Annotated in this window: 170 protein-coding genes and 1 riboswitch (1 of these 171 only partly in view); of the genes, 85 read left to right on the forward strand and 85 right to left on the reverse strand. The window is 70.9% G+C overall.

Going from position 1 to position 200,905, the window contains the following annotated elements; all coding sequences use genetic code 11:
* Window positions 1–2,288, forward strand: the 3' portion of a protein-coding gene (gene pcrA / locus FCH28_RS17590; RefSeq protein ID WP_136740987.1) for a DNA helicase PcrA. 220 nt of this gene lie to the left of the window's left edge; the window shows 2,288 of its 2,508 coding nt (coding positions 221–2,508); the start codon falls outside the window, past its left edge; the stop codon is at window positions 2,286–2,288.
* 246 nt (window positions 2,289–2,534) lie between these two features.
* On the opposite strand, the gene FCH28_RS17595 is transcribed toward pcrA, so the two are convergent.
* Both FCH28_RS17595 and FCH28_RS17600 read right to left on the reverse strand, forming a co-directional pair.
* Window positions 2,535–4,388: a M23 family metallopeptidase gene (locus FCH28_RS17595; protein WP_136740988.1), complete on the reverse strand. Its 1,854-nt coding sequence runs from the start codon at window positions 4,386–4,388 to the stop codon at window positions 2,535–2,537.
* Window positions 4,389–4,612: 224 nt separating this feature from the next.
* Entirely contained in the window at window positions 4,613–5,503 is an 891-nt protein-coding gene (locus FCH28_RS17600; protein WP_136740989.1) for an esterase/lipase family protein, read from the reverse strand.
* A 392-nt stretch (window positions 5,504–5,895) separates the two neighbouring features.
* Here FCH28_RS17600 and FCH28_RS17605 point away from each other — a divergent pair, with 392 nt between their 5' ends.
* Window positions 5,896–6,354, forward strand: a complete 459-nt coding sequence (locus FCH28_RS17605) for a cobalamin B12-binding domain-containing protein (protein WP_136740990.1) — start codon at window positions 5,896–5,898, stop codon at window positions 6,352–6,354.
* Between the two features lie 71 nt (window positions 6,355–6,425).
* Here FCH28_RS17605 and FCH28_RS17610 read toward each other — a convergent pair whose 3' ends face one another.
* A complete protein-coding gene (locus tag FCH28_RS17610; protein ID WP_222852438.1) occupies window positions 6,426–8,282 on the reverse strand; it encodes a DUF5691 domain-containing protein in 1,857 nt (618 codons plus the stop codon).
* Between the two features lie 20 nt (window positions 8,283–8,302).
* Window positions 8,303–9,667: an SWIM zinc finger family protein gene (locus FCH28_RS17615; protein ID WP_136740991.1), complete on the reverse strand. Its 1,365-nt coding sequence runs from the start codon at window positions 9,665–9,667 to the stop codon at window positions 8,303–8,305.
* Between the two features lie 166 nt (window positions 9,668–9,833).
* Between FCH28_RS17615 and FCH28_RS17620 the strand changes: the two genes are divergently transcribed.
* The 5 genes from FCH28_RS17620 (at window position 9,834) to FCH28_RS17640 (ending at window position 17,182) form a co-directional block, all read left to right on the forward strand.
* Complete coding sequence (locus tag FCH28_RS17620; protein WP_187363856.1) at window positions 9,834–10,982, forward strand: ATP-binding protein; 1,149 nt, start codon at window positions 9,834–9,836, stop codon at window positions 10,980–10,982.
* A complete protein-coding gene (locus FCH28_RS17625; RefSeq protein WP_246102941.1) occupies window positions 10,979–13,522 on the forward strand; it encodes a DUF5682 family protein in 2,544 nt (847 codons plus the stop codon). The genes FCH28_RS17620 and FCH28_RS17625 overlap by 4 nt, the downstream gene beginning before the upstream one ends.
* Complete coding sequence (locus FCH28_RS17630; protein WP_136740992.1) at window positions 13,519–14,709, forward strand: VWA domain-containing protein; 1,191 nt, start codon at window positions 13,519–13,521, stop codon at window positions 14,707–14,709. Before FCH28_RS17625 ends, FCH28_RS17630 begins: the two co-directional genes overlap by 4 nt.
* A 152-nt stretch (window positions 14,710–14,861) precedes the next feature.
* A complete protein-coding gene (locus FCH28_RS17635; RefSeq protein ID WP_136740993.1) occupies window positions 14,862–15,713 on the forward strand; it encodes a hypothetical protein in 852 nt (283 codons plus the stop codon).
* A 92-nt stretch (window positions 15,714–15,805) separates the two neighbouring features.
* Complete coding sequence (locus FCH28_RS17640; protein WP_136740994.1) at window positions 15,806–17,182, forward strand: hypothetical protein; 1,377 nt, start codon at window positions 15,806–15,808, stop codon at window positions 17,180–17,182.
* 224 nt (window positions 17,183–17,406) lie between these two features.
* Here FCH28_RS17640 and FCH28_RS17645 read toward each other — a convergent pair whose 3' ends face one another.
* The 20 genes from FCH28_RS17645 to FCH28_RS17740 form a co-directional block, all read right to left on the reverse strand.
* Complete coding sequence (locus FCH28_RS17645; protein ID WP_136740995.1) at window positions 17,407–18,402, reverse strand: peptidoglycan-binding protein; 996 nt, start codon at window positions 18,400–18,402, stop codon at window positions 17,407–17,409.
* On the reverse strand, window positions 18,402–20,093 hold the full coding sequence (locus FCH28_RS17650) for a DUF6519 domain-containing protein (protein ID WP_136740996.1): 1,692 nt from the start codon (window positions 20,091–20,093) through the stop codon (window positions 18,402–18,404). Before FCH28_RS17650 ends, FCH28_RS17645 begins: the two co-directional genes overlap by 1 nt.
* Before the next feature lie 114 nt (window positions 20,094–20,207).
* On the reverse strand, window positions 20,208–22,427 hold the full coding sequence (locus tag FCH28_RS17655) for a hypothetical protein (RefSeq protein ID WP_136740997.1): 2,220 nt from the start codon (window positions 22,425–22,427) through the stop codon (window positions 20,208–20,210).
* Window positions 22,424–26,218 (reverse strand): putative baseplate assembly protein, encoded by a 3,795-nt coding sequence (locus FCH28_RS17660; RefSeq protein WP_136740998.1) that lies wholly within the window; start codon window positions 26,216–26,218, stop codon window positions 22,424–22,426. The genes FCH28_RS17655 and FCH28_RS17660 overlap by 4 nt, the downstream gene beginning before the upstream one ends.
* Window positions 26,215–29,499 (reverse strand): putative baseplate assembly protein, encoded by a 3,285-nt coding sequence (locus FCH28_RS17665; RefSeq protein WP_136740999.1) that lies wholly within the window; start codon window positions 29,497–29,499, stop codon window positions 26,215–26,217. The genes FCH28_RS17660 and FCH28_RS17665 overlap by 4 nt, the downstream gene beginning before the upstream one ends.
* Window positions 29,496–29,882 carry a GPW/gp25 family protein gene (locus FCH28_RS17670; RefSeq protein ID WP_136741000.1) on the reverse strand — a complete coding sequence of 129 codons (387 nt, stop codon included), beginning with the start codon at window positions 29,880–29,882 and terminating at the stop codon, window positions 29,496–29,498. The genes FCH28_RS17665 and FCH28_RS17670 overlap by 4 nt, the downstream gene beginning before the upstream one ends.
* Window positions 29,879–30,169 carry a hypothetical protein gene (locus tag FCH28_RS17675; RefSeq protein ID WP_342781637.1) on the reverse strand — a complete coding sequence of 97 codons (291 nt, stop codon included), beginning with the start codon at window positions 30,167–30,169 and terminating at the stop codon, window positions 29,879–29,881. The genes FCH28_RS17670 and FCH28_RS17675 overlap by 4 nt, the downstream gene beginning before the upstream one ends.
* 122 nt (window positions 30,170–30,291) lie before the next feature.
* Window positions 30,292–30,816 carry a phage baseplate assembly protein V gene (locus FCH28_RS17680; RefSeq protein WP_136741001.1) on the reverse strand — a complete coding sequence of 175 codons (525 nt, stop codon included), beginning with the start codon at window positions 30,814–30,816 and terminating at the stop codon, window positions 30,292–30,294.
* A 68-nt stretch (window positions 30,817–30,884) separates the two neighbouring features.
* On the reverse strand, window positions 30,885–32,027 hold the full coding sequence (locus tag FCH28_RS17685; RefSeq protein ID WP_136741002.1) for a hypothetical protein: 1,143 nt from the start codon (window positions 32,025–32,027) through the stop codon (window positions 30,885–30,887).
* On the reverse strand, window positions 32,020–32,403 hold the full coding sequence (locus FCH28_RS40110; RefSeq protein ID WP_136741003.1) for a LysM peptidoglycan-binding domain-containing protein: 384 nt from the start codon (window positions 32,401–32,403) through the stop codon (window positions 32,020–32,022). The genes FCH28_RS17685 and FCH28_RS40110 overlap by 8 nt, the downstream gene beginning before the upstream one ends.
* Before the next feature lie 3 nt (window positions 32,404–32,406).
* Window positions 32,407–33,075 carry a hypothetical protein gene (locus FCH28_RS17695; protein WP_136741004.1) on the reverse strand — a complete coding sequence of 223 codons (669 nt, stop codon included), beginning with the start codon at window positions 33,073–33,075 and terminating at the stop codon, window positions 32,407–32,409.
* Window positions 33,076–33,164: 89 nt separating this feature from the next.
* Complete coding sequence (locus FCH28_RS17700) at window positions 33,165–33,824, reverse strand: hypothetical protein (RefSeq protein WP_136741005.1); 660 nt, start codon at window positions 33,822–33,824, stop codon at window positions 33,165–33,167.
* A 431-nt stretch (window positions 33,825–34,255) separates the two neighbouring features.
* Window positions 34,256–40,969 carry an eCIS core domain-containing protein gene (locus tag FCH28_RS17705; RefSeq protein ID WP_136741006.1) on the reverse strand — a complete coding sequence of 2,238 codons (6,714 nt, stop codon included), beginning with the start codon at window positions 40,967–40,969 and terminating at the stop codon, window positions 34,256–34,258.
* Complete coding sequence (locus FCH28_RS17710; RefSeq protein WP_136741007.1) at window positions 40,966–41,289, reverse strand: hypothetical protein; 324 nt, start codon at window positions 41,287–41,289, stop codon at window positions 40,966–40,968. Before FCH28_RS17710 ends, FCH28_RS17705 begins: the two co-directional genes overlap by 4 nt.
* The gene (locus FCH28_RS17715) at window positions 41,280–43,268 is read right to left on the reverse strand and encodes an ATP-binding protein (protein ID WP_246102942.1); all 1,989 of its coding nucleotides are present in this window, start codon (window positions 43,266–43,268) and stop codon (window positions 41,280–41,282) included. The genes FCH28_RS17710 and FCH28_RS17715 overlap by 10 nt, the downstream gene beginning before the upstream one ends.
* A 5-nt stretch (window positions 43,269–43,273) precedes the next feature.
* Window positions 43,274–44,389 carry a Pvc16 family protein gene (locus FCH28_RS17720; RefSeq protein ID WP_136741009.1) on the reverse strand — a complete coding sequence of 372 codons (1,116 nt, stop codon included), beginning with the start codon at window positions 44,387–44,389 and terminating at the stop codon, window positions 43,274–43,276.
* Between the two features lie 4 nt (window positions 44,390–44,393).
* Entirely contained in the window at window positions 44,394–45,191 is a 798-nt protein-coding gene (locus tag FCH28_RS17725) for a hypothetical protein (RefSeq protein ID WP_136741010.1), read from the reverse strand.
* Complete coding sequence (locus tag FCH28_RS17730; RefSeq protein ID WP_136741011.1) at window positions 45,184–46,011, reverse strand: T4 family baseplate hub assembly chaperone; 828 nt, start codon at window positions 46,009–46,011, stop codon at window positions 45,184–45,186. The genes FCH28_RS17725 and FCH28_RS17730 overlap by 8 nt, the downstream gene beginning before the upstream one ends.
* 35 nt (window positions 46,012–46,046) lie before the next feature.
* Entirely contained in the window at window positions 46,047–46,571 is a 525-nt protein-coding gene (locus FCH28_RS17735; protein WP_136741012.1) for a phage tail protein, read from the reverse strand.
* 30 nt (window positions 46,572–46,601) lie between these two features.
* Window positions 46,602–48,461, reverse strand: a complete 1,860-nt coding sequence (locus tag FCH28_RS17740) for a phage tail sheath family protein (protein ID WP_136741013.1) — start codon at window positions 48,459–48,461, stop codon at window positions 46,602–46,604.
* Between the two features lie 638 nt (window positions 48,462–49,099).
* Here FCH28_RS17740 and sucC point away from each other — a divergent pair.
* Window positions 49,100–50,278 carry an ADP-forming succinate--CoA ligase subunit beta gene (sucC, locus tag FCH28_RS17745; RefSeq protein ID WP_136741014.1) on the forward strand — a complete coding sequence of 393 codons (1,179 nt, stop codon included), beginning with the start codon at window positions 49,100–49,102 and terminating at the stop codon, window positions 50,276–50,278.
* A gap of 21 nt (window positions 50,279–50,299) precedes the next feature.
* Window positions 50,300–51,184 (forward strand): succinate--CoA ligase subunit alpha, encoded by an 885-nt coding sequence (gene sucD / locus FCH28_RS17750; protein WP_136741015.1) that lies wholly within the window; start codon window positions 50,300–50,302, stop codon window positions 51,182–51,184.
* Window positions 51,185–51,305: 121 nt separating this feature from the next.
* Here the strand turns inward: sucD and FCH28_RS17755 are convergent, their stop codons facing one another.
* Window positions 51,306–52,280, reverse strand: a complete 975-nt coding sequence (locus FCH28_RS17755; protein ID WP_136741016.1) for a sigma factor-like helix-turn-helix DNA-binding protein — start codon at window positions 52,278–52,280, stop codon at window positions 51,306–51,308.
* A 167-nt stretch (window positions 52,281–52,447) separates the two neighbouring features.
* Here FCH28_RS17755 and FCH28_RS17760 point away from each other — a divergent pair, with 167 nt between their 5' ends.
* The gene (locus tag FCH28_RS17760; protein WP_136741017.1) at window positions 52,448–54,088 is read left to right on the forward strand and encodes a cell division protein PerM; all 1,641 of its coding nucleotides are present in this window, start codon (window positions 52,448–52,450) and stop codon (window positions 54,086–54,088) included.
* Between the two features lie 36 nt (window positions 54,089–54,124).
* Here the strand turns inward: FCH28_RS17760 and FCH28_RS17765 are convergent, their stop codons facing one another.
* Window positions 54,125–55,042 carry a hypothetical protein gene (locus FCH28_RS17765; protein WP_425471948.1) on the reverse strand — a complete coding sequence of 306 codons (918 nt, stop codon included), beginning with the start codon at window positions 55,040–55,042 and terminating at the stop codon, window positions 54,125–54,127.
* 313 nt (window positions 55,043–55,355) lie between these two features.
* On the opposite strand from FCH28_RS17765, the gene purN reads away from it, so the two are divergent.
* Together purN and purH are read left to right on the forward strand one after the other, a co-directional pair.
* Complete coding sequence (gene purN, locus FCH28_RS17775; protein ID WP_136741019.1) at window positions 55,356–56,027, forward strand: phosphoribosylglycinamide formyltransferase; 672 nt, start codon at window positions 55,356–55,358, stop codon at window positions 56,025–56,027.
* Window positions 56,024–57,589: a bifunctional phosphoribosylaminoimidazolecarboxamide formyltransferase/IMP cyclohydrolase gene (gene purH, locus FCH28_RS17780; protein ID WP_136741020.1), complete on the forward strand. Its 1,566-nt coding sequence runs from the start codon at window positions 56,024–56,026 to the stop codon at window positions 57,587–57,589. Before purN ends, purH begins: the two co-directional genes overlap by 4 nt.
* A 94-nt stretch (window positions 57,590–57,683) precedes the next feature.
* Here the strand turns inward: purH and FCH28_RS17785 are convergent, their stop codons facing one another.
* Both FCH28_RS17785 and FCH28_RS17790 read right to left on the reverse strand, forming a co-directional pair.
* Complete coding sequence (locus FCH28_RS17785) at window positions 57,684–58,244, reverse strand: hypothetical protein (RefSeq protein WP_136741021.1); 561 nt, start codon at window positions 58,242–58,244, stop codon at window positions 57,684–57,686.
* A 184-nt stretch (window positions 58,245–58,428) separates the two neighbouring features.
* Entirely contained in the window at window positions 58,429–59,154 is a 726-nt protein-coding gene (locus FCH28_RS17790) for an RDD family protein (protein ID WP_136741022.1), read from the reverse strand.
* A gap of 245 nt (window positions 59,155–59,399) precedes the next feature.
* On the opposite strand from FCH28_RS17790, the gene FCH28_RS17795 reads away from it, so the two are divergent.
* The 3 genes from FCH28_RS17795 to FCH28_RS17805 all read left to right on the forward strand — a co-directional run bounded on the left by FCH28_RS17795 (window position 59,400) and on the right by FCH28_RS17805 (window position 62,163).
* Entirely contained in the window at window positions 59,400–60,263 is an 864-nt protein-coding gene (locus FCH28_RS17795) for a bifunctional methylenetetrahydrofolate dehydrogenase/methenyltetrahydrofolate cyclohydrolase (RefSeq protein WP_136741023.1), read from the forward strand.
* A 19-nt stretch (window positions 60,264–60,282) separates the two neighbouring features.
* A complete protein-coding gene (locus FCH28_RS17800) occupies window positions 60,283–60,720 on the forward strand; it encodes a DUF3017 domain-containing protein (protein ID WP_136741024.1) in 438 nt (145 codons plus the stop codon).
* Window positions 60,721–60,945: 225 nt separating this feature from the next.
* A complete protein-coding gene (locus FCH28_RS17805; RefSeq protein WP_136741025.1) occupies window positions 60,946–62,163 on the forward strand; it encodes an NADP-dependent isocitrate dehydrogenase in 1,218 nt (405 codons plus the stop codon).
* Window positions 62,164–62,269: 106 nt separating this feature from the next.
* On the opposite strand, the gene FCH28_RS17810 is transcribed toward FCH28_RS17805, so the two are convergent.
* Window positions 62,270–62,647, reverse strand: a complete 378-nt coding sequence (locus FCH28_RS17810; protein ID WP_136741026.1) for a hypothetical protein — start codon at window positions 62,645–62,647, stop codon at window positions 62,270–62,272.
* 330 nt (window positions 62,648–62,977) lie between these two features.
* Here FCH28_RS17810 and FCH28_RS17815 point away from each other — a divergent pair, with 330 nt between their 5' ends.
* The 3 genes from FCH28_RS17815 (at window position 62,978) to FCH28_RS17825 (ending at window position 65,900) form a co-directional block, all read left to right on the forward strand.
* Window positions 62,978–63,757: a peptidoglycan-binding protein gene (locus FCH28_RS17815; RefSeq protein WP_136741027.1), complete on the forward strand. Its 780-nt coding sequence runs from the start codon at window positions 62,978–62,980 to the stop codon at window positions 63,755–63,757.
* Window positions 63,754–64,611: a helix-turn-helix domain-containing protein gene (locus tag FCH28_RS17820; protein ID WP_246102943.1), complete on the forward strand. Its 858-nt coding sequence runs from the start codon at window positions 63,754–63,756 to the stop codon at window positions 64,609–64,611. Before FCH28_RS17815 ends, FCH28_RS17820 begins: the two co-directional genes overlap by 4 nt.
* Window positions 64,612–64,844: 233 nt before the next feature.
* Entirely contained in the window at window positions 64,845–65,900 is a 1,056-nt protein-coding gene (locus tag FCH28_RS17825) for a helix-turn-helix domain-containing protein (protein WP_136741028.1), read from the forward strand.
* 32 nt (window positions 65,901–65,932) lie between these two features.
* On the opposite strand, the gene FCH28_RS17830 is transcribed toward FCH28_RS17825, so the two are convergent.
* Window positions 65,933–66,205 (reverse strand): DUF1876 domain-containing protein, encoded by a 273-nt coding sequence (locus tag FCH28_RS17830; protein ID WP_136741029.1) that lies wholly within the window; start codon window positions 66,203–66,205, stop codon window positions 65,933–65,935.
* A 465-nt stretch (window positions 66,206–66,670) separates the two neighbouring features.
* Here FCH28_RS17830 and FCH28_RS17835 point away from each other — a divergent pair, with 465 nt between their 5' ends.
* The 4 genes from FCH28_RS17835 (at window position 66,671) to FCH28_RS17850 (ending at window position 71,205) form a co-directional block, all read left to right on the forward strand.
* Window positions 66,671–67,660, forward strand: a complete 990-nt coding sequence (locus tag FCH28_RS17835) for a malate dehydrogenase (RefSeq protein WP_136741030.1) — start codon at window positions 66,671–66,673, stop codon at window positions 67,658–67,660.
* A 290-nt stretch (window positions 67,661–67,950) separates the two neighbouring features.
* The gene (locus FCH28_RS17840; protein ID WP_246102945.1) at window positions 67,951–69,903 is read left to right on the forward strand and encodes a hypothetical protein; all 1,953 of its coding nucleotides are present in this window, start codon (window positions 67,951–67,953) and stop codon (window positions 69,901–69,903) included.
* On the forward strand, window positions 69,890–70,264 hold the full coding sequence (locus tag FCH28_RS17845) for a hypothetical protein (RefSeq protein ID WP_136741031.1): 375 nt from the start codon (window positions 69,890–69,892) through the stop codon (window positions 70,262–70,264). Before FCH28_RS17840 ends, FCH28_RS17845 begins: the two co-directional genes overlap by 14 nt.
* 2 nt (window positions 70,265–70,266) lie before the next feature.
* Complete coding sequence (locus FCH28_RS17850) at window positions 70,267–71,205, forward strand: hypothetical protein (protein WP_136741032.1); 939 nt, start codon at window positions 70,267–70,269, stop codon at window positions 71,203–71,205.
* A 62-nt stretch (window positions 71,206–71,267) separates the two neighbouring features.
* Here the strand turns inward: FCH28_RS17850 and FCH28_RS17855 are convergent, their stop codons facing one another.
* The 6 genes from FCH28_RS17855 to FCH28_RS17880 all read right to left on the reverse strand — a co-directional run bounded on the left by FCH28_RS17855 (window position 71,268) and on the right by FCH28_RS17880 (window position 76,064).
* Window positions 71,268–71,477: a DUF5988 family protein gene (locus tag FCH28_RS17855; RefSeq protein WP_169314188.1), complete on the reverse strand. Its 210-nt coding sequence runs from the start codon at window positions 71,475–71,477 to the stop codon at window positions 71,268–71,270.
* A 128-nt stretch (window positions 71,478–71,605) separates the two neighbouring features.
* On the reverse strand, window positions 71,606–74,008 hold the full coding sequence (locus FCH28_RS17860) for an ATP-binding protein (protein WP_136741033.1): 2,403 nt from the start codon (window positions 74,006–74,008) through the stop codon (window positions 71,606–71,608).
* Window positions 74,009–74,024: 16 nt separating this feature from the next.
* Window positions 74,025–74,648: a DUF6879 family protein gene (locus tag FCH28_RS17865; protein ID WP_136741034.1), complete on the reverse strand. Its 624-nt coding sequence runs from the start codon at window positions 74,646–74,648 to the stop codon at window positions 74,025–74,027.
* Window positions 74,635–74,910 carry a hypothetical protein gene (locus FCH28_RS17870; RefSeq protein ID WP_136741035.1) on the reverse strand — a complete coding sequence of 92 codons (276 nt, stop codon included), beginning with the start codon at window positions 74,908–74,910 and terminating at the stop codon, window positions 74,635–74,637. The genes FCH28_RS17865 and FCH28_RS17870 overlap by 14 nt, the downstream gene beginning before the upstream one ends.
* A gap of 81 nt (window positions 74,911–74,991) precedes the next feature.
* Entirely contained in the window at window positions 74,992–75,243 is a 252-nt protein-coding gene (locus FCH28_RS17875) for a DUF397 domain-containing protein (RefSeq protein ID WP_136741036.1), read from the reverse strand.
* Window positions 75,240–76,064, reverse strand: coding sequence for a helix-turn-helix domain-containing protein (locus tag FCH28_RS17880; RefSeq protein ID WP_136741037.1), 825 nt, complete (start codon window positions 76,062–76,064; stop codon window positions 75,240–75,242). Before FCH28_RS17880 ends, FCH28_RS17875 begins: the two co-directional genes overlap by 4 nt.
* Before the next feature lie 102 nt (window positions 76,065–76,166).
* On the opposite strand from FCH28_RS17880, the gene FCH28_RS17885 reads away from it, so the two are divergent.
* A complete protein-coding gene (locus FCH28_RS17885) occupies window positions 76,167–76,595 on the forward strand; it encodes a DUF6415 family natural product biosynthesis protein (protein WP_136741038.1) in 429 nt (142 codons plus the stop codon).
* A 4-nt stretch (window positions 76,596–76,599) separates the two neighbouring features.
* Window positions 76,600–77,733 carry a DUF5954 family protein gene (locus tag FCH28_RS17890; protein WP_246102947.1) on the forward strand — a complete coding sequence of 378 codons (1,134 nt, stop codon included), beginning with the start codon at window positions 76,600–76,602 and terminating at the stop codon, window positions 77,731–77,733.
* 15 nt (window positions 77,734–77,748) lie between these two features.
* Here the strand turns inward: FCH28_RS17890 and FCH28_RS17895 are convergent, their stop codons facing one another.
* Both FCH28_RS17895 and FCH28_RS17900 read right to left on the reverse strand, forming a co-directional pair.
* Window positions 77,749–78,366 (reverse strand): dihydrofolate reductase family protein, encoded by a 618-nt coding sequence (locus FCH28_RS17895; RefSeq protein WP_136741039.1) that lies wholly within the window; start codon window positions 78,364–78,366, stop codon window positions 77,749–77,751.
* 45 nt (window positions 78,367–78,411) lie between these two features.
* Window positions 78,412–79,269: a hypothetical protein gene (locus FCH28_RS17900; RefSeq protein ID WP_246102949.1), complete on the reverse strand. Its 858-nt coding sequence runs from the start codon at window positions 79,267–79,269 to the stop codon at window positions 78,412–78,414.
* A gap of 198 nt (window positions 79,270–79,467) precedes the next feature.
* Here FCH28_RS17900 and FCH28_RS17905 point away from each other — a divergent pair, with 198 nt between their 5' ends.
* From FCH28_RS17905 to FCH28_RS17930, 6 genes are all read left to right on the forward strand, one after another.
* Entirely contained in the window at window positions 79,468–80,976 is a 1,509-nt protein-coding gene (locus FCH28_RS17905; protein WP_136741040.1) for an aldehyde dehydrogenase family protein, read from the forward strand.
* 53 nt (window positions 80,977–81,029) lie between these two features.
* Entirely contained in the window at window positions 81,030–82,571 is a 1,542-nt protein-coding gene (locus tag FCH28_RS17910; protein WP_136741041.1) for a GMC family oxidoreductase, read from the forward strand.
* Window positions 82,571–83,818 (forward strand): quaternary amine ABC transporter ATP-binding protein, encoded by a 1,248-nt coding sequence (locus tag FCH28_RS17915; RefSeq protein ID WP_246102950.1) that lies wholly within the window; start codon window positions 82,571–82,573, stop codon window positions 83,816–83,818. Before FCH28_RS17910 ends, FCH28_RS17915 begins: the two co-directional genes overlap by 1 nt.
* Window positions 83,815–85,842, forward strand: a complete 2,028-nt coding sequence (locus FCH28_RS17920; protein WP_136741042.1) for an ABC transporter permease — start codon at window positions 83,815–83,817, stop codon at window positions 85,840–85,842. The genes FCH28_RS17915 and FCH28_RS17920 overlap by 4 nt, the downstream gene beginning before the upstream one ends.
* Window positions 85,843–85,900: 58 nt before the next feature.
* Complete coding sequence (locus FCH28_RS17925; RefSeq protein WP_136741043.1) at window positions 85,901–86,878, forward strand: ABC transporter substrate-binding protein; 978 nt, start codon at window positions 85,901–85,903, stop codon at window positions 86,876–86,878.
* 320 nt (window positions 86,879–87,198) lie between these two features.
* The gene (locus FCH28_RS17930) at window positions 87,199–88,359 is read left to right on the forward strand and encodes a trypsin-like serine peptidase (RefSeq protein WP_136741044.1); all 1,161 of its coding nucleotides are present in this window, start codon (window positions 87,199–87,201) and stop codon (window positions 88,357–88,359) included.
* A 73-nt stretch (window positions 88,360–88,432) separates the two neighbouring features.
* Here the strand turns inward: FCH28_RS17930 and pdxR are convergent, their stop codons facing one another.
* Window positions 88,433–89,887: a MocR-like pyridoxine biosynthesis transcription factor PdxR gene (gene pdxR, locus FCH28_RS17935; protein ID WP_136741045.1), complete on the reverse strand. Its 1,455-nt coding sequence runs from the start codon at window positions 89,885–89,887 to the stop codon at window positions 88,433–88,435.
* Window positions 89,888–89,946: 59 nt separating this feature from the next.
* Here pdxR and FCH28_RS17940 point away from each other — a divergent pair, with 59 nt between their 5' ends.
* Complete coding sequence (locus FCH28_RS17940) at window positions 89,947–90,441, forward strand: carboxymuconolactone decarboxylase family protein (protein WP_425471959.1); 495 nt, start codon at window positions 89,947–89,949, stop codon at window positions 90,439–90,441.
* A gap of 131 nt (window positions 90,442–90,572) precedes the next feature.
* On the opposite strand, the gene FCH28_RS17945 is transcribed toward FCH28_RS17940, so the two are convergent.
* Genes FCH28_RS17945 through FCH28_RS17955 form a run of 3 tightly spaced genes read right to left on the reverse strand, consistent with a single transcriptional unit; the run spans window position 90,573 to window position 92,230 of the window.
* A complete protein-coding gene (locus tag FCH28_RS17945) occupies window positions 90,573–91,307 on the reverse strand; it encodes an isocitrate lyase/PEP mutase family protein (protein WP_136741046.1) in 735 nt (244 codons plus the stop codon).
* Window positions 91,304–91,753, reverse strand: a complete 450-nt coding sequence (locus tag FCH28_RS17950) for a carboxymuconolactone decarboxylase family protein (RefSeq protein ID WP_136741047.1) — start codon at window positions 91,751–91,753, stop codon at window positions 91,304–91,306. Before FCH28_RS17950 ends, FCH28_RS17945 begins: the two co-directional genes overlap by 4 nt.
* Before the next feature lie 3 nt (window positions 91,754–91,756).
* Window positions 91,757–92,230 (reverse strand): carboxymuconolactone decarboxylase family protein, encoded by a 474-nt coding sequence (locus tag FCH28_RS17955; protein ID WP_136741048.1) that lies wholly within the window; start codon window positions 92,228–92,230, stop codon window positions 91,757–91,759.
* Window positions 92,231–92,277: 47 nt separating this feature from the next.
* On the opposite strand from FCH28_RS17955, the gene FCH28_RS17960 reads away from it, so the two are divergent.
* On the forward strand, window positions 92,278–93,792 hold the full coding sequence (locus FCH28_RS17960; protein ID WP_136741049.1) for an aminotransferase-like domain-containing protein: 1,515 nt from the start codon (window positions 92,278–92,280) through the stop codon (window positions 93,790–93,792).
* 13 nt (window positions 93,793–93,805) lie between these two features.
* Here FCH28_RS17960 and FCH28_RS17965 read toward each other — a convergent pair whose 3' ends face one another.
* Both FCH28_RS17965 and FCH28_RS17970 read right to left on the reverse strand, forming a co-directional pair.
* The gene (locus FCH28_RS17965; RefSeq protein WP_136741050.1) at window positions 93,806–94,087 is read right to left on the reverse strand and encodes a GntR family transcriptional regulator; all 282 of its coding nucleotides are present in this window, start codon (window positions 94,085–94,087) and stop codon (window positions 93,806–93,808) included.
* Window positions 94,088–94,149: 62 nt separating this feature from the next.
* Window positions 94,150–94,368, reverse strand: coding sequence for a winged helix-turn-helix domain-containing protein (locus FCH28_RS17970; protein ID WP_136741051.1), 219 nt, complete (start codon window positions 94,366–94,368; stop codon window positions 94,150–94,152).
* Window positions 94,369–94,767: 399 nt separating this feature from the next.
* On the opposite strand from FCH28_RS17970, the gene FCH28_RS17975 reads away from it, so the two are divergent.
* Window positions 94,768–95,064, forward strand: a complete 297-nt coding sequence (locus FCH28_RS17975) for a hypothetical protein (protein ID WP_246102952.1) — start codon at window positions 94,768–94,770, stop codon at window positions 95,062–95,064.
* Window positions 95,065–95,249: 185 nt separating this feature from the next.
* Window positions 95,250–96,107, forward strand: coding sequence for a GNAT family N-acetyltransferase (locus FCH28_RS17980; protein WP_136741052.1), 858 nt, complete (start codon window positions 95,250–95,252; stop codon window positions 96,105–96,107).
* Between the two features lie 30 nt (window positions 96,108–96,137).
* Here the strand turns inward: FCH28_RS17980 and FCH28_RS17985 are convergent, their stop codons facing one another.
* From FCH28_RS17985 to FCH28_RS18000, 4 genes are all read right to left on the reverse strand, one after another.
* A complete protein-coding gene (locus FCH28_RS17985; protein ID WP_222852439.1) occupies window positions 96,138–96,692 on the reverse strand; it encodes a GNAT family N-acetyltransferase in 555 nt (184 codons plus the stop codon).
* Window positions 96,693–96,832: 140 nt separating this feature from the next.
* On the reverse strand, window positions 96,833–97,264 hold the full coding sequence (locus FCH28_RS17990; RefSeq protein WP_136741053.1) for a hypothetical protein: 432 nt from the start codon (window positions 97,262–97,264) through the stop codon (window positions 96,833–96,835).
* On the reverse strand, window positions 97,261–102,033 hold the full coding sequence (locus FCH28_RS17995; RefSeq protein ID WP_169314189.1) for a DUF6531 domain-containing protein: 4,773 nt from the start codon (window positions 102,031–102,033) through the stop codon (window positions 97,261–97,263). The genes FCH28_RS17990 and FCH28_RS17995 overlap by 4 nt, the downstream gene beginning before the upstream one ends.
* Window positions 102,034–102,206: 173 nt before the next feature.
* Window positions 102,207–103,097 (reverse strand): DMT family transporter, encoded by an 891-nt coding sequence (locus tag FCH28_RS18000; protein ID WP_136741159.1) that lies wholly within the window; start codon window positions 103,095–103,097, stop codon window positions 102,207–102,209.
* Between the two features lie 212 nt (window positions 103,098–103,309).
* On the opposite strand from FCH28_RS18000, the gene FCH28_RS18005 reads away from it, so the two are divergent.
* Window positions 103,310–103,705, forward strand: a complete 396-nt coding sequence (locus FCH28_RS18005; RefSeq protein ID WP_136741054.1) for a hypothetical protein — start codon at window positions 103,310–103,312, stop codon at window positions 103,703–103,705.
* Window positions 103,706–103,722: 17 nt separating this feature from the next.
* Window positions 103,723–104,913, forward strand: coding sequence for a glutathionylspermidine synthase family protein (locus FCH28_RS18010; protein WP_136741055.1), 1,191 nt, complete (start codon window positions 103,723–103,725; stop codon window positions 104,911–104,913).
* Window positions 104,914–104,964: 51 nt separating this feature from the next.
* Here FCH28_RS18010 and rocD read toward each other — a convergent pair whose 3' ends face one another.
* On the reverse strand, window positions 104,965–106,170 hold the full coding sequence (rocD, locus tag FCH28_RS18015; protein WP_136741056.1) for an ornithine--oxo-acid transaminase: 1,206 nt from the start codon (window positions 106,168–106,170) through the stop codon (window positions 104,965–104,967).
* A 152-nt stretch (window positions 106,171–106,322) separates the two neighbouring features.
* Window positions 106,323–106,413, forward strand: a riboswitch (ZMP/ZTP riboswitch).
* A 57-nt stretch (window positions 106,414–106,470) separates the two neighbouring features.
* Here rocD and FCH28_RS18020 point away from each other — a divergent pair.
* The 4 genes from FCH28_RS18020 (at window position 106,471) to FCH28_RS18035 (ending at window position 110,895) form a co-directional block, all read left to right on the forward strand.
* Window positions 106,471–107,745, forward strand: coding sequence for a serine hydroxymethyltransferase (locus FCH28_RS18020; protein WP_136741057.1), 1,275 nt, complete (start codon window positions 106,471–106,473; stop codon window positions 107,743–107,745).
* Window positions 107,746–107,923: 178 nt separating this feature from the next.
* Window positions 107,924–108,934: a tryptophan--tRNA ligase gene (gene trpS, locus FCH28_RS18025; protein ID WP_136741160.1), complete on the forward strand. Its 1,011-nt coding sequence runs from the start codon at window positions 107,924–107,926 to the stop codon at window positions 108,932–108,934.
* Between the two features lie 185 nt (window positions 108,935–109,119).
* Complete coding sequence (locus FCH28_RS18030) at window positions 109,120–109,701, forward strand: 2'-5' RNA ligase family protein (protein ID WP_136741058.1); 582 nt, start codon at window positions 109,120–109,122, stop codon at window positions 109,699–109,701.
* 177 nt (window positions 109,702–109,878) lie between these two features.
* A complete protein-coding gene (locus FCH28_RS18035) occupies window positions 109,879–110,895 on the forward strand; it encodes a YihY/virulence factor BrkB family protein (RefSeq protein ID WP_136741059.1) in 1,017 nt (338 codons plus the stop codon).
* 26 nt (window positions 110,896–110,921) lie between these two features.
* On the opposite strand, the gene FCH28_RS18040 is transcribed toward FCH28_RS18035, so the two are convergent.
* The gene (locus tag FCH28_RS18040; protein ID WP_136741161.1) at window positions 110,922–112,187 is read right to left on the reverse strand and encodes a D-alanyl-D-alanine carboxypeptidase family protein; all 1,266 of its coding nucleotides are present in this window, start codon (window positions 112,185–112,187) and stop codon (window positions 110,922–110,924) included.
* Between the two features lie 355 nt (window positions 112,188–112,542).
* Here FCH28_RS18040 and FCH28_RS38150 point away from each other — a divergent pair, with 355 nt between their 5' ends.
* The 7 genes from FCH28_RS38150 (at window position 112,543) to FCH28_RS18075 (ending at window position 119,333) form a co-directional block, all read left to right on the forward strand.
* The gene (locus tag FCH28_RS38150; RefSeq protein WP_169314191.1) at window positions 112,543–112,833 is read left to right on the forward strand and encodes an SCO4848 family membrane protein; all 291 of its coding nucleotides are present in this window, start codon (window positions 112,543–112,545) and stop codon (window positions 112,831–112,833) included.
* A 33-nt stretch (window positions 112,834–112,866) separates the two neighbouring features.
* Window positions 112,867–114,189: a metallophosphoesterase gene (locus FCH28_RS18050; RefSeq protein ID WP_136741060.1), complete on the forward strand. Its 1,323-nt coding sequence runs from the start codon at window positions 112,867–112,869 to the stop codon at window positions 114,187–114,189.
* Window positions 114,190–114,448: 259 nt separating this feature from the next.
* Window positions 114,449–114,760 (forward strand): hypothetical protein, encoded by a 312-nt coding sequence (locus tag FCH28_RS18055; protein ID WP_136741061.1) that lies wholly within the window; start codon window positions 114,449–114,451, stop codon window positions 114,758–114,760.
* Window positions 114,761–114,811: 51 nt separating this feature from the next.
* Window positions 114,812–116,248 (forward strand): hypothetical protein, encoded by a 1,437-nt coding sequence (locus FCH28_RS18060; protein WP_136741062.1) that lies wholly within the window; start codon window positions 114,812–114,814, stop codon window positions 116,246–116,248.
* 112 nt (window positions 116,249–116,360) lie between these two features.
* Window positions 116,361–117,554, forward strand: a complete 1,194-nt coding sequence (locus tag FCH28_RS18065; protein ID WP_136741063.1) for a S8 family peptidase — start codon at window positions 116,361–116,363, stop codon at window positions 117,552–117,554.
* Window positions 117,555–117,904: 350 nt separating this feature from the next.
* Window positions 117,905–118,318 (forward strand): hypothetical protein, encoded by a 414-nt coding sequence (locus FCH28_RS18070; RefSeq protein ID WP_136741064.1) that lies wholly within the window; start codon window positions 117,905–117,907, stop codon window positions 118,316–118,318.
* Between the two features lie 169 nt (window positions 118,319–118,487).
* Window positions 118,488–119,333 (forward strand): hypothetical protein, encoded by an 846-nt coding sequence (locus FCH28_RS18075; protein WP_246102954.1) that lies wholly within the window; start codon window positions 118,488–118,490, stop codon window positions 119,331–119,333.
* Window positions 119,334–119,341: 8 nt separating this feature from the next.
* Here the strand turns inward: FCH28_RS18075 and FCH28_RS18080 are convergent, their stop codons facing one another.
* The 5 genes from FCH28_RS18080 to FCH28_RS18100 form a co-directional block, all read right to left on the reverse strand.
* Window positions 119,342–120,118 (reverse strand): succinate dehydrogenase iron-sulfur subunit, encoded by a 777-nt coding sequence (locus FCH28_RS18080; RefSeq protein WP_136741065.1) that lies wholly within the window; start codon window positions 120,116–120,118, stop codon window positions 119,342–119,344.
* Window positions 120,118–121,872 (reverse strand): succinate dehydrogenase flavoprotein subunit, encoded by a 1,755-nt coding sequence (gene sdhA, locus FCH28_RS18085; protein WP_136741066.1) that lies wholly within the window; start codon window positions 121,870–121,872, stop codon window positions 120,118–120,120. Before sdhA ends, FCH28_RS18080 begins: the two co-directional genes overlap by 1 nt.
* 24 nt (window positions 121,873–121,896) lie before the next feature.
* A complete protein-coding gene (locus FCH28_RS18090) occupies window positions 121,897–122,364 on the reverse strand; it encodes a succinate dehydrogenase hydrophobic membrane anchor subunit (RefSeq protein WP_136741067.1) in 468 nt (155 codons plus the stop codon).
* Window positions 122,365–122,370: 6 nt separating this feature from the next.
* Complete coding sequence (gene sdhC, locus FCH28_RS18095) at window positions 122,371–122,751, reverse strand: succinate dehydrogenase, cytochrome b556 subunit (RefSeq protein WP_136741068.1); 381 nt, start codon at window positions 122,749–122,751, stop codon at window positions 122,371–122,373.
* A 241-nt stretch (window positions 122,752–122,992) separates the two neighbouring features.
* Window positions 122,993–123,436 carry a 2-oxo-4-hydroxy-4-carboxy-5-ureidoimidazoline decarboxylase gene (locus FCH28_RS18100; RefSeq protein ID WP_246102956.1) on the reverse strand — a complete coding sequence of 148 codons (444 nt, stop codon included), beginning with the start codon at window positions 123,434–123,436 and terminating at the stop codon, window positions 122,993–122,995.
* Between the two features lie 599 nt (window positions 123,437–124,035).
* On the opposite strand from FCH28_RS18100, the gene FCH28_RS18105 reads away from it, so the two are divergent.
* The 3 genes from FCH28_RS18105 to FCH28_RS38155 all read left to right on the forward strand — a co-directional run bounded on the left by FCH28_RS18105 (window position 124,036) and on the right by FCH28_RS38155 (window position 128,256).
* Window positions 124,036–125,712 (forward strand): beta-N-acetylhexosaminidase, encoded by a 1,677-nt coding sequence (locus tag FCH28_RS18105; RefSeq protein ID WP_169314192.1) that lies wholly within the window; start codon window positions 124,036–124,038, stop codon window positions 125,710–125,712.
* Window positions 125,713–126,355: 643 nt separating this feature from the next.
* Complete coding sequence (locus FCH28_RS18110; protein ID WP_425471961.1) at window positions 126,356–127,159, forward strand: RNA polymerase sigma factor; 804 nt, start codon at window positions 126,356–126,358, stop codon at window positions 127,157–127,159.
* Entirely contained in the window at window positions 127,159–128,256 is a 1,098-nt protein-coding gene (locus tag FCH28_RS38155; protein WP_169314193.1) for a hypothetical protein, read from the forward strand. Before FCH28_RS18110 ends, FCH28_RS38155 begins: the two co-directional genes overlap by 1 nt.
* A gap of 258 nt (window positions 128,257–128,514) precedes the next feature.
* On the opposite strand, the gene FCH28_RS18120 is transcribed toward FCH28_RS38155, so the two are convergent.
* A complete protein-coding gene (locus FCH28_RS18120; RefSeq protein WP_136741162.1) occupies window positions 128,515–129,321 on the reverse strand; it encodes a L,D-transpeptidase family protein in 807 nt (268 codons plus the stop codon).
* A gap of 161 nt (window positions 129,322–129,482) precedes the next feature.
* Between FCH28_RS18120 and FCH28_RS18125 the strand changes: the two genes are divergently transcribed.
* From FCH28_RS18125 to FCH28_RS18140, 4 genes are all read left to right on the forward strand, one after another.
* Window positions 129,483–131,081, forward strand: a complete 1,599-nt coding sequence (locus FCH28_RS18125; protein WP_136741072.1) for an acyl-CoA mutase large subunit family protein — start codon at window positions 129,483–129,485, stop codon at window positions 131,079–131,081.
* Between the two features lie 86 nt (window positions 131,082–131,167).
* On the forward strand, window positions 131,168–131,986 hold the full coding sequence (locus FCH28_RS18130) for a hypothetical protein (protein ID WP_136741073.1): 819 nt from the start codon (window positions 131,168–131,170) through the stop codon (window positions 131,984–131,986).
* 198 nt (window positions 131,987–132,184) lie between these two features.
* Entirely contained in the window at window positions 132,185–133,411 is a 1,227-nt protein-coding gene (locus tag FCH28_RS18135) for an RNA-guided endonuclease InsQ/TnpB family protein (protein ID WP_136741074.1), read from the forward strand.
* Between the two features lie 77 nt (window positions 133,412–133,488).
* Complete coding sequence (locus tag FCH28_RS18140) at window positions 133,489–133,701, forward strand: hypothetical protein (protein WP_136741075.1); 213 nt, start codon at window positions 133,489–133,491, stop codon at window positions 133,699–133,701.
* 55 nt (window positions 133,702–133,756) lie between these two features.
* Here FCH28_RS18140 and FCH28_RS18145 read toward each other — a convergent pair whose 3' ends face one another.
* Complete coding sequence (locus tag FCH28_RS18145) at window positions 133,757–134,458, reverse strand: FadR/GntR family transcriptional regulator (RefSeq protein ID WP_136741076.1); 702 nt, start codon at window positions 134,456–134,458, stop codon at window positions 133,757–133,759.
* Window positions 134,459–134,757: 299 nt separating this feature from the next.
* On the opposite strand from FCH28_RS18145, the gene FCH28_RS18150 reads away from it, so the two are divergent.
* Entirely contained in the window at window positions 134,758–135,321 is a 564-nt protein-coding gene (locus FCH28_RS18150) for a gluconokinase (protein ID WP_169314194.1), read from the forward strand.
* 216 nt (window positions 135,322–135,537) lie between these two features.
* Entirely contained in the window at window positions 135,538–136,935 is a 1,398-nt protein-coding gene (locus tag FCH28_RS18155) for a GntT/GntP/DsdX family permease (RefSeq protein WP_136741077.1), read from the forward strand.
* Window positions 136,936–137,048: 113 nt separating this feature from the next.
* Here FCH28_RS18155 and FCH28_RS18160 read toward each other — a convergent pair whose 3' ends face one another.
* Window positions 137,049–138,623, reverse strand: coding sequence for an FAD-dependent monooxygenase (locus tag FCH28_RS18160; protein ID WP_136741078.1), 1,575 nt, complete (start codon window positions 138,621–138,623; stop codon window positions 137,049–137,051).
* 38 nt (window positions 138,624–138,661) lie between these two features.
* Between FCH28_RS18160 and FCH28_RS18165 the strand changes: the two genes are divergently transcribed.
* Window positions 138,662–139,339 (forward strand): TetR/AcrR family transcriptional regulator C-terminal domain-containing protein, encoded by a 678-nt coding sequence (locus FCH28_RS18165; RefSeq protein WP_136741079.1) that lies wholly within the window; start codon window positions 138,662–138,664, stop codon window positions 139,337–139,339.
* A 62-nt stretch (window positions 139,340–139,401) separates the two neighbouring features.
* On the opposite strand, the gene FCH28_RS18170 is transcribed toward FCH28_RS18165, so the two are convergent.
* From FCH28_RS18170 to FCH28_RS18180, 3 genes are read right to left on the reverse strand one after another with little or no spacing between them, the layout of a single operon-like run.
* Window positions 139,402–140,571 (reverse strand): acyltransferase family protein, encoded by a 1,170-nt coding sequence (locus FCH28_RS18170; protein WP_136741080.1) that lies wholly within the window; start codon window positions 140,569–140,571, stop codon window positions 139,402–139,404.
* Window positions 140,568–141,941: a polysialyltransferase family glycosyltransferase gene (locus FCH28_RS18175; protein ID WP_136741081.1), complete on the reverse strand. Its 1,374-nt coding sequence runs from the start codon at window positions 141,939–141,941 to the stop codon at window positions 140,568–140,570. The genes FCH28_RS18170 and FCH28_RS18175 overlap by 4 nt, the downstream gene beginning before the upstream one ends.
* A complete protein-coding gene (locus tag FCH28_RS18180; protein ID WP_136741082.1) occupies window positions 141,941–142,918 on the reverse strand; it encodes a glycosyltransferase family 2 protein in 978 nt (325 codons plus the stop codon). Before FCH28_RS18180 ends, FCH28_RS18175 begins: the two co-directional genes overlap by 1 nt.
* 187 nt (window positions 142,919–143,105) lie before the next feature.
* Here FCH28_RS18180 and FCH28_RS18185 point away from each other — a divergent pair, with 187 nt between their 5' ends.
* The 12 genes from FCH28_RS18185 (at window position 143,106) to FCH28_RS18240 (ending at window position 157,343) form a co-directional block, all read left to right on the forward strand.
* Window positions 143,106–144,446, forward strand: a complete 1,341-nt coding sequence (locus FCH28_RS18185; RefSeq protein WP_136741083.1) for a DUF6716 putative glycosyltransferase — start codon at window positions 143,106–143,108, stop codon at window positions 144,444–144,446.
* 35 nt (window positions 144,447–144,481) lie between these two features.
* The gene (locus FCH28_RS18190) at window positions 144,482–145,699 is read left to right on the forward strand and encodes an acylneuraminate cytidylyltransferase (RefSeq protein ID WP_136741084.1); all 1,218 of its coding nucleotides are present in this window, start codon (window positions 144,482–144,484) and stop codon (window positions 145,697–145,699) included.
* A gap of 79 nt (window positions 145,700–145,778) precedes the next feature.
* A complete protein-coding gene (locus FCH28_RS18195; protein WP_136741085.1) occupies window positions 145,779–146,711 on the forward strand; it encodes an N-acetylneuraminate synthase family protein in 933 nt (310 codons plus the stop codon).
* A gap of 22 nt (window positions 146,712–146,733) precedes the next feature.
* Window positions 146,734–147,942: a hypothetical protein gene (locus tag FCH28_RS18200; protein ID WP_425471949.1), complete on the forward strand. Its 1,209-nt coding sequence runs from the start codon at window positions 146,734–146,736 to the stop codon at window positions 147,940–147,942.
* A gap of 161 nt (window positions 147,943–148,103) precedes the next feature.
* Window positions 148,104–149,321: an amidohydrolase gene (locus tag FCH28_RS18205; protein WP_136741164.1), complete on the forward strand. Its 1,218-nt coding sequence runs from the start codon at window positions 148,104–148,106 to the stop codon at window positions 149,319–149,321.
* Window positions 149,322–149,508: 187 nt separating this feature from the next.
* Entirely contained in the window at window positions 149,509–150,546 is a 1,038-nt protein-coding gene (locus FCH28_RS18210) for a BMP family lipoprotein (protein ID WP_136741086.1), read from the forward strand.
* Between the two features lie 177 nt (window positions 150,547–150,723).
* Window positions 150,724–152,340, forward strand: coding sequence for an ABC transporter ATP-binding protein (locus tag FCH28_RS18215; protein WP_136741087.1), 1,617 nt, complete (start codon window positions 150,724–150,726; stop codon window positions 152,338–152,340).
* Complete coding sequence (locus tag FCH28_RS18220) at window positions 152,337–153,452, forward strand: ABC transporter permease (RefSeq protein WP_136741088.1); 1,116 nt, start codon at window positions 152,337–152,339, stop codon at window positions 153,450–153,452. Before FCH28_RS18215 ends, FCH28_RS18220 begins: the two co-directional genes overlap by 4 nt.
* A complete protein-coding gene (locus FCH28_RS18225) occupies window positions 153,449–154,744 on the forward strand; it encodes an ABC transporter permease (RefSeq protein WP_136741089.1) in 1,296 nt (431 codons plus the stop codon). Before FCH28_RS18220 ends, FCH28_RS18225 begins: the two co-directional genes overlap by 4 nt.
* A complete protein-coding gene (locus FCH28_RS18230) occupies window positions 154,741–155,136 on the forward strand; it encodes a cytidine deaminase (protein WP_136741090.1) in 396 nt (131 codons plus the stop codon). The genes FCH28_RS18225 and FCH28_RS18230 overlap by 4 nt, the downstream gene beginning before the upstream one ends.
* Before the next feature lie 86 nt (window positions 155,137–155,222).
* Entirely contained in the window at window positions 155,223–156,500 is a 1,278-nt protein-coding gene (locus FCH28_RS18235) for a thymidine phosphorylase (RefSeq protein ID WP_136741091.1), read from the forward strand.
* Between the two features lie 249 nt (window positions 156,501–156,749).
* Complete coding sequence (locus tag FCH28_RS18240; protein WP_136741092.1) at window positions 156,750–157,343, forward strand: Uma2 family endonuclease; 594 nt, start codon at window positions 156,750–156,752, stop codon at window positions 157,341–157,343.
* Window positions 157,344–157,427: 84 nt separating this feature from the next.
* On the opposite strand, the gene FCH28_RS18245 is transcribed toward FCH28_RS18240, so the two are convergent.
* A complete protein-coding gene (locus FCH28_RS18245) occupies window positions 157,428–158,747 on the reverse strand; it encodes an MFS transporter (RefSeq protein WP_136741093.1) in 1,320 nt (439 codons plus the stop codon).
* A 152-nt stretch (window positions 158,748–158,899) separates the two neighbouring features.
* On the opposite strand from FCH28_RS18245, the gene FCH28_RS18250 reads away from it, so the two are divergent.
* Complete coding sequence (locus tag FCH28_RS18250; protein ID WP_187363858.1) at window positions 158,900–159,838, forward strand: LysR family transcriptional regulator; 939 nt, start codon at window positions 158,900–158,902, stop codon at window positions 159,836–159,838.
* Window positions 159,839–160,088: 250 nt separating this feature from the next.
* Here FCH28_RS18250 and FCH28_RS18255 read toward each other — a convergent pair whose 3' ends face one another.
* Window positions 160,089–160,862 (reverse strand): alpha/beta fold hydrolase, encoded by a 774-nt coding sequence (locus tag FCH28_RS18255; RefSeq protein ID WP_136741095.1) that lies wholly within the window; start codon window positions 160,860–160,862, stop codon window positions 160,089–160,091.
* A gap of 103 nt (window positions 160,863–160,965) precedes the next feature.
* On the opposite strand from FCH28_RS18255, the gene FCH28_RS18260 reads away from it, so the two are divergent.
* The gene (locus FCH28_RS18260; RefSeq protein WP_136741096.1) at window positions 160,966–162,126 is read left to right on the forward strand and encodes an adenosine deaminase; all 1,161 of its coding nucleotides are present in this window, start codon (window positions 160,966–160,968) and stop codon (window positions 162,124–162,126) included.
* A gap of 140 nt (window positions 162,127–162,266) precedes the next feature.
* Window positions 162,267–162,569, forward strand: coding sequence for a hypothetical protein (locus FCH28_RS18265; protein ID WP_136741097.1), 303 nt, complete (start codon window positions 162,267–162,269; stop codon window positions 162,567–162,569).
* A gap of 122 nt (window positions 162,570–162,691) precedes the next feature.
* Here the strand turns inward: FCH28_RS18265 and FCH28_RS18270 are convergent, their stop codons facing one another.
* The 5 genes from FCH28_RS18270 to afsQ1 form a co-directional block, all read right to left on the reverse strand.
* Window positions 162,692–162,898: a PspC domain-containing protein gene (locus FCH28_RS18270; protein WP_136741098.1), complete on the reverse strand. Its 207-nt coding sequence runs from the start codon at window positions 162,896–162,898 to the stop codon at window positions 162,692–162,694.
* Window positions 162,899–162,943: 45 nt separating this feature from the next.
* Window positions 162,944–163,456, reverse strand: coding sequence for a VanZ family protein (locus FCH28_RS18275; protein WP_187363867.1), 513 nt, complete (start codon window positions 163,454–163,456; stop codon window positions 162,944–162,946).
* Between the two features lie 127 nt (window positions 163,457–163,583).
* The gene (locus FCH28_RS18280) at window positions 163,584–164,228 is read right to left on the reverse strand and encodes a hypothetical protein (RefSeq protein WP_246102958.1); all 645 of its coding nucleotides are present in this window, start codon (window positions 164,226–164,228) and stop codon (window positions 163,584–163,586) included.
* Entirely contained in the window at window positions 164,225–165,988 is a 1,764-nt protein-coding gene (locus tag FCH28_RS18285; RefSeq protein WP_425471950.1) for an ATP-binding protein, read from the reverse strand. The genes FCH28_RS18280 and FCH28_RS18285 overlap by 4 nt, the downstream gene beginning before the upstream one ends.
* Window positions 165,985–166,662, reverse strand: a complete 678-nt coding sequence (gene afsQ1, locus FCH28_RS18290) for a two-component system response regulator AfsQ1 (protein WP_026169550.1) — start codon at window positions 166,660–166,662, stop codon at window positions 165,985–165,987. The genes FCH28_RS18285 and afsQ1 overlap by 4 nt, the downstream gene beginning before the upstream one ends.
* A gap of 228 nt (window positions 166,663–166,890) precedes the next feature.
* On the opposite strand from afsQ1, the gene FCH28_RS18295 reads away from it, so the two are divergent.
* Window positions 166,891–167,679, forward strand: coding sequence for a SigE family RNA polymerase sigma factor (locus FCH28_RS18295; protein ID WP_136741099.1), 789 nt, complete (start codon window positions 166,891–166,893; stop codon window positions 167,677–167,679).
* A gap of 230 nt (window positions 167,680–167,909) precedes the next feature.
* Here the strand turns inward: FCH28_RS18295 and FCH28_RS18300 are convergent, their stop codons facing one another.
* Window positions 167,910–168,599 carry a uridine kinase family protein gene (locus FCH28_RS18300; RefSeq protein WP_246102960.1) on the reverse strand — a complete coding sequence of 230 codons (690 nt, stop codon included), beginning with the start codon at window positions 168,597–168,599 and terminating at the stop codon, window positions 167,910–167,912.
* Window positions 168,600–168,739: 140 nt separating this feature from the next.
* Here FCH28_RS18300 and FCH28_RS18305 point away from each other — a divergent pair, with 140 nt between their 5' ends.
* Complete coding sequence (locus FCH28_RS18305) at window positions 168,740–169,138, forward strand: hypothetical protein (protein WP_136741100.1); 399 nt, start codon at window positions 168,740–168,742, stop codon at window positions 169,136–169,138.
* 140 nt (window positions 169,139–169,278) lie between these two features.
* Here FCH28_RS18305 and FCH28_RS18310 read toward each other — a convergent pair whose 3' ends face one another.
* The 3 genes from FCH28_RS18310 to deoC are packed head-to-tail and all read right to left on the reverse strand — an operon-like array spanning window position 169,279 to window position 172,565.
* Complete coding sequence (locus FCH28_RS18310; protein ID WP_136741101.1) at window positions 169,279–170,139, reverse strand: aldehyde dehydrogenase family protein; 861 nt, start codon at window positions 170,137–170,139, stop codon at window positions 169,279–169,281.
* Entirely contained in the window at window positions 170,132–171,562 is a 1,431-nt protein-coding gene (locus FCH28_RS18315; RefSeq protein ID WP_136741102.1) for an aldehyde dehydrogenase family protein, read from the reverse strand. Before FCH28_RS18315 ends, FCH28_RS18310 begins: the two co-directional genes overlap by 8 nt.
* Window positions 171,563–171,569: 7 nt before the next feature.
* Complete coding sequence (gene deoC / locus FCH28_RS18320; protein ID WP_187363868.1) at window positions 171,570–172,565, reverse strand: deoxyribose-phosphate aldolase; 996 nt, start codon at window positions 172,563–172,565, stop codon at window positions 171,570–171,572.
* Between the two features lie 227 nt (window positions 172,566–172,792).
* Here deoC and FCH28_RS18325 point away from each other — a divergent pair, with 227 nt between their 5' ends.
* Entirely contained in the window at window positions 172,793–173,425 is a 633-nt protein-coding gene (locus tag FCH28_RS18325) for a PH domain-containing protein (protein ID WP_136741103.1), read from the forward strand.
* Window positions 173,426–173,552: 127 nt separating this feature from the next.
* Here FCH28_RS18325 and FCH28_RS18330 read toward each other — a convergent pair whose 3' ends face one another.
* The 3 genes from FCH28_RS18330 to FCH28_RS18340 all read right to left on the reverse strand — a co-directional run bounded on the left by FCH28_RS18330 (window position 173,553) and on the right by FCH28_RS18340 (window position 176,966).
* Window positions 173,553–175,235, reverse strand: coding sequence for a phospho-sugar mutase (locus FCH28_RS18330; protein WP_136741104.1), 1,683 nt, complete (start codon window positions 175,233–175,235; stop codon window positions 173,553–173,555).
* A 303-nt stretch (window positions 175,236–175,538) separates the two neighbouring features.
* Window positions 175,539–176,360 (reverse strand): purine-nucleoside phosphorylase, encoded by an 822-nt coding sequence (locus FCH28_RS18335; RefSeq protein ID WP_136741105.1) that lies wholly within the window; start codon window positions 176,358–176,360, stop codon window positions 175,539–175,541.
* A 168-nt stretch (window positions 176,361–176,528) separates the two neighbouring features.
* Window positions 176,529–176,966, reverse strand: coding sequence for a gamma-glutamylcyclotransferase family protein (locus tag FCH28_RS18340; RefSeq protein ID WP_136741106.1), 438 nt, complete (start codon window positions 176,964–176,966; stop codon window positions 176,529–176,531).
* A gap of 139 nt (window positions 176,967–177,105) precedes the next feature.
* Between FCH28_RS18340 and FCH28_RS18345 the strand changes: the two genes are divergently transcribed.
* On the forward strand, window positions 177,106–178,551 hold the full coding sequence (locus tag FCH28_RS18345; RefSeq protein WP_136741107.1) for an NAD(P)H-quinone dehydrogenase: 1,446 nt from the start codon (window positions 177,106–177,108) through the stop codon (window positions 178,549–178,551).
* 294 nt (window positions 178,552–178,845) lie between these two features.
* Window positions 178,846–179,829, forward strand: coding sequence for a DeoR/GlpR family DNA-binding transcription regulator (locus FCH28_RS18350; protein ID WP_136741108.1), 984 nt, complete (start codon window positions 178,846–178,848; stop codon window positions 179,827–179,829).
* A 312-nt stretch (window positions 179,830–180,141) separates the two neighbouring features.
* On the opposite strand, the gene FCH28_RS18355 is transcribed toward FCH28_RS18350, so the two are convergent.
* Window positions 180,142–180,786, reverse strand: coding sequence for a TetR/AcrR family transcriptional regulator (locus tag FCH28_RS18355; RefSeq protein ID WP_425471951.1), 645 nt, complete (start codon window positions 180,784–180,786; stop codon window positions 180,142–180,144).
* A 391-nt stretch (window positions 180,787–181,177) separates the two neighbouring features.
* Here FCH28_RS18355 and FCH28_RS18360 point away from each other — a divergent pair, with 391 nt between their 5' ends.
* Window positions 181,178–182,362, forward strand: coding sequence for an alpha/beta hydrolase (locus FCH28_RS18360; RefSeq protein ID WP_136741109.1), 1,185 nt, complete (start codon window positions 181,178–181,180; stop codon window positions 182,360–182,362).
* Here the strand turns inward: FCH28_RS18360 and FCH28_RS18365 are convergent.
* Both FCH28_RS18365 and FCH28_RS18370 read right to left on the reverse strand, forming a co-directional pair.
* The gene (locus FCH28_RS18365) at window positions 182,359–182,868 is read right to left on the reverse strand and encodes a hypothetical protein (protein ID WP_136741110.1); all 510 of its coding nucleotides are present in this window, start codon (window positions 182,866–182,868) and stop codon (window positions 182,359–182,361) included. The genes FCH28_RS18360 and FCH28_RS18365 overlap by 4 nt on opposite strands.
* 132 nt (window positions 182,869–183,000) lie before the next feature.
* Window positions 183,001–184,770, reverse strand: a complete 1,770-nt coding sequence (locus FCH28_RS18370; RefSeq protein ID WP_136741111.1) for an acetyl/propionyl/methylcrotonyl-CoA carboxylase subunit alpha — start codon at window positions 184,768–184,770, stop codon at window positions 183,001–183,003.
* A gap of 453 nt (window positions 184,771–185,223) precedes the next feature.
* On the opposite strand from FCH28_RS18370, the gene FCH28_RS18375 reads away from it, so the two are divergent.
* From FCH28_RS18375 to FCH28_RS18390, 4 genes are all read left to right on the forward strand, one after another.
* The gene (locus tag FCH28_RS18375) at window positions 185,224–185,691 is read left to right on the forward strand and encodes a hypothetical protein (RefSeq protein WP_246102962.1); all 468 of its coding nucleotides are present in this window, start codon (window positions 185,224–185,226) and stop codon (window positions 185,689–185,691) included.
* A gap of 164 nt (window positions 185,692–185,855) precedes the next feature.
* Window positions 185,856–186,788, forward strand: a complete 933-nt coding sequence (locus tag FCH28_RS18380; protein WP_246102964.1) for a protein kinase family protein — start codon at window positions 185,856–185,858, stop codon at window positions 186,786–186,788.
* Window positions 186,789–186,795: 7 nt separating this feature from the next.
* Window positions 186,796–189,021: a protein kinase domain-containing protein gene (locus tag FCH28_RS39720; protein WP_136741112.1), complete on the forward strand. Its 2,226-nt coding sequence runs from the start codon at window positions 186,796–186,798 to the stop codon at window positions 189,019–189,021.
* Between the two features lie 31 nt (window positions 189,022–189,052).
* Window positions 189,053–191,158 (forward strand): protein kinase domain-containing protein, encoded by a 2,106-nt coding sequence (locus tag FCH28_RS18390; RefSeq protein ID WP_136741113.1) that lies wholly within the window; start codon window positions 189,053–189,055, stop codon window positions 191,156–191,158.
* An 82-nt stretch (window positions 191,159–191,240) separates the two neighbouring features.
* Here FCH28_RS18390 and FCH28_RS18395 read toward each other — a convergent pair whose 3' ends face one another.
* The 7 genes from FCH28_RS18395 to FCH28_RS18420 all read right to left on the reverse strand — a co-directional run bounded on the left by FCH28_RS18395 (window position 191,241) and on the right by FCH28_RS18420 (window position 197,312).
* A complete protein-coding gene (locus tag FCH28_RS18395) occupies window positions 191,241–191,819 on the reverse strand; it encodes a DJ-1/PfpI family protein (protein ID WP_136741114.1) in 579 nt (192 codons plus the stop codon).
* A gap of 206 nt (window positions 191,820–192,025) precedes the next feature.
* Window positions 192,026–192,841 (reverse strand): MOSC domain-containing protein, encoded by an 816-nt coding sequence (locus FCH28_RS18400; protein ID WP_136741115.1) that lies wholly within the window; start codon window positions 192,839–192,841, stop codon window positions 192,026–192,028.
* A gap of 108 nt (window positions 192,842–192,949) precedes the next feature.
* Complete coding sequence (locus FCH28_RS18405) at window positions 192,950–193,582, reverse strand: nucleoside triphosphate pyrophosphatase (RefSeq protein ID WP_425471952.1); 633 nt, start codon at window positions 193,580–193,582, stop codon at window positions 192,950–192,952.
* A gap of 38 nt (window positions 193,583–193,620) precedes the next feature.
* A complete protein-coding gene (locus tag FCH28_RS18410; RefSeq protein WP_136741117.1) occupies window positions 193,621–195,105 on the reverse strand; it encodes a peptidoglycan D,D-transpeptidase FtsI family protein in 1,485 nt (494 codons plus the stop codon).
* Between the two features lie 97 nt (window positions 195,106–195,202).
* Window positions 195,203–195,331, reverse strand: a complete 129-nt coding sequence (gene mmpB / locus FCH28_RS39725) for a morphogenic membrane protein MmpB (protein WP_281289727.1) — start codon at window positions 195,329–195,331, stop codon at window positions 195,203–195,205.
* 132 nt (window positions 195,332–195,463) lie between these two features.
* Entirely contained in the window at window positions 195,464–195,673 is a 210-nt protein-coding gene (locus FCH28_RS18415; RefSeq protein ID WP_136741118.1) for an acyl-CoA carboxylase epsilon subunit, read from the reverse strand.
* Between the two features lie 55 nt (window positions 195,674–195,728).
* The gene (locus FCH28_RS18420; RefSeq protein WP_136741119.1) at window positions 195,729–197,312 is read right to left on the reverse strand and encodes an acyl-CoA carboxylase subunit beta; all 1,584 of its coding nucleotides are present in this window, start codon (window positions 197,310–197,312) and stop codon (window positions 195,729–195,731) included.
* Between the two features lie 130 nt (window positions 197,313–197,442).
* Between FCH28_RS18420 and FCH28_RS18425 the strand changes: the two genes are divergently transcribed.
* The 3 genes from FCH28_RS18425 to FCH28_RS18435 all read left to right on the forward strand — a co-directional run bounded on the left by FCH28_RS18425 (window position 197,443) and on the right by FCH28_RS18435 (window position 200,694).
* A complete protein-coding gene (locus FCH28_RS18425) occupies window positions 197,443–198,390 on the forward strand; it encodes a biotin--[acetyl-CoA-carboxylase] ligase (protein WP_136741120.1) in 948 nt (315 codons plus the stop codon).
* Between the two features lie 277 nt (window positions 198,391–198,667).
* The gene (locus FCH28_RS18430) at window positions 198,668–199,792 is read left to right on the forward strand and encodes an adenylate/guanylate cyclase domain-containing protein (protein WP_136741172.1); all 1,125 of its coding nucleotides are present in this window, start codon (window positions 198,668–198,670) and stop codon (window positions 199,790–199,792) included.
* Between the two features lie 113 nt (window positions 199,793–199,905).
* The gene (locus FCH28_RS18435) at window positions 199,906–200,694 is read left to right on the forward strand and encodes an enoyl-CoA hydratase/isomerase family protein (RefSeq protein ID WP_136741121.1); all 789 of its coding nucleotides are present in this window, start codon (window positions 199,906–199,908) and stop codon (window positions 200,692–200,694) included.
* Window positions 200,695–200,905 lie beyond the last annotated feature (211 nt).

Below are 200,905 nucleotides of genomic sequence, written 5' to 3' on the forward strand. Positions count from 1 at the left end.
ACGAGCAGAAAGCCGCCGTGGTGCACACCGGCGGCCCGCTGCTGATCGTCGCCGGCGCCGGCTCCGGCAAGACCCGGGTGCTCACCCACCGCATCGCGCATCTGCTCGCCGAGCGGCATGTCCACCCCGGCCAGATCCTCGCGATCACGTTCACCAACAAGGCCGCGGGCGAGATGAAGGAACGCGTCGAGGAGCTCGTCGGCCCGCGCGCCAACGCCATGTGGGTCTCCACCTTCCACAGCGCCTGCGTCCGCATCCTGCGCCGCGAAAGCAAGAAGCTCGGCTTCACCTCGTCCTTCTCGATCTACGACGCCGCGGACTCCAAACGCCTGATGGCCCTGGTCTGCCGCGACCTGGATCTCGACCCCAAGCGCTTCCCGCCCAAGTCCTTCAGCGCGAAGATCTCCAACCTCAAGAACGAGCTCATCGACGAGGAGACCTTCGCCGACCAGGCCGCCGACGGGTTCGAGAAGTCCCTGGCCGAGGCCTACGCGATGTACCAGGCGCGGCTGCGCGAGGCCAACGCCCTGGACTTCGACGACATCATCATGACGACCGTCAACCTGCTCCAGGCGTTCCCCGATGTCGCCGACCACTACCGCCGCCGCTTCCGGCACGTCCTCGTCGACGAGTACCAGGACACCAACCACGCGCAGTACACCCTCGTACGCGAACTCGTCGGCCCGCCCGAGACCGCCGCCGAGCTCTGCGTCGTCGGCGACGCCGACCAGTCGATCTACGCCTTCCGCGGCGCCACGATCCGCAACATCCTCCAGTTCGAGGAGGACTACCCGGACGCCACCACCATCCTGCTGGAGCAGAACTACCGCTCCTCGCAGACGATCCTCTCCGCCGCCAATGCCGTCATCGAACGCAACGAGAACCGCCGCCCCAAGAACCTCTGGACGGACGCCGGCGCCGGCCCCAAGATCACCGGCTATGTCGCCGACACCGAACACGACGAGGCCCAGTTCGTCGCCGACGAGATCGACCGGCTGACGGACGCCGACGATGCCAAGGCCGGTGACGTCGCCATCTTCTACCGCACCAACGCCCAGTCCCGTGTCTTCGAAGAGATCTTCATCCGGGTCGGACTGCCCTACAAGGTCGTCGGCGGCGTCCGCTTCTACGAGCGCAAAGAGGTCCGCGACGTCCTCGCGTACCTGCGGGTCCTCGCCAACCCCGAGGACACCGTCCCGCTGCGCCGGATCCTCAACGTCCCCAAGCGCGGCATCGGCGACCGCGCCGAGGCGATGATCGATGCCCTGTCGGCACGCGAGAAGATCACCTTCCCGCAGGCGCTGCGCCGCGTCGACGAGGCGTACGGCATGGCGGCGCGCTCCGCCAACGCCGTCAAGCGGTTCAACGTCCTGATGGAGGAGCTGCGGACGATCGTGGAGTCGGGCGCAGGCCCGGCGACGGTCCTGGAGGCGGTGCTGGAACGCACCGGCTACCTCGCCGAGCTGCAGGCCTCCACCGACCCGCAGGACGAGACCCGGATCGAGAACCTCCAGGAACTCGCCGCGGTGGCCCTGGAGTTCGAGCAGGAGCGCGGCGTGGACGCCGCGGCACCGGGCACCGCCGTCCCGGGCGGCACGCTCGCCGACTTCCTGGAGCAGGTCGCGCTGGTCGCCGACTCCGACCAGATCCCGGACGAGGACGAGGAGGGCGCCGGCGTCATCACCCTGATGACCCTGCACACCGCCAAGGGCCTGGAATTCCCGGTCGTCTTCCTCACGGGCATGGAGGACGGCGTCTTCCCGCATATGCGCGCGCTCGGCCAGACCAAGGAGCTGGAGGAGGAGCGCCGGCTGGCATACGTCGGCATCACGCGCGCCCGTGAACGGCTCTACCTCACCCGCTCCACGATGCGCAGCGCCTGGGGCCAGCCGTCGTACAACCCGCCCTCCCGGTTCCTGGAGGAGATCCCGGACAACTACGTCGACTGGCGGCGTACGGGTCCCGCGACGCCCTCCGCCTCCATGGGCGGGCTGTCCTCGGGCGGCCGAGGCGGTGGCGGCGGCTTCGGCGGAGGCGTCGGTGGCGGCATCGGCTCCACGCTGTCGTCGGCCCGCTCAAAGGGCCCCAGCGGCTTCGCCACCCGCCGCGCCGGCGACCGCCAGGTGGTCTCGCTGGCCGTCGGCGACCGCGTCACCCACGACAGCTTCGGGCTCGGCACGGTCGTGGGCGTCAAGGGCACCGGCGACAACGCCGAGGCCACGATCGACTTCGGCGGCGAGAAGCCGAAGCGACTGCTCCTGCGATACGCCCCGGTGGAGAAGCTGTAGGCGCCCTCCCCTGGCCCGCTAGCCGCAGCCCCGTAACCCGGCCGTCTCTCCAGCCCCCGTAGCCCCCATCCGTCACAGATTGTAGTATCAACGCCACAGAGGGGAATTATTCACGCTCCGTGAGCGTTGCCGGAGTAAGAGGAGGCGGCGGCGCGGTGGCCCCCCACCCGCGGCCCCCATCACCCGCGGACAGGTCCCCACCACCCGCAGACGCGGGCCCAGTTCAGGTTCAGGTGGGGGCCGGGCTCAGTTCGGGTCGAGGCCGTGGCTGCGCAGCCACGGCAGCGGGTCTATGGCCGAGTCGCCGCCGGGGCGGACCTCGAAGTGCAGATGCGGCCCGGTGGAGTTACCCGAGTTGCCGGAGTAGGCAATCGTGTCACCGGCCTTGACCGACCCGGAGCGGATCTTGGTGCTGCTGAGGTGGCAGTACCACGTCTCGGTGCCGTCGGAGGCCGTCACGATCGCCATGTTGCCGTAGGCGGAGTTCCACTGGGTGCGTACGGTGCCGTCGGTGGCGGCCATGACGGGTGTGCCGTAGCTGACCGGGAAGTCGATTCCGGTGTGCACGGACATCCAGTTGACGCCGGCCTGGCCGTAGAGCGCGCTCAGGCCGTGGTCCGTGACCGGCAGGGCGAACTTGGGGCGCAGGGCTTCCTTGCGGGCGGCTTCCTCCGCCTTGCGCTTCCGCTCGAGCGCCTGCCGTTCCTTGAGGTCGATCCGCTCCTGGGTGCGGCTGGCGCGGTCGCGGAAGTCGTCGGCGCCGCGGCTGAGGCCGACGAGTTGGGTGTCGAGCTTGCTGTTGGCGACCGCCGGTTTGACGGCCGTGCCGTCCGAGGCGGCCTGGGCGGGCCGGTCGTCCTTGTCGTCGCCGGTGAACCCGGAGACGGAGGCGGCGGCCGCCGCGCAGACGCCCATGGCGGCGACGGAGGGGACGGCGACGGTCAGTAGCGCCGACCGTTTGGCCGGGCGGCGGCGGCCGCGGCCGCGGACGGCCTTTCCGGCGGCGGGGCCAGCGACCCGCCGGCCTGCCGTGGCGGCCGGGGGAGTGATCGGCATGGCCTGGGTCATGGCGTCGGCGACCGAGGCGGCGTCGTCGGAGGGCGCGTGCTCGTCGGGCGGTGAGTCGGGCGAGTCGGCGGACGACGCGGGAGGGGAGGCCGGTTCGTTGTCGATCGACGGCGGGCCGGCCTGCGCCGGGATGTTGGCCATCAGCCCCTGGTCGGTGGTGGACCAGACGGCGGTGGCTTCGAAGCTGCTGGTCTCCTCGACCGCGGTGGCCTGATAGCCGGTGGTGGTCGCGTAGGTGCCGGTCGACTCGTATGCGCCGGTCGACTCGTACGTGCCGGTGGCGTCGTGTGCGCCGGCGGTTTCGTACGGGTGGGCGGTTTCGTACGAGCCGAGGGTTTCGTGGCTGCCCGTGCTCGTGGCTTCGTAGGTGCCGGCGGCCTGGTAGGTGCCGGTGGTTTCCTGCGTGCTGGTGGGGTAACTGCCGGTGTCGTACGTGCCGGTGGCGTAGGTCCCGGTGTCGTATGCGCCGGTGGCATACGTGCCGGTGTCGTGGGTCAGGAGCCCGAGGGCGTCGTAGCTGCCGGTTTCGTACGAGGTTGCCTGGTATGCGGGGTTTTCGTACGCGGTGTGGGCGTAGGGGTCGTAGCCCGCGTCGGTGTGCTGTGCGCCGGTGGTGTCGTATGCGCCGGTGGCATACGTGCCGGTGTCGTAGCCGTTCGCGTCGTACTGGCCGGTGGCATAACCGCCGGTGTCGTAGGCGCCGGTGGCATAGCCGCCCGTCGCGTAGCCGGTCGCGTCCGCGGTGTAGGACCCGGTGCCGTAAGCACCCGTGTCGTAGGCGCCGGTCTCATAGGTGCCGGTGTCGTACGTGCCCGCGCTGTATACGCCGGTGCCATAGGTGCTGGTGTCGTACTGGCCCGTCTCGTACGAGCCGGGGAGCGAGCCGAAGAGGGGGTCGCTGTTGCCGTATTCCGCGTAGCCGGAGGGGGTCTGCTGCTGCCCGTAGGAGTCGTAGGGCGGATAGTGCGCATACGAGGCGTCGGAAGCGGGGTCGGTCGGAGGCTGGGCCCCCGATGGGTGACGGTCGTTCACCAACTTCTCTTTCGCCTCGGCAGCAGGAGAATTAGCGGCGACTGTACCCGGCGGTACGCGACGTCGACAATCTTCAACGGGTTTCCTGCTAGGTGAGAACGGGCATTTGGCCGCCTTTCGGCAGCATGCATGCGAGTTCTTGGCGCCTCGTTCGAAGTTTGTTCGACTGGATGTAGGGATCGGGCCGAGGGCGGAGGTTCGTTTCGGCGTTGTGTCCGGTCCGTTCACGCCACCGAAATGACGCTCTCGGCTCCTCCCGCCGCGTCCGCCGAGGCGAGGGCCTCGCGTATGCCGGCCGCCACGGTGCCGTTGACCGGCAGCGCGAGATGCCCGACCCCGGAGACATGCACGTTGTGTGCGGTGAGGTCCGGGTGATCGATACGGGCCGTTTCGGCGGGGACCATGACCTGGTCCTCGTCGCTCCAGAACGCGACGAAACGCGTCCGGCAGCGCGGTGCCGGGAGCGCCAGTTCCGCGATCACATCGGAATCGGGGCGCATCTGCCGGACGATGGGGTGCGCCGACATCAGGGGGACGGCGCGGGTGCCGGAGTGCGGCGTGCCGAGGGTGATCAGGGTGCGGACGCGGGCGTCGCCGCCGAGCCGCTGTACGTAGTAGCGGGCGATGAGCCCGCCGAGGCTGTGGCCGACGATGTCCACGCGGCGGTGGCCGGTGCGGGTGCACACCTCTTCCACGTGGCGGCTCAGCAGCTCGGCGGCTTTGCGGAGATCGCAGGTCAGCGGGGAGTAGTTGAGCGCTTCGACGTGGGGCCAGCCGTAGCGGACCAGGGTGCGGCGGAGCAGGACGAAGACGGAGCGGTTGTCGATGAAGCCGTGCAGGAGGAGGACGGGCGGGTGTGCGCGGCCCTCTGTGGGGAGGAGCGGAGGGGGGTCGGGGGCGGCGTCCCGTGTCGTGTCGGGGGCGGCTTCGTCCGGGGTGGGCTGTGGCGCGGGGTGTCGTACGGGGTGGCTGGGTTGTTCCTGGGGGATGCCGGTCGGGTAGAGGAGCAGATGTCCGACGAGGATCGCGAGATCCACGAGGGTGCTGCGGAGGAAGAGGGCGGAGAACAGCCGGGTGGGGATGAAGGGCGTGGCGAGATAGGGCATGGCCTGCATGGCCGACCTCCCGAACGGCACGCGGGAGGCGGCTCCGACCCCCGTATGCCCTCATGGGAAGCCGTTGAGCGGTGACGGCGAGCGTGCGGCGTGCTCGCCCTGGTGCGCGCCGGTGTGGCGCGCGGTGGTTCGGCTGCGGCTTCCCGTGCGCCTGGTCCGTGAGCACCCGGCCGGCCGTCCGTGGCGGCGTGGTGCGCGGAACGCGGCGCGTGGCGAACGTGTCCCATGTGTGATTTCCCCCTCCCTGCATGTCACGAAACGGCGGGGTACGGGATGCTGGGGGGAGGAGATAACGTTCGTTCACGCTCGTGGCCGCCGGGGTGTGGTCGCGCGATCGATTGTCGGCTCGGCGGCATCGCCCTGCGGGTGCCGTGCATGGCTTGGAGGCAGTGATGGGTGTGGCTCAGCACGACGGAGCGCAAGCGGAGAGCCAGGGCGCGGCGGACAGGTCGGGGCCGATCCGTGTCGTGGTGGCCAAGCCGGGGCTGGACGGTCATGACCGGGGCGCCAAGGTCATCGCGCGGGCGCTGCGCGACGCCGGTATGGAGGTGATCTACACCGGGCTGCACCAGACGCCCGAGCAGATCGTCGACACCGCCATCCAGGAGGACGCGGACGCCATCGGGCTGTCGATTCTCTCCGGCGCCCACAACACCCTCTTCGCGAAGGTGATCGCTCTGCTGGAGGAGCGCGACGCGGCGGACATCAAGGTCTTCGGCGGCGGCATCATCCCGGAGGCGGATATCGCTCCGCTGAAGGCGCAGGGCGTCGCGGAGATCTTCACGCCGGGTGCGACGACCGCCTCGATCGTGGAGTGGGTCAGGGCGAACGTACGGCAGTCGGCGGTCTGAGGCGGCGGAGAGCGGGAGCGGCCGGGGCCGGGGGTCCGCACAGGGGTGTGGGCTCCGTCGGATGGGCCTGGTCATCGGTCGGGCTCGGTGTCGGTCGCTGTCGTGGTCGTGGGGCCGTGCGGCGGGGTGAGTTCCGCGTGCATGGTGGCGCGTAGGCGCAGGGTGCCGACCAGGCGTTGGAATGCTTCGGCCCAGTAGCCGCCGGAGCCCGGTGAGGCGCCCTCCGGCTCGTCGGTGATCGCGGTGAGCATGTCGAGGCGGTTCGCCGCGGCGGGGTCCAGGCAGCGTTCGGCCAGGCCCATCACTCCGCTGAAGCTCCAGGGGTAGCTGCCGGCGTCGCGTGCGATGTCCAGTGCGTCGACGACGGACCGGCCGAGTGGTTCGGCCCAGGGGACGGCGCAGACGCCGAGCATCCGGAAGGCGTCCGAGAGGCCGTGTGCGGCGATGAACTCGGCGACCCACTGGGCTCGTTCGTCGTGGGGGAGGACGGTCAGTAGTTTCGCCAGGTCCCGTGACGAGCCGGCCGGTGTGACCTCGGCGGACTGTGAGGGGGTGGCGGGGGCGCCCAGTAGTGCCCGGGCCCAGTCGGCGTCCCGTTGGCGGACGGCGGCGCGGGACCAGGCGTCGTGCAGCTCTGTACGCCAGTCGTCGGACACCGGCAGGGCGATGATGGCCGCCGGGTCGCGGCCGCCGAGTTTTTCGCTCCATCCGGCCAGCGGTGTCGCCTCCACCAACTGGCCGAGCCACCAGGATCGTTCGCCCCGGCCGGAGGGTGGTTTGGGTGTGACACCGTCGCGCTGCATGCCCGCGTCGCATTCGTGGGGTGCTTCGACGGTGATCGCCGGGCCGTCGTGTCCGGCGGTGCGGTCGAGGCCGACGCAGCTGTGGGCGCGCTCGGCCATCCGGCCCGCGAGCGCGGAGCCGGGGAGTGCGGAGAGCAGCTCTGCGGCCGTGGCGCGGACATTGCGGCTGCGGTCGGACAGCGACTGCTCCAGGAAGGGTTCGTCGGCCGGGGAGAGGCCGTCGCGCAGCGAGTCGAGGAACATCAGCCGGTCCTCGGCCCGCTCGGTGGCCCAGGTGGTGCGGAGCAGGTCGAGGGCGGTGTGCGGGGCGCGGCGGCGGAGTGTGGTCAGCAGGTGGACCCGCTCCGCGAACAGGCCTTCCTCCCAGAGGCGCCGGACGTACTCGGGGTCGTCGGTATCGGGTGTGGGCGTCGGGGTTTCCCCGTTCTCGGGTCCGGTGGAGCGGGTGGACGCCCCTGCGCGGGAGGTGGCCCCGCTGCCGCGGAGGGCGAACTTCCAGTCGTTGTTGAGCTGGGCCAGCCACAGGGCGCGGGGCCCGGCCAGGGCGAGTGCGGCGGGCCGTAGGTCCGTACGGGCGCGGGCGGCGTCGAGCAGTGCGGGCAGCAGTGCTTCGGGCGCGCGGTAGCCGCGTTCGCCGGCCGTGGCGAGCCATTGGGGCAGCAGTTCGGTGAGGTCGGGGGCTGTGCCGCGGCGGCTGCCGGCGCCGGTGCCGCCGCGGTCGGCGAGCAGCAGTGCGAGGCGGCGTCGTGCGGCTGGTGGCAGCGGGGGGCGCGGGTCGGCCGGGGCCGGGGTCGGGCGTTCGCCGGCCAGTGCGGGGCGCAGCGCGGCGCGGCGGCGGACGGTGCTCACCGCGGCCGCGTCCAGCAGGGCGGCCGCACCGTCCTGTCCGGCCCGTACGGCCACCGGCGGGGTGCGCCGGTCGGTCCCCAGTAGTGCGGCGGTCACCAGCTCGGCCCAGGGGGCGGGGGTGGTGGCCGGGGTCGCGGGGGGCGTGGTGGCGGTCGGGCTCGGGTGCGCGCTTGCGCCCGCCCCTGTGGTCGTGTCCGCGCTGGTTGCTGTGGTTGCTGTGGTTGCTGTGGTTGCTGTGGTTGCTGTGGTTGCTGTGGTTGTTGTGGGGCTGGTCATGTTGTTTCTCCTGGGTGGGGTCACAGGGAGACCGGGGTGGGGTCCCAGGCGGTCAGGGGGAGGAAGCCGCGGTGGCCGCATTCGCCGAAGACCGTGAGGGGGGCGCCGCCCGATATGGCGGCCAGATGCCACAGGCCCGTACGGCCGAGGACGCGTGGGTCGAGGGGGAGTGCCGATTCCCCGTCGGCGTCGGCGAGTTGCCAGTTCTCGCCGTCGCGGCCCCGTATCGGTGTGACGTCGGTGAGCACCACGGGCCAGGAGTCCAGCCAGGGGTCGTCGCGCAGCGCGTCGCCGTAGGCGGCCAGGGCGGCGTCGATGCCGACGCCGGGTGGGACCGGGCCGGGGGCCGCGGGGGCGTGCCGCTCGCCGAGGGTCGCGCGCAGCGGGCGGGCGCCCGGGTAGTAGGCCAGGTCGGCGTCGAGGAGCAGGCCGGGTGGCAGGGCCAGGTCCAGGGGGCGGTTGGGGCCGCCGAAGGAGAGGTGCAGTGCCATCCGGCCGGTTCGCTCGCCGCGCAGGAAGATCCTCCGGGTGATCAACTTGCCGTCGTCGCTGTCGTGTTGGGCGAGTATCAGCCAGCGGTCCCGGACCGGTGCGGCATCGGGGCCGGTCAGCAGGTCCGCGGCTTCCGTGGTCAGGCCGACGCGGGAGCGGACCGTCGCCGCGAGCGGGGCCGGAAGCCACTCGATCCCGAGGAAGCCCTGATCGAGGAGATGGAGCAGGGCGCATTCCTCCAGCAGCCGGGCGGGCCAGTCCGGTCCGGAGGCGACGGCCGAGCCCAACTCCCGTACGCGCGAGGCGAGTCCGGGTGCCTGGGCGTCGATCATGCGCGCGGCGGTTTCGTCCCAGGAGGTGCCTCCCTGCGCTCCGTCGGCCGAGGCGAGGCCCGAGTGCAGCAGGTCCGTGAGGCGTTGCTCCAACTCCGTGGCGCCGGCGGCGATTCGCTGCAGTCGGCGCTCGGAGCGGCGCTTGGCGGCCTCCGGGTCGGCGGGCGTGCGCGACGGGGCACCGCCTCCCGAAGTCGTGCGCGCGGAACGCTCCGCGCGTACGCGGCGGCCGGCCAGCCACTCGTCGGCCCACTGTGGCGGTTCCCCGGCCGTCACCACCCCGCCGTCACCGGCCCAGAGCAGCAGCAGTCCCAGCGTGTGCTTGCACGGGAACTTGCGGCTCGGGCAGGTGCACTTGAAGGCGGGCCCTGTGATGTCGACGATCGCTTGGTAGGGCTTCTTGCCGCTGCCCTTGCACTGCCCCCACACCGCGCTGTCGTCCGCGCCCGTTTCGGACCATGGTCCGGGTGCCGCGAGCTTGCCGCCCGCTCTGCGTGATGCCTCGTCAGGTGCCAGTGCGAGCACCTGATCCGTCGTCCAGCGTTCCCCCTGCGGATTCATGTCAACGACGCTACGACCTGCCACTGACAACGGCCCGAGATCGCGGTGAAGCCGCAGGTCAGAGGTGCTTTTCCGGTGATTGTCAGTGGTGTGGTGCAGGCTTGGTTCTGCAAGCGGCCGGCGGGTTCGCGAGTGCCGGCCGCACACCTTGCGACGAGGGGGAGCCATGTCGGAGAACAGCATCGGGACGACGCATCACGAGACGACGCAGTACGAGGCGCGGGAGGGCGGCGCGGGGGAGGCGCTGCGGCCGCATGCGGAGGAGACCTTCGCGGACGAACTGAAGGCCCTCGCCGCCGCGGACGACCGGCCGCGGCCGGAGCGCTGGCGCCTGTCGCCGTGGGCGGTGGCGACGTATCTGCTCGGCGGCACGCTCGCGGACGGCACCGTCATCACACCCAAGTACGTCGGCCCGCGGCGGATCGTCGAGGTCGCCGTGACGACACTCGCGACGGACCGTGCGCTGCTGCTGCTCGGGGTGCCCGGCACCGCGAAGACTTGGGTGTCCGAGCATCTCGCGGCGGCGGTCAGCGGTGACTCCACACTCCTCGTGCAGGGCACGGCCGGTACGCCGGAGGAAGCCATCCGCTACGGCTGGAACTACGCCCAGCTGCTCGCGAACGGCCCCAGCCGGGACGCGCTGGTGCCCAGCCCGGTGATGCGCGCGATGGCGCATGGCATGACCGCTCGGGTCGAGGAGCTGACCCGGATCCCGGCCGACGTCCAGGACACCCTCATCACGGTCCTGTCGGAGAAGACCCTGCCGATCCCGGAGTTGGGGCAGGAGGTGCAGGCCGTCCGCGGTTTCAACCTGATCGCCACGGCCAACGACCGTGACCGCGGCGTCAACGAACTCTCCAGTGCGCTGCGCCGCCGCTTCAACACTGTTGTGCTGCCGCTGCCGGCGACGCCGGACGAGGAGGTCGACATCGTCTCGCGGCGGGTCGAGCAGATCGGCCGCTCGCTGGATCTGCCGGCGGCGCCCGAGGGGATGGACGAGATCCGCCGGGTGGTCACGGTCTTCCGCGAGCTGCGGGACGGTCTGACGGCCGACGGCCGGACCAAGCTCAAGTCGCCGTCCGGCACGCTGTCCACGGCCGAGGCCATCTCGGTGGTGACGAACGGTCTGGCGCTGGCCAGCCACTTCGGGGACGGTGTGCTGCGCTCCGGGGACGTGGCGGCGGGCATCCTGGGTGCGGTCGTCCGGGACCCGGCGGCGGACCGTGTCGTATGGCAGGAGTACCTGGAGACGGTCGTGCGTGAGCGCGACGGCTGGAAGGACTTCTACCGGGCGTGCCGCGAGGTGAGCGCATGACGGGCATGGCGGGCACCGGTGAGCCGGTGCTGTTGGGGGTGCGGCATCACGGTCCCGGTTCCGCGCGGGCGGTGCGGGCGGCCCTGGAGCAGTGCGAGCCCGGTGCGGTGCTGATCGAGGGGCCGCCGGAGGCCGACGAACTGGTGCCGCTGGCCGGGCAGCAGAGCATGCGGCCGCCGGTCGCGCTGCTCGCCCATGTGCTGGACGATCCGGGGCGTGCGGCGTTCTGGCCGTTGGCCGAGTTCTCCCCGGAGTGGGTGGCGCTCCGCTGGGCTCTGGAGCGCGGTGTCCCGGTCCGTTTCATCGATCTGCCCGCGGCGCATTCTCTGGCGATGGCGGCGGAGGACGAGGCCGCGAAGGAGGCCGAGAAGGAAGCGGCGGAGAAAGCGGCGGAGAAAGCGGGGGACGCGGAGGAGGAAGCCGGGACGGCCGGGCCGGGCGGTGCGCTCGGCGACGTGCCGGCCGACGTGCCGGCCGATGTGCGGGTCGATCCGATCGGGGTGCTGGCCGAGACCGCCGGTTACGACGACGCCGAGCGCTGGTGGGAGGACGTGGTCGAGCACCGTGGGGCGGCGGGCGGCGCCGGGAGCGGGGGAGGGCCCGGGGCGGACGCGCTGGCGCCGTTCGCCGCGCTGGCCGAGGCGATGGGCGCGCTGCGCGAGGTCTACGGGGACGGCGGCCATGATCGTGACCTGCTGCGCGAGGCCCATATGCGGCTCCGGATCCGGGCCGCGCGGCGGGAGTTCGGGGACGATGTCGCCGTGGTGTGCGGGGCCTGGCATGTGCCCGCGCTGGCCCAACGCAGCACCGTGACCGCCGACCGTCAGCTGCTCAAGGGCCTGCCGAAGGTGAAGGCGGCGGTGACCTGGGTGCCGTGGACGCACCGGCGGCTCGCCCGCCGCAGCGGTTACGGCGCGGGGATCTCCTCGCCCGGCTGGTACGGCCATCTCTTCAGCGCCCCCGACCGGCCCATCGAGCGCTGGATGACCAAGGTCGCCGGACTGCTCAGGGAGGAGGACTACGCCGTCTCGTCGGCGCATGTCATCGAAGCGGTGCGGCTCGCCGAGGGACTGGCCGCGGTGCGCGGCCGCCCGCTGGCCGGGCTTGCGGAGACCGACGACGCGATCCGGGCCGTCATGGGGGACGGCTCCGAGGCGCCGTCCGCGCTGATCCGCGACCGGCTGGTGATCGGGGAGGCGCTGGGCGAGGTGCCGGAGGACGCTCCCGCGGTACCGCTGCAGCGCGACATCGCCCGCGGCCAGCGGGCGCTACGGCTCAAGCCCGAAGCGCTGGAGCGGGAGTTGGAGCTGGATCTCCGCAAGGAGACGGACGCCGGACGCAGCCGGCTGCTCCACCGGCTGAGGCTGCTCGGCATCCCCTGGGGCGAGCCGACCGACTCCCGTGCCGGCACCGGCACCTTCCGGGAGACCTGGCGGCTGCGCTGGGAGCCCGAACTGTCGGTGCGGGTGGCCGAGGCCGGTATCTGGGGCACGACCGTGCTCTCCGCCGCCACCGCCAAGGCCGCGTCCGATGCCGCCGGCGCGGCGTCGCTCGCCGAGGTGACGGCGCTGGCCGAGCGCTGTCTGCTCGCCGAACTGCCCGATGCGCTGCCGGTGGTGATGCGTGTGCTGTCCGACCGCGCGGCGCTGGACGCGGACGTGGGGCATCTCGCCCAGGCGCTGCCCGCCCTGGTGCGGTCCGTGCGGTACGGCGATGTGCGGGGCACGGATGGCGCGGCGCTCCGCGAGGTGGCGACGGGCCTGGCCGAGCGGGTCTTCGTCGGACTGCCGCCGGCCTGCGCCGGCCTGGACGACGACGGCGCCGCGGAGATGCGCGGCCATCTCGACGCCACCCACCAGGCCGTAGGCCTCCTGGGCCAGCTCGCGACCGGGGCCGTGACCGCCCCCGCACCGCCGGCGGCGGATCTGCGGGCGCGTTGGGCCGGTGTGCTGCGGTCGGTGACCGGGCGGGACACCGTGCCGGGGCTGATCCGGGGGCGGGCGGCGCGACTGCTGCTGGACGACGGCCAGTTGGGCGACGGGGGAGCGGAGCGGCTGATGGGGCTCGCCCTCTCGCCGGGCACTGCGCCCTCGGATGCCGCCGGCTGGATCGAGGGCTTCGTCGGCGGCGGGGACGGCGGCATGCTGCTGGTCCACGACGAACGGCTGCTGGCGCTGGTGGACGACTGGCTGACGACCGTGCCGGGCAGCGCGTTCACGGACGTACTGCCGCTGCTGCGCCGGGCCTTCTCGGAGTACGAAGCGGGGGTGCGGCGCACGCTCGGCGAGCTGATCCGGCGCGGGCCCGCGGCGACCGCCCGCCGTCCGGGCGGCGACGGCGAGGACGCGGCGGCGCCCGGCTTCGGCCCCGGCCTGGACCGCGACCGCGCCGCGGCCGTACTCCCCACCCTGCGCCTGCTGTTGAGCACGGGACCGGATCCCTTCGGTAATCCCTTCGGTGGTGAGGGCTTCCGCAGGGAGAGCGACAGCGGAGGCGGGCGCACCACCCGCCACGACAACCTCACGGGGGCAGTGACATGAGCAACTGGATGGCCGAGGCCGTCGACCCCGACCAGGCCGAGCGGCTGCGCCGCTGGCGGCTGGTGCTCGGTGGCGGCGGGGCGGACGGCACGGGGCATCAGCTGCGGGGGCGCGATGCCGCGATGGACGGGACACTCACCTCGCTCTACGGGCAGGGCCAGGGCGGCAAGGGGGCCGACGGCGGGAAGCGGACGGCGGGGCTGGGGGCGTCGGCGCCCGCGGTGGCGCGCTGGCTCGGCGACATCCGTACGTACTTCCCGTCGTCCGTGGTGCAGGTGATGCAGCGGGACGCCATCGACCGGCTCGGGCTGTCCTCGCTGCTCCTGGAACCGGAGATGCTGGAGGCCGTCGAGGCGGATGTGCATCTGGTGGGCACCCTGCTCTCGCTCAACAAGGTCATGCCGGAGACGACCAAGGAGACCGCGCGGGCCGTCGTCCGCAAGGTCGTCGAGCAGCTGGAGAAGAGGCTGGCGACCCGCACCCGTGCCACCCTCACCGGCGCGCTGGACCGCTCCGCGCGGATCAGCCGGCCGCGCCACCGCGACATCGACTGGGACCGCACGATCCGCGCGAACCTCAAGAACTACCTCCCGGAGTACCGCACGGTCGTCCCCGAGCGGCTGATCGGCTACGGCCGGGCCGCGCAGTCGGTGAAGAAGGAGGTGGTGCTCTGCATCGACCAGTCCGGTTCGATGGCCGCCTCGGTCGTCTACGCCTCGGTGTTCGGCGCGGTGCTGGCGTCGATGCGGGCCATCGACACCCGGCTGGTCGTCTTCGACACCTCGGTGGTCGATCTGACGGACCAGATCGACGACCCGGTCGATGTCCTCTTCGGCACCCAGCTCGGCGGCGGCACGGACATCAACCGCGCCCTCGCCTACTGCCAGTCCAAGATCACCCGCCCCGCGGAGACCGTCGTCGTCCTCATCAGCGATCTGTACGAGGGCGGCATCCGGGACGAGATGCTCAAGCGGGTCGCCGCGATGAAGGCGTCCGGGGTGCAGTTCGTGACGTTGCTCGCACTGTCCGACGAGGGGGCGCCGGCCTACGACCGGGACCACGCCGCGGCGCTCGCGGCCCTGGGCGCACCGGCGTTCGCCTGCACCCCGGATCTCTTTCCGGACATCATGGCCGCCGCGATCGAGAAACGGCCGTTGCCCATACCGGACATGGCGGAGCAACAGTGACAGGAGTGCCGGAGGGACTTGCGCGGCACCTGGCGTGTCATGCAAGGATCAGCGCATCGCTCGATCGCCCGCGACGCGTGTGACACCGAGGCCCTGTGCCGGTGTGTCCCCGTCCGTATGGGAAGGTCCCCTCCTTGTCTGCTGTGTTCGCCATGCCTGCCACCGTGCGCCTGCCGCGCACGGTGGCCGCGCGGCGTGTGCTGCTGGCGGGGCTCTTCCTGGTGGGCTTCGTCGCCCTCGGCTTCGCCTTCGGCCCCGGCGCCCACGCCGAGGACCGCACGGGCGCGGCGGCACTGACCGGGGCGACGTCCCCGGACACGGCCCCCGCCGAGGCGTCCACCCCGGACCGGGCCGCCACCCGGGACGGGGCGGCGGACCGGCTCTCCGACTCCGGCACCGAGTTCGCGCAGCAGCGCGAGGAGGCCCGTACGGAGTTCGCCGAGCGCGAGAAGGCCGCGTCCACCGCGGTCAACGACGCACTGCGGCCCGCCGCACAGCACCTCCAGCCGGTCACCGACCCCCTCACCGAGCCGGTGAACGGGGTCGTACAGGACGTCCGGGACGTGGCCGGTGCCACGCTGCCCGCGATCCTCCCGTCCGGTGAGCAGGCGGGACCCGGCAACGGCGCTGGGCCCGGTGACGGCGACGCGTCGGACGCTGCGCAGCAGCCCGGTTCGCGGGCCACCGCGCCGGCCGACTGCGCCGTGGCCTCGTCGTCCGCTCTCGCCGACGACCTGGGCAAGCCGGCCGACCGGCAGCTGCGTCCCGTCGCGCACGAGCAGCGCGACCAGGGGCACGACGGCCTTCCCGGCCAGTTCCCGCAGGGCCCCGTGGCGCCCTCCTCGCACTCCGCGGGTGACGGCCACGGCCCCCGTGGCGGGGACCAGTTCGCCGCTTCCCCGGCGGACCCGACGCGCTTCCGGCTGCTGCCGGGTGGCGTCCGCACGGCCGATGGCGCTCCGACGCGTCGGCGTGCCGAAGAAATCCTCGAATTCCCCGGCTAGGGCAGACCGCTCCGCGTCTGTAACTGACCTGCCGCGCGGGGGTGGACAGGTCTGCCCGTCAAAGCCCACCGAATTCGAAGGACATCGCCATCATGCGCTCGAACATCCGCCGTTCCATCGTTGTTGCCGCCGCCGCCACCGGCCTGTGGGCCCTGGGCTCCGTCGCCGCGAACGCCGCAGAGCTGCCCGTCACCCCGGAGCTGCCGGCCACCGGCTCGGTGACCGACGCCGCCAAGCTGCCCACCGGTGACGCGGCCGGCACCGTCGAGTCGACCGTGAGCGAGACCGCCGACAAGGCGACCGGCGCCCTCGGTGGCGTATCGGCCCCCGAGCTGCCCGCCGCGCCGTCGGCGCCCGCGCTCGGCGATGTGACCGGCGCCCTCGACGGTGTGCAGAAGCCGGGCGTGCCGTCCGCCGACCTGAAGAAGGTCCAGAAGACCGCCGACGCGAAGAAGGCCGAGAAGGCCGCCAAGAAGGCCGCGAAGAAGGCCGGCAAGCTGGCCCAGGGCAAGCTGCCCGCCGCGCCGTCGCTGCCCGCCACCCCGGGTGTTCCGTCGGCCGAGCTGCCCAACGTGCCGAGCCTGCCCGGCACCCCGGAGCTGCCGAAGGCCCCCGCGCTGCCGAAGGCCCCCGGCTCGGCCGACAACCTGCTCGCCGCGCTCGCCGGTGCCGCTATCCGTCCCGAGCAGCTGACCAACACCGCCCAGGGCGGCCTGGCCACCGTCCGCCCGACCGTCGAGCAGACCGCCGAGGACGTGCTGCCGCCCGTCGCCCGCCGTATCGTCATCAAGGTCGTGCCGGTCGCGCAGACCGCCGTCGGTGGTGCCGGCCAGCTCGCCGGTGACGCCAAGGGCCAGGCGACCCCGTTCGTGACCGCGGTCGGTGGCCACGCGCAGGTGTTCGTGACCGGTGTGACCGCCAAGGCCACCCCCTTCGTGCAGGGTGTCGCCGGTGACGGCCAGGTGCTCGCGCAGGGTGTGTCCACCGACGCCACCCCGTTCGCGCAGGGCCTGGTGACCGTCGTCGCGGCCGACGCGCAGTCCATCGCCACCACTGCCGCCGCCGGTGCGCAGGGCCTGGCGCCGGCTCAGGTGCCGACCGACCTGACCGACGCGGTCGCCGTCCCGGCCGTGCCCGCCACCCCGGCCGTCCCGGCTGCGCCCTCCGTCCCGGCCGTGCCCGCCGCGCCGTCCGTCCCCGCCGTGCCGGCCGACCTGACCGACGCCGTTGAGGTCCCGGCCGCCCCGGCCGTGCCCGCGGTCCCGGCCGACCTGCCCGACGCCGCCACCCTCCCGGCCGTCCCGGCTGCCCCGGCCGTCCCCGCCGTCCCGGCGAACCCGACCGACGCCGTCGCCGTCCCGGCCGTGCCCGCCGCCCCGTCCGTCCCGGCCGTGCCCGCCGACCTGGCCGACCTGACCAACGCCGCCAACATCCCGGCGCTGCCGGCCCTCCCGGTCCAGGCCGTCTGAGGCCCTCGGGCCCACACCACCGGCTCGTCGTCTGCGGCGGCAGACTGCATCGGGTAACGCCGGAGCCGGAAACCCCATGAACAGCCGGGTGGTCCTCTGTGGGGGAGGGCCACCCGGCTCCCTTTTGCGCCTAAGCCGGCGCCGCTCTCGCGGAGGTGGTGACTCACGGTGGGGGTTGCTCAATTGATGGTTGCCGCCACCTAGCAGTCATTCCAACTGCCGAGTCAGCTCTGCGAGTTGGGCACCCGCAAGCGGTCCCAGCTCACCTTCCCCGGCACCCCGTCCGCGTCCTTGCCCTTGAATCCGAGCTTGTGCTGCCAGGCCGCGTACGACTTGCGGTCGGCCTCGGTCCACTCCGGACCGGGGCCTTCTTTGTAGCGGCCGCAGCCCTCGGCGATCAGCCGCTCGCCCATCGCCTCGATCAGCGCACTGCGCGCCCCCGGGTGGAAGAACCCGCCGCCGGGGAACGGCTCGTACGGCGGATGCCGCGGCTTCGGCGGCGGTGCCGGCGCCCGGCCACCGGCGTCCGAACCGGAGTCCGTACCCGTACCGGAACCCGACTCCGAACCCGATCCCGACCCCGGCTCAGAACCGGCCTCCGGCTCCGAACCCTCGCCGCCCGCCGCCGGCGTCGCCAGCCGCCGCTTGATCCGGTCTCGCAGGGAGCCCATCGTGAAGCCCCGCGGATCGACCTTTCCCGGCTGCCACTCCTTGTGGCCGATCACCGAGCGTTCGCTCCAGCCGTGCGCCCGGCAGATCGCCGCCGCGACCTTCTCGATCGCCAGCCGCTGCTCCTCCGGCCAGGGATCCCCGCCGTTGCCGAGGTTGATGCACTCGAAGCCGTAGAAGTGCCGGTTGCCGTCGGTGTCGGCGGCGTTGTCGGGCGGCAGCTCGGACTCGTCGATCACCGCCCGCAGGACGTCCCGGTCGCCGAGCCCGGCGTGGTTGGCGCGGCCGTTGCCGACGAGATGGATCTCGCCCTGCTTGTCGATCACACCGTGACACAGCGGGCCCGGCAGATCGGGGTGCCCGTCGTAGCACAGGTCCACGGAGTGGGCGGTGCCCTGGGTGACGGTGTGATGGATCATCACCCCGTGCACCGGCCCCCACGGCCCCTTGGAATTGCGGTGGTGCGTGCGCCAGTCGCGGACCTCGTGGACGACCAGGCCCTCGTCGTGTAACGCTTTCAGCAGCTTCGAGGCGGTCAGCGGAGTGGCCATCAGCCCGCACCTCCTTCGTCGACCGCCGCCTCGGCCGCCGCGCTCGTCTGCGACCTGCTCGGCGGAGCGGACGGTGCGGACGAGGACGCGGCGGTCGAAGACTCACCGGAACCGCCGGAACCGCCGAAACTTCCCGGCCCCTCGCCCGCCTCCTCCGCCCGCGCCTGCGCCTCGGCGGCCAGCGCCGCGTCGTCCGCCGCGGGGATGCCCGCCGCCAGGGGCCGGAACGCCAGCCGCAGATCCGGTACGGCCTGCTCGCCGTGCACCCACGCCAGCGGCGCGTAGTGCACCTCGATCCCGGCCGGGGACTGCAGCAGCGGACGCCGCGCCGTATCCGTCGGCCACTCCACGGCACCGGTCGCGGTACGGGCCGGGATCAGCCAGAAGTCCCCGGTGCGGTAGGTGCCGCCGGCCTCGAAGTACACCTCGACGCCGTCCTCCAGCGGCAGCCAGCCGCCCTCCTCGACCCGCACCGCACCGTGGTGCAGCCGGCCCGCCTTCGCTCCTCGCATGGGGGCACCTCCCTGCTCGAGCGGAGCCGAGAGCTTGGGGGAAGGCCGGGCGCTGTTCTCGTGGTGGTCCCAGCGGCGCAGGAACGGATGCAGCTCGGGCCGCCGTCCGACGCCCGGCGCCGGCTCGTCCGAGAGCCGTACGCGCCGTCCCGGCAGGTCGAGCTCCTCCACCCGCAGCAGCGGCGCGGCCTCACCCCGGCTCGAAGTGGCGGTGTCCACGAACTCGACCCGGTCGCCGACGTTCAGATCGAGCTTGTCGTCGTTGCCGAGGGACGCCAACTCGACCCAGGTGCCGTCGAGTTCGTCGACCGGGAAGGTGACCGAACCGTTTTCCCTGGACCATTTGAAGGTGGCGTCCCGCGCGGTGCCGGAGTCGTGCACCTCGACCCGGTAGAGCTGGTTCTCCGGCCCCCGGTAGCGGGCGTCCGGGGCGACCAGGCACGGGTCGTCGTCCGCGTGGTCCGGGCGCTCGCTGCGCGCGGCGAGACGGGAGGTGGCGCGCTGCTTGTCGGCCCACTCCGCGAACGCCTTGCGGAGGGTGTCGACCGGCGGGTTGTCGCCGTCCAGGCCGAGCGCGGTGCCGGGCAGCGGCAGCACCTGCCACACCACCTTGGTGCGCGCCGCGGTGTCCGGCAGCGCCGAGCCCAGCGCGACCTCGCGCAGCGCCGGGTCCTCGGCCGCGGTGACGCTCCGCTCCCACACCTTCAGATACGCCAGATACGGGAACTGGCTGGGCAGCCGGTCGCCGGGCCGCTCCGGGTCCCGGAAGCCGTCGGGCTGGTCCCAGTACGTCCAGGTGGTGGGCGCGTTCGCCGACTCGCCGGTGTCGCCCGGCTCGCTCGCGTCCTCGCCGCCGTCGTGCCCGGCCGCGGGGACCGGTACGCCCGGCTGGGGGCGGGTGGCGTCGCACAGGATGCCGTCGACGTAGTAGCGGCCGCCGCCGATGACGAGGTCGTCCAGTTCGTGGGGCCCGCCCCGCAGGTCGATCTTGAAGCCGGTGGCGCCGCTCGGGCCGCCGTGCCGGCCGATGAGGTCGGCGGCGAGGGTACGGGCCTGGAACAGCTGGATCGCGGTCTGCTCGTTGGCGTCGGCGTCCAGTTGGACGCGGCCCTGCTGGGCGACCACCGCGGAGTAGTGACGGTCCGGGCGGAAGGTGAGGCGCGAGAGATCAGCGTGCATGGAAGGGGTCCCCCTCGTACGGGTTGCTTCAGAAGGTCAGGAGGTCGGAAGGCCGAACGGCGTGGGCGGTCGGCGGATCGGGCAGGTGGTTCACGTCGCGAACGGGCAGGTGGTTCACGTCACGAACACGATTCCGGCATCGGTCCCCGCCGGGGTGTACTCGGCGAGCCGGGCCCGCAGGCTGTCCTCGCGCTGCGGCTGGTAGAGATCGTGGTACGCGCCCATCTCGGCGCCGTCCTCCGCGCCGCGCCTGATCTCCTCGGCACAGCTTGCCGCCAACTGCCCGTACCACGGCGACCCGTAGCGCTCGCCGCGCAGCAGGGGCCGCACCCGGGAGGGGTTCTCCGGGCCCGCCAGGTCCGGCTGGCAGCGGTAGCGGCGCGGGGTGCGCGACCCCGGCGGGACGTAGCTGAACCGCAGGCAGCCGATGCCGCGGCGGGCGACGTGCAGCCGCCCGGTGAAGATGCTGTTCTCGGCGATCCGCACGGCGTGGGTGTGCACCTCGCCGATGACGGTGGTGCGGTGGGCGTGCAGCACCGCGTGCGCATGGCGGCAGTCCGGTGCGGACAGGGCCGCCCGGTCGTGCCCGGTGGCGTCCAGGATGCTGTCCCGGAGGTGGATGGGCAGCGGATCGGTGCCCACCTCGTCGCCGATGACCTCGATGGTGCCGAGGATGCAGCGGTCGATCTCGACGCAGGCGGTGGTCCGGTCCAGGACCAGGCTCGGCTCCTCGGGGGAGGCCGGATGGCACTCCGGCTCCAGGGACCAGCCCGGTACGAGGGTGCAGTGGCGCAGTGTCACCGCACCCATGGGGCCGGTGACGTTCAGGCCGCGCCCGGTGACCAGCAGCCCGTCCAGCACGATCCGCGGCCGCTCGCCCTCGGCGCGCTCGCCGTCTCCCGAATCGCCTTCCCGCGCACGGATGTTGAGCGCGTCGGGCCGGTTGCTGTACCAGTCCAGCAGCCGGATGACGGGGCGGGTCCCCTCGGCGGCGCGCAGCTCCAGCCGGTCGCCGGGGTCCAGGTCGAAGTCCAGCTGCTCCTGGTAGGCGCCGCTGTGGGTGATCTCGATGATCCCGTCGGGGCCGCAGCGCCCGGCCCGCCGGTCGTGCCGCCACTCGCCGTACGCGTCCATGATCCGCTGGAAGGACTGGCCGGGCCCGACCCGGTAGACGGCGGCGTCCGGTGGAGTGCCGTGGTTCTCGCGGTCCCGGCGGTCCTCCCGCAGGTATTCACCGCCGCCCAGGTCGTCCCCGAACCCGTAGTGGTAGTCCACCCAGACACCCTGCCGCGGGGCGGAGCGCGATCCGAACGCCATCCGGCCCAGCTCCGGGTCGACGGCGACCTGCCCGCGCTTGGGCCGGTAGCGCCAGTCGCCGAGGTCGGCGACGACGATGTCGGACGGCGGGATCGGGGTGTCCTGGCCGTCCCGCCGGATGGTGAAGCTCTTGCCGGGACCGTAGTAGTCCGCGAGCCGGTCGTGCAGCTGGCGCCGCCGGATCGCGGCCGGCACGTTGTCGATGGCCGCGATGTGCGTCGCGGACGGCTCCGGCTCGGGACGGGTCACCAGCGCCGTGTCATTGCCCAGGATCGAGAAGGTGTAGAGGTTGCGGGCCCGGTCGATGCAGTACGCGGGCGCCTGCGTCACCGAGTACGGCTTCAGCCGCCAGACGAAGAGGCCGACCCCGGCCGGGGTGTAACCCCCTTGTGTGCGGGAGGAGTTGAGGCTGCGTACGTCCACCGACCTGGCCACCGTGCCGAACGGTCCGCCGGCCAGGTCCAGCGCCGCGCCGTCCCGTACGTCCACCAGCCGCCCGCGGCCGGCCCGCCGTGCGTTGACCGCCTCCGTGCCCGACCCGTACAGCTTCACCGGCTGTTGGTGCGCGACCAGCCGGGAGAACTCCACCGCGCGGGCCGGCCAGCCCGCCACGTCCTGCGACAGTTCCTCCAGCAGTGCGAGGGTGCCCTTGCGCCGCCGGTTGGCGACGGTGGCCGCCACGTCGCGGCGCGGCGCCAGCGCCTCGGCGAGCCGTCTGCGGGACGAGTCCGGCAGCCCGCCGTCCCGCAGCCCGGTGGCCAGCACCCGCTCGTAGCCGGGCAGCGGGCGGTAGCCCACCAGATCGCCGATATACGGCAGCACCCACTCGGCGGCGCTCTCCACGAACCAGTCGTCGTACTGCTGCGCCACCCCGTCGCGTACGAGATCGACCTGCTCGGCGATCACGGCCAGCAGGGCGCGCAGGGGTTCACCGGCCGCGGGATCCTCGGAGTCCCGCAGCCGGAGCCACTGCGGCAGCAGCTCCGCGAGCCCGTCCGGCTCCCTGGTCGACGTCATCGGGTTACCTCCGTGAGGATCAGGGTGTCCGCGACCTGCGGTGAGAACAGGGCGAGCTGGGCCGGCCGTATCCCGCGGAAGACGCGGACCGCGCGGCCCTTCGCCAGCGGGCGGGTGTCGGTGATGTCCGGGTTCAGGCGCAGCAGTTCGGCGAGGGAGATGCCGTGCCGGCCGGCGACGGCGGACAGGGTCTCGTCGGGCGCCGTCACCTCGTGGATCCGCTCCTCGTAGGTGGCGAGCCGGGACGGCACCGAGGTGCGCGGAACGGAGGTGAACTCATCGGCCAGACCGGCGAGTTCGTCCGGGGTGACCGACGCCGGGATGCCGGTGAAGGCGTCCACGTCCACATAGTCGACGCCGGGCACCGACTGTGCGGCGGCCAGCACCTCCGACAGCTGCGCCGGCTGCCCCAACTCCCTTCCGTCGTAACCGAGTTCGGCCAGCAGTGCCTGCCGGACCCGCGGTTCGACCAGCGGCCAGGAGTGGTCCGGCGCCACCTTCACCCTCGCCGCGCACAGCAGCAGCACCGGCTCGCGGACGTCCACCCGCACCGGCAGCCTGGCATCCCCGTACTCGGCGAGCGAGGAGCGGAGCGCTCGCAGCACCTCGGCGTCCGGCGCGATCGGGATGTCGTCCACGCCCGCGACCGTCACATGCAGCACCTTCCGGCGCCCGTCGAAGAGTTCACGCGCCGAGGCCCGGCCGATGCCGGCCCGGGAGCGGGCGAAGTCCTCGTAGTCCGCCAGGGACACCAGCCGGTCCAGCGCGGAGACGGCCAGCGGGATGGTGCGCCGGGTCAGCCGGGGGCCGTCGGCGTCCGCGCCGCCCGTCGCGGGCTGCGGATTGGTGACACCGGTGACGCCCAGCGGCCGGGTGACGGCCTGCGTGATCCGGTTCGCGGCGACGTTCGCCGCCCGGCCGGTGCCGAACCGGTAGCGGGCCCGTACGTTGTCGTGGCCGGTCGGCAGCCGGGCGCCGTGCACCCCGTCGCCGAAGGTCACCGTCGTACGGCCGTGGTCTCCGGCCGTGCCGGTCACATACACCCGCTCGTGGGGGCCGCGCCCGGCCAGGCTGTCGACGGCGTGCCACCGCAGCCCGTCGACCCGTATCTCCAACTCGGGAGTCGCGCCCAGCGGGTTGTCGTCCGGCAGCCAGGTCAGCGGCGACTGCCAGAGCGCGAACGTCTGGTTGACGCGCCCGGCGTCGCCGCTGCCGATCGCCTCGTCCCGGCTCTCGCCGTGCGAGGCGGGCACCACATTGCCCTGGATACGGACCGTGTCCCGCAGATAGCGATGGGTCAGACCGGCGGTCAGGGTGAGCCTGGTGTGGACGCGGTCGCCCGGCAGTTCGGGGTCCAGGACCTGGTCGACGCCGGCGATCACCGCCAGTTCCGTGCCGCGCACCCCGGCCGACCCGGGGATGTCGGTGCGCTCCCCGGACACCACGAGATACCGGCCGGGCCGCAACCCGTCGTACAGCTCGGCTAGTTCGATCCCGTTGCCGTGCACGTCCTCGCCCACCGGGTCGTCCGCCTGCCGCAGAGCCTCGCCCGCGGCGTGCACCGTGGTGTCCCGGATCGCCGACAGCACCACGTCGTGCTCGTCCAGCCAGGGGTCGGCGAGGGTGAGCACGGTGCCGCGGCCGGTGATCCCGTACTGGGTGTGGACGGCGGTGCGGACGGCGGTGACGCGGGTGGTGACGAACGCGAGCTTCGGGTCGCCCGGGACGGCCTCGGGATCGTCTTTGGGGTCCTTGCCCTTGTGGGGCCGTTCGATGGCGACCCAGCTGCCGACGGTGATCCCGTCGTGCACCCCGTCCAGCGGCAGCGACAGCCGGTCGGCGGGCTTCGGCACGGTCGCGATGCCGATCTCCACGGCCGGCGGTTCGCCACCGGACGCCACCCGCGCCGTGATCTCGTACTCGCCGTGCCGGACCTGCTTGTGCTGCCCGGGGCCGAGGTCCCAGGCCAGCGGTGTGCCGTTGTCCACCGCGATATGGATCTTGCCGTCCTCGGCCGGCCGGGACACGAACAGCGTGCGGTCCGGCAGGCCGGACAGCAGCCGGGCGGTGACCCCCGGCTCCTGGGAGTCGGCCGGGCGACGGCCCAGCCAGCTCAGATCGTGGTCCTGGCCGGTACGGGTGTGCAGTTCGACCCGGCCGGGGCCGAGCGTGAACTGCACGTTCTCGACGGGCAGGTTCTCGCTCCGTTGGTCCGCGCTCCCGGTCTCCATGTGCTGGAACTCGGCCCGCACCGGAACCTTGCCCGCCGTGTCGAACACGATCCGCATGCTGGTCAGGGCGGCGCCGGTGAGCGGCCAGTCGGCCGTCCTGATCACCCGGCCGCGGTCGTCCTGCACGGGCTTGAGGGGCGCCATCGCACCGAAGGGCGTGGCGGTCGCCCGCATGGCCAGGACGGCGCGCAGGACGCCCGGGGCGGGCGCCTTGGGGGGTGGTGGGGTGGCCCGCCGCCAGGCCGGGTAGAGGCCGTCGGACAGCCGCGGGTCCAGCGCGGTCAGCAGCCGCGCGCCCAGGTCCGAACCCGTACCGAGGAGGTTTCCCTGGCCACCGGAACCGGCCGGCGGGCGGACGACGCGGGTGCGCAGGGCGGGGAGTACGGCGCCCAGGGCGCGCAGCGAGGCGGGGATCCGGGCCGCGTCAGAAGTGGGCTCACCCGGCCCGCCCGGAGAAGCCGCCGGCTCCTCGCCCGCCAGCTCACCGGCCCGCTCCGCCAGTTCGCCGACCACCGCCTCCAACTGCTCGAACCAGGCGGCGACCTCCTCGTACGGGCCCGCCAGCGCCTGCGCCTCCGCGAGCCGCTCATGCGGCCCGGCCAGCCGCCGTACGAACTGCTCCGGGCTCGCGATGCCGTCCAGGTCCTTGCGCAGCGGCGCCAGCACCTGGGCGTCGAAATCGGCGATGAACCTGCTGACGGGGTGGGGGTTCGGGGTCTCGGGAGTGGGCGGCCCGGGGTGGTCGGGATCGTCGGGGTCGCCGGGCTCCGCCGGCTCCGTGATCCACTCGCGCAGCTCCGCCACCAGTTCCTTCAGCGACGCCGGCGCGGCCTTCGGCAGCCCGAGCCCTGTGACGTCCTCGTCCCGGTCCAGCCGCACCTTCGCGACCGGCAGCAGCACCCGCTTCGCCCCGAAGTCGAAGAGCAGCCGGTCGCCGACGGCCAGCGCCGTATGCGTGCCCGCGACCAGCAGTTCGGGCCGCGTCCGCAGATCGTCCTCGGTGAGCTGGGCCGGCCGGCGGCGCCGTACCGCCAGCTCGTTCCACGCCCAGCGCGCCGTCAGATCCTCGTCCGTCTCGAAGGTCTGCGACTCCTCGTCGGTGGCGGCCGGGACGCTGTGGCTGCGCGCCCCGCGCGGGATCAGCACCGGCAGGTCCTCGGCACGCGGATCGCGGTCCAGGGTGTACGCGAGATGGGTGTCGGCGGCGACGCCGGGCCGCGGCCGGTGCCCGACCAGCCGCCCGAGCAGGGCCAGCGAGCGATGTTCGTTCGCCGTCCGCAGATATCCCTCGTCCGCGATCCGCTCGCTGTGGAACGTCAGCGCGTCACCCAGCACCGCCCAGGCGTCCAGCAGTCCGATCGCCGGATCGTCGGGGGTGCGGACCGTCAGGCCGCGCAGCGCCGGGTAGGCGGGCGAGGCGAGCCGGTCCAGCATCCCGGCGAGGAAGGTGCCGTAGTCGCCGACGCGGTAGTCGAGGGCGGTGCGGCCCGGCGGGTTGTAGAGGGCGTCGGGGGCGCGGCGCTCGTCGCTGCCGCCGCATCCGCATCCGCAGGCGCTCATCGTGCACCCCCGAACTCTCCGAGTTCGATGACCAGCCGGCCGTTCTCGGGCCGTTCCGGGTCGTTGTCGCACACGGCGATCTCCAGCGGGCCGAGCCGCAGCACACCGTCCTCCCTTTCTCCGTTGTCCTGATGGAAGAGCCGTTGCAGCCGGGTCACCCGTACGCTCCGCACCCCGGGGACGGCCGCGGCCACCGCGGTGAGGCGGCTGAGGCGGACCGGTTCGCCGAAGGTCAGCGCGTCCGGGTGGAAGAAGCCGAGACGGCCGCCGGGCAGCCGCCGACTGCCCAGCACCCGGCTCAACTCGGCCAGGATCTGGCCGTGTTGGTGGCCAGGGGCGGCACACACCTCGATCGCGATGTCCAGTGGCACCGTCCGGGCCGGTTCGACGACCAGGTCGTGTCCGATCCGCCGGTAGCTCTCCAGCGCGTACGCGACGGAGTCCAGGAGGGCGGGGGAGGGGGCACCGGTCCCCAGCGCGTCGACGGCCACATGCGCTTCCTGGACGCTGCCGGTCCAGCGGATCTCGGCCGCCGCGCGCTGCACACCGGGGAGCGCGGACGCCAGCTCCGCGTAGTCGGCGGCGGTCACCGCCCTCAGGCGGGTGCGTTTGAGGTCGAGAGGGGCGAGCTGCCGCACCTGCTCGACCGGCTCGGGGGCCGTGCCGCCGGTGGCGGGAAGCGGGTTGCGGACCCCGGCGACGGGCATGGGGGCGCTGTCGTCTTCCGGCGGGCGGCTCAGCACCAGGTGGTTGATCGCCTCGGCACCGACATTGCCCGCCGTACCGCCGCCGAGGCGGTAGCGGAGCGTGAGGCGGCTGCCGGGGGAGGGGCGGGCCCCGTACCGGCCGTCACCGAAGCGCAGCGCGATCCGGCCGTCGTCCTCCAGCTCGCCGACGAAGTGCCGGTCGCGGGGTCCGCTGCGGAGGAGGTCCCGGCGGGGGGACCAGATGAGCTCCGGGGATTCCCCGATGGATTCCGCGCTGGATTCCGCGCTGGATTCCGCGCTGGATTCCGCGATCCGTATGGCGGGGAGTGCGTCCCGCGGGTCGGGCAGCAGGCCGGCGGCCGGGCCGTGCAGCACCGGCTCGTCCGGGTGCAGCCCCGCCGCGTACGCCGGACCCCAGCTCTGGGCGATCTCCCAGGCGATATGGCCGTCCAGCACGGTGCCCGCGCGCGCCCGCGCGGTCAGCACCGCCAGCCGGCGCAGCTTGGCGTCCAGCAGCCGGTCGGCGCGGTGCAGCAGCTCGCGGAGCGCCCGTACGGGATGGCGGCGCAGCTCCAGCCTCTCCAGCACCTTGAGCCCGAAGAGCACCGCCAGTTCGGCGATCTCCGCCTCCGACAGTCCGTCGTGGTCGCGGGCGCTGCGCCACAGCTCCACGAGGCGCCCCCGTACCTGCTCGCGGATGCCCGCCAGCCGGTCGGCCTGCCCCGCGGCGACCTGCGCGGGCTGCGGGAAGGGGACGGTCTGGGCGACGGGGGAGCGGAGCAGCACAGGCCGGAAGCGCGGCGCGATGCCCGGGTGGACGGACTGGGCGAGCAGCGTGCGCAGCGCCGTGGCCTGCGCGTACGCGGTGCCCGGTACGACCTTCTCGCGGCGCTGCCCGGCCAGCTCCAGGCCGAGCCCGGCTCGTAAGGTCGCCTCCTCGCCGACGACGGTGAACAGCTCACGGATGTCGTCGGCGGTGAGGGGCTGACCGCAGTCGGCTTTCTCCATGTGGTGGTTGATGGTGCGCGCGGTGGCGTTCCCGCTGTCCTTGTGGTCCGCGCAGCCGAAGGCGGGCGGCTCGCAGGAGCCCAGGACGGCGGGGAGGGGCGGGACGGTGACGGTCTCGGGGACGTCTTCCGGCTCGACCCCGAAGGTCAGCGACCGCCCGTGATCGACGAGTACGACATTGCCGCGCGCCACGCTGACGTCCGGGGCCGGCGCGCAGTCCGTACCGCCGCGGGTGGAGAGGCAGAGCGGGAAGGCGAGTGCGTCCTCCTGCGCCCAGGTGACCTCCAGCACCGGCTGGCCGTCGAGCTGGTCGACGGCCTCGGTGACGGAGGTCAGCCGGACCGTCTGGCGGTGCGCCGGGTCCTGGTCGCCGGGGGTCCCGGTGCGCGGCCCCTTGACCTCCTCGAAGAGCAGCAGGTCACCGGGGGTGAGACGGAGGACGCGCGCCTCGCAGGCGTCGTCCGCCCATTCATCGCGCAGCGTCGCGTTCGTCGCACCCTTCGGCAGGGCGCAGACCTCCCCGCCCCAGGTCCACAGCCGGATGGCGTTGTGCTCGGGCCGCAGGGTGAGCGGCGTCTCGGCCACCGGCTCGAAGACCTCCACCGAGCCGCGCTCGTCGAGCACCGCCAGCTCCCGGTCGTCGATGACGGTCCCGATCTCGGGCCGGTCGCGCGGCCCGTATGTCCTCGTATCGACGGCGGCGAAACGGAATTCTCCGGGAAGGAGGGTGAATTCCTCGACGGTCTCCAGGGAAACGAACGCCCGCGCGCTGCACCCGTCATGCATCGGATAGTCGATGAGCCGGACATGCCGCCGTACGGAAACCCTCCGCCGGGCCGTATCGAGATATGCCTCGGTCGCGACCGCGTCCTGCTGATAACTGATCTGGTCGGCCGTGTACGCGAGCAGCTCGACCAGTGTCATGCCCAGATCGGCGGGATTGCGCTCGACCCAGTCGGGCGTCGTCAACCGAAGCCGGTCCAGGACGAGCTGCCGCAGTGTGTCGTAATCGCGGGCGGTGTAGTCGATAACGGGGGCGGGCTTGAAGGTGTCCGGACAGTCCGGCCCCTCGTCGCCCTTGCTGCCCTTGTCGTCCCTGCCGTCCCTGTCGTTCCTGCCGTCCCTGTCGTCCTTGCAGTCGAACGGGCTCGGGCAGTCGGCTCCGAAGGCGAATTCCCGGCTGAAGTACCGCTGGTCGAAACCCTCGTAAGGCTGGGTGCCGGGCCGCCCGTACGGATCGGTCTCGACGAGGGACAGCCGATAGCGGGTGGTGTCCCCGGTCCGGTCCAGGACGACATGCAACCGGTCGTCGAGCTCGGGATCCTCCTCCCGCTCGACGGATATCTCCAGGGCTTCGATACCGGTGATCCGCCGCCCGCCGTCGATACGGACATTCTCCGGGCAGAGGCCGTGCGGGGCCTTTCCGAGGAACGTGACGGTCAGTGTCACCCCGTCATCCGCGACCTCCACCGCATCGATGCCATTGAGCTGCGCCGCTCTGATCCGCCCGCGCCGGCCATCGACCTGACAAACCAATTCGGCCGCTACGGCCTGCTGTTCACTCATATCCCGCCCCGCCCCTCGAACACTTCATCGCGCCGGCTCGCGGTGGAGCGCACCACATAGCGCAGATACACGCGTACGACGTTCTCCTCGCTCACCACGTCCAGCGATTCGACCTCGATCAGATCCCCCAGCCAGCGCTGCAGCGACGCCTGCACCGAAAGCTCCACCGCCGACGCCAGCTCCGGACTGTTCGGCGTGAACACCAAATCCAGCAGCCCGCAACCGAATTCGGGCCGCATCACCCGCTCACCCGGACTCGTGAACAGCAACTGCTCGATCAGGTCCCGCACATGGTCGTCGTGGGCGGAATGCGCGGTCCGCCCCCGCCGATCGATCCGGAACGGAAAAGCGATCTCGGTACGTACCTTCTTCGCAGCCCTCATCGGCTGGACACCCCCTGATGGCCGTTCCGGCCCTGTCGGACCTGCTGGCCTTGGTGGACGGACGCCACGATCGGCGGGCCCTGCGGCACCAGCCCGGCGCTGAAACACATCGCCGCTGTCGTGTCCAGCAGCACCGGCACACCGTCGATCCGTACGGCGTCGTTATCGGTATGCGGAGTCCAGCGGATACTCGTGCACGGCTGCGGCAGGTGGTCGACGGAATGCGGACACCCGCTCACCGTGAAAACGTCCACGGCGGTGGACACGGCCGCGCCATCGATCCGCACGCCGCTACCCGTCCTCCCCGCCGCCGTGCTGGATAACGCACGCCCTCCATGCGGACAGCTGATCACCGCACCGCCGTGGACGAGATTCCCGCTCACCACGTGAATCGACTCCCCCGTATCCGCTATCGCCTCTTGGGCACGGTCAGCCGGCCCTCATTGACGTCGACTTGATCCCCGACCAGAGAAATCGACGCCCCGTGCCCATTGTTGATATGGACCCCGGTCGCATCGATCCTCACGTACGCGCCACCCGGCGCCTCCAGCAAAATCCCGTTCGTCGGCACATCCGACATCACCAACTTGTGCTTCCCGGGCGTCTGAATAACGACGGGATGTGCCGTCGCAGGGCTGGTCTGCGCATCCTCCGGCAACTCCTCCCGGCTCCCGTACCAACACCCCACCCAAATCGGATAACTGGGCTCGCCCTGCTCGAACTCCACCCACACACCCGCCCCGACCGATGGCACGACCACCTGCCCCGCCTGCGGCCCGGTGAACGGAAAACACGGCAGTGCCCACGTCGACGGCTCTTCACCGAGCACATCCGGAACCTGGACGATCAGCCGCCCCCGCCCCATTGGGTCGTTGTTGTCCACCACCCGGCCGCGAAACTTGCCAAGGAACCGGTTGTTGGGCGAACCAGCCATCTGCGTACATCTCCTGGATCTTCTGGATCTTCTGTATTTACCGGCTCTTCCGGATCTCCTGGGCCCTGCTACGGGCGTACGGTCCCGCTACGGGCGATCAGACCCTCCCGCGACAGGGTGAAATTCTGCTGGTACGACCCGGGGCGCAGATTGGTCGTCACACTCTTCACGTAGTAATCGCCGTCATACGTCACCCCGGCACCCCGCACCCCGACCAACTCCCTTGGCCGCAGCACATATCCGTGCCGGTTGACGTCCAGCGACCCCGACCCGGAAATGGCATCGGCAGACGTCGCCGCCCTTCCCAATGCCTCCGCCTTCGCGATCGCCTCATCCCGCTTCGCGGTCCCGCTCAGCGTCTTCCGCTTCAGGGCCGGCGACCCGCGCAGCCCCAACGGCGGCCGCAACGGACTGATATCCGGCTGCGCGAGCAGTGGCGCCCGCCGCGTCACCGGATCCTGCACCCGCGCCTGCGGCTCTTCCCTCGCGGTCCCGTCGTAAGCAAAGGTGAGTTGATCAACCGTCGAGTTGACGTCCATATTCACGTTCAAGGCGTGCTGCCGCTGGCCGAGGCGCTGCTCGGGTCCCCAGAACGCCGTCGACCGCCCCGGCACCGGCCCCGGATCCAGATAGAACGTATAACCGTTCGCCCTGGCCAACTCATTCACATACTGCAGATCCGTCCCGACCTGGTAGTCAACCCTCAACTGTTCCCGCGGCGGCTGCGGAATCTGCTCCCTGATGATCCGAGCATCGATCCCGTAATCCGCGTACTTCCCCAGAATCCGCTCAATCCGCTGCGAGGGCGCGAGGTTGGGATACCGATCGGCCCGCTCCTCGAGGTCCATGAGAAGCGTGAGATCCTCGCCGGTGATGGTGAGGGTGGTCTGCCCAGGCTGATTACTGGCCCCCACCTCCTGCCGCACAATCAACCCATCCAGCAAAACAAACGGCGTCCCTTTAATCGACACCGCCACAATCACCCGAGTCTTGGGATCAAAAAACCCCTCAGGCAGCAACCGATCAACAATCGCCCCCTTCTTGGTCAAATCAAACGCGATCTGAAACCCGGACCGCTCACCCGCCGTACTCGTGATCTGAGCCGACAGCAACGCCTCGGTCACTTCCGCGGGCACCGGCCGAGCCGACTTCGGCCCCATGTGCAGCGACACATGTATGGGCCCCCGCCCAACCGGCTGGTCATCACCCATTCCCCCGCACCCCCGGCCCACCCATCCCACCCGGGAACCCACCCGGCAGAGGAACCGCTATCTCCTCACCCGGCTCATCCGTCAACTCCCGTGGATCGAGAGTGGGATTGGCATCAGCAATCCGCCACCACTGCCCCGAATCCCCGAAGTACCGCTGCCCCAGATGGTCCGGTCGCTCACCACTGCTGACGGTGTGCGGCACAGCCTCCTCGGCCGCATCCTCCAGCCGCGGCAACAACCGCCGCTTCGCATACCTCACCTCGGTCCCATCAGGCATGCGATGCACCCCGATCTCCACCTCGGCATACCGACTACTCCGCGGATACGGATGCGCCCCGGGCACGTCGTCCAACGCCCGCTCATACGGCTCGATCACGTCTCAGATCCCCCTCCCACCAAGCCCAAGCCCCGCAAAACTCCCACCCCGAGCGGCCCGCGCCAACTGCTCCTTCTGCGCCAGGTGCGCGAGATACAACTCGGCCCCGCGATGCCCCGCCGGCAAGTCACTCACGGTCAGGATCTTCATCCCGATACTGAGCGAGGCCCGAATCGGATTCAGGTTCACATCGAACGCCGACTCATTGACCGACAACTCCGTCAGCCGCACGGGCATGACGCGCTTGCTACCCCATGTGAAAAGCGTCAACGGCATCTCAATGGGACTGATCTCAATAGTCCCCTTCTTACTGAGGTGGGAAGCGGCCCGCAGCTGCGCCGTGGTCGGCTGCACGAGCATTTCCAGCACGGCAAGTTGGGGATGGATCCCGTCCGGCGCGGCCACGTCCAGCTGATCGGTGGCGTCGATCTCCGCGGTGAACTTCCACGACTCCTGCGCGGGCCCTTTCAGCCGCAGGGCCTCGTTCCGGTCGCCGCCACTGCCACCTCCGCCGCCGTCCCCCTCACCTCCGGCAGCTTGGGGCGTCACGGAACGCTCCAACGTGTCCGGGTTGAACTGCAGCACGATGATGCGCTGCGGCGTTCCCAGCTCGGGTTCGACGATGACTATGCCGGAGCGTATGGGCTTGGGTATATCGGCGTAGGTAGTCACAGGTCACCTTTCGTCACTGCTTGGCTCAGATGAACGGAAGATTGGAGTAATGAGAGGAGATGGTGCCTGATAATTCGGGGAAGCCTCGACTACAGTTGAATGTATTCCACGCTGTCGCTTTTCAATTTCCAGGCAACAACCTCCCAGTTGTCTTTTGCGGAAAAAGCCCGCCCGCTCCGGTAGCGATTAACGGTGATCCCGGCGGATCCATCCAGTCGGACAAGGTCAATTGTGCGCTCTCCTTTGAAGTTTTCCAGTCGATCGATCACTTCGTCGAGGCTACTGAATACTCCGGCCGTGATTCCGGATTCCTCCGTAAATAGCAGCGTGCGGCCATCTCCCAAGTGCCCTGCCAAGCGAGCGAGGGCCCGCCCTGCGGAATCCGTACTCCGGAATACCGGAATCCCTCCCTTCCCGCCGCCGGATCCTCGTTCGCTGACGTAAATAGTGTTCACGGCCTTGTTGGCACACTCCATGGCTGCGTACGCATCTTCCGCGTCAGGGAGTTTGAACGATTCCGCGACCCTGCCCAGAGTCCGTTCCAAGTATTTAAGGAATAGTGGGATGTTGCGTTCTTCGCTATTTTTTGTCATGGATGCAACTCCGCAGTGATGATTCTCGTCTATTCTGTTGCCGGGTGATGAATTTACCGTTCCGTCATGGGTTTTATTCGCCATCCACCTCCACATCACTTGCGCCGGACGCGCGCAGCAGCCATTCGAGAGTTCCCAGCGAGTACGGATATCCATCTACGGTTACGGTTGTGACGATGCTTTCGGAGTCGGGGAGATCTGCGCTCCACCATCTCCATGCGCGCTCGTCCGGATGCATGAGGGTCGTCCAACTGGAGAGTTTCCAGGGGGACTCTTCGCCCTCCTGCACGCCAGAGACAAGGGTTTTGATCCATGAATAGCGCGTCCGTTTTTTACTAGCCGCTCCACTTGATTGTTCGCCGCTCGCGCAGGCATCCACAAACCATCCTGGGAGAATAGACTCCCATTCTGGCGGGGCAGGCCAGGAATCGCCGTCGCATTCAAGTACAGAATCCAATACCTCCGTGCATTTGCGAAGCACGCTTTCCGACCCGCTGGGGCATTCTGCAGCGACTTGAACCTGGATCGCTTGTGCTTTATTTACGTCTCTCTCTGTTGGGGAGCCGTGGAGGCGAGCCCGCTCATTGTCAGTCATCGTGGATTACTCCACTTCCGTCTTCGATGTTTTCGAAAAGTTCGGCGAAATGCTCCTTTGTTCTCAAGCCGTACTGATCGGGTGCGTCCCTCCTGTCGACGACAAGCGTAGCACCGCTATCGCCCACCTCGCGTTCTGTCAATGACTCGCGGCGGAGTTTTTCTAGATACTCAAATTTGACCTTGAATTCTGTGATGACGTCGTCGGCGTGGCCTTGTTTTTTGCGCTTGCGCAGAAAGTCCTTGGCGCGTCCATACTGGCCAAAGCTGAGGAACAGGGCCCGCTTGGTATTCCTGACCCGGACTGTGCCGTCGGGCTTGATGAAGACTCGCTTGTTTCCTGGACCTTCCACCCGGTAAACCTTCACCGTCGGTCCCTTGATCCTATTGGCCCGGAATTGACGGTAGGCAAGCTTAAGGCGCTTCTGGGTGCGCTGTATCTTTTTTCTCGCCTTGCCGGTGTACTTCTTCCAAGCCGACCTGTTGTTCGGTTTCGGCGTCCGGTCTGGCTTGTTTCCCTTCGCCCTTCCGACATTCTTGGATGTCAGCCGGTCCTCGGTCCCCGATGTTGAGCCCGGAGGCTCCGTTTCCGATGCACGTTCGCCGACGCCTTCGTCTCGTCGCCGGCTCTCGCGGTTTGCGTCCTTCCCTGACCGCTCCTTGCCTTGTTTCTTCTTCTGGCGTGTCGGGCGCGTCGCGGGCGTGGAACCATCCCCGTCGCGCAGCCTGGCAGCTTCTCCTTCGTGCTTCTGCTGCTCCGCCTGCTCTTCCTCGCGGTCGACTTCTTCCGGGCTCTTCGAGGGCGCCTTGTCCTGCAACTCCGGCGGAGTTTCGTCGGACTCGTAGAAATCGTTCGACTTGCGTTCAGGGTTCAGACGGGCAGTGATGTCTCCCTTGTTGATGCCGTGGAGATCGAGTGAAGTCAGTCGATACCACGCACGAAGCCCCTTGAGCGTGCCAGTCATGATCGGCCGATATATGCCCTTTTTGAGGAGTGTCTGGAGCGTCGGCCTGATCCGACTGACGATCTTCTGTAGGCGACTTTCCTTCGACTCTCTGGAATTTTCCTTCTTCTTCCGCTCCTGGCGGGCATTCTTCCTTTGGTCCGCAGCGCGCCTCTTGTTGTCGCGGAACTTTTCGTGCTTCCTCTTGAAGATTTCACGGGATTTTACGGCCGTGTTCTTGAGGGCCTTGCCTACCTTGGACTTGCGGAGTTTCTTGCCGAGGGCCTTGCCGGCGTTGCGGACCTTCTTGAGGGCGGACTTGACCTTGCCCTTGATCTTGTTGAGGGCGCGGCCCAGCGGGGACTTCGGCTTGCGCGGCTTGGCGCGCTTGGGGGCCTCGGTCTCCTTCTTCTTGGACGGCTTGTCGGGCTTCTTGTCCTTCTTGGCGTCTGGGCTGCCCTTGTCGGACTTCTTGTCCGGCCCGTCCTTGTCCGGAGTCCTGTCCTTCTTGCTGTCCGGGGCGTCCTTGTCCTTCGCGCCGTCCTTGTCAGGCTTCTTGGACGGGCCGTCCGTGTCCGGAGTTCTGTCCTTGTTCGGCTTGGTGTCCGGGCTTTCCTTGTCCGGGCGCTTGTTGGGTGAAGTGGTCTCGTCCTTGGTCTTCTTCGCCTCGACCTCGTCCTCGTGCTTCTTCTTGGACGGGTCCGGGGTTTTGCTTGTGGGGCGGCCGGTGGGGTGGGTCTTGGGCTGGTGTTTGGGGTGGGTGCCGCCGGGGGTGCGGTCGGTGGACTTGCCCGGACGGTCGGGGAGACGCGGGCCCTTGGGCTTGGCGGGGCCGGCAGGCTTGCGAAGAGCCTGTGCTGCCTTGCGGGCGGCTGCCTTGGCGGAGTTGACGGCCTTGCCGGCGGCCTTGCGGGCGCCCTTGCCGGTTTTCTTGAGGCCGGCGGTGATTTTCTGGGCTATGCCCTTGAGGCGTTTGCCGACGCCCTTGGTCGCCGAGGACAGGCGGATCATGAGGAAGTTGCTGATGAAGTCCAGGAGGGCGACCACACCGGCCGCCACCGCCTCGGCGAAGAGGCAGGCGGCCGGGCCCGCCTTGACCGCCTTGAGGTAGGCGAAGAACTTGCTGAAGGCCGAGAGGATGGAGCTGATGCTCTGCCAGGCGGCCATCAGGCCCTGGACGATGGTGAGGATTGCGCCCGCCGCGGGAACGATCATCGAGACGAGTTTTTCGATGACGAGTGAGGCGATCATCATCGGGAGGGACGCGATGATCGCGTCCCAGGCCATCTTGCCGATCTGCTTCAAGGACATACAGTCCTTGACCAGGACGTTGATGACGGCCTTGCCGAGGCCCAGGATGCCTTCGACCTTGGCGTCGAACCACTGCTTGACGGCCGTCTTGATGGCGCCCCAGAGGTGTTCCTGGATGCCGGTCTTGGCGGCGCTGCCCGCCTTCTTCAGCCAGCCGCCCGGGTCGGGGGCGATGTCGGCGACCAGGGCCGCGAACTTGCCGAGGGCTTCGATGGCCGCCTGGGCGAATTTGATGGCGGCGGTGATGACGGCCTGGTACGCCTTGATGACCGCCTTGATGGCGAATTCGAGGACGGTGAGGAGGGCGTTGAGGCCCGCCGCCAGGGCGTCGAGGAGGGTGTTGACGGCCTTCTTCAGGCCGTCGGCCAGTTTGTTGACCGTGGCGATGGCCGCGTCGCGCAGGCCCTCGATGGCCTTGCGGAACTTGTCGCGGAGTTCGGGGAAGGCGGCCAGGAGGACGTCGCCGATAGCGATGAGGGCGTCGGCGACGGCGGTGATGGCCTTGATGGCGAGGTCGCGGACCGCGTCGATCGCCTTGTTCGCGAACTCCTTGAATTTGTCGATGACGCTGTTGATGGCTTTGCGGGCGGCGTCGAAGACGGCCGTGACCGCGTCCAGGAGGCCCTTGAAGAAGTCGCCGACCGCGTCGAGGATTTTGCCGAAGAGGCCGCCGGACTCGCCCTTCTTCTCTTCCTTCTTCTTCTTGGCGTCCTTCTCCGCCTGGTCGGCCTTGGTGTCGATGTCCTTGTTGTCGTTGTTCTTGCGGTCATCGACCTCCTTGTCCTTGGCGTCCCGCTCCTTGGTTATCTTCTGGTTGCCGTCCTTGTGCTCCTTGTCCGTGTCCTTGTCGGCCTTCTCGATCTTCTTGTCCTGCTCGTCGCGCCAGTTCTGACGCTCCTTGCCGGTCTGCTCGGCGGCCCGGCCGCGCTCCGCCGTCTGCTGCTCGGCATTGCGCGCGACCTCGTTGTCGATCTCCTGCTGCTTTTCCTGCTTCGACTTCTGCTCGCCCTGCTGGTGTTCCTTTTCCTTGGCGGCCATGTCGGTCTGCGACTGGGCCGCACCGCTCTTGAGTTCGCCGCCGCGTTCCTGCTTGGCGACGATGCCGACGTGCGACTTCGCCGCACCCCCGGCCGACTGCCGGCCGCCACCGCCGCCGCCCGCGCGCCCGGACGCCTTGCCGGTCAGCTGTTCCTTGGGTGCGTTGGGGAAGATCTTGTCCTCGCCCATCGGCTTGGACGCGTCCGCCCGGCCGGTCTCCTGGATCTTGCCCTGCTTGTCCTTGAGCTTCTCCGCCTGCTTGTCCGTACGCTGCGGGTCGCTCTCGCCCTCCAGCTTGATCTTGGGGGCGGGGCCGACCGTCTTGTTGCGGAGTTCGGGATCGGTGGTCGGCACCTTGTCCGCCGCGGCCTCGACGCTCTTGGCGTCGCCCTCCGTCAGCTTGCCGTCCTTGCTGGGCGGCAGCACCGGCGTCTTGACGTTGTCGGTGGGCTTGGCGCCCTGGGCCTTTTCGCTGCCCTTGGCCCGCTGCTTCTCGCCCTGGTCCTCCGGCCCGACCTTCTCCAGCTTTCCGCTGACCGCCGTCTCCGGCGCCTCGGCCTCCGGAGGCGAGGACTGCGTCTGGGGCGCGCCCGAAGGCCGCTCCCGCTTGGGCGGATTGGCCTCCAGGCGCTTCTGCTCCTGGTTGATCTTCTTGTCCGCCGCCCCGTCCACGCCGGGCATGGCGGCCTGCGCCTGGTCGGGCGAGAGCTTGCTGACGGTGCTGAGCGCGGCCTTGGGGTCCTGCCCCGAGACGTCCGGGGGTTCTTCCTTCTTCTCCTCGGAGGCCTGCTCACCGCCGCCGCCCCCACCGCATGAGCCGCCCTTTTCCTCCTTCTCCGCCGCGGGCTCCGGCGGGGCGCAGCCGCCCCCGTCCTTCTCCAGTGAGGCGTCGGGCTGGGCCTTGGCGCCCTCGGGCGCGGGCGCGCCCATCTTCCCGGGGTTCTCGGTCTGTTCGGCCGCCGGACCGACCGCGGCCTGGGCGGGGGAGGGCGCACCGCCGGGGCCCGCCGCGGCCTTGGGCGCGGCGGCGGGTTCGGTGTCGCCGACCGTGCCACTGGGCGCCGCCCCCGGCCCGGCCTCCTTGGGCACCGCGCTCTTGGGCGCCGGCGCCTCGCGCTCACCACGTACGGGCCCCACGGCACGTCGTACGGCAGGTGAGGGGTGCCGGTCCTGGGCGGACGTCTTCTCGGTGTGTGCACCGGCCGGCGGCGCGAGCGAAGCGGCCGCCGGACCAGGACCGGGACCGGCGGAAGCCCCCGAGCCAGCGGCACCGGCCGGTTTCTCCGTCGCCGCGCCCTCCGGCTGGCCCTTGGCCTCCTTCTTCTCCTCGTGCTCGTCCTGGTCCTTCTTCTCCTGCTGCTCGTCCTGGGCTTCCTTGGCGTCCGGTGCCTCTTCGCCGTCGCCCGACTTCTCGTCCCGCTCCGCGTCCTTGTCGGCGGCGTCCTGCTTGGCGGCCTTGGCGCCGTCCTCGTCCTGGTCCTGCTGCTGCTCGGGGTCCTTCTTCTCCTCGGCCTCCTGCTCCGGCTCCGGCTTGTCCTCGTTCTCCGGGTCGGGGCCGACCTCCTGCTCGACCGGCTTCTCCGGCTGGAGGTCCTTCTCGCTGCGGTCGGGCGCCTCGGCCGCCGGGCCGTGCTCGGGCTGCGGGGCCTCGCCCTCGACGGGCCCGCGCTCCTCGCCCGGCGCCTTGGCCTCGGCCTCCGGCGCGTCCTCGTCCTCTTCCTCGTCGGCGTCGTTCTCCCGGTCCTTCTGGATCTTCTCCGCCTTGGTGGGCGGGGGAGCGGGGAAGGACGGCATGGAGGCCGCGGGGTTCTCCGCCGTCGGTACGGAGGAGAGGTCGGGGTCACTGTCCGGCAGGTAGTCCTCGGGCTTCAGCTCCGCCTCGCCCTTGCCCGCGCCGCCGCCCCGCTTGTCCTCCTCGCCGCCGTGGACCTCCTTGTCCGCGCCGGCCTCCAGCCCGATCGGCTGCTCTTCCTCGCGCGGCTCGCCCTCGTCCTCGTCCTTCTCGTGCAGACCGTGCTCGGACAGGGCGCTGTCACGCTGCTCGGCCCGTTCGTCTACCTTCTCCGGACGGACCGGCCCCTGCTGCTCCTTCTTTTTCTTGTCGAGCTCTTCCTGCTTGGATCCGTTCGCGGGCTTCTTCTCGTCGTCCTTGCGCTTGCGCTTGTCGGCCCCCGGCCGGTTCGCCTGCTCGGGGTCCTGCTCCTCGCGCTCACGCTGCTCCTTGCGCTCCTCCTTGGTGCGCTCGGCGCCCTCCTGCCCCTCCTGGGCCTTCTCCGCGTCGGCCTGGTCCGCCTTCTCGCGTTCCTCGCCCTGCTTCTCCTCTTCCTGCTGCTGTTCCTTCTTGGAGTCGGCGAGCTCCTCGGCCCGCTCGTCCTCCTTCGCCTTCCGCTCGCCGGCTTCCTTCTCCTCCGCCGAGGCGTCCCGCTGTGCCCGGGACTGTTCCTTCTCGCGCTCGCCGTCCCGGCCCTTGGCGTCCTTCTTCTCCTCGGCGGCGTCCTCGTCCCGCGCCTCCTGGGACTTCTTCTCGCCCTCGCTACGGCCCGCCTCCGCCGCCCGCTCGTCCTGGAGCAGATCGATCACGTCCGGGACCGGCTCCGGCGCGTTCGAGGGCCCCAGACCGAGCGGCCCTAGCTCTGCCGCGTCCGTCAGATCCAGCAGCCGCTCGTACTCCGGCGAGAGCAGCCGCACCTCCAGCCGGTCCAGCACCGAGTCCCGCAACTCGGGCCCCATGCGGGCGAGTTGCATGCGTACGCGGCCCGACACGTCGGCCGGGTCGCCCCGCAGCGAGCGCAGCACCCCGTTCGCCAGCCGGTCCACCAGCGTCGCGGGGTCCACCTTCTCCATACGCGCACGGTCCGCGTCGACCGTCGCGTACCGCAGCCAGCCCGGCGTGGCCTGCCCCTCCTCGACCTCCGCCGCCGGCTCCTCGGGGCGTACGGACCCCCGCAGCGCCCCCAGCACCGAAGCCTGCGCCGCCGACTCCGCCTCCCGCTCGATCGACTCCTGGGGGAGGCTGACCGAGCCCAGGTCGCGGCCCGCCCGCAGAGCGCCGAGCCCATGCGGGTTCTGGACGGTGTGGAGGAGTTCATGGGCCAGCAGACGCTGCCCGTCGGCCGTGCCCGGCCGGAACGCACCCTCGCGGAAGAAGATGTCCTGGCCGACGGCGAAGGCATCGGCGCCCATCATCTCCGCCAGCCGGCCGGAGTCGCGGTCGGTGTGCAGGCGGACCTGGCTGAAGTCGTGGCCGAGCTGTTCTTCCAGTTCGCGGCGGACGCCGAGGTCGAGCGGCTGGCCGGCGCCGCTGACGATGTCCTTCGGTTCCGGGGTGCGGGACTTGGCGGAACGTTCCTTGCGCTTGCGGCGCTTGTCGTTGGCCGCCGAACGAGCGTCCTGAGCGGTCTGTGAGGTACTCATCGCACCTCCCCGCGTCCTGTCAGCCCCGCGTGCACCGCGCGCGCCAGTGCCTCACCGAGCCTTGTGGGGGAGGCGGTGGAGGGCAGGGGCGGGAGGCCGGACAGTCCGTCCAGCGCCACGTCCGTCGTACCGTCCGCCGCCATTGGCACCCCGCGCTCGTGGACGAGCCGGGCCAGCTCGCGTTCGAAGGACGCCGTCACGCGGTCCGGGTCCACGCGCGCGTCGAAACCGTCCAGCACCAGTTCCCCGATGTCGATACGGAAGGACTGCGGTGCGGACTCCGTCCCGGGGCCGGGTTTCCCGGCTTCGCTCAGACCCATCCTTGGACCTCCGACGGCGTCAAGGAGCGTTCCAGCTTCAGGTATTCGGTACGGGCGGCCGCCAGCATGTGGCGCATCTGGAGGCGGTCGCCCTCTTCCGCGGCGAGGAAGGCGCCCGAGAGGGCGATGTTGCGGATCGACCCCCCGGCGACGGTGAGTTGGGCGAGGAGGGAAGGCTCGATGCCCTTCATGGGGGCTTGGGCGGGGAGGACGCGGCGCCAGATCTCGGCGCGCTCCTTCTCCCCCGGGAAGGGGAAGTCGACGACGAAGCGGATGCGGCGCATGAACGCCGAGTCCAGGGCCTTCTTCATGTTGGTGGTCAGGACGGCGAGGCCCCGGTACGCCTCCATGCGCATCAGGAGGTAGCTGACCTCCAGGTTGGCGTAGCGGTCGTGGCTGTCCTTGACCTCGCTGCGCTTCCCGAAGAGCGCGTCCGCCTCGTCGAAGAGGAGCAGCGCACCGCCCCGCTCCGCGGCGTCGAAGACCCGGCTCAGGTTCTTCTCGGTCTCGCCGATGTATTTGCTGACGACCTGGGAGAGATCGATGATGAAGAGGTCCAGGCCGAGTTCCTTGGCCATGACCTCGGCGGCCAGGGTCTTGCCGGTGCCGGATCCGCCCGCGAACAACGCCGTCACGCCGAGACCGCTGCGCAGCGCCTTCGCGAAGCCCCAGTCCTGGTAGACGGTGCTGCGCTGCCGTACGTGCGCGACGATCTCCTGGAGGATGCGTAACTGCCGGTCGGCGAGGACGAGGTCGTCCCAGCCGGCGCGCGGTTCGATACGGCGGCCCAGCTCGTCCAGGCCCATCCGGGCCTCGGTGAGGCCGGCCTGCCAGGCCAGCTCGGCGGCGTCCAGGGGTGCGGACGAGGTGGGAAGGTCGCGGCGTACGGCGGCGGCCGCGGACCGTACGACATGCGGCGGGAGCTGGAACTGGGCCACCAGGGACTGGAGATGACGTTCCGTCACTTCTGGTACGTCGGCGAACGCGGTCGTCCACAGTCCGAGCTGCTCCTCGTCGGAGAGCTTCGGGACGGTGACCCGCTCGCCGCGCGGCTGGGCGGTCTGCCGCGGGTCCGGGCTGGAGACGACGAGGGGTACGGCGGCTCCCGCGATGAACGCGTCGGCCGCGGCGTGCTGGTCCCGGTCCATCTCCCCGACCTCGACGAGGAGAGCGGCGGGAAGGAGGATCGCCTCCCGTTGCCAGAGCCGGGCCAGCCGGTCGCGTTCGGCGGCGTCGGTCGGTATGTCGTCGGCGGCCATGGAGTACAGCCCGAGGCCCGAGCGGCGGGCGGCGGTGGCGGCGATGTCGGCGCGGCTGCGCAGATCGCCGTCGACCAGCTCGACGCGGAGCGGCGCGTCCGGGCCGGAGCCCGCCCAGCCCGCGGCGACCCGGTCGGCGGCCAGGTCGTAGGAGGGGGGAAGCGCCCCGGGGGCGGTGGTGCGGCGCAGCAGTCCGTGCAGCTTGGCGTCCAGGTACGGCGAGCCGACCAGGAAGTGCAGGATCCGTTCGTCCAGCCGGAGGCGGGTGGTGGTGAGACGGGTCTCGTCGTCCAGGTCGAGCAGCCGCCAGCGGCGCAGCGGGGCGACGGGGGTGAGCGCGCTCCAGTGCGGGTCGCCGAGGGCGGCCAGCGCGAGGGAGAAGGTGGGGTACGCGCGCTCGGGGTCGCCGCTCGCCGCGGCGCACCGGGACGCGGTGGTGGGGTCCAGCTCGGCCGCGGCGGCGAGCAGCACGATGTCCCGCTCGAAGTCGCTCAGGCCGAAGCAGGAGACGAGGGTTTCGAGGGTGGGGGGCGAGCCGGCGGAGGTGGGGGGATGTTCAGGGGGCTGGTCGGCTGACTGGTCGGTGGGCTGGTCGGTGGACTGGTCGGGCGTACGGGTTGCTCGGGCGGCGTGGGTGTCGAGGCGTGCGAGGACGGCCGCCAGGGCGGCGGTCAGTGCCTGGCCGTCCGCCGTCCGCTCGTCCCCCGTGAAGGCGTTCACCCCGCTCAGCCCTCCTTGTCGGCAACGGAGTCGGAGGCGGCGCCGGCGCCGGATGATGAGCCGGAGTCCGCGCTCTTGGCCGGCGTCTCCGGCCGGGCGGACGATTCCCTCTTGGCCGGCGTCTCCCGTTTGACAGGTGCCTCCCGTTTGACCGGTGCCTCCCGTTTGGTGGGCGCCTTCCTGGCGGCCCGGCCGCCGCCGACGCCGGCCGCGGCCTTACGCGCCGCCTGCGTCGACGCCCCGCCGCCGCTACGCCCGGACCGCGCCCCGCCTCCCGCCTTACGCCCCGGGGCCCTGGCCCTGTCCGCCTTGGCTGAGTCCCCCTTGGCTGAGTCCCCCTTGGCACCTTCGGACCTGGCACCTTCGGACTCGGCATCTGAGGCAGCCGTTCCGCCTTCCGAGGATGTCCCTCCCCCGGGCGCCCCCACCGGCCGCGGCGGCACCGCGGGTATCGGCGGCACCGCCGCCGCACCTCGCCCCTCCGCAGCCCCCGGCGGCACCGGTGCCCCCGGCACCCCGAAGGGCAGCACCTTCACATCGGGCTTGTGCACCGGCTTCGCCGGGACCGGCTTCTGGTGCCCGTCCAGCAGCACCAACGACGCCTGGTACACCACCGACAGCGAGTACGGAGTGTTGTGGAGCATGCCCCACAGCTTCGACGTCTCGTCGACGTCCATCTGGGTCGGCGTGAAGCGGACCCGCTGGAGCGACTCGGCGAGATCGCTGCCCTCCAGGTGCGGACGTTGCGCCGCCTCCTCGATCAACTCCTTGGGCAGCACCGGTATTTCGTGCAGGGTGCGGACGACGCTGCCGATCAGCCGCTGCCCGACCAGCTCCGTCTCCTCGCCGTACGCGCTGATGACGTAGTGCAGATCGATCGCCGCGGCCGGCCGCTTGAGCAGTGTGCCGTCGGAGGCGCGGGTGACCAGGTCGTTGTTGCGCATCGAGGGGTTGTGGGTGACCTGGTAGAGGAAGACCGTGATCGTCGGGTCGGTCGGCGGATCGGCCGGCGGCTTACGGGTCTCCACCGAGACGGCCATATCGATCTCGGGGTGCAGATTGTGCTCGATCAGCAGCGCAAGGGCCTGGGTGACCGTCGCGACGGCGAGTGCGTTACTCATGACGTCAGTTCCTCTTCTCGTCGCGGGAGAGGTAGTCCGCAAGGCTCAGCGCGGGGCCGGGCCGTACCGTCCGCTCGGGGCGGGTCGCGGCCGTGCGGTCCGGGCCGCCCGCCGCGGTGACCTCCAGCCGGCCGATCTGTACGTGCACCACACGCTCGGCCGGGCGCCCGCCGCGGCGGCCCGAAGCGGCCTGCCGGGCGGCGGTACGCGCCGCCGTCTCGTGGGAACGCGGCTGCAGGGGAGTGGCGGGCGACGCGGTGGCGGTGGCCCGGTCGGCCCGGGGGCCGGTGCGGGGCCCGGGCGCCCGTCCGGCCGTACCGTCGTCGCCCGGCGAGGCCGCGGTCCGCCGACCGGTCCGTACGCCCTCGGTGCCGGAGCCGGGACGGGCCGGCGGGGCGGGCGACGCCGCCGGACGCAGCAGCGGCGCGTCCGGCCGCCGGGATCCGTCCGGCGCGTCCGAGGCGTCCCGCACGGCGGGCCCGGTGCGCAGGACGGTCTCCCGCTCCGTTGTGCGCACCTCGCGCTCGATAGGTGAGAAAGGTCCGTCGGGCAGCCGGAGTTGGGGAGCTGGCGGGGCGAGCAGCGCGGGCACTGCGGCCTCGTCGTCGAAGGTGTCCCGCGCACCGCGCAGCGCCTCGATCCGCTCGAAGGGCCCCGGCAGCCGGGGCCGTACCCGCGCTGGACGTCCTCCGCCGCCGCCGTCCGGGCCGCCCGCTGGCGTGCCGGGCGGCAGCGGCCCGGCCGCGGACGCCGGCGCATGCCGGGCCAGCAGCCGGTCGAAGTAGTCGGGCAGGTCAGGCATCTGCGCACAACTCCAGGTAGTAGCGGCGCCGTTGCGGGCTGAGTGCCAGGATCTCCGGCTCGCTCCAGCCGTACGCGGTGGCGAGCAGATGGACGTCGAGGAGCACGTCCCTGGCCCAGGCGTCCAGTTCGGTCCACAGGTAGGCGGCGATGTCCAGCTCGGCCGGGGTGGCCTCGCCGCATTCGGGGCAGGCGATGTTGAGGGTGACGTCGGCGGCCGGGTCGGCCAGTTCCGCCTCCTCGGCGAGACGCCTGCGGAGCTTCTCGGGGAGGAAGCGGGGGAGCCGGTCCGAGGGGACCGGCTCCCCGGCGCGTACGGCCGAGACGGTGCAGCGGGTGAGCAGCAGGTCCCGGGGGTCCGGAGGGTCGAGGGCGGCCGCGGGATCGGCGGCGGCGCGGGCGACCGCCGCGAGATCGGCGACGGTCGGCAGCCGGAACTCGATCTCCCAGCCGTCCTCCGCCAGCCGCAGCGGACCGTCCGGTACACCATCAGGACCCGACGGGCCATCAGGACCCGACGGGCCATCAGCCCCGGCCGGCCCCTCGGGACCCTCCGCCCCGAACCGCGACGCGTCGAGGTCGAACTCCATCGCCTCGCCGCACGCCGCGCATTCGACCCGCACCTGCATCCGCTCGCCGAACAGCACGCGGCGCAGCGCGAACAGGTCGGTCGCGCGGCGGCCGAGGGGCATCGACAGCAGCGTGTCGGTGCCGGCCTCCGGACGGGCGGCACGGTGCAGCAGCAGGGCGCGCCCGGGTGCGTCCCGGTCCAGCCCCGCTTCCCAGGTGGCCAGCAGCTCGGCGGGCCCCGTCAGCGCCATCCCTCACCCCCCGTTCCGCGTCCCCCTTCCCCTGGTCAGGCCGGGTGGGTGAACGAGGGCTCCTCAGGCTCGGGCACCTCGTAGTCCCGCTCCCAGCCCTCGCATTCCAGCTTCAGGCTCTGGATGGCGACGGCGTTGGCGTTGGCGTCCATCTCGCCCAGGACCTGGTACTCGCTCGGCCAGGACCGGTAGATCTTGTGCGAGACGGCGACCTGACCGGCCTCGTTGAGGACCTGGATGACGATGTCCTTGCGGAAGTCGGCCAGCGAGACCTCCGAGCCGAGGCCGGCGCCGACCTGCCAGACCTTGTTGGCCCAGCGGTCGAACTCCGGGTCGTGGGTGACCCCGCGCTCCAGGGTGATCCCCTCGAACTCGGAGCGGCCCGGGGACTTGCGGGGGGAGCTGGGGTCGCCGCCGTGCCGGTGCTTGACGACCTCGGTGGTGCGCTTCAGCGGGCTGATCTTGCTGACGCCCGCGACCGTACGGCCGTCCCACAGGACCAGGAACTTGAAGTTCTTGTACGGGTCGAAGCGATGGGCGTTGATCTGGAACTCAGCCATCGGATTCCTTCACGTCTCCTTTCCTGCACGTCACTGGACGTCGAACTGGCCGGCCATCTGCTGGATCTTGACGATCACGAACTCGGCGGGCTTCACGGGTGCGATGCCGACGACGACATTCACGATCCCGTTGTCGATGTCCTCGGCGGTGGTGGTGTCCTTGTCGCACTTGACGAAGTACGCCTGGCGCGGGGTGCCGCCCTTGAAGGCGCCCTTCTCGAAGAGGGTGTGCAGATACGCGGAGGCGTTGAGCCGGATCTGCTGCCAGAGCTGTTCGTTGTTGGGCTCGAAGACGACCCACTGCAGGCCGCGCAGCAGGCTCTCCTCGATGTGCAGCGCCAGCCGCCGCACCGGTACGTACTTCCACTCGCTGTCGAGCGCGTCCGCGCCCTCCAGGGTGCGGGCGCCCCAGACCAGCGGGCCGACCACCGGGAAGGTGCGCAGGGAGTTGATGCCCAGCGGGTTGAGGAGTCCGTTCTCGCGGTCGGTGAGCTTGACCGTGAGGGAGTGCACCCCGGCCAGCCGGGCCTCGGTGCCCGCCGGCGCCTTCCACACCCCGCGCTCGCTGTCCGTACGGGCGAAGACGCCCGCGATGGCGCCGGACGGCGGGAAGGAGCGCAGCCGCCCTGTGAGCGGGTCGGTGAGCTGGAGGTGCGGGAAGTACAGGGCGGAGTGGTTTCCGCGCACCGGGTCGAAGGCGGCGATGCCGGCGCGGGCCGCGTCCACACTGCCCCAGGCGGCGGGCGCGTCGGCGAGCAGGAAGATCCGCCGCTCCCGGCACAGCCGCTCGGCCGCCGAGAGCACCGTGATCATGTCGTCGGTGGACTCGTACGAGGCGAGCTCGGGCAGGGAGAGCAGATTGACGTCGTCGACGTCGCGCAGTGCCTGGAGGCCGCTCTTGCGGGACTCGCTGCCGATGATGTCGCGCGGGCCTGGCGGGTCGCCGTCCTCGCCGCCGCAGAGCGGGAAGACAGGCGGGTTCACGGACGCTTCGAGGCCCAGGTCGTTGGCGCATTCGCCGACGAAGCGCACCACGTCGCCGGGGTCGGTGGACCCGGCGACGACCTGGATGCGGCGGCCGAACGCGGTGACCTCGACGCCCGCGAAGGCGTGCTTGCCGGGGGCGTCGGGGAGCGCGCGCAGCTTGTGCTCCAGGAGCAGCGCCAGCTCGGTGACGTTGCAGGGCGGTTCGCCGTCGCAGTCCGGGTCGTAGAGGGTGAACTCGCGCTCCACCTCGCCGATCTTGACGGTGAGGTCGACGTTCAGATCGGGGAGTTCGTGGTGGAACGCCTTGGAGACGGTGCCGGACGGGTCCGGGCGGCCCTCGCCGACGACCTGCACGCGGATCAGAGACGAGCCCGCGTTGATCACCGTTTCGGCGTAGCGGCCGTGTCCGGGGTCCATCGACAGACCGGAGTACGCCTCGCGGGCGGTGCCGCGGGCGTCCAGGACCTGGAGGTTGAAGGTTTCGTCCGGACACGGGGTGTCGTGGTCGACGGCCACCCGGAGGTGGGAGCCCCAGACGCCGGGCTCCTTGGCGTGCACTTCGAGGACGGGGCACTGGCTGTGGCCCTCGGTGGACTCCAGGGTGACGCAGGCGGCCTTGCCGCTGCCGGCCTTGGCGACCCGGACGATGACGGCGACGGTGCCGCCGTTGCCGAAGAACTGGTGGACGGCGTAGCCGACCGGGCTCTGCGAGGTCAGGCCGCCGAAGCGGCGCTCGAAGTCGGCGAAGCTGGTGATCCGTACGGGCTGGTTGAGCGGGCCGCGCCGGGTGTGTCCGACGAAGGCGGTCACGGATGTCGTAACGGTGGTGATGCTGCGGATGCTGCTGGGAAGCTCTTCGACATAAACGCCGGGGTAGCCCCGATTGGCAGTATGTGTCGGCATTCCCCCTCCAATCCCTTCAGGCACCGAGTGCGAGGACACCAAGAAATCGAGAAAGCCGGGAGGGGGGCGGGAAGAAGGGGGAGGGGTGGCGGGTGCGGAAGAGCCCACGGCCGGCCTGTGCCCACGGTCGCGCATCCCCCCGCCAACCCATCAAGTTCCCCCGTCTGCACCCGGTGCGGGACGGTCTGTCGACCGGCCTGCACGGGACCAAGCCCGAAGCTTGTGACTCCTGATGCGTATGTATGCGTAAGTGCTCAACGCAGTCTCCGCTGCGGGGAGTTGGAGGGTCAAGGGGCCTTTCAGGACACCTTGGGCAGGTGTACGAGAAGGACCCCTCGCCCGCCATGCGACACCTGAGGTGATGCCGCCATCAGGGCATCGTCGAAATCAGGCCACGCGTTGATCCACTCGGTTGATGATCGAAAAATCTGTGACCGTAATCACCGCCGGAGTGTGATCTGCGATTTAGGGACCTCGGTGCTGCGGCGATAACCTGCCGGACGGACATGCCGCGTACCGGACTCCGTGCTACGCCTCCCCTGTGACAGCGCCGTCACGTTGCCCTTCGCGGCACGCCCATCGCAAAGAACGAACCGCGATTACTACGGCGATTCTGAGTAGACAAGGGACGGACGCGCGTGGACCTGTTCGAGTACCAGGCGAGGGACCTCTTCGCCAAGCACGGTGTACCGGTGCTGGCCGGTGAAGTCATCGACACGCCTGAGGCGGCGCGCGAGGCGACCCAGCGGCTGGGCGGCAAGTCGGTCGTCAAGGCCCAGGTGAAGGTCGGTGGCCGCGGCAAGGCCGGCGGCGTGAAGCTGGCCGCGACCCCGGACGAGGCGGTCGCCCGTGCGACCGACATCCTCGGCATGGACATCAAGGGCCACACGGTCCACAAGGTGATGATCGCCGAGACCGCTCCGGAGATCGCCGAGGAGTACTACGTCTCGTACCTCCTCGACCGCACCAACCGCACCTTCCTGGCCATGGCCTCCGTCGCGGGCGGCATGGACATCGAGGAGGTCGCGGAGAAGACCCCCGAGAAGCTCGCCAAGATCCCGGTGGACGCCAACGAGGGCGTCTCCAAGGAGAAGGCCCAGGAGATCGTCGCCGCGGCGAAGTTCCCGGCCGAGGTCGCCGACCAGGTCGCCGACATCCTCGTCACGCTGTGGAAGACCTTCATCGCCGAGGACGCGCTCCTCGTCGAGGTCAACCCGCTGGCCAAGGTCGCGAGCGGCGACGTGCTCGCCCTCGACGGCAAGGTCTCGCTCGACGAGAACGCCGAGTTCCGCCAGCCGGAGCACGAGGCGCTGGAGGACAAGGACGCGGCTAACCCGCTCGAAGCCGCGGCCAAGGCCAAGGGCCTCAACTACGTCAAGCTCGACGGCGAGGTCGGCATCATCGGCAACGGCGCGGGTCTCGTCATGAGCACCCTGGACGTCGTCGCCTACGCCGGCGAGAACCACGGCAACGTCAAGCCCGCCAACTTCCTCGACATCGGTGGCGGCGCCTCCGCCGAGGTCATGGCGAACGGCCTGGAGATCATCCTGGGCGACCCGGACGTCAAGTCCGTGTTCGTCAACGTCTTCGGTGGCATCACCGCCTGCGACGAGGTCGCCAACGGCATCGTCCAGGCCCTGGAGCTGCTCAAGTCCAAGGGCGAGAACGTCACCAAGCCCCTGGTCGTGCGCCTCGACGGCAACAACGCGGAGCTGGGTCGCCAGATCCTGAGCGACGCCAACCACCCGCTCGTTCAGCGTGTGGACACCATGGACGGCGCGGCCGACAAGGCCGCCGAGCTCGCGGCTGCGAAGTAAGGGACGAGGGACTCCAACACCATGGCTATCTTCCTCACCAAGGACAGCAAGGTCATCGTCCAGGGGATGACCGGCGCCACCGGCATGAAGCACACCAAGCTGATGCTCGGTGACGGCACCAACATCGTCGGCGGTGTGAACCCGCGCAAGGCCGGCACCAGCGTCGACTTCGACGGCACCGAGGTCCCGGTCTTCGGCTCCGTCGCCGAGGCGATCGAGAAGACGGGCGCCAACGTCTCCGTCCTCTTCGTCCCGCCGGCCTTCGCCAAGGCCGCCGTCGTCGAGGCGATCGACGCCGAGATCCCCCTCGCCGTCGTCATCACCGAGGGCATCGCGGTCCACGACTCCGCCGCCTTCTGGGCGTACGCGAAGTCCAAGGGCAACAAGACCCGCATCATCGGCCCGAACTGCCCCGGCCTCATCACGCCGGGCCAGTCCAACGCCGGCATCATCCCGGGCGACATCACCAAGCCCGGCCGCATCGGTCTGGTGTCGAAGTCCGGCACGCTGACCTACCAGATGATGTACGAGCTGCGTGACATCGGCTTCTCGTCGGCCGTCGGCATCGGTGGCGACCCGGTCATCGGCACCACGCACATCGACGCCCTCGAGGCGTTCGAGGCGGACCCCGACACCGACCTGATCGTGATGATCGGTGAGATCGGCGGCGACGCCGAGGAGCGTGCGGCCGACTACATCAAGGCCAACGTCACCAAGCCGGTCGTCGGCTACGTCGCGGGCTTCACCGCGCCCGAGGGCAAGACCATGGGCCACGCCGGCGCCATCGTCTCCGGCTCCTCCGGCACCGCCCAGGCGAAGAAGGAGGCCCTCGAGGCCGCCGGCGTCAAGGTCGGCAAGACCCCGTCGGAGACCGCCCGCCTGGCGCGCGACCTCCTCAAGGGCTGACCGCACGTTCGGCCAGTCGGATCAGCCGGATCCGTCCGGTGTCGTTCGGCCGCGGGCCCGTAACCCCTGGTGGGTACGGGCCAGCGGCCGTTCTCGACCCATCGGAAAGCTCCTTGTCCCGCTACGGGAAATCCGGCGTGAGGCGGGCTTCCGGGGGCTGGGTGAGCTGCGGTGTGGGCGCGGGGGGCGAGGCGTCCGTGCCCGGGTGACCGTTCGTCGGCCCGGTGCCGTCGTCCGGCGCGGCCGCGCCCCCGAGTTCGGCGCGCGCCCCGGGGGAGGCGGTCGCGCCGTGCTTCCCCGGTGGCGGGGTGCGGCTCTCGGGCGCGGTGAGCAGCGCGACCGCGGTCGCCGCCACGACCAGGCCGGTCAGCCCGAGCGCCGCGCGGGTGGTCCACCGGGTGCCGCGCTCGCTGGCGGTCCGTACGGAGCGCGGGGGCGGCGGCGCCACCGGGTGCGCGGCGGCCAGTCGGGCGAGCCCGTCGTGCAGGATCTCGCCCTTGCGGGCCGGCGGCTGTGCGTCCAGCCCCAGCTCGGGCAGGCGCAGCGCGACCGTCTCGCGCGCATGGGCCAGCCGCCGGCCCGCCGCCGGCGTACTCGCCTCCAGTTCGGCCGCGGTCTCGCCGAGGCCGAGCCCGAGCCCGTCGTGCAGCAGCAGCGTCCGGCGGTACGGGGCGGGCAGCCCCAACAGTGTGTCGAGGAGGGCGCGGTCGGCGGGGGCTGTGGGCGCCGGGGCGGGTGCCGTGGGCGTGGGTCTTGGCGAGTCCCGCTCCCAGGGCCGCAGTCGGTGCCACGGCGACAGCGCCTCCTCGTAGGTGGCCGCCCGCACCCAGGCCGCCGGGTCCGGGGCCCGCGCCACCTCCGGCCACTGCCGCCAGGCCAGCTGGAACGCCCGCTCGACGGCCTGCTGCGCGCGCCGGGGCCGCCCGGTGAGCAGATACGCCTGCCGGGTCAGCGTGGCGGCGTGCCGGTCGTAGAGGGCGTCGAAGGCGGCGGTGGGGTCCGGAAGGGCGGGCTCCGCCGGCTCGCCTGACGGGGAGTCAGCGGCCGGGGCGGGTACCGGATGCGGACGGTGCTTTCGCTTCTTGCCCTGCGTCATCTCTGCTTCTCCACGGCGAGGCGATGGGGCACCTCCCGTGCCGTTCGGGCGCGAGAGGGGTCGGGCGCTCCGGACCAGTGTGAAAACCCGGATAAGCGCATTGCGCGCGACACGTCGGACAGTCGCCCATACATGGACGGAACGGGTGTTATTGGCAGCATGGCGCTGTGAGCCAATTGACTGATCGTGGCCCGACGCTCTCCTCGCACGACCGCGGAGCCGCCCAGCCCTCCGCCGCGACCGGCGCCGCCTTCCTCGGCGGCGTGCTGGCGGCCTGCCTCGGCCTCGGGGCGTTCGCGGTCGCCGTCCTGCTGATCTGGGTCGCCTCGCTCTACCCGGACGGCTCCCCGACCCCCGCCCTCCAGCTCTCCGCCGACCTGTGGCTGCTCGCGCACGGCGGCGGCCTCGTACGGAACGCGACGCCGTCCGGCACACCGGCCCCGGTCGAGGTGACCCCGATGCTGTTCGTCGCGCTCCCCGTCTGGCTGCTGTACCGGGTCACCCGGCACACCCTGGCGACATCGGCCCGCCGCTTCGACCCCGCCGACCGGACGGCGAACGGACCGGAATCCACGGTGTCGCCCGGCCTGGCCCCGCGCCCGCTCCTCGGGGCTCTCCTGACCGGATATCTGCTGGTCGCGGGCTGCGCGGTGCTCTACACCGCGACCGGCCCGGTGGCCGCCGCGCCGCTCAGCGCCGTGCTGTGCGTGACGGGCACCGCGACCGCGACCGTGACCGTCACGGCCTGGCGCATCCTCGGCCCCACGGGAGCCGACCTGCTGCCGCCCTCGGTCCGCAGGCTGCTCACCGACTACCGGCACACGGCCCGCCGCGCCCTCCAAGGCGCCCCGCCCGCCGTCGTGCTCCGGGCCGCGGCCGCCGCCACCCTCGCCCTGCTCGCCAGCGGCGCGCTGCTCCTCCTGCTCGCCCTCGGCCTGCACGCCGGCGAGGCCCTGCGGGACCTCCGCCACCTCGCACCGGACTGGGCGGGCTGCTGCACGGTGGTGCTGCTGTGCCTCGCGCTGCTCCCCAACGCGGCCGTCTGGGGGGCCGCGTACGGGCTGGGGCCGGGCTTCACGGTCGGCGCGGGCAGCGCGGTCGGGCCCCTGGGCACGTCCGGCCATCCGGCGCTGCCCCACTTCCCGCTGCTCACCGGCCTGCCGGACGCGGGCACCGGCCGCCCGCTGACCTGGGCGGTGGCCGCCGCGCCGGTCCTGGCCGGGGTACTGCTCGCCCGGTACGCGGCCAGGCCCCGGGACACGCACGGGACATGGCGGACCACCGCCGCCGTGGCCGGTTTGGGAGCCGGCGCCTGCGGCGCGGCGATGGCGACCCTCGCATGCTTCTCCGGCGGCGCGCTCGGCAACGGAGCCCTCGCCGACTTCGGCCCCAACTGGTGGCTCACGGGCCTCGCGGCGGCCGGCTGGACGGCCCTGACCGGCGTCCCCGTGGCACTCGTCCTGCGGGCCGTCCACCGGCGCACCAATCGCACCGCCGAGACACCGGAGGCCCGCCGCGGCCGGTCCGTACTCCCACAGGGCCGCCGGAAGCCGGTGGGGGAGGGGGCGCGGCCGGGGCAGGCCGCACCGGCGGAGACCGCAGGGCAGGCCGGGCACGCCGAGACCGTGGCGCAGGCCGGCCGCGCGGAGACCGGGCGGCGGAGCGCGGCGCCCGCCGGGGCCGTACGGAGGACCTCGCCCGCCGCGCCGGTACGGACCGCCGCGCCCTGGACCGAGCCGCGGCCCCCGGCGGACGGCGCACCGCAACCCGGAGTCCCGAGCGCACCCGACGAGCCCGACGCCGCCTGAGCCAGGGCGGGGCGGCAGCCGCTCCCCTGCGCTCGGCTACTCCTGAGTGCTCAGCAGCGGGCGCAGCTGCTTGGGCAGCAGGTTCTCGCAGGACTTGCTGGCCTGCTGGGTCAGGGCGTCGTCCACGCAGGTGAAGTAGTCGCGGTAGACGATCTGCAGGGTGAAGGTCGCGGCGACCATCATCAGCGCCAGCGTGGCGGTCACCAGGCCCGCGATGGCCGCGGTCGTCTGCGGCCGGGTGGAGTACGCCGAGGACGGGGCGCCCGGCGCGGCGCCGGTCGGGGCGGGGCGGCCCTCCATCGCGGCGGTCGTCGCCTCCGCGGTCGCCTTCGCGGAACTCGGCTTGGCGCGCAGCGAGCTGATGCTCCAGTAGACCGCCAGCGCGGCCAGCAGCAGCGCGACCTCGGGCAGGCTGAAGAGCACGAAGAAGAACGACCACATGCCGCCGAGCAGGGCGTAGCGCGCGCGGCGCTGTGCCGGGTCGGTGGGGTCCCAGCGCGGGTTGCCAGGGCCGCCGGGCCCGCCCTGGCCGCCGCCCTGCTGTCCGCGGCCGCCCGGCCGGGTGCCGAAACCGCCGCTCTGGCGGCCCGGCTGGCGGCTGCTCCACTGGCTGCCCCAGGCCGGGGTCGGCTCGTCCTGCGGGGCCTGGTCCTGGTCGCCGTTCCGCCCCTGGTCGTGCGGGGCGGGGTGGCGCGGCCGCCACTCCTGGTCGGGGGCGTCGGCCGGTGGCGGCGCGAAGGGGTTGTCCGACTCGGGGGAGGACGCACCGTCGGCCCCGTTGGACTCTCCGGACTCCGGGGAAGGGGAGTCCGCGGACGAGGACGACGGCGATGACGACGACTTGCGCTCACGCGGCAGCAGGACCATCCCGGGGGCGGTCACGGGTTGTGGGTACCTCCCAGCGATAGTCGCGGGAGGGAGGAGGAGGGCCGCGCGGCGGCGTCGGACCGGCATCTGGAGTGTGTCTTCCCCTTGTCTTGGCCGCCCTTCCGGCCGGTGGGCCAGGCGGTCGATCACCACGAACTGCATGCGTTCTCACGCCCGACGCTACCTCCCGCGCCCGCCCCCGTCCCGTGGGGGCCGCGCGCGGTGCCGGTATCGTTGCTGACGGTCGGCGCCTTCGTAGGGTTCCCCGTATTCACGCGACCCATGGCTTCGTACGACCGTACAAACCGCCAACGGCATGCTCCGGCCGGCGCCATACATCCGCTAGACAGCCGTAAGTCGTCCGCAGAAGAGCAGCACCCCCGCGAGAAAGACCCCCGACGTGGCTCCCCCTCTCCCGCCGTCCCGCCCGGCCTCCCCCAGCCCGGCCTCCGCACCGCGCCCCGCCCGCATCGTCGTGCTCGTCTCCGGTTCGGGGACGAACCTCCAGGCGCTGCTCGACGCCATCGCCGAGGAGGGGGCGGCGGCCTACGGCGCCGAGATCGTGGCCGTGGGCGCCGACCGTGCCGCCATCGCGGGGCTGGAGCGCGCCGAGCGGGCCGGTCTGCCGACGTTCGTCCGCCGGGTCAAGGACTACGACAGCCGCGCGGCCTGGGACGTGGCGCTCACCGAGGCGACCGCCGGGTACGAGCCGGACCTCGTCGTCTCGGCCGGCTTCATGAAGATCCTCGGGAAGGAATTCCTGGCCCGTTTCGGCGGCCGGACGGTCAACACGCACCCGGCGCTGCTGCCCAGTTTTCCCGGTGCCCACGGCGTGCGCGACGCGCTCGCGTACGGCGCGAAGGTCACCGGATGCACCGTCCACTTCGTCGACGACGGCGTCGACACCGGCCCGATCATCGCCCAGGGCGTGGTCGAGGTCCGGGACGAGGACGACGAATCCGCGCTGCATGAGCGCATCAAGGAAGTCGAGCGATCGCTGCTCGTCGAGGTCGTGGGGCGTCTGGCCCGGCACGGCTACCGCATTGAGGGACGAAAGGTACGTATCTCGTGACCGCCACCGAAGGCACCCAGCGGCCCATCCGCCGCGCACTCGTCAGCGTCTATGACAAGTCCGGGCTGGAGGAGCTGGCTCAGGGCCTGCACGCGGCGGGCGTCCAGCTCGTCTCGACCGGGTCGACGGCCGCGAAGATCGCCGCGGCCGGGGTTCCGGTCACCAAGGTCGAGGAGCTCACCGGCTTCCCCGAGTGCCTCGACGGCCGGGTCAAGACCCTGCACCCCAAGGTGCACGCCGGCATCCTCGCCGACCTGCGGCTGCCCGACCACCAGCAGCAGCTGGCCGACCTCGGCGTGGAGCCGTTCGACCTCGTCGTCGTGAACCTCTACCCGTTCAAGGAGACCGTCGCCTCCGGCGCCACCGCCGACGAGTGCGTCGAGCAGATCGACATCGGCGGTCCTTCGATGGTCCGCGCCGCCGCCAAGAACCACCCCTCCGTCGCGGTCGTCACGGACCCGGCCGCGTACGCCGCGGTCCTCCAGGCGGTCAAGGAGGGCGGCTTCACGCTGGGGGTGCGCAAGCGGTTCGCCGCGGCGGCGTTCCGGCACACCGCCGCCTACGACGTCGCCGTGGCCTCCTGGTTCGCCGAGGACTACGCGGCCGCAGACGACTCGGGCCTGCCCGCCTTCCTCGGCGCCACCTATGAGCGCAAGAACGTGCTGCGCTACGGCGAGAACCCGCACCAGGGCGCCGCGCTGTACGTCAACGGCGAGGGCGGCCTCGCCGAGGCGGAGCAGCTGCACGGCAAGGAGATGTCGTACAACAACTACACCGACACGGACGCCGCGCGCCGTGCCGCGTACGACCACACCGAGCCCTGTGTCGCGATCATCAAGCACGCCAACCCGTGCGGGATCGCGGTCGGTGTCGATGTCGCCGAGGCGCACCGCAAGGCGCACGAGTGCGACCCGCTGTCCGCGTTCGGCGGCGTGATCGCCGTCAACCGCCCGGTGTCCGTGGCGATGGCCGAGCAGGTCGCGGAGATCTTCACCGAGGTCATCGTGGCGCCCGACTACGAGGACGGCGCGGTCGAGGTCCTCGCCCGCAAGAAGAACATCCGGGTGCTGCGCGCCCCCGGAGCGCCGGCCAACCCGGTCGAGGTCAAGGCCGTCGACGGCGGCGCGCTCCTCCAGGTCACCGACCGGCTCCAGGCCGACGGCGACGACCCGGCCAACTGGACGCTCGCCACCGGCGAGGCGCTGTCCGCCGTGGAGCTGGCCGAGCTGTCCTTCGCCTGGAAGGCGTGCCGCGCGGTGAAGTCCAACGCGATCCTGCTCGCCAAGGACGGCGCCTCGGTCGGCGTCGGCATGGGCCAGGTCAACCGGGTGGACTCCTGCAAGCTGGCCGTCGAGCGCGCGGGCGAGGAGCGGGCGCGCGGCGCGTACGCCGCCTCCGACGCGTTCTTCCCCTTCCCCGACGGCGCGGAGATCCTCATCGCGGCCGGCGTGAAGGCCATCGTCCAGCCGGGCGGTTCGATCCGTGACGAGCTGGTCGTCGAGGCCGCGAAGAAGGCGGGCGTGACGATGTACCTCACGGGGACGCGGCACTTCTTCCACTGACCGTCCGTCAGGCGGCCCCAACGGCACAGGGCTCCCACCGCGCGTGCGGTGGGAGCCCTGTGCCGGTCTTGCCCGGGGCGTACGCCCCTGGACGTCAGTAGCGCGGCCGGTTGAACCAGGCGGTGCCGTCGTCCTTGGAGACGAAGACGATGATCAGGATCCCGAGGACGGTGTGCACCAGGCCGAAGGGGAACGAGAGCAGGCTGACCAGGGTGTTGGCGACACCGAAGATGATGGTGCCGACGCGGACGCCGGAGCCGCCGTTGCCGAACTGGGCACCCAGCATGATCGCGGCGCCTATGAACAGCACGATCACCACGATCACGGCGATCAGCAGGCCCTTGCCGACGTTCATCGCGGTCATCGCGTCGGACGTGGTGTATTCGGACGCGTTCTTCGACGCCTTGCTGACGCTGCCCAGACCCATCACGGCGAAGATCAGGCCGATCAGGTTCAGGCCGGCGAGCACGAAGAGCATCACGCGCGCCGCCTTCACACCGCCCGGCATGACGGTCGGATAGGGCGCGGGCGCGCCGGGCATCATCCCGCCGCCCGGGTAGGCGCCGTAAGGCGACGGCGGCTGCTGCTGGGGGTAGCCGTAGCCGGGCTGCTGGCCCGGAGGCGGACCGTAGGGATTCGGGTTCGGATAGCTCACGAGCGGTGTCCTTCGGGCTTCATGACCGGATTTCAGTGTCGTGGAGGACGGTAGCCAACGGCCTCGGCGGGCCGCCTCGCACCTCCCCCTCAGCGCCGCGAAGGCCCCGATCGCGCGGTTGCGAGGGGGCCTTCGGGACGAGGTGTCCGGCGGGCAGTGTGACCGGCCGGACGGGAAGCGGGTGTTATGCCTTGACGACCACCGTGCCGACGACCTTGTCGGCGAACGTCTGGCTCTTCTCGTCCCACAGCGGCCACAAGAAGCCGATCAGGCAAGGCTCGTCGAGGATGTGGCAGAGCTTGCGGCCGAAGGCCAGACCGAAGCCGAGCGGCTGGCCGTTCATCTCGCGGACGACCCGGATGCCCAGGGCCTTCTTGCCCGGGGTCTGGCCGGTCTTGCCTTCCTTGGCCACCATCCAGAATCCGAGGCCGATGCCGAGCAGGCTGACCAGGATGACGACGATGAGGAGCCCGACGCCGATGCCGGCGTTCGTGTTGTTCGCCGAGTCGTAGGCGTCGCTGATGCACGAGTAGTCGCCCGCGGCGCAGTGCGAGGTGTCCGGCGTGGTGGTCGCCGCGGCGGCCGCCGAGAACCAGGCCACCATGAGGATGATGGTCGGGAGCAGACCGACGATGAGGTAGTCGATGAGGAAGGCACCGACCCGCGCGCCCCAGCTCGCGTACGCGCTCGGCATACCCGGCTGGCCGTACGGAGCCGGCTGCTGCGGGTAGCCGTAACCCGCGGGCTGCGCCTGCTGCTGCGGGTAACCGTAGGGCTGCTGCGGCGGCGCCTGCTGCGGGTAGCCGTAGCCCGGCTGCGCCTGCGGCGGTACGGGGGGCTGCTGGCCGTACGGGCCCTGCGGCGCCTGCGGCGGCTGGCCGTAGGGGTTGTTCGGGTCGCCGAAGCTCATGTGGTTCTTTCCTCCGTTGGGGACGACGCAGCCGTGACTCGGAGGAAAAACAGGTTTCACTGGCCCGCCCCCGACGATGCCTGCGGCACTCGACCGACAATCCTTCTAGTTGCGCATTACTCCTGTCCAGTCAAGGCGGCAAGACGTTGTGCAAGTGCAATGATCAATTCCGGTCGGCTCGGCGACAACCTGATATCGCGTGCCCTGATTGGAACCGGGCCGCCCCCATCCGCGAGGATGGAACCATGACTGCCCAGATTCTGGATGGCAAGGCCACCGCCGCCGCGATCAAGTCCGAGCTCACCGCCCGCGTCGAGGCGCTGAAGGCCAAGGGTGTGCAGCCCGGCCTCGGCACCCTCCTGGTCGGTGACGACCCCGGCAGCCGCTGGTACGTCAACGGCAAGCACCGCGACTGCGCGCAGGTCGGCATCGCCTCGATTCAGCGTGAACTGCCGGAGACGGCCACCCAGGAGGAGATCGAGGCGGTCGTACGGGAGCTCAACGAGGACCCCGCCTGCACCGGCTACATCGTCCAACTCCCGCTCCCCAAGGGCATCGACGCCAACCGCGTCCTGGAGCTGATGGACCCGGCCAAGGACGCCGACGGGCTGCACCCGGTGAGCCTGGGCAAGCTGGTGCTCGGCGTCGAGGGCCCGCTGCCGTGCACCCCGTACGGCATCGTGCAGCTGCTGCGGCGGCACGGCGTGGAGATCAAGGGCGCGGACGTGGTCGTCGTCGGCCGGGGCATCACCATCGGCCGCCCGATGCCGCTGGTGCTGACCCGCAAGTCGGAGAACGCGACCGTGACCCAGTGCCACACCGGCACCCGCGATCTGTCCGCGCACCTCAAGCAGGCCGACATCATCGTCGCCGCGGCCGGTGTGCCGCACATCATCAAGCCCGAGGACGTGAAGCCGGGCGCGGCCGTCCTGGACGTCGGCGTCAGCCGGGACGAGAACGGCAAGATCGTCGGCGATGTGCACCCGGGCGTCGCCGAGGTGGCCGGCTGGGTCGCCCCCAACCCGGGCGGCGTCGGCCCCATGACCCGCGCCCAGCTGCTGGTCAACGTCGTCGAGGCGGCCGAGCGCGCCGCCGGCCCGGACGCCTGAGGGGACTGAGGTGGCAGCCATGGGTGCCGAAGCGCATTCGGACCAGGCGTCCGAGCCGCAGCGCTCCTCGCGGCGGTTTCCGCTGCTGACCCGGGACACGGCCCGGCCGGAGGGCGGCGGCCGGGCCGCCGCCGGCGGCTTCCCCGCGCCGGCCCGGCAGTGGCCGCTGCTCGCCGTCATGGGCGGCGTGGCGGTCGGGCTGCTGCTGGTGGCCGTCGACGTGTTCCGTATCGGGACGCTGCTGATCGGGCTGTCGCTGTTCGCGGGCGCGGTGCTGCGCTGGGCCCTGCCGTCGGTGGGGATGCTGGCGGTGCGCTCCCGGTTCACCGACATGGCGCTCTACGGGCTGCTCGGTTTCGTGATCGTGATCCTGGCGCTGATGGTGCAGCCCAAGCCGTGGCTGCACATCCCGTTCCTGGACGACATCGTGCACTTCACGGTGCGCTCCGAGCCCTGACGCGGTCCCGGGTCCGGGTCCGGGGCCTGACGAGGCCCCCGGCTGACGCGGTCCCGGGCAACGACGTACGCGGCCGGACTTACCGGCCGAATCTCCGAGTGGAATGTCCGCTTCGAGTAGCTTGATGGTGGGATGTAGCGACGAGTCTGAAGTGTGCCGCCTGGTGTGGGCCCGCGCACCGGATCTCGCCGCCCGAGCCGCAGCGCGAGAGGGACGTACCACCTGATGGCCAAGATCAAGGTTGCCAACCCCGTCGTCGAGCTCGACGGCGACGAGATGACCCGCATCATCTGGTCCTTCATCAAGGACAAGCTGATCCTCCCGTACCTCGATATCGACCTGAAGTACTTCGACCTCGGCATCGAGCACCGGGACGCCACACACGACCAGGTGACGGCCGACGCCGCGCACGCCATCAAGAAGTACGGCGCCGGCGTGAAGTGCGCCACGATCACCCCGGACGAGGCGCGCGTCGAGGAGTTCCACCTCAAGGCGATGTACCGCTCGCCGAACGGCACCCTCCGAGAAATCCTCGGCGGAGTGATCTTCCGCGAGCCGATCATCATGGAGAACGTGCCGCGCCTGGTGCCCGGCTGGACCAGGCCGATCGTCGTCGGCCGGCACGCCTTCGGCGACCAGTACCAGGCGACCGACCTCAAGGTGCCCGGCGCCGGCACGCTCACCATGACCTTCACCCCGCAGGACGGCGGGGAGCCGATCGAGCTGGAGGTCCACGAGTTCCCCGGCTCCGGTGTCGCGCTGGCGATGTACAACCACGACGAGTCGATCCGCGACTTCGCCCGCGCCTCGTTCCGCTACGGACTGGACCGCAGCTACCCGGTCTACCTTTCCACGAAGAACACCGTCCTCAAGAAGTACGACGGCCGCTTCAAGGAGATCTTCCAGGAGGTCTTCGACGCGGAGTTCAAGACACAGTTCGACGCCCAGGGCCTGACCTACGAGCACCGCCTGATCGACGACATGGTCGCCGCCGCGCTCAAGTGGGCCGGCGGCTACGTCTGGGCCTGCAAGAACTACGACGGCGACATCCAGTCCGACATCGTCGCGCAGGGCTTCGGCTCGCTCGGCCTGATGACCTCCGTCCTGATGACGCCGGACGGCCGGACCCTCGTGGCCGAGGCCGCGCACGGCACCGTCACCCGCCACTACCGCCAGCACCAGCAGGGCAAGGCGACCTCCACCAACCCGATCGCGTCGATCTTCGCCTGGACCCGCGGCCTGGCCCACCGCGGCAAGCTGGACGACACCCCCGAGGTCACCAGGTTCGCGGAGAACCTGGAGCGGGTCTGCGTCGAGACCGTCGAGGGCGGCCAGATGACCAAGGACCTGGCCCTGCTCATCGCCCCCGAACAGCCGTGGCTGACCACCGAGCAGTTCCTGGACGCGCTGGACGCCAACCTCCAGAAGAAGATGGCCGACTGACCCGAAGCCGAACTGACCCGAAGCCGATGACGGCGGCCCGTCCTCTCCCCCGTGGGAGGACGGGCCGCCGCCTTCGTACGGGCCTCAGGGCGGGCCCGACCCGATGTCAGCAGTGCGACTTGGTGCTGATGTAGACCTTGTCGGCCTTCCACGAGTTGAAGTCCGTGGTGCTCCGCGGCGGGGTGCAGTGCGTCCGGCCGTTCGTGAAATGGGTGTAGACGACGTCGTCCCGGCGGGTGTTCACCATCGAAGTGGCGCCCTTGCTGGAACCCAGGCTCTGCCAGTAGCCGGTGTCCTTGAACTGGCCCGTCTTGCTGCTCCCCTTGTAGAAGCAGACGTACGGGTAGTTGCACGAGGCCTGGGCGCTGACGTGTCCGCTCTGGGACCCGGTCGAAGCGACCGCGCCCGCGGACGGGGCGAGCGCGAGGCCGCTTCCGAGTGCCAGGGTCGCCGCGGTGAGGGCAATACGCTTACGTGCGTTCATGAGTGTGCTTCCTCCCCGTTGTGGTGGCGGCGGCGCGGGGTGGACCGCGCCGCCGGTGGTGCGTCACCGACTGTGCTCCGGGCCGCGGGTGATTGCCAGGGCCACCGACCGGGTGCGGACCTTGTGGGACGTCCCAGGCTCTGAGCTGCGGGGACGTGGCCGCCGTGGACGTCGCGGTGGGACGCGGACGAGGCGGGTACACATGTCCGCAACTGTCGCGGTAGGGGTAAAAAACAGTAACGGGCGGAACCGTGCCCGGCGGCCGCGCCATCATCGGCGGCACAGGGGGCGCGTCGCCTCGGGGGAGAACGAACGCGTGTGGGGTGGAACATGTCGCGTTGGAAAGAGCTGCCCGGATCGCTTGACCAGCGGGTCCGGCAACTGGTCGTACAGCTGCGGAGGTTGAAGGACCACAGCGGGCTGAGCCTGGCCTCGCTCGCCGTCAAGACCTCGTACAGCAAGTCGTCGTGGGAGCGCTATCTCAACGGCAGGAACCTGCCGCCGCGCGAGGCGGTGGAGGCACTGGCGCGGGTCTGCGGCACCGATGCGACCCGGCTTATGGCGCTGCACGAGGTCGCGGCGCAGGCGTGGGGCGCGGAGCGGCCGGCAAAGGAGTTACCGGAGCGGACGGCGGAGTGGGAGCCGGCGGCGGACGGCCGCCGCCGGGCGGTGCGGGCCAGGATGTTGCTGCCGGCCGCGGTGGTCGCGCTGATCGTCGCCGGGGCGGCGCTGCTGGCCGTCCGCCCCTGGCAGGACGACACCGGCGGCGGCCAAGGGGCGCAGGTCACCGCGGCCGGCCGGAGCACCGGCGCCGCCCCGGCGTTCAGCCGCCGGCCGGGTGAGACCTTCGACTGCCACGTCCGGCGCACGGACGGCGCCCTCTACGCCGGGCGCAGCCATACCGCCACCGCCATCCTGGGCAACGGCGCCGGCGGCTGGGAGGTCGTCGAAGCGCAGTGCCTGCTGCACCACCGCGGGTACGACCCGGGCCCGGTGGACGGCATCGTCGGCGAGAACACCATGCGTGCCGTCAAACGCTTCCAGTCGAAGGCCGGACTGCCCCCGGACGGGATCGTGGGCCCCGACACCTGGAAGGTGCTGCGCCGGTGAGCGGACGGGGCGGCGAGCCGCGCGAGACGGTGGAGAGCGTCCGACTGGCCGAGGGCATGCGGGAGTTGCGCGGCCGTACGGGGCTGAGCCTGGCCGCACTGGCCACCAGGACCCCGTACAGCAAGTCGTCGTGGGAGCGCTATCTCAACGGGAAGAAGCTGCCGCCGCGGGACGCGGTCGAGGCGCTGTGCCGGCTGGCGGGCGAGCCGTCCGGGCGGCTGGTGGCGCTGTGGGAACTGGCGGACGCGGCCTGGAGCGGGCGGGGCCGGTCGGGAGTGGCGCCGGATACGGGCAGCGCTACGGGCAGCGCTGCGGACGGTGGTGCGGGCGGTGGCGAGGACGTCGCGCCGAGGAGCCGTGCGGTGGGGCGGATGCCGCGGTGGGCGGTGCCGATGGCGGCCGGGATCGGCGTCTGTGCGGCGGCCGTTGCCACCGCGCTGGCGTTCTGGGCGGGGGAGCCCGGCGACGGGCGGAGCCCCGCGCCCACGTTCTCGGCGGTGACCGGCTGCCGGGGCACCGCGTGCGACGGCAAGGATCCGCGGTCGATGTACTGCGGCGCGCAGGGCATGGTGGCGACGGCCTTGGAGCGGACCGCTGCCACGGGAGCGCATGTCGAGGTCCGCTACAGCACGGCGTGCGGTGCGGCCTGGGGGCGGATGCGGGACGGCCGGATCGGGGACCGTGTCGAGGTGTCGGTGCCGGGCGCGCGGCCGCGGTCGGCGAAGGTGGCGGACCGGTTCGACGCCGAGGGCTACCTCGTCACGCCGATGGCGGCGGCCGGCGGCCCGGAGGGCGTACGGCTGTGCCTCTTCCCGGCGGGCGGCGGCGCGAAGGAGTGCTTCGCGCGGCCGTGAGCCGGAGACGGCGCGCCGGCGGACAGAGGGGCGCGCGGGAGGGGCGTATGCGGGTGGACGTCTCCGCCCTAATGCTCCCGCGTGCCTGCCGACTGGGGAACTGGCATCCTGGCCCTGGCATCTCCGTGGGTAGCCAGTAGGGGACCGGGCGCGGCGGGGGAACCGTGAACGGAAGAAACCCGGATGAACACGGCTAATGCAAATGTGTGCGTACGGGGGGATAGGGGAACGAAATGCCTCGCTGGAAGGCGCTGCCGGAAGAACTCGACCCGCAGGTCAAAGAGTTCGCCAGTCAACTGCGCAGGCTTGTGGAGCGCAGCCGGCTGAGCGTGGCCACCATCGCGGACCGCACCGGCTTCAGCAAGACGTCATGGGAGCGCTACCTCAACGGCCGTCTGCTGCCACCGCAACGCGCGGTCCTCGCGCTGGCCGAGGTGACCGGCACCAACCCGGGGCACCTCACCACGCTCTGGGAACTCGCCGAACGCGCCTGGAGCCGCTCGGAGATGCGGCACGACGTCACCATGGAGGCGATACGCGTCGCCCAGGCGCGGGCCGCACTGGGCGAGTTCGACCCGGCCGACGAGCCGAAGCCGGTCTGGAAGGCCGCCGGGAAGCCGGGCCGGGGCGCGCCGGTCGCCACGGCACCGCAGCCGCCGCACCAGCGGACCGGTGAGGCGCCGTCCCCCGCGGACTTCCCCGGGCTGGCGGCCACCTCCCAGCTGGCGGCCCCGCCGGCCGCCCCGCCCGCGCCCGCGGCGGACCCGGCGCCCGCCCGGCGCCGCCGCCCGGCGCTGATGATCACCCTCGGCGCGCTGGGCGCGGTGCTGGTCGCCGTCGCCGCGGTGCTGGTGCTGAACCCGCCCGGCGGCGGCAAGAAGGCGGCGCCCAAGCCGTCGGCCGCGCCCAGCAAGAACCCGGTGCTGCCCGCTGGGGTGAAGTGCTCCGGCGCCGGCTGCGCCGGGAAGGACCCGGAGGAGATGGGGTGCGGCGGGACGCACGCCGTCACCCCGTCCCGGGGCGTGGCGGGCGGCGCGCTGATCGAGGTCCGCTACAGCAAGGTCTGCCACGCCGCGTGGGCACGGATCACCGCCGCGGCCAAGGGCGACCAGGCCACCATCAGCGCCGGCGACCGCAGCGCCACGGCACGCGCCGGAGCGGACGGCGACGCGTACACGCCGATGGTGGAGGTCACCGGAGACCCGGCCAAGGTCTCCGCCTGCGGCACGACCGTCACGGGCAGGAAGGGCTGCGCACAGCCGGTCCCGACCGGGGCGGCCACGCCTTAGACACAGGCACAGGCGCAGACGCCGCGGCCTCTTCAGGTCAGCGGGTACGACGTCCGGCCGGACGCCTCGTCGATCTCGTCGTGTGCCTTGGTCAGCAACTTCATCGCCAGTTCGTTCAGCGCTCTGGCTCCCGCCACCTCTTCGCCGACCCTCGGCTGATTCTCGTCGGCGGGGTGGCGGCTGGCGTATCCGTGCGCGCGCACCTCGGACCCGTCAGGGAGCCGGACGAGGGCGGCGGCGCGGGTGCGGTGGGTGTCCTCCTCGAATTCCAGTTCGACATGCCATCCGACAGCGCTCTTCAACATCACGATCACCTCCGGAAACCGCTGATACCAGAGTGCGCCCGCCGCCCCGCCCGCGCACGACGTGCCCTGCGGCGCGCCCGCCCGCGGCGCCGCTGGCCGGGATTCGCCGTCCCGTGCGGGCGCGCGAAACCGAGTGGCATGCCCGCCCGGATCCCGGGCATGCGACCAGTACCCCCCCACGGGTATGCACCACTCGGCGGCCGCCCGCACTCCCCCTCCATGCGGGCGGCCGCCCGCTCGCCGGTGGGCTCGGTTCCCCGCCGGTCGCGACACCCGGTGAGGCGTTCCACACCAGCCCGTCACCTGCGCCGGTCAGGGGTCCGATAGCCTGACGCCCGGTCTCTCGATACCAAGAGACCTCGATGAGACCTCGATAATGAGACCTCGACAAATGGGCAGGGACACCCACCGCCACCCATGGTGGTCTGGGGCTTGCCCCCAGAAAACGTCGCGCAGGAGATCGCCATGACCCGCACTCCCGTCAATGTCACCGTCACCGGCGCCGCCGGCCAGATCGGTTACGCACTCCTCTTCCGCATCGCTTCCGGTCATCTGCTCGGCGCGGACGTGCCGGTCAAGCTGCGCCTCCTGGAGATCCCGCAGGGTCTGAAGGCCGCCGAGGGCACCGCCATGGAGCTCGACGACTGTGCCTTCCCGCTGCTCCAGGGCATCGACATCTCGGACGACCCGAACGTGGCCTTCGACGGTGCGAACGTCGCCCTGCTCGTCGGCGCCCGCCCCCGTACGAAGGGCATGGAGCGCGGCGACCTGCTGGAGGCCAACGGCGGCATCTTCAAGCCGCAGGGCGCCGCCATCAACGCGCACGCCGCGGACGACATCAAGGTCCTGGTCGTCGGCAACCCGGCCAACACCAACGCGCTGATCGCGCAGGCCGCCGCGCCGGACGTACCGGCCGAGCGCTTCACCGCGATGACCCGCCTGGACCACAACCGCGCCATCTCGCAGCTCGCGCAGAAGACCGGCACCCCGGTCTCCGAGATCCGCAGGCTCACGATCTGGGGCAACCACTCCGCCACCCAGTACCCGGACATCTTCCACGCCGAGGTCGCCGGCAAGAACGCCGCCGAGGTCGTCAACGACCAGGCCTGGCTGGCCGACACCTTCATCCCGACCGTCGCCAAGCGCGGCGCGGCGATCATCGAGGCCCGTGGCGCGTCCTCCGCCGCCTCGGCCGCCAACGCCGCCATCGACCACGTCCACACCTGGGTCAACGGCACCGCCGACGGCGACTGGACCTCGATGGGTATCCCCTCGGACGGCTCCTACGGCGTCCCGGAGGGCCTGATCTCCTCCTTCCCCGTCACCACCAAGGACGGCAAGTACGAGATCGTCCAGGGCCTGGAGATCAACGACTTCTCGCGCGAGCGCATCAACGCGTCCGTGAAGGAGCTGGAGGAGGAGCGCGAGGCCGTCCGCGGTCTCGGCCTCATCTGAGCCCCTCTGCACGACGAGCCGAGCCCGCACGGTCCGCACCGGACCGTGCGGGCTCGGCCTTTGGACGGCGAAGTGCCCATGGATGGTGAAGTGCCAATGGACGGTGAAGTGCCATTGGGCGGTGAAGTGCGGCCGCGAAGCCACCACTTCCGATCACCACACGTTCATATTCCCTGACACGGAGTGGTGTTCTGCCCTATGCTGCCGCTTCCGCATAGTGGCCGTTCGTCGGAGCCCCGCGCCCGCAACCGAGCCGCGGCGGTGACGTGTTGGTAGGTCGGGGGAGAGTGATGACGCAGATGAACGTGCCTCAGCAGCCTGGCGAAGCCGAGGGCGACCCCCAGAGATTGCACAAGGCGCCGGCGGGCCGCGCCGAGGACCCCGGCCCGTTACCGGTGACCCCGCCGGGCGCCAGCGAGGCCACCCGGCTGCTGTGCGCCGGCACGTACATGGACGACAAGTTCCGCGACACCGTCATCGACGAGCTGTACGTCCACGAGGAGCGGTTCGCCGCGCCCTCCCTGGGCATCGACGCCGCCCGCGTCCTCGCCCACGCCCTCCGCGCCCGGCGGCTCGAACTGGGCTGGGCCGCCGGGATCCTGCTGCTGTGGATCGTGGCCGTCCCGATGTCCGGTGGCCTGGCCCTGGGCTATCTCTTCCCCGTCATCCTGATCGCGCTCTCCCGTGCCGTCCTGCGGGCGCCGATCCCGTGGTGGTGGGCCCGGCTGGCGGCCTTCCTCATGCGCTGGTACGGCCGGTTGTCGCTGCTGGGGTTCGTGGTGACGCTGGTGATCACGGTGTGCGGCGGTGAGGTCGGCGTCAGAGCCGCGACCTGGCCGCTCTCGTTGCTGATGCCGGACTCCTGGACCGGTGGCATGCCGGACTTCGGCTCGTACGACGACAGCGGGTGGGACAGCGCCCCGATGGACACGGCGTACGCGAGCGGCACCGACCACGGCACCGAACTGCTGCGGGCCTGGATCGCCCTGGCGCTGCCGCTGCTGCTGGCCACGATGGTCGCCCTGCAACGCGGCCAGTTCGCCCTCGCCCTCGCCCGCGAACTGTCCAGGGAACGCTTCCCCGACGCCATGTCCGACCCCGCCGAGCGCTCCGAAGGATTCCGCTTCCGGCGGCTCCGCGACCGCGTCCGGACCGAGCAGCACGGGCCGCTGGTGATGTACGGGTCGGCCAACCCCTTCTGCGGCGCCGGCCGCCCGTACAAGACCTGGTCGCTGGAGGTGGAGCTGCGGCCCCGCGACGACCGCGAGGTCCAGCCGATGGACAACAGGGCCATCCTGGACCGCGTCGTGCCCCTGGTGGCGGCGCTGCGGGTGCCCTCCCCGCACGGCTCGCCGGAGGCCGCGGCGGCGGTGCGCGACCGGCTGCGCGCGCTGGAGATCGACGAGTGCGTCTTCCTGCCGGCCGAGGGGCTGAAGTCCCGTACGACGGCACCGTACGCACCCGAGGCGTCCGTGCGGCATCTGGCCGACGCGGTGGAGGAAGGCGGCGAGACCCGTCGGCACTTCCTGCGGATCCGGGTCGGCGGCTGGAACGAGGGAGTCGTCACCACGGTCTTCGTACGGGTGCACACCCAGGGCGGGATGCTGATGCTGGAGGTCGCGCCGCATGTGCTGTGGCCGCTGCGGCAGCTCTTCCAGGACGCCGACCGGATCGCCCACCACTACCGTCACCACAACCACTTCGGCAAGGCGGTGTGGGCGCTGGCCCGCGCGCCCCGGTCCGCGGGCGGCGCCGTGACCACGCTGGTGCGCGGCCTGTTGTCGTCCTGGCGGCTGGCCACCGGAGGGCACGGCGGGGCACTGCCGGACGGGCCCGGCGCCTCGGTGCGCGAGCTGGGCTCCTTCGGCGAGGCCTCGCTCTTCCAGGAGATGGACGTGGCCCGCTATCTGAAGACCATTCAGCAGCGGGTGGCGGCCGGTGTGACCACCGCGCTGCACGACGCCGGTTACGAGACCGACGAATTCGAGCAGCGGGTCATCCATGTCGCGCAGGGTGGCGTCTACGTCGAGTCCGCCCAGGGCGCCGTAGGCATCGGCGACAACAACACCATCACCAACAACGCCAACAACGCCAACACCGCCAACGTCACGAACCCGAGCCCGAGCCCGAGCCCGAACCGGAACCCGAACTCCAGGCCCCATCCCCATCCCCATCCCCACCCGGGCAGGACCACCCAGCCCGGCTCCGCATCGAGAGGAAGTACTCAGCGTGGCAACGGCTGACGAGCGCGGCAGGGGCATCCACATCGGCAGCGTCCAGGGTGCCTTCGCCATCGGCGACAACAACACCGTGACGAACCACCAGGGCAGCGCCGCACCCGCGACGGACCCCGCGCAGGAGGAACTGCTGCGCGCCGTACGTGCCCTCCGCGACGACCTGGCCAGAGTCGTGGAAACCCCGGAGGTCACGGCGCTCACCGCCCAACTGGCCGACACCGAGGGGGAGATCGCCGAAACCGGTGCGGCCGGACCCGGCCGGCTGGCCCGGCTGCGGACGGCACTGGCCGACGCCGGCTCCGTCGTCGGCCTGCTCGCATCCGGGGCGGCGGTCGGCCAGGCGGTCGCCGCCCTGGCGGGAGGCTGACGATGGCCAACGACGGCGGCGCACGCTGGAACAGCGAAACCCAGACCTGGGAGGACGGCGCCCCGCGCCCGGCGCCGTACACGGGCCCGATGCCGCCCCGCCCGACGTTCGACCCGGCATCGGCGGCCCCGCCCTCCGCCGCCCCTGGGTTTCCGCCGCCCGATGCCGCCCCGTACGCCGACCCGCATGCCGGGCCCGGCCCTGGCATCTTCCCCGGTGATGCCCCTGGCGTCAGCCCCGCCCCCGAGCCCGTACCGTCCGGCCGCCGCCGGACCACGGCCCTGGTCGCCGGCGCGGCGGTGGCCGCGATCGCGGTGGGCTTCGGCGGCGGTTATCTGCTGCTGGACCACCTCAACGAGGACCCGGCCGCCGCCCGCCCACCGGCCGGCGCCAGCGCGCCCAAGTCGACCTCGGCCAAGTCGGGCACCCCCACCACCTCATCCGGTCCCCCCACCTCCCAGACCCCCACTTCCTCCCCCTCGCCCCAGATCCCCGACGGCTACCACCTCGTCCACGACGACAAGGGCTTCACCACCGTGCTGCCCGAGGGCTGGAAGCGCGACGTCCGCAAAACCGGCGTCTTCTACACGTCGCCGGACGACAGCGGCCTCGTCCAGATCTTCGAGATCACCGAACCCGACTACACCCCGCGCCAGGCACTGGAAGAGGCATCAAAGGGCCTGGCCGGCCAGCCCGGCTACGAGGAGATCAGCCTCGAACCGCTCAGCGACCCCGATATGGGCCCGGACGCCACCCAACTGGTCTACGCGTACGACAGCGACAGCCTGGGCGTGCGCGTCAAGGTGGTCGACTGCGCCTTCACCACCGCCGACGGCCACCAGTTCGCGGTACTCGTCCGGGGCCCGGAGACGGACTGGCCCCAGCAGCAGGAGACCCAACGCATAGCCCTGGAGGCCTTCGCCCCCACCGAAACACCCTGATCGGCCCGATCGGCCCGATCGGCCGCAAGCCGATCGGGCCGGAATCCACCGTCACCCGGGCGTCACCCGGGCAGCTCGGTGCGCTCCCACCACTCGTAGACGGGCAGCCGCCCTTCGCCGGTGTCCTTCTCCCGTGACGTGGCCTTGAAGTGTTCATAGCCATTCCGAAACGGGATCTTCAGATCGTCCCCGGGACGCTCGATCGGAACAACCCGCTCCGGAAGCTCCTCGGGACCGCCTTCGAGCACTGCTTTCGTCGCTGTATTAGCCATGCCCGAATTGTCTTCCGGCCGACGAAGAGCCGGGCCTACGGCTCGCCGAGCGTCACGCGGACAGCAGGGCCGGGAGGACAGCAGGCAGGGAGAGCTGGCAGCAAGGACAGCTGCGATGCCCGAAAAGTTCATCCCCTCCCCAGCGCGCTCTCCAGCCGCTCCCGCATCCGCACCGCCCGAGGGTCCTCGTACGCCGCCACAATGCCCAGCGCTTCGGACCGGTGCTGCCGCGACTCGTCCTCCCGCTCCAGCGCCTCGCACGCCCCGGCCAGCCCGTCGAGCGCCAGCGCCAGCTGCCAGTGATCGCGCAGCTCACGATGTACGGCGGCCGCCCGCCGGTGGAAAGCCGCAGCCTCGTCGAACCGCTCGATGCGCCCGTACGCCTCGCCCGCGCCCATCCAGGCACGGGCCTCACGGGACCGGTCGCCGAGGCGACGCTGGACGGCCGCGGCCCGCTGGTAGGACGCCAGCGCCTCCGGGAACCGGCCGTTGGCCTGCTGGGCCGCACCGAGTTCCAGCAGCCAGTAGCCCTCCCAGGGATGGTTGCGCCTGCCGCGCGCGATGTCCACGGCCTCCTGCGCCGACCGCAGCGCGTTCTCCGGCTCGCCCAGCTCACGCTGGACGGCGCTCAGGATGCGCAGGGCGTTGCCGGTGCTGCCCTGGTTTCCTTGCGCACGGTGCATGTCCAGGACGCGGCCGATGAGGTTGTGGGCGTCCGCCAGGCGCTGCATTTCGTAGCGCACCTCGGCCAGATTCGACATCACCACGGATTCCCAATGTGCGGCGTCGAGTTCCCGGAAGAGTGCGAGCCCCTGCTCGAACCGGGCGCCCGCGTCCTCCAGCTGTCGCTGACGTAGGCAGACCAGACCAATGTTGTTCAGGGAAAGCGCCTCCCCGAGGCGGTCACCCAGTTCGTGGCACAGATCGAGCGCCTTCTCGTGACAGCGGGCTCCGTCCTCCAGTCGATGGGACTGCGTGTACGCCATGCCGAGGCTCTCCAGAATCTCGGCCTCCGCGGCCCGGTCACCCAGCCGGCCGGCGGCGCGCAACCCGATCTGGCCCATGGCGAGCCATTCCTCAAAGGGGCTGAGGAGCATATGGATGCTCCGCAGTACGGCCGCCATCTGCCAGGCCGCCCGGTCCAGCCCGGCTTCCTCGGCCGCGCGGGCGGCTGCCAGGAGATTGGCGCGCTCCAGCTCGTACCAGTTCAGCGCCTCGTCGTAGTCCGAGAAGATCAGTGGTGCGACGCCGACATCCGGCGGGTCGAGCAGGATATGGGCCTCGTGCGGGTTGATCCATGTCTGCGCGGCGTCCGCCGTGTGCAAGTACCAGTTGAGTACGCGCCGCAGAGCCGCCACACGGCCCTCGGGTGTCTCCTCCTGCTGGGCCTGGTCCGTCGCATAGGCCCGCAGCAGGTCATGGAACTCGTACCGGTCCGGAGCTGTCTGCTCCAGCAGATGCGCCCCTTCGAGCACGTCCAGTAGGTGCCGCGCCTGGCTGAGGCTCACCCCGGCGAGGGCGGCCGCCGCAGAGGCGCCGAACTCGGGCCCGGGGAACAGCCCGAGCACTCTGAACAGATACGCCGCTTCTTCGGGCAACGCCCGATAGGACCAGGCAAACACCGTATGTACCGCGTCAGCTTCCTCGTCGTCTCCAGCACTTCCCGTACTCAAGGCATCCCACAGGGCCGATTCGTCACGGAGATCTCTCATTAGTTCGTCCAACCCCATACGCGGACGAGCGGCGGCACGTTCGGCCGCGATACGCAGCGCCAGGGGGAGGCGTGCGCAAAGGCGGGCCAATTCGGCGAGTTTCTCCTCGTCGTCCCCACTGCGGTAGTCCGCGGTCACCGCGCGCAGCAGCGTCACCGCTTCCGGTGCGTCCAGCGTCCCGAGCTTCACCCGGCGTGCACCGTCGCGGACGACCAGGCCGGACAAGCGGTCGCGGCTTGTGACCAGCACCAGACACCCCGCCGTCCCGGGAAGCAGCGGCCGGACCTGCCTTGCGGTCGCCGCGTTGTCCAGCACGATCAGCATGCGCCGCCCGGCCAGCAGCGAGCGATAGAGCGCCGATGCGGCTTCCGGCTCCGCCGGTATCGCCTTCGCGGGCACGCCGAGCGCGGAAAGGAACCGGTGCAGCACTTCCTGCGAGGTGACCGGCGCACCGGGGTCGTATCCCCGCAGGTTCACATAGAGCTGGCCGTCGGGAAAGTGCTCCTGAACCCGGTGCGCCCAGCGCAACGACATGGACGTTTTGCCTACGCCAGCCGTCCCGGCGACGACGCAGATCGATACGACGAGCGGTTCACCACCGTCGTCCGTGAGCAGCTCGTTGAGCTGCCGCAATTCATCGGAACGGTTAACGAACCCCCTTATGTCGCGGGGTAGTTGGCGGGGCTTGGGCAGGCTGTTCCCGGTCCGGGGAGCGGGTTCCTGGTTGTGGAAGTGGACGCCGCCGCTGATGTCCCTGGCCTGCACGACATCAGTGGCGGAGCCCGAGAGCTCGGAGTGCGTACTACCCACGTCGGCCATGCCCGTCACTCTTCCGCTACTGGGGGAGTGGCGGCGGCAGATGGGCGACCTCGCGCGCGAAATAGGAACTCAATTCCTCACCGGACTCGTACAGACACTGTATGAAGTCGCGGCAGCGCGCGGTGACGTCCGAGGACAGATAGCGGATGCCGCCGTCCAGAACCCCCTGCTCGTTGTAGAGAATCTTGTACACGACCTGATCGCCGAGTGTCACTAGTTCCGGCAGCGGATGTTCTCTCTCCAGGACTTGGATCTGTTCCGGACCGACCACCCGGATCTTCTCGCCGTACTCCGCGCGCAGCCGAAGCAGGTGCATCTCCCATTGGAGATAAGGGATCAGAGGTTTCTCCACAACCCGGACGCGGTAGAGGACGACCCCTTGCTGCGCTGTCTCTTCCGAGAACTCGTGGATGAAATCGCGCTCGGCTTCGGCAAGTCGCAGGGACTCCTCCCAGTCGCCTCGGGAGAACGCTTCCCAACTGCTGTCCCCAGGCTCCTCGAAATGCTGTCGCCGCTCCAGCTTCCAGGAATCCAGGCCGCTGATGGTGCGCTGACGCTCGCGGAAGTCGCCTCGGTAGGCATTGAGGGGAAGCGTCTCTCCCAGCGATGGTTCGAGCCCGAGAGCATCAAGGTCGAGCATCGGGAATATCCGGCTTTGCCGCACTCAGCATGTTGCCCGGGATGATGACCAGCCGTTCATCGGAGCGGATCGTGACCCCGTCCGGCAGCTGTGCCCGGTAGACCTCGGTGAGATCACGCCCTATGACGGCGATGTCCCCGTTGTCGAGTGCCCAGATGTCAGGGCAGGCGTCGCGTCCGGTGGTGTGCTGAAGCTCCGCGGCAGACTTCCCTAACCGGCGCTCGAACGTAGCGGACGGGTCTGCTTCCCAGGCGTGAGTCATGACTCCTCCTTCACCCGGCTCCACGAGCCGACGTGTTCGTGATGTCGAAGTTGCGGATCGTAGAGCCGGGTGAGGGGGCCATCAACGCCGCGAATCCGCCACGGGCGCGTAGGCGATGAAGTCCGCCCACTGGGTGGGGGTGAGGTCGAGGACCGGGCCGGATATGTGCTTGGAGTCGCGGACGTGGATGGTGTCGGGGGACGTGGCGACCTCGATGCACTCGCCGCCTTCACCGCCGCTGTGGCTGGACTTGCGCCAGTCGTAGGCAACCTCGACGCAGTCGTCGCCGCCACCGCCGCTGTAGCTGGACTTGAACCACTGCAAGTTGCTCATTGATCCTCCATCGCCAACTTCTGGATGAACTCCGCTGATTCCTCGGCGTTCAGGGCCTGGCTTTGCAGGATTCCATACCGTCGCGCCATGGCGCTGACTGCCCGTCGCGCAGTCACAAGTTGGCCGACGTTCTGGACTTCGAGGTAGGCGCACATCTCCCGATCCGGTGGCTCGACCAGGGTGAATGGCCCGGCCAGACCCGCGTGGCTCGTGCGGTTCGTCGGCATCACTTGAATCTGAACGTGCCGCATTCGGCCGATTTCCAGGAGGTGGTGCAGTTGCTCGCGCAGCACCTCCGGACCGCCGATGGGGCGACGCAGTACGACCTCCTCCAAGATGAAGCTCAGGGACGCCGTCGGGACACGAGAGAGGAGCTTTTGCCGAGACAGCCGGGCGGTCACTCGACGTTCGATCTCGTCGTCGTCCAAGGCCGGGTGGTAGTCGATGTGCACCGCTCGCGCGTATGCCTCAGTCTGGAGCAGGCCCTTGACGAGGTGCGTGCCGTACGCGGACAACGCGACCGCCTCCGCTTCGGCATCTGCGTACGGCTGGAACCACGAAGGATGCGGCTCCTTCAGCTGCTCCTCGATGACGGACATGAACACACCCGGGACCTTGAACGCTTCCTCCAGCTTCAGCGCGAGGTCCTCTTTGAGTGGGCGGCGGCCGCATTCCACGCTGCTGATCAAGGATTCGGAGAAGCCGACCTTGTCGGCCAGGCCGTGCTGGGTGAGGCCGGCCAGTTCTCGTAACGCCTTCATTTGCAGGCCCAGGATGCGCAGGCTCACCGGGATGTTGTCGTAGTAGCCGTCGTAGGGCATAGCGCTTTTCCTCCCGTACGGGATGACGGCGGGACCCGTACAGAAATTTCGTACGGCCTCGCAGGCTCGCCTTCACGGGCCCGCGACGAGCATCGTCGACGCATGGACCAGCAGACCTCGCTTCATCGAAATTTCCTTCTAAAGGAGGAAATCAGTGCGTATGGGATCGACATGCGCACGATTCTGCGCAGTCTCGACGCGGTGCTCGCCGAGGGCGCGCCCGTGCCGCGGCATGACGAACTGGAGGACGTGACCCTGTTGCTACGGGGGCATATCGCGCTGCTCATCCCCGAAGTCCTGGAGCTGGCTTGGGGGTTGCCGGCGGACGACGCCGTGCGGTGTGCGGCGTTGGCCGGGGTGCGGGAGGCGCGGCGGAAGACGGGGGAGCTCGCGGGGGCCGGGAGCGGGCTCGTGTCGGCGTGGCGTTACGCGCAGCAACTCGCCCGCGTGTGCCGGGCGTTGGTGCATCACTATGGCCAGCTTCAGGCGCTCGGTGAGGTGTCGGGGCATGTGGATGAAGGGGCGCGGTGAGGGCGTGTCTGGTGAGCAGGTACCGGCGTATCGGACGATCAGGGTCGTCGCCCAGGACAGCCCGGTGGCGGCTTTCTCGGATGAGGAGGCCTGGCGGGCGCGGGAGGTGTATCCCGAGATTCTCGGCGCTGGCGGGCCCGTGTTCGGGCATGTGCGGGAGCGTGAAGAGGGTGGCTGGGAGGTCATCAGCTTCGGGGAGAGCACGCCGCAGGATTCCCGGGACACCATGGCGTCGACGTTCCGGCGGATGGCGGATCGGGCCGAGGAGTCGGGGGACGAGGCGGCGCGTGCGGAGTGTGTGGCGGCGGCGGTGCGGCTGGACTGGGAGAAGGTCGATGAGCTGACGGTGCTGGGGGACCGGTATCGGGTGGTGCACGGGGAGCAGTTCATTCGGCACGGGGCGGACGGGCCCGAGCCGCCGCGGCCGTCGGATCCGGATCCGGCGGAGCCCGGTGAGGCGTATCGGCTGCCCAGTCGTACCGAGGGGTTTGTGATCGATCCGGTGGTCGGGACGGGGATGTCCGAGGGGATCCTCAAGTTCGACCTGCTGCAGTTCGTGCGGGCGGCGGGGACGGTGCCGCCGGAGGTGCGCAGGGATTCGCAGCGGGCGGCGCGTACGCATCCGGGCGGGGTGCTGTTGCCGGCCGGGTTCATGATCGCGGAGCGGGTCGGTGGCGCCGGCGGGCAGTGGAAGCCGCATACGTCGGCCTGCAACACGCCGCAGAATGCGCGGGATTCGCTGACGATGTGGCTGCGGGTGATGGCGCCGGTGATGCTCCAGCTCGGCCAGGCGGAGCGGGACGCGTACGAGCGGGCCGCGAATCTGCTGGACGAGCGGCAGGGGAACGAGCTGGAGGTGGGGGACGGGGTCTGCTTCTACAAGGTGGTGCGGGTGGAGCGGCTGGTGCGGATCGGGCCGGACGGTCCTGAGCCGCCGCGGCCGTCCGACTTCGATCCCGATCCGCCGGTGGAGGCGCATGCGCAGCAGCTCCGGGAGGCGGGGGTGTCGTGTGCGGAGGATGAGGACGGCGGGGACGGCGGGGAGGCCGAGGCGTCGGAGGAGATGAAGGATTTGGCGCGGCTGGTGGAGAAGGAGCAGGCGCGGCGGGAGAGCAAGGGGAGGAAGAGGGAACGCTGACCGCCGTCGGCTGAGCTACTTCGCCGGGCGTAGGCGTACGTGGGTGACGCCGGGGGAGGCGACCACGCGGGTGGTGTCCAGTTCGCGGAGGCCGGGCGGGAGTGAGTCGAACAGCCGGAGTCCGCCGCCCAGCAGTACGGGGACGAGATGGATCTGCAGCTCGTCCAGGAGGTCGGCGGTGAGCAGTTGTCGGATGACGTCGGCCCCGCCGGCCACGGACACGTCCTTCCCGGCCGCCGCTTCCGTGGCCCGGCGTACGGCGTCCTCGGGCCCTTCCGTGATGAAGTGGAAGGTGGTGCCGCCTTGTTTGACGAGGGGCGGGTGGGGGCGGTGGGTGACGACGAACACCGGGCCGTGGAAGGGGGGTTCGTCGCCCCAGGGCTCCTCGGCGATGTCGAACATGCGGCGGCCCATGACAAAGCTGCCGGCGCGCTCGAATGCCTCGTCCAGTAATTCGGAGTCGCGGCCTCCCGTGCCCCCTTGCAGGCCGTGCATTCGTCGCCAGCTGGCGAGCCCGAACAGCCATTGGTGCAGCCGTTCGCCGTGGTCGCCCAGGCCGTTGCCGACGCCGGGGTTCGGACCGGTGATATATCCGTCCAGCGACATGGAGATGTCCGCGAAGACGTGTGACATGCCCGCTCCTTCGATCAGTGCCGGGGAATTCGACTGGGGAAACCGTTACGTGCTTTGCAAGCGTTTCTCTAGCGCGGAGATGTCGACCGTGTTGCGGGGAGCGGGCGTTTTCTTCGGGACCGGCTTGTCGTAGTTGCTCAGCAGGAGCGTGCTGGTCTCGTGGTCGATCATGGTGGTGAGCTTGACGGGGTAGTGCTTGCCCTTGATCGCCACGTAGAGGGTCTGGCTCACCGGGCCGTCCTTCTTGGTGATGGGCAGGACGCGGGCGCCTTCGTGGACGGTCGGCTTCCCCTTGTGGAGGACGGGCGGGCGGGGGGTGGGGCTGCCCGGCGGCGGGGACGGCGGGTGGTCCGGGCCGGCGGCGGACCGCTGGAAGGCGGTCAGGTCGCAGGCGGCGGAGAGCCGGGCGAGGTAGGCGTCGTCGGTGGTGCCGTGCAGAAAGCGGCCCTTGAATTCCTTGGCGGCTTCGATGCCCTCGCGGCCGGGGAGCTGGGTTTTCCAGTAGGCGGCGTCGGGGCGCATCCAGACCTGTTTTCCGCGCTTGATCAGTTCGACCCTGCCGAATGCGCCCTTACTGATAGCGCCCACGCAATTACCGGCCCGGTCGAGGGTGAGGTCGAGTTTGGTGGGGCTGACGCTGGTCGCCGTCCGCAGTCGCAGGGATTTCGCGGCCAGGAGTTCGCGGCGTGAGGTGTCGGAAATCTGCTGGGCCGATTTGTTGGCGAGGTCGCCCTCGCCGTCGGGGTCGGCCGCCGCGGCGGTACCTGCGGCGGCCGTAAGGAGTACTGTGCCGCAGAACAGGGCCGAGGCCGCGTGTGCGGTGCGTCGGCAAGAAGGTCGTCCAGGTCGTCCACTGGTGCGGTTACCACTGGTACGACCACTGGTCCGGCATCCGCTGGTCATCTCGCACCTCCGATCCCGAAGGGCATACAGCTCTTCAGGGTACGTACCGGGGCATTCGGCCGCACATTCAGTGAGTCGGGTCACTTTCCATCAAGGTTTGGGCATAGGTCGAGGGCTTTCGGGGAGGGGTCCCGGTTGCTGGTTGAGCCAGTGGTTGAACCAGTGAGAACAAATCAGGTAAGCGGAAGGCAGAACGACGTGGCGGCAATCGACACCATTCACGTAGACGGGGTGTGGCAGGCGGCCGCATCCGGCGCCACACGGGAGGTCCTCGACCCGGCCGACGCGACGACGCTCCAGGTGGTGTCCGAGGGCGGTGCCGAGGACGCCGACGCGGCGGTCGAGGCCGCGCGTCGCGCCTTCGACGGCGGCGCCGGTGCCTGGCCCCGTACGGCCGTGGCCGACCGCGCGGCCCTGCTGCGCCGCGTCGCCGACCTGCTCCAGCGGGACCGCGAGGAGATCGGTCTGATCGAGAGCCGCGACACCGGCAAGACGCTGGAGGAGGGCCGGATCGACGTCGACTGCGTCACCGACGCCTTCCGCTACTTCGCGGACCTGGTGATGAACGAGAGCGGCGGACGGGTCGTCGACGCCGGCTCGCCCGACATCCACAGCGTGGTCGTGCGTGAGCCGGTCGGCGTCTGTGCCATGATCACGCCCTGGAACTACCCGCTGCTCCAGGCGAGTTGGAAGATCGCGCCGGCCCTCGCGGCCGGCAATACTTTTGTGATCAAGCCCAGCGAGGTCACCCCGCTGTCGACGGTCCACCTGATCAAGCTTCTGGTGGAGGCCGGTCTGCCGGCCGGCGTCGCCAACATCGTCACCGGCGCGGGCCTCCCCGTCGGCCAGCGGCTGGCCGAGCACCCGGACGTGGATCTGTTCTCCTTCACCGGCGGTCTCGCCAGCGGTACGAAGGCGGGCGCGGCGGCGGTCTCCGGTGCGAAGAAGATCGCGCTGGAGCTGGGCGGCAAGAACCCCAATGTGGTGTTCGCCGACGCATGCGCCACCGAAGAAGGCTTCGACACCGCTGTCGACCAGGCGCTGAACGCCGCGTTCATCCACAGCGGGCAGGTCTGCTCGGCCGGTGCCCGGCTGATCATCGAGGAGTCGGTGCGGGACCGCTTCGTCTCCGAGCTGGCCCGCCGCGCCGAGAAGATCAAGCTCGGCCGGGGCACCGAGGACGGCGTGGAGTGCGGTCCGGTCGTATCGCAGCAGCAGCTGGAGAAGGTGGAGGCCTATGTCGCCTCCGCGCTCGCCGAGGGGGCGCAGCTGCGGAGCGGTGGCTCCCGCCCCAAGCCGTCGGACGTACGCCCGGCCACCGGCTACTTCTTCTCGCCGACCGTGCTGGACGGCTGCCACCGCGAGATGAAGGTGGTCCGCGAGGAGACCTTCGGCCCGATCCTGACCGTCGAGACGTTCACGACCGAGGACGAGGCCGTCACGCTGGCCAATGACACCGAGTACGGGCTGGCCGGTGCGGTGTGGTCCGCCGACACGGCCCGCGCCCGCCGGGTCGCCGCCCGGCTGCGGCACGGCACGGTCTGGATCAACGACTTCCACCCCTACCTGCCGCAGGCGGAGTGGGGCGGTTTCGGCAAGTCCGGTATCGGCCGGGAACTGGGCCCCACGGGTCTGGACGAGTACCGCGAGAGCAAGCACATTTACGAGAACCTGCGGCCGGCGCCGGTGCGGTGGTTCGCGGGCTGACGCCCGGACACGCAACCTCGCATCACGCACCACGCAGTAAAGGAGTACCCCTCATGCCCGTGTACGACTATGTCGTTGTCGGCGGCGGAACCGCCGGTTCCGTCATTGCCTCCCGCCTCACCGAGGACCCGGACGTCACCGTCGCCGTCATCGAAGGCGGCCCGTCGGACATCGACCGCGAAGACGTGCTGACCCTGCGCAAGTGGCTGGGTCTGCTCGGCGGTGAGCTGGACTACGAGTACACGACCACCGAGCAGCCGCGCGGCAACTCGCACATCCTGCACAGCCGCGCCAAGGTCCTCGGCGGCTGCTCCTCGCACAACACGCTGATCTCCTTCAAGCCGCTGCCGTCCGACTGGGACGAGTGGGAGGAGGCCGGGGCCACCGGCTGGAACGCCGCGGCCATGGATCCGTACTTCGGCAAGCTGCGCAACAACATCGTGCGGGTGGCGAAGAAGGACCAGAACCAGATCGCCACGGACTGGATCGAGGCGACGAAGACCGCCCTCGGCGTCCCGGAGGTCGTCGGCTTCAACGACCAGCCCTTCGAGGAGGGCGTCGGCTTCTTCGACCTCTCCTACCACCCGGAGACCAACAAGCGGTCGTCCGCCTCCGTCGCCTACCTCCACCCGCACATGGAGGCCGGGGACCGCCCGAACCTCACGCTGATGCTGGAGACCTGGGCGTACAAGCTGGAGCTGGACGGCGAGCGCGCCAAGGGTGTGCACGTCCGCACGAAGGACGGCGAGGACGTCTACGTCGAGGCCGGCCGCGAGGTGCTGGTCTGCGCCGGCGCCGTCGACACGCCGCGGCTGCTGATGCACTCGGGCATCGGGCCGAAGGCGGACCTGGAAGCGCTGGGCATCGACTGCGTGCTCGACCTGCCGGGCGTCGGCGAGAACCTGATCGACCACCCCGAGTCGGTGATCGTCTGGGAGACCGACGGGCCGATCCCGGACAACTCCGCGATGGACTCCGACGCGGGCCTGTTCGTCAAGCGGGACCCGGAGCACAAGGGCCCCGACCTGATGTTCCACTTCTACCAGATCCCGTTCACCGACAACCCGGAGCGGCTGGGTTACGAGCGGCCCGAGCACGGGGTGTCGATGACCCCGAACATCCCCAAGTCCCGTTCCCGCGGCCGGCTCTACCTCACCTCCGCGGACCCCGAGGTCAAGCCTGCGCTGGACTTCCGGTACTTCGAGGACGAGGGCGACTACGACGGGCAGACCCTGGTCGACGGCATCAAGCTGGCCCGGAAGGTCGCGCAGGCGGAGCCGTTCGCCAAGTGGCTCAAGCGCGAGGTCTTCCCCGGCCCGGACGTCACCGACGACGCGGAGATCGGCGAGCTGGTGCGCAAGGCCGCACACACCGTCTACCACCCCGCCGGCACCTGCAAGATGGGCGCCGAGAACGATGAACTCGCCGTTGTGGACCCGCAGTTGAGGATCCGCGGCCTGGCCGGTATCCGGATCGCGGACGCCTCCGTGTTCCCGACGATGCCGGCCGTCAACCCCATGCTCGGTGTGCTGATGGTGGGGGAGAAGTGCGCCGAAATGCTCAAGGAAGCACCTACCCAGGGAGGTGATGCGTAATGGCTAACACCTCCGCCGGCGCATCCGCAGAAGGCAAGTCCGAGACCGTCGACACCAAGAAGTCCGAGACCGTCGACACCACGAAGGCCGGGGCCGTCGACACGACGAAGGCCGGGACCGTCGACACCAAGAAGGCCGAGGTCGAGGAGACCGCGTCCGCGACCGTGACCACCGGGGCGGACGACCGCGACGCCGTGTTCTCCGTCCGCCACCTGTGGAAGGTCTTCGGGCCCAAGGCCAAGCGCGTCCCCGCCGACAAGGAGCTGGCCGGCCTGTCCGCGGCCGAGCTGACCGAGCGCACCGGCTGTACCGCGGCCGTCCGCGACGTCTCCTTCGACGTCCAGCGCGGCGAGGTCTTCGTCGTCATGGGCCTGTCCGGCTCCGGCAAGTCCACGCTCGTGCGGACCCTGACCCGGCTCATCGAGCCGACCAGCGGCTCCATATCCTTCGACGGCGAGGACGTGCTCGCCCTGGACAAGGGCAAGCTGCGCGAACTCCGCAGGCATCGCGCCGCCATGGTCTTCCAGAACTTCGGCCTCCTGCCGCACCGTTCGGTCCTCGACAACGTCGCGTACGGCCTGGAGATCCAGGGCGTCGGCAAGGCCGAGCGCCGGGCCAAGGCGCAGGAGATCGTCGAGAAGGTCGGCCTCGCCGGCATGGAGCACCGCCGCCCGACCCAGCTCTCCGGTGGTCAGCAGCAGCGCGTGGGCCTCGCCCGCGCCCTCGCCGTCGACCCCGAAGTGCTGCTCTTCGACGAGCCGTTCAGCGCCCTCGACCCGCTGATCCGCCGGGACATGCAGGAGGAGGTCATCCGCCTGCACCGCGAAGAGGGCCGCACCATGGTCTTCATCACCCACGACCTCTCCGAGGCGCTGCGCCTGGGCGACCGCATCATGCTGATGCGCGGCGGCGAGATCGTGCAGCTGGGCACCCCCGAGGAGATCGTCGCCAACCCGGCCGACGAGTACGTACGCGACTTCGTCCGGGACGTCCCGCGCGAGCAGGTCATCTCGGTGCGCCGCGCGATGCGCCCGGCCGACGCCGAGGAGACGGGCTCGGGCGCCGCGCTCGCCCCGGACACCCTGGTCGTCGACGCCATCGAGGCCGTCGCCCGCAGTGGCGAGCACTGCCGCGTCGTCGAGGGCGGCCGCACCCTCGGCGTCGTCGACCACGCCCAGCTGCTGTCCGTGGTGGCGGGCCTCGACGACGAAGCGGACGCCGCCGACAAGAAGGCGGCCACGGTATGAGTGCCGCCCCGACCGAGACGCCGGTCCTCGACAAGCGGGACCGCATCACGCACAGCGGGTCCGAGAGCCCGCCAGCGGCCCCGGGCTTCTGGGCCCGCCTGGCCGGCAACCCCAAGGCCGTGCTCCTGGTCGCCGCCCTGCTCGTGGCGGTCATCGCCGCGCTCGCCGGCGGCAGCGGCATCTGGCCGAAGGACCTCACCTTCGACCTGCGTACGCCGCTCACCGACCTGAACGAGTGGCTGGTCGACAACCGCGACACGCACCCGCTCTTCCTCTACTTCCTGCTGCACATCAGCAACACCGCGCAGTCCGCGGTCGACTCGGTGGTCCTGGGCCTGGAGAACCTCGGGTTCATCGGCGTGACCGTCGCCGCCGTGCTCGTCGCCTGGGCGGCGGGCGGTGCCGGGCTGCAGCGCCGCGCCCTGCGCACCGCGGGCACCGCGCTCGGCGCCTTCGGCCTGATCGGCCTGCTCGGCATGTGGGAACCCGCGATGGAGACCGTCGGCCTGATGGTCGTCTGCGTCGTCGTCGCCGCCCTGGTGGGCGTGGTGCTCGGCATGATCTCCGGCCTCTCCGACCGCGGTGAGCGGATCCTGCGCCCGGTCTTCGACACGATGCAGGTCCTGCCGGCCTTCTCGTATCTGCTGCCGTTCGTGCTGATCTTCGACGTGGGCACCCCCTCCGCCTTCGTCACCACCGTGATCTACGCGGCTCCGCCGATGGCCCGGCTCACCTCGCTCGGCCTGCGCGGCGCGGACGCGGCGGCCCTGGAGGCATCCCAGTCCCTCGGCGCGACCTACCGGCAGCAGCTCTTCACGGCCCGGCTCCCGCTGGCCCGCAAGCAGATGCTGCTCGGCCTCAACCAGACGATCATGATGTGTCTGTCGATGGTCGTGCTCGCCTCGATGATCGGCGCCGGCGGCCTCGGCGAGGAGATCTACCGCTCCCTGTCGATCCTCGACACCGGCCAGTCCCTGACGGCCGGCATCGCGATCGTCCTGATCGCCATCTGGCTGGACCGCACCACCGCCGTGGTGGGCGAGCGCCTCGACGACCCGGCGGCCGCCACCCGCCGGAACAGGTCGTGGCTGCCCTGGGCCGTCGTCGCGGCCGCGACCGCCGGCGCCACCGCGGTCGGCACCGCCCTCGGCAAGCTGGAGTGGCCCGACAACTGGGTCGTCTCCATTTCCGAGCCGGTGAACTCCGTGGTCGACTGGATCGAGAGCGAGCTCGGCTCCGGCATCCCGGTCCTGGGCGGCACCCTCACCTGGGCCTCCGGCTTCGCCGAGTACGTCATCAACCCGCTGCGCGACGCGTTGCAGGCCACCCCGTGGTGGGCGCTCCTGCTCGTCGCCGGTGTGCTCGCCTACGCGGTGGGCCGCTGGAAGGCCGCGGTCACCGCGGTGCTCGCGCTCGGCGTGATCGGCGGCATGGGCCTGTGGACCCGCTCCATGGACACCCTGTCGCAGGTCATCGCGGCCCTCGCCGTGACCCTGCTGCTCGGCTTCGCGATCGGCGTGCTCGCCGGCCGGGTCGACCGGGTGGAGCGGGCCATCCGGCCGCTGCTCGACACCCTCCAGACCATTCCGCAGTTCGTCTACCTGATCCCGATGGTCGCCCTGTTCAGCGGCGGTCGTACGGCGGGTGTCGCGTCGGCCGTGCTCTACGCGCTGCCTGCGGTGGTCCGCATCACCAACCAGGGCATCCGCCAGATCGACCCGGCGGCCCTGGAGGCATCCCGCTCGCTCGGCGCCTCCACCGGCCAGCAGCTCCGCCAGGTGCAGCTGCCGCTCGCCCGCCCGTCGCTGCTGCTCGCGGTCAACCAGGGCGTCGTCCTGGTCCTGTCCATGGTGGTCATCGCGGGCATGATCGGCGGCGGCGCGCTCGGCGTCGACGTCGTCAAGGGCCTGGCCAAGGGCGACCTGGCGCTCGGCATGACGGCCGGTATCGCCATCGTCTGCCTGGGCGTCCTCCTGGACCGGATCTCCCAGCCGGGTGCCGACGTGAAGAAGCGCGGCCTCTGACCCCACCCCCCCCGAATCCCCCGGTCAACCCACCTGCCAAGCAAGGGACTTGAACGATATGAAGCGCACCAAGCTCATCAACAACCGGATAGGTGCCGTCGTCGCCGCGGGGGCCGGCGTCCTCGGCCTCCTGGCCCTCACCGGCTGCGGCGCCGCCGAGACCGGCGCCTCCGCGGGCGGCTCCGACAAGGTCACCATCACCGTCCCGTCCTGGGTCGGCGCGCAGGCCAACGCCGAGGTCGCCAAGGCCCTCCTGGAGAAGGAGGTGGGCGTCAAGAAGGTCGAGCTCAAGGTCATGGACGAGCCCATCGGCTGGGACGCCCTGAACAACGGCAAGGCCGACGTCATCCTGGAGGACTGGGACGGCCTGCCCGAGAAGCAGAAGCTGTACATCGACCAGAAGAAGAGCATCGTCAAGGGCGGCGACCTGGGCGTCACCGGCCACATCGGCTGGTTCATCCCGAAGTACTACGCCGACGCCCACCCCGAGGCGAAGACCTTCGAGGGCCTGAACAAGCTGGCCAAGGACTTCAAGACCTCCGAGTCCGGCGACAAGGGCGAGTTCCTCGGCGCGGCCCCGTCGTACACCACGTACGACGAGTACCTCATCAAGAACCACAAGCTGAACTTCAAGATCAAGGAGACCGGCAACGAGGCCGCCCAGATCAAGGAGATCCAGCAGAAGTACGAGAAGAAGCAGCCCTTCGTCACGTACTGGTGGGAGCCGCAGTGGCTGAACAACGACATTGACCTCGTGGAGGTGAAACTCCCCAAGTTCAAGGAAGGCTGCAACGAGCCCAAGGAGAAGACGGAGTGCGGCTACGCCAACACTCCGCTCCAGAAGTACCTCAACGCCGACTTCGCCAAGGACGGCGGCGACGCCGCCGAGTTCCTGAAGAACTTCAAGTGGTCGACCGAGCAGCAGAACGAGGTCGCCAAGTACATCGCCAAGGACAAGATGTCCGGCGAGGAAGCCGCGAAGAAGTGGATCGAGGACAACAAGTCGACGTGGCAGGCATGGCTGCCGAAGAAGTAACGGCCGGCCGTTGACGTAGTCATCGGTGTTGGTCACCGGCATTTCATGAGCCGCGCCCCGGGGCGCGGGCCGTATTCCGTGGGGATCGCATATCCCCTCGGGCACACGGCCCGCGCCCCGGGCTCGTTCTCGCGGTCCGCGACGGAACCGTCCCCCCGCCGCCCGTCGTGTCTTCGAGTGCCGCCCGCGGCCCTGGTCGCCCACCGCGTGTCGTGTGACGGCATAGTAGGGCGGGCCCCCGATGGGGGTCATGACAACATCGGCGCTTCGCCCGCGTCGCGCCGACACGCACCAGACCCGTACCGGGGGGACTCCGCTCCATGCCATTCATACGCCGTTCCACCGCCGCGGCCGCCGCGCTGGCCGCCCTGCTCGCGGTGACCGCCACCGCCTGCGGCCCCAGTGACGACAACGCCTCGGCGGCGCCGGGCAGTTCGGCCGCCGCCGACGGCGAGGGTGGCCTCAAGCTTCCGAAGGGCGTGCCGACCAGCATCGACGACCTGAAGAAGTGGAAGGACGGCGGCTGGCAGAACTGGGACAACTGGGCCCGCAAGGCCGCCGACTTCGCCAACCCGGTGATCAAGGACCACTGGAAGACGGACCGGATGGCGAAGGCCAAGGCCGCCCCGGACGTCGCGGTGAACGCCACGGGGGTCGGCAGCGAGTACGACGCCACGGACCCGGAGCCGCGCGCCATCCAGGCCGAGGAGGTCGCCCGGCCCTACCACCGGCACATGGCGCCGGTCGGGAAGATCTTCTTCGACAGCCCGGACGGCCCCCGGGTCTGTTCCGGCACGATCGTCGAGGACCCGGCGCACCCGGGCAAGTCCAGCCTGGTGTGGACGGCAGGCCACTGCGTGCACTCCGGCAAGCAGGGCGGCTGGATGCGGAACATCGTCTTCGTGCCGTCGTACAACGACAACGGCGTGCCGATGAACCAGGTCGGCCAGACCCCGGCCCAACAGGTCACGCCGTACGGCCGGTTCTGGGCCGACTGGATCACCACCTCCGGTGAGTGGATCGACATGGGCAGCGAGCAGACCGGCAACGGCGGCTCCGCGTACGACTTCGCGGTGCTGCACGTGAAGCCGGAGAACGGCGGCGGCAAGTCGCTCCAGGAGACCGTCGGGGCGGCAGCCCAGGTCTGGTTCAACTCCCCCTCCGCCGACGGCATCAGCTCCCTGGACGCCTTCGGCTACCCCGCGGCGCCGCCCTACGACGGCGCCCGGATGATGAACTGCGCCGCCCGCCCGGGCCGCCTCACCATGGAGCAGGGCACGCCCGCCATGCACCGCATCGGCTGCACGATGACCGGCGGCACCTCCGGCGGCGGCTGGTTCGTCAACCGCGGCGGCAAGCTGACCCTGGTGTCCAACACGTCGATCAGCTCCAACGCCCACACCTGGCTGGCGGGCCCGCACCTGGGGCCGGAGGCGGAGCGGGTGTTCAGCGGGATAAGCCAGAAGTTCGCGGGCCAGTAGCGGGGACGCGAGCCGGAGTTGTAGGCAGGGGCGGTCCTCTTCGGGCCGCCCCTTTGGCGTTCCTAGGGCGTTCCTACGCCCCCGGCGGCAGCGCCCGGCACAAGGCCGCCAAGGCGCCGGGGTAGGCGTGCTCGGACGGTGTGGCATAGCCGATGACCAGGCCGTGGCGGGGCGGCATGGTGGCGGCCGGGTGGCGGTAGCCGGAGAGGGCGTCCAGGGCCAGGCCCTGCCAGCGGGCGGCACGCAGGGCGGCCTGTTCGTCGGACGAGGTGGCGTCGTCCGGGAGCTGGAGGACGGCGTGCAGACCGGCGGCGATGCCGGTGACGGTGAGATGCGGGGCCTGGGCCGTCACCGCGTCGACGAGCTGGTCGCGGCGTCGCCGGTAGCGCTGGCGCATCCGGCGGATATGGCGGTCGTAGGCGCCCGAGACGATGAAGTCCGCGAGGGTCAGCTGGTCGGTGACGCCCGCCCACGCCTCCCGTTCCCCCTTCGCCTCCAGCACCGCGTCCACCAGCCGGTCGGGCAGCACCATCCAGCCGAGGCGCAGCGCGGGCGACAGGCTCTTGCTGACCGAACCGAGGTGGATGACGTGTTCCGGGTCCAGTCCCTGAAGCGCGCCGACCGGCTTGCGGTCGTAACGGAACTCGCCGTCGTAGTCGTCCTCCAGCAGATAACTCCCGTTGGCCCTGGCCCAGTTGATCGCTTCGGCGCGGCGGCCGGGGTGGAGCGGGACGCCGGTGGGGAATTGGTGGGCGGGGGTGAGGAGACTCGCGCGAATGTCGGCCAGGGCAACCAACTCGCTTGTATCTGCGCCCAGTTGGTCGACGTTTATGGGCTGGGTCCGTACGCCTGCCGTCGTCAGGAGGGCGTGGTGGAAGGGGAGGCCGTAGGACTCGACGGCGAGCGGGCCCGGCAGGACGGCGGGGAACAGGAGCCGTAGCGCGTGCGAGAAACCCGAGCAGATGACGATGCGTTCGGGGTCGGTGCGTACGCCGCGGGTGCGGGCCAGGTAGTCGGTGAGGGCCCGGCGCAGCTCGGGGCGGCCGCGCGGATCGCCGGGGCCGAAGGCGTCGTTGGGGGCGGCGGACAGCGCGCGCCGGGCGGCGGCGAGCCAGGCGGTACGCGGGAAGGCGGCGGCATCCGGCTGGCCTTGGAGCAGGTTGTACGTCGGGCGGCTCGCCGGGGCGCGGCGGGCGGGCGCGCGGGCGGGAGCGAGCGGCTCGGCGCGGTGTGCGACGCGGGTGCCGGACCCTTGGCGTGCGCTGAGCCAGCCCTCGGCGACCAGCTCCGCGTAGGCGTCGGCGACGGTGTTGCGGGCGATGCCGAGGTCGGCGGCGAGCGAGCGATAGGGCGGCAGACGGGTGCCGGGGGCCAGCCGGCCGGTCCGTACGGCGTCCCGCAGCGCCCGGATGAGGACGGCACGGCGGCTGCCGGGCCCGGTCAGATCCAGATGCAGATCGGTGCCCGGACTCTCCGCGAGGTCGGCCCGCTCGGCCCGATCGACCTGATTGACCCATGATTCCGGCATGGAAATGCACCCTATAGACGGTCGCCTGCCCTCGTAGATTCGGGGTCATGACGAACCACATGACGAACCACATGACGAATGAAGAGCACCTCACCGAATCGGTCCGCAGCCCCCGGGTGAACTTCGCCAAGGCCGCGCCCAAGGCTTTCAAGGCCCTCATCGGATTTGACGCCGCCGCCCGCGAGGGACTGGACCCCGCACTGGTCGAGCTGGTCCAGATCCGTTCCTCGCAGCTCAACAAGTGCGCGTACTGCCTGCACATGCACACCACCGACGCGCGCAAGGCGGGGGAGAGCGAGGAGCGGCTGCACATGGTCGCCGTGTGGGAGGAGGCGGCGCACTTCTTCAGCGCGAAGGAACAGGCCGCGCTGGCGCTCACCGAGGCCGTGACGTTGGTATCGCACGGCGGCGTCCCGGACGCGGTCTACGAGCGGGCCGCACGGCACTTCGACGAGCCGGAGCTGGCCCGGCTGTTGGCCCTGATCTTCACCATCAACACCTGGAACCGGATCGCGATCAGCACAGGGAAGGTGCCGGGGACGGACGAGCGGTGAGGGGGAGCCGGGGGCGCCCCCTGTGCGCCCCCTCGCTCATCTCCGGGCCCCCGTCACCCCTCCGGGCCCCCGTCACCCCTCCGGGCCCCCGTCCACCCCTCCGGGCCCCCGTCCACCCCTCCGAGCCCTCGTCACCCCTCCCCGCGCAACCCGTCCCGTATGCGCTCCGCCAGCCCGGCGACCGCCGTCATGGCCTGCCGCTGGAGCCCCGGGCCGAAGGTGATCCGGGACGCGCCCAGGGCGCCCAGTTCGCGTGGCGAGGGGCCGTCCGGCTGCACCACGGCGTTGACGGGGAGGCCGATCCCGGCGGCCAGTTCGGCGAGCAGCGGGGGCGGCGCCAGGATCGGATAGACGCAGTCGGCGCCCGCCTCCGCGTACAGCCGGCCGCGCCGTACCGCCTCCGCCGTGCCCTCGACGCCCCACAGGAACGTATCGATCCGGGCGTTGATCACCAGCGCGTCGCCCGCCTCGGCCCGTACCCGCGCCAGCCAGTCCGCCTGCTCCTCGGCATCCCGGAGGGCGCCGGACGCGTGGTCGGAGTCCTCCAGGTTGCAGCCCACCGCCCCCGCGTCCGCCAGCCGGCCCACCAACTCCTTCGCGGACAGCCCGTATCCGGCCTCCACATCCGCCGAGACGGGGACGTCCACAGCCCGTACGATCCGCGCGACGGCCGCGAACATCTCGTCGGGCGGCGTCTTCCCGTCCTCGTAACCGAGGGAGGCAGCCACTCCCGCGCTGGGCGTGGCGAGCGCGGGAAACCCCGCGTCCGCGAAGACCTTGGCGCTGGCCGCGTCCCAGGGGCCCGGCAGCACCAGCGGCAGGTCCGGGCCGTGGTGCAGGGCGCGCAGCGTCTCGGCGGGGGTCACAGCTCCTGCCCCGGAGGCTGGCGGACGGCGACATTGACCCGGTTCCAGTTGTTGATCGCGACGATCACCGCGATGAGGTGGGCCAGTTCGCTTTCGTCGAAGTGGGCGGCGGCCCGCTCGTAGACCTCGTCGGGCACGAAACCATCCGTCAGGACGGTCACCGCTTCGGTGAGGGCGAGGGCCGCCCGCTCCCGCTCGGAGTAGAGCGCGCCCGCCTCCTCCCAGGCCGGCAGCAGATCGATCCGCTGCTGCGCCACGCCCGCCTCGCGCAGATTCCCGACATGCATATCGATGCAGAACGCGCACCGGTTGAGCTGCGAGGCGCGCAGCACGACCAGCTCGCCCAGGACCGGATCACCCAGGCCCTTCTTGGCGGCCAGCGTCAGCCGGAGCTGGGCCTCGTAGAACGCGCGCTGCCTGCCCCAGAACTTCATACGGTGGGTCATCGGTCAGTCCTGCCCCGGGGCCATGCGGGTGCTCACGCCGAAGCGGTTCCACGCGTTGATGGTGGTGATCAGGGCGATCAGCTGGGCGAGTTCGGCCTCTTCGAAGTGCGCGGCGGCCCGTTCGTAGACCTCGTCGGGCACGAAACCATCCGTCAGGACGGTGATCGCCTCGGTGAGAGCGAGGGCGGCCCGCTCCTTCTCCGTGTAGAAGCCGTCGGCCTCCTCCCAGGCGTTGAGCAGGTAGATCCGCTCCTCCGTCTCGCCCGCCTTCCGCGCGTCCTTGACGTGCATATCGAGGCAGAAAGCACAGCGGTTGACCTGCGACGCACGGATCTTGACCAGTTCGACCAGCGTCGGGTCGAGCCCCCGCTTCGCCGCCACCTCCAGTGCGATCATGGCCTTGAAAGCCTCGGGCGCGAGCTTCGCCCAGTGCATTCGCGGGCCGTGTTCTCTGCGGGCTGTCTCTGTCGTCGTCATGGCTACGACGCTACGGGGGGAATGGCGCAGCGGTATGGTCCACTTCCATGGACGATTCGTGGGCCACTTTCGGGCGTGATCTACATCTGGACCTCACCGGCCCCGGAGGCCTGCGGGCCGCCCTGATGAGTGCGCTGCGCGAGGCCGTACGGACCGGACGGCTGGCTCCCGGCACCCGTCTGCCGTCCTCCCGCTCGCTCGCCGCCGACCTCGGCATCGCCCGCAACACCGTCGCCGACGCCTACGCGGAGCTGGTCGCCGAGGGCTGGCTCAGCGCGCGCCAGGGCTCCGGCACCCGCGTCGCCGAGCGGACGCTGCCGCGCGCCACCCCGCCGGCCCGACGCGCCCCCGGACGCACCCGCCGCCCCGAGCCGCCGCGCTTCGACCTCACCCCCGGCACCCCCGACGTCTCCTCCTTCCCGCGCACCGCCTGGCTGGCCGCGGCCCGCCGCGCTCTGACCGCCGCGCCCAACGAGGCGTTCGGCTACGGAACCGCAGCGGGCCGCCCCGAACTACGCACCGTCCTCGCCGACTACCTCGCGCGGGCCCGCGGCGTACGCGCCGACCCGGACCGCATCGTCGTCTGCGCCGGCTTCATGCAGGGGCTGGGGCTGCTGAGCCGGGCGCTGCGCGGGGAGGACGGCGGCCCCAAGGGCTGGCAGGGCACGGGCCGCCGGCGTGCCGCGCACGGTTCCCGGGCCCCGCGCCGGCCCGGCGAGGAGTGGCGCCAGGGCGACGGCCAACTCGCCGTGGAGTCCTACGGCCTCGACTTCCACCGCAATGTCATCATCCGCGCCGGCCTGCGCACCGTCCCGCTCCCGGTCGACGAACACGGCGCCCGGACCGCCGAGTTGGCCGCACTGGACGACGTACGCGCGGCGCTGCTCACCCCCGCCCACCAGTTCCCGACCGGCGTCCCGCTGCACCCCGACCGCCGCGCCGCCGCCGTCAACTGGGCGCGCGCCACCGGGGGTTACATCCTGGAGGACGACTACGACGGCGAGCTCCGCTACGACCGCCAGCCGGTCGGTGCCCTCCAGGGCCTGGACCCCGACCACGTCGTCTACATGGGCACCGCGAGCAAGAGCCTCGCCCCCGCCCTGCGCCTGGCGTGGATGGTCGTCCCGGACCGCCTCATCGACCGCGTCCTGGCCGTCAAGGGCACCGGCGAATGGCAGTCCGGCTCGCTCGACCAGCTCACCCTCGCCGAGTTCCTGTCCTCGGGCGCGTACGACCGCCATCTGCGCGGCATGCGCCTGCGCTACCGGCGCCGCCGCGACCAGCTGGTGGCGGCCGTGGCCGAACACGCCCCGCACGTCCGCGTCTCCGGCATCGCGGCCGGCCTGCACGCCATCCTCGAACTCCCGCCCGGCACCGAACAGTCCGTCATCCAGGCCGCCCGCTGGCAGGGCCTGGCCGTCCACGGCCTGACCACCTTCACGGACCCGGCCGGCACCGCGATCCCCCGCGACGCCCTGGTCGTGGCGTACGGAAGGCCACCGGACCACTCCTTCGCGAACGTCCTGGACGCGCTGCTGCGGGCGTTGCCGCCGGGGGAGTAGGGGCGGGGCGGCCCTACGCGTCGTCTCCGGCTTCGTCCGGTTCGGCGCTCGTCGGCACCGTGACGAAGGTCCCGCGCTGAGGCACGGTGAAGACCGGCCCCTCCTCCACGAGCACGGCGATGGCGCGTCGGACGGTGGTGCGGGCAAGCCCGTATTGCTGCACGAGCTGCGTCTCGGACGCCATCGCCCGTCCGGGCTTCCAGTCGCCGCGCCGGATGCGTGCCCGAAGGATCTCGGCAAGCTGCCGGTATGGGGTCAGCGGTGCGCCGTGGTCAATCTCTGCGTCCGGATCGATGGCCGTGCGCCGAAGCTAGGTGCCCGCCTTCGACGCGGCAAATCACCAGAGTTGACTCCGCCTCAGAGGACGAACGTCCCCTTCGCGGGCAGGGTCGCGACGAGCCCCCGTCTCCGCAGCTCGGCAACGGCCCGGCGAACGGTTCCGATGCTCACTTCGTACAGCTCCGTCATGGCCCGTTCCCCGGGCAGGGCGGCGCCACTCGGCAGCTTGCCGGAGGCGATCTCGGCGGCAATCTTGTCCGCGAGCTTCACGTATTCGTAGCGGGGCAGCTCTCCCATGGTCCCGATCGTCGCGCGGCGGAGTGCTGCCCGCATCGTGCGGACGCGTCCCGACGCGGTGGGACGCAGTAGAGTTCAGGGGGGCGCAGGGGGACGCAGTTCGAGGTAGCTTGGTCCAAGAAGGAACCCCGCGGCAGCGCGAACCGCCCGGGGCTGTGGCCGATCGCTGTAAGGAGCGACCGACATGCGAATGCTATTCGAGTTACTGGCAAGGCTGCTCTTCCCCGCGCACGGCAAGCATCGCGCCGTGACTCCGCTGGCAACACCTCTGCCGTCTTGGCATCACGCTGGCCCCGTCCGCAGGCTCGTTCGGACGACGCAGCCGGTGATCGAGATCATCGACGGGGACGCGACGGCGTCGGTCCGTCCCTACGTCCTCGCTGCCGAAGGGACCGGCTGGTGACCGGCCTCCGTCGGCTCCCCTGGGACGGCCCGGAGGGGAAGCCCACCTATCTCTCGACGGACGGCGGCCATTGCCTTCTCTCCCGTCTGGCAGACCAGGTGGAACGGGAACAGCTCGACACGGCGCAGACCGTCGTCCGACTCGCCCGCGACATGCTGGACGGCACGAACGTCGCGGCCCCGGACGAGGTCCGCTTCGCCGCCATCAGGCTCATCGAGTGCCTGACAGACACACTGCGGGTCGCCGAAGCCCGCGGCGCGAGCCTCCCGCCGCAGCCGGAAGACCCCGGCTGACGCCGTCGGTCCCTTTCCCTGTCTGTGTCCCTGTCCGTGCCCCTGTCCCCGGCCGGATTGCCGCTGCGGCGCACCACGCGTTGGATGGAAGGAGAACCGTCCTGTCGACAGAGTGCCCCGGCGGATGCGCGGCCCGTATTCGGCCCGTATTCGGTCCGCGTCCGGTCCGGGAGGGAGGGGCGATCATGAATCTCGTACTGCGCCCAGGACGAGCCGACGATGCCGCGGACTGCGGCAGGATCTGCTTCGAGGCCTTCGCCGGAATCGCCCGCGAGCACGCATTTCCCCCCTCCGTCCCCAGTCCGGAAGCGGCCACGGGAGTGGTCGAGATGATGCTGAACCACCCAGGCATCTACAGCGTCGTCGCCGAGCGCGACGGCGAGATCATGGGCAGCAACTTTCTCGACGAACGTTCGCCCGTCGTCGGCGTCGGGCCGGTCACCGTGGCCCCCGGCGCCCAGAACGGCGGCGTCGGGCGTCGGCTGATGCAGGACGTCATGCAGCGAGCGGCCGAACGGCACGCACCCGGCATCCGGCTGCTGCAGAGCGGCTACCACTCCCGGTCGTTCGCGCTCTACGCCGGCCTGGGGTTCGAGTTCCGCGAAACCATGGCCTGCATGCAGGGACCGCCGATCGGCGGGATGGTGCCCGGGTACGAGGTGCGGCCGGCGACCGATGCGGACCTGGAGGCCTGCAACCAGGTCTGCCGGAGGGTGCACGGGATCGACCGCGGCGGGGAGGTCGCCGACGCGCTGAAGAGCGGCACGGCACGCGTGACCGTGCACGACGAACGGATCACCGGCTACGCAACGGACCTGTCCTTCTTCGCGCACGCGGTCGGCGAGAGCACCGAGGACATCAGGGCCCTGATCGCCTCGGCTCCCGCCTTCGGCGGCCCCGGCATCCTCATCCCCGCACGCGACAGCGCCCTGCTCCAATGGGCCCTGCGCAACGGCCTCAAGGTGTCGGAGCTGATGAGCCTGATGACCATCGGCCTCTACAACGAGCCCGCCGGGGCATACCTCCCGTCCGTCTTCTACTGACGCCGGGGGCGCCCTTCCCCTGACTCCCCGTCACAGATCCCGCACGAACGACACCCGGTCCAGCCCCGGCCCGTCGTAATCCCCGTGCACCGGCACGCCACCCTCCACCCGGTCGCCCGGCTCCAACCGGAAGCCCATACGGGTGTGGTACGCGATGGAGTTGAGGTTCGTAGGGCTGGTGATGCACCGAACCTGGGTCCTCCCGTGGCCGCGAGCGGTGTCGAAGAAACGGTGATACAGCGCGCTGCCGAGCCCACCACGCTGCCCTTCGGGACACACCCCGACGAAGTGGATATACGCCGTCTTCGGCTCCGTCTGGGACAGAAAACCTATGAGAAAGGCACGGAGGGCGCCGTCGTCACCCTCAACGAGATAGCTGGTCTCCGCAAAGTGCTGAAGAAACAACCGCGGTACGAGCAACTGCCGTTGCAGCACACCCGCGTCGCCACCGAGGCCGCCCCACCAGTCAGCCAGGGCCACCTGGAGCCGCGGGTGGTCCGATGCAGCTGGATGACGCAGCGTCATAGCAACGGGCAGTGCGTCGAGTTCTGGGGTGCCTTCACTGCCTTCAGTGCCTGCGGTCATGGCCGATCCTTCGAACGATGCAACGTGATCGTCGCGCGGCGGAGTGCTGTCCGCACCGTGGGGATGCGTCCCGATGCCATGAAAAGAACTGTGCGGCAGCGGGAACTCCTCAGGGCTTTCTATCCGAATACCGCGAGGGCCTACGCAGCTCCGGATCGCAGCGGATCACCGATATTTACGGTGATCGATACACCGGAAGTGGAGCGGAAAATGGCGGTGTTTCCCGAAACTTGGATATCGGTAAAAGGGTTGGAATCCTCAAAGGAGAGGGCCCAGGCCAGGGTGTGATCGCCGTGGAGCCGTCCGCAGAAGCCGTACGACCCATGGGACATTCCCTCACCTCCCCAGAGGAATCCTCCGCCCGCCAGGGGAACCGATCGGTTCCTGCCGATGTCAGTCACCCAATCTGGGTCCTCCGCCAGCACCTCTTCCAGATCGAAGGCTCCCCCGAACCTCATTCCGCTCGCCGAATCGGTATCGAGGCAGACTTCGTATGAGCGCCCGTCAGGAAAATAGAGGCCGTCAACGTCTGGCAACTGGTAGTCCGCCCAGAGGCGCTCGATCGCACTCATTTCTTCTTGCACCCGCGCTTTTTTTGGTTAGGCACGTGATCCGGCCGTCCCGAAAGTCCCTTAGGGGGAACGGGGTTGCCTTGGGCATCTCTGTTACGCCCGGAGTTCATACGCTTTCGGAATGCCTCTTTCCAGGTGACGTCCTTGGGTGACGGCGGGTACTGATCATTGGGATTAACCCGGTGGATAGTAACAGGTTCACCTATTTCCCGTGCGGCATCGAGCCTCCGGTTGTCGTAGCTGACGAGCTGACCATCGACTTCCATGACGGTGAGCGCCGCACCTGGACGCCTCCAGTCCCATTCGCCGGCACGCATGCGGTCGGCGTAGTCGTTGGGCGAAACCGTACGCTGAGAGAAATTAATATCTGCCGGATCGGCCCACTCGTGCTCACCCTCCGGAGAAAGCCCGAACGGGTCACTCCAAGTATGAGGGTTGATGACGTACGCCGCCGGGTTGGGGGCAGGCCCGAGCCCGAGAGGATCTGGAGTGAGGTAGCGGGCGGTTTCGGGGTCGTAGGTCCGGAAGTAGTTGTGGTGGAGTTGAGTTTCGGGGTCGAAGTATTGCCCGGGGAAGCGGAGCGGAGTGTGGGCGGTCGCGTCAGCATTCCATGCCGTGGAACCCCACAACGTGGTTCGGGCACGGGCGACTATGCGGCCCTGTTCATCGAGAAGCTCGGTGGGCGTACCGACAAGGTCGGTGACAATCGCGAAAAAGCGTTCGGCGACCTCTGCATCGGAGAGGTGTTTGCGTTCCCTCTGGATCAGTGGGACGAACCCCTGGTGATCCCAGGTGAGGGTCATGCCGCCTGTGGTGGTCTGCTCACAGAGGACGGCGCCGTCCCAGGTGAAGTCCACCTGCTCCACGACGGTTTGCTGGTCGTCAGCGAGACGCTGTTTCGACGAGCGGCGGCCGAGGGGATCGTAGGTGTACCTCCAGCTGGTGCCGTCGGGGGTGGTGCAGCCGATCAGGCGGTCGCGCGCATCCCAGGTGTAGCGCCAGGTATCAGGTTTGCGGGAAAGGCGGGTCTTCTGGCGCAAGGTGGTGCGGCCGGCTGCGTCGTATTCGTAGCGAATGTCCCCCGCGCGGTTCAGTCGGGTGCCGGTGTAGGTGCGCTCGCCCCGGGCCTCGGAAGCCTGGTGGCGGTCGGGCCAAGTGGCGTGGGTCTGGTTTCCGGCCGCGTCGTAGGCGTAGGTCTCGGTCCAGTTGCGGGCAGAGACGGTGGTGACCCGACCGACGGTGTCGAGTTCGAAGCGGCGGGGTCCGTTGAGATGGTCGTCGATGCCGATGAGGTTGCCGTCAGCGCGGTAGGTGTACACGCGGTGCTGGATGGTTTCAGCAGCCGAGGTGACCTGCCGGCCGGTGATGCGGCCGCAGGCGTCGTAGGTGTGGGCGAACGTGATGTCGCCGAGGGTCCGGGAGAGTTCCTGGCCGAGCGCGTCGTGCGTGAAAGTCAGAGTTCGGCCGGAGACATCAAGTCCCGTACATTGCCCAGCTGCGTCGTAGGTCCATTGACTCACCACGCCGGTGGGAGTGGTGCGGGATATTCGACGGCCCAAGGCGTCGTGTCTGAAGGTGGTGGTGCGACCGTTCACCGTCTCGGCGACAACCCGCCCGAACTCGTCGTGGCTGTAGATGAGTTCGCTGTCCGGGGCAATGACCTGAGTCGTGCGCCCAGCAGCGTCGTACCGGTAGGTGGTCACCTCACCGTCGACGTCCGTGGTGACAGTGCGTCCCAGAGCGTCGTAGGTGAAGCGGATCGTGTGGCCGAGTGCCGTGGTCCGTGAGGTCAGCCGGCCGGCCGCATCGTGGGTATACGCCTGAGTACGGCCGTCAAAGTCCGTCTCCGAGATCAGGTAGCCCGCTGCGTCGTACTCATATCGCCAGGTAAGGCCCTGGGGATTGGTGACCTTCATCAGCTGCAGCTCGGTGTCGTGCACGAACTGATAGCGCACCCCGTCCGGGTCGGTGCGCGCCTTCAACTGGTCGAAATGCCCGTACTCGAATGTCGTGATCCGGCCCATGGGATCGGTGTGTGAGGTGCAGTTACCCTCGCCGTCGTGGGTCCAGGCTTCCTGGGTGCCGTCCGGGTTGATACGGGCCGCGAGGTGACCTTCGGGGGTCCACTGGTAGCGGGTGGTGTGGCCGAGCGGGTCGGTGACGCGGGTGGTGCGGCCGAAACGGTCGCGGCCAAAGCGCGAGACTGCACCGAGAGGATCGGTGACGGTCAGGGGGAGTCCTGCCTGGTCGCACTCGATGCGCGTGGTGTTTCCCAGCGGGTCGGTGACCGAGCTGACGTGCCCATGTGCATCGTGGGTGAAGCGGGTGGTGTGGCCCGCGGGGTCGGTAACAGCAGTCCGGTTGCCCTTGGCGTCGTACTCCTGGCGGACGGTCTGGCCGTCCGCACTGGTGACCTCCGCGGGAAGGCCGAGGTCGGTGTAGGTGGCGGAGGTGGTGGAGCCGTCCGGACGGATGACGCAGAGGAGGTGACCGTCCTCGTCATGCGTCAGGTGTGTGGTACCGCCCAGCGGATCGATGATCTGCACGGGGTTGTCGTGCGTGTCATACGTGGTCCGTGAGGTGTTGCCGAGCGGGTCGGTGATCGCGACCACCTGGAGCCGCGCGTTGAAGAGGTACCGGGTCGCGGCGCCCTGTCCGTCCGTGAGCGTGGAGATGCGGTGGCCGGTCTCCGCGTCTGGTTCGCCGTAGGTGAAGCGGTTTTCCAGGTGCCACTCGGCGCCGCCCTGGGTGATGCAGCGGTGACGGTCGTCGTAGGTGTACTCGTAGCGTGAGTCGTTGGAGTCGACCCAGGCGGTCATCCGGTGCTCGATGTCGTACTCGAACCGGGTCACCGCGCCGGTGGAGCTGGTGACGGTGGTGAGGTTGCCGGCCTCGTCATGCCCGTAGGAGCGGATCAGCTGGTCTGAGCCGTCGTTGGCGGCACCGGCCAGGTGCAGGGCGGTGAGGTGGCCGTTTTCGTCGCAGGTGAGCTTGAGTTCGTAGCCGGCGCTGTGGCGGATCGCGTACGGGATGCCGGTTTCGTCGGCGTAGTCGAAGGTGATCTGGTGCCCGTTGCGGTCCGTGATCTCATCGGGCAGGGCGATGCCGGGGGCGTGCAAGGCGTCAGTGAAGTAGCTGGTCTGGCCGGTGTCCGGGTCGTGGACGGCCCAGTCGCCCTGGTCAGTGCGGGTTAGGGGCCAGCGTGGGCCGTGCTTCGGCAGTACTTGATCGCCGGTTTCCGGGAGCGGGTAGCGCAGAAGCATCCCGGTCTCGGTGACGAAGACGACCTCTTCGGCGTCGATCTCCAGGTGCTGGTCGATGGTGGAGGACCAGGACGGACCGATGTGGCGCCCGATACGGGTCGATGACTCGTATTTACGGGTGAAGACCAGCGGCAGGGCGCCGGGCAGGGAGATATCGGTCTGGGTCAGGTACACCTTGCCCGTGGCCAGGTCGACTGGGTCAGTGCCGTTCGTGCACTTGCCCTCGTCCTTGCGGGTCTTGTCGTTGGCATGGTCGGCGTCCGCCTGCTTGGAGGCCTCGCTCTTCGAAGGTCCCTTGGAATGAGGCCCCTTCGAGTGCGGTGACTTGCCGCCGCCGCTGCCCCCCGGGCCTGAGCCGCCGCCGTTGGGGGACTTGGGATCGCCCTTGCCGTCCTTCCCAATGCCCTTGAAGTGGTCGGCCAGGCCCTTGTCGTTTTCGTGGTGGTTCTTGGCCATCTGTTTGATGCCGCGGGTCATGTTGTCGTCGAGGTGTTTGGCGGTCTTTTTGACCGCGTCCTCGATGCCGTCGATGACCTTGTCGAGCATGGTGTTGGCGGCGTCGGCGATGAAGTCCTTGCCGCGGGTGCGGCCGTGGTGGCTCTTGGCTCGGCCGATTTTGCCGCCGGCCTTGTTGCGGAAGGTGCCGCCTGCGCTTTCCAGGCTGGTGACGGCCTTGTCGTGTTCGTCCTTGTCGAAGCTGAAGCCGCTGCCGCCTCCGCCGCCGGAGCTGCTGCCGCCTCCGCCGCCGCTGCTGCCGGATCCGCCGAGCCCGCCGCCTCCGCCGCCGCCTCGGCGGCCGCCGGCGCTGAGGAGTTCCATGGGGTTGTCGGCGGCGGATTTGGCGGCGTCCTTGGCGTCGTTGACGCCTTGGTTGAAGCCTTCCTTGCCGGCTTTGGCGGTCTGGCCGAGGTCGACGCCGTCCTTGACGCCGAGGGCGTTGGCGCCGAGCTGGACGACGAGGTCGCCGACCATGGAGGCGAGGGCTTCCTCGACGGGGGTCAGGGCGATGCTGATGACCTGTTCGGCGACCTGCTGGCAGACCTCCTTGAAGAGGCGTTTGACGATCATGCGGGTGGCCTGGGTGGCGGCCAGCGCGCCGACTTCGGACAGTCCGAGGGTGAAGGGGGCCGCGGCCTGGGCGGCGATGACTTCGGCGGCGAGGATGCCGAGTTGGACGAGGGCGGCGATCTTGGCGCCTTCGATGAGGACGGCGACGCCGTCCATCGCGGTGCCTGCCATACGGCCGCAGTCGGCGAGGCCCTTGAGGTGCTGGCCGTTGATCTTTCCCCAGTGGGCGTTGAGTGCTTCGATGGCCAGGGAGCCGCCTGCCGAGCCGACCAGGCTCTGGATCGCGGTGTGGGCTTCGTTGGCGCCCTCGTCGATGTCGTCGGCGAACTCCCGCATGGCGTTGGCCATTTCGCGGTAGTCGTCCTCGTCGACATTCGGCCAGGACACACCGATCAGGTCGAGCAGTTCATCCGCCCAGCCCGGCAGCACAACACCCATGCGGAACAATCCCCCCGGAAAGTCTTTGTTAGATGATCAGACTATTCCAGTTGGGTGGACGGTTCCCCAAGTTCCCTATGAGTCAGATGTGATGACGCTGTGTCTGGAGAGGCCGGTACGGAAGGCCAGCTCATAGGCTCAATATCCGAGCAGGGGTCCACCACCGCGCCCCCTCACGGCTCCTCCACCGCGTCCGCCCGCCGTCCCTCCGGCGCGTGTCGCTCACCGCTTGCCACCTCCGCCGGCGCCTCCCCAAACCGCGCCAACACCAGCGCCCCGGCCACCGCGAGGGCGAAGCCGAGTACTGCCAGCGGGGTCAGTCCGGCACGCGTGCGGTCGCCGAGCCAGACGACGCCGACCAGCGCCGGGCCCACGGTTTCGCCGATCACCATGCCCGCCGTGGCGGCGGTGACCGAGCCGCGTTGGAAGGCCGAGGTCAGCAGGAGGAAGGCCGCGCCGCCGCCGATGAGCAGGGCGTAGACAGCGGGGTTGGTGAGGAGGGTGGGGATCGCGGGGAAGGAGAAGTCGTCGATGAGGCGGACGGCGACCTCCACCACTCCGAAGCCGAAGCCCGCGCCGAGGCCGAGGACCGCGGCGCGGGCACGGGCGGGGAGCCGGCCGGCCAGTGCTCCGGAGGCGAGGATGGCGAGTGCGCAGGCCAGTACCCCGATACGCAGGTCGAATGAGCCCCTGCGGTGGCCCTCCTCGCCGGAGGCCAGCCCCAGCATCGCGAGACCGCCGCAGACCGCCGCCACCGCGAGCCATTCGGTGCGGCTGAGCCGGACGCGCAGCACCCGCGCCGCGACCACCGCTGTCACGGCGAGGCTGGCCGCGAGCGCCGCGCCGACCGCGTAGATGGGGAGAGAGCGAAGGGCTACGAGTTCCAGGAGGAAGCCGAGGAAGTCCAGGGCCAGGCCGAGCAGGTAGCGCCACTGTTTGAGGACCCGCAGGAGGAGGCGGGGATCTACGCCGGAACCTTTGCCGGGGGCGGTGGCGCGTGCCGCGACGGCCTGGAGGACGGAGGCGGTGCCGAAGCACACCGCCGAGCCGAGCGCACAGATCATGCCAAGGATCACGAAACGACTGTAGGGGGCCGGAGGCGGCGGAGAGGGCATGGCGGGCGGAGTCGGAATCGTCCGCCGGGTGCATGGGGGCGGCGTGCGGTCGCCGTCTAGGCTGACTCGCTCAACGGTTTTCAGACAGTCGGCAGACCATCAATAGTCAGCAGACCGTCAACAGGCGTCAGACAGTCAACGAGGGGCACGGGGGAAGTCGAATGGCCGAGAAAGCACGCCGGCGGCTGCGGTCGAGCACGGTGATCCTGGGCGGCATGGGCGCGCTGGCCGCCGCTCTGACGTCCTGCGGTTCCGAGCCGGACAAGCGCTGTGTGGACCGCAACAGTTACGACACCCTCAAGGGGTACCGCGTCGTCGACAGCAAGAACTGCTCGGCGGGCGGCAGCAGTTCCGGCGGTACGTCCAGCGGAGGCGGCAGCACCGGCGGCGGGTACGGCAAGCAGCGGAAGTCCGTCGACGGGCAGTGGTACTACGGCCCCGACAGCACCAGCGGCAAGTACGCCGACAGCGGCACGTTCAGCAAGAGCACGGCCGTCAACCGCGGCGGCTTCGGCTGCTCGGGGTCGGGCGGCTCGCACGGCCGCATCGGCGGCTGAGCGGCGCGGTCGCAGGCATGCAACGGCACACCATCGAGCCCCGCCCCGGCTGGCAGCAGACCGTCGAGGAACAGGGATTGATCTACCCGCTGACCAGATACCCCGACGACTCGCTGCGGCCGTACTGGGACGAGAGCGCGTACTACGAGTTCTCGCTGCCCGAGGTCGAGGCGCTGGAGGATGTCGTCGAGGAGCTGCACGGCATGTGCCTGGCCGCGGCCGCGCACATCGTGGAGCGGGAACGCTTCGCGGACCTCGGCATCGAGGACCCGCGGCTGGCGCGGCTGGTCGCCGAGTCCTGGCGCCGTCGTGGCGAACTCCCGTCGGTCTACGGGCGGTTCGACCTGCACTACGACGGCACCGGGCCGGCCAAGATGCTGGAGTACAACGCGGACACGCCGACGTCGCTGGTCGAGGCCGCCAGCCCGCAGTGGTTCTGGATGGAGGAGCGGTTTCCCGGCGCCGATCAGTGGAATTCGTTGCATGAGCGGCTGGTGGCCGCTTGGAAGCGGCAGGCGTCGCTGCTGCCGCCGGGCGCGCCGCTGCACTTCGCGCACTCGGCCGGCGATGAGCTGGGCGAGGACCTGATGACCGTCGCCTACCTGGAGGAGACGGCACAGCAGGCCGGCCTGGAGACCGTCGCGATCTCCATGGAGGACATCGGCTGGGACCGGCTCTCGGGCCGCTTCGTCGACCAGCGGCTGCGGTTCATCCGCAGCTGCTTCAAGCTCTACCCGTGGGAGTGGCTGGCCACCGACGAGTTCGGGCCGCACGTCCTGGACACGCTCGACAACGGCGGCGGCACCGGCTCCACCCTCTGGATCGAGCCGGCCTGGAAGATGCTGCTCTCCAACAAAGCGCTGTTGGCGGTGCTGTGGGAGCTGTTCCCCGGCCATCCGAATCTGCTGCCGGCCTATCTGGACGGGCCGCGCGAGCTGGCACGTACGAAGGGATACGTCGCCAAGCCGCTGCTCGGCCGGGAGGGCGCCGGGGTCACCCTGCACGAGCCGGGCGCCGAACCGGCGCTGCGCGGCCCCGAAGACCCGTGCTGCTACCAGGAGTTGGCCCCACTGCCGGACTTCGACGGCAACCGGGTGGTGCTCGGCGCGTGGGTCGTCGAGGACGAGTCGGCGGGGCTGGGCATCCGCGAGTCGGCGGGGCCGGTCACGGACGAGTACGCGCGCTTCCTGCCGCATGTGATCCTCTGAGGCGCGTCGCGCACCTGCCCCTGGGGTGCGCACCTGCCCGCCACCCCCGCATCACGCCTCCAGCACCTCCCGCAGCCGCTCCAGCCCCCAGTCCAGGTCCTCCTTGCTGATCATCAGCGGCGGTGCGATCCGGATCGTGCTGCCGTGGGTGTCCTTGACGAGGACGCCGCGCGCCATCAGCTGCTCGGAGACGGCCCGGCCCGTGCCGCGGGACGGGTTGACGTCCACGCCCGCCCACAGCCCGCGGCCGCGTACCGCGTCCACCGCGCCGTCGCCCACCAGCAGGCCCAGCTCGCGGTGCAGATGCTCGCCCAACTCCGCCGCCCGCTCCTGGAATTCGCCGGACCGCAGCATCGCGATGACCTCCAGGGCCACCGCGCAGGCGAGCGGGTTGCCGCCGAACGTCGAACCGTGCTCGCCCGGTGCGTACACCCCCAGCACCTCGCGGGAGGACACCACCGCCGACACCGGCACCACACCGCCGCCCAGCGCCTTGCCCAATACGTACATGTCGGGGACGACGCCCTCGTGCTCGCAGGCGAAGGTCCGGCCGGTGCGGCCCAGCCCCGACTGGATCTCGTCGGCGATGAACAGCACGTTCCGGGCGCGGGTCAGTTCCTGCACGCCCGCCAGATAGCCCGGCGGCGGCACCAGCACGCCCGCCTCGCCCTGGATCGGCTCCAGGAGCACCGCCACGGTGTTCTCGTCCACCACCGCCTCCAAAGCCGCGAGATCGCCGTACGGGACGATCTCGAAGCCGGGGGTGTACGGGCCGAAGCCGTCGCGGGCCTCGGCGTCCGTGGAGAACGAGACGATGGTGGTCGTCCGGCCGTGGAAGTTGTTGTCCGCGACGACGATCTTCGCCCGGCCGTCCGGTACGCCCTTGACCTTGTAGCCCCACTTGCGTGCCGTCTTCACGGCCGTCTCGACCGCCTCGGCGCCGGTGTTCATCGGCAGCACCATGTCCATCGAGCACAGCTCGGCCAGCTGCCCGCAGAAGTCGGCGAACCGGTCGTGGTGGAAGGCGCGGGAGGTGAGCGTGACCCGTTCCAGCTGGGCCTTGGCCGCGCCGACCAACCGCGGGTTGCCGTGCCCGAAGTTCACCGCGGAGTACCCGGCGAGCATGTCCAGGTAGCGCCGGCCCTCCACGTCCGTCATCCAGGCACCCTCCGCGCTGGCCACGACGACGGGGAGCGGGTGGTAGTTGTGCGCGCTGTGGGCTTCGGCGGCGGCGATGCAGCGTTCCGTGGTCGTCACCGGTGACTCCGTCCTGTCAGGCCGTTCCACGGCCGTACGGGCGCAGACGGCGCTGCGCCCGCTTCCATTGTTGCGCCGGCCGGGCACTCGCGCTCCGGCCGACGCCGTGCTCCAAGTGATCACCCGAAACCGGGCGATCACCTAAACTCTGTGGTGCGCACCGCGACTGGCGTACGGGGAATGAACCCCGAGGGAGCGGTGTGCGGCCACCCTCACGAGGTGCCGCCCGCCTGGGCACCCCGGGACCACGACCGGACCACCGATCGACCGCCCCCGGAGGACGCCATGTCACAGCCCCATATGTCACAGCCCCTTTCCCATCCCGCGCTGGCCGCCGCCGACCCCGAACTGGCCGCCCTCGTCGGCGCCGAGGAACAGCTCCAGGCCGACACACTGCGGCTGATCCCCAGCGAGAACTACGTCTCCACCGCCGTCCTGGAGGCCACCGGCACCGTCCTTCAGAACAAGTACAGCGAGGGATACGCGGGCCGTCGCTACTACGAAGGCCAGCAGAACATCGACCGCGTCGAGACGCTGGCCGTCGAGCGCGCCAAGGCCGTCTTCGGCGTCGAGCACGCCAACGTCCAGCCGTACTCGGGCTCGCCCGCCAACCTCGCCGTCTACCTGGCCTTCGCGCAGCCCGGCGACACCGTGATGGGGATGTCGCTGCCGATGGGCGGCCACCTCACGCACGGCTGGGGCGTCTCGGCGACCGGCAAGTGGTTCCACGGCGTGCAGTACGGCGTACGGGCCGACAACGCGCTGATCGACTTCGACGAGGTCCGCGACCTGGCCATCAAGGAACGCCCGAAGATCATCTTCTGTGGTGGTACGGCCGTACCGCGCACCATCGACTTCGCCGCGTTCGCCGAGATCGCCCGCGAGGTCGACGCGGTACTCGTCGCCGACATCGCGCATATCGCCGGCCTGATCGCGGGCGGCGCCCACCCGTCCCCCGCACCGCACGCCGACGTCATCTCCACCACCACCCACAAGACCCTGCGCGGCCCGCGCGGCGCCATGCTGATGTCCCGCGCCGACCACGCCAAGGCCATCGACAAGGCCGTCTTCCCCGGCCTCCAGGGCGGTCCGCACAACCACACCACGGCCGCCATCGCGGTCGCGCTGCACGAGGCGGCCGCGCCGTCCTTCCGGGAGTACGCGCACGCCGTCGTCGCCAACGCCAAGGCGCTCGCCGAGGAGCTGCTGGCCCGCGGCTTCGACCTGGTCTCCGGCGGTACGGACAACCACCTGGTGCTGATCGACCTCACCTCGAAGGACGTGCCGGGCAAGGTCGCCGCCAAGGCCCTGGACCGGGCCGGCATCGTCGTCAACTACAACACCGTCCCCTTCGACCCGCGTAAGCCCTTCGACCCGTCGGGCATCCGCATCGGCACCCCCTCGCTCACCTCCCGGGGCCTGGGCACGGACCGGATGCCGCAGGTCGCCGAGTGGATCGACCGCGGCGTCACGGCCGCGCGGACGGGCGACGAGGCGGCCCTGACGGCCATCCGCGGCGAGGTCGCGGAGCTGATGGCGGGGTATCCGGCGCCGGGGCTGCCGACGGGCGACTGAGCCGGGGGAGGGGGCGGCGAGGGGCAGCGCGCAGGCCCCTCGTCCGCCCTCCGCCTCGCCCCGGAAGCCCCTGGGCCGACCATGCGCCGGGGTGCGCGCGCGGACCTGAGACAATCGGTCCATGGCTCTCGATCGCCCGCCCGTCGCCCACCACCGCCCCAAGGGGAATGGCTCCGCCATGCAGCGTCCGCCTCGTGTGCTCTCCGGCATTCAGCCCACCGCCGGCTCCTTCCACCTCGGCAATTACCTCGGCGCCGTCCGCCAGTGGGTGGCGTTGCAGGAGTCCCACGACGCCTTCTACATGGTGGTCGACCTGCACGCGATCACCGTCCCGCAGGACCCGGCCGAACTGCGGCGGAACACCCGCGTCGCGGCCGCCCAGCTGCTGGCCGCCGGCCTCGACCCGGAGCGCTGCACGCTCTTCGTGCAGAGCCATGTGCCCGAGCACGCCCAGCTCGCCTGGGTCATGAACTGCGTCACCGGCTTCGGCGAGGCGTCCCGGATGACCCAGTTCAAGGACAAGTCGGCGAAGCAGGGCACCGACCGTACGACGGTCGGCCTGTTCACCTACCCCGTGCTGATGGTCGCCGACATCCTGCTCTACCAGGCCGACCAGGTCCCGGTCGGCGAGGACCAGCGCCAGCACCTGGAGCTCACCCGCGACCTCGCGGACCGCTTCAACACCCGCTACGGCGACACCTTCACCATCCCGAACCCGTACATCGTCAAGGAGACGGCGAAGATCTTCGATCTTCAGGACCCGTCGATCAAGATGAGCAAGTCGGCGTCCTCGCCCAAGGGGATCATCGACCTCCTCGACGAGCCCAAGGTCACCGCGAAGAAGATCAAGAGCGCCGTGACGGACACCGACACGGTGATCCGCTTCGATCGCGAGCAGAAGCCCGGCGTCAGCAACCTCCTGAGCATCCTCTCCACGCTCACCGGCACGGAGATCCCCAAGCTGGAGGCCGACTACGAGGGCAAAGGCTACGGAGCGCTCAAGACCGACCTCGCCGAGGTGATGGTCGATTTCGTCACACCGTTCCGGGACCGCACGCAGGAATATCTGGACGACCCGGAGACCCTGGACTCGATCCTGGCCAAGGGCGCCGAGAAGGCCCGCGCGGTGGCCGCCGAGACCCTCGCCACCACGTATGACCGGCTCGGATTGCTGCCGGCGAAGTACTGACGGGACGTCCCGCGAGGCCGGCAACGGGCGGCCTCGCGGACGGCCCAGGGCCCCGCGCCCCCGCCCTCGGGGGCTCACGGGCCTGCGTATAACAGGACCGACGACGCTCCCCGGATCGGGCGCGCACCCTGCACACTGAGAGCAGTGCGTGAACGCGGGCCGGGAACAGCAGGAGGGAGAACTCAGTGGGGACCGTAACGCTGGGCGTTTCGATCGCGGTCCCGGAGCCTTACGGAAGCTTCCTCCAGAGGAAGCGCGAGGGCTTCGGGGACCCTGCCGCACACGGCATCCCCACGCACATCACCCTCCTCCCGCCGACGGAGGTACCCGCCGACGCGCTGCCCGACGTCGAACGGCACCTCGCCGAGGTGGCGGCCTCCTTCCGCCCGTTCCCGCTCCGCCTCGAAGGCACCGACACCTTCCGCCCGCTCTCCCCGGTCGTCTTCGTCAAGGTCGCCCAGGGCGAGGCGGGCTGCACCGCGCTCCAGGCCCGCGTCCGCGCCGCGTCCGGGCCGTGCGCCCGCGAGCTCCAGTTCCCGTACCACCCGCATGTGACCGTGGCGCACGGCATCGCCGACGAGGCGATGGACCGCGCGCACGCCGAGCTCGGCGACTTCTCCGCGACCTGGACCATCGGCGGCTTCGCCCTGTACGAGCAGGGCCCGGACGCGGTGTGGCGGCTGGAGCGGGAGTACCCGTTCGGGACGCAGACGGCCGGCGTCCCGCGCCAGGCGGATCTGTCCCGGCCGCCGGCGCCGGCTCCGTAGGCCTCAAGAGCCGCAGGGCCGTTCCTGTCGGCGTTGCCGCCGGTGCTCCCGTAGGCGGGGAATCGGCATGCCGTCCGCCGCCTGCCCCCGTTTCCGGGGCATCCGGAAGCTAGTGTTCCTGATCACCGGGACACCTGCCGCCCGGCAGACGGGGCAGGGCGGCGAGAGGGGAACGCCATGGACTGGCTGCGCAGGCTGCCGGTGATCGGACCGGCCGTCGCCTGGCTGATGACCACGCACCTCTGGCGGGCGTACGAGCGCATGGAACGGGTGCACTGGACCAGACTCGCCGCCGCGATCACCTTCACCAGCTTCGTCGCGCTCTTCCCGCTGCTCACCGTCGCCGCCGCGATCGGCGCCGCGGTGCTCAGCGACAGCCAACTCCACACCCTGGAAGCCAGCCTCGCCGAGCAGATCCCCGGCATCTCGGGACAGCTCGATCTCGCCGGCCTGGTCGACAACGCCGCCACGGTCGGGCTGATCGCCGGCGCCCTGCTGCTGCTCACCGGCATCGGCTGGGTCGAGTCGCTGCGCGACTGTCTGCGCGCGGTGTGGGAGAAGGACGAGGAGGACGTCAACTTCTTCCTCAGCAGGCTCCGGGACGGCGCGCTGCTGTTCGGCCTCGGCGGCGTCGCACTGCTCTCGGCCGCCTGCTCGGGCTTCGCGAGCTCCGCCGTCGGCAAGGCCGCCGACGCGATCGGCCTGCAGCACGGCGGTGTCGGCAGCATCCTGCTGTCCGGCGCCGGCTTCTGCATCGCCGTCCTCACGGACTTCCTGCTGCTGGCCTACGTGCTGACCAAGCTGCCCGGCGCGCACCCGCCCAGGCGCGCCGTCATCGTCGCCAGCCTGATCGGCGCGGTCGGCTTCGAACTGCTGAAGCTGCTGCTCAGCGGCTATCTCAGGGGCGTCGCGTCGAAGAGCATGTACGGCGCTTTCGGGACCCCGATCGCGCTGCTGCTGTGGATCAACTTCACCGCGAAGCTGGTGGTGTTCTGCTCGGCGTGGACGGCCACACCGTATGCGGATGGTGAGGGCGAGGGGGAGGAGCCGAAGGCCGCGGGGCCACCGGACGGGGAGGCGGCGGCGCCTGAGGGCGGGGAGGCACAGTCGCCCACGAACGGGGAGCCGGCGGGGCGGGCTGACGGCGCGTCAGGCGGGACGGCCCCGAACCGCACCGGACCGCCCCGTACCTGACGGGACGGTCCGTACCTCTCGGCCGCTCACTTCTGGGGCCGACGCCCCCGCACCAGCTCCGGCAGCGGCCAGCGCCGGTGCACGGCGAGTGCCGCGACGCCCAGCAGCACCAGTGCGCCGCCGGTGATCCCCACGGCCGTCCAGGTGCCGCCCGAGTCGTCGGAGGAGTCCAGCGCCGCCTGGGCCTGCGCCCGCCCGTTCTTCCCGCTGCCGTCTCCCGACCCGTCCGACCCGTCCTCTTCGCTCCGGGGCCCGACGAGCCGGCCCACCGGCTCGACCTTGCCGGACGCCTCGAAGCCCCAGTCGAGGAGCTTGGCGGCCTCCCGGTAGCCCTCGTTGTGATCCTTCTTCTCCGGGTTCATGACCGTGACGAGCAGCTTGCGGTCACCGCGCTGGGCGACACCGGTGAACGTCGACCCGGCGTTCGTGGTCGAGCCGTTCTTCACGCCCGCGATGCCCGGGTACGGCTTTATGTCGTAGTCGCCGCTGAGCAGCCGGTTGGTGTTCTGGATACCGAACTTCGCCCGCTTGCCGTCCTTGCCCTTGTCACCGGGGAACTGCGCGCTGGCCGTCGAGCAGTACTCGCGGAAGTCGGCGTTGTGCAGCCCCGATCGGGCGAACAGGCTCAGGTCGTACGCGCTGGAGACCTGGCCCGGCGCGTCATAGCCGTCCGGCGTGACGACATGGGTGTCGTTGGCGTTCAGCTCCTTCGCGTGCTGCTGCATCTGGACGACGGTGGCCTTCGTGCCGCCGTTCATCGCCGCCAGCGTGTGCACCGCGTCGTTCCCGGAACGCAGGAACACCCCGAGCCACAGGTCATGGACCGAGTAGCTCAGGTTCTCCTTTATCCCGACGAGGCTGCTGCCTTCTCCCATTCCGACCAGGTCGGCCGGCTTGACCGTGTGCTTCTGGTCCTTGGGGAACTTCGGCAGCAGCGTGTCGGCGAACAGCATCTTCAGGGTGCTGGCCGGGGCGAGCTGCCAGTGCGGGTTCTTGGCCGCCAGCACCTTGCCGGAATCGGCGTCGGACACGATCCACGCACGGGCCGTGATCTGGTCCGGGCCCGGCAACTTCGGCGCCCCCGGCGTCTGGTTGACCTGCACGCCCGGCATGCCCAGCCGGTCCCCGCCGACCTTCGACATCTTGGCGGGCGGCGCCGGCGCCTTGGGCGGCCCGTCCTTGGGATCGGCGGCCGCCGTACCGGCCAGCAGCAGCGGGGACGCCAGCAGCGCGGCGGAGGCCAGCGCGGCGACGGAGCGCACCGGATATCCCGCACCCGCCCGGCCGCTCATACCCGTTCCGCCGCCCCTGCCCGTCCCGCTGCCCATACCCGCCATACCCGCCGCCCCGTTGCTCGTATCCGTCTCGCTGCCTGTGCCCGTCCCGCTGCTCGTGCTCGCCCTACGCGCCGGTCTCCCGGCACCGGGAGCCGACGACGTCCCGACGCCCGTGGGAGCCGGAGAACCCGCGGGGTTGCAGGGAATCGCTGAAGCGCAGGAACCCGCTGAAGCGGGGGAAGCCGTGGAAGCAGAGAAGGACATCGGCACGTCGGTGAACGTACCCGTCCGGGCCCCGGAATCAGACAGCACCCCACGGAAGAGTGCCCCTGCCGACCGCCGGATGGAGCCGCTGCCCATACTGGAAGGTATGAAGCTCTCGCGCCCTGTGTCCTGGTTCCTGCTCGCCTTCGGGGCGTGGAGCTGGGTCATCTGGATCACTTTCGTCAAGAATCTCTGGAAGGACGGGAGCGGTCTCGCCTTCGACGACGCGGGTGACCCGACCGCCTACTTCTGGGTCCATCTGCTGCTCGCGGTGACGTCCTTTCTCTTGGGGACGGCGATCGGCGTGATCGGGTTCCGCGGAGTACGGGCCCTGCGCCGGGAGAAGCCGCACGACCCGGACCACGGCGACCGGCCCCCCGCCTCCTCCGCCACCTGAGGCACGGGCACGGTACGGGCACGGGGAACCGCCGTGACCTTCGCTCTGGTCCTCGTCCCGGTCCTCGGGCTGTTCGGCGCGGTGCACGGCTATCTGTGGTGCCGGCTCGTCCGGGACACCACGACGCCGGGCAGCCGGCCGCGCCGGGCGGGCACGGCCGCGGCCGTCGCCCTTCCGCTGACCGGCCTCGCGGCCGTGCTCTCCGGCCCCTCCGGCGCCCCCTTCGCCGTCCAACAGGCGCTGGCCTGGCCCGGATACCTGTGGCTGGCGCTGGTGCTCTATCTCACACTGGCGCTGCTCGCCGGGGAGGCCGTACGGCTGGTGTGGCTGCGGTGGGCGGGGAGGCGCGATGCCCGGCAGGACCAGCCCCCGCAGCCGACGGAGTCCGCCGCCGGGCCCTCCTCCGCTGCCTCCTCCACGACCTCCTCCACGACCCCCTCCGCTGCCTCTGCCGCGTCCGCCGCAGGTGATCGGGAGCCGGCTCCCACCCTCCTCCCGCCCGGCGCCCACGCCCTGCCGCCGCCCGCCCACCCGCCCCGCCGGCTCTTCGTCGCACGGGCGGTCGCCGCCGGCGCGACCCTGGCCGCCGCGGCCACCGTCGGCTACGGCACCACGACGACGCTGCGCGGCCCGCGCGTAGTGCGCGTCACGGTGCCGCTGGCCAAACTGCCGCGCGCCGCCCACCGCTTCCGTATCGCCGTGGTCAGCGACATCCACCTGGGCCCGATCCTCGGCCGCGCACACACCCGGCGCATCGTCGAGACGATCAACCGGACCGGCCCCGATCTGGTGGCCATCGTCGGCGACCTGGTCGACGGCAGCGTCACCGACCTCGGTCCGGCCGCCGAACCACTGCGCGACCTGCGCTCCCGGCACGGCGCGTACTTCGTCACCGGCAACCACGAGTACTACTCCGGTGCCGCCCAATGGGTCGACCACGTAAGGGAGTTGGGCATCACGCCCCTGGAGAACGCGCGCACCGAGCTGCCCGCCTTCGACCTCGCGGGCATCAACGACCTCGCGGGCGAGCGCGAGGGCACGGGCCCCGACTACGCACGGGCCCTGGACGGCCGCGACCCCGCCCGCGCCGTCGTCCTCATGGCCCACCAGCCGGTCACCATCCACGAGACCGTCCGACACGGCGTGGATCTCCAGCTGTCCGGCCACACGCACGGCGGCCAGATGTGGCCCGTCACCTACCTGGCCGCGGCCACCAATCCCACCCTCGCCGGACTCGAGCGCTACGGCGACACCCAGCTCTACGTCACCCGCGGCGCGGGCACCTGGGGCCCGCCGGTACGCGTCGGTGCGCCACCGGACATCACGGTCGTGGAACTGGCCTCCCTGAGGGCGTGAAGCGCCGCCCCGGAGGGAAGTGGAGGGCCCTCCGATGGGTAGATGGTGTGCCTGAGGGGTACTTGGTAACGGACCGTCTACAAAGTACGGTCGCATTCTGCCGCGAATCGGACAGATCACGACTTACGATCTTGCTTTTCCGACCGCCAACTCCCTAGTCTTTATTGTCTTTAGGCTGCCCTTATTGTGGCGGCCGCACGGGGCGACACGAGGACGCAAGCGGGGCGCGCGGGGCAACGCGGGGAACGGGGAGAGCGGTATGAGCAAGCAGTTCAAGGTCGATCTCGAAGAGCTGGACAGCGTCGTGCGTCAGCTCAAGCGTCTTCAGGCCGACATGGATGAGCCCAGCCAGAAGATGAAGTACAGCACGACCATCCCGAAGTCGGCATTTGGGGTCAATTTCATCGAATGCGGGGATCTGGCCGGTGCCCACGACGACATGCAGAACTACATGTCGCAGGTCATCACCGCGCTCCAGGGCCTCATCACCAAATTCGGCGAGAAGACGGAAGCCAGCCGGGGCGCTTACGAGGACCAGGAGCATGGTGCCAAGGTCTCGATGAACGGCTGATCGGTCGGCGCTGGAGCAGGGACGAGAGGATGACGATGAAGGGGGGCCGGCGTGGTTGACGCCAGGCAGGAGTACGAGTCCGCCAAGGCGATGGAGAAGCAGCGGAAGGACGAGGAGCGGAACGAGCGACTGAAGTCGTTCAAGGGCCAGCACCTCACGCCTACTTCGCCTTCCGACTTCCATCACCACGGCATCAACGATCTCCGGGCGATGATCAAGCACGCCAACCCCGGGGCGATCGAGACGTCCGGCCAGCACTGGCGCGCCTCCGCCGACCGGCTCGCGGGCGAAGACGGGCGTGGCGGCATCCGCAAGTCCTTCATGGACGCCGTCGACCACGCCTCGGCGCACTGGGAGGGCTCGGCGGCCGAGGCGTTCCGCCGGGAAGCCGGCAAGGTGCTCGAGAAGATCGACCGGACGTACGGGCACTCCCGGAACGTCGAGCGGTCGCTGATCGGTTCACGCCAGTCCGGGGCGCAGGGCAGCGTCGCGCACAGCCTTCGCGAGGCCCAGAAGGCCATGTCGAACATCCATGACCCCGGCACCATGGACAAGCTCAAGGACGACAAGGGCGACGACAGCCAGTTCCACCGGGACATGGCGAACCCGAAGATGGACGCCCGCATGGCGCTGGAGCTCAACCGGGACAATCTGTCCCTGAGCAAGGAGCGTCAGGTCGAGGCGGTCATCGTGATGGATGAGCTGGCGGCCAATTACGCGGCTCACACCAGTGGATTCCGCGACGGCCCTGGTGAGCCCCCGGGCGGCGGTGGGGACTGGCCGACGTCGCCGAAGGACCTCAAGCAGCAGCCCCCGGTGAACATGCCGGACACGAGCGCTTCACGGCCGGATCCGTCGAACTACCAGCCGAAGATGCCCAACGGGATCGGCAACCACGCCGTCCCGCCGGGCTTCGGCGGGCCCAACATCAGCCGTCCCGACGTGCCCGTACAGACCGGACTCGACGGTGTCGCCGGCGGGACGATGACCCCGCCGCCCAGCGCCGGCGCCATCGGCGGCGGAGCGGGCGTCGGACATGCCATCCCCTCCGGAGGCGGAGACGGTGCGATCGGCGCGGGCGCCATCGGCATGGTGGGCGGCATGCGCGCCGGCGGCGGAGGTATGCGCGCCGGCATGCCCGGTGCCGGCGGTATGCGTGGCGGCGGCGCCGGTGCACCCGGCGCCGGCAGCGGCAAGGCCGGTGCCAAGGCCGGCGGCGCCAAGGGCGCGCAGGCGCGTACCCGTGGCGGCGTGGTCGGCAAGCCGGGCGGTCCCGGGGGCGGTGCCAAGCAGGGCGGCTCTGGACTGCACCGCAGCCGTGGCGGTAAGAAGGCCGGGCAGGTCGGCGCGCCGGGCGCCGCCGGCGCCAAGGGCAAGGGCGGCCGCGAGGAGCAGGAGCGCAGCAGCAAGCAGCGCCCCGACTACCTGGTGGAGGACGAAGAGACGTGGACGCCGCAACGTAATGTGGCCCCTCGCGTCATCGAGTAGGCCGGCGATACCGTCGCACGGCGGCCAATGAGGATGGCCCCGCACCTGATGTGCGGGGCTTTTCCTCGGTGGAACACCGCCGCCCGGAGAGCAGAGCAAGAAGGAGCGAGGCATGAGGGTCACCCGAACACTGCGCGCGACGGTGGGTGCTGCGCTGACCGGAGCGCTGCTGCTCACCGCGAGCGGCACCGCGTCCGCGGATCAAACGCGCAAGGATCTGTGGCCGTTGGAGGCGTTCGGGGCCCAGGATCTGTGGAAGGAGGCCACCGGCAAGGGTGTGACGGTGGCCGTGCTGGACAGCGGATTCCGTACGACCCATCAGGACCTCAAGGGCCAGTTCCTTCCCGGACCGGACTTCGGGCCGGCGCAACAAGCCGAGGCAGCCAAACACCCCAAGCGCCCTGACGAAAACGTCCGCGATCACGGCAGCGCGATGGCCGGGATCATCGCGGGCCACGGACATGGCCCGGGCGGATCCGAAGGCGTCAAGGGACTGGCTCCCGACGCCAAGATCCTCCCTGTCCCGACGTACAACAACAACGGGCTGGCCACACGGTGGGCCGTGGATCACGGCGCTGACGTCATCAACATGTCCTACGGCGGAAGCGTCCGGGACGCCGACATGTGCGAATCCATCCACTACGCCCTCGAAAAGGGCGTAGTGGTCGTGACCGCCGCGGGCAACGACGGCTGGTCCAAGAAGAGCTATCCCGTGGGCTGCCCGGGAGCGATCGGTGTCGGATCGGTCGACCAGTACGGTGAGTCCTCCGACGACAACAACTACAACTCCGACATGGATCTGCTCGCACCCGGCGTGCGTATCCCCACCGTGAGGGGCGCGAGCGACTCGGCATACGAGACGGCGAACGGCAGCTCGTCCGCCTCGGCTTACGTTTCCGCCACCGCTGCCCTCCTCAAGGAGAAGTTCCCCGACCTCACCCCCGGCCAGATCGCCAACCGCCTGGTGAAGACGGCGGGTCTCGCCAAGGCAGAGAAGGCCAAGGGCCTCAAGCTCCCGGACGCGCACTACGGCTACGGCTTCATCCAGCCCGGCCCCGCGCTGCGGAAGGACATCCCGGCGGGCCCGGCGGACGGCCCGCTCGCGATGCCGAAGGGCAAAGCCCCGCAGACGGGCGTCGTGCCCGGCGCCGACAAGGGCCAGGACCCCAACCCCCCCATGGGCGCCAAGGACAAGCTCATGCTCTACGGCGGCATCGGCCTCGGTGCGCTGCTCGCCGTCGGCATCGTGATCGGCATCGTGGTGGCCGCCCGTCGCGGCAAGAACCGCAACCAGTCCTGGGGCTGAGCCGACCCCCTCGCACCACCTATAGGAATTCGCAGCCCAGGGGCCGCGCGGAGCACCGCGCGGCCCCTCGCTGTCCCTCCCTTCGTCCTTGGCGGTGCGCTGCCCGCCGTGTGGACGCCGCCGCCCTCGCGCCACTCGCCCGTGGCGTGGCCGGCAGCCGCCGTGGTCGTCATCCGCGCAGCGTCATGGTGCAAAGCCGGGAGCGCCAACGGGCCTGGTAGGGGCGGTCGTTGGGGATCCCGCTGGATGGGTCCCGCCCTCAGTCGCGCCGGCTCCGCCTGCCACAATGGAGATCGCGACCGGTTGGGTCGGACCGTCGGCCCGGCAGCGACGGAAACAAGGAGTGAGCCATGCCTCCCTTGAGCGCACGTGCCCCCAGGACCGCGGCCTACGCCGCCGCCGTGGCCGTCTTCCCCTGGGTGCTGGGTGTGCTCATGATGTCCCTCTTCTCCTCCACCCCGGACGACTGGCTCTCCGTATCGACGCTCGCGCTGCCGACCGCGGTGTTCCTGGCCCTCTTCGCGATCCGGCTCATACGCAGGGCGGAGCCGCGCTGGATGACGGTGGCGATCGACACGGTCGCGTACACGGTGATCCTGCTGGCCGACGGCATCGTGCAGGCCGCGGTGACGGGCGATGCGGCGCCGGTGGACGCCGGGTTCGTGCAGCTCATCTTCGGGCTGCTGTTCACCCTCACCATCCCGGCCACCCTCGCACTCTCCGCCCTCCTGTCGAAGCCGCTCCTGCGCCCCGGGCAGAGCTGACGTCCCGTCCTGCCTCCCTCCCCCCAGCGTCCAACTCGCCACCCCCACAACCGATTTCACTCCAACCCCAGCCTTCCCGCGTGTCTCGCTTGCGGCGGCCGGTGCGCGGACGGATCCTCGTGTGCACGCCGTTCGGGGGAGCGGCAACGCCTGAGCACCGGGGGATGACGTGCTACGAGTGCACTTCACCGCGCAGGATCTGCTCCGTACGAGAGTGGCCGACGGGGCCGACCCGCTGTGGGAGACCGTGCTGAGCCTGCACAGCCTGCGGGAGAAGCGGTCCGAGCCGGCGCTGGCCGCCTGGCGGCAGCATGCGGTGCGGCACGGCCCCGGCCCGCTGCGCACCCTGTTGCCACTGGTGCCGCAGCAGGGCTATTTCCCCGACTTCCTCACCCCGTTCGAGGCCTCGTACGGGGTCGAGCCCGGTCTTGAGGCCGTGATGAGCACACCCCGCGAGCGACTGCGCGCCGAACTGGCCCAACTGGCCGGGCAGCGGCCGCTGCCGGGGTGGGCGCGCAACATCGCGGACGGCGAACCGGCCGCGCTGCGCCGGCTCGCCCGCAGTCTGCGCACCTACCACCATCTGGCGATCGCGCCGGACTGGCCGCGGATAGCGGAGTCGGTCGGCGCGGACCGGGCGCTGCGGCGGCACGCGCTGTGCGAGTCCGGCGCGGAGGCGATGCTGCGGACGTTCGGGCCGGTGATGCGCTGGCGGCGGCCGGTCCTGGAGGTCGGCTACCCGGTCGACCGGGAACTGCATCTGGCGGGCCGGGGGCTGGTCTTCGTCCCGTCCTACTTCTGCCGTGGGGTGCCGGTGGCACTGGCGGACGGGGAGCTGCCGCCAGTGCTGGTGTATCCGGCGAGCGGACCGGAGACGGCACCGTGTCCCGGAGAAGCGAAAGGGCCCCGCTTCCGTCGAAGGAAACGAGGCCCTTGCTCGCTACTCGCACAGCAACCCTCAATTGAGGAACCCGTACGGCGAGCAGCCACATCCGCGAGAGCGGCGGCGGTTTAGCCGCAAACTCAGAACCTGCGGGTGATCAGCGCCCGCTTGACTTCCTGAATCGCCTTGGTGACCTCAATACCGCGCGGGCAGGCGTCCGTGCAGTTGAAGGTCGTACGGCAACGCCACACGCCGTCCTTGTCGTTGAGGATTTCGAGGCGCTGCTCGCCACCCTCGTCGCGGCTGTCGAAGATGAAGCGGTGCGCGTTGACGATGGCCGCCGGGCCGAAGTACTGGCCGTCGTTCCAGAACACCGGGCAGGAGCTGGTGCAGGCGGCGCAGAGGATGCACTTCGTCGTGTCGTCGAAGCGCTCGCGGTCCTCGGCGGACTGCCGGCGCTCACGGGTCGGCTCGTTGCCGGTCGTGATCAGGAACGGCATGACATCGCGGTACGCCTGGAAGAAGGGCTCCATGTCGACGACAAGGTCCTTCATCACGGTCAGGCCCTTGATGGCCTCGACCGTGATCGGCTTCTCCGGGTTGATGTCCTTGATCAGCGTCTTGCAGGCCAGGCGGTTGCGGCCGTTGATGCGCATGGCGTCGGAGCCGCAGATGCCGTGGGCGCAGGACCGGCGGAAGGTCAGCGACCCGTCCTGATCCCACTTGATCTTGTGGAGGGCGTCCAGGACGCGCTCCTTGGGGTCGATCTCCAGCTGGAAGTCCTCCCAGCTGGCGTCCTCCGAGACCTCCGGGTTGAACCGGCGGATCCGGAAGGTGACGGTGATGTACGGGGAGTCGGCGAAGCCGGGCTCGGGCTGGCCGGCCTCGGCCGCCTTGTCCACTGTCGGGGTTGCCATCAGTACTTACGCTCCATCGGCTGGTAGCGGGTCTGCACGACCGGCTTGTAGTCGAGACGGATCGACTCGGTGCCGTCGTCACCCACCTCGCGGTACGCCATGGTGTGCCGCATGAAGTTGACGTCGTCGCGGTTGGGGTAGTCCTCGCGGTAGTGACCGCCGCGGGACTCCTTGCGGGCGAGTGCGGACACCGCCATGACCTCGGCCAGGTCGAGCAGGTTGCCCAGCTCGATGGCCTCCAGCAGGTCGGTGTTGAACCGCTTGCCCTTGTCCTGGATGGACACGTTCAGGTAGCGCTCGCGCAGCTCGGCGATCTTCTCCACCGCGGACTTGATCGTCTGCTCGGTGCGGAACACCATCACGTTGGCGTCCATGCACTCCTGGAGCTCCTTGCGCAGCTCCGCCACCCGCTCGTTGCCGGTGGAGGTGCGCAGCCGCTCGACCTGGTCGGCGACCAGCTGCGCCGGGTCCTCGGGCAGCTCGACGTAGTCGGCGGTGGCCGAGTACTCGGCGGCGGCGATACCGGCGCGGCGCCCGAAGACGTTGATGTCCAGGAGGGAGTTGGTGCCGAGGCGGTTGGCGCCGTGCACCGACACGCAGGCGACCTCGCCGGCGGCGTACAGGCCCGGCACGACGGTGGTGTTGTCGGCCAGCACCTCGCCCTCGACGTTGGTCGGGATGCCGCCCATGGCGTAGTGCGCGGTCGGCTGGATCGGGATCGGGTCCGTGTAGGGCTCGATACCGAGGTACGTCCGGGCGAACTCGGTGATGTCCGGGAGCTTGGCGTCCAGCTGCTCCGGCGGCAGGTGCGTGAGGTCCAGGTAGACGTGGTCGCCCTCGGGGCCGCAGCCGCGGCCTTCCCGGATCTCGGTGTAGATGGAGCGCGAGACGACGTCACGCGACGCGAGGTCCTTCATGACCGGCGCGTACTTCTCCATGAAGCGCTCGCCGTCCTTGTTGCGGAGGATGCCGCCCTCACCACGGGCGCCCTCCGTCAGCAGGATGCCCATGCGCCAGATGCCCGTCGGGTGGAACTGGAAGAACTCCATGTCCTCCAGCGGCAGCCCGCGGCGGTAGGCCGCGGCCTGGCCGTCACCGGTCAGGGTGTGCGCGTTCGAGGTCACCTTGAAGAACTTGCCGGTGCCACCGGACGCGAAGATGACCGCCTTCGCCTGGAAGACGTGGATCTCGCCGGTCGCCAGCTCGTACGCGACGACGCCCGCGGACTTCTTGACGCCGTCGACGTCCTGGAGCAGCAGGTCGAGCACGTAGAACTCGTTGAAGAACTCCACGCCCTCCTTGACGCAGTTCTGGTACAGCGTCTGGAGGATCATGTGGCCCGTACGGTCCGAGGCGTAGCAGGACCGGCGGACCGGGGCCTCACCGTGGTTACGGGAGTGACCGCCGAAGCGGCGCTGGTCGATCGTGCCGTCCGGGGTGCGGTTGAACGGCAGGCCCATCTTCTCCAGGTCGAGGACCGAGTCGATGGCCTCCTTCGCCAGGATCTCGGCGGCGTCCTGGTCGACCAGGTAGTCGCCGCCCTTGATCGTGTCGAAGGTGTGCCACTCCCAGTTGTCCTCCTCGACGTTCGCGAGGGCGGCGGCCATGCCGCCCTGCGCGGCGCCGGTGTGGGACCGGGTCGGGTAGAGCTTCGTCAGGACCGCGGTGCGGCTGCGCTTCGTCGACTCGATGGCCGCGCGCATGCCCGCGCCGCCGGCGCCGACGATGACTGTGTCGTACTTGTGGATCTGCATTGGTCGTTACCTCAGCCCCGGGGCCTAGCGGATGTTCGGGTCGAAGGTGAAGATCACCAGCGTGCCCAGAAGGACGGTGAACACCGTGGCGGTGTAGAGCAGCATCTTCAGCCAGAAGCGGGTGTTGTCCCGCTGCGCGTAGTCGTTGATGACGGTGCGCAGGCCGTTGGCGCCGTGCAGCATGGCCAGCCACAGCATGACCAGGTCCCATGCCTGCCAGAACGGCGAGGCCCAGCGGCCGGCCACGAACGCGAAGCCGATCTTGGAGACGCCGCCGTCCAGCACCAGCTGGATCAGCAGGTGACCCAGGACCAGGACGACCAGGACGATGCCGGACAGCCGCATGAACAGCCAGCCGTACAGCTCGAAGTTGGTGCGCGTGGCCTTCGGGGTCTTGGCGGTGCGCTTGCGCGGCGGCTCGATGACGGGAGCCGGGTGGTCCACGTCGTACAGGGACACCGCGTCGTTCACAGGAGTCGTTTCAGCAGACATCTCGCGTCAGCTCCCGAACAGCGTGCGCAGGGTGTGCTGCAGCACGGGGTAGAAGGCACCGGCCATCAGCACGACCCAGACACCTACAACGGACCACAGCAGCTGCTTCTGGTACTTCGGGCCCTTGGACCAGAAGTCCACCGCGATGACCCGGAGGCCGTTGAGCGCGTGGAAGAGGATGGCGGCCACCAGGCCGTACTCCATCACGTTGACGAGGGGTGTCTTGTAAGTCGCGACGACATCGTCGTAGGCCTCGGGGGAGACACGGACGAGAGCGGTGTCGAGGACGTGTACGAACAGGAAGAAGAAAATGAGGACGCCAGTGACTCGATGAGCCACCCAGGACCACATGCCTTCCCGGCCGCGGTACAGCGTTCCAGCCGGCACGGAAAAACCCTCCGGGAGCGGGGATTGGGGCCTGCCGGCTTCTCTGTCGGTCACGGCCCGGCCGGGTACGGTCCACCGGCCCTGGCCATCGTAGCGACGAGGTGTCGGTTCCTCCCGTCCGGGTCCTTAGGTGTGATCAAACAGGCACCAACGGGCTATCACACAAGCACGAAACGGGGCTTTCGGGGAGACAAGCCGCGAGATGCAGCCGGCAGGAGGACGCGACCGGCGGCTCGGCGCCCTACGGGAGGCACGCCGCGAGCCGCGTCAGCCGGCCGCGGGCCAGCCGGCGCAGCTCCTCCGAGGTGGCCGCCCGCTCCTCGTCCGGCGCGTTGGCCAGCCGGGCGCGGATCTCGGAGAGCACATGGTCCAGCAGCTCGCCCTCGGGGCAGTCGTCGAGGCAGATCACGAAGACATGGCGGAAGCGCCGCTCGTACTCGGCGTGGGCGGCGCGCAGCGCGGTGTGCGCCGCGAGGGTGCCGAGGGTGCCGGGGCCGGGCAGCCCGGCGAGCGGGGGCGGTGCGACGGACTCCCGGGCGAGGGCCTCGTCCAGTTCGGCCGGCAGGAGGTCGTAGCAGGCCTCGTCGGAGGCGGCGAGCAGCGACTCCAGATCGGGGTACGGGCGGTGCGCGGCGATGCGCTCGGCCCAGCGGACGCTGCCGCAGCAGCTCAGCAGTGCGGCCACCGTGTCGTCCGGCGCGAGGGCGTTGAAGCGTTCGAGCCCGACACAGCCGGGATATCCCTGTGACGGAACGATCCGGCTCGGTGAAGGTATGCCGCACCGCGGCGAATGCGTCGGGTGCAGCGTCGTCGGCCGGGCGGCCGGGTTGTCGCCGGACAGCGTGGGCTCCTCGGACGGATGCGGAGTGAATACGACGGACGGGAACGGAGATGACGGAGTCGAAGGGAGCGAATGGGTCTTTTCGGTGGGTGCGGGCGGGTCGGCGGGTGCGGGACGAGCCGCTGACGGAAGCTGGACGGAAACGGATGAAAGCTAACGGAAGCGGATGAGAGCTGGCGAGACCGGATGGACGTCGGACGCTGCGAACCGGAGGCGGGTGCGGGTGCGGCGGCGGTGGCGCCTACGAGGCGGCACCCCGGCGGAACACCGGCGATCCGGGAGCCCTGGAAGGGGGTGCGGACCGAGGCCACGCTAACGACGCTTGTCGACCGTTGTCCGACGGATGCGCGAATTTCACCCGAATGAGAGAGCTTTCGCGCGCCTGATGGACGACGCGCTCCGCGCAGCCGGCAATGCCTTCGCCCAGAAAAGTGAGGTTGCAGATGTCGTATCCGAAGGGCCCGGCGAATCCGAAGGGCCCGGCGAGCTGGGCCGCGCTGCTGGCCGCGGCGCTGGCCATCGTGCCGGTGCTCACCGGCTGTTCGGGCGCCGCGGACACCCGGCCCCCCGGCAGCACCGGCGCCTCGGCCACCCCGGCCACCGCCGCCACCCCCACCTGGGCCCCGGTCACCGGACCGCCCCGCACCGTCCCGGCCGTACGCGCCTTCCGCCCGGCCGACGGGCGCGGCTGGCGCCCCTCCGAGGGAGCCCGCGTGGTGGTCCCGGCGGGCGCCAGGAGCACCGTCGCCGACGAGGCCCGGCTGCTGGCCAAGGACCTGGGCGGGCTGCCCGTCGTATGGGGCAAGAAGGCCGTACGGCCCGGCGATGTCGAGGTGAAGCTGACGGGCGGGGCCGCGGCGGGACGGCCGGACAACGCCCCCGCCCGCAGCACCGCCGACGAGTCCTACACCCTCACCGCCCGCAACACCCGCCTCACCCTCACCGCGCCCACCGACGCCGGCGTCTTCTACGGCACCCGCACCGTCAAGCAGGCCGTACGCGCCGCCGGCGGGCTCCCCGAGGGCACCATCCAGGACCGGCCGGACCGCCCCCGCCGCGGCATGCTGCTGGACAACGCCCGCAAGCCCTTCAGCGCGGCCTGGATCGAGGCCCGCATTCGGGAACTCGGCGACCTCAAGCTCAACCAGCTCCAGCTGCACTTCTCCGACGACCAGGGCTTCCGCATCCAGAGCGACACCCACCCCGAGATCGTCTCCGAGGACCACCTGACCAAGAACCAGGTCCGCCATCTGGTGAACCTGGCCCGCAGCCGGCATATCTCCGTCATCCCGGAGATCGACTCGCCGGGCCACCTGGGCGCCGTCCTGGAGCACTACCCCGACCTCCAGCTGCGCACCGCGCAGGGCAGCACGGTGCGCGGCGCGATCGACATCTCCAAGCCGAAGGCCGGCGAACTCGTCGACTCGCTGCTGCGCGAGTACGCGGCGCTGTTCACCAACCCCAAGGGCACCGCCGCGTACTGGCACCTGGGCGGCGACGAGTACCAGGCGCTGATGTCCAGCGACCCGGAGACGAAGTACCCGCAGCTCGCACAGGCCGCGCGGGAGAAGTACGGGCCGGGCGGCAGCATCGAGGACCTGGCGACCGGCTGGCTCAACGACCGGGAGAAGACCGTACGGGCGGCCGGCAAGAACCGTATCGAGGCCTGGAACGACGGATTCTTCGCCGACGGCGAGGTGCAGGCCGACAAGGACCGGATCGCCGACTACTGGACCGGCAAGGAGACCGGCGCGCGCGACCCGGCGGCGTATCTGCGCGAGGGCCGCCAGGTGATGAACTTCAACGACGAGTACCTCTACTACGTCCTCGGCGAGCCCAACCAGTTCACCTATCCGACCGGGCAGCGGATCTACCGCAGCTGGACCCCGCGGGTGCTGCGCGGCACCGAGCCGGTGTCGGTCCCCCAGGGGCAGACCGGCCCGGACCGGATTCCGGGGGCGCGGTTCGCGATCTGGTGCGATCTGGCCGATTCCCAGACACCGCAGCAGATCGCGGCCGGGATCCGGCTGCCGCTCGCGGCGCTGGCGCAGAAGACCTGGGACCCGCGGCAGCCGGCGATGTCCTGGGCGGACTTCAAGGCGCTGGCCAACCGGGTGTGAAGAAGGACGCATCGTAGGCGTCGTGCGCGGACTCTCCCGGAGAGTCGCGGCGAACGAGGACGGCCGGGGCCCCACCCGATACGGGGTGCCCTTGTCCACGACGGCAGGTGGTGAATTCGGCATCAGGCTCCGTGGCGGCCTGAGCCCACGAGGACGGCCGGGGCCGCCACCCCCCACAGGAGAGGCCCCGGCCGTCGTTCGCGTGAGGGCCGTCAGGGCCCTCTATTGGGTACAGCGCCGGACGCCCCGAAAGCGTCACACGGGGTGTGGGGCGGCGCACGGCTAGTGGTCTGGACGCGGGCCGGGCAAGGCCCGTAACGTGCGGTTTCGCGCCGGAAGGCGCGTCGGCAGAGCCGGTGCAACGAGGCGGAAAAGGGCAACTTGTTCCGGTATGTCGGTTGGCTGGTACCGGGGCATCGGACGGCGCCTTGATCGCTCCGCGCGAGGGCCCGGATTCGGAGAGTGCGATCACACGGGTTACCGTCAGCAGGAACACGTCGGGTTACCGGGGGTTGCCCGACGCGTCGTGGTGCCCAGCGGCGCGGCGACGGTCAAAAGAGCAGCTGAGCGAAGCAATAAAGCAGCAAGGACCAAGCGGCGGACTTTCCGCGTGCGACAGGATGGACCCGTGCGAGGGGACGACATTCAGCCGGACGACCGTCGGCTGACGGTGGCCGTGCAGGCGGCACAGGACGGCGACGAGGCGGCATTCCGTACCGTCTACCGCGCCGTGCATCCCCGACTTCTCGGATATGTACGGACCTTGGTGGGCGAACCGGACGCCGAAGATGTCGCGTCCGAAGCCTGGCTGCAGATCACCCGCGACCTCGCCCGCTTCAGCGGCGACGCCGACCGCTTCCGCGGCTGGGCCGCCCGCATCGCCCGCAACCGCGCCCTCGACCACATCCGGATGCGCGGCCGCCGCCCCGTCATCGGCGGCGACGAGAGTGAACTCGCCGACACCCCCAGCACCTCCGACACCCTCGGCGAGGCGATGGAGGCCCTCGGCACCGGCCGCACCTTCCGCCTCATAGCCAGACTCCCGCAGGACCAGGCCGAGGCCGTGGTCCTACGGGTGGTCGTCGGACTCGACGCCAAGAGCGCCGCGCAAGTACTCGGCAAACGACCCGGCGCGGTACGCACCTCCGCCCATCGCGGACTGCGACGGCTCGCCGAACTCATCGGCGACGATCCCGGCATCGGCCTCGGGCACCGAACCGCCACCGACGACGATGACGACGGCGGCACCGGCCCGGGCGCGGAAGGCGCCGAAGGCGCGCAACAAAGCGGAAACACCCCCGCCGACCAGCCCGAAGAGGGCGTCCGCAAGGGTGGTGGAACCATAGACGGAGTGCCCGCACAGGGCAGGAAACGCCGCGACGGCGTGGCGGAATCGTACTCACCGGGTGTGACGGAAACGGCCGCACGAACGCAGAAGGACATGTGATGGCCGACGACCCGTACAACTGGCTCGACAAGGACGCTGCGGAGCGAATGCTGCGCGGCGACCCGGTCGGCCCCCGGGACGGCGTCGGCGCCCGCGAACTCGAACAGCTCCTGGAAGCCGCCAAAGCCGTAGGCGCGGCGATCCCGGAAGCCACCGAGCTCCCCGGCGAAGACGCCGCTCTGGCCGCCTTCCGCAGCGCCCGCCACGGCACCGGCGCCCGGACGGGCAACCGCGCCACCGGCGACCGCGCCACCGGCGACCGCGTCACCGCCGTGAGCACCACCCGCTCCGGCGGCCTCGCCGAACGCACCCGCCTCGCCCGCCCCTTTCGACGCGGCTTCGCGGTCGCGCTGACGGTCTGCGCCATCGGCGGCGTCGCCGTCGCCGCCGGCACCGGCATGCTGCCCCCCTTCGAGGGCGGCGACGCCGACCCCGAACCCGCCTCCAGCGTCTCCGCCGCCGAAACACCCGGCATCCTCGAAAGCCGGCAGCCGGACGGAGGAAGCGGCGGCACAGCCACCCACACCCCCGACGCGACGCACGGGCACGGCTCGACCGACCCCAGCGGCACCGGCACACCCGGCAACGGACACGGCCCCGGCGGCAGCCAGAAACCCGGCGACGCCACCCCCGGCGGCGGCCCCGGTGACAACGCTGCCGTCGGCGGCTCCGGCGACGACGGCAAGCCCCGCCCCGGCGACGCCGACCAGAAGAAGCTGATACTGCAGCTGTGCCACGACTACCAGTCCGGCAAGCGCGACACCATGGACCGCGAGGCACTGCGCCGCCTGGAGCGCGCCGCCGGCGGCCCCGACAAGATCCGCTCCTTCTGCCGTAAATACCTGGCCTCCAACCAGAACGGCGGCTCCGGCGGCGACGACGGCTACAGCGGCGGCTCCAGCGGCTCGGGCGGATCCGGACACGGCGGTAGCGGCGGCGGCAAAGGCGGCGGACAAGGCGGTGGCGACGGAGACGACGACTCCGACCCGGCCGCCTCCACCACCTCCGGCGCATCCACCCCCGCGTCCGCCCCCACCGTGACCCCCTCCGCCTCCCCCAGCGCCACTTCGAGCCCGGCCCCAACCAGCCAGGTGTGACGTTTTTTGAGCCAGTGACGCAGTAGAGATTGAAGCCGACTGGTCATCGGCTGCGCAGGAGCCGGGGTCCCCCCCGTACCCACGGCTCCGCGCACTCGGCGCGGGCGGGGCACGTTCCCCCGGCCCTGCCCGCGCCTGTTCTTTACCCCTAATCCGGGGCGCGCTTTCGCGGACGTGGTTGGCGTTTGTGGGGGTTGCTCAATTATCGCTTCGGTCAGAGACATGGGCGGAGCGGGGGAACAGGAATCGGCTAGGCGGCTAGTGGTAGATGACCACTCGGGTTCCTTGTTTCACGGCCGCGAACAAGGCGGCGATCTTTCCCTCATCTCTCACATTGACGCAGCCGTGTGAGGCGCCCGAATAACCCCGGGCCGCGAAGTCCTTCGAATAGTGGACCGCCTGACCGCCACTGAAGAACATCGCATACGGCATCGCCGTGTGATAGATCGTCGAGACATGATGCCGGCTCTTGAACGTGACGGCGAAAACGCCCTCACGGGTCGGCGTGTACTGAGACCCGAAACGCACATCCATCGCCGACACCACCCTGCCGTTCACCATCCAGGCGAGAGTGTCGCTCTTCTTGCTTATGCAGACCACCCGACCCCGCATACAGCGCGCATCGGGCGTGTCCAGCGGTCTGCTGGTCGGCGGGTGGAGCTGCATTTCCGACGGTTCGCGGGTCCGGGAAAGCAGAGCACTCCAGGTCGCCGTCTGCACCGCACCGGTACGGGGCTCGCCCTGCTGCCCCTGGAACGCCCGGACCGCGGCCGCGGTCACCGCGGCGTAATAGCCCGTCGGGGAGCGGTCGAAAAGGCCCAGTTGGGCCAGCCGCGCCTGGAGCTCGCGTACCCGCGCGCCGCGGGAACCGTAGGCCATGACTGGCTGGGCGGAACGAGGCGGACGGGCGCGTTTCGTGGGGGGAGAGGGACGGGAAGTGGCTCGCGGTGGGGGATGTGCCGCCGGGGCCTGCGCCCCGGGCTTGCCGCCCGTGGCCCCGGCGCTGGTGACGGTCATCGGGCGGCAGCCGACCGCGGCCGCCAGCACCGCCGCCACCAGCAGCATCGTCCCCGCCACGGGTCTTCCCTTGCTCCGACGCATGACCACCCCCGGGATCGCCGGCAACACGGCCACCGTTGAGGATTCCCAATGCTGCGCGGCGACGAACCTGCGGGCATCCTGTGAGCAAGGCGTGATACCCGTCACTCAATGGGAGGCGTACACCCATGGCGCGCGAGTCGGGCAGTGTGCGGCACAACGAGAGCGGCCTGCCCATCGAACCCGTCTACGGACCACAGGCACTGGCCGGCTGGGACCCCGAACACCGGCTCGGCACCCCCGGGCAGTACCCCTTCACCCGCGGCGTCTATCCGTCGATGTACACCGGCCGGCCCTGGACCATGCGCCAGTACGCGGGCTTCGGCACCGCCCGCGAGTCCAACGCCCGCTACCGGCAGCTGATCGCCCACGGCACGACCGGACTGTCCGTCGCCTTCGACCTGCCCACCCAGATGGGACACAACTCCGACACCCCGATCGCGGCCGGCGAGGTCGGCAAAGTCGGAGTGGCCATCGACTCCGTCGAAGACATGCGGGTCCTCTTCGGCGGGATCCCCCTGGACAGAGTCTCGACCTCCATGACCATCAACGCCCCGGCCGCATTGCTGCTCCTCCTCTACCAACTGGTCGGCGAGGAAGAAGGAGTGGCGGGCGATCAGCTGACCGGCACCATCCAGAACGACATCCTCAAGGAATACATCGCACGCGGGACATACATCTTCCCGCCCAAGCCCTCCCTCCGGCTCATCGCCGACATCTTCAAATACTGCCGCGCCGAAATCCCCAAATGGAACACCATCTCCATCTCCGGCTACCACATGGCCGAGGCCGGCGCCTCACCCGCCCAAGAGATCGCCTTCACACTGGCCAACGGAGTGGAGTACGTCCGCACCGCACTCTCCGCCGGAATGGACATCGACGACTTCGCACCACGCCTCTCCTTCTTCTTCGTATCCCGTACGACGCTTCTGGAAGAGGTCGCGAAATTCCGTGCGGCACGCCGGATCTGGTCCCGGCTGATGAGAGAGGAATTCGGCGCGAAGAACCCCAAATCCCAGATGCTGCGCTTCCATACCCAGACCGCCGGCGTACAGCTCACCGCGCAGCAGCCGGAAGTCAATCTCGTACGCGTGGCCGTCCAGGGACTGGCCGCGGTACTCGGCGGCACACAGTCGCTGCACACCAACTCCTTCGACGAGGCCATCGCCCTGCCGACGGACAAAGCGGCCCGGCTCGCACTGCGCACACAGCAGGTGCTCGCCTACGAGACCGATGTCACCGCCACCGTCGACCCGTTCGCCGGGTCCTACGCCATCGAGTCGATGACGGACGAGGTGGAGGCCGCGGCCCTCGAACTCATGACACGCGTCGAGGACATGGGAGGCGCGGTGGCCGCCATCGAACGGGGCTTCCAGAAGGGCGAGATCGAACGCAACGCGTACCGCATCGCCCAGGAGACGGACGCCGGCGAACGCGTCGTCGTCGGCGTCAACCGGTTCCAACTGGACGAGGAGGAGCCCTACGAGCCGCTGCGGGTCGACCCGGCGATCGAGGCCCAACAGGTCGAGCGGCTGGCCGTGTTGCGCCACCGCCGCAACGAGAAGACGGTGACCGCCGAGCTGGACGCACTACGGAAAGCCGCCGAGGGCAGCGGCAACGTCCTCCACCCCATGAAGGAGGCGCTGCGGGCGCGGGCTACGGTGGGAGAAGTGTGCGATGCGCTGCGCGAGGTGTGGGGGACCTATGTGCCCACGGATGCGTTCTGAGGCCATGCTGGGCACGTCGACCAGAGGTCCGCTCCGAGGACACGTTCTGGCCAGCGGCTGGACCTCGGGGTGTGTTCTGACCAGGGGTGTGTTCTGACGAGAGGTGTGTTCTGACCAGCGGCCAGGGCTACGGCCTCTTCCTGCTCGGTGAGGACGGCGTCGACGAGGAGGCACTCGCCCGCGGCCTCGCCGAGGCCTTCGGCCGACCCGCCCACGACATCGGCGTCGCGGCCGAGGACTTCGACGTCGATACCCGTGACTGGAGCCGGCCCGTGCTGTGCGACTACCACCGGGTCGACGGCGACGCCACCTGGGTCCTCGACCTCTACGCCACCACGGAGATCACCGACCCGCCCGCCGCCCGCACCATCGGCCGCACCCTCGCCACCGCACTCGGCAGACCCGTCCTCTACGAAGCGTCCGCGCCGATCTTCCGCCCCAGCGCCTACTGGGTGGCGACCCCGGACGGCCACACCGGCCGCGCCCGCCTGTACGACCCCGGGGACGTCGACGGCCGCGACGGCTTCGTCATCCACGCCGCCGAACTGCCCATCCCCCAACTCCCGCACGTCCCGGTCGACTTCATCTACGAAGCCATCGGCGACGAAGCAGGCAACTACTACTACGGCGAGGCCCTCCGCACCCTCGTCGCCGCACTCCGCAACCACTGCCCCGACTCCACTCTCGACCTACAAGACCCACGCGACGCCGACGCCGACGCCGACTGCGACGACGGAGACAAGGTCCCCGCGCACGGCCTCACCCTCCGCTGGACCGTCCCCGCCGAGCGACTCAAGGACTGCGCCGCACAGGCAGGCCGCCACCTCGACGCCGCCCGGCCGCTTCCCCATCCCCTCAACCTCGCCCTACGCGCCGCCGCCCGGGAGCCGGACGAGGAGCCTTGAGCGCGTAACCCCACCGCAGCGCCCCCGCAAAACGACCCCGGCACCCCCGGCATACGACGTCCCCCCATAGCGCCCAGCCCGCCGCCCGTCACCGGGTTCCTCCGTGAATGCCCCGGCGTCCACCCCGTGACGGGGGTTAGGCAGCCCACAATGATCAAGAGCTCTCAACTGTCAGTCCTCCCAGATAGGTTGTTGTGCATGACGACAGCAGCGACAGCGGAGGATGCCGGGCATGCCCGGTGGACGTTCCGGCTGCGTGTGTCGTCCACAGCCCGCGCTGCCCTGCTGGGCGAGTGGGACCGGTGCCGGTGGGCGTGGAACGAGTGCTGCGCCAAGTCCAAGGCCGTGCACCTGCGGAACAAGCACCGGCCCGAAGGTGCGGACAAGCAGACGTGCGGTCCGGCGCAGCTCGACAAGATGCTGACCGAAGCCCGCAAAGCGAACGGATGGCTGCGTGCGGGATCCTCTGTTCCGCAGCAGCAGTTGATACGCGACTTCGGGAAATCCCGGGCGAAGGCGCAGAAGGACATCAAGGAACGGTTGCCGATGCGGCAACGGGCGGGGATGCCGAAGTACAAGAAGAAGCGCGAAGCCCGGCCGAGCCTTAACTACACCAAGCGCGGCTTCCGCCTCAAAGACGGCCGTCTGCACCTGGCCGGGGGGATCGTGCTGACCGTCGTGTGGTCGCGGAACTTGCCTGCCGACCCGTCCAGCGTGCGTGTCTATCAGGACTGTGTTGGGCATTGGTACTGCTCGTTCGTCGTTCCCGCCGAGGTCCAGCCGCTGCCCGAAACGGGCGCGGTGATCGGCATCGACTGGGGCGTACGCGAGACGGCGACCACCACATCCGACGCACACGACCTTCCCCACGCCGAGCACGGCCGGAAGGCCGCCCAGAGGCTGGCCCGGTACCAGCGGATGATGGCTCGCCGTAAGCCGAAGGAGGGGCAGGCCGGGTCGAAGGGCTACCGGGCTGCGAAGCAGCAGACGGCGAAGCTGCACAAGAAGGTAGCCCGGCAACGCCAGGACACCGGCCGCAAGTGGGCGTCCGTGGTCCGCGATCATGACGCCCTGGCCGTGGAGGACTTCCGCCCGAAGTTCCTCGCGAAGTCCACCATGGCCCGCAAGGCCGCCGATGCGGCGATCAGCGCCACCAAGACGGCCCTGATCGAGATGGGCCGCAAGCACCGGCGCGACGTCCGCCTGGTGCACCCCGCGCACACCACGATGGACTGTGCGCAGTGCGGAGCGAGAACCAAGCACGCACTACCTCTCTCAGAACGAACCTACGCCTGCACCGCGTGCGGAGCCGTCTCGCCCAGAGACAAGAACTCCGCCCGCGTGATGCTGGTCCGGGCTGGTCTCAACCCGGCTAGCGTTGATGGTGGAAGACCAGATCAGGCGCCGCCTGGCCTGGCAGCGTGAGCTAGAGATCCCCGCATCAGCCCTGGAGGGTGAGGAATCCCCTCCCCTTCAGGGAGGGGAGGATTCAAACTGTTCCCATGTCTTCGCCCCGCCGCGCATGCCCCGTCTGCGTCCGAGAGATCGCCGTCGTCGGCGGCCGCTTCGCCCGTCACGACCCGCCTGGGCGGCGTACGGGAATCGAGCTGATCTCCTGCCCCGGTTCGCGACGGATCGCCCCGCTCATGGCACCGGCGGAGCGACTCTTCGACCCCGAGGAACCCCCGTTCCCCGGCCAGCAACCACTGTTCTGAGCGGCCTCCGACGGCACCGGCTCAACCTCCGGCACCGACCCGACTGGGCGCTCAACTACGGTGCCAGCACATCCAGTTCGGCCATGGCCCCGAGCGTGATTTCGCGCGTCAACGCCTCCGCGCGCTCCGCGTCACCCGTGCGTACCGCCTCCGCGACCTGCACATGCAGCGTGACCGCGGCCGGGTCGGGGTCCGTGAACATCACGTGGTGCTGGGTGCGGCCGGTCAGCACGGCCGCGACCACATCGCCGAGCCGGGCGAACATCTCGTTGCCGGAGGCGCTGAGCACCACCCGGTGGAAGGCGGTGTCATGCACCAGGTACGCGTCGAGCTGCTGGCCGCGTGACGTGGCCACCATCCCCATGGCGTGTTCGGTGAGTTCGGCGCACTGCTCGGGGGTGGCGTGGGTGGCGGCCAGCCCCGCGGCGACCGGTTCGACGGCCGAGCGCAGCACGGTCAGCGACCGCAGCTGCCGGGGGCGGTCCCGGCCGGCCAGCCGCCAGCCGATCACCCGCGGGTCGTAGACGTTCCACTCCTCGGCCGGGCGGACGGTCACCCCGACGCGGCGCCGGGAGGCGACCAGCTGCATGGATTCCAGTACCCGGATCGCCTCGCGGATGACCGTGCGCGAGACATCGAAGCGCCGCTCCAGCTCGTCCGTCCGCAGGACCGTGCCCGGGGGGTAGTCGCCCGCGGTGATCGCGGGCCCCAGGGACTCCAGCACTCGGGCGTGCAGCCCCTTCCCCTCGTTCTCCATGCGCCAAGCCTACGTTCCCGCCCGGCGCCCCTTTCTTCCTTGTCCCGCCTGGGTCCCGCCTTCCTCGCCCGCCGCCCCGCCTGCCCTCCTTCCTCTTACGGCAACAATTACGGAGAGTTATTCATTCCCTCGGAGAGTAGTCAGAGGGTGGTTGGTATGTGGTCGGCGGGTGGGCGGGGGGCTCCCGGTTGGATGGGTAATAAGTATGACGTTTTCGTCACGGGGTCTTGAATACGTCGTACCTAATGGGTTTCAGTGGGGCGACGCACGAGGTCGATGGAGACAGCGAGGTAAACGGGATGAGCACGCCCCACGTCATCGTCGTGATGGGAGTGGCCGGCACCGGCAAGACGACCATCGGCCCGCTCGTGGCCGCTCGACTCGGCGTTCCCTACGCGGAGGGCGACGACTTCCACCCGTCGGCCAACATCGCCAAGATGTCCGCGGGTATCCCGCTGGACGACCAGGACCGCGGCCCCTGGCTGGACGCCATCGGTGCCTGGGCGCACGCCCGTGCCGGACGTGGTGGCGTGGTCAGCAGCTCCGCGCTCAAGCGCGCCTACCGCGACCGGCTGCGCGCGGCCGCGCCCGGGGTGGTCTTTCTCCATCTCACCGGTGACCGTGCGCTGATCGAGGCGCGGATGGCCGAGCGCAAGGGCCACTTCATGCCGACCGCCTTGCTGGACTCCCAGTTCGCCACGCTCGAACCGCTCGGCCCCGACGAGGCGGGCGTGGCGGTGGACGTCTCCGGCACCCCGGAGGAGATCGCCGAACGGGCGGTCGCCGCGCTGGGGGAGCGCGAGCAGCGCGAGCAGCGGGAGGAGCGGGAGCGGGAGCAGCGGCGGCAGGAGTCCGCCGGCTAGCGGCCGTGCCCGGTCCGGGGGCGGCGGCCGCCCCCGGCACCCCCACCCCGCAGGATCCCGCGAGCCCCGCAGGCCCCCACGCGTCACGAGCCCCGTGAGCCCCACGAGCCCGTAGGCCCCCCACAAGCCCCACAAGCCCGTAGGCACCCACAAGCCCCACAAGCCCCCCACAGCACCCCCCCGCACCGCCCCTCCCCTCCGAACAAGGGAATCGCCGTGACACATCTCAGCGTCGAGATGCTCGCAGCGGATGCGGCCGAGCCCATCACCTCGGCCGGTCATGCGCAGCTGGGCATCGCCGTCCTGGCCGGCATCGCCGTCATCGTTCTGCTCATCACGAAGTTCAAGCTCCATGCGTTTCTGTCACTGATCATCGGCTCGCTGGTGCTCGGCGCGGTCGCCGGTGCGCCGCTCGACAAGGCGATAGCCAGCTTCTCGACCGGGCTGGGCACGACGGTCGCGGGCACCGGCGTGCTGATCGCGCTCGGCGCCATCCTGGGCAAGCTGCTCGCCGACTCCGGTGGCGCGGACCAGATCGTCGACACGATCCTGGCGAAGGCGAGCGGGCGGGCGATGCCCTGGGCGATGGTGCTGATCGCCGGGATCGTCGGCCTGCCCCTCTTCTTCGAAGTGGGCATCGTCCTGTTGATCCCCGTCGTGCTGCTGGTCGCCAAGCGCGGCAACTTCTCGCTGATGCGGATCGGTATCCCGGCGCTGGCCGGCCTGTCCGTCATGCACGGGCTGATTCCCCCGCACCCCGGGCCGCTCGTCGCCATCGACGCGGTCGGTGCGAACCTCGGTGTCACCCTCGCGCTGGGCGTGGTTGTCGCCATTCCGACCGCGATCGTCGCGGGCCCGGTCTTCTCCCGTTACGCGGCCCGCTGGGTGGACATCCAGCCGCCGGAGACGCTGGTCCCCGAGCGTGCCTCCGACGACCTGGAGAGGCGCCCCGGGTTCGTCGTGACCGTCGCCACCGTCCTGCTCCCGGTGGTGATGATGCTGGCCAAGGCGCTGGTGGACATCGTCGTCGACGATCCGGAGAACACTATCCAGAGGGTCTTCGACGTCGTCGGCTCGCCGCTGATCGCGCTCCTCACCGCCGTCATCGTCGCGATGTTCACGCTGGGCCGGGCGGCCGGCTTCACCAAGGGCCGGATCGCCACGACCGTCGAGAAGTCGCTGGGTCCGATCGCCGGCGTGCTGCTGATCGTCGGTGCGGGTGGTGGCTTCAAGCAGACGCTGATCGATGCGGGTGTCGGCCAGATGATCCTGGAGTTCTCCGAGGACTGGCATATCTCGGCCCTGCTGCTGGCCTGGCTGATCGCGGTCGCCATCCGTCTGGCGACCGGCTCCGCCACGGTGGCGACCATCTCGGCCGCCGGTCTGGTCGCCCCGCTCGCCGCCGATATGAGCACCACTCACGGGGCTCTGCTGGTCCTGGCGATCGGCTGCGGCTCACTGTTCTTCAGCCATGTCAACGACGCCGGCTTCTGGATGGTGAAGGAGTACTTCGGCATGAACGTCGGCCAGACGCTGAGGACTTGGTCGGTGATGGAGACGCTGATCTCGGTCGTCGGGATCGGGTGCGTGCTGCTGCTGTCGCTGGTGCTGTAGGGCCTGTCCGGCCCTGACCCAGCGGACAGGCCCCAGGGCCGCCGTGCGGCACCGCCCGGGACGTGACGGTCCCGGGGGTGCCGCGTTCGGGCGGTCCGGAGTGGGGGAGGGCGTCAGCGGGCGGTGGCCGCCGCCCCGGTGCAGGCCGCCAGTGCCTGCGCGATCGGCGTGGCCGCGTCGTGTGCCGGTGCGGCGACGGCCAGGTAGCCGTCGGGGCGGATGAGGAACGCCGCGGGCCTGTCCCCGTACGCGTCGCGGATATGGCCGTCGGTGTCGATCAGGTCCGGGGCCTGCCCGCCGACGCGGACGGTGCGCAGGAAGGGCGGGTCGGCGGGCAGGGTGGCCGTGTCGAGATCGGTGTCGCCGAGGGTCAGCAGGGTGAAGTGCGGGCCCCGGTAGGCGTTGAAGAGGCGGGTGGGGGCGCCGTCGGCGGTGGTGCAGGGTGCGTCGGGGGCGCGGTCGCCGGCGCGCAGGGCGTCCTCGGGGAGGTCGTCGCGCAGTTCGCGGGTGAGAGGGCTGTCCGGGTAGCCGATGCCGAGCTGGTGGAGGTCCTTGCCGCGGCGCCAGGAGCGGGACTCGTGCAGGCGGGTGCTGGTGTCCAGGATGCCGGCGGCTATCGGGCGGCGTTCGGTCTCGTAGCTGTCGAGGAGGGTGTCGGGGGCGCCGTGCCGGAGGACCTGGCCGAGTTTCCAGCCGAGGTTGTAGGCGTCCTGGACGCTGGTGTTGAGGCCCTGGCCGCCGGCGGGGGAGTGGATGTGGGCGGCGTCGCCGGCGAGGAAGACCCGGCCGGCGCGGAAGCGGTCGGCCATACCGGCCTTGGGGCGGTAGACGGACGACCAGAGGACCTCGCGGAACTGGTCGCGGTTGAGGTGGGTGCCGGCCGCGAGCCGGTCGCGTACGGCGTCGGCGGAGGTGTCCGGTGCGCGGTCCGGGTCCATGGCGAAGCACTGGAAGTGGTCGGTGCCGGCCAGCGGGAGGATCATGACGAAGCCGCCGTTGGGCAGGTGCCAGCGGTGCCAGTGGTCGCGGTCGAGGCCGTCGATCGCGACATCGGCGAGGACCGCGGCGCCGGGGGCCAGGGACGGTCCGCTCATGCCGACGCCGAGGGCCTTGCGTGCGGCGCTGCGTCCGCCGTCGGCGGCGACCAGGTAGGCGGCGTCGAGGGTCCGCTCGCTGCCGTCGGCGAGGCGGACGCGGGCCCGTACGCCGTCCGGGTCCTGGGCGATGTCGGTGAGTTCGGTGCCGAAGAGGATTTCGCCGCCGAGTTCCCACAGGCGCTCGTGGAGCAGTTCCTGGTGGCGCCACTGGGGGATCATCAGGACGTTCGAGTGCGGTGTGCACGGGGTCGGGTCGACGCGTTCGATCATCTGCTGGGTGTCGACCATGCGGCCGTTTTCCCAGAGGGCGATGTCGGGGTACCGGCCGCCGGCCGCCCGCACGGCGTCGAGCACGCCGAGGTCGTCGTAGACCTCCTGGGTGCGCGGCTGGAGTCCGGTGCCGCGGGCGCCCTGGGAGAGGCCGTCCTGGCGCTCGACGATCAGGGCGCGTACGCCGCGCCGGGCGAGGTCGATACCGAGGGCGAGGCCGGTCGGGCCGGCGCCGGCGATCAGGACTTCGAGGGGGGCGCCGGGTGTGCGGTCGTGGGTAAGCGCAGCACTCAGGGCGTCCTTAACGTTGTTAAGTTCCATGCTTCCGACAATGGCCTTAACGGTGTTAAGTTGTCAACATGGCTGCGCGAATCGATCGGGATCTGGTGGTGGGGACCGCCCTGCGGTTGCTGAACGAGGTGGGTCTGGAAGGGCTCACACTCCGCAGGATCGCGAAGGAGCTGGATGTCCAGGCGCCCGCCCTGTACTGGCACTTCAAGAACAAGCAGGAACTGCTGGACGAGATGGCCACGGAGATGTTCCGGCGGATGACGGGCCCGCTGACCGGGCGCGGCCCCGAGGCGGCCGGATACGGCGTGACCTGGCAGGAGACGGTCCTCGGCGCCTGCTCGGCGCTGCGCCGCGGGCTGCTCCGTTATCGCGACGGCGGCAAGGTCTTCAGTGGTACGCGGATGACCGACGAGAGCTATGCGGAGCCGCTCGAATTCCTGCTGGGCACGTTCGTCGACGCGGGCTTCACGCTGCGCGACGGGGTGCGCGTCTGGTGGACGGCCTACAACTTCACCGTCGGGCTGGTGATAGAGGAGCAGTCGGTGTTCCCCGTGCCGGGGGATCCGGAGAGCCGGGACCCGGCCTACGACTTCGACGAACGCGAGCGCCGGCTGGGCTCCGCGTATCCGCTCGCCGCCCTGGCGGGACGGGAGATGTTCGCCGATTTCGACCGGGGCTTCGAGTCGGGACTGCGCCTCATCCTGGCCGGGATCGAGGCCACGAGGGGCCGGGAGACGGGGAGTTGACCCGTACCCGGCCCTGACCCCCGGTTCGTCCGGCCCCTGCGCGTCCGGCGGCCCGGGTGCGTCTACCGCCCCCGGGCCGTCTGGCGGCGCGGGTCGATCGCCCGCCGCAGCCGGGGGGTGAGCGGGCGCTCCACCCAGCGGTGCAGCACCCACGCCAGCAGCAGCATCAGGCCGACGGTCAGCGTCAGCGTCGCGTACGAGGGCAGGCCGGCGCCGTGGTGCAGCGCCCGTATGACGACCCAGCCCAGGTGCTCGTGCACCAGGTAGAACGGGTAGGTGAGCGCGCCGGCCACGGTCAGCCAGCGCCAGTTCGCCCAGCGCAGTTTGCCCAGCGCGACGGCCGCGACCAGCGCGAAGCCGAGGGTCACGACCGCGACGATGCCGGCCGAGGAGCGGTAGGAGAAGGCGGTGACGGACGGCGCGTGCCACAGCCTGACGACCGCGTAATGCTGTCCGATCAGCCAGCTGACCAGCACTATCGTCCAGGCGATCGGGTCGCGGGCGCCGTAGCGGTGCAGCAGGAACAGGCCCACGCCGCCGATGAAGAACGGGGCGTAGTCCGGCATCAGGACGAGGTCGAGGACCGGCTGGTGCGCGGCCTGGGCGACGGCCGCGGCGAGCGTCCAGCCGGCGCAGAAGAGGACCACACGGCCGCGGGTGGCGCCCGGCAGTACGACGCACAGCGCGAAGAGGGCGTAGAACCGCATCTCGGCCCACAGCGTCCAGCACACGCCCAGCACCCGGTCCACGCCGAGCGGCTGTTGCAGCATGGTCAGGTTCGTCAGCACGTCGCTGGGCGACAGCGCCTCGTACGCGACCCAGGGAAGCGCGAAGACCGCGGTGACCAGCAGGATCGCGGCCCAGTAGGCCGGGTAGAGGCGGGAGATACGGGAGGCGGTGAAGGCGCGCAGGGTCCGTCCCCAGCCGCTCAGGCAGATGACGAAACCGCTGATCACGAAGAAGATCTGCACACCGAGGCAGCCGTAGGCGAACAGGCCCGAGGCGGTGGGGAACTGCTGCGCGGGCGATCCGCCCCAGGCCTGGGATATCTCGCCGCTGCGGCCGCCGTAGTGGTACCCGGCGACCATCAGGGCGGCGAGCAGCCGCAGCCCGTCCAGGGCGCGGAGCCGCGCGGACCCGTCGCGGCTCCGCAGGGGTATGACGGTCGGAGCGGTGGGGGCGTCGTCCGGTGCCGCCGGGGGCGCGTCGGACGTCAGCTGGGGGGTGGTCATCCGAACGCGGCCCGCTTCTTCAGGCGCCGCTGGACGGCCCGTGCCCGGCGCGCGACCCGGCGCACGGTGGCATTGCGCGGGATGAACGACAGCTGGGACGGGATCGCGCCGGGCAGCGCCAGCGAGGTGAGCCGGCGGCGCTTGAAGTAGCGCCAGGTGCGCTGGTCGAGGTGGGCCGCGAGATAGCGCTCGGCGGCCGGCCGCAGCTCGGGGTAGATCTGGTGCTGCATGGCGTAGCCGACGGCGGCGACCAGCCCCTCGACGGTGTCCGCGCCGGCGGCCGCGCGCGGCCGCTCGCCGGTGTCCTCGAGGTCGGGCACCAGCGCGTCCACGAGGGTGACCGGGATGCGGTTGCTGTTCTGGTACGGGGTGAGCCGCTCCAGCAGCAGTCCGGTGCCGGTCCGCGCGGTCGGCAGGTCGTAGAAGGTGGCGGCGGTCAGCAGCGCGGTGGAGAAGCAGCCGACGACGAGCGCGGGCCGCATCCGCTGGTAGAGGACCTCGGCCAGCACCGGGCTGTCCAGCACGGTCAGCTCGATGTCCAGCTTCTCGGCCTCCCGCTCCAGCATCCGGGACCAGCGGGCCGGCGCGGACGGGTGCGGTTTGAAGACGATCTCGCGGTGGCCGCGTGCGACGGCGCCGCGCACCATCCGCACGTGCAGTTCCTCCTCCTCGTCCGGGGTGAGGATGCCCAGTGCGGAGAGGTACTGGCCGAGCAGCAGCGCGGCACCTTCCGGAAGGTCCTGCAGGTCCGGCACGGCCGGCTCGGCGCTGTCGTCGGCGAGTTCGGCGAGCACCTTGGTGAAGGCGTCGGTCGGCACGGTCTGCGGCTCGACGTCGAACTCGGTGAGCAGGAGGGGCGCGAGGCCCGGCACCAGGTCCAGGTGGAGCAGGCGGTTGATGCGGGTGCCGATCAGCGGGTCGAGCTTGTTGCGGGTGGGGCCGTAGCTCATCAGGCCGTCGGCGTAGACGTCGATGGGCGCGTCCGGGAACAGCTGGGCCAGCGCCATCGCCGGGTTGACCTGGATGGATTCCACGATCAGCTCGACCTGGGAGTCGCCCAGGCCCCACAGCAGCCGCAGATACCGCTCCCACAGCGGGACGTCGTCCGCGCGCGGGGACCAGCCGCCGGGGTGGAACGGGCTGATCGTCTCGTTCCAGGACAGCACCCGGTCGAAGCGGCCGCGCAGCCGCTCGAAGCCGGGCATGGTGTCCAGCGACGGGGTGGTCTCGGGGGTGGTGGCGTTGTTGCTGAGGAGCAGCAGCCGGCGGTCGGCCGGCGCGAAGCCGTCGGCGTCCAGGGCGGCGGCGAGGGTCGCCGCGCCGTAGAGCGTGGACGCCATGAAGATCTGGGTACGGGGCCGGTTGGGCATCAGGCGGCGACCTCCGCCGGGACCGGGCGGCGGCGCAGTCGCCGCAGCCGGGACGCGCGCTGCACATCCATGGAATCCAGTGCTTCCTTCAGTACGTCCTGCGGCATGCGTTTCATCGCCGCGGCACTCATCGAACGCAATTTCCTGGCGACCTGCGGTTCGAACCGCTCGATCGAGCCGAGATGGTGGGAAATGATCGCGCAATAGGTGCGCACCGCTTTCGGGAGCAGCAGATGCGCGTCCCGGTCTTGTGCGGTTTCTTCGATCACCTGGTCGAAGGCGCGAATAAAGTCCAATTGCCGGACGTCTCCGATCTGGGTGAGCGAGGACGCCACACCGCGCCGGTAAAAGACGCCGAGCAGTCCGACCACCGCCATGGACTGCGCTTCTCTGTGCAGTCGCCAGATCCAGGGGCGGTCTTCCGCGGTGCGCAGACCGTGCCGGAAATGCAGTACTCCGTCGTCGAGCAGCCGGCGGTGGTACATGCCGGCCCAGGCGAAGGCGTAGTCGACGGAGGTGGAGCGGTCGGCGGGCAGGATCAGCTCGCGCGGGTCCATGACGACGCCGCGCCTGCCGTGCGGGACGCGGTGGACGGTGCGGGCGCGGGCGGTGCACTGGACGTGGTCGGTGCGGACGAAGTCACAACCCAGTTCCTCGATGGCGCCGAGGAGTTCGGCGAAGTAGCCGGGAGCCAGCCAGTCGTCGCCGTCCAGGAAGGTGAGGTATTCGCCGCGGGCCTCGTCCAGGCCGGTGTTGCGGGCGGTGGCCAGGCCGCCGTTCTTCTCGTGCCGCAGGAGTCTGGCGCCCGGCAGCTCGCGCTCGGCGCGCTGCAGGATCTGCGGCGTCTCGTCGCGCGAGCAGTCGTCGACGAGGAGGAATTCGAAGTCCTCACGGGCGTTGGCCGCCAGGCTTTTCAGGGTGTCGGGCGCGTATGTCTGCACGTTGTAGAACGGCACGATGACGGAGAGCTTAACCACCCGGGTGACGTTAGGTGCGGAGCCGGCATTCGTCTTTACGTGGCGCGGACTTCAAGGTGAACGAAGAATGGCGGGATGGTTAACCGGCCTGATAAACGAGCCGGTTCGCCATTCGTCGACCCGCTGTTAACCCTTTGTTGCGACCTAGTTGGCCCGGGAAACGGAATGCCTTCCTAGCGTCTTCGGTGTGCCATCACGTACTGCTTCTGCGCCGCGAGTCGCCGTGCTCGCCGATTCGGATACTCGGTGGAAATGGGGCGCTTTGACAGCGTACCGTATTCAATCGGACATCCGGCTCGACGGTTATCTGCTCCGCGGCCGCGCCACTCCCACGGTCCGCCAGCTCGAAGAGGTCGGCGCCCGTGCGGATTCGCTGCGCGAAATCAGGGGCGTCGCCTTCTTGCAGCAGATGAAGGACAGCGTGCGCTCCCTCGACCGTACGCAATACGACGTCGTCGTGCTGGCCTGTGTAGGCGGGGCGGTGCAGGCGATGCTGCACGGACTCGCCCATGCCTGGCGCGGCGCCGACCGGCGCCCCGTGGTCGTCACCGGCTACGTCGGCGTCGTCTACGAGAAGCTCGCCGACGGGCTGCTCCTGCGGCACGGCGCCGATGTCGTGCTTGCCAACTCCCGGCACGACGCGGACCGGTTCCGCGAGGTCTACCGGGGCGTCGGCGCCGACGACGGCAGCGTCGTCGAATGCGCCCTGCCCTTCCTCGGGGGCGAGCGCTACACGGGCCAACACTCCCCGTACACCGTGGTGTTCGCCGCCCAGCCCTCCGTCCCCGAGAACCGCGCGGACCGTACGTACCTGCTGCGCAGGGCGATCGAGCACGCCCGCAGGCACCCCGACCGCGAGGTGCTGGTCAAGCTCCGCAGCAAGCCGGGCGAGCACACCACGCACATCGAGGAACTGCCGTACCAGAAGCTCGCCGCCAAGACGCCCGGCGGACTGCCCGCCAACTGCCGCCTGGTGTACGGGAACATGGGCGAGGTCCTGGACCGCACCGACCTGATGGTGACGGTCAGCTCCACCGCCGCACTGGAATCCCTGCACCGCGGCATCCCCACCGCCGTCCTCACCGACCTCGGCATCCGCGAGGTCCTCGGCAACCACCACTTCCTCGGCTCCGGCTGCCTCGCCTCCTGGGACGAGCTGGACGCCGGACACCGGCCGGAGCCGGACCGGGAGTGGCTGGCCCGCCAGGGCGTCGCCGCGGACGGCGACTACGAGAAGGCCTTCGACGCCGCCCGCGCCCGGGTCACCGAGCTGCGCGAGGCCGACGGCCTCCCGCCGATCACCCCCTACTACACACCCCGCACCGCCCCCGGCTACCTCCCCGGCATCCTCGCCCGGCACGGCCTGGACCCGCACGGCGAGCCGGTCGCCGGCTACACGGAAGCACCCGAGGAGCCCGGCGGACTGCGCCGGGTCGCCCGCGACACGGTCCGCGAGGCCGCCCGCGGCGCCTACCGCCACGGCGTGCAGCGCGTCGCCCCCGCCATCCGCCGCTGGGGCCAGCTGTGACGGTGCCCCGCCCCCGACCCCCCAAGGAGCCCGCAATGCCACCCACTGTCGTGGCCGTCATCCCCGCCCGCGGCGGATCCAAGGGCGTGCCCGCCAAGAACCTCGCCGCCGTCGGGGGCGTGCCGCTGGTCGCCCGCGCGGTCCGCGAATGCCGCGCCGCCCGCCTGGTCACCGACGTGGTCGTCTCCACCGACGACGCCGGGATCGCGGCCGCCGCCCGCGGCGCCGGAGCCGTCGTCGTCCGCCGCCCCGGCGACATCGCGGGCGACACCGCCACCAGCGAGGCCGCGGTGCTGCACGCCATGGACGCCTACGAGGCCGAGCAGGGCACGACCGTCGACGCGGTGCTGCTGGTCCAGTGCACCAGCCCGTTCATCGCCCGCGAGGACATCGACGGGGTGGCCGCCGCGGTCGTCGAGGACGGCGCGGACAGCGCGCTGACCGTCGCCCCCTTCCACGGCTTCGTCTGGCGCGACGCCGAGCCCGAAGCGCACACCACCGACGGCGGGTACGGCGTCAACCACGACAAGTCGTTCCGGCCGCGCCGCCAGGACCGCCCGCAGGACCTGCTGGAGACCGGCGCCGCCTACGCCATGGACGCGGCCGGCTTCCGCACCAGCGGCCACCGCTTCTTCGGCCGTACCGAACTCGTCCGCACCGACCCCGCCCGGGTGCTGGAGATCGACGATCCGCACGACCTCGCCCGCGCCCGCGCGCTCGCGCCGCTGCTCGACGCCCCGCGTCCCGGCGCCCTTCCTGGCTCTTCCCCCACCCGCCTCCCGGTCATTGACGACATCGACGCGGTGGTACTCGACTTCGACGGCACCCAGACGGACGACCGGGTGCTGATCGACGCCGATGGACGGGAGATCGTCGCCGTGCACCGCGGTGACGGCCTCGGCATCGCCGCGCTGCGCAAGGCGCAGCTCAAGCTGCTGATCCTGTCCACGGAGCAGAACCCGGTCGTCGCCGCACGGGCCCGCAAACTGCGGGTGCCCGTCCTGCACGGCATCGACCGCAAGGACCTCGCCCTCAAGCAGTGGTGCGAGGAACAGGGCGTCGCGCCGGAGCGCGTGCTCTACGTCGGCAACGACGTGAACGACCTCCCGTGCTTCGACCTCGTCGGCTGGCCGGTGGCCGTCGCCGGGGCGCACGACGTGGTGCGCGGCGCGGCCCGCGCGGTCACCGCCACGCCCGGCGGCAGCGGCGCGATCCGCGAGATCGCCGCCTGGCTCCTGGGCCCGTCCCTCTGACGCCGGGCCCGCCTCCCCGGAAAAACACCCCAGACCCCACCCCCTCACACCCCTTTACCGACCACGAAGGAACCTCCCCATGAGCAGCAACTCCCGCATCCGCAACCTCGGCAACCGCGAGGCCGGCCCCGGCCGCCCCGTCTACGTCACCGGCGAGATCGGCATCAACCACAACGGCGACCTGGAGAACGCGTTCGCGCTGATCGACGCCGCCGCCGACGCCGGCTGCGACGCCGTGAAGTTCCAGAAGCGGACCCCGGAGATCTGCACCCCCCGTGACCAGTGGGACATCGAGCGCGACACCCCCTGGGGCCGGATGACCTACATCGACTACCGCCACCGTGTGGAGTTCGACGAGGACGGCTACCGCGCCATCGATGAGTACTGCAAGAAGCGCGGCATCGCCTGGTTCGCCTCCCCGTGGGACGTCGAGTCGGTCGCCTTCCTGGAGAAGTTCGACGTGCCCTGCTACAAGGTCGCCTCCGCCTCCCTCACCGACGACGAGCTGCTGCGCGCCATGCGCGCCACCGGCCGTACCGTCATCCTCTCCACGGGCATGTCCACCCCCAAGCAGATCCGGCACGCCGTCGAGGTCCTGGGCAGCGACAACATCCTCCTCTGCCACGCCACCAGCACCTACCCGGCCAAGGCCGAGGAGCTCAACCTGCGCATGATCAACACCCTGCAGGAGGAGTACCCGAACGTCCCGATCGGCTACAGCGGCCACGAGACCGGTCTGCAGACCACCCTCGCCGCGGTCGCCCTCGGCGCCACCTTCATCGAGCGCCACATCACCCTCGACCGCGCCATGTGGGGCTCCGACCAGGCCGCCTCCGTCGAGCCCGGCGGTCTGACCCGCCTGGTCCGCGACATCCGCACCATCGAGGAGTCCCTCGGCGACGGCGTCAAGAAGGTCTACGAGAGCGAGCTCGGCCCGATGAAGAAGCTGCGCCGCGTCGCCGGCGTCGTCGCCGAAGCCGATGCCGCAGACCGCGAGCCGGCCGCTGTCTGACGGTCGACAGGAGCCCCACATCGTGAGCTCACCCGAGGGGACCCGCGCCGAGCCGGCGCCCGGCGCGCAGGTCCCGCCCCAGGAGACGGCGGGCACTCCCACCCGCCGTCTCCTGGGGGTGCCCCGGCAGCGGAGCGGAGACATGCCCGACGAGGGAAAGGCCCGCAGGGCCGCCAGGAAGCAGGGCACCCTCGCCTTCGTCGAGAGCCCGGTGCAGCTGCTGAACGTCCTGGAATGGGCGCACACCGCACAGGCCGCCGAGCTCACCGTCGTCGTGCTGTCCCCGCACGACCCGATGACCCGCGGCCAGCTGCGCCGGATGGCCGAACTCGCCCGCGACGAGGGCCACACGGTGCGCTGGGAAGAGGCCCGCGGCGGCCCGACCGCCCCGGTCCGCACCATCGGAGGGCTCACCCCGCTGCTGCGCCGCGCCCACCGCGTCGTCATCGGCGACCCGTTCTCCCGCTACGTCCAACTGCTGCTCACCCTCACCCGGGCACGCGACCTGGTCGTGGTCGACGACGGCACCGCCACCATGGAGTTCATCTCCCAACTCGCGCGCGGCGAACGGCTGGTGCGCTGGCACCGGCACGGCAGCGGACTGGGCCCCCGGGACCTGGTCTTCGCGCCGTTCTCGGCCACCGCCCGCCGCCGGCTCACCCCGGCACCGGAAGGCGGCCGGCGCACCGTCGGCCTCTTCAGCTCGATGCCGGTCGACACACCGCCCGGCGTCCAGGTCACCACCAACGAATTCGCCTGGACCCGCGAGCGCTTCGGCCCGCCCCGGCTCACCCGCGCCGCCGACATCGTCGGCACCTCGCTGGTCGAAACCGGCGTCGTGGACGAGGACCGCTACCTGGAGGCGGTCCGCGCGCTGGCCCGTACGCACAGCGCCACCCGCTACTTCGCGCACCGCCGGGAGAGCACCGACAAACTGCGCCGGCTCACCCAGGAGACCGGCCTGGAGGTCGTACGCCCCGACCTGCCGCTGGAACTGATCGCCCGGCGCGGCCCCATCGGACGGCTGATCGTCAGCTTCCCGTCGACGGTGGTGCACACCCTGCCGCTCGCCCTGCTCGGCACGGAGGTGAAGGTCGCCGTCTGCGACATCGATCCGTCCTGGCTGACGACGCACGCGTCCCCGCGCGCCCAGGGTTTCCTGGACGGCGTCACCGGCACCGCCCGCGACGTGCAGCGACTGCAGTTCGGGCAGCAGATGGCCGCCGGCTGACCGCCGAAACACCGCCTGGCGAAAACATATGGCATACCCCTGACGTAGAGAGTCCATGCGCCGGGCGGCGTAGATTTTCTTCCCCTATGGGGCTGAACTTTTGTTGATCGAGGGTCAGTTGCCCCCTTCCGCCCCGTAACCTTCAACGGGTGAACCAACTGATGTCCCCTGATGCCGACGCCGTTGCTACTTCCGCCGGGGACCTGCTCCCCGGCGCGCTGCCCGAGGAGCTGCGCGCCGAACTCATCGCCTTCCGCCGCGACTTGCACATGCACCCGGAGCTCGGCAACCAGGAGTTCAGGACCACCGAGGCGATCAAGGCGCGGCTGGAGCGGGCCGGTCTCACCCCCCGCGTCCTGGACACCGGCACCGGCCTGGTCTGCGACATCGGTACGCACTCCGCGGCCGCCGGGCCGCTGCTGGCGCTGCGCGCCGACATCGACGCGCTGCCCATCCCGGACACCAAGACCGCCCCGTACCGCTCCACGATCCCCGGGCGTGCGCACGCCTGCGGCCATGACGTCCACACCACCGTCGTCCTCGGCGCCGGCCTGGTGCTCGCCGAGCTGGCCCGCGCGGGAATGCTGCCGCGCCCGGTGCGGCTGATCTTCCAGCCCGCCGAGGAGGTGCTGCCGGGCGGCGCCGCCGACGCCATCGAATGCGACGCCCTGGACGGCGTCGGCCGCATCCTCGCCGTGCACTGCGACCCGCGCGTCGACGCCGGCAAGATCGGGCTGCGCACGGGCGCGATCACCTCGGCCTGCGACCGGCTGGAGGTCGAGCTGGACGGCCCCGGCGGGCACACCGCACGCCCGCATCTGACCACCGACATGGTCACCGCCGCGGCCCGGGTCGCCCTCGACGTGCCGGCGCTGCTCTCCCGCCGGGTGGACGCGCGGGCCGGCCTCTCCCTCACCTGGGGCCGGCTGGAGTCCGGGCACGCCTGCAACGTCATCCCGCAGCACGCCGAGCTGTCCGGCACGGTCCGGTGCCTGGACATCGCCGCCTGGCGCGACGCCCCCGACCTGGTGCACGCCGCGATCGACGAGATCGCCACGCTGCACGGCGCCAAGTCGCAGATCAACTATGTGCGCGGGGTGCCGCCGGTGGTCAACGAGGCCGGCAGCGCCCAGCTGCTGCAGGACGCCATGACCGCCCGGCGCGGCGCCCACAGCGTCGAGGGCACCGAGCAGTCCCTGGGCGGCGAGGACTTCTCCTGGTACCTGGAGCACGTCCCCGGCGCGATGGCCCGCCTCGGGGTCCGCCCGCCCGGCGAGCCGAGCCGCCATGATCTCCACCGCGGCGACTTCGACGTCGACGAACAGGCGATCAAGGTCGGCGTGGAGATGTTCACCGCGGCCGCGCTGATCGACTGCTAGGGCCTGCCCGACGGAACAGGGCCGGGCCCGCGACACCCCGGCCCGGCACCTTTTCACGCTGCTGTCATCCCCCGTTCGCGACGATCCGATAACGGCTTCCAGCCTCCCCTTTATCTGGCATCTACGCGCGTTACGATGCCGCGGAATCAGCGCCGACGGAGGCGCTACGAGTCGAAGGGGCCCCAACGTGCGCCGGGTATCCAAGATCGTTGCCGCGGGCATTGCCACCGCGGCCCTCACACTCTCGCTGAGCGCTTGTGGCGAGTCGTCCACCGAGTCCGGTGGCAAGGACAAGGGCGTCGGACTCGCCTTCGACGTCGGCGGCCGGGACGACCACTCGTTCAACGAGGCCGCGGCCCGTGGCGTGGACAAGGCCGAGAAGGACCTCGGTGTGCAGTCCAAGCTGATGACCGCCAAGAACGGCGAGACCGAGGCGGACCGCGAGCAGCGGCTGTCCTCGCTGGCCGAGGCGGGCTACAACCCCGTCATCGGTGTCGGCTTCAACTACGGCAAGTCCGTCAACAAGGTCGCCAAGGACTTCCCCGACACCACCTTCGGCGTCGTCGACTCTCCCTCCGAGGTCAAGAACGTCTACGGCATGGTCTTCGCCGAGCACGAGGGCTCCTACCTCGCCGGTGTCGCCGCCGCGCTGAAGAGCAAGACCCACAAGGTCGGCTTCATCGGCGGCGTGAACAACGCGCTGATCCAGAAGTTCCAGGCCGGCTTCGAGCAGGGCGTCAAGGACACCGACCCCAAGGCGAAGGTCACCTCCGAGTACCTCTACGCCAACGACGACAAGGGCTTCAACGACCCGGCCGCCGCGAAGGGCAAGGCCAAGGGCATGCTCGACGGCGGCATCGACGTCATCTACACCGCGGCCGGCCAGTCCGGCAACGGCTCGATCGAGACGGTCGCCGGCAAGAAGGGCACCTGGGCGATCGGCGTCGACTCCGACCAGTACCTGCAGCCGGGCCTGGCCCAGTACAAGAGCTCCATCCTCACGTCGGTCATGAAGAACGTCGACGTGGCGGTGTACGACCTGGTCAAGAGCGTGCACGACAAGAAGCCGCTGACCGGCAACAAGGCGTACACGCTCAAGGACAACGGTGTGCGGCTGTCCACCTCGGGCGGCTTCATCGACGACATCCAGGCGAAGATCGACGCGGCGAAGAAGAAGATCGCGTCGGGCGACGTCAAGGTCAGCGACACGCCCGCCAAGCAGTAGGTCCTTCGGACCCGGGCGCGGCGGCCAGCACGCCGCCGCGCCCGGCCCGTTCGCCGGAACGCACCGGCCGCATTTCGATTTTTCGGCGTCAACGCTACGCGCGTAGCGTGGAGTTGGCGCGATATCGTCACCTCCCCGCTCCCTCCGACCACTCCCTGCCCCCGAGGAGAGTGCGCCATCAAAGCGTCCAGCAGTCCCCAGGCAGACAGCGCCCCCGCCGCGGCAGCGGTGGAACTCCGCGGGATCACCAAGCGGTTCCCCGGCGTCGTCGCCAACCACGACATCGACATCACCGTCCACCGCGGCACCGTGCATGCGCTGGTCGGTGAGAACGGTGCGGGCAAGTCCACGCTGATGAAGATCCTCTACGGCATGCAGAAGCCGGACGAGGGCACCATCACCATCGACGGCGAACAGGTCAGCTTCCACAGCCCGGCCGACGCCATCGCCCGCAACATCGGCATGGTGCACCAGCACTTCATGCTCGCCGACAACCTCACCGTCCTGGAGAACGTCGTTCTCGGCGGCGAGAAGCTGCACGGCATCAGCGGCCGGGCCCGCGCCGAGATCATCAAGATCTCCGAGCGCTACGGGCTCGGCGTCCGCCCCGACGTCCTCGTCGAGGACCTCGGCGTCGCCGACCGCCAGCGGGTGGAGATCCTCAAGGTCCTCTACCGCGGCGCCCGTACGCTGATCCTCGACGAGCCGACCGCGGTGCTGGTCCCGCAGGAGGTCGACGCGCTCTTCGACAACCTGCGCGAGCTCAAGGCCGAGGGCCTGACCGTCATCTTCATCTCCCACAAGCTGGGCGAGGTGCTCTCGGTCGCCGACGACATCACCGTCATCCGGCGCGGCACCACCGTCGGCTCCGTCGTCCCCAGCGAGACCACGCCCAAGCAGCTCGCCGAGCTGATGGTCGGCACCGAACTGCCCTCGCCGGAGACCCGCGAGTCCACCGTCACGGACGTGGAGATGCTGAAGGTCGAGGGGCTGCGGCTGACCTCCGCCGACGCGGAGGGGGTGGAGCGCACCGTCCTGGACGATGTGTCGCTGACCATCCACAAGGGTGAGGTCCTGGGCATCGCGGGTGTCGAGGGCAACGGCCAGGCCGAACTGGTCGAGGCCATCATGGGCATGCGCGACCCGGACGGCGGCGTGATCACGCTGGACGGCATCGACATCAGCCATCTGCCCACCCGCACCCGGCGCGAGGACGGCATCGGCTACATCCCCGAGGACCGGCACCGGCACGGCCTGCTGCTGGAAGCCCCGCTGTGGGAGAACCGGATCCTGGGCCATGTCACCGAGAAGCCCAACGCCAAGGGCCGGCTGCTCGATCTGAAGGCCGCCCGCGTCGACACCGAGCGGATCGTCCGCGAGTACGACGTCCGCACCCCCGGCATCGAGGTCACCGCGGCCTCGCTCTCCGGCGGCAACCAGCAGAAGCTGATCGTCGGCCGCGAGATGAGCCACCACCCCAAGCTGCTGATCGCCGCGCACCCCACCCGGGGCGTGGACGTCGGCGCCCAGGCGCAGATCTGGGACCAGATCCGCGAGGCGCGCCACGAAGGGCTGGCGGTCCTGCTGATCTCCGCCGACCTGGACGAGCTGATCGGGCTGTCCGACACCCTGCGGGTCATGTACCGCGGCCGCCTGGTCGCGGACGCGGACCCCGCCACCATCACCCCGGAGGAGTTGGGCTCGGCCATGACCGGCGCCGCAACCGGCCACCTGGCTGCATCGGACAACGGCTCCGCCGCGGGCCCCACGTCGGAGGAAGGTGAGTCCGAGTGAAGAAGTTCGCCAGGTTCGACAAGAACAAGCTGATCCTCGGGATCGCCGCCCCCGTCCTCGCCATCGTGGCGGCCCTGCTGATCACCTCGGTGATCATCCTGGCCACCGGCAAGGACCCGCTGTACGCCTACTCCGTGATGGTCGACTTCGGCTCCAAGAGCGACAGCCAGGTCTGGATCATCAACAAGGCGGTCCCCTACTACCTGTCCGCGGTCGCCGTGGCCATCGGCTTCCGGATGAACCTCTTCAACATCGGCGTCGACGGCCAGTACCGCATCGCGGCCTTCTTCGCCGCGGTGGTCGGCGGTGCGCTGACGCTCCCCGGCTTCCTCCAGATCCCGATCATCATCATCGTCGCGATGCTGGTCGGATCGGTCTGGGCGGGCATCGCGGGTCTGCTGAAGACCACCCGCGGCGTCAGCGAGGTGATCACCACGATCATGCTGAACGCCATCGCGGCCGCGGTCATCGGCTACTTCCTCCAGGAAGGCCGGCTGGCGAAGAAGGACGGCAACCTCTTCCACACGCCCAACCTCCCCGGCTCCAGCCACTTCTTCACCATCCCCACCATGCCCAAGCCCCTCGACGGCTTCCTCGTCATCGCCGTCGTCGTCGGCTTCGCCTACTGGTTCGTGCTCAACCGCACCCGCTTCGGCTTCGACCTGCGGACCGTCGGCCAGTCCGAGTCCGCGGCCGAGGCGGGCGGCGTCAACGTCAAGCGGATGATCGTCACATCCATGCTGCTGTCCGGCGCCGCCGCCGGCCTGATCGGCATGCCGACGCTGCTCGGCGTCTCGTACAACTACGGCACCGACTTCCCCGTCGGCATCGGCTTCACCGGCATCGCCATCGCGCTGCTGGGCCGTAACCACCCGATCGGGATGGCCGCCGGCGCGCTGCTGTGGGGCTTCCTCGAACGGACCGGCACCCAGCTCGAATTCGAGGAGTACGAGCAGGAGATCGTCGGCGTGATGCAGGGCGTCATCGTGCTGTGCGTCGTCATCGCCTACGAACTCGTGCGCCGCTACGGCCTCAGACTCCAGCAGCGGAAGGTCGGCGAGGAGCTCGCCGCCCAGGCCCGCAAGACCGAAAAGGCGGAGGTGTCCTCGTGAGCACGAACCTCACGGCCCCGGTCGACCCGGCCACCGGCCATGTGCACAAGCACAAGCACAAGACCCGGGCCAGGCTCAGCTACCCCAAGATCCTGCTGATCATCTCGGGCGCCCTGATCCTGCTGTCCCTGCTGCGGATCGTCACCGGCGCCGACAACCTGACCGGATCCGGCCAGTACACCACCGCGCTCAACGCCGCCGTCCCGATCGGCCTGGCCGGCCTCGGCGGTCTCTGGTCCGAGCGCTCCGGCGTGATCAACATCGGCCTCGAAGGCATGATGATGCTCGGCGCGTTCTCCGCCGGCGCGGTCGGCTGGCAGCACGGCCCCTGGGCCGCGGCGCTGGCCGGTGTCCTCGGCGGCGCGCTCGGCGGACTGCTGCACGCGCTCGCCACCGTCACCTTCGGCGTCGACCACATCATCTCCGGCGTCGCCATCAACATCATGGCGCTCGGTCTGACCCAGTTCCTCGCCAAGCTGTGGTTCGGCGCGGAGGGCAGCGCGGCCGCGGCCGCCGGCGGCAACGACAAGCAGTCGCCGCCGATGCCCGACATGCCGACGTTCACCGTCCCCGGCCTGTCCGACTGGCTCTACTCCATCGAGCAGCACCACTGGTTCCTGGTGTCCGACGCGGCCGGCATCGCCGGCTCCCTGGTCACCAATGTCTCCTGGCTGACCCTGGTGACCGTCGGCGTCTTCGTGCTCACCTTCTTCGTCCTGTGGCGCACCGCCTTCGGCCTGCGGCTGCGCTCCTGCGGCGAGGGCCCGATCGCGGCCGAGTCCCTGGGCGTCAACGTCTACCGCTACAAGTACGCGGCGGTGGCCGTCTCCGGCGCGCTGGCCGGCCTCGGCGGCGCCTTCCTCGCGATCTACGTCCACATCTTCCAGGACGGCCAGACCGGCGGCCGCGGCTACATCGGCCTCGCCACCATGATCTTCGGCAACTGGCGTCCCGGCGGTGTCGCCATGGGCGCCGGCCTGTTCGGCTTCATGGACGCCCTCCAGCTGCGCGGCGGCGGCCCCACCGTCCACGCGCTGCTGCTCCTGCTCGCCGTCCTGCTGGTCGGCCTGGCGCTGTGGAAGCTGCGCGGCGGGCAGCGCACCCAGGCCGTGCTCAGCCTGGTCGCCGCCGGGCTGCTGGCCGTGTGGTACGCCACCACCGAGACGGTCCCGCTGGAGATCGTCGGCGCCGCCCCGTACATCGCCACGCTGCTGGTGCTCTCGCTGGCCGCACAGCGACTGCGGCCACCGAAGGCCATCGGAAAGATCTACCGAAGGGGCCAGGGCAAGTGAGCAGCGCCCTTGACTGGGAGGCGCTGCGGGCGCAGGCCCGGGACGCCATGTCCCGGGCCTACGCCCCGTATTCGGGCTATCCCGTCGGCGCCGCCGCCCTGGTCGACGACGGCCGGACCATCACCGGCTGCAATGTGGAGAACGCCTCCTACGGCCTCGCCCTGTGCGCCGAATGCGGCCTGATCTCCGCGCTGTTCGCGGGCGGCGGCGGCCGGCTGACGCACTTCACCTGCGTCGACGGTGCGGGCGAGCTGCTCGTGCCGTGCGGCCGCTGCCGGCAGCTCCTCCACGAGCACGGCGGACCCGAGCTCCAGGTCGACACGGCCGCCGGGATCCGGCCGCTGTCGGAGCTGCTGCCGGACGCCTTCGGGCCCGGACACCTGGCCGGATAACGCACGGGAGCCGGGAGCGGCAAGGAGGTGGCCGCCCCCGGCTCTATGCGTGTAGAACGGTCCTACCCGTTCGAAAGGAAGCCTCCATGGACGTCATCTCCGTCATCCGCACCAAGCGGGACCGCGGTGAGCTGACCCCCGATCAGATCGACTGGGTGATCGACGCCTACACCCGCGGCGAGGTCGCCCACGAGCAGATGTCGTCCCTGGCGATGGCCGTCTTCCTCAACGGGATGAACCGCACGGAGATCGCCCGCTGGACCGCCGCCATGATCGCCTCCGGCGAGCGCATGGACTTCTCCTCCCTCGCCCGCCCCACTGCCGACAAGCACTCCACCGGCGGCGTCGGCGACAAGATCACCCTGCCGCTCGCCCCGCTCGTCGCGGCCTGCGGCGCCGCCGTCCCCCAGCTCTCCGGCCGCGGCCTCGGCCACACCGGCGGCACCCTCGACAAGCTGGAGGCGATCCCCGGCTGGCGCGCCCAGCTCTCCAACGCCGAGATGATGGACGTCCTCCGCGACGTCGGCTCCGTCATCTGCGCGGCCGGCGACGGCCTCGCGCCCGCCGACAAGAAGCTCTACGCCCTGCGCGACGTCACCGGCACCGTCGAGTCCATCCCGCTCATCGCGTCCTCGATCATGTCCAAGAAGATCGCCGAGGGCACCGGCTCCCTGGTCCTGGACGTCAAGGTCGGCTCCGGCGCGTTCATGAAGAACCTCGACGACGCCCGCGAACTGGCCGCCACCATGGTCGAGTTGGGCACCGACCACGGCGTACGCACCCGCGCCCTGCTCACCGACATGTCCACCCCCCTCGGCCTGACCGCCGGCAACGCGCTGGAGGTCCGCGAATCGGTGGAGGTGCTGGCGGGCGGCGGCCCGGCCGACGTCGTCGACCTCACCCTCGCCCTCGCCCGCGAAATGCTCGACGCCGCCGGCCTGACCGACGCCGACCCCGCCAAGGCCCTCGCCGACGGCACCGCCATGGACCACTGGCGCCGCATGATCCAGGCCCAGGGCGGCGACCCGGACGCCCCGCTCCCGGTGGCCCGCGAACAGCACACCGTCACGGCCCCCGCCTCCGGCGTCCTCACCTCCCTCGACGCCTACGCCGTCGGCCTCGCCGCCTGGCGCCTGGGCGCCGGCCGCGCCCGCAAGGAGGACCCGGTGCAGGCCGGCGCGGGCGTGGAACTGCACGCCAAGCCCGGCGACGCGATCCAGCAGGGCCAGCCCCTGCTCACCCTGCACACCGACACCCCGGAAAAGTTCGACTACGCCCTCACGTCCCTCGAGGCCGCGTACGACATCGCCCCCGCGGGCACCGCGGTCACCCGCACCCCGATCGTCCTGGACCGCATCGCGTAATCCCCGCGCCGCCGCCCGCTCTTCGCACGCTCACACCATCGCGCGATGGTGCGAAGAGCGGGCCCGGCGCCACGACGCGGCCCATGCCGCTTCGAGGAACCTCGCCGATCGTCGCCTCCTCGCTGCTCGCCACCGCCCTCTGCGTGCTCTGGCCCTCGCGCCTCTCGTATGGGTGAACGGGTTCAGTGGACCGGTTCGGGTCCTGTTCGGCATGCTGGGATCGGTGACGTACCGATAGAGGAGACCGCCATGGGCGCACTCACCGTCGACCACCCGTCCGGCAATGGCCGAGAGTGGGACGACCTCGTCCGTATCTGGGAACAGGCGGACGCACCCGAGGGCTGGAAGGTGGAGATCATCGAGGGGATCGTCACCATGTCGCCGCCGCCCGACAACATCCATAACTTCATCGCCGTGAAGGTTCAGCGCCGCCTGTACTCCGTACTCCCGGAGGACTGGGGTGTCTATCAGACGCTCGGCACGGGAATCCCCCTGCGCAAGGGCCTCTACATCCCGGATCTCGCCGTGGTGCCGGACGACGTCGTCCTTGAGGAATCCGGTGAATACGTCCAGGCATCCGCTGCCAAGCTGATCGTCGAGGTCACCTCGAAGTCCAACGCGAGCAACGACCGGATCGCCAAGGCAGCGGGCTACGCCCGGGCCGGCGTCCCGCTCTATCTGCTCGTCGACCGATGGGCCCCTGCCGGTCCGGCCATCACCCTCTACGGTGAGCCGACGGGCGACGTCTATCGCGTGCTTCAGGCCGTGAAGTTCGGCGATGAACTAGTGCTTCCGGCGCCCTTCGAACTGACTCTGGACACCGGAATCTTCCCCGTCGGTTGACGGCGAACGGCGACGAAGGGCCCGCCCCACCAGGACAGGTGGAGGGACGGGCCCTTCGCGTTCAGGGGCGGTGGCCGTGCGGGGTCAGGCGGCCTTCTCCAGGTGGAGGAGGCGGCGTTCGACCACGGCCTTGCGCGTGGCGTACAGGGTGATCGACGCGGCGCCGACCATCGCGGCCAGGCCGAGGAGGACGGTGCCCTCCCAGCCCGCGGCGCGGAAGGCCAGGGCGCCGAGGGCGCCGCCGAGGCTGCTGCCGATGTAGTACGCGCACTGGTAGAGGGCCGACGCCTGGGCGCGGGCCGTCTTCGCGGTGCGGCTGACCGACGACGAGGCGACCGCGTGGCCCGCGAAGAAGCCGGCGGTGATCAGGACCAGGCCCGCCAGGACCGCGACGACGGACTCGGCGAGGGTGAGCAGCAGGCCCGCGGACGTCGCGCCGACCGCCAGGTAGAGCGCACCGCGCCGGCCCATCCGCCCGACCAGCTTGCCCGCCGCGGCGGACGACACCGTTCCGACCAGGTAGATGACGAAGATGGAGCCGACGACGCCCTGCGGGAGGTGGAACGGAGCGGACACCAGGCGGTAGCCGATGACGGTGTAGACCGCGCCGAAGACCGTCATGAAGAGGCCGCCGATGGCGTACAGGCGGCGCAGCAGCGGGTCGGCGAGGTGGCCGCCCAGGGTGCGCGCCAGGGCCCGCGGGCCCACCGAACGGGACGTGAAGTTCCGGGCCTTGGGGACCAGCAGCCGGAACGTCACCGCGCACACCACGGCCATCGCACCCACCGCGGCGAGCCCGGCCCGCCAGCCCCACGCCTGGGCGACCCAGCCGGTCACGATCCGTCCGGACATCCCGCCGATGCTGTTGCCCGCCACGAACAGGCCGATCGCCGCCACCAGCGCCTTCGCGCGTACCTCTTCCGCCAGGAAAGCCATCGCCGAGGCCGGCAGCCCGGCCAGCGCCACGCCCTGGACGGCGCGCAGCGCGATCAGCCAGCCGAGCGACGGCGCGAACGGCACCAGCATCGCGATCAGCGCGGCGACGGAGAGGGACGCGGTCATCAGGGTGCGCCGGCCGAGGCGTTCGGACACCGCGCTCAGCGGGATCACACCGAGCGCCAGGCCGAAGGTGGCCGCCGACACCGTCCAGCTGGCCTGGTCCGGTGTCACACCGAGGTCGGTGGAGATGGCCGGCAGCAGGGCCTGCGTGGAGTAGAGGAGCGCGAAGGTGGCGACTCCGGCGGCGAAGAGGGCGAAGCTCATCCGGCGGTAGCCGGGGCCGCCCGGCCGCAGCTTGCCGGACTCGGGGTCTACGGCAGCGGCGGTGGAAGAGGAAGCTGTGGACAACTGGGGAGAGGCGGCCGCACGGTCGGTGACGGACGCCCCGGTATCAGCGGGAGGCATGCTTCGAAGGTAGGCCCGCACAGTTCATGCGTCCAATGCATGGAAACGGCATAATCGATGCCGTGACGCATGATCCCAGTTCACGAGGTGCTCTGTCGCAACCTCGCAACAGAAAAGACATCGCGGAACGGGCCGACTCCGCGAACCTTCGGATGGCCGAGGCGGCGGAGGCGGTGGAGCTCGGCACCGGCTCGTGGGCGTCCACGCTCGCACCGCGCCTCGCACAGTTCACCGCGGTCGCCCGCTACGAGCATGTCACCCGCGCCGCGCAGGAGCTCGGGATCCCGCAGCCGACCCTCAGCCGCGCCATCGTCCGGCTGGAGGCCGACCTCGGCGTGGCGCTCTTCGCCCGGCACGGTCGCACCCTCTCGCTCACCCCGGCCGGCCGTGCCTTTCTCGCCTCCACCGAGCGCGCGTTGACCGACCTGGACCGGGCCACCGAGTCCGTACGCGCCGACGCGGACCCCGGCGGCGGCAAGGTCGCGTTCGGCTTTCTGCACACCCTCGGCTCCGAGACCGTCCCCGGCCTGATCCGCACCTTCCGCGCCGACCATCCCCGCGTCCGCTTCCAACTCGTGCAGAACTACGGCGAGGCGATGATCGAGCGGCTGCGCGCCGGCGACCTCGACCTCTGTCTGACCTCACCGGTCCCGGACTACCCTGACCTGGTCGCCCGCCGGCTCGACGAGCAGAAGCTCCGGCTCGTCGTCCCCGACGACCATCCGCTGGCCCGCCGCAAGCGGATCCGGCTCGCGGAGGCCGCCACCGAACTCTTCGTCACCCTCGAACCGGGCTACGGGCTGCGCCGGATCACCGACGCGCTGTGCGCCGAGGCGGGGTTCACCCCGCGGATCGCGTTCGAGGGGGAGGAGGCCGAGACGCTGCGCGGGCTGGTCGCGGCCGGGCTGGGCGTGGCGCTGCTGCCGCCGCCGGCGGTGCCGCGGCCCGGGGTCGCCGAGCTGACGGTGACGGCACCGCGCGCGGTCCGGGAGATCGGCGTGGCCTGGCTGGGCGGACATGCGGACACTCCGCCGGTGGCCGCCTTCAAGAAGTTCCTGCTGAGCCGGCGGGGGTTGCTGCTCCCGCGGTGAGTCGTTGCTGCCGCGGCGATACGGGGAAGGTAAGAGGCTGGGCGGTGACGCAGGAACGCGCTCCGTGAGGAACGCACTCCTTGTGGGTGACCCTCTCCAGGAACGAATCACTCTCCGTAATCGTTGCCGGAAGCAGGAAGGAGGGCAGGCGAGGCAGAGGCGCTCAAGCCCACCCACTCAGCGCCGGACACCCAGTGCAGGACACTCGGCGCCGGATTGACGCCGCGACCATCAGGGCCGTAACGGACCATCAGGGCCGTAACGACGCACCGAAGCCCGAGGCCAGCGGCATCCGCAGGCCCAGCGGCGGCGGCGCCGCCAGGGCGTCCCTCACCGGGCGGGCGTAGTCCCGCGCGAAGAGCGAGCCCAGCAGGAAGTCGGTTGCCAGCGCCATGACTTCGGCGCGGTGCTGGTGCATCCAGTGGCCGTCCGAGTGGACCTCGAAGCGGCAGGTGTCGCGGTTGACCTTCTTGGCGCGCTGGGCGTAGCGGTAGGAGAGATCGGGGTCGTTGCGCTCGTCGTTCGTACCGTGCACCAGCAGCACCTTGCGGCCGATGAGCTGCTTGACCGGCTCCGGCTCCGGCTCCTGCGGCTCCGGGCCGGGGCCGGGGAGCCAAGGGGCCAGCGCCAGAACGGAGTTGACGGCCGGATGCCCGGCGGCGTGCAGCGCGGCCCGCCCGCCCATGCCGGTACCGACGAGGCACACCGGCACATCCCCGTAGCGGCGGACCACCTCGTCCAGGGCCCAGGTCGCGTCCCGCGCCGGATGGGCCGCCGACCCGTTCCAGCCGCGGCAGCGGTAGTGCAGTACGTGGGCGGCCAGGCCCTCGGGGCGGCCCGCCTTCGCGAGCCGGACCGCGAGCGGGCGCGCGGCCAGCGCCGGGATCGGCGACGGGCGCCGCACCCCCGTCGGCCCGCCCTCCGGCAGTAACAGCGCGACGCCGGTCACCGTCTTCTCCGCCCCGGTCGTTCCCAGCGGTCTTCCCAGCCGGGCCTCACGCACCGGCAGCGCTTGCTGAGCCATGACGAGAACGATGGCAGAAGGTGGGGTGGGAGCCACCCTGCGGACGGGTCACTGTTACGTATCGTTCGGTGAGATCTACGCGCGTAGGGGCTACAGTGCCGAGATGACGAGCGAGACCACCACACTCCCGACCAGTGAACAGATCCGCCGCGCCCCCAAGGTGCTGCTCCATGACCACCTCGACGGCGGCCTCCGCCCCGGCACCATCGTCGACCTCGCCCGCGAGACCGGGTACGACGGGCTCCCCGAAGCCGACCCCGAAAAGCTCGGGATCTGGTTCCGCGAGGCCGCCGACTCCGGGTCGCTGGAGCGCTACCTGGAGACCTTCGCGCACACCTGCGCCGTCATGCAGACCAAGGAAGCGCTCCAGCGGGTCGCCGCCGAGTGCGCCGAGGACCTGGCCGCCGACGGCGTCGTCTACGCCGAGGTCAGGTACGCGCCCGAGCAGCACCTGGAGCAGGGGCTGACCCTCGAAGAGGTCGTCGAGGCCGTCAACGAGGGCTTCCGCGAGGGCGAGCGACGGGCGCGTGAGAACGGCCACCGGATTCGTGTCGGTGCGCTGCTGACCGCCATGCGGCATGCCGCCCGCGCCCTGGAGATCGCCGAACTCGCCAACCGCTACCGCGACTTCGGCGTCGTCGGCTTCGACATCGCGGGCGCCGAGGCCGGCTTCCCGCCCACCCGCCACCTCGACGCGTTCGAGTACCTCAAGCGGGAGAACAACCACTTCACCATCCACGCCGGTGAGGCCTTCGGTCTGCCCTCCATCTGGCAGGCCCTCCAGTGGTGCGGCGCCGACCGCCTCGGCCACGGCGTCCGCATCATCGACGACATCGAGGTCTCCGACGACGGCTCGGTCAAGCTGGGCCGGCTCGCCTCGTACGTACGGGACAAGCGCATCCCGCTGGAGATGTGCCCCACCTCCAACCTCCAGACCGGCGCCGCCACCTCCTACGCGGAGCACCCCATCGGTCTGCTGCGCCGCCTCCAGTTCAGGCTCACGGTCAACACCGACAACCGGCTGATGAGCGGCACGACCATGTCCCGGGAATTCGAGCACCTGGTCAAGACATTCCGATACACGCTCGATGACATGCAGTGGTTCACGGTCAATGCAATGAAATCGGCATTCATTCCTTTCGATGAACGTCTGGCAATGATCAACGACGTGATCAAGCCCGGATATGCGGAGCTGCGCGCCGAATGGCTGTTCCGTCAGGTGGGCACAACCTCCGCTGCCAGCAGGGGTTCTGACGCTGTGTAAGCAGTGTTCGCAGGGTTTAGCAAAACGGCCGGTGGATTGTCCACCGGCCGTTTTTGGTCGGCCGGTGCTGTTTGCGGGGGCGGGTACTGCGTCACTAGGTTTTCGAGTCGGTCAAACCCCCATCACGAGGACGTATTTCGATGAAGCAGGGAACCATCAAGACTCTCGGTGCCGTCGCTCTCGGCGCCGCCTTCGCCGCCACCGCCGCGGGCACCGCCTCCGCGGCTCCGGCGGTCGACGGCGACGCCACCAAGCTGGTGAACAAGGTGTCGCTCGACAAGGCCGGCAAGGTCGCCAAGGGCGTTTCCGGCGTCACGCCGGGCACCAACGACGTCAAGCTTCAGCCGAAGACTCAGGGCAACAAGCTGCCGGGCAATGAGCTGGCCCCGCTGGTGGGCGGTCTGCCGGCCGGCAACCTCACCAACAACCTCCCGGTGGGCTGAATCAGCTGAGCCGTCCGTCCCCAGGGACGGGCCGCGGGCCGTGCCCCGGCGCGTACGCCGTATCGCGTACGTGCCGGGGCACTGTCATGTACGGCGACCAGGCATGTAGGGCATGTAGGGCTCTACCAGGCGGTGGCGCTGCTGTTGTTCTCCGAGGGCAGGAGTATCCACAGCGCGAGATAGAGCAGGAACTGCGGGCCCGGCAGCAGACACGAGGCCACGAAGATCACGCGCATGGTCGTCGGGGTCGTACCGAAGCGACGGGCCAGGCCCGCGCACACTCCGGCGATCATTCGGTTGTTGCGGGGGCGGACCAGTGCGGCGGCCATGATGACGACTCCTTTGCGACTTCACGGGGCGTTTGCCCCGATGTCTCAAAGGTAGGTCCGGGACCCGGAAAGGACGTCAGCCTGCGGGGCTAGTTCAACCCTGGGGATCTTCGGGGTCGTACCCCCGAGATGCTCGTACCGGCGGCGTAGCCGGGACCGGCACCCAGGTACGACGGCCAGATGCGCGACCGCCACCCCGGCGGTATTGAGCAGCACCGTGTCGACGTCCGGGACCTGGCCGGGCACCCCGGCCTGCAGCAGCTCGATGGCCAGCGCGATCATCGCGCCGGCGAAGACCGTGCGGGTCAGCGACACCACAGGGGAGACGTGCAGTCGCCCGGCGGACATCGGCAGCAGAACGCCGAGAGGGGCCAGCATCAGCACCGGCCCGCTCAGGTTCACCATCGCCTCCCACGGGCCGCGCGCCAGCTCGGCACTGATCGACGCCAGCGGCTGGAGATTCGGCGCGGGCACCCAGGGGACCGTACGGGGCCGCAGCATCAGCCAGCCGACGATGATCAGATGCGCCACAAGGAGCAGAAGCCCGGTGGCGCGCATACGGAGGGCGGCGGTGCCGCCGGGACCATGACGCTGCACAAAGCGGAGGACGCGGGGGGCTGCGCCTGCGGTTCCGTTTCGCGCCGTGGTCCGCTGCACTCGGGGGGAACCAAGCCGGCTCGAACCACTAGCCCAGCGCGTTGTTCTGCGCTATGTCCGGATTGGCCAGCACATCCGCCGAGCAGTCGTAGCGCTGCGGCGCGGCGTCGTCGGGGCCGCCGAGCACCGCCGCGCGGGTGCGGCCCAGCGCCGGGGCCGCGCCGTACGAGCAGACCAGCTGGGCCAGTGCGAAGGACGGCAGATCGTCCGGCCGGACGCTCAGCCGCACGGCGTCCGCCGGGTCGCCCTTGCGGGGCGCCTCGACCGTGACGTCGTCGGGCATCGCGCTGCTGAACCCGGCCTCGTCCTCGTCGGCCGAGGGCTGCTTCTGCAGCTCGTTGAGCAGAGTACGGGCGGCCTGTAGACGGGTGACGGCCGGTGTGCCCTTGGGCGGCGACACGGTCCGCTCCACCTGGGCGAGCGTCGAGCTGCACACCAGATAGACGGTGACCCGTACGCCGTCGGGGACCGTCGACTCCGGGTCGCCCCCGGCGACCTTGCAGCTCACCCGTGAGGGCGCGCCGCCGGCGTCGACCGGGACGGAGGTGCCGCGGATGCCGCAGCCCGCCGCGGCCAGCGCGAGGGCCGCGGCGGTCACGAGGGCCGCGGCCGGGCGCCGCGCCCCCGTACCGCGCCGCCCGGAACCCAGCCAGCCGAAACCGGTCCGCGTCATCGGTCGTCCTCCGTGCCCTTGTCGGCCGCGCGGGACGCGCCACCGGTCGTGCGGCCGCGTTCCGGCCCGGCGCCGCCGTCCCGCCGGTTCCCGCCGTCGTCCGCCAGCCGGGAGGCGTCCATCGGCAGCCGCAGGGTGAACACCGCGCCGCCCTCGGGCAGGTTGGCCGCGGTGATCTCGCCGCCGTGGATATGCGCGTTCTCCAGCGCGATGGACAGGCCGAGGCCGCTGCCCTCCGACCGCGGCCGGGACGCGCTGGCCTTGTAGAAGCGGTCGAAGACGTGCGGCAGGACCTCCTCCGGGATACCGGGGCCGTGGTCCCGTACCTGGATCACCAGGTCGCCGCCGGCCCGGTCCGCGCCCCGGGGCGACTCCCCGGCGTCCGCCCGTTCCGGTCCGCCGCCGGAGCCCTCCGCGGCCCCGCCGGCCTCGCCCTCGCCCGGAGCGCCCTCGGTCCGTACGGACACCCGGACCGGCGAGCCGCCGTGCTTGAGCGCGTTGCCGATCAGATTCGCCAGGATCACATCGAGCCGCCGCGGGTCCAGCCGGGCCACGATGCCGCGGTCCGCGTCCAGGTCGACCGCGTCCAGCCAGGCCCGCGCGTCGATGCAGGCCGTCACCTGGTCGGCGACGTCGACATCGTCCAGCACCAGCCGGGCCGTCCCGGCGTCGAAGCGGGTGACCTCCATCAGGTTCTCGACGAGGTCGTTCAGCCGGCGGGTCTCGCTGACGACCAGCTGCACGGCGGGCGCGATCATCGGGTCGAGGGACTCGGCCTCCTCCTCCAGCACCTCCGAAACCGCGGTGATGGCCGTCAGCGGCGTACGGAGTTCGTGCGACATGTCGGCGACGAACCGCCGGGACGCCGCCTCACGGGCGCTCAGCTCCTCGACGCGCTGCTCCAGCCGCTCCGCCGTACGGTTGAACGTCCGTGACAGATCGGCCAGTTCGTCGGTTCCGGTCACCCTCAGCCGGGTGTCGAGACGGCCCTCGCCGAGCTGCCGTGCCGCGTGCCCGAGGCGCTGTACGGGGCGCAGCACGGTCGTCGCGGCGGCCTGCGCCAGCAGCGCGGAGCCGACCAGCGCGAGCGCCGTCGCGATCCCCAGCGACCAGGCCAGCGAGTTGAGGTCCTGCCGCTCGGCGGCCAGCGACTTCATCATGTAGCCGGTCGGGCCGCCGCCGATCACCTTCGCGCCGGCGACGAGGTAGGGGACGTCCCCGGCCTCCCTGCGCTGCCAGTACAGATGGTGCGGGTAGCGGTTCGACTCGTCGACCTTGCGGACCTCGTTGACCGCGCTGCGCAGCGACTTGGGCACCGCGTCGAGGGTGAGCAGGTCCTTGTTCGTGGTCGCCGCGCAGTCCTTGCCGTCGCGGTCCACGCCGATCAGCAGCACCGTGTAGTTCTGCGGCCCGCCCGCTATCTGCCGTGCGGCGTCCTGGAGTTCGGCGCAGCGGGGCCGCTGCGGCAGCGAACGGGTGCTGTCCTCCAGCGCCTTGCGGAAGTCCTTGAGCACCGCGTTCTGGGTGCGGTCCAGAACGGTGTTGCGGTTGAGCCAGTACGCGATGCCGGAAGCGGAGACCGCGGCGGTCAGCGCGACCAGCGCGAACACGACGACCAGCCGCAGCCGCAGACTGGTCCAGCGCAGCAGGCCGGACGTACGGCGCAGCAGCCGCACCAGCGGGCGCTGCCGACCGCTGTTGTCCGCGGTGTCGCCGGCCGCCGTGTCGCCGGTCCTCTTGTCCGAGGAACGTTCCGTCACTGCGGCGAGTCCAGTCGGTAGCCGACGCCGCGGACGGTACGGATCAGCGTCGGCGAGGACGGTACGTCCTCCACCTTCGCGCGCAGCCGCTGCACACAGGCGTCCACCAGCCGCGAGTCACCGAGATAGTCGTGCTCCCACACCAGCCGCAGCAACTGCTGCCGGGACAGCGCCTGACCGGGCCGGCGGCTCAGCTCCAGCAGCAGCCGCAGCTCGGTGGGTGTCAGTTGCAGGTCCTCGCCGTTCTTCGTGACCGTCATCGCCGACCGGTCGATCACCAGCGAGCCGAAGGTCGCCGAGTCGCTGGACTCGCGCTCCCCGCGGCGCAGCACCGCCCTGATCCGGGCGTCCAGCACCCGGCCCTGGACCGGCTTGACGACATAGTCGTCCGCGCCGGACTCCAGGCCCACCACGACGTCGATGTCGTCGTTGCGCGCGGTGAGCAGGATGATGGGCAGTTGGTCCGTACGCCTGATCCGCCGGCACACCTCGAAACCGTCGATGCCCGGCAGCATCACATCCAGCACGATCAGGTCAGGGCGCTGCTCGCGCAGCAGCTTCAGGCCGTCCTCGCCCGTCGCCGCGGTCACCACACGGTGACCCTGGCGGGACAGCGAGAGTTCGAGGGCCGTGCGGATGGCGTCGTCGTCCTCGATCAGCAACAGGAAAGGCACGTCCGCCATTCTGGCCCATGGGATGCCGGGACATCGACCGGCGGTGCCCTCCTGTTCAAGGCCCGCCTGCGTGACGCCGTCGTGTCGCACCCCTCGGGGCCCTGTGACAGGGCTGTGACAGTCGGCGGACAACGCGATGAAACTGGGTTGGCAGTCTTTGGGGCACCGGGAGAGATCGACGCCCGGGGACACACCGAACGAGCTGGCTCAACCGACGGGGGGCGCGAGATGAACACACTGCACGGCACCACCACCAGCGCAGTTATCACGCGTCTCCATGACGTCGGGCGGGCCTCGGAGAAGTCCGGTGCCGTGAGCGGGCGGGGGTGCGCTCGCGGCACCGGGCGCCAGCGGCCGCCTTACATGGTGGCCATCGACGCCACGAAGGTCGGCGTCAACGGGGGAAACACGGGCCACGGGGGAGACGCGGCCCGCGGGGGAGCGGAGTACGGGGAGGGCACGGGGGAACGGCGCTCCGCGTCGGAGGCGGCCGCGGCCGAAGCGGCCTTCACCGCCTACGTCCAGGAGCGCCGGGCCTCCCTGTACGCCACCGCCTACCACCTGACCGGTGACCGCTACGAGGCCGAGGACCTGCTGCAGAGCGCGCTGTTCTCGACCTTCCGGGCCTGGGACCGGATCAGCGACAAGGCGGCGCTGGGCGGTTATCTGCGGCGCACGATGACCAACCTGCACATCAGCGCCTGGCGCCGGCGCAAGCTCAACGAATACCCGACCGAGGAACTGCCGGAGACGGCCGGCGACGTGGACGCGATGCGCGGCACCGAGCTGCGCGCCGTGCTCTGGCAGGCGCTGGTCCGGCTGCCCGAGACGCAGCGCACGATGCTGGTGCTGCGCTACTACGAGGGCCGTACGGACCCGGAGATCGCGGACATCCTCAACATCAGTGTCGGCACGGTGAAGTCGAGCATCTGGCGCGCCCTGCGCCGGCTGCGCGAGGACGAGGTCCTCAGCTTCGGACGTGACGAGGAGGAGTCCTTCGGCGAGCTGGTGGCCTGAGGACAGGGGGAGAAGCCCGAGGGGACGGGAAGACGGGGGAATCCGGCGGAGCCGGGGGGCTCCAGGGGGACCGGGCGTATCGGGGGATACGGGGGAAAGTACGGGGGACACGGGGGAACGAAGCGGGTTCGGACGGCCGGGGGGTCTGTCCGAGCCCGCTTCCTCGTGTTGCCGGTTTCCGCGCGTGCGCCGCGGTCCTGGACCGCGGTCCTGCGCCGGGTGCCGCCGGTTCAGGACCGTACGACCGCGCCGGTCGCGTCCGTCGCGTCGGCCTGGCCGGTCGCGTCCTCCCCCGGGCTCGGAGGAACCTCCATCCGCGCGGCCGATATCCGCGCCAGCGCCTCCGGCTTGGCGCACGGATGCGCGCCCAGTGCGCTGTGCCGGGCGACCACCGACCGCTCGGCGCGCAGCAGCCGCAGTCCTCGACGCACCAGATACGGGGGCGACTTGCGGGCCTCGCGCAGATCCCGGACCAGCCGCCGGCGGAAGGTCGTGGTGGGCCGCCCGCGCAGACACAGCGCGTCCGCCAGCAGCCCCGCCGCGCGGCAGCTCTCGATGACGTCGGCCGCGAAGATGCCCTCCGCGATGAACAGCGGGGCGCCGCCGATGTCGAGCCCGGCCTCGCCGACGCGCGCGCTGACGGAGATGTCGTACACCGGGACGGAGGTGCGTCCCGTACGGCACAGCGCCTCGATCGCGGTGAGCGCGGCACCGGCGTCCCAGGAGAGCGGGGAGTCCCAGTCGGCGCCGCCGCCGTCGGGCAGCTGCGGCAGCGTCGGGTCCGTGCCCTCCTTGTAGAAGTCGTCGAGGTTGAGGACGGGCAGGCCGGTCAGGGCGGCCAGAGACGTCTTGCCGGAACCGGACGGGCCGGTCAGCAGGATGACGCGGGAGGGCGGCGGGGCAGCGGGCTGGGAGGTCACGGGTACCCATTGTCGGGCATGACGCCGTGGAGACCAGACCGGAGATCGGACTTATCCCTCCGCCCTGGCGCGCGAGTGGATCGACCGCCACCCGGCAACTACTCTTTGCGTTCAGTCGATTACCCACAGGCAGGTGGCATATGGCCTCTCACGCACGTCCCAAGCCCAGCCGCGTCCCGCGCACCCTTCTGCGGGCCGGCCTCACGGTCTCCGCGGCCGGCGCGGCGCTGGCGGCGGGCGGCACGGCAACGGCGAACGCGGCCGTCGCACCGAGGAACGGTTCCGAGACCGTCGCCACGGTGAAGGCGGTGACCGGCGCGGTGTCCAACACCGCGGCCGGCGCCACCGGGCCGATGAAGAGCCTCCAGCTGAACCCGCTCGCCAAAACCCCCGCCGACCCGCTCAACAACGGCGTCGGCACCCAGGTCGCCGACTTCAAGCCGGTCAGCACCAAGCAGGTGACCGACCATCTGTCGAACGGCGGGGCGATCGGCGACCTGCCGGTGGTCGGCCGGGCGGCGCGGATGCTGCCGGGCTGACGGCGGCCACGGGCCGGTGCGCGTCCCCGCGCGCCCGGCGCCGGCAGAAGAGTGCGGGGCCTCATTCCCCGGAGGGATGAGGCCCCGCACTTTCGCCGCGTAGGGCGGTACGCGGCCGCCGGAAGGCTCCGCGGCGAGCGTCAGACGCCCATCGGGTGCCAGACCGTCTTCGTCTCCAGGAAGGCGAGCAGGCGGTCGGTGCCGGGGTCGGCGGTCCAGTCCACCCGCCCCGGGCGCAGTACGCGCTTGAGGTTGTCGGCCGCGGCCGTCTCCAGGGACTTCGCCAACTCCGCGTCGGCGCCCGCGAGATCGATCGCGTTGACGTCCTGGTGGGCGGCGAGCGGCGGCGCGAGCTCCGCGGTACGGCCCGAGAGGATGTTGACCACACCACCCGGCACGTCGGAGGTGGCGAGCACCTCGGCCAGGGACAGCGCGGGCAGCGGGGCGCCCTCCGACGTCACCACGACCGCCGTGTTGCCGGTGACGACGGCCGGCGCGATGACCGAAACCAGACCGAGGAACGACGACTCCTGGGGGGCCAGGACGGCGACCACACCGGTCGGCTCGGGGGCGGACAGGTTGAAGTACGGGCCCGCGACCGGGTTGGCGGAGCCGGCGATCTGGGCGACCTTGTCGGACCAGCCCGCGTACCAGACCCAGCGGTCGATGGCCGCGTCCACCTGCGCCGCCGCCTTGGACTTCGACAGCCCCTCGGCGTCGGCGACCTCCGAGACGAACTGGTCCCGGCGGCCTTCGAGCATCTCCGCGACGCGGTAGAGGACCTGCCCGCGGTTGTACGCCGTGGCGCCGGACCAGCCGCCGAACGCCTTACGGGCGGCGACCACCGCATCGCGGGCGTCCTTGCGGGAGGACAGCGGCGCGTTGGCCAGCCAGTTGCCCTTTGCGTCGGTCACCTCGTACACCCGCCCGCTCTCGGACCGGGGGAACTTGCCCCCGACGTACAGCTTGTAGGTCTTGAGAACGCTCAAACGATCAGACATTGAGGTACGCCTCCAGACCATGGCGGCCGCCCTCGCGGCCGGAGCCCGACTCCTTGTAGCCGCCGAACGGCGAGGCCGGGTCGAACTTGTTGAACGTGTTGGACCAGATGACGCCCGCGCGCAGCTTGTTCGCCATCCACAGCATCCGGGAGCCCTTCTCCGTCCAGATGCCGGCGGACAGGCCGTACGGGGTGTTGTTGGCCTTCTCCACGGCCTCTTCCGGGGTGCGGAAGGTCAGCACGGACAGCACCGGGCCGAAGATCTCCTCGCGGGCGATGCGGTGCGCCTGGGTGACGCCGGTGAACAGCGTCGGCGCGAACCAGTAGCCGGCGGAGGGAAGTTCGCAGGCAGGGGCCCAGCGCTCGGCGCCCTCGGCCTCGCCCGCCTCGACCAGCGCGGTGATACGGGCCAGCTGCTCGGCGGAGTTGATGGCGCCGATGTCGGTGTTCTTGTCGAGCGGGTCGCCGACCCGGAGGGTGGCCATCCGCCGCTTGAGGGCGTCCAGCAGCTCGTCCTGGACCGACTCCTGGACCAGGAGGCGGGAGCCCGCGCAGCAGACGTGCCCCTGGTTGAAGAAGATGCCGTTGACGATGCCCTCGACGGCCTGGTCGATCGGGGCGTCGTCGAAGACGATGTTCGCCGCCTTGCCGCCCAGTTCGAGGGTGACCTTCTTGTCGGTGCCGGCGACCGTACGGGCGATGGCCTTGCCGACCTCGGTGGAGCCGGTGAAGGCGACCTTGTTGACGTCGGGATGGGCGACGAGGGAGGCGCCGGTGGAGCCGTCGCCCGTGATGATGTTGACGACGCCCTTGGGGAGGCCCGCCTGGCGGCAGATGTCGGCGAAGAAGAGGGCGGACAGCGGGGTCGTCTCGGCGGGCTTGAGGACGACGGTGTTGCCCGTCGCCAGCGCCGGGGCGATCTTCCACGCCAGCATCAGGAGCGGGAAGTTCCAGGGGATGACCTGGCCGGCCACGCCGAGCGGGCGCGGGTTCGGACCGTAGCCCGCGTGGTCGAGCTTGTCGGCCCAGCCCGCGTAGTAGAAGAAGTGCGCGGCGACCAGCGGCAGGTCGGCGTCCCGGGACTCGCAGATCGGCTTGCCGTTGTCCAGCGACTCCAGGACGGCCAGCTCCCGCGAGCGCTCCTGGATGATCCGGGCGATCCGGAAGAGGTACTTGGCGCGCTCGGCGCCGGGCAGCGCGGACCACTTCTCGAAGGCCTTGCGGGCGGCCTTCACGGCGCGGTCGACGTCGTCGGAACCGGCCTGGGCGACCTCGGAGAGGACCTCCTCGGACGAGGGGGACACGGTCTTGAAGACCTTGCCGTCGGAGGCCGGGGCGAACTCGCCGTCGATGAACAGCCCGTAGGACGGGGCGATGTCGACGACCGAGCGGGACTCGGGTGCGGGTGCGTAATCGAAGGTCATGGGTGCCTCAGTCCACCGTGACGTAGTCGGGGCCGGAGTAGCGGCCGGTGCTGAGCTTCTGGCGCTGCATCAGCAGGTCGTTCAGGAGGCTGGAGGCGCCGAACCGGAACCAGTCGGCGGTCAGCCAGGGCTCGCCGAGCGTCTCGTTGACCATCACCAGGTACTTGATGGCGTCCTTGGTCGTACGGATGCCGCCGGCCGGCTTCACCCCGACCTGGACACCGGTGGCGGCGTGGAAGTCACGCACCGCCTCCAGCATGAGCAGGGTGACGGGCGGGGTGGCGTTGACGGCGACCTTGCCCGTCGACGTCTTGATGAAGTCGGCGCCCGCCAGCATCGCCAGCCAGGAGACCCGGCGGACGTTGTCGTACGTCTGGAGCTCACCGGTCTCGAAGATGACCTTCAGATGCGCGGCACTGCCGTCGGGCCTGGCGCACGCCTCCTTGACCTTCTTGATCTCCTCGAAGACCGACATGTAGCGGCCGGAGAGGAACGCGCCCCGGTCGATCACCATGTCGATCTCGTCGGCGCCGGCGGCGACCGCGTCACGGGTGTCGGCGAGCTTGACGGGCAGCGCGGCCCGGCCCGCCGGGAAGGCGGTGGCGACGGAGGCGACATGGATGCCGCTGCCGTTCAGGGCCTCCTTGGCGGTCGCCACCATGTCGGGGTAGACGCAGATCGCGGCGACCTTGGGGGCCGTGCGGTCCGTCGGGTCGGGGCTCACGCCCTTGGCGCACAGGGCCCGGACCTTGCCCGGGGTGTCCGCGCCTTCGAGAGTCGTCAGGTCGATCATCGAGATGGCGAGATCGATGGCGTACGCCTTCGCCGTCGTCTTGATCGAGCGGGTGCCGAGGGTGGCGGCGCGGGCCTGCAGGCCGACCGCGTCGACGCCGGGGAGGCCGTGGAGGAAGCGGCGCAGCGCACCGTCGTCGGCGGTCACGTCCGCCATTGACGCCAGACGCCCCGCGGCTTCCTTGCCGTATGCGGGAACAGTGATGGGCATGGTCACGAGGGGAGCATATCTACGCGCGTAGCGCAATGTCATCCCCCCTGAGGGTCCGAATCCGGACGGAGAGCGCGGGCTCCCGCCGCGCCGCCTCGAAAGATGCGGCCTCGAAAGATGCGGCCTCGAAAGATGCCGCCTCGAAGGGTGCGGTCTTGAAGGGTGCGGCTTTGAAAGATGCCGTAACGCAATGTCCGGCATCCGGACGGTCGGGCAGAATCGGCGGCATGACCAGCCCGGAACATTCCACCCCGCCGCAGAAGCAGAGCGCGGAGCGCAGCTACCGCTCGCCCGCGGCCATGGCCGGCGGCGTGCTGCTGCTCGTACTCGCCCTCTGGCTCGGCGGCGACGCGGTGTTGCGGGGCGACGCGCACACCAAGCTCACGGCGTTGTTCGCACTGCTGCTGCTGGTGCCGCTGGTGGTCGGCTTCACACTGCGGCCGATGGTGCGGGCCGACGAGGAACGGCTGCTGGTGCGCAATCCGTTCCGTACGATCACGCTGCCCTGGGGCGCCGTGGAGGAGCTGCGGGCGTCGTTCTCCGCCGAGGTGTTCACCAGCGGCGGCAAGTACCAGATGTGGGCCGTGCCGGTCTCGCTGCGGCAGCGCAAGAAGGCCAACCGGCGGGCGGAGCGCGGCGCGCGGGCGTCCGCCGGCGGCGGCTTCGGCGCCGGGGCCACCGACGCGGGCCCGGCGCCACGCGCCACGGCCGACCAGACCATGGACGAACTGCGCGGCATCAAGGAGCGCGTCGCCGCCGGTGAGGGCGCCCAGGGCGAGCCGGTGGTGCGCTGGGCGTACGAGATCATCGCGCCCTGCGTGGCGGGTGCGGTGGGGCTGGCGGTGCTGCTCGCGCTCTAGGGGCGCTTGTGCCGCGCCCCGTAGTTTTTTCCCCGCCGCCCACCCCCCTTCGGGGGGTGGGCGGGTGTGGTGGTGCGGTTTCGGGTCCGGGTATCCGGCCCCAGCGGTGCGCCCTGCCAGGACGACGTCAGATACCCGCCGCCCCCGCCAGATCGCTCTTGATCGCCGCCAGCGCCGCGTCCGCCCGGCGGCGCGCCTCCGGGAGGGCCTGGGCCGAGGACACCGGGACCACGACCTCCAGGTAGCACTTGAGCTTGGGTTCGGTGCCGCTCGGGCGGACCACGACCCGGCCGGCCTCCACGCCCGACTCCGGCGAACCGGACAGGTAGTAGCGCAGCCCGTCGGTCGGCGGCAGCGTCTCCGTGCCCTGGTTGAGGTCGTCGGAGGAGCTCACCGCCAGACCCGCGAGCACCGTCGGCGGCTGTTCGCGCAGCCTGCGCATGGCGTCGGCGATCAGCGACAGGTCCTCGACGCGTACCGAGAGCTGGTCGGTGGCGTGCAGGCCGAATTCCAGCGCCAGGTCGTCGAGCAGGTCGGTGAGGCAGCGCCCGGACTGCTTGAGCTCGGCCGCCAGCTCGGTGATCAGCAGGGCGGCGGTGATGCCGTCCTTGTCGCGGACGCCCTCCGGGTCGACGCAGTAGCCCAGCGCCTCCTCGAACGCGTACCGCAGACCGTCCACCCGGGCCAGCCACTTGAAGCCGGTCAGCGTCTCCTCGTAGGGGAGGGCGGAGGCGGCGGCGATACGGGACATCAGCTGGGAGGAGACGATCGTGGTCGCGAACGTCCCGGTGGCCTGCTTGCCGACCAGGTGGGCGGCGAGCAGCGCGCCGACCTCGTCGCCGCGCAGCATCCGCCAGCCGTCCTTCGTGCCGGGTGCGGGCACGGCTACGGCGCAGCGGTCCGCGTCCGGGTCGTTGGCGAGAACGATATCGACGCTGCCGGGGCCCTTGGACCGCGCGGTGGCGAACGCGAGGTCCATCGCGCCGGGCTCTTCGGGGTTGGGGAAGGCGACCGTCGGGAAGTCCGGGTCCGGCTCGGCCTGCTCCGCGACGACCGTCGGGGCGGGGAAGCCGGCCCGCGCGAAGGCGGCGGTGAGGGTGTCCCGGCCGACGCCGTGCATGGGCGTGTAGACGACCTGGGTGTCGCGGGCGGAGCCCGGGGTCAGTACGGCGTCGGTACGCGCCAGGTAGGCCGTCAGGACCTCGTCGTCGAGGGTTTCCCAGCCGGACTCGGGGCGCGGTACGTCGTCCAGCGAGGCGACCGCCGCGATCTCGGCGGCGATCTCGCCGTCCGCGGGCGGCACGATCTGCGAGCCGTCGCCCAGGTAGACCTTGTAGCCGTTGTCGCGCGGCGGGTTGTGGCTGGCGGTGACCTCGACGCCGGCCACCGCGCCCAGGTGCCTGATCGCGAAGGCCAGTACGGGGGTGGGCAGCGGGCGCGGCAGCACGGCGGCCCGCAGTCCGGCGCCGACCATGACGGCCGCGGTGTCCCGGGCGAACTCGGCGCTCTTGTGGCGCGCGTCGTAGCCGATGACGACGAGTCCCGCGCCGTCGCCCTTGGACTTCAGATACGCGGCGAGGCCGGCCGCCGCGCGGATGACCACCGAGCGGTTCATCCGCATGGGGCCCGCGCCCAGCTCGCCGCGCAGCCCGGCGGTGCCGAACTGGAGGGTGCCGGCGAAGCGGGCGGTCAGCTCGGTCGTGTCGTCGGCTTCGATGAGCTTGGACAGCTCGTCCCGGGTCTCCGGGTCGGGGTCCTCGGCCAGCCATGCCTCGGCCCGGTTGATCAGCTCCGCGGGATCGGTAGCCACGTGATGCTCCTGACGGTGGATGCGGGTGGGGGGAGCGCTCGGCCGCCCGGCACGTCTGCCCCGTGCGCGTACGTGGTGCGGTTACCCCGTAGGCGCGTGTTTCGTGCGGTCGAACCGGCCATACCGGCTATACGGGCCGGTGCCGCTCGGCCGGCACCGGCCGGTGCCGCTCGGCGGCGGGAGGCCGGAACGCGGCGGCGTCCGGTGGCCGTTGCGGCGCCGGACGGACGGCCGGCCCGGGGCGGCGGCGGGGCCGGCCCGGGGGCGTCACGTACCCCCGGCCGGCCACCGTCCGCCACGGCCTCAGAGCTTGCCGAGCACCTGGGCGAGCAGGCTGCCCATCCGGGTCGCGGAGTCGCGGCCGGCCTGCAGCACCTCTTCGTGGTTGAGCGGCTCGCCCGTCATGCCGGCGGCGAGGTTCGTCACCAGCGACAGGCCCAGCACCTCGGCGCCGGCCTCGCGCGCCGCGATGGCCTCCAGGACGGTGGACATACCGACCAGGTCGGCGCCCAGGGTCCGGATCATCTTGATCTCGGCAGGGGTCTCGTAGTGCGGGCCGGGGAACTGGGCGTAGACGCCCTCCTCCAGGCTCGCGTCGACCTCCTTGCACAGCGCGCGCAGCCGCGGCGAGTAGAGGTCGGTCAGGTCGACGAAGTTCGCGCCGACGATCGGGGAGGTGGCGGTGAGGTTGAGGTGGTCGCTGATGAGGACCGGCTGGCCGGGGCGCATGCCCTCGCGCAGACCGCCGCACCCGTTGGTGAGGACGACGGTCTTGGAGCCGGCGGCGGCGGCGGTGCGGACGCCGTGCGCGACGGCGGCGACTCCGCGGCCCTCGTAGTAGTGCGTACGGCCCAGGAAGACCAGCGCGCGCTTCTCGCCGACCCGGTACGAGCGGATCTTGCCGCCGTGTCCAGCGACGGCCGGGGGCGGGAAGCCGGGCAGCTCGGTGACCGGGAATTCGTGCTCGGGGGCGCCCAGGGCCTCGGCGGCCGGAGCCCAGCCGGAGCCCATCACCAGGGCGACGTCGTGGGTCTCGGCGCCGGTGAGCTCGCGCAGGCGCGCGGCGGCGGCGTCGGCGGCGCCCTGCGGGTCGCTCGCGATGTCCGGGGTAACAGATGCGTTCACGCGGACGAGGGTAGCCGGTAAAAGCCTACGCGCGTAGATGTCGCTGCCCACGGTGCTGGGATCGTTGTCTTGTGTCTTCCGACGAATCGCCGGCCGGGCGCGTCGCGCCACCCGTATGGGGCAGCCGCCGGCATGCGGCGGACCTGCGCGGCGACCGGGGCAAACGGATCAGCAGGGCCGCTTGCGGAGTTCCATCACATAGTCGTGCGGCGCGCCCGCCGACTCCGCGGCGTCCGCGATCTCGCCCAGGTAGCGGGCGGACGGCAGACCGCCCTCGTAGCCGTTGAGGACGTAGCACCAGGCCGCCTCGTCGCCGTCGAGCGTGTGCACCCGCACCCGCATCCGGCGGTAGACGTCCATGCCCACGCCCTCCCAGCGGTCCATGGACTCCTCGTCCATGGGCGCGATGTCGTAGAGCGCGACGAAGACCTGGGAGCGGGGGGCCTCGACGATCGTCGCCAGTGAGCCCTCCCACCCCATCTGCTCGCCGCCGAAGGTCAGCCGCCAGCCGTTGAGCCAGCCGGTGCCGCGCAGCGGTGAGTGCGGTGCGCGGCGTGACATCAGCCGCGCGTCGAGGTTGCCGGCGTACGCGGCGTAGAGCGACATGGTTCCGAGGGTACGGGAGGTTATCGGGTGGGCCCGTGGTACGGGCGATTCGCGGCGCCGCGCCGGTCGGGGCGTCACCGGGCCGTGCCGGGGACACGAAACGGCCCCCGGAGCGAGCGGCGTACGCGCGTGCGGGACAATGGGGTACGTGACTCGGATCGTGATCATCGGTGGCGGACCCGGCGGATACGAGGCGGCCCTGGTGGGCGCCTCTCTCGGCGCGGAGGTGACCGTCGTCGACTGCGACGGTCTGGGCGGGGCGTCGGTGCTCACCGACTGCGTGCCGTCGAAGACTCTTATCGCGACGGCCGAGGTGATGACGACCTTCGACTCCTCGTACGAGGAGCTGGGCATCATCGTCGAGGACGACACGCCGCACATCGACCGCCCCGCGCGCGTCGTCGGCGTGGACCTCGGCAAGGTCAACCGGCGTGTCAAACGCCTCGCGCTGGCCCAGTCGCACGACATCACCGCCTCCGTCACGCGCGCCGGCGGCCGGGTCATGCGCGGCCGCGGCCGGCTGGAGCCTGGCCAGTCGCCGGACGGCTCGCGCCGGGTGACGGTGACCGCCGCCGACGGCAGCGAGGAGACGCTGACCGCGGACGCGGTGCTGATCGCCACCGGCGCGCACCCCCGCGAGATCCCGGACGCGCTGCCGGACGGCGAGCGGATCCTGAACTGGACGCAGGTCTACGACCTGACCGAGCTCCCCGAGGAGCTCATCGTGGTCGGCTCCGGTGTCACCGGCGCCGAGTTCGCCGGTGCCTACCAGGCGCTCGGCTCCCGCGTCACCCTGGTTTCGTCCCGCGACCGGGTGCTGCCCGGCGAGGACCCGGACGCCGCCGCCGTCCTGGAGGACGTCTTCCGGCGCCGCGGGATGAACGTCATGGCCCGCTCGCGCGCCTCCGCCGTCAAGCGGGTCGGCGACCGCGTCGAGGTGAGCCTCGCGGACGGCCGGACGATCTCCGGTACGCACTGCCTGGTGGCCGTCGGCTCCATCCCGAACAGCGCGGGCATCGGCCTGGAAGAGGCCGGCGTCAAGCTGAAGGACTCCGGTCACATCTGGACCGACAAGGTCTCCCGCACCACCGCCCCCGGCGTGTACGCGGCGGGCGACTGCACCGGCGTGTTCGCGCTGGCGTCCGTCGCCGCGATGCAGGGCCGGATCGCCATGTACCACTTCCTGGGCGACGCGGTGGCGCCGCTCAACCTCAAGACGGTCTCCGCGAACGTCTTCACCGACCCGGAGATCGCGACCGTCGGTTACTCCCAGGCCGATGTCGACAGCGGCAGGATCGACGCCCGGGTGGTGAAGCTGCCGCTGCTGCGCAACCCGCGCGCCAAGATGCAGGGCATCCGCGACGGTTTCGTGAAGCTCTTCTGCCGCCCCGGTACGGGCATCGTCGTCGGCGGTGTGGTCGTCTCGCCGCGCGCCAGCGAGCTGATCCACCCCATCTCGATCGCGGTCGACAACAATCTGACCGTCGAGCAGATCGCCAGCGCCTTCACCGTCTACCCGTCGCTTTCGGGCTCGATCGCCGAGGTCGCGCGCCAGCTGCACACCCGCAAGGCGGCGAGCGAATAGCCCCGCCCGCAGGCCTGCGCGGCCAGACGACGGACGCCCCGGGCGGGAATGTTTGTGCCCCTACTGAGCAATTGGGATGAAACGTTCCCCCAGGGGCGGAAGTTCGGCCGTAGTTGCCGGGGTCGGTTTCGAACGGCTCTCTGGAGGTACTGACCAGGGGGCAAGCGACGTACGTCGGCCGCCAGTTCGACATATGCGCTACGCATACCACGTCACGTTGTGCCGCGTGAACAACTTCCGTTAATTGGTGCAACCTGCTGAAAACAGACGGTCGTTGGCGTTACTGTCAGTTTCGTGTTCGCTGCAGAACGTCGCCAATTGATCCTCGAAATGGTGCGCGCCAACGGAGCGGTATCGCTCCGGGAGCTCGCCCGCGTTGTCCAGACCTCCGAAGTGACCGTACGGCGGGACGTGCGGGCGCTGGAGGCGGAAGGGCTGCTCGACCGCCGGCACGGCGGTGCGGTCCTCCCGGGAGGCTTCACCCGGGAGTCCGGCTTCCCGCAGAAATCCCATCTAGCGACCGCCGAGAAGACGGCCATCGCCGATCTCGCCGCCGGTTTCGTCGAGGAGGGTGAGGCCATCGTCGTCGGCGCCGGGACCACCACCCAGGAGCTGGCCCGTCGGCTGGCCCGGGTGCCCGGTCTGACCGTCGTCACCAACTCCCTGCTTGTCGCACAGGCGTTGGCCCATGCCAACCGCGTCGAGGTCGTGATGACCGGCGGCACCCTGCGCGGATCCAACTACGCGCTGGTCGGCAGCGGCGCCGAACAGTCCCTCCAGGGGCTGCGGGTGTCCCGTGCCTTCCTCTCGGGCAGCGGGCTCACCGCCGAACGAGGGCTGTCCACCTCCAACATGCTCTCCGCCAGCGTCGACCGGGCGCTGGTGCAGGCGGCGGGGGAGGTGGTGGTGCTCGCCGACCACACCAAACTCGGCTCCGACACGATGTTCCAGACGGTGCCGACGGATGTGATCACCCGGCTGGTCACGGACGAGCCGCCGGGCCACGACGACCGGGCCGCGACGGAACTGCAGGCCCTGGCCGACCAGGGTGTGCAGATCGCCGTCGCCGGCGGGCCGGGAGCGGTGCAGGGGCCGGGCCAGCTGGGCGCCGAGAGCGCGGCGGACCGCCGTGGCCCCCGTCGGGATGTGCCGCTACCGGGACAGCGCCGCAACCACCCACCGGGCGCCGGGGGTTCGGCGCCCCAGCTGCGCCCGGCCGGCACCCTGTCGGAGGCCCCGGGCAGCCGCGTCGCCGACCTGGCACCACGGCGACGCTGAAGCCGGGAGGGGCGCGGGGCCTTCCGTAACCCCTAGGGGATGTTCGAACAGATCCCCTAGGGGACGCGAGGGCCCCCTGCGGGTCCACAACGCGGGGGCGCGGGGCGGTATTCCGGGGGCTCGCGGTGTTCGGCGGTCGGCTTTGGGGCTGGTCGGTCTGGAGGCTGGTCGGTCTTGATGTCGGTCAGCGTTGGGGTCGTTCACCGTTGAGGTCGTTCAGCCTCGGGTCCGGTCAGTCTTGACGCCGGGCAACGCTGAGGCCGGTCCGCCTCGGGTCCGGTCAGGCTTGGGGCCGGTCAGCGTCGAGGTCAGTCAGTCTCGGGGCCGGTCCGCCTTGAGGCCGGTCAGGGTGAGGGTCAGCAGGCGGTCGGCCAGTTCCGGGTCGTCCGGGGATTCCTCGGCGGCCAGCGCGATGCCGTTCGTCAGCTGCATCAGATCGACGATGCTCACATCGCGGCGTACCGCTCCGGCCTCCTGGGCGCGGGTCAGCAGTGCGGCGCCGGCCTCGCGCATCGGTACGCAGCACCGCGCCATGCCCGAAGTGTCGTCCGCCGACGCCGCCATCAGCGTCCGCGACAGCCCGCGGTAGGTCGTGGCGTGGGTGATGATCGCGCGCAGCCAGTCGACCAGCGCATGGCACGGCTGCGGCGCGTCGGCCAGCTCCCGGGCGCGCGTCATCAGCGCGTCCACCTCGCCCTGGAAGACCGCGCCCATCAGCGCCGTGCGGTTGGGGAAGTGCCGGTAGAGGGTGCCGATGCCGACACCGGCGCGGCGCGCGATGTCCTCCAGCGAGGTGTCCGTGCCGCGCTCCGTGAAGGCCGTACGGGCCTCCGTCAGCAGCCGCTCGTAGTTGCGGCGGGCGTCGGCCCGCATGGGACGTACGGCGTGCGCGCCCGCCGGCGCGTGCGCCACCGTGCCCCGCCCCGCGTGCCGCTGCCCTGCCGTCTCGGTAGCCATCGCCGTCCTCCCTCGACCCCGGCCGGTCCCGGTCCGGTGGGTCCAGGATGCCATTGCAGAAGGGGAGGGGGCCTCCGCCTGGCAGTCGGCCCGCCGGCCTGCCTCGTCGCGGGACTTCGGCCGGAGCCGCAGGTGAGTCACCCGCCGGCCCCACCGACCACCCCCGCCACCTCCGCGCGAGCGGCACCGAACCAGGCGCGAAGAACAGATGAAGCGTGGGAGTACCGCAGTGGGCGCGTACCCGAACACCTCGCCACCCCCGCAACGCCCGTATCGCAAGAGGCATCAAACCAGGCGCAAAGAGGTCTTCCGGGAGGTTGTCCGGAGGACGCCGGGAACGTCGTGGGAATCCCGCCGGGCGGACACGTCGTGGGGAATCTGGGGAAATGTCATGGGACTGACCAGCCGGTCGCTGTTGTACGCCATGGCCGCGGTCGCCGTGGTCTGTGTGGGGCTCACCCTCTGGCTGTGGCCACGGTTCGCCGGGCGCGGGCCGCGGGCGATACTCGGCCGGCTCGGCTCCATCGTCGCCACCCAGCTGACCATCGTCGCCGCGCTCGGCCTCGCGGTGAACGCCAACTTCCAGTTCTACGGCTCCTGGCACGAGCTGCTCGGCCTGTACGACGACGCCCCGGAAGCCCTCGGCAAATGGGGCGACGGGGGCACCGCCGGGCCCGCGGGGGACCCGTCCAAGGGCCTGGTGCAGCCCTCCGGCCCGGACGGCCTGGACAAGGTGCACGGACTGCCGAAGGGGCCGCCCGAGATGGCGGGCAGGGTCGAGGCCGTACGGATCGTCGGGAAGCGGACCCGGGCGGTGGACCCGGCGTACGTCTATCTGCCGCCGCAGTACTTCCAGCCGCAGTACGCCCGCCAGCGGTTCCCCGTCATCGTCGCGCTCAGCGGCTACCCGGGCGGCACCTTCCTGCTCGGGCAGCATCTGCGGCTGCCGCAGACCGCCGGGCGGCTGATCCGGGCCGGCCGGATGCAGCCCACCGTGATCGTGATGCTGCGGCCCACCATCGCGCCGCCGCGCGACACCCAGTGCGTCGACGTGCCGGGCGGGCCGCAGGCCGAGACGTTCTTCGCGCGCGATGTGCCGGACGCCCTGAGGTCGCACTACCGCGTCGGCCACGACCCGGGCGGCTGGGGCGTGCTGGGCTACTCCTCGGGCGGCAGCTGCGCCCTCCAGCTGGCCATGCGGCACGACCGGACGTACACCTCGGCCGCCGCCCTCTCGCCGGACTTCAAGGTCTCCAACGACCCGACCACCGGCAATCTCTTCGGCGACGGCAAGGACCGGGTACGCCGCCGCCAGGAGCACGATCTGATGTGGCGCCTCCATCACCTGCCCATGCCGCAGGTGAACGTCCTGGTGGGCACCAGCCGCTCGGGCGAGAAGAACTATCCGGCGGCCAGGGAGTTCCTGGCCGCCGTCAAGCCACCGATGAAGGCCGAGGCGATCGTCCTCGACCACGGCAGCCACAACTTCGCCACCTGGCGGCGCGAACTGCCCGCCGCGCTCGAGTGGATGAGCAGGTCGCTGACGTTTCCCGAGGACGTGGTGGGCAATTCCTAGTCGTCGCTCGACGGCGGTCCCGGCGGGGTGCGGCCGTCGGGGGGCGGGAAGGTGAGGCCGTAGAGGGTTCTCGCCTGGATCACGGGGCCGTGGTGGACGCCACCGGAGATGACGTTGTGGACCTCGGGGGCAGGGGGGTCGTCGCCGGGTCGCACGTCCTCGGGGGCCGGGGGTTCGTCGTCCGGGCGCGCGTCCTCCAGCAGTGCGCGCAGACCCGGCGCGAGAGCAGGGGATTCCGCCAGCAGCCGGCGCAGGCGCAGTCGCCATGCGGTGACCACGGCCGCGGCCGCCTCGTCGTCGCCGTCCGCCTCGGCGGAGAGGAGATGTTCCCTGGCCGTGTCGAGCTCGGCCGTCAGCGCTTCCTCGTCCATGTGCCCGGGGCCGGACCGCGTCACCAGGGCGACCAACCGGCGCCTCACCTCGTGCCACTGGGACGTGTGCGCTGCCGTACGCAACGCGGCCGCCGCCGCGGTGGCCGACGCCGTCGGTTCCGCTTCCCTTGCCATAGGACTCGCACCCCCGCTGTCCGTCCTCCGCCGACAAGCGAGCCCATTGTCCCCCGCGCCCCGCGCAACGCGAGGGGCTCCCGGCATCTTCCTGCCGGGAGCCCCTCGTCCGCGTAGGCGACGCTCGGCGCGTCAGTCCTTGATCTCGCAGATCACCGCGCCCGACGTGAGGGCCGCGCCGACCTCGGCGGTCAGGCCCTTGATGGTGCCGGAGCGGTGGGCGTTGAGCGGCTGTTCCATCTTCATGGCCTCCAGGACGACGACGAGCTCGCCCTCGGCGACCTGCTGGCCCTCCTCGACGGCGACCTTGACGATGGTGCCCTGCATCGGGGAGGCGAGGGCGTCACCGGAGGCGGCGCTGCCGGACTTCTTGGCGGCCTTGCGCTTGGGCTTGGCGCCACCGGCGACCGCGGCGCGGGCCAGCGGCATGCCGAGCGAGGACGGCAGCGAGACCTCCAGGCGCTTGCCGCCGACCTCGACGACGACCGTCTCCCGGCTGTCCGCCTCGGCCTCCTCCGCGCCGGGCGCGGCGAACGGCTTGATCTCGTTGACGAACTCGGTCTCGATCCAGCGGGTGTGGACCGTGAACGGGTCCGTCGAGTCGGTGAGTTCGGGGGCGAACGCCGAGTCCCTGACGACGGTGCGGTGGAAGGGGATGGCGGTGGCCATGCCCTCGACGGTGAACTCGTCCAGCGCGCGGGCCGCGCGCTGCAGCGCCTGCTGGCGGGTGGCGCCGGTGACGATCAGCTTGGCGAGGAGCGAGTCCCACGCCGGGCCGATGACCGAGCCGGACTCCACGCCCGCGTCCAGGCGGACACCGGGGCCGGAGGGCGCGGCGAACGTGGTGACGGTGCCGGGCGCGGGCAGGAAGTTGCGGCCCGGGTCCTCGCCGTTGATGCGGAACTCGAAGGAGTGGCCGCGCACGGCGGGGTCGTCGTAGCCCAGTTCCTCGCCGTCGGCGATGCGGAACATCTCGCGTACGAGGTCGAGGCCGGTGACCTCTTCGGTGACCGGGTGCTCGACCTGGAGGCGGGTGTTGACCTCCAGGAAGGAGATGGTGCCGTCCTGGCCGACGAGGAACTCGCAGGTGCCGGCGCCCTCGTAGCCGGCCTCCTTCAGGATGGCCTTGGAGGCGCGGTAGAGCTCGGCGTTCTGCTCGTCGGAGAGGAACGGCGCGGGCGCCTCCTCCACCAGCTTCTGGTGGCGGCGCTGGAGGGAGCAGTCGCGGGTCGAGACGACGACCACGTTGCCGTGCTTGTCGGCCAGGCACTGGGTCTCGACGTGCCGCGGGCGGTCGAGGTAGCGCTCCACGAAGCACTCGCCGCGGCCGAAGGCGGCGACGGCCTCGCGGACCGCGGAGTCGTACAGCTCCGGGACCTCTTCGAGGGTGCGGGCGACCTTCAGGCCGCGGCCGCCGCCGCCGAACGCCGCCTTGATGGCGATCGGCAGGCCGTGCTCCTTGGCGAAGGCGACGACCTCGTCCGAGCCGGAGACCGGGTCCGGCGTGCCGGCGACCAGCGGGGCGCCGGCACGCTGGGCGATGTGCCGGGCCGCGACCTTGTCACCGAGGTCGCGGATCGCCTGCGGCGGCGGGCCGATCCAGGTCAGGCCCGCGTCGAGGACGGCCTGCGCGAACTCGGCGTTCTCGGAGAGGAAGCCGTAGCCGGGGTGGATGGCGTCCGCGCCGGAATCGGCGGCGGCCGCAAGAACCTTGGCGATGTCCAGGTAGCTGGTGGCAGGTGTGTCACCGCCCAGGGCGTATGCCTCGTCAGCGGCGCGTACGTGCAGGGCGTCCCGGTCGGGCTCGGCGTAGACAGCTACGCTCCCGATTCCGGCGTCCCGGCATGCACGGGCAACGCGGACAGCGATTTCGCCACGGTTGGCGATGAGCACCTTGCGCACGATGGGTCCTTCCTTGGCGCTTCGCCGCAACAGATCAACGGCGCGAGTTTAGGGACTGACGACACCGCGTGCCGACCCATTCCCGGGGGTGACCTTGCCCACACGGAGTGTGCGGGGCGTGCCGATGAGCAACCAAAGTCCCCTGGTATCCCAGGGTAGGCCCGGATTCCAGGGCTCCGTGCCGAGCCCGGGTGTGGTCTAGGTCTCGGCCATTCGGCGTCCAGCGGATCGTCAATTCTTTGTGGAGTCCCTACGAATGGGCGAAGGAAACTTTGCGTGCGGGTCCGTCGGCCGCGAAGGAAATTCCGGGTGCCGCACGTTCCGCCGGGGCCCGGCCCGCCCTCCGGCCGTATGTCACTCGTGCACGACCCTTGCCCCGGCTATTACCCGTTAGTAGCGTGCGCGATGTCTTCGTACTCGCGGTAACGGCGAAAGTGGGTGGGCGGGGTGAACGTGGCGCGCAGACCGGTGGCCTTGGTGGCGGCGGTGGTGCTGGTCCTGGAGGCGGTGGGGATCGCGCTGCTCCAATGGATCCTGAGCATCGCCGTCGACGCACAGCAGATGTCCATGGCCGGGCTGCCGACCGGCGCGATGTCCACCGGCACCTTGGTCGGCGGCATCCTTTTCGGCCTCTATCTGCTCTTCTGTGCCTTCGTCATGGCGCGCAGCGGGCTGCGCGACCGTGCCCCGGGCGGCTTCACCCGCATCGTGCTGATCAGTTGCGCGGTGGTGCACGGACTGCTCGGCGCGCTCTCCGTCGGCCTGGTCGGCTGGGTCGCCTTCGTGGGGATGATGGTCGTGCTCGGGCTGATCGTGCTCACGCTGGTGGCGTACGACGGGCCGCGCGGCGAGGGGGCGGACGAGGCACCGGGCGGGGCCACGCCGAACGGCCCGCCGCCTGCGGTCGCCGGTCCGGCCTGATTCCGCCCCGGCCGGCCCGAAGTGCCCCTGGTCCGGCCTGAATCCGCCCCTCGGTCTAGGCTCATGGCGCTGTGTCATCGGCTGGGGGATCCGGGGGTTGGTCGCGTATGCACGCGCCAGATGGGCGAGATGGGCGAGATGGGCCGGATGGGGCAGTTCCGCGGGTGGGTGGGCGAATTGGCCCCTACGTGGTCATATCCGGGCTGGACGACGCGGCGTCCCGCATCCCCGTACCCGAGAGCCGCTTCATCGCGCGCAGCGCGGACGGCGACCGCACCGTCCTGATCAGCGTGCCGCTGCCCGGCGCCGACCCCGGGCGCTTCCTGGCCGAGGCCGGGGCGTCCCGCTATCTCCTCGGCCCGTGGTCGTCCCCGGCGGCCGCGCTCGCCGGGCCCGGCGAGGAGCCATGGCACGCCCGCCCGTATCTCCCCGCGCTGCCGCTGCCCGCCGCCCTCACCGTCCACGGCGGGCCGCTCCCCGAGCACACCGTCCGGGCGCTCGGCGCGGCCCTCGTGGACACCCTCGTCATCGGGCACGGACAGGCCCTGACCCATGCCGGTGTGTCGCCGGCCGCGGTACTGCTCGCCGCCGACGGCCCCCGTCTCACCTGCTTCGGCGCGGTACGGGCCGCGGCCGCCGACGGCACCCCGCGCTCCGGCCTGCCGGGCCTGGAGTCCGGCAGCCTCCCGCCGGAACAGGCCGCCGGCGGCACACCGCAGCCGATGGGGGACATCTACGCGCTCGGCGCGACCCTCGCCTACGCCGCCACCGGTCACACCGTCCCCGAACGGGAGGAGATCCCGGCCGGGTTGCGTTCCGTCATCGGCGGCTGCCTCTCCCGGGACCCGGCGGCCCGTCCGCGGCCGGCCGAGCTGCTGGAGGTGTTCCGTCCGGGCGGCGCGCCGGCGGCGGCCGACCCGGTTGCGCCCGCACCCGCCCCCGCCGGCGCCCCTTCCGTCCCGTACGCCCCCTCCGCCCCGCCGGCTCCCGGCCCCGGCTGGCTGCCAGGCCGGGTGATCGCCGCCCTCGCCCACCAGTCGGCCAGGATCCTCGCCGCCGACATCCCGGCGGCGCCCACCGCCCCCAGCCAGGACTGACGCCCCCATGCCGCTCCCGCTCACCCACGACGACCCGACCGGCTTCGGCCCCTACCGGCTGCTCGCCCGCCTCGGCAGCGGCGGTATGGGCACCGTCTACCTGGCACGCTCCGCCGGCGGCCGCACCCTCGCCATCAAGACGATGCACTCCCGCATCGCCACCGACACCGCCTTCCGCACCCGCTTCCGTCTGGAGTCCGACGCGGCCCGCGTCATCGGCGGCCGGTACGGCGCGCAGGTCGTCGACGCCGACCCGCTCGCCGAAACCCCCTGGCTGGCCACCGAGTACGTGCTCGGCCCGCCGCTCGACGAGGCGGTCGAGGCGGCCGGTCCGCTGCCCGAGCGGTCGGTACGCGCCCTGGGTGCGGCGCTGTGCGGGGCGCTCGGCCAGCTGCACCGCTCCGACGTCGTGCACCGCGACCTCAAGCCGTCCAACATCATGGTCACGGCGCACGGGCCGAAGGTCATCGACTTCGGTATCGCCCGCGCCCTCGGCGACGACCGCCTCACCCACACCGGCGCCGCGGTCGGCACCCCGGCGTTCATGTCGCCGGAGCAGGCCACCGGGCAGGAACACACCCCGGCGGGCGATGTCTTCGCGCTCGCCGGCGTCCTGGTCTTCGCCGCCACAGGGCGTGGCCCCTTCGGCAACGGACAGCCGGCGGACCTGCTCTACCGGGTCCGCTACGGCGAACCCGACCTCACCGGCACCCCCGAAGCCCTCGTCCCGATCCTGGCCCGCTGCCTGTCCAAGGACCCCGCCGAGCGCCCGGCCACCGCCGAACTTGCGGCCCAACTCCACGACGGCGGCGGCGAGTTCGCCGACCATCTGCCGGATGCGGTGCTGGCCCTGATCGGCGCGCGGGCGAGCGAGGTCTGGCAGGTCGTACCGCAGCGGCTGCCCGCCCCGGCCGACGTGCCGGCGACCGTGCCGTCCGCCGACGTGCCCGCCGCGCGAGGCCTGACCCGCCGGGGCCTGCTGATGGCGGGCGCGGGATCGGTGCTCGGCGTGGCCGGGGCCGGGGCCGGTGTCTGGGCGTGGCTGGGGCGGGGCGAGTCCGCGCCGGGGCCGACGGGGCCGTACGAGAAGCCGACGCCCGGTCCGAGCGTCAGCGCGCTGAAGAAGAAAAGGCTGGACTCGGTGTGGCAGATCCAGAACGGCGGCACCTATGACGAGGAGTCGCCCGATGCCCCCTTCGTGCTCGGTGGCGTGCCCGTCGTCGTGGGCAACACCCAGATCTACCGGATGGACCCGGCGTCCGGGGCGGTGGAGTGGACCGCCGACATCGACGGCACCTGGCAGATCGCCTCGGACGGTGAGCGCCTCTACCAGAACGTCAGGGTCGCGCACTACGACGACCCCGACAGCGGGATCCCGCGCGACGTCGACCGGTTCCTCGCCCGCGTCGACCTCGCCACGGGCAAGGCCGGCAAGCACCTCGCCGAGATCACCGACGCGAACTTCGGCGGTATCGACAGCCAGTTGCTGGCGGTCGCCGGCGACACCGCCTACCTGGCCATCTCGCAGGGCAAGGTCAAGATGTACCAGCGGCAGATCCCCTGGGCCGTGACCGCCGTGGACCTCACCTCGGCGCGCCGGCCGTGGACCGAGCAGCTGCCGTTCCGGTCGGCGAAGTCCGACCAGTGGCACTTCCTCGCCGCCAAGGTCGTCGGCGACCGCCTGCTGCTCCTGCAGGAGATGAACGACGGCAAGGTCCGGATCGTCGCCCGGGACACCCGCACGGGCAAGGTCGTCTGGGACAAGCCCTGGGACGTCGGGCCGACCGCCGCGCACCACCCGCTGACGGCCGACGGCAAGCATCTGTACCTGGGCGCGGGACGGCTGCGGGCGCTGCGCCTGAGCGACGGCAGCCAGGCGTGGGAATCGGCCCCGGGCAAGAGCTACGGGCCCCCGGCCTTGAAGGACGGCGTGATCTACGCGGTGCAGAAGGGCCTCGGTCTCGTCGGGACCGACGCCGCCGGCGGGATGCCGCGCTGGACGGAGAAGGGCGGCGACGGCGCGCAGGCGTCGCCGACCTCCCGCCCCGTCATCGGCACCCGGTACGCGTACACGTACAGCAAGAGCGAGGGGGTGCTGCGGGCGATCGACCTCGCCTCGCGCACCACCGTCCACCTCTACAAGGCCAACGGGGACCGCTTCACCGCCGTCGAGCAGAGCAAGATGATCATGGCGTCGGGGGAGCACTTCCTCGCCGGCTTCCCCCTCCAGTAGCCCTGCCGACCTCCGGAGAAAGCCACCACCCATGAAGACCCTCGGCACCGGCGACCCGCTCCGCCTCGGCCCGTACCGCCTGCTCGGCGTGCTCGGCGAAGGCGGCATGGGCAAGGTCTACGTCGGGCAGGACGCCGAAGGCACCGTCGCCGCGGTCAAGGTGCTCCGGTCCGAACTCACCGGCGAGACCAACCTCGTCCAGCGCTTCGTCCGCGAGGCGCAGGCGGCGCAGGCCGTGACCGGCAAGGGCGTGGCGCGGGTGCTTGGCGCGCAGACCGAGGGCGGCCGCCCGTGGATCGCCACCGAGTTCCTGGCCGGCCCGACCCTCGACGAAGCGGTCGAGGCGTACGGTCCGTTCGACGAACCGGGACTGCGCGCCCTCGCCGCGGCGATCGCCCGCACCCTGGCGGACATTCACGCCACCGGCCTGATCCACCGCGATCTGAAGCCCCCGAACATCGTCCTGACGTCGGACGGCCCCCGCGTCATCGACTTCGGCATCGCCCGCCCCGAGCACGGCCTCACCCTCACCACCACCGGACAGGTCCCGGTCACCCCCGGATACGGAGCACCCGAACAGGTCCTGGGTCGACGCGTCGCCGCCCCCGCCGACGTCTTCTCCCTCGGCGCGGTCCTGGTGTACGCGGCCAGCGGCAGACGGGCCTTCGACGGCACCCATATCGCCGCCCTCCAGTACAAGGTCGTCCACGACGAGCCGGACCTGGACGGCGTCCCCGAAGCGCTGCGCCCCCTCATCGCCCCCTGCCTCGCCAAGGACCCGGCCGCCCGGCCCACCCCGGCACAGATCGTCGCGGCCTTCGCGCCGCCCAGGGGCGCCGAACGGGCCTGGCGCCGCGGCCAGGTGGCCGCCGCGATCAAGGAGCGGGAGAGCGGTGTCCATGAGCTGACCACGCTGACCGGGCCGGTCACACCCGGTGCGGAGGGCCGGCTGACCCGGCGTCGGCTGCTCACCGGCCTGGCCGCGGGCGGTGTGGTCCTCGCGGCGGGTGGCGGCGCGGCCGTCGCGCTCTGGCCGCGTACGCCCGCGCCGCCACCCGGGAAGACCAACCCGTTCGCCTTCCCGCCGGCCGTCAAGACCCCCGAGGCGCACGTACTGAACGCCAACGACGGCGACTTCATCGTCGGCGGGTCGCCCAAGGAGCTGTGGGGCCCGGTCGAGGCGCTCGCCGACGACTCACCGGCGCCGCTGCCCGTACGGGACGTCATCGTGTTCGGAGCGTGGGGCGGCGGCATAGCGGCGCACAACGTCGTGGACGGCAAACGCCGTTGGGCGGTGAAGGACATCCGGGGCAAGGGGCGCTACCTCTCGCTCTCCGACCGGCTGGTCGCGGCCGTCGACACCAAGGGAACGCTGCGCACCTTCGTCGCCTCCACCGGAGAGCCCCGGTGGACCGCCCACGCCGACGCGGACTGTCTGCTGGCCGCCGACGACGACTCCGTCTACCTCCTGACGAAGGACCGCCGACTCCGTGCCGTCGGCCGCTCCGACGCGAAGATCCGCTGGACGGTGCCGGTCGCGAAGGAATTCCGCGGCAGGATCTCCCCGCCGGGTGTCGCGGCCCACGGCCGGCTGATCCTCGGGACCGAGGACGGCAACGTCCTGGCCGTCGACACCGCCGACGGCCACCACGTGTGGGACGTCCGGAAGCAGTGGGACGCCCCGATCCGCCCGGCCGTCCACGGCACCACGGTCTACCTCCACGGCAGGACCCTCACCGCCCGCCGGATCGGCGACGGCAAGGAGCTGTGGACGGTCGAGGCGAAGGACCCGGCATGGCACAAGCACGAGGACTGGGGCCCGGCGACCGCCTACGACGACGGCACCCTCTACGCCACCCACGGCAACTGGGCCCGCAAGATCAAGGGCAGCGACGGCAGCAAGATCTTCGAGTGCCGGGGGACGGCCGACCTCGACCGCCCGGTGCTCGTCCAGGGAAACGGCGTCTGGTTCATCGACGAGGACATCTGGAACCAGGTCACCGCGGTGGACCAGCGGACCGGCTACATCGTCTGGGAGTACAAGCTCCCCGAGGTCGACCGCCGCTGGCTGGTCGCCGACGGCAACCGGGTCTTCATCATGAACGGCCGATCGCTCTACGCCCTCCCGGTGTTCTGAACGGCTCCCCCGGGGCGTGCGGGTTCGTGGCGACTCAGCGCCCACACACCCCGGGGAGCCCCCTCGCCCTCGGCCTCGGCGGTCAGCCCACCACTGGCGCCTCCGCCGGCGCCTTCTCCCGCAGCAAGGACACGAACGCCCGCATCCACGCCGGCTGGTCGGGCCAGGCGCGGGCGGAGACCATGTTGCCGTCCACCACCGCCGAGTCGTCGACGAAGACGCCGCCGCCCAGCTCCACGTCCGGTGCGCAGGCGCCGTACGCGGCGGTCCGGCGGCCCTTGAGCACACCTAGCGGGGCGAGCGCGATGGCCGCGTGGCAGATGTGCGCCACGGGCTTGTCGGTGTCGAAGAAGTGCGTCGCGATGCGCCGGAAGTCGGCGTCGTTGCGGAGATACTCGGGAGCCCGGCCGCCGGGAATGATCAGCGCGGCGTACTCGGCCGGGTCGACCTCCGACAGGGCGAGATCGGACGGCCAGGAGTGGCCCTCGCGCTCGACGTAGGTGTCGTAGCCGTCGACGAAGTCATGCGTGACGAACCGCAGCTTCTTGCGGGACGGCGCCGCGACATGGGTCTCGTACCCCTCCTCCAGCATCCGCTGGTACGGGTAGAAGAACTCCAGGTCCTCGGCGGCGTCACCGGCGACGATCAGGATCTTGGGCATGGTGGACTCCTCGCGGTCGGCGATGCGCCGCACGCCTCGGCGGTCGGCGATCGATGGTCAGCGGTTAATCGGTTCCCCCACGATGCGTGCGGAACGCCGCCGATCCGGCATACACGGGGACGAATTCCAGCCCTCCCGGAAAATCCACCGGAAGGGCCAACGGAAGGCCCACCGGGTACGACTCGGAGGTCTGCCTCTCCCGCTGCCTACGCCCATTCCGTGACGGTGAGGTCGTCGCCCACCGCCAGCTTCCCGGTCCGCACCACGGAGTACTTCGAGCCGAACGCCACACCGCCCTCCGGCACCCGCCGGTACGCGGCGAACATCCGCAGCGGCTCAGGACCGGCCTTGGCGCCGGTCTCCTGGTCGACCATGGTGACCGCGCAGCGGATGGCCAGCTTGGCGAAGCCCAGCTCGGCGCCGCCCACCTCGGCCCGCCGCACCCGGTCCTCCACATGCGGCTCGGGCCACCCGTCCACCACGATGTTCGGCCGGAACCGGCTCATCGGCAGTGGGGGCTTGCCGGCCGCGGCGAAGCGCTCGTTGAGGTCGTCGAGAGTGGCGCGGGAGAGGAGGTGCAGCGGGCTGCTGTCGGCGTAGCCGGAGGTGCCCGGGAAGAGGCCGTCGGCCACCCGGTCGTGCTCCGGGGGCACCCGCACCAGCCGGCAGTCGGTGCCGAGCGTCTCGGACAGCCAGCCGGCGGCCGTCTCGCCCTGGTCGATGCCGCGGTACGGCACACCGAACAGGGTGACGTCCCTGCGGGGCGAGGTGGTGTCCACGTCGATGCGTACCGGGTCGACTCCCGGCGCGCGCAGGGTGAGTCGGGTGCCGTCGGGGCTGACCTCGGGCCGTACGACCGCCAGCCGGGGGTCCTTGCGCTGGCTGCGGTAGCCGCCCCGGCCGTCGACCACCATGAAGCCGCGGTCGTGCGGCAGGCCGGCCGGGGTGAGTTCGGCCTCGGCCATCGGGACCCCGGCGCACCCTTTGACGGGATAGGTGATCAGTTCGACGACTGTTGGCATGTGATCACTGTATGGGCGGGCTCATGCCGTGCAACACGCCTGGTGCGCACGGCGGTTGAGCCGTTCGTCACATGCCGTGGGCCACCGGGCGGAGCGGTTCTGACGCGCTCAGGTCCACAGATCGGTGATCGCCACGTCCAGGTCGGCGAGGAGGCGGCGGAGCAGCGGCAGGGACAGACCGATGACGTTGCCGGGGTCGCCGTCGATGCCGTCGATGAAGGGGGCGGAGCGGCCGTCGAGGGTGAAGGCGCCGGCGACGAAGAGGGGCTCGCCGCTCTCGACGTAGGCGGCGATCTCGGCGTCGCTGGGCTCGCCGAAGCGGACGGTGGTGGAGGCGGTGGCGGAGACCTGGCGGCCGTCGCGGGTGTCGATGACGCAGTGGCCGGTCTGCAGGACGCCGGAGCGGCCGCGCATGGACTTCCAGCGGGCGGTGGCGTCCTCGGCGTCGGCGGGCTTGCCGAGCGCCCGGCCGTCCAGCTCCAGGACCGAGTCGCAGCCGACGACGAGCGCGTCCGCGGCCTCGGCGCGTGCGGCGACCGCGGCCGCCTTGTGCTCGGCCAGGACGCGGGCCAGCTCGCCGGGGGTCGGGGCGGTGACCGCGTCCTCGTCGACACCGCTTATGACGACCTCCGGCGCGAGTCCGGCCTGGCGCAGCAGGGCCAGACGGGCGGGGGACTGGGAGGCGAGGACGAGACGGCGGGGGCGGGCGGGCGCGGACTGCTCTTCGGTCATGGGCGCCATCGTACGGAGGGCGCCGGACGGACCGGCACCGGCCGGGTTCAGCCCGCCTTGTTCAGCACGGCCTCCATGACCTTCTTCGCGATCGGGCCGCCGAGCTTGCCGCCGGCGATCTCGGAGCGGTCGATGTCCATGTCCTTGGGGTCGACGAACACGGCGACCGCGACGGGGGAGGTGCCGTCGCTCTGCTTGGCGTAGGAGACGAACCAGGCGTAGGGACGCTCGTCGTTGACGTCGACACCGTGCTGGGCGGTGCCGGTCTTGCCGCCGACGGTCCAGCCGTCGATCTTGGCCTTGGAGGCGGTGCCCTCGTTGACGGTGTACTCCATCATCTCCTGCACCTTCTTCGCGGTGTCCGCGGAGACGGCCTGGGACATCTCCTTCGGCTCGAACTTCTGGATCGTCGACAGGTCGGGTCCGCGCAGCTCGTCGACGAGGTGCGGCATCATCAGCTTGCCGTCGTTGGCGAGCGCCGAGACGACCATCGCCATCTGCATCGGGGTGCTGGTCAGGCTGCCCTGCCCCATGCCGGTCATCGCGGTCTGCGGCTTGTCGAGCTTCTCGGGGTAGAGGCTCTTGCTGGCCTTCAGGTCGCCGAAGTCCTCGTCGTAGATGTCGGAGTTGAAGCCGAACTTCTGGGCGGTCTCCCGCATCTTGTCCTTGCCGACCTTCAGCGCGGTGTCGAGGAAGACGTTGTTGCAGGACCACTGCATGCCGGTCTTGAGGGACGCGTTCGCGCAGGGGGCGCCCTTCACGTCGTTGCCGACCTTCATGGAGCTCAGCGGCAGCTGGTACGGGGCGGGGGCGTCGGTCTTGGCGTCGATGTCGCTGATCACGCCGTGCTCCAGGGCCGCCGCGGCGGTGAGGATCTTGAAGGTGGAGCCGGGCGGGTAGGTCTCGCGCAGCGCGCGGTTGCTCAGCGGCTTGTTCTTGTCCTTGTCGAGCGCGGTGAACTTGTCGCCGTCGGAGATGCCGGCGAAGGAGGACGGGTCGTACGACGGCGTGGAGGCCAGCGCGAGGACATTGCCGTTGCGGGGGTCGAGGGCGACCACCGCGCCCTTGGCGTCGAGGTCGGTCAGGGCCTTGTAGGCGGCCTGCTGGGCCTTGGGGTTGATGGTGGTGACGACATCGGCGCCGCGCGGCTTCTCGCCGGTGAGGATGTCCTGGGCGCGCTTGAGGGCCAGCCGGTCGTCCTTCCCGGAGAGCAGCTTGTTGTAGATGCCCTCGAGGAAGTTGGACCCGATGCCCTGCGAGGCGAAGCCGGTGACCGGTGCGTACATCGGTCCGTTCTTGTACGTCCGCTTGTACTTGAAGTCGCCGGAGGTCGCCACGGAGCCGGTGATCGGCTGGCCGTCGACGATGATGTTGCCGCGCGGGTAGGAGAACGCCTCGATCTTGACGCGGCGGTTGTGGGGGTCGTTGGCGAGCTCCTCGCCCTGGACGAACTGGACCCAGGTCGCGCGGAGCAGCAGGGCGAGGATCAGCACCCCGCAGAAGACGGCTATATGCCTCAGCGGCCTGTTCATCGCACTCCCACTCCCCGCGAGCCCGCGGCCCGCGCCCGAATTGCGCTCTTCGAGAGTGAAAGATGAGTTTCCGGGCGGTGTGGTTGCGCTGGGTGGGTCATCTCACCACGAGCAGGAACGTCAGCAGCATCACGGCCACGGCGAGCACCACGCCCATCCGACGGAGTTTGGCCTGCGCTTCGCGCAGCTCCTCGGGCGGTTCGTCGGGCGGGTCGGACCAGAGCATCCCTCGATCCTGCGCCCGTCGCGGCCGTGGCGCCTGAGTACGCGTACTCAGGCGCCACGGCGCGAAATAACTAGTCCGTGCACTGTGCACGGATCCGGCCTCCCGGCCCGGACCTGGGCCGGAGGGCGGCGATCAGTGCGGCCAGTAGCTGGTACGCCAGGCGCGCGGGCCCGGGTGCGGCACCCGGCGGGCCGGAACCGTGGACGCCGGGTCCGACCACTCGTTGCCGCGTTCGGCTCCGCCCGGCGCGGCGGCAGCGGCGGCGGCCGCTCGGGCCTGCACCACCGCCAGTGCGGCGGCCAGCTCCTCCGGGGTCGGATTGCCCCGTACGACCTTGATCATGAGCGAACGACCTCCTCAGAGGGGATGCTGCGGGGATGCTGCCGGGATACGGCGGTCAGAGCGGAATGTTGCCGTGCTTCTTCGGGGGCAGCGCCTCGCGCTTGTTGCGCAGCGTGCGCAGCCCGCGGACGATGTGGCGGCGGGTCTCCGACGGCATGATCACCGCGTCGACGTAGCCGCGCTCGGCCGCGATGTACGGGTTCAGCAGGGTGTCCTCGTACTCCTGGATCAGCTCCTGCCGCCTGGTCTCCTGCGCAGCCGGGTCCTCGATCGCGGCGAGCGTGCGGCGGTGCAGGATGTTGACCGCGCCCTGTGCGCCCATGACGGCGATCTGCGCGGTCGGCCAGGCGAGGTTGAGGTCCGCGCCCAGGTGCTTGGAGCCCATGACGTCGTACGCGCCGCCGAAGGCCTTGCGGGTGATCACGGTGATCAGCGGGACCGTCGCCTCCGCGTAGGCGTAGATCAGCTTCGCCCCGCGCCGGATGATGCCGTCGTACTCCTGGTCCGTGCCCGGCAGGAAGCCCGGGACGTCCACGAACGTCAGCACCGGGATGTTGTACGCGTCGCAGGTGCGGACGAAGCGCGCGGCCTTCTCGGACGCCTTGATGTCGAGGATGCCGGCGAACTGCATCGGCTGGTTGGCGACGATGCCGACCGAGTGGCCCTCGACCCGGCCGTAGCCGGTGATGATGTTCGGCGCGAACAGTGCCTGGGTCTCCAGGAACTCGCCGTCGTCCAGCACATGCTCGATCGCGGTGTGCATGTCATACGGCTGGTTCGCGGAGTCCGGGATCAGGACGTCCAGCTCGCGGTCGTGGTCCGAGGTCTCCAGATCGGCCTCCTCGGGGAAGGACGGCGGCTCGGAGAGGTTGTTGGACGGCAGGTAGGACAGCAGCGCCTTGACGTACTCGATGGCGTCCTTCTCGTCGCCCGCCATGTGGTGCGCCACACCCGAGGTGGTGTTGTGCGTACGGGCGCCGCCCAGCTCCTCGAAGCCGACGTCCTCGCCGGTGACGGTCTTGATGACGTCGGGCCCGGTGATGAACATGTGCGAGGTCTGGTCGACCATGACCGTGAAGTCGGTGATGGCGGGGGAGTAGACCGCGCCGCCCGCACACGGGCCGACGATCAGCGAGATCTGCGGGATCACACCGGAGGCGTGCGTGTTGCGGCGGAAGATCTCGCCGTACGCGCCCAGCGAGACCACGCCCTCCTGGATGCGGGCGCCGCCGGAGTCGTTGATGCCGATGACCGGGCAGCCGTTCTTCAGCGCGAAGTCCATGACCTTGACGATCTTCTCGCCGAACACACCGCCGAGCGCGCCGCCGAAGACCGTGAAGTCCTGGGAGAAGACCGCCACCGGGCGGCCGTCGACCGTCCCGTAGCCGGTGACCACTCCGTCGCCGTACGGCCGGTTCTGCTCCATGCCGAAGTCGGTCGAGCGATGCCGCGCAAGCTCGTCCAGCTCGACGAAGGAGCCCGCGTCGAGCAGCAGCTCGATGCGCTCACGCGCCGTCAACTTGCCCTTGGCGTGCTGCTTTTCCACCGCACGGGCGGAACCTGCGTGGGTGGCTTCGTCGACCCGCCGCTGCAGGTCCGCAAGCTTGCCCGCGGTGGTGTGGATGTTTGGCTCGGACATCGGGATGCGGCTCCTGCTCGTCCTGGACTGGTGCTCGTACTGAGGGTGGTACGGGTTGGCTACCGCTTCGTAGCGTATCGGCGGGACTGCTCTGCGGCACTGCGTCGTTGACCACACCTAGGCTGGTCCCATGACGCCTCAACCACCAGAAAACCGGGACAAAAACCCGGGCAGAGACGCGGGCGACGAGGTCCGCACCGAGGGACGCGGCGCCGGCCGCTGGGCCGACCTGGAGCGGCCACCGCTCAACGCACAGTCACTGCGCCGTGCCCTGGTGCGCCCCGGATCGCTGTGGACCACCCTCGACGTCGTCGACTCGACCGGCTCCACCAACACCGACCTCGCGAAGCGGGCCACCGAGGGGACGGTCGCCGAAGGCGCCGTCCTCGTCGCCGAGGAACAGTCGGCAGGCCGCGGCCGCCTCGACCGCCGCTGGTCGGCGCCGCCCCGCTCCGGCCTGTTCTTCTCCGTCTACCTCACCCCCCGCGTCCCGATGACCCGCTGGGGCTGGTTGCCGCTGCTCACCGGCGTCGCCACCGCCACCGCGCTGTCCCGCGAAGCGGGCATCGACACCGCCCTGAAGTGGCCCAACGACCTGCTGGTGACGGTGGGCGGCGCGGAGCGCAAGGCCGGTGGCATCCTCGCCGAGCGGGCCGGTGACGGAGTGGTGATCGGCATCGGCCTCAACGTCTCGCTCGGCGACGACGAACTCCCGGTGCCCACCGCGGGCTCGCTCGCGCTGGCCGGCGCGCGCAGCACCGACCGCGAGATCCTGCTCCGCGCCGTCCTCCGCTCCCTCGACCACTGGTACGGCGAGTGGCAGACCGCCCAGGGCGACCCCGCGGCGAGCCGGGTCCAGGAGGCGTACGCGGCGGGCTGCGCCACGCTCGGCCGCTCGGTACGCGCCGAACTCCCCGGAGACACGGAGATCCTCGGCGAGGCGGTGGCCGTCGACGGCGACGGCCGGCTCGTGCTGGCGACCTCCGACGGCGGCCGGCGGCCGATCGCGGCCGGAGACATCGTGCATCTGCGGGCCGCGGACAACGGGAAGCCCGCCGCGGGCAACGGGGCCGGGTAGCGGGGCCGGGCCGCGGGGGCAGCGCCAGGGCGGGGCCGGACGGCCCCGCGACCGTGCGCGCCCCGCCGCGCCTGGGCGAACGCCAAGACCTCTTCCGTGGTCAGAGCCGACATGTGAGAGTGAGCCAGAGCACACCTGCCGTATCGTTGAGGCCGGTCCGCCAGGGAGCGGGCCATGGGCGAGCAGTGATCGGAAGGGCAGTGCGCAGGGATCGGACAGGGAGCGGCCGGTGACCGCGGACGACTCGGGCGCTGCCCCACGCGACACGGGCACGGACATGGCGGACACGGACAGCGGTGCCGCCGACGTCGTCCCCACCACCGGCGACCCCGCGGGGGTCGCGGAGGACGGCGACGACAACAGCATCGCCATCCGGCTCGAACAACTCATCCTCGGCGCCGACCGCCGCTACACGCCGTTCCAGGCGGCCCGCAGTGCCGGCGTCTCGATGGATCTCGCGGCCCGCTTCTGGCGCGCCATGGGCTTCGCCGACATCGGCCAGGTCAAGGCGCTCACCGAGGCGGACGTGCTGGCGCTGCGCCGCCTCGCCGGCCTCGTCGAGGCGGGCCTGCTGAGCGAGGCGATGGCCATCCAGGTCGCCCGCTCCACCGGGCAGACCACCGCCCGCCTCGCCGACTGGCAGATCGACTCGTTCCTGGAGGGTCTGACCGAGCCTCAGGACTCCGGTCTGACGCGTACCGAGATCACCTATCCGCTCGTCGAGCTGCTCCTCCCCGAGCTGGAGGAGTTCCTGATCTACGTCTGGCGGCGGCAGCTCGCCGCGGCCACCGGCCGGGTCGTGCAGGCCCAGGACGACGCCGAGATGGTCAACCGCCGGCTCGCCGTCGGCTTCGCCGACCTGGTGGGCTTCACCCGGCTGACCCGCCGCCTGGAGGAGGAGGAACTGGGCGAGCTGGTCGAGGCGTTCGAGACCACCGCCGCCGACCTGGTCGCCGCGCACGGCGGCCGGCTGATCAAGACCCTCGGCGACGAGGTCCTCTTCTCGGCCGACGACGCCGGCATCGCGTCGGAGATCGGGCTGCGCCTGATCGAGACGATGACCCACGACGAGACGATGCCGGAGCTGCGCGTGGGCATCGCGTTCGGCACGGTCACGACCCGCATGGGCGATGTCTTCGGCACCACCGTCAACCTCGCCAGCCGGCTCACGTCGATAGCCCCGAAGGACACCGTCCTGGTGGACCAGGCGTTCGCGGAGGAGCTGGGGCGCACCGGGGACGCACCGGTCTCCGAGGCGGAGGCCGCGGCCGCGGAGAAGGCCGCCGAGGAGGGCACCGGCGGCCCGCCCCCGTCGTACCGCTTCGCACTCCAGCCGATGTGGCAGCGGCCGGTGCGCGGCCTCGGGGTGATCGAGCCCTGGCTGCTGAGCCGACGCGGCTGAGCGGGCCGGGCGCCCACTTCCCGCACCCTCCCGGACCCCCTTCTGTCGTGAATCCCGCACACCTGCGATGATCCCGTTCAGGCAGGTCAACGATCGTTAACCGGGAGGGCCGCATGGAACGGTTCGGTGAATTCGTCGGCGTGGACCGGCACGGCTTCGTGGCGGAGCTGGTCCTGGACCGGCCCAAGGCCATGAACGCGGTGTCCACGGCGCTGGCCGACGGCTTGTCACAGGCGTGCGCGGAGCTCGCCGCCGACCGCTCCGTCCGCGCCGTGGTGCTCAGCTCCACCCACGAGCGGGCGTTCTGCGTGGGCGCCGACCTCAAGGAACGCAATTCCTTCACCGACGCGGACCTGATGCGCCAGCGCCCGCACACCCGCGCCGCGTACACCGGCGTACTGGAGCTGCCGATGCCCACCATCGCCGCGGTGCACGGCTTCGCGCTGGGCGGCGGCTTCGAGCTGGCACTGGCCTGCGATCTGATCGTCGCGGACGGCACCGCGGTGGTCGGACTGCCGGAGGTGTCGGTGGGCGTCATCCCCGGCGGCGGGGGCACCCAGCTGCTGCCGCGCCGGGTCGGCGCGGCCAGGGCGGCGGAGCTGGTCTTCACCGCCCGCCGCGTCCCGGCCGCCGAGGCCGCCGAGCTGGGGCTGGTCGACCAGCTGGCGGCGGACGGCGAGGACCGGACCGAAGCGCTGGCCCTGGCGGCCCGGATCGCCCGCAACTCCCCGGTCGGCCTGCGCGCCGCCAAGCGCGCCATGCGCCTCGGCCACGGCCTCGACCTGCGAACGGGCCTCGACCTGGAGGACGGCGCCTGGCGCAGCGTGGCCTTCTCCGGCGACCGCGCGGAGGGCGTCGCCGCCTTCAACGAGAAGCGGGATCCGGACTGGCCGGGGGAGTGAGGGCCTTGGTGGGGGAGCCTTCGCATCCCCTGCGGGGGGGGGAGGGGGGGGGGGGCCGCCGCCCCCCCCCCCCCCCCCCCCCCCCCCCCCCCCCCCCCCCCCCCGCCCCGGCGGCGGGGACGGCGGGTGGTCCGGGCCGGCGGCGGACCGCTGGAAGGCGGTCAGGTCGCAGGCGGCGGAGAGCCGGGCGAGGTAGGCGTCGTCGGTGGTG

It is taken from the genome of Streptomyces piniterrae (assembly GCF_005048155.1).
In the GTDB taxonomy this organism is placed as follows: Bacteria; Actinomycetota; Actinomycetes; order Streptomycetales; family Streptomycetaceae; genus Streptomyces; species Streptomyces piniterrae.

What these genes read in the sequence shown, in the direction of transcription:
- FCH28_RS17600 (WP_136740989.1), bottom strand. Translation starts at nt 5,503, where the DNA reads ATGCAGGCCATGCCCTATCTCGCCACGCCCTTCATCCCCACCCGGCTG.
- FCH28_RS17605 (WP_136740990.1), top strand. Translation starts at nt 5,896, where the DNA reads ATGGGTGTGGCTCAGCACGACGGAGCGCAAGCGGAGAGCCAGGGCGCG.
- FCH28_RS17610 (WP_222852438.1), bottom strand. Translation starts at nt 8,282, where the DNA reads ATGACCAGCCCCACAACAACCACAGCAACCACAGCAACCACAGCAACC.
- FCH28_RS17615 (WP_136740991.1), bottom strand. Translation starts at nt 9,667, where the DNA reads ATGAATCCGCAGGGGGAACGCTGGACGACGGATCAGGTGCTCGCACTG.
- FCH28_RS17620 (WP_187363856.1), top strand. Translation starts at nt 9,834, where the DNA reads ATGTCGGAGAACAGCATCGGGACGACGCATCACGAGACGACGCAGTAC.
- FCH28_RS17625 (WP_246102941.1), top strand. Translation starts at nt 10,979, where the DNA reads ATGACGGGCATGGCGGGCACCGGTGAGCCGGTGCTGTTGGGGGTGCGG.
- FCH28_RS17630 (WP_136740992.1), top strand. Translation starts at nt 13,519, where the DNA reads ATGAGCAACTGGATGGCCGAGGCCGTCGACCCCGACCAGGCCGAGCGG.
- FCH28_RS17635 (WP_136740993.1), top strand. Translation starts at nt 14,862, where the DNA reads ATGCCTGCCACCGTGCGCCTGCCGCGCACGGTGGCCGCGCGGCGTGTG.
- FCH28_RS17640 (WP_136740994.1), top strand. Translation starts at nt 15,806, where the DNA reads ATGCGCTCGAACATCCGCCGTTCCATCGTTGTTGCCGCCGCCGCCACC.
- FCH28_RS17645 (WP_136740995.1), bottom strand. Translation starts at nt 18,402, where the DNA reads ATGGCCACTCCGCTGACCGCCTCGAAGCTGCTGAAAGCGTTACACGAC.
- FCH28_RS17650 (WP_136740996.1), bottom strand. Translation starts at nt 20,093, where the DNA reads ATGCACGCTGATCTCTCGCGCCTCACCTTCCGCCCGGACCGTCACTAC.
- FCH28_RS17655 (WP_136740997.1), bottom strand. Translation starts at nt 22,427, where the DNA reads ATGACGTCGACCAGGGAGCCGGACGGGCTCGCGGAGCTGCTGCCGCAG.
- FCH28_RS17660 (WP_136740998.1), bottom strand. Translation starts at nt 26,218, where the DNA reads ATGAGCGCCTGCGGATGCGGATGCGGCGGCAGCGACGAGCGCCGCGCC.
- FCH28_RS17665 (WP_136740999.1), bottom strand. Translation starts at nt 29,499, where the DNA reads ATGAGTGAACAGCAGGCCGTAGCGGCCGAATTGGTTTGTCAGGTCGAT.
- FCH28_RS17670 (WP_136741000.1), bottom strand. Translation starts at nt 29,882, where the DNA reads ATGAGGGCTGCGAAGAAGGTACGTACCGAGATCGCTTTTCCGTTCCGG.
- FCH28_RS17680 (WP_136741001.1), bottom strand. Translation starts at nt 30,816, where the DNA reads ATGGCTGGTTCGCCCAACAACCGGTTCCTTGGCAAGTTTCGCGGCCGG.
- FCH28_RS17685 (WP_136741002.1), bottom strand. Translation starts at nt 32,027, where the DNA reads ATGGGTGATGACCAGCCGGTTGGGCGGGGGCCCATACATGTGTCGCTG.
- FCH28_RS17700 (WP_136741005.1), bottom strand. Translation starts at nt 33,824, where the DNA reads ATGGATATCCGTACTCGCTGGGAACTCTCGAATGGCTGCTGCGCGCGT.
- FCH28_RS17705 (WP_136741006.1), bottom strand. Translation starts at nt 40,969, where the DNA reads ATGAGTACCTCACAGACCGCTCAGGACGCTCGTTCGGCGGCCAACGAC.
- FCH28_RS17710 (WP_136741007.1), bottom strand. Translation starts at nt 41,289, where the DNA reads ATGGGTCTGAGCGAAGCCGGGAAACCCGGCCCCGGGACGGAGTCCGCA.
- FCH28_RS17720 (WP_136741009.1), bottom strand. Translation starts at nt 44,389, where the DNA reads ATGAGTAACGCACTCGCCGTCGCGACGGTCACCCAGGCCCTTGCGCTG.
- FCH28_RS17725 (WP_136741010.1), bottom strand. Translation starts at nt 45,191, where the DNA reads ATGCCTGACCTGCCCGACTACTTCGACCGGCTGCTGGCCCGGCATGCG.
- FCH28_RS17730 (WP_136741011.1), bottom strand. Translation starts at nt 46,011, where the DNA reads ATGGCGCTGACGGGGCCCGCCGAGCTGCTGGCCACCTGGGAAGCGGGG.
- FCH28_RS17735 (WP_136741012.1), bottom strand. Translation starts at nt 46,571, where the DNA reads ATGGCTGAGTTCCAGATCAACGCCCATCGCTTCGACCCGTACAAGAAC.
- FCH28_RS17740 (WP_136741013.1), bottom strand. Translation starts at nt 48,461, where the DNA reads ATGCCGACACATACTGCCAATCGGGGCTACCCCGGCGTTTATGTCGAA.
- sucD (WP_136741015.1), top strand. Translation starts at nt 50,300, where the DNA reads ATGGCTATCTTCCTCACCAAGGACAGCAAGGTCATCGTCCAGGGGATG.
- FCH28_RS17755 (WP_136741016.1), bottom strand. Translation starts at nt 52,280, where the DNA reads ATGACGCAGGGCAAGAAGCGAAAGCACCGTCCGCATCCGGTACCCGCC.
- FCH28_RS17765 (WP_425471948.1), bottom strand. Translation starts at nt 55,042, where the DNA reads ATGCCGGTCCGACGCCGCCGCGCGGCCCTCCTCCTCCCTCCCGCGACT.
- FCH28_RS17790 (WP_136741022.1), bottom strand. Translation starts at nt 59,154, where the DNA reads ATGAGCTTCGGCGACCCGAACAACCCCTACGGCCAGCCGCCGCAGGCG.
- FCH28_RS17795 (WP_136741023.1), top strand. Translation starts at nt 59,400, where the DNA reads ATGACTGCCCAGATTCTGGATGGCAAGGCCACCGCCGCCGCGATCAAG.
- FCH28_RS17800 (WP_136741024.1), top strand. Translation starts at nt 60,283, where the DNA reads ATGGGTGCCGAAGCGCATTCGGACCAGGCGTCCGAGCCGCAGCGCTCC.
- FCH28_RS17805 (WP_136741025.1), top strand. Translation starts at nt 60,946, where the DNA reads ATGGCCAAGATCAAGGTTGCCAACCCCGTCGTCGAGCTCGACGGCGAC.
- FCH28_RS17810 (WP_136741026.1), bottom strand. Translation starts at nt 62,647, where the DNA reads ATGAACGCACGTAAGCGTATTGCCCTCACCGCGGCGACCCTGGCACTC.
- FCH28_RS17815 (WP_136741027.1), top strand. Translation starts at nt 62,978, where the DNA reads ATGTCGCGTTGGAAAGAGCTGCCCGGATCGCTTGACCAGCGGGTCCGG.
- FCH28_RS17825 (WP_136741028.1), top strand. Translation starts at nt 64,845, where the DNA reads ATGCCTCGCTGGAAGGCGCTGCCGGAAGAACTCGACCCGCAGGTCAAA.
- FCH28_RS17830 (WP_136741029.1), bottom strand. Translation starts at nt 66,205, where the DNA reads ATGTTGAAGAGCGCTGTCGGATGGCATGTCGAACTGGAATTCGAGGAG.
- FCH28_RS17835 (WP_136741030.1), top strand. Translation starts at nt 66,671, where the DNA reads ATGACCCGCACTCCCGTCAATGTCACCGTCACCGGCGCCGCCGGCCAG.
- FCH28_RS17840 (WP_246102945.1), top strand. Translation starts at nt 67,951, where the DNA reads ATGACGCAGATGAACGTGCCTCAGCAGCCTGGCGAAGCCGAGGGCGAC.
- FCH28_RS17850 (WP_136741032.1), top strand. Translation starts at nt 70,267, where the DNA reads ATGGCCAACGACGGCGGCGCACGCTGGAACAGCGAAACCCAGACCTGG.
- FCH28_RS17855 (WP_169314188.1), bottom strand. Translation starts at nt 71,477, where the DNA reads ATGGCTAATACAGCGACGAAAGCAGTGCTCGAAGGCGGTCCCGAGGAG.
- FCH28_RS17860 (WP_136741033.1), bottom strand. Translation starts at nt 74,008, where the DNA reads ATGGCCGACGTGGGTAGTACGCACTCCGAGCTCTCGGGCTCCGCCACT.
- FCH28_RS17865 (WP_136741034.1), bottom strand. Translation starts at nt 74,648, where the DNA reads ATGCTCGACCTTGATGCTCTCGGGCTCGAACCATCGCTGGGAGAGACG.
- FCH28_RS17870 (WP_136741035.1), bottom strand. Translation starts at nt 74,910, where the DNA reads ATGACTCACGCCTGGGAAGCAGACCCGTCCGCTACGTTCGAGCGCCGG.
- FCH28_RS17875 (WP_136741036.1), bottom strand. Translation starts at nt 75,243, where the DNA reads ATGAGCAACTTGCAGTGGTTCAAGTCCAGCTACAGCGGCGGTGGCGGC.
- FCH28_RS17880 (WP_136741037.1), bottom strand. Translation starts at nt 76,064, where the DNA reads ATGCCCTACGACGGCTACTACGACAACATCCCGGTGAGCCTGCGCATC.
- FCH28_RS17885 (WP_136741038.1), top strand. Translation starts at nt 76,167, where the DNA reads ATGGACCAGCAGACCTCGCTTCATCGAAATTTCCTTCTAAAGGAGGAA.
- FCH28_RS17895 (WP_136741039.1), bottom strand. Translation starts at nt 78,366, where the DNA reads ATGTCACACGTCTTCGCGGACATCTCCATGTCGCTGGACGGATATATC.
- FCH28_RS17900 (WP_246102949.1), bottom strand. Translation starts at nt 79,269, where the DNA reads ATGACCAGCGGATGCCGGACCAGTGGTCGTACCAGTGGTAACCGCACC.
- FCH28_RS17910 (WP_136741041.1), top strand. Translation starts at nt 81,030, where the DNA reads ATGCCCGTGTACGACTATGTCGTTGTCGGCGGCGGAACCGCCGGTTCC.
- FCH28_RS17915 (WP_246102950.1), top strand. Translation starts at nt 82,571, where the DNA reads ATGGCTAACACCTCCGCCGGCGCATCCGCAGAAGGCAAGTCCGAGACC.
- FCH28_RS17920 (WP_136741042.1), top strand. Translation starts at nt 83,815, where the DNA reads ATGAGTGCCGCCCCGACCGAGACGCCGGTCCTCGACAAGCGGGACCGC.
- FCH28_RS17925 (WP_136741043.1), top strand. Translation starts at nt 85,901, where the DNA reads ATGAAGCGCACCAAGCTCATCAACAACCGGATAGGTGCCGTCGTCGCC.
- FCH28_RS17930 (WP_136741044.1), top strand. Translation starts at nt 87,199, where the DNA reads ATGCCATTCATACGCCGTTCCACCGCCGCGGCCGCCGCGCTGGCCGCC.
- pdxR (WP_136741045.1), bottom strand. Translation starts at nt 89,887, where the DNA reads ATGCCGGAATCATGGGTCAATCAGGTCGATCGGGCCGAGCGGGCCGAC.
- FCH28_RS17940 (WP_425471959.1), top strand. Translation starts at nt 89,947, where the DNA reads ATGACGAACCACATGACGAATGAAGAGCACCTCACCGAATCGGTCCGC.
- FCH28_RS17950 (WP_136741047.1), bottom strand. Translation starts at nt 91,753, where the DNA reads ATGACCCACCGTATGAAGTTCTGGGGCAGGCAGCGCGCGTTCTACGAG.
- FCH28_RS17955 (WP_136741048.1), bottom strand. Translation starts at nt 92,230, where the DNA reads ATGACGACGACAGAGACAGCCCGCAGAGAACACGGCCCGCGAATGCAC.
- FCH28_RS17960 (WP_136741049.1), top strand. Translation starts at nt 92,278, where the DNA reads ATGGACGATTCGTGGGCCACTTTCGGGCGTGATCTACATCTGGACCTC.
- FCH28_RS17970 (WP_136741051.1), bottom strand. Translation starts at nt 94,368, where the DNA reads ATGGGAGAGCTGCCCCGCTACGAATACGTGAAGCTCGCGGACAAGATT.
- FCH28_RS17980 (WP_136741052.1), top strand. Translation starts at nt 95,250, where the DNA reads ATGAATCTCGTACTGCGCCCAGGACGAGCCGACGATGCCGCGGACTGC.
- FCH28_RS17985 (WP_222852439.1), bottom strand. Translation starts at nt 96,692, where the DNA reads ATGACCGCAGGCACTGAAGGCAGTGAAGGCACCCCAGAACTCGACGCA.
- FCH28_RS17990 (WP_136741053.1), bottom strand. Translation starts at nt 97,264, where the DNA reads ATGAGTGCGATCGAGCGCCTCTGGGCGGACTACCAGTTGCCAGACGTT.
- FCH28_RS17995 (WP_169314189.1), bottom strand. Translation starts at nt 102,033, where the DNA reads ATGGGTGTTGTGCTGCCGGGCTGGGCGGATGAACTGCTCGACCTGATC.
- FCH28_RS18000 (WP_136741159.1), bottom strand. Translation starts at nt 103,097, where the DNA reads ATGATCTGTGCGCTCGGCTCGGCGGTGTGCTTCGGCACCGCCTCCGTC.
- FCH28_RS18005 (WP_136741054.1), top strand. Translation starts at nt 103,310, where the DNA reads ATGGCCGAGAAAGCACGCCGGCGGCTGCGGTCGAGCACGGTGATCCTG.
- FCH28_RS18010 (WP_136741055.1), top strand. Translation starts at nt 103,723, where the DNA reads ATGCAACGGCACACCATCGAGCCCCGCCCCGGCTGGCAGCAGACCGTC.
- FCH28_RS18020 (WP_136741057.1), top strand. Translation starts at nt 106,471, where the DNA reads ATGTCACAGCCCCTTTCCCATCCCGCGCTGGCCGCCGCCGACCCCGAA.
- trpS (WP_136741160.1), top strand. Translation starts at nt 107,924, where the DNA reads ATGCAGCGTCCGCCTCGTGTGCTCTCCGGCATTCAGCCCACCGCCGGC.
- FCH28_RS18035 (WP_136741059.1), top strand. Translation starts at nt 109,879, where the DNA reads ATGGACTGGCTGCGCAGGCTGCCGGTGATCGGACCGGCCGTCGCCTGG.
- FCH28_RS18040 (WP_136741161.1), bottom strand. Translation starts at nt 112,187, where the DNA reads ATGAGCGGCCGGGCGGGTGCGGGATATCCGGTGCGCTCCGTCGCCGCG.
- FCH28_RS38150 (WP_169314191.1), top strand. Translation starts at nt 112,543, where the DNA reads ATGAAGCTCTCGCGCCCTGTGTCCTGGTTCCTGCTCGCCTTCGGGGCG.
- FCH28_RS18055 (WP_136741061.1), top strand. Translation starts at nt 114,449, where the DNA reads ATGAGCAAGCAGTTCAAGGTCGATCTCGAAGAGCTGGACAGCGTCGTG.
- FCH28_RS18065 (WP_136741063.1), top strand. Translation starts at nt 116,361, where the DNA reads ATGAGGGTCACCCGAACACTGCGCGCGACGGTGGGTGCTGCGCTGACC.
- FCH28_RS18070 (WP_136741064.1), top strand. Translation starts at nt 117,905, where the DNA reads ATGCCTCCCTTGAGCGCACGTGCCCCCAGGACCGCGGCCTACGCCGCC.
- FCH28_RS18080 (WP_136741065.1), bottom strand. Translation starts at nt 120,118, where the DNA reads ATGGCAACCCCGACAGTGGACAAGGCGGCCGAGGCCGGCCAGCCCGAG.
- sdhA (WP_136741066.1), bottom strand. Translation starts at nt 121,872, where the DNA reads ATGCAGATCCACAAGTACGACACAGTCATCGTCGGCGCCGGCGGCGCG.
- FCH28_RS18090 (WP_136741067.1), bottom strand. Translation starts at nt 122,364, where the DNA reads ATGTCTGCTGAAACGACTCCTGTGAACGACGCGGTGTCCCTGTACGAC.
- FCH28_RS18105 (WP_169314192.1), top strand. Translation starts at nt 124,036, where the DNA reads ATGTCGTATCCGAAGGGCCCGGCGAATCCGAAGGGCCCGGCGAGCTGG.
- FCH28_RS38155 (WP_169314193.1), top strand. Translation starts at nt 127,159, where the DNA reads ATGGCCGACGACCCGTACAACTGGCTCGACAAGGACGCTGCGGAGCGA.
- FCH28_RS18120 (WP_136741162.1), bottom strand. Translation starts at nt 129,321, where the DNA reads ATGCTGCTGGTGGCGGCGGTGCTGGCGGCCGCGGTCGGCTGCCGCCCG.
- FCH28_RS18125 (WP_136741072.1), top strand. Translation starts at nt 129,483, where the DNA reads ATGGCGCGCGAGTCGGGCAGTGTGCGGCACAACGAGAGCGGCCTGCCC.
- FCH28_RS18135 (WP_136741074.1), top strand. Translation starts at nt 132,185, where the DNA reads ATGACGACAGCAGCGACAGCGGAGGATGCCGGGCATGCCCGGTGGACG.
- FCH28_RS18140 (WP_136741075.1), top strand. Translation starts at nt 133,489, where the DNA reads ATGTCTTCGCCCCGCCGCGCATGCCCCGTCTGCGTCCGAGAGATCGCC.
- FCH28_RS18145 (WP_136741076.1), bottom strand. Translation starts at nt 134,458, where the DNA reads ATGGAGAACGAGGGGAAGGGGCTGCACGCCCGAGTGCTGGAGTCCCTG.
- FCH28_RS18150 (WP_169314194.1), top strand. Translation starts at nt 134,758, where the DNA reads ATGAGCACGCCCCACGTCATCGTCGTGATGGGAGTGGCCGGCACCGGC.
- FCH28_RS18160 (WP_136741078.1), bottom strand. Translation starts at nt 138,623, where the DNA reads ATGGAACTTAACAACGTTAAGGACGCCCTGAGTGCTGCGCTTACCCAC.
- FCH28_RS18165 (WP_136741079.1), top strand. Translation starts at nt 138,662, where the DNA reads ATGGCTGCGCGAATCGATCGGGATCTGGTGGTGGGGACCGCCCTGCGG.
- FCH28_RS18170 (WP_136741080.1), bottom strand. Translation starts at nt 140,571, where the DNA reads ATGACCACCCCCCAGCTGACGTCCGACGCGCCCCCGGCGGCACCGGAC.
- FCH28_RS18175 (WP_136741081.1), bottom strand. Translation starts at nt 141,941, where the DNA reads ATGCCCAACCGGCCCCGTACCCAGATCTTCATGGCGTCCACGCTCTAC.
- FCH28_RS18190 (WP_136741084.1), top strand. Translation starts at nt 144,482, where the DNA reads ATGCCACCCACTGTCGTGGCCGTCATCCCCGCCCGCGGCGGATCCAAG.
- FCH28_RS18195 (WP_136741085.1), top strand. Translation starts at nt 145,779, where the DNA reads ATGAGCAGCAACTCCCGCATCCGCAACCTCGGCAACCGCGAGGCCGGC.
- FCH28_RS18205 (WP_136741164.1), top strand. Translation starts at nt 148,104, where the DNA reads ATGTCCCCTGATGCCGACGCCGTTGCTACTTCCGCCGGGGACCTGCTC.
- FCH28_RS18235 (WP_136741091.1), top strand. Translation starts at nt 155,223, where the DNA reads ATGGACGTCATCTCCGTCATCCGCACCAAGCGGGACCGCGGTGAGCTG.
- FCH28_RS18240 (WP_136741092.1), top strand. Translation starts at nt 156,750, where the DNA reads ATGGGCGCACTCACCGTCGACCACCCGTCCGGCAATGGCCGAGAGTGG.
- FCH28_RS18245 (WP_136741093.1), bottom strand. Translation starts at nt 158,747, where the DNA reads ATGCCTCCCGCTGATACCGGGGCGTCCGTCACCGACCGTGCGGCCGCC.
- FCH28_RS18250 (WP_187363858.1), top strand. Translation starts at nt 158,900, where the DNA reads ATGGCCGAGGCGGCGGAGGCGGTGGAGCTCGGCACCGGCTCGTGGGCG.
- FCH28_RS18255 (WP_136741095.1), bottom strand. Translation starts at nt 160,862, where the DNA reads ATGGCTCAGCAAGCGCTGCCGGTGCGTGAGGCCCGGCTGGGAAGACCG.
- FCH28_RS18260 (WP_136741096.1), top strand. Translation starts at nt 160,966, where the DNA reads ATGACGAGCGAGACCACCACACTCCCGACCAGTGAACAGATCCGCCGC.
- FCH28_RS18265 (WP_136741097.1), top strand. Translation starts at nt 162,267, where the DNA reads ATGAAGCAGGGAACCATCAAGACTCTCGGTGCCGTCGCTCTCGGCGCC.
- FCH28_RS18270 (WP_136741098.1), bottom strand. Translation starts at nt 162,898, where the DNA reads ATGGCCGCCGCACTGGTCCGCCCCCGCAACAACCGAATGATCGCCGGA.
- FCH28_RS18275 (WP_187363867.1), bottom strand. Translation starts at nt 163,456, where the DNA reads ATGCGCGCCACCGGGCTTCTGCTCCTTGTGGCGCATCTGATCATCGTC.
- FCH28_RS18280 (WP_246102958.1), bottom strand. Translation starts at nt 164,228, where the DNA reads ATGACGCGGACCGGTTTCGGCTGGCTGGGTTCCGGGCGGCGCGGTACG.
- FCH28_RS18295 (WP_136741099.1), top strand. Translation starts at nt 166,891, where the DNA reads ATGAACACACTGCACGGCACCACCACCAGCGCAGTTATCACGCGTCTC.
- FCH28_RS18305 (WP_136741100.1), top strand. Translation starts at nt 168,740, where the DNA reads ATGGCCTCTCACGCACGTCCCAAGCCCAGCCGCGTCCCGCGCACCCTT.
- FCH28_RS18310 (WP_136741101.1), bottom strand. Translation starts at nt 170,139, where the DNA reads ATGTCTGATCGTTTGAGCGTTCTCAAGACCTACAAGCTGTACGTCGGG.
- FCH28_RS18315 (WP_136741102.1), bottom strand. Translation starts at nt 171,562, where the DNA reads ATGACCTTCGATTACGCACCCGCACCCGAGTCCCGCTCGGTCGTCGAC.
- deoC (WP_187363868.1), bottom strand. Translation starts at nt 172,565, where the DNA reads ATGCCCATCACTGTTCCCGCATACGGCAAGGAAGCCGCGGGGCGTCTG.
- FCH28_RS18325 (WP_136741103.1), top strand. Translation starts at nt 172,793, where the DNA reads ATGACCAGCCCGGAACATTCCACCCCGCCGCAGAAGCAGAGCGCGGAG.
- FCH28_RS18340 (WP_136741106.1), bottom strand. Translation starts at nt 176,966, where the DNA reads ATGTCGCTCTACGCCGCGTACGCCGGCAACCTCGACGCGCGGCTGATG.
- FCH28_RS18345 (WP_136741107.1), top strand. Translation starts at nt 177,106, where the DNA reads ATGGGGTACGTGACTCGGATCGTGATCATCGGTGGCGGACCCGGCGGA.
- FCH28_RS18355 (WP_425471951.1), bottom strand. Translation starts at nt 180,786, where the DNA reads ATGGCTACCGAGACGGCAGGGCAGCGGCACGCGGGGCGGGGCACGGTG.
- FCH28_RS18360 (WP_136741109.1), top strand. Translation starts at nt 181,178, where the DNA reads ATGGGACTGACCAGCCGGTCGCTGTTGTACGCCATGGCCGCGGTCGCC.
- FCH28_RS18365 (WP_136741110.1), bottom strand. Translation starts at nt 182,868, where the DNA reads ATGGCAAGGGAAGCGGAACCGACGGCGTCGGCCACCGCGGCGGCGGCC.
- FCH28_RS39720 (WP_136741112.1), top strand. Translation starts at nt 186,796, where the DNA reads ATGCCGCTCCCGCTCACCCACGACGACCCGACCGGCTTCGGCCCCTAC.
- FCH28_RS18390 (WP_136741113.1), top strand. Translation starts at nt 189,053, where the DNA reads ATGAAGACCCTCGGCACCGGCGACCCGCTCCGCCTCGGCCCGTACCGC.
- FCH28_RS18395 (WP_136741114.1), bottom strand. Translation starts at nt 191,819, where the DNA reads ATGCCCAAGATCCTGATCGTCGCCGGTGACGCCGCCGAGGACCTGGAG.
- FCH28_RS18400 (WP_136741115.1), bottom strand. Translation starts at nt 192,841, where the DNA reads ATGCCAACAGTCGTCGAACTGATCACCTATCCCGTCAAAGGGTGCGCC.
- FCH28_RS18405 (WP_425471952.1), bottom strand. Translation starts at nt 193,582, where the DNA reads ATGGCGCCCATGACCGAAGAGCAGTCCGCGCCCGCCCGCCCCCGCCGT.
- FCH28_RS18410 (WP_136741117.1), bottom strand. Translation starts at nt 195,105, where the DNA reads ATGAACAGGCCGCTGAGGCATATAGCCGTCTTCTGCGGGGTGCTGATC.
- mmpB (WP_281289727.1), bottom strand. Translation starts at nt 195,331, where the DNA reads ATGCTCTGGTCCGACCCGCCCGACGAACCGCCCGAGGAGCTGCGCGAA.
- FCH28_RS18415 (WP_136741118.1), bottom strand. Translation starts at nt 195,673, where the DNA reads ATGATCAAGGTCGTACGGGGCAATCCGACCCCGGAGGAGCTGGCCGCC.
- FCH28_RS18420 (WP_136741119.1), bottom strand. Translation starts at nt 197,312, where the DNA reads ATGTCCGAGCCAAACATCCACACCACCGCGGGCAAGCTTGCGGACCTG.
- FCH28_RS18425 (WP_136741120.1), top strand. Translation starts at nt 197,443, where the DNA reads ATGACGCCTCAACCACCAGAAAACCGGGACAAAAACCCGGGCAGAGAC.
- FCH28_RS18430 (WP_136741172.1), top strand. Translation starts at nt 198,668, where the DNA reads ATGGCGGACACGGACAGCGGTGCCGCCGACGTCGTCCCCACCACCGGC.
- FCH28_RS18435 (WP_136741121.1), top strand. Translation starts at nt 199,906, where the DNA reads ATGGAACGGTTCGGTGAATTCGTCGGCGTGGACCGGCACGGCTTCGTG.